Raw genomic sequence first — 225,256 nt, 5'->3', positions numbered from 1 at the left:
CTCGTGGCCGAACTCGCCCACCTTTTCCGGGATGGGAATGCCCGTCATCACCGCGCCGGGGGCGACAGCATTGGTGCGGATGCCGGCATTGGCGTACATGACCGCCATCGACTTCGTGATGCCCACTACCGCATGCTTGGACGCGGTATAGGCCACGCCCGCGCAGGAACCGCGCAGGCCCGCTTCTGAAGCAACGTTGACAATCGAACCCCCGCCGTTGGCCAGCATGTGCCCGGTGACTGCGCGGCTCGGTCGAACCAGTCCGTCCACGTTGACGGCAAAGACCCGCGACCACATTTCATCGGTCACTTCGTGCAGCGCGGAAAAGTCATCCATGATGCCGGCGATATTGGCCAAACCGTCAATCCGGTCGCCAGCTGCCGCAAGAATCTCCTCGGCGGCACCCGCCGCCGCGAGGTCGGCGGTGACGGTGACCAACTGCTCGGGGGAGGTACCGGCGACGTCGACAAGCTCGGTGAGGCGCTGCGCTGAGACATCCACCGCGACCACCCGTGCGCCCTCACCGAGGAGTTGCAGAGTCGTGGCACGGCCGATGCCGTTGGCGGCGCCGGTGACAATGACGGTCTTGTCCGCAAAGCGTTTTCCCGCCGGGGGCCGTGTCGTCTCCGCCTCGATCGTGGGAGGAAGGTGGCCGCCGTTGGCCTCGGCGACCAAGCCATCGATGGCGTCGCGGGTCATCTTCCCTCCCGACAGTTCCACCAGTGTGGCCAGCGGAAGATTATAAGCGGGCTTCAGGGCATCGGCATCGGATCCGGCAGACTCCAGGAAGGCCCTGAGAACAGGCCCTCCGGCGGGATGACTCAGCCAGGCTTCGATGGTGTCGTGGGCAGTAATAGGGGAGTTGGTGGGGGATGTGCTCATCGTCGTACTCCTTTGACAGTTTCGACGGTGCGGAGGGGTCGAGCTGGAGAGGTCGGAGAGGTCGGAGAGGTCCTAGACAAAAGCGTAGCGCCGGCCCCTCTCATGAGGCCCGAAATGGGCTGTTCGCTACCGGCGTACAACCCTTCTACCTGCATGAATGGCCGGAAATTGAGCGCTAGGAATTCAAGGCGCAAATAGAATGTCTGTCCCGGGCGTTAGAGTAGTTAGCAAGTTAGGAACAAAAGGTTAGGGGTAGACATGTTCGAACGGTTCACCGACCGCGCACGTCGCGTTATCGTCCTTGCACAGGAGGAAGCGCGCTTGCTCAACCACAATTACATCGGCACGGAGCACATCCTGCTCGGCCTTATTCATGAGGGTGAGGGCGTAGCGGCCAAGGCCCTGGAGTCCATGGGTATTTCCCTGGATGCCGTGCGCTCGGAGGTCGAGGAGATTATCGGCACCGGGACGCAGCCGCACACCGGCCACATTCCTTTTACCCCGCGCGCCAAGAAGGTCCTCGAGCTTTCCCTGCGTGAGGGGTTGCAGATGGGGCACAAGTACATCGGTACTGAGTTCCTGTTGCTGGGCCTCATCCGTGAGGGCGAGGGCGTGGCCGCCCAGGTGCTGGTCAAGCTCGGCGCTGATCTGCCTCGCGTGCGCCAGCAGGTTATTCAGCTGCTGTCCGGCTACGAGGGTGGCCAGGACAATAACCCCGAGGTGTCCCCGGACGCTGCCGCTGGCGGCCCCGTCGGCGCCGGCGCTGGTGCCGCTCGCGGTGGCCAGCAGGGCCAGGGCGGTGCGGGTGATCGCTCGAACTCGCTCGTACTGGACCAGTTTGGTCGTAACCTCACCCAGGCTGCTCGCGATGGCAAGCTTGACCCGGTCGTCGGGCGTGAGAAGGAAATTGAGCGCATCATGCAGGTGCTCTCGCGTCGTACGAAGAACAACCCGGTGCTCATCGGTGAGCCCGGTGTGGGTAAGACCGCCGTGGTCGAGGGCCTGGCGCTCGACATTGTTAATGGCAAGGTTCCGGAGACGCTGAAGGATAAGCAGGTCTACTCTCTCGACCTCGGTTCCTTGGTGGCCGGTTCCCGCTACCGCGGTGACTTTGAAGAGCGCCTGAAGAAGGTGCTCAAGGAGATTAACCAGCGCGGCGACATCATCTTGTTCATCGACGAGATTCACACCCTTGTCGGTGCCGGTGCCGCCGAAGGCGCCATCGACGCTGCCTCCCTGCTCAAGCCCAAGCTGGCTCGTGGTGAGCTGCAGACCATCGGTGCCACCACGTTGGATGAGTACCGCAAGCACATTGAAAAGGATGCCGCGCTGGAGCGTCGTTTCCAGCCGGTGCAGGTGCCGGAGCCGTCCGTCGAGCTGACCATTGATATCCTCAAGGGCCTGCGCGACCGCTACGAGGCACACCACCGCGTGTCCATCACCGACGGTGCTCTCGTTGCCGCCGCCAACCTGTCCGATCGCTATATCAACGATCGATTCCTGCCGGACAAGGCCGTCGACCTCATCGATGAGGCTGGCGCCCGCATGCGCATCAAGCGCATGACCGCCCCGGAAGGCCTGCGTGAGATCGATGAGCGCATCGCTGACGTGCGGCGGGAAAAGGAAGCCGCGATCGATGATCAGGACTTCGAGAAGGCGGCCGGCCTGCGGGATAAGGAGCGCAAGCTGGGCGAAGAGCGCGCTGAGAAGGAAAAGCAGTGGCGTTCCGGCGACCTGGAAGAGATCGCGGAGGTCGGCGAGGAACAGATCGCCGAGGTCCTGGGCACCTGGACCGGTATCCCCGTGTTCAAGCTGACCGAGGAAGAGTCCTCTCGCCTGCTGCGGATGGAAGATGAGTTGCACAAGCGCATCATCGGCCAGGACGACGCCGTTAAGGCCGTCTCTCGCGCCATCCGCCGTACTCGCGCCGGGCTGAAGGATCCGAAGCGTCCCTCCGGTTCCTTCATCTTCGCCGGCCCCTCCGGTGTGGGTAAGACGGAGCTGTCGAAGGCTCTCGCGGAGTTCCTCTTCGGTGAGGATGACGCACTCATCCAGATCGACATGGGCGAGTTCCACGACCGCTTCACCGCCTCCCGTCTGTTCGGTGCGCCTCCCGGATACGTCGGATACGAGGAAGGTGGCCAGCTCACCGAGAAGGTCCGCCGCAAGCCGTTCTCCGTTGTCCTCTTCGACGAGATCGAGAAGGCCCACAAGGAGATCTACAACACCCTCCTGCAGGTCCTCGAAGATGGTCGTCTCACCGACGGCCAGGGCCGCGTCGTCGACTTCAAGAACACCGTGCTCATCTTCACCTCGAACCTGGGCACGCAGGACATTTCCAAGGCCGTGGGCATGGGCTTCACCGGCTCCTCCGAGACCGACACGGATGCGCAGTACACGCGCATGAAGAACAAGGTCAACGACGAGTTGAAGAAGCACTTCCGTCCCGAGTTCCTCAACCGCATCGACGAGATTGTGGTCTTCCACCAGCTCACCCGCGAGCAGATCGTGGAGATGGTGGAGCTGCTCATCGGCCGCGTCGAGCGCGCCCTGGCCTCCAAGGACATGGGCATCGAACTCACCGACAAGGCCAAGGCCCTACTCGCTCAGCGCGGCTTCGACCCGGTCCTGGGTGCCCGTCCGCTGCGCCGCACCATCCAGCGGGAAATCGAGGACGCTATGTCCGAGAAGATCCTATTCGGTGAGCTCGGCGCTGGTGAGATCGTCACCGTCGACGTTGATGGATGGGACGGCGAGGACAAGAACGTCGACTCGGCTGTCTTCACCTTCACGCCGCGTCCGAAGCCGCTGCCGGAGGGAACCTTCTCGGAGATTTCCCCCGAAGCAGCAGAGGCGATCCGCGAGGTAGAAACCGACTTGGTTGTCGCCGATACCCCGGACACCGTCCCGGATGATCTCAGCGAGGTGGGAAGCAACCCCGACGAGGGCCCGCAGGGCGGCGCGCAGCCGCAACCGCAGGTCTAACGCGTATAGAATGCCCACCATGGGCATCACGTATCGCAAGCGCAAGAAGGTCGGCAAGAACAGCTGGATCAACATCTCCGGCTCGGGCGCCTCGGCGTCCACCCGGGTTGGCCCGTTGACCATCAATAGTCGTGGTGGTCTGTGGGTCAGCCTGCCCGGTGGCCTGAACTTCCGCGGCCGCTGGAAGTAAGTCGGCTACTGGGGCAGGAGGAACTGCCCGTCGCTGTTCTGCTCGGCGAGGCCGTCGATAAGCAACGACTCCAACGCCCGTGTGCGTTGACCCGCATCAGGCCACACCAGGTCGATGTCGGCCAGCGGCACGGGCGTTTCGGCTTGGCGCAACACATCCATGATGAGCCCGCGGACCTGCCGATCGGTGCCCGTGAACTTTTGCACTTTCTTTTTCGCTAGCTCCTCGGGGAGCGGTTCGGGCCGGCCGGCAGCGACCCACGCGCACGTCGATAAGAGCGGGCAGGCGCCGCACTTCGGGTTCGTCGCCGTGCACACCAGCGCGCCCAGCTCCATCATCGCGGCGGACAACCGCGGCCCATCCTCTTCTGGGAGAAGGGCAGCCACCTTGGCCAACTCGCTTCTCGATGCCGTCCCCGCCAGAAACTTGCCCTCCACCGCCCGGCGGTACACGCGCCGCACATTGGTATCCACCACGGGCACATTGTGCCCATAAGCAAAACAGGCCACCGCCCGTGCGGTGTAGTCACCGATCCCCGGCAGCTCCAACAGCTTATCGACGTCCCCCGGAACCCGCCCTGCGTGTTCCTCCACGATGGCATTGGCGCATTCGAGCAAACGCAGAGCGCGCCGCGGGTAGCCCAGCTTCCCCCACGCCCGCAGTACCTCCGCCGGGCTGACCTGGGCAAACGCCTCCGGCGTCGGCCAGTGCTCGATCCACTCCCGCCAGATCGGTTCGACCCGGCCAACCGGAGTCTGCTGGCTCATCACCTCCGACAGCAACACACCCCACGCAGTCGTGCCAGGCTCCCGCCACGCCAACGGGCGTTCGTGGTCGTCGAACCATTCCAAGAGTGCAGAGGCGAACATGATGAACGAGTCTAAGACCCCCAGGGCTTACACTTGTCGTTATGCCCATGAAAGAAGTTGCCCACCGACCGCAAGCGGTGTGGGAAGCCCTCCAAGCCGGAAACAAGCGCTTCGTCGAAGAGGCACTCCAACGACCTAACCTCGACACCGTTCGCCGCATGGAACTGCGCTCCGGACAATCCCCCCGCGCCGTCATCCTCTCTTGCTCCGACTCCCGCGTCCCCGTCGAGCTGATCTTCGACGTCGGCCTCGGCGACCTCTTTGTCGTCCGCACCGCTGGTGAAATCCTCGACCCCTCCGTCCTCGGGTCCATCGAATACGCCATCAAGAGCCTCGAAGTCGACCTCGTCGTGGTCATGGGCCACGAATCCTGCGGCGCCGTAGCCGCCACCGCCGAAGCCCTCGACGGCGGCGCCATCCCCGACGGCCTCGAGCGCATCCTCATCGAAAAGGTCGCCCCCTCGATCCTCGAAGCCCGCGCCCGCGGCATGTCCACCACCGACGACTTCGAACGCCAGCACATCGAAGAAACCGTCGTCCAGATCAAACACCGCCTCTGGTCTCTGCGTGACCGCATCGAGGACGGCCGCTGCGCCATCGTCGGCCTGCGCTACCGTCTCTCCGATGGCGCTACCGAGTTGGTCATCGCCGACGGGGTGTCGCCCTAACGCTTCACCTGGGGACACGCTACGGCGGGGTGCCGCAGGTTAGGCGCACAAAGTTTTAGAGTGTTAGGCGTGAGCAACCACAATCCCCGCCGACTCCCCGCCGAGATCTACGCTCGACGCCGCGTCGCCGCCATCGTGATCGTGTTGGTGGTCGTCGGCCTGCTCGTGTGGGGAATGGTCTCCTTCGCCAACCGTGGGTCAACGACGGACCCGGAAGCTACGGCGGCGTCGACAAGCGTGCCGACGACGTCGGCTTCTTCCACGACCGCCACCACGTCGGCGACCTCGGAGGCCCCGACGTCTTCCAATGCTAAGCCGTCGGTGAGCAAGGAGCCGGACCCGAACGCTAAGGACTCCTGTCAGCTTTCTGATCTTCGCATCACCGCGACCAGCGATCGACCCAACTACGTTGGCGATGTCCAGCCGAAGTTCTTCATGACAGTGGAGAACCCCACCGCCGCCGATTGCGTGGTCAACCTCGACGAAGATCAGTTGCGCTTCGAGGTGTACGACCTGGCTAGCAACAACCGCGTGTGGGCCGACATCGATTGCTACCCCTCCGTACTCACTGGAGAGGAAACCTTCGAAGCCGGCTCCGAGCGTTCCTTCCAGGCCGTGTGGTCCCGCTTGGGTTCCCAGCCTGGGCAGTGCAACGGACGCCAGCCGGTTCCGGCTGGGTCCTATTTCCTGCACGGCGTCATCGGCAACAATGCCTCCGACGCCTATCCGTTTAACTTGGGGTAGCCACCACGGGCTGCGGATCCACTGTCAGCAGGCCCTGGCCAGCCGTGATCACTCCGGGCACATCCAGCTCGGAAGCGGGGAGAACCGGGCCCGTGCGCTTGGAGTTGGACACGACCACGGGGGTGGTCACCTCGTAGCCAGCCCCGGTGATGCCAGCGATGTCGAACTCGCAGAGGACGTCACCGGCCTGCACCTCCTGGCCCTGAGTGGCTAGCGGCGTGAAGTGCTCGCCCTTGAGGTTGACGGTGTCGAAACCGATGTGCATGAGGACATCGACGTTCTTCCCGTCTGCGCCTTGAGTCCGGATAGCGAAGGCGTGCCCGGAGGGGAAGGCGACGACAACTTTGCCGCTGACCGGGGCGATGAGCTTGCCCTCATCGGGGATGATGGCCAGGCCTGCGCCTAGCTTTCCCTGGGCGAACATGGGATCAGAGACCGCGCTAAGGCTGGTCACGGTTCCGGTGAGCGGGGCAATGATTCCGAGTGCATCATCAGCAGCGACCTGGGTAGGCAGGGCCTCCTCGGCACTGGTTGCGGCAACTGCCGGGGCGTCGGGGTCGATCGTTCCCTTGGTTCGCTTGAGGTAGATCGCGTAGGCAAAGGCGGCGGCGAAGGCGATGGCGAAGGTGATGACAGCGCAGACGAGGAACATCGGGATGTCATTGGCCCGGATGGACACGACACCGAGGAAGCCGGCGGCACCGAGGGCGACGGCCTTGACGTCGAAAATCGCGATGAGCGCACCACCGATCGCGGCGGCACCCATACCGATGAAGAACGGCCAGCGCAGTCGAAGGTTGACACCGAAGATCGCGGGCTCGGTGATACCCAAGACAGCGGAAACGCCGGAGGCACCCGCCAGGCCCTTGAGCTTTTCGTTCCGGGTATGGAAGAACACCGCGAGGGCCACTGCACCTTGGGCGATGTTGGCCATGGAGGCGGTGGCGAAGATGAAGGAACCACCCTGGGCGAACAGCTGCAATTCCACCGGCGGGAACGACTGATGTAGGCCAGTGATGACGATCGGAGAGTAGATGAGACCGAAGAGGAAGCCACCGATGGGGCCGCCGAAATCGTAGAGGTTCTGCAGGCCGACGGCGAGCATTTCGCCCAGCCAGCGCATGGCCGGGCCGACCGCGGTGAAGGTGAGGAAGCCCGTGATCAGCAGGGTCACCACCGGCGTGATGAGGAAGTCCGCCGTGCCCTTGAGGTGCTTGTGCAGGAACTTCTCTATTGTCGCGAGGATCCACGAGACGACCAGCACTGGAAGCACAGTTCCCTGGTAGCCTGCTTGCGCCACGTCCAGGCCAAAGACCGACCAGAACGGCATCTGGCCAGCTTCCAAGGTAGCAGCCACGTCGTAGCCGTTGACCAGCGACGGCATCACCATCGCCATACCCATACCCGCGCCGAGGAACTCATTGCCGCCGAAGCGCTTGGTGGCGGTGAAGCCCACCAGGATCGGCAGGAAGGCGAAGGGGGCGGAGGCCAGGAGGTTGATCAGCTCGGCCATGCCGGAGATGGATGGCCAGCGCTCAACGAGCGACTGCGGACCAAAGAGATCCTGCGCCGTCAGGATGTTGTTGATCGCCATGAGAAGACCGCCACCGACGAGGATGGGGATCAACGGGACGAAGATATCGGCCAGCACCTTGATGGCCCGGGTGAACCAGTTGCCGCCTTGCGAGGCGACGTCCTTCAGTTCCTCCGTCGATACAGCGATGCTCTTCGTAGTGATGTCGTCGAGCTCCCGGAAGACGTTGTTGACGTCACCCGGGCCCACGATGATTTGGAACATTCCGCCGGTCTCAAATGTTCCTTTGAGGTCCGGGTCATCCTCTAGTGCCTGCTTATCGACGATCGCCGTGTCACGCAGCACCATCCTCAATCGGGTCGCGCAGTGGGCTGCGGCTACGAGGTTTTCCTCGCCGCCGACGGCGGCGAGGATCCTCTCCGCAACTTGTCGATGCTCCATGTTGGTTTCCTTCCGTTCGGACATGATCGGGCATTTTTACTCATTTAACCGGGCCGATCTGGAAAAGGCAAGGATTATCACTCTGGCCCAAGGAATGTGTTACATGTCTCATTTGGTGAGGGTAAGCTTCGGAGCGATCGAGTTAGCCATCCTCCTCAGCGTGGCTGGTTGCCCGGAAAGTTGGCACCGAGCCCCGCGAGGGCTGAGCACGTTATGAGTAGACCCGCCAATCGAGTAGGTGGACATTGCTACTCGATTAACGGGTCTACTCGAAACGTCATAGTGAGAACGGCGCGCGCAGCTGCGCACACTACAGCGCCCGGAGCAGGGAAAATGCAGGGGCGTACTGTATTCGCCGCTAGCTTAGGCGCGAGTGATGGGCTCCCAGGCCGCACCCTCGCTGGGGAAGACAACGCTGCTGAAACACACCGTGCCACCTCCGGCGCTGATTTCTAGGGCACAGCCGTCGAGGAAGATCTCTACGTCGCCAGGCGGGCAGGCGACGGTGCGGGTGTCGCCATTAATGCTCAGCGAGAGCTGCGGTGTGGGTCCAGGGCGATACGCCAGTTCCGCGCGGTCTACGCCGGCGGTATCTCGCACGACAAAGGTGACGTCTTCATCGTGGAGATTCTCACGTACCAACTCCACCGGCGCGATGAGCTCTTGTCGCAATGTCCGATCGGACAGCGTGAGACGACGGGGGACGGTTAGGCAATGCACCCAGCCCTCAGCTTCGACGGAAGGAGTGTCGTCTTGAGCGGGTAGGCCCATCCAGCCGAGCATGAGGGCGGAGTCTGGGCCGTTTTCGGCGATGACCTGCGGGGCGTAGAACTGGTGCCCGAAGTCGAGCTCGCTGAATCCGCGGAGGACCTCGAAGGTGGTGCCGTGTAGTCGGCCGACGAGGTACCCGCAGTTGTCGGAGCTAGCGTAATGGGTGGTGCCGTCGGCGTCGATTAGCGGTTCGAGGCCTTGCGGGCAGATGATGAGGACCTCCAGGTCCTCGCCGGTGGACTGATCGTGCATCGTTAACAAGTTGGGGCATTCCCACATGTAGCCGCCGGGGATGAGATCAGGCGCGGTGCCCGGTTCGGCGCCGGAAACATCAAAGGTTAGAGGGCCGAAGAAATCCCAGGACACCAGGTCATCGGAACGATAGAGGACCACGGCCCCCGTCTCGTCCTCGCGCTGCGCCCCCAACACCATGCGCCAGGTGGCGCTGCCGGAGGGGTCGACGGTGATCATCGGATCGCGGTAGTGGCTGGTGAAGCCGGGGGCCGGGGCGTCGATGAGCGGATTGGCGGGGTGGCGCCGATAGAAGCCACCCTCTGGACCGTCCGGGCTCTGCACAGTGACCGAGTTTTGGGTCGCCTGGCGCAGCGGCGGCCCGTCCTCGCGAGCAACCTTGAGGTTGCCGGTGTAGAAGAGGTGAACCGTGCCGTCATGGTCGCGGACGGCGCCGCCGGAATAGCACCCGTGCAGGTCATAAGGGGCATCCGGGTAGAGCGCGTCGGGGTGGTGCTGCCAGATGAGGGCGTGCTCACCGCCTAGGGTCGTCGTGGCATGACCCCAGCCCGTCCGCTTGGCACCGAAGGGAAACGCCGGATCCTTTTGGTAATAGACGTGCAGCGTATCGCCGCTGAGGAAGATGCCGTTGGGATCGTTGAGGCGACCCGTCGGGGCAGTGAGGTGATAGCGGGGGCGCGCAGTAGCCATGATCCCCACAGTAGCGGGGACAATCGTGGCTATCTTCTAATTCGCCGCAGGCCTTCGTGGATATGCCGAGCCCACAGGTGTCCGACGTTCTCTACTCTGGCCAAATCTTCCTCGGAGGCCGAGACAAGGGAGTTGAGGTCGCCGAAGTGCGCAATGATCTTGTTCATGAGGAACATCTGGACCCGGGGGACGCGGCTGAGCAGGCGGTATCCGCGCGGCACGATCCACTGGGTGAGCGATTCCTCGGTGGCCGGCAGACCAAGGATTCTGGCCACGTTCGCTGGTTTGAGAAGGTCGGCATCGCCGAGCTTATCCAACGAGGTCGTGGCTTTCGTCACCTCTTCCTTCGTGGGCGGTCCCGCGGTGATGAGGTAGTCCCGGATGAGCAGGTCAATATCATGGTCGTTGTCGCCGCGAAGCTCGCTGAGCTGTAGCTCCAGCTGGCGCCCGGCGGTACCCAGTTCCAGGACGTCGCGGTCAAGGTCGAGGCCGACGCGTTTGACCATCAGCTCGCGCTGGAGGACGGACACCACATCGGCGACGGTGGCGTAATCATTGACCTCGGCGACGAACAACCGCTGGTTGGCGTGGTCGAGGCGGGAACGATAACGCTCGAGAGTGCCCAGGGCCTGGTTGGCGCGGGTGACAATCGTCGCGGGGGCATCCAAGACATGTCGGCCACCCTCCACGTACAAGGTGATCACGCTCATGGATTGGCTCACCGCGATGACCGGCCGACCCGTCTGCAGGGCGGTGCGCTCGGCGGAACGATGCCGGGTCCCGCTCTCCTTGGTGGGAAAAGTGGGGGAGGGCATGAGCTGCACGTTCGCGCGGCGGATGCGCGTGCCATCCGTGGAGAGGATAACGGCGCCATCCATCTTCGACAGCTCCCGGACTCGGGTGGCGGCGAAGGCGACATCGAACTCAATTCCGCCGTCACACAGGCCCGTGACCTCGGGGCCATCACCGAGGACGATGAGGGCGCCGGTGTGGCCGCGGACGATGCGATCAAGGCCGTCGCGCAGCTCGGTGCCTGGGGCTAGGTGCTGCAGCGTTTCCCGCAGGGTGGCCGCCGGCGCAGAAGAACTTTCGGTCATGATCGGTGATTCTATCCTTTCGCCGCCAGCTCAATCGCCTCGCGCAACGTCGCCGCCTGGGCCACCCGCATTCCGGGCGCCGAGATCTTCTCACCAGCGGGAACGATGGCGAAGTCGTAGCCTAGGCGGGCGGCCTCGGCGAGGCGGCGGCCCACGGATGGCACGCGTCGGATCTCCCCGGCCAAGCCCACTTCGCCGATGACCACCGTCTTCGGCGGTAGCGGCTTCTCGTGCAGTGAGGACCACGTGGCCAGCGCGACGGCCAGGTCGGTGGCGGTCTCCGAAATACGCATCCCGCCCACGGTGGCCAAGTAGGCATCCTTCTCGTTGGTTCGCTCGCCCGCCCGAGCTTGCAGCACCGCCAGCACCATCGGCACACGATTGTTGTCCAGGCCGGTGACCACGCGCCGGGGATTCTTGGCCACCGGGTCGACGGTGAGGGCCTGGACCTCGGCGAGCATGGGCCGGACCCCATCCATCGCGACGGTCACGGCCGAGCCATCGGGTGTCTGGCCGCGGTGGGAGAGGAACAAACCGGACGGGTCGGGGACCTCCCGGATGCCCTCTGCCGTCTGCTCGAAACAACCGACCTCATCCGTGGCACCGAAACGATTCTTGATGCCCCGCAGCATGCGCAGTGACGATTGCCGGTCGCCCTCGAAGTTGAGTACCACATCCACTAAGTGCTCCAGCACCCGCGGGCCGGCGACATTGCCATCTTTGGTTACGTGCCCGACCAACAGCACCGGAATGCCCGAAGTTTTGGCCAGGGTAGTGAGCGCAGCGGTGACCGCACGGGACTGGGCGACTCCACCGGCCACGCCTTCCACGCCCGCGGCGTGCATCGTCTGCACTGAATCGACGATGAGGAGGGACGGCTTGAGCTGTTCGACGTGACCGAACACCACATCTAGGTTCGACTCCGCCGCCAGGTACAGCGAATCCTTCAACGCATCGGTGCGCCCGGCCCGCACCCTCACCTGACCAGCGGATTCCTCGGCGGTGACGTACAGGGCGGTGCGGGTCTTCCCGCCGCCAGCCTCCTGCGAGGCCCAGCGGCTGGCTACCTCCAGCAACAACGTCGACTTGCCCACGCCAGGTTCTCCCGCCATGAGTACGACGGAACCGGGCACGACTCCCGAACCCAATACCCGGTCCAGTTCCCCGATCCCCGAGGACATGGCGGTCGCCGCTGCGCCGTTGATCTGGGTAATCGGCATCGCCGGGTTGGAAGGCGTGAGCCCGCGCGGTACTTCTCCCGACACCGCGGCCGTCGCAGCGCTACCGGCCTTAGGTGCGACCGCCGACTCCACCAACGTCCCCCACGACCCACAGTCGGGGCAGCGGCCGAGCCACTTGGGGGAGGAGTAGCCACACTCGGAGCAGGTGTGGACAGAACGTGCTTTACGGGCCATGGGCTTAACAATAGAGATGCACCCCGACACAACCGCGTGGGGCTGCGCCGGGGTGCGTTGAAGCTGCGAAAAGAACTCTAGTGAGCCGAGCCCTCAGTCTCCGGGCGGACGAAGTCACCGGACTCGATCTGCGGGGCGGAGATGGTGGCGACGACGTTGACATCGCCGGAGTCGAAGGAGAACACGACCGGAAGGTTGCCACCGATGGCGAAGTCGGAGTTTTCTACCGAGGTGGCGGTGTAGTCGATGCAGCCGACACCGTCAGCCTGCGGCATGGCGCGCAGTCCCTCGGCGGAGTCACCGACGAGGGCGCACTCGCGGGCGAGGGAAGTGGTGGTCAACTTGACTGGGTTGCCGTCTACCTCAACGGACTCCAGGGTGTGGTCGACGAGTGCGACGTCCTGGTTGATAGCGGTGAACTTGAGGGCAGCCTGGCCATCCTCGTCCACGATGATGGTGACGTCGCGGACGGCGATGGTGCCGTCCTCGGAGTCGGCCGAAGCACCGTCAACCGCGGCCACCTGAGAGGAGGTTTGGGTGATCTGGCCGGCGGAGCACGAGGCCAGTGCCAACGCAGAAAGGGCGGCTACGGAGATGATGCCGCCGCGGCGGGCGGCCGACTTCAGGGACTTCACGAGGGGTCCTCCAATGGATTGTTTTCACCTAAGTTCTATCAGCGTCTTACCTTAGTAGCTTTCAATGCTCTGCACACAGTTCCTGACAAACCTCTCTCTTTACGTGGGGGGAGCCGGGGGCAAACTTTCGACCTAGCCGCACCAGGGACGACGACGATCCCTCCGTCAGGGTGGCCGCGGCCGAGATAAGTGCAGGTGGGAGGCGTGGTAGAATAGCCGATCAAGTATGCCGAAACACGGTGCCTTTCAGGGGTGCACAAGGAGTGGGAATGGATTTCAAGGTCGGGGACGTCGTTGTCTATCCGCATCATGGCGCGGCCAAGATTGCTGATATCGAACATCGGGTGATGGGCGGCGAGGAACTGGAGTACTTGGTCCTGCAGATTAATCAGTCCGATCTCGTTGTCCGCGTGCCTTCCAAGAACGCGGAGCTCGTCGGTGTCCGTGACGTTGTCGGCGATGAGGGCCTGCAGAAGGTCTTCGGCGTCCTGCGGGAGACCGATGTGGAGGAGGCGGGCAACTGGTCCCGCCGCTACAAGGCCAACCAGGAGCGCCTGGCGTCTGGCGACGTGAACAAGGTCGCTGAGGTTGTGCGCGATTTGTGGCGCCGCGATCAGGATCGTGGTCTGTCCGCTGGTGAGAAGCGCATGCTGGCGAAGGCCCGGCAGATTCTCGTCGGTGAGCTCGCTCTCGCTGAGACGGTCGATGAGGCGAAGGCGGATGAGTTCTTGGCCCGCGCCGAGGCTTTCGTCGAGGCGGATGCCGTGGACTCGGAGGATCGAGTGCTGGAGGACGGGATTGACGCTGACCTCGATGACCTCACCTTCGACGATGACGACGAGCTCGACGACTAAAACGTCCGTGAGAGTCATTGCGCTCGTTGCCGCCGCTGGTCAGGGGACTCGCCTCGGCGCGAGTGTGCCCAAGGCTTTCGTGCCGCTGCGCGGGCGTTCATTGGTGGAGCGCTCCGTCTCGGCGATGATCTTTTCGCAGGTCGTCGATGAAGTCATTGTGCTCGTCAGCCCCGACATGGAGGAGTTCGCGCGCTCCCTCCTCAAGGCCGCCGGACTGTTGAGAGCCGAGATCCCCGTCCGCCTCGTCCACGGCGGCGGCGAGCGCGTCGATAGCGTCTGGGCCGGCTTGCAAGCCATCCCCGATGACAACGCCGTCGTCCTCATCCATGACGCCGCCCGCGCGCTCACCCCGCCAGGCATGATCGCGCGCGTCGCCCGCGCCGTCCTCGGAGGCTCTCCTGCAGTCATCCCCGCGATCCCCGTCGTCGACACCATCAAAACAGTGCTTGACGACGCCGTCCTTTCCACACCCGACCGTTCCGCCCTCCGGGCGGTGCAAACTCCGCAGGGCTTCGACTTGGCCTCCCTTCGGGAAGCCAACCTCGCGTATTTCTCCGCAACCGATGCGGGCTTCGTAGCCACCGATGATGCGAGCCTCATGGAATGGCGGGGCGTTCCGGTTCGCACCGTTCAGGGTGATCCGATGGCCTTCAAGGTCACCACTCCCATCGATATGATGCTCGCTCGTACCATCACCGACGAAGCCGAACCTACTATTTTCGAGGTCCCCTCATGATCATTCCCCGCGTAGGCATCGCCACCGACGCCCACCAGATCGAGCCAGGCAAACCCTGCTGGATCGCTGGTCTTCTCTTCGAGGGAGTCGACGGCTGCGAGGGTCACTCCGACGGCGACGTCGTTTCCCATGCTGTGGTGGATGCCCTGCTCTCGGCATCGGGCCTCGGTGACCTGGGCTCCTTCGTCGGGGTGGGACGCTCCGAGTATGACGGAGTCAGCGGCGCACGGTTGCTTCGTGAATGCCGCGAACTCCTCGAATCCTCCGGCTTCACCGTTGGCAACGCCGCCGTGCAGTTGGTCGGCCAGTCCCCGAAGATGGGGCCGCGGCGGGAAGAAGCTGAGCAGGTGCTGACCTCCCTCATTGGTGCCCCCGTTTCTGTTTCTGCGACGACCACTGATCACCTCGGGTTCACTGGACGCAGCGAGGGCCGCGCGGCCGTCGCCACGGCCGTTGTGTGGCGAAACGATCCCGAAACAAAGTGACGGCTAACCCCGTTTTGGGGCAATGTGTTCCCCGTCACTCACGGTTCGCTGGTGGGGAAAGTTGCCTGCGTGTGGGGCCAAATCGGCTCGGAAACTACTAAGTAATTCACAGATGAGGCCCATCGGCGCAGGTCGCAGTTTCTGGAAATCCCTACTCCAGGGGGTTATTCTCAGAGTTGTCCTTACCCCCTCTGGGTGTTACTGATCCGATCAGGCATTACTGGAAATTGGGCGCTACTACCCCGTCGTCGGGTGTCATCTGATGTCGGACGTGCGCTGCGCCCTCTTTACCTAGGAGCCACCGTGGTCGAGTCGCATCCCCGAGTTGTGCGAGTGCTCAGCAACAATGCTGTCCTCGCACGCGTGGGTGACGATGATTCCGACGACGGAGGACTCGTACTCGTCGGAAGGGGAATAGGATTCGGCCGCCAGGTCGGCGATCCCGTCTCAGCCACCGTGGACCAGCGGCAATACATCGAGCTCAGCCCCGATAAGGTGCAACTGCTCACCTCGCTCAACGCTCTCGACCCTTACGTCATCGAGACCATTTCCACCGCCGTTGACTTGGCGGCCGACCTGCTCGGTGAACTCCACCCATCCGTCTACCTCGTCCTCGCCGAGCACCTGTCCTACGCCGTCGATCGCGTCGGAAAAGGCGAGGTCATCCGCAACTCGCTCCTCGAGGAAATCAAGGCCGTCTTCGGCGCCGAGTTCGGCGCCGCCGAGCTCATCGTCCAGTACCTCAACTCCCACCTCACCGTCGACCTGCCTATCGACGAAGCCGCCTTCATCGCCCTCCACCTCAACGCCGCCCGCAGTGGCGTCACCGTCAAACAACCTCTGGCCAAGGCCAACGAACTGGCCGGATTGGCCACGTTCATCCGCCACCGGCTGCCCCGGGCGGCGTCGACAAGCGACGACGGACTCATTACCACCCTGACCTACGTGCTCCGCCGTGCCCGTGCCGGGCAATGGCGCGACAACCATGCCCAACGATCCATCGTTCGGGACCTTCCTCGCGAATACGACCTGGCTGAGCAGGTCCTATGCCGCATCCTCGACACCTCTACTCTTCCCCGCGACGCCGCCGGAGAAGCCGCATACCTCGCGGTCTTCCTCCACGGCTGGGTACAAACTCCACAACTTAAAACACATACGAGAAAGGAACAGTCATGAAAAACGCAATCATGACGAGCCTGCAAAGGCTTGGACGTGCCCTCATGGGGGCCGTTGCCGTCATGCCGGTCGCCGCAATTCTGATGGGCATTGGCTATTGGATCGACCCAGTTGGCTGGGGCGAAGACAACATCGCAGCCGCAGTCTTGATCAAGTCCGGGTCCGCGGTTTTGGACAACCTCGGCTGGATCTTCGCCATCGCAATCGCCTACGGCCTGGCCAAGGACTCGAATGGTGCTGCGGCACTATCGGGCTTCCTCGGCTTCGCGACCATCAAACTCCTGATTGGCCCAGAATCCGTAGCCGGGTACAAGGGTATCGATCTCGAGGCGCTCGAAGGTGATGCTGCTATCGACTGGGCATCGCATGGTTGGGCAGCAGTGAACGACAAGAATGTCCTGATCGGAATCTTCGTCGGCATCCTTGCCGCCTGGGTCTACAACCGCTTCCATGCGACGAAGCTGCCGGATGCCCTGGCCTTCTTCTCCGGTCGCCGCCTTGTCCCCATCCTCACGGCCATCTTCTCTATCGTGCTGGCTGGAGTTCTCTATATCGTTTGGCCGGTGCTCTACAACGTGCTGTTCAACTTCGGTGAGTGGATCCAGGGCATGGGAGCTGTCGGTGCTGGTATCTACGGCTTCGTCAACCGCCTCTTGATCCCGACTGGCCTGCACCACGCCCTGAACTCGATCTTCTGGTTCGACGTCATCGGCATCAACGACATCGGCAAGTTCCTTGGTGGTGGAGAAACCATCGCTGCTGCTGCCGCGGCCACCTCAGCTATGGACTGCCCTGGTGTCTGGGCAGACGGCGTGTGCCAGGTTGAGGGCATCGTTGGACGCTACCAAGCGGGCTTCTTCCCCATCATGATGTTCGGCCTCCCCGGCGCGGCACTGGCCATGTACCTGCGCGCAGACTCCGGCCGTAAGAAGGCGGTCGGCTCGCTCATGTTGGCTGGCGCCCTCGCTTCCTTCTTTACCGGCGTCACCGAGCCCCTCGAGTTCTCCTTCATGTTCCTCGCACCGCTGCTCTACCTCGTGCATGCGGTGCTCACCGGCATCTCAGTGGCGATCGCTGCAGCCTTTGAATGGACAGCCGGCTTCGGCTTCTCCGCTGGCTTCGTCGACATGTTCTTGTCCTCGCAGAATCCCCTGGCCAACCAGTGGTGGATGTTGTTGGTCATGGGCGTGTTCTTCTTCGCCATCTACTTTGTCATCTTCTACTTCCTCATCGGCTGGCTGAATCTCAGGACCCCCGGCCGTGGCGAAGAAGAACTCGATGCCGGAGCCACCCTTGACGAAGACGCAGAAGTGTCTGACGTCGCGCGCCAGATCATCGCCGGACTGGGCGGCGAAGGGAACATTAACTCTATCGATCACTGCACCACTCGTCTGCGCGTCACCACCAAGGACTACGTAAAGGTCGATGAAGGTGAGATCAGGAAAGCCGGTGTCGCTGGCGTGATCCGCCCCTCGCAGAACAACGTCCAAGTTGTCATCGGCACCAATGTCCAGTTCGTTTACGACGAAGTCGCCCGCCAACTGAAGTCCAGCAACGCTGCCCTACAGGGCGAACAAGAGGCCTAGGAGCCTAGAACATGTTCGGCTTTAACAAGACCAAGATTGAGCTGCACGCTCCCTTCGATGGCACGGTCATTCCCGTCAACGAGGTCCCCGATCCCGTCTTCGCGCAGGCCATGGTCGGCGACGGTTTCGCCCTCGTTCCTGACGAAACCTCCGACGTCATCGATGTCTGTGCACCTGCCGACGGCAAGCTGGTCAAGGTATTCAACACCCTCCACGCCTTCGCGCTGGTAACCCCAGACGGGCTGGAAGTCTTGGTCCACATCGGGCTAGACACCGTCGAGCTCAAAGGCGAAGGATTCACCGCACTGGCCGCAGTAGGAGATTCCGTGACAGCCGGTCAGCCGATCGTGCGTGTCGACGCCTCCGCCCTTCGGACCCGCGGAACCCAGCTGATCACCCCGGTCGTCATGACTAACAAGAAGCAGATCGGTCAGCTTAAAGTCTCGGCTGGTCCCGCTAACAGAGGTGCCCATGCGTGCACGGTGACGATGGCTTAGCTGCTACAGGAGGGGCGGTTCGCGATACTCGCGGGCCGCCCCTTCTCGTGTGGGAAGCCGCAAGGAAGCAAGTCCGGAGCCAACACCGATTTGCAAGGATTGGCGCTGGTGAAAGCGGAGTTTCAGCCCTGTGCCTCCTGCCACATCTCCGACCCGGTACCGGAGCATCGTCCTAGATCAACGCCTTGACTGAGTAATTCAGCTACCTAAGAAGAGCACTCGTTGCCGCAGTGCGAGGACCGGGGTGTCTCCCATCGTCAGCCAGCCGGAGAGTTTCTGGCACCGCTGGGTCGGTGAAACCGGCACTTCCTAACAACTTCGCGGGTTTGGGAGGGGGTTTGACCCCGGAGTTGTTAGGAAGTGCCGGTTTTGGGGTCGAAGCCCTTGCTGTCAGTCTGGTTGTGAAGCTATTTCCCCCGCTTCTAAGGAGACGACCATGACCGTGACCATCCCACCCACAATCGAACAGGAATGGACAACTGAGCAGATGAGGGAACACGCCCTGGCCTACACAACCACCCGCCACGGGTACAAAGGCACCTACCTCGCCGTCCACGGTATTTCCCGCTTTCAGATGCGCCGGTTCGTGGCACTGACCGCCGACGGGGATCTTGCCACCGGGCGTGGACCACGTTTAACTGGCAGCATGACCACCGATGACGCCGCTGAAATCCGACGGCTGGAGGCAACCATCACCGACCTCACCGACAGACTCGCTACCGCCGAAGCCTGTGCTACTACCGCTGAGCATCAACGCGACACCCAAGCCGAGACGGATTCGGCGAGTATTACCGAACTTAAAGAAGTGATCGGCGCCTTGGGAAAAGCTATCGCCACCATGCAGGAAGCTGGCACGCGTGTCGACGTGGCGGAAAACAACTCACCCCAGCCGAGCACACAACCCTAGAACACCTGCAAGAGCAGGAAGAAGACATCCTCACGAAGCTACGTACTGCTGGGTGGACGAAGAAAAACGCCCTTGACCTGGTAGGCCTGTCGGAATCGACCTACCACTACCGCCACCGTCCCCGACCACGCGTAACCAACCCGATCCCGCATACACAGCGGTGCGGGTTAGTTCGACTCAGTGATCAGGAAAAGGACAAGATTCGCGCCCTGCTGACCGCCGGTAGGGCGGAAGGGTTAAGCGTGGCTGAGATCTACTGGCGTCACGTAGATGACCGGCGGGAACCCTACCTGGGATCACAGTCAAGTTTTTACCGTCTGGCCCGGATGATGCGCGCGTTCACACCGGTGCCACGGGCACGCACCCGCCCGGCACGCAGCCCGGTACCGCAGGTCACGGCGACGGGACCGGGGCAGGTGTTTGTGTGGGATGTGACCTGGATTCTAGGGAGCTTGGTCCGTCAGAAATGGGCACTGTATCAGGTCATGGATTTGTATTCGCGCAAGATCGTTGGATGGACAATCCAGCCTGGTGAAGACACCGTGATTGCTACCGACCTCATTGAGCAGTGCCTCGTTGATCAGGGGATCGGCACGGTGAAGATCGTGCATTCAGATAACGGGTCCATCATGACCAGCAAGGCCATGACTGCCCTGCTGGGGAGGTACAACGTGACTCAATCGTTGATCCGTCCGTCGGTGAGCAACGATAACCCGCAGTGTGAGTCATTGCACCGTACTGTCAAGCGGCACCGTTTGGCGTTGGAGGTCTACACCGATATCACCCAGGCGTATGAGACTATCGCGGCTGTTATCGAGGCGTACAACACTACTGATCATCATTCGGGGATAGCGTCGTTTACTCCTGAGGAGGTGTTCACCGGTGAATGGGTGGCGACGTTGGAGCACCGTCGGCGTCGTAAGGGTGTCTATTACCGTGATCATCGCCAGCGGTTTCATGCCCCGCCGAAGGTCTGGACGGTGCCGCATGCGGTGACGATCAATCTTGCTAAGCCGCCTGAGGAGTTCGTCCTTGCCCAGTAGTCACCCCCCCTTTTTCTTCACAACTACTTGACACCCAGCGAAGAACTCAAGATCGCGTGTTCAGACGATGACGCGAAAAAGGGGCCTGCAGGCCCCTTTTTCACCTTCTAAGGCCTAAAGCAGGGAAGGCGTAGCTGCAAGGAGCGTTCGCGTGTAGTCCTGCTGGGCGTTATGGAAGATCTCTTGAGTGGTGTTCTCCTCAATGATTTCGCCCGCCAGCATAACGCAGATGCGGTCGGAGACGTAGCGCACGGTGTTGATGTCGTGGCTGATGAACATGAGGCCGAGGCCGAGTTCCTTCTTCAGATCGAGAAGGAGGTTGAGCACCTGGGCGCGAACGGAGACGTCGAGGGCGGAGGTGGGTTCGTCGGCGATGATGACGTCCGGGTCGAGAGCGAGGGCTCGGGCGATGGCCACGCGCTGGCGCTGGCCGCCGGAGATCTGGCGGGGCAGGACATTGAGCGCGGACTGGGGCAGACCGACGAGGCCGACGAGTTCGCGGACTCGTATTTCCTGCTCGGCTCGGGTGCCGATCTTGTGGACGTGGAGGGGTTCGAGAAGTTGCTCCTCGACGCACATGCGGGGATTGAGCGAGGTGGAGGGGTCCTGGAACACGACTGAGACGGATTTGCCGAGCTCGGTGCGTTGCTTTCCGCGGCCGGTCATGGGCTGGCCCTTGAACAGGACCTCGCCTTCGGTGGGGCGTTGGAGGCCGACGACGACGCGGGCCAGGGTTGACTTGCCGCAGCCGGATTCGCCGACGACGCCGACGACCTCGTCACGGTTGATGTGGAAGTCGACGTGGCGGTTGGCGTGGACGAGATTGGGCTTGAAGAGCTTGCCGGTGCGCGCCTTGTGGATGACGGAGACGTCGCGAAGCTCGATGACGGGGGTCATTACTTTCCTCCCAGCTGAAGCAGGGCGTCGGTCGTGGCGTAGTAGTGAGTGCCGTCGATAAGCCGCATGGTGGGCTTCTCGTCGGCGCCGACGCCACGTTTGGCGGAGCGGGGTGCGAAGCGGTCTCCCTCGACGAAGTCGCTGGGGGAGGGGACGGTGCCGGGGACTTGGTAGAGGCGGTCGGCGCCGGCTTCGATTGATAGGACGGATCCGAGGAGACCACGGGTGTATTCGTGGCGGGGGTCGGAGAGGATTTCGCGGGTGGTGCCTTGCTCGACGACCTGGCCGGCGTACATGACGGTGATCTTGTGGCTGAGGCGACCAACAAGGGCGAGGTCGTGGGAGACGAAGACCATGGCGAAGCCGAGCTTCTCGCGCAGGTCATTGAGCAGTTCGACGACCTGGGCTTGGACGGTGACGTCGAGGGCGGTGGTCGGCTCGTCGGCGATGAGCAGGCGCGGGTTGCGGGTCAGGGCCATGGCGATGAGGACGCGCTGGCGCTGGCCGCCCGACAGCTCGTGCGGGTAGGACTTGAGTGTGCGCTCGGGGTCAAGGCCGACGAGCTTGAGCAGGTCCTCGGCGGAGCGCTGGCCGCCGCGGCGGGTGAGCTGCTTCATCTGGCTGCTGATCAGCATCGAGGGGTTGAGCGAACTCAGTGCGTCTTGGTAGATCATGGCGATGTCGTGGCCGCGGAGCGCATTGTGCTGTTTGGCGTTGAGCTTGAGCAGGTCTTGGCCGTCGAACAGGATCTCGCCGGTGATGCGCGCGGTGGGTGGCAACAGGCCCATGATCGCCATGGCGGTAATGGACTTGCCGCAGCCGGACTCGCCGACGAGGCCCATGGTTTCGCCGGGGGCGACGGAGAAGCTGACGTTGTCAACGATATTGACGTCGCCGTGGGCGGCGGGGAAGGCGATGGAGAGGTTCTTCACCTCAAGTAGGGGGGTGGGATCGCCGGTGAATTTCAGGCGGCGGTCCTCGCCGAGTTCGGCGTCGCGGAGGGCAGAGAGGGAGAGGTTGAGGGCCTGGGTGGCCTCTTCCTCGGTGATCTGGCCGAGGGCGTTGGAGGTGTCGGCGACTTCCTCGTCCTTTTGGACGTTGGGGCGGTACTTGATGGTGGGGGACGCGAGGGCGTCGGTAAGCCCCTCGGAGAGGATGTTCAGCGACAACACGGTGATGAGGATCATCAGGCCTGGGAAGAAGGTCGGCCACCAGGCGCCGGAGAGCAGCAACTGCTTGCCGTCGGCGAGGATGTTGCCCCAGGAGGGCTCCGGCGGCTTCACGCCCGCGTTGATGAAGGACAAGGAGGCTTCGAAGACGATGGCATCGGCGACGAGCACCGTGGCGAACACAGCGATTGGGGCGATGCAGTTACGCGCGACCTGTTTGACCAGGATGCGGGCGGTGGAAGCGCCTAGGACCTGGTTGGCGGCGACGTAGTCTTCACCGAACTCGCTCAGCACGTTCGCGCGGACCACGCGGGACAGCTGCGGGACGTAGAGGAAGCCGATGGCGAAGACGAGGACCGGGAGGGCGTTGCCGAAGACGGCGACGAACACGGCGGCCAGGGCGATGCCGGGGAAGGACATGATGATGTCGAGGATGCGCATGAGCACCTCGGAGACGACCTTGCCTCCGGTGGCGGCGACCGAGCCTAAGACAGCGGCCACAGCTAGCGCGGCACCCGTCGCGGCGAGGCCAATGATGAGCGAGGAACGAGCGCCGTAGACGACACGCGAGAAGATATCGCGGCCGATGGCGTCGGTGCCGAACCAGTGTTCGCTGCTTGGCGGCTGGACGGGAACGCCCGAGGCCAGCGGATCGTAGTTAGTAAGGAGGGGAGCGAAAAGGGCGCTCAGGCCCACCAAAGTGAGGATGATCAGAGCGATCTTCGAGGACAAGGACATGTTCTTGAAGCCGGTGAACCGGCCTCCAGCCTTGGCTTCGAGCTTGGATGTAGTTTTCCCGCGTAGCATCAGATGCTCCTGATTCGTGGGTTGACGAGGACGTAGAGCATGTCCACGACGATGTTGACGAGGATGAAGGCGATCGCCACGGTCAGGGTGACTCCCTGGACGAGGTAGACGTCATTGCGGGTCACGCCATCGAGGATGAGCTGGCCCATGGCCTGGATGTTGAAGATGATTTCGATGATGACTGCGCCACCCATGAGGTAGCCGACGCGCAGGCCGAGCACCGTGATGGGGGTGATCAAGGCGTTGCGCAGCACGTTGCGGGAAATGACTTCGCCCTTGGGGATGCCGGCGCCGATAGCGGTGCGCACGTAGTCCTTGTCCAGCTCTTCGACCATGGCCGTGCGGACGACGCGGGCGAGGGAGCCGGCGACGGGGACGGCGAGGGCGAAGGCGGGAAGGAAGATGTTGTTGAGGTAGATCTGCGGGTTTTCAGTAAACGGCACCCACCTGGCGACGAGCGCGGGGAACATGCCCCAGCCACCGGGGATGTCGCCCAGCCACTGGATGAGCAAGATAGCCAACCAGAAGGAGGGGGTAGCCAGCGCGGCAATGGAGAACACGCGGATGAGCTGGTCAGGCCAGCGGTCGCGGTAGAGGGCGGCGATGACGCCGAAGACGAGCGCGATGATGACCGCGATGAACAAGCCGAGGAAGGTCAGCTGCAGGGTGATGGGGAAGGCCTTGGCGACGACGTCGGTCACCGAGGCATTACCGGTGGTGGTACCCAGGTCGCCCCGCAGCATGCCGCCGAGGAAGTGGACGTAACGGATGAGCAGCGGATCGTTGAGGCCGTTGGCCTCGCGGTAGGCCTCGAGAGCATCGGGGGAGGCGGATTCACCGAGGGCGAGTCGCGCCGGGTCCGCCGGGCTGAAGGACATGATGAAGAAAACGAGGAAGGTGACGCCGAGCACCATGATGGGGAGGGCGAGGAAGCGTCGGCCAATGAGTCTGAGCAAATTGGACATGAGGGCTAGGGGCTCCTGTGGGAAGGCACATGCGAACTGCACGCAAAAACCGGGGCCTGGGCAGACGGTCGGTCTGCGACCGGACCCCGGTTGCTGGTGGTGATGCTATGAGGGTGGGTTGCCGAAGAGCTGGTTACTTGGTGGTTCCCACGTCGACGAAGCTCAGGCCGGTCAGAGCGATCGGCTTGAAGTCAACCAGAGTGTCAGCGTTCCACGCGGTGGGGGCCTTGCGGTGGAACAGCGGGTAGAGGGGGACCTCTTCGGAAAGCAGATCGAAGATCTGATTCCAGGAGTCCTGGGCGGCGGAGGCGTCGGTGGCCTTGCTGCCGGCGTCGAGAAGCTCTTGAACCTTGTTGTAGGACTCGGAGCCCTTCCAGTGCATGCGGGTGTCGGTCCAGGTGTCACCGGCGTACCACCAGCGCAGGAGGAGGTCGGGGTCGTTGCCGAAGACGGACGGGTCGCCGGGGGCGATGACCACGTCGTAGGATTCCGGCTTGCCGTCGATCGTGTTGTACACGTCGGAGGACTTGCGCTCGGTGAACTCGACGGCGATGCCGAGTTTGGTCAGGGACTCCTGGATGAGCGGGGTGCACTTCTTCACCCAGTCATGGTCGGTGCACAGCATGCGGAGGCTGGTAACGCCTGCCTCTTCGAACAGCGACTTCGCCTTCGACTCGTCGTAGGTGTAGACCGTGGACGCCTCGTGGTAGTTCGGGTGCTCCTTCTGCAGGAAGCTGGTGGCGGCGGTGGCCTGGTCGAGCATCGCGGTGGTCAACACGTTGTCCATGTTGATGCCGTACATGAATGCCTGGCGGGCCTTGACGTCGCTGAACTTGTTAGACGAGTCATGGTTGAACATCGCGAACAGGAGGCCGAAGCCCTGGATGGATTCGACGGAGCTGTTGGCCTTGAGCTGATCGATGTTGAGGTACGGCACCGAGTCAATGGCCTGGGAGGAGCCGGACTGGATGGCATTGATGCGGGTAGAAGCATCGGGGATGATCTGCCATTCCATAGACGCGGCGCGGGCCGGGTACTTACCGGTGTAGTCGGCGAAGCGCTCGAACTTGACGGACTTGGAGGTACCGCCGTTGTCGGTCATCTTGTAAGGGCCGGTGCCGGTCGGGACGGCATCGAAGGCCTTAGCGTCTGCTTCCACGATCGCCTTGGGCACAATCTTGACCACGGCAAGGCGGTTAGCGAACAAGCCGGTGGAGTGCTTGAGGGTAAAGGTGACGGTGTTGGCGTCCTTCGCCTCCACCTTCTCGATGAAGGGGATGAAGGTGGCGTAAAGCGACTTGTTGGCCGGGTCGAGCACGCGCTCGAAGGAGAAGACGACGTCGTCGGCGGTGACGGGGGAGCCATCGTGGAAGACGGCACCATCACGAAGCTTGACATCGTAGGTCGTGCCGTCGGTGGCTGCGGGTAGCTCGGAGGCGAGGGCGGCGTAGATCTCGCCGGTGGCGGGGTCCATTTCCGTCAGGCCTTCGAGGGTGTGCCAGTTGGCGGCGATGGTCAGCGCCGAGGTGGTGATCATCGGGTCGTAGCCGTTGGTGCCCAGCTCATAGGAGATGGCGGCGTGAATGGTGCCATCCTTATTGGGGGTACCACCACCGGCAGCGCCGGAGGTCTGGCCGCTGGAGGAGCCGCCGTTATCAGACGGGGCGCAGGCGGCCAGGCCGGCCGACACGCCAGCAGCGGCCGCGAGGACACCGGTCAGTCGCAAGAACTGGCGGCGGGAGACATTGGAGCTCATAGTCTGGTTCCTTTCCCTTAAGGGATGGCAGGGATCATTGTTAAGTTATGAGGTGTCTAGGGCTGTCTAGGGTGAGGCGGGGGAACAACCTCTGACTCAAACCATACATCAGACATCTGATGTGTTCTATGATCTTAAGTAGTTAACATAGAAACATCGATCACACCCCCGCTGTTCCTGCCGTTAAGGTCACAGTTTTAGACTTGTTGAGACATGAAATAAGCTGGAACTGCACCCCCAAGCGGGGGCGAGAGTGTCGGGCCCCCGGCCCCAAGGTCCGCCCCAAAGAGAGGATTGCTCATGGTTCGCAAGCCACGCAACGCGGCGCGCGAGGCAGAAGAAGGCATCAAGGATTACATCCGGACGCATCGCCTCCGAACTGGGGATCTTCTGCCCTCCGAGTCCGTCCTCTGCGAGGAACTCGGCTGCTCCCGCTCCTCCCTGCGCGAGGCGGTACGCACGCTGTCCAGCCTCGACGTCGTCGAGGTGCGCCACGGCCATGGAACATTCGTCTCCGACATGTCGTTGGCACCCCTGCTTCGGGGGCTCATCCTGCGGATCACACTGGATCTGGAGAACTCGCTGGAGAACCTCATCCACGTCATCGACACCCGCCAGGCCCTTGATCTCTCCGTCGCCGAGGAGCTCGCGGCTGCCTACCGCGGCGAGTCGATGGACCACCTCCACCTCCTCGTCCAAGGCATGCGCGACCAGCATCAAGCCGGACGTTCCTTCGCCACCGAGGACCGGAGATTCCACGCCACCCTCCTCTCGCCGCTGGAAAACCCCCTGGTGAAGGAACTTTCAGAGGCATTCTGGCAGGTCCACATGCAGGTTCTACCGCAGCTGAAACTCTCCATGCCGGAAGACATCGAGCTCACCATCGAGGCCCACGCCGACATGCTTGATGCCCTCGCTGCGGACGACCCGGAGGCCTACCGCGAGGTCGTGCTGCGACACTATGCGCCGCTGCGCCGCCTGCTCGGGATGGGGCAGCGCGACAAGTCCGCCTAGCGCAACTGCGCCGCAAACTGCGCCGTAATCCACCCGGGGTCGGTGATTGAGGTGCCGACGATGATGGCGTCTGCGCCCGCGATGAGGCCGTGGGCGGCTTCGGCGGGGGTGCGGTAGCGGCCTTCGCCGATGAGGAAGGGCTCGTCGCCGAGGAGTGCTCGGGATTCGCGCACGCAGTCGAGGTCGGGGCCGTCAGTTTTTGCCCGGTCGGGGGTGTAGCCGGCCATGGTGGTGGACATGAGGTCGACGCCGGCTTCGAAGGCGGCGCGGACTTCGTCGGGGGTGGCGCAGTCGGCCATGATGAGCGCGCCGGCGGCGTGGGCGGCGGCGACTTGGTCCTCGAGGGTTGAGCCATCTTGGCGGGGTCGGAAGGTCGCGTCGACGCAGACGACGTCGGCCCCAGCCCCGGCGACGGCTTCGACGGAGGCGACGGTCGGGGTGATGTAGACGCCCTCGGCGCCTTCTTTGGTGAGGCCGAACACCGGGACTCTGCCACTTAGCTTCTCGACGATCGCGCGGATGTCGTCCAGCCCTCCGTAACCGCCGCAGCGGATCGCCGCGGCACCGCCGTCGACGCAGGCCCGGGCTACGGTGGCCAGGGTGTGGGTGTCGCGCATGGCGTGGCCGTCGGGAGCCTGCGCGGAGACGATGAGGCGCCCGCGCAGGGCGGAGGTCAGTTCGGTGGCGTTCATGAGTTACTCCTTGGAACGGGCGTAGGCGGCCGCGGCGACGAGCGGTGCCGTTGGCCCCAGGGTAGTGGTGTAGACGGGGACATCGGCGTTGACGGGGAGGCTGGCCTGCCGTAGTCCGCGGGCGAAGGGATCGCGGATGAAGTCGCCGATGGAGCCGACGCCGCCGCCCAAGACCACAGCGGAGAGGTCGAGGAGGGTGACCAGGGCGCCGATGGCGCGGCCGAATCCGGCGAGGTTTCCCTCGATGACCTCGGTAGCCAGGCGGTCCCCGCCGCGGGCCAGCGTGATGATCTCGGGTAGCTCGAGCGGCGCGGCGCCGGAGCGTTCGTTGTAGTAGCGGGTCAGGCCGGTGCCGCTGGCTGAGGTCTCGCAGCCGACAGCGAGGCCGTCTAAGTCCGCGCACACGAAGTGGGCGGACTCGCCGGCGCTGCCCGTCGGGCCGCTGAGAAGCTGGTGCTTATCGACGATCGCGCCACCCACCCCCGTGCCCAACGACAGGTAGAGCACACGGGCGCCACCCAGTGGCTGCCCGGCGCCGAGGAGGTGTTCACCGAAGGCCCACACTCGGACATCGTTGTGGCAGGCCACGGGCACTCCGGTGAGCGTGCTGAGGGTGCCGACGACGTCCGTGCCCGCCCAGCCGGGGATGGTGTCGCCGTTGTAGACGATGTGATTGTCGCGGACGACGCCGGGGGCGCCGACGCCGACGCGGGTGATGTGCAGGTTGAGCTCGGCGGCGTCGGCAAGCGCGCGGCGCGTGGCGTCGGCAAGCTGGCTCAGTGTGCGGCGCTCCTGCGCCAGGCTGGGGATTCGGCCCGGCCGCAGGATCTCACCGGGGCTGTCGTCGGGCACGATTCCGTAGGCGATCTTGGTGCCGCCGATGTCGAGGGCGAGGATGGCGCTGCGCATCGGGGCCTACTTCAGGCCGTACTCGTCGACGACGCGACCGATGATGGCCAGTTCCTCATCGTTGAGGGGCTGGTGCGGCGGGGCCATGCGGCCGCTGTCGAGCACTCCGAGGTGGACGAGGGCGGCCTTGAAGCCGCCGAGCCCGGCCGAGGAGCCGCCCATCCGGGAGGGGTCGCCGGCGGTGGCGATGCCAAACAGGCTCGTGATCTTCGTTTGCAGGGCCGCGGCCTCTTCCCACCTGCCCTCCATGCACAGGCGGGCGAGCTCGACGTAGCCGGCCGGATCGACGTTGCCCAGGCCGGGGACGACGCCGTCGACGCCGCACAGGTAGGCCAGGTCAACGGTGGTCTCCGAGCCGGTGAGGACGAGGAACTCATCCAGCCCGGCGGCGCGCTTGGCATCCACCATGGCGCGGGTGGCGGCATCGACGCCGCCGGAATCCTTGACGCCGTGGATGTAGCCAGCTGCCGCCATCTCGATGAGCAGCCCGGCGTCGAGGGTGTAGTGCACGCAGATGGGGATGTTGTACGCGAACAGCGGTAAGTCGGGGGCCATCTCGTGGATGAGGCGGAAGTGCTCGATGACCTCGTTGCGGTGGGTGCGCACGTAGAAGGGGGCGGTGGCGACGAGTCCTTGGGCGCCGCTTTCGATGGCGTCGGCGACGTGCTCGGCCACGCGCGGGGTGGTCATGTCGATGACGCCGACGATGACGGGGACGCGGCCGGCGGCCTGGTCAACGATGGTGGACACGGCCACGCGGCGGTTCTCGCGGGTGAGGAAGGCCATTTCGGCGGAGGAGCCGAGGGCGAAGAGTCCGTCGACCACGCCGTCAATGAGTCGGTCGACGAGGCGGCGCAGGCTGTCGGTGTCGACGCTGAAGTCGGCGTTGAAGGGGGTGAGGACGGGTGGGATGACACCGCGGAACGTGGCAGTCATGGGGATTCTCCTGGAAGTGAACTGGGGAGAGGTGCGCGGCTTCATGCTGATAAAAATTCCGCGGTCACCAGGGCAAGTACCTAGACATAAGACATCATACCTCCAGTGGACAGGTCGTGCCGCTCGCCCTATCCTGGAATTGTGAAAGAGTTCATCGGAAAGCTGGCCACCTCCCGCGGCGTCGTCCCCCACGCCCGCATCGCCATCGAGGGCACGGAGATCGCGGGCATCGACCCGCTCCCCGGCAACGCGGACGACGGCGCGCTGACCTTCGTCCCCGGGTTCGTCGACATCCACAACCACGGTGGCCTGCGTGGATCCTTCCCCACCGCCACGGCCGAGGAAGCCCGCATCGCCGCCGAGTACCACCGCGCCCATGGTACGACCACCATGCTTGCCAGCCTCGTCTCCGCCACGGAGGAATCGATCCTCGCCCAGGTTCCCGTCCTCGCGGTCCTGTGCGATGAAGGCATCCTCGCCGGTATCCACCTCGAAGGTCCCTTCGTCAACTCGTGTCGCTGTGGCGCCCAAGACCCCGCCGCCATCATCCCCGGCGACCCCGGCCTGCTCGACCGTGCCGCCCGCGCCGGCCGCGGCCACGTCCGACAGATCACTTTCGCCCCGGAGACCGCCAACGCCCACGCCCTGCTCGAGGTGTGCGCCGCCCACAACATCATCGTCTCCCTCGGGCACACCGACGCCTCATTCGAACAAACCAGGGACTTTATTCGCGACGCCGTCGCTGCCGGAACCACCGTCACCGCCACCCACCTGTTCAACGCCATGCCCCCGCTGCACCACCGCGCGCCTGGGGCCGCAGCCGCCCTCATCGCCGCCGCCGCCGAAGGAATCGCCAGCGTGGAACTCATTGCCGACGGCGTCCACCTCGCCGACGGCACCGTCGACTTGGTCATGAACTCCGTGGGTGACGCCGCCTTCTTTGTCACCGACGCCATGCAAGCCGCCGGAATGGAGGACGGGGAATACAACCTCGGCACCCTCGACGTCGTCGTCGCCGGGGGAGTGGCCCGCCTCGCTACCGCCGACGGCTCCGAAGGTTCCATAGCGGGCGGCACGTCCACCCTCGCTGATCAATTCGCCCGCCACTACGCCCGCGGCGTGGACCTACCCACCCTCGTCGCCGCTACCTCCACCACGGCCGCCCGCGTCCTCGGCCTCGGCGATCGCGCCGGGCACCTCGCCGCCGGAGCCCAGGCCGATATGGTGGGTCTGGATGCGGAGGGCAACGTCGTCGTCGTGGTCGCCGCCGGCCAGATCATTACTGATAAACGCTAAGTTAAGTAAGGAAACAACCACAGTGGAATTGATCATTCGCCCCACCGCCGCCGACGTCGCTGTCACCGCCGCCGACGTCCTTGCTGAGCACGTCCGACGCGGTGCCACCCTCGGGCTGGCCACCGGCTCCACCCCGCTGGCCACTTACCAGGAGCTCATCCGCCGCTACGACGCCGGAGAGCTCAGCTTCGCCCACTGCCGAGCCTTCCTCCTCGACGAATACGTCGGCCTGCCCCGCGAGCACGAGCAAAGCTACTACCGCACCATCCGCAGCGAATTCACTGAACACGTCGACATTCCCGACGCCCAGGTCCTCAGCCCCGACGGCACCGACCCCCACCCCACGGCCGCAGCCGAACGCTACGAAACGGCCATCGTCGAAGCCGGGGGCATCGACATCCAGTTGCTGGGCGTGGGAACGAACGGGCACATCGGCTTCAACGAGCCCGGCTCTTCGTTGGCGTCGCGCACCCGGCTGAAGACCCTCCACCCGCAGACTGTCGCCGATAATGCCCGTTTCTTCGACTCCGCAGACGACGTCCCCATCCACGTCCTCACCCAGGGCCTGGGCACCATTCGTCGCGCCGGGCACCTGCTCCTCCTTGCCACCGGTGAGGGCAAGGCCGACGCCGTGCGCCGCCTCGTCGAGGGGCCCGTGTCCGCCTTCTGCCCGGCCTCGGTCCTGCAGTTGCACGAATTTGCCACTGTCATCGTTGACGAGGCCGCTGCCGGCGACCTGCAGTACAAGGAGTATTACCGCTTCGCCGAAGAGAGCAAGCCGCAGTGGCAGGGCTGGGGCGGGAGTAATCTCGCCTAGACTTGTCCACGTGACATTACGCATTTTCGATACCGCCACCCGCACGCTCCGCGACTTTGAGCCGGTTAGACCCGGCCACGCGTCGATCTATCTGTGTGGCGCCACCCCGCAGGCGGAGCCGCACATCGGGCACGTCCGCTCCGGAGTGGCCTTCGATATCGTGCGCCGCTGGCTCATGGCGTCTGATTATGACGTCGCCTTTGTCCGCAATATCACTGACATCGACGACAAGATCCTCACCAAGGCCGCCGAGCATGATCGGCCCTGGTGGGAGTGGGTATCCACCTATGAGCGCCACTTCACCTGGGCTTACGACCAACTTGGCGTCCTGCCTCCCTCCGTCGAGCCCCGCGCCACCGGCCACGTCACCCAGATGGTGGAGTACATGCAGCGGCTCATGGACCGCGGCTACGCCTATGTCGTTGACGGCTCCGTCTACTTTGATGTCGCCGCTTGGGTTGCTGCCGAGGGGTCCGACTACGGTTCGCTGTCCGGCAACCGCGTCGAAGAGATGGAACAGGGCGAGACCGATAACCACGGCAAGCGCTCACCGCAGGACTTCGCGCTGTGGAAGGCCGCCAAACCTGGCGAGCCATCCTGGCCGACCCCGTGGGGTGCGGGTCGCCCCGGCTGGCACCTCGAATGCTCGGCGATGGCCACGTGGTACCTGGGTGATACCTTCGACATCCACGGCGGCGGGCTGGACCTGCAGTTCCCGCACCACGAGAATGAAATCGCGCAGGCCCACGCCGCTGGCGATGGGTTCGCGAACTATTGGATGCACAACCACTGGGTCACCATGGCCGGGGAGAAAATGTCCAAGTCCCTGGGCAACGTGCTCGCGGTACCGCACATTTTGACGCTCGTGCGCCCAGTCGAATTGCGCTACTACCTAGGCTCTGCCCACTACCGCAGCGTGTTGGAGTACTCTGAGCCCTCGCTGCTTGAAGCGGCTGCCGGGTACCGGCGCATCGAGGACTTCCTCGCCCGCGTCGGCCCGGTCGAACTCGGGGAATGGACGCCCGAGTTCGCCGCCGCCATGGACGACGACTTTGCCGTGCCGCGCGCGCTCGCCGAAATCCACACGGCGGTCCGTGCCGGCAATTCGGCGCTGGCCGCCGGAGAGCATGATCGCGCCGTCCAGCTCGCCGCCTCCGTCCGCCGCATGGCGGCGGTGCTCGGCGTTGACCCGCAGGACCCACAGGGCCCACAGGGGGCTACGGGGGCGTCGATAAGCGACGGTGCCATGGAGGCACTCGACGTCCTCGTCGGCGCCGAATTGCAGCGCCGCACCACCGCCCGAAAAGACAAGGATTGGGCATCCGCCGACGACGTCCGCGACCGATTGACGGCCGCAGGCATCGACGTCACCGACACCCCCGACGGCCCGCAGTGGTCGCTGAAGAATTAGGAAAACACATGGCTAAACAGGGACGACCCGGGGCACGCAAGACCAACAAGAAGGGTGCCACCAAGGGCTCCGGCGGGCAGATCCGCCGCGGGCTCAAGGGCAAGGGGCCGACGCCGAAGGCGGAAGACCGCGAATACCACGCCGCGTACAAGCGCAAGAAGCTCGCCGAGCGCCGCGCCCAAGGCCGCCACGTCAAGGAAGAAACCAACGAACTCGTGGTAGGCCGCAACCCCGTCATCGAATGCCTCCACGCGCGAGTCCCCGCTTCGGCGCTGTTCGTCGCCGAGGGCACTGGCGCCGACGATCGCCTCTCCGAGGCCGCCACGCTTGCCGCCTCCCGGGGTATCCCGATCATCGAGGTGCCGCGCTTCGAGCTGGACAAGATGACCGGCAACGGTTTGCACCAGGGCATCGGCCTGCAGATCCCGCCGTACAAGTACACCGACGTGCACACCCTCATCGCCGATGCTGCCCGAGAGGTCGAGCCGGGCATGTTCGTCGTGCTGGACAACATCACCGACCCCCGCAACCTCGGCGCTGTCATCCGCTCCGTCGCTGCGTTCGGGGGCAATGGCGTGGTCATCCCCGAGCGCCGCGCCGCCGGCGTCACCGCCGTGACCTGGCGTACCTCCGCCGGAACCGCCGCCCGCCTGCCCGTCGCCCGCGAAACCAACCTCACCCGCGTGCTCAAGCAGTTCAAGGACAACGGCTACCAGGTCGTCGGCCTCGACGCCGGTGGCGATTTCACCCTGGACACCTACGACGGCGCCACCGACCCCGTGGTCATCGTCGTCGGCTCGGAGGGCAAGGGCATTTCCCGCCTCGTCCGCGAGAACTGCGACGTCATCATGTCCATCCCGATGGAAGGGTGGGTTAATTCCCTCAACGCCTCCGTCGCGGCGGGTGTGGTGCTCAACGAGTTCGCGCGCCAGCGCCGGGTGGGGAAATAAACTAGTCCGAGCCCGCTAGTCCCAGCCGAAGAACTCGGCCACCACGTCCGCCGCGACGATCGCATCAAATCCCGGCCCGATGATGCTGGACTGGACACCGCGCGGCGCCGGGACGACGTGCCCCATCCCCTCCACGCTCCACAGCTCCACCGGCGGTTGCCCGGCCCGCGCCCACGAGTCGATGATTAACCCATCGCGCACCGTGTGCTCATGGTCCCCCGCGGCCAGGCCGTTAACCGAGGCGAAGTAGCCCGCCGAGTCCAGTGCGGAGAGCAACGAACCGCGTTGGTGTTCCTCATCGAGCCCAGCCACCCCGCCCTCATACTTGACGATCGTGTCCGCCGTGCCATGAATCGCCAGGTAGGGCGCCGGTTCCGGCGCCCCTAAGCCCTCGATGAGATTGCCCTCCTCCGGGAGGGCAGCGGCGAAGGTGGCGGCTCCGGCGAGGAGACCGGGGGCGTCGTGAAGCAAACGAATGACCATCTGCCCACCGTTGGAATACCCACAGGCATAGACCTGCGACGGGTCGACGCCGCGGTGGTCGACGGCCCACGACACGAGGGCGCGGGTGAAACCGACGTCGTCGATGCCGAGCTCGCGAGTGCGCTCGCCGAGCAGCAGGCGGGCGTCGTTGAAGTGGCGCTCCACCCCGTCCGGGTAGATGAGGACCGTGCCCGTGCGCGCGGCCATCTCGTCGAAGGTGCGGCCGGTGAAGTTGCGCGCGACGTTGCCGTTTTGCAGGGAGCCGTGGAAGTACAACAACAGGCGCGGAGTGGCCGGGAGGACCGAAGGAGTGACCACCACGAAGGTGCGTTCGCGGCCGCCGTGGTGCAGGCGCACCCGCTCCGAGGAGTATCGTTTCGGTTCCTTCACGGCGAATAGTCTAACCCCTGATAGATTCGAGCCATGCTGAAACGTGGGCGGACAGGCGGGACTCTCGCGTCATTGGCAGCCGAGCTGGGAGTCTCGCGGACGACGGTGTCCAACGCCTACAACCATCCCGATCAGCTGTCGAAGGAGCTGCGGGAACGCATCCTCGCCGCCGCGGAGGCCCGCGGGTATCCCGGGCCCGATCCGATGGCGCGCTCGCTGCGCACTCGGCGGGTGGGGGCGATTGGCGTGCTGCTCACGGAGCATCTGTCATACGCTTTCGAGGATCAGGCGTCGGTCGATTTCCTCGCAGGGATGGCGGAGGCGACCTATGGGACCGATTCGGCGTTGACGCTCATTCCGGCCGGCCCGGAGTCGGGGGAGGATCAGGCCTCGGCGTCGGCGCTGGTGGGGAGCTCGGTCGTCGATGGGTTCGTGGTGTATTCGGTGGCGAAGGATGATGTGCATTTGGCGGCGGCGCGCGCTCGGCACCTGCCGGTGGTGGTGTGCGATCAGCCGACAGACACCGACCTGCCGTTCGTGGGGATTGATGATCATGCGGCGATCCAGCCCGCCGCCCGCGCCCTCGTCGACGCCGGGCACACCAAGATCGGTGTGCTGTGCATCCGCCTGCATCGCGTGCGTCTCGACGGCCCCGTCACCCCAGCACAGCTCGCCTCCGCCGACATGCACGTCCAGCGCAGCCGCGTGCAGGGGGCGTTGGAGCAGTTCGCCGCCGCGGGCATCACGGAGGTCCCGGTGGTCACCCGCCACATCAACGACCCCGAGCATTGCCTCGACGCCGCCCGCGAGCTCCTGGAGACCCACCCGGAGCTCACCGCGGTGCTGTGCACGACCGACTCGATGGCCATGGGCGTGCTCACTTACGCCGAGGAGCAGGGCCTGAGCGTGCCCGCGGACCTCTCGGTCACGGGTTTCGACGGCGTGCGGTTCGCCCTGTGGCGCGATCTCACCACCGTCATCCAGCCCAATCGGGACAAGGGGGCTGCGGCCGGCCGCATCCTCCAAGAGCTTATCGACGCCCCCCAGGACCGCACCGCCCCCCGGCACATCCTGGAGACGACGTTTAATCCTGGCTCAACCGTCGCTGCTCCAGCAGCTCGCTAAAGAGATTTCCGACGGCCACCGTATCGGCAATCCGCATCGTCGCGGCAGTCTCGCCCTCGCCGACCTTCACGCCCAGGTCTTGCGGGCGCAGCGCGAGGAAGCCGTCCTCGTCGGTGGTGTCATCGCCCAAGAACAGCGCGCGTGTGGGCTGCAGGCGCTTGATGGTGGCGGCGATCCAGGTGCCCTTGTTGACGTCGGCGACCGAGAACTCCACGATGTTCTTTCCCACGATCATGCTCATCCCCGGGTGCTCCAGGGCGACGGCACGGGCGAGCAATTGTTTCGCGGCAGCCTCGTCGGACGCCGCCAACTTAGCCACGTGCAGCACCCGCTGGAAGGGCTTGGCCTCCACGAACGCGAGGGGCTGGGCGGCGATGAGCGGGGCGAGGCGATCCTCGATATCGGACAGCCGCGCAGCCATCTCCTCGGTGAGCACGACACCATCGACGTCCGATTCGGCTCCGTGCGACCCGGAGAACATCACCGGCGGCTGAAGGTGACACACCTGGTGCAATCCGGCCAGGTGACGCCCCGATAGCACCGCGACGTGGGTGTTCGGCAGCGCGGCGAGCTCCTGCAAGGCGTTCACCGCCTCCTGGTTCACCGGGACGTCGTAGGCGTCAGTGGAAAATCCGGCGATGGTCCCATCGAAATCACTGATAACGAGGAGACTTTCGGCGGCGGCGAGGTCGTGGAGGGAGGCGGTCATATGCCCCACCTTAATCAAGCCCGGGGCGTGGTTCCGGGGAATGAGACTAGATCAACTTCTAGCTCAGCGACGACAAGCCGATCGCCGGTCGATCGATCTCCTCACCCCGTAGCGTGAGAGTGAGCTCGGAGTCATTTGGTTGGTGCAGGTCGAAGGTTGCGCCGGGCACGAGAAGGCTGCTTAGTTGCTCGTGTGTCCAGGCGGCGCGGCAGTTGGCGGGGGCGGGTTCGATCTCGATGCGATCGATGGTCACCGCCTCCGCATCCTTGGCGGCGACGGTGTCACCATCACGGGTGAACGTCACCGCGCCCTGAATGGGGGAGCAGCCCGTGGTGCCCGCCAGCGAGGCCTCACCGAAAGCGAGGGAACCGCCGTGGGGAACCGCCGCCGGAGTGTCGGGGCTGGTCCAGACGTTGATGACCTCCCACGTCGCCTCAGTAATCGTGGGCTGGGGTGCCGAGCACGCCGCCAACGCTCCTACCGCCGCAATGGCGAACACCCGAGCTCTCATGGCTCCACCTTAGCCAGGGCATCGAGGAAGGACCCCGCCCACAGGTCAACATCGTGGGTGATCACCTGGGCGTGCATGGCCAGCATACGCTCCCGCTGTACCTCCGGAGTGGTGTCCAGCGCCGTTGCGGCAGTGGCCACGGCCCGCTTGATCGACTCCAGGTCGAAGGGGTTGCACAAGTTGGCCTGGGGGAGTTCGCTGGCGGCGCCGGCGAATTCGGACAGCACCAATGCACCCGAGCCGTCGCCGTGGCAGGCCACGTATTCCTTGGCCACCAGGTTCATGCCGTCCTTAAAGGGGGTGACCAGCATGATGTCCGCCGCCTCGTAGTAGGTGCGCAACTCGGACTTGGGTAAGGATTGGTGCAGGTAGTGGACCACGGGGTGACCCATGGAGCCGAAACGGCCATTGATGCGGCCCACGGCCTCCTCCACGCGGGAGCGAGCCTGACGATACTGCGAGATACGCTCGCGCGAGGGCGTGGCAATCTGCAGGAAGACCACCTCTTCCGGGTCCAGCGCCCCCGATTCCAGCAGCTCCTCGAAGGCGAGCAGGCGCTGCAAGATCCCCTTCGTGTAATCGAGGCGATCGACGCCGAGCAACACCGTTCGCGGGTTGCCCAGGGAAGCGCGCAGCGCTTCCACACTCCCCTCCGCACCCTCGCCCAAGGACGTGGGGTCGATGGAGATGGGGAACGCACCGACGCCGACGTGGCGGCCATCGGTGCGCACGTGGGCGTCGATAAGCCGGGTAGACGCCGTGCCGCTCACCTCGTAGCCCGCGCGGCGAGCCAACTCCAGGAAGTTGTTGGCGCCGGACTCGAGGTGAAAACCGATGAGATCCGCGCCGAGCAGGCCGCGGATCGTTTCTTCGCGCCACGGCAGCTGACGGAAGAGATCAGCGCCGGGGAAGGGGATGTGGAGGAAGAAGCCGATGCGCAGGTCAGGGCGCAGTTGCCGAAGAATTCCGGGCAGCAGCTGCAGCTGATAATCCTGCACCCACACCGTCGCCCCCTCGGCGGCGACCTCGGCGACTTCGGTGGCGAAACGCAGGTTGACGTCGCGGTAGATGTCCCACCAATCGCGGTGATAGACCGGGGTGACAATGAGGTCGTGGTAGAGCGGCCAGAGCGTGGCGTTGGAAAAACCCTCGTAGAAGCCCTCGAAGTCCGCCGAGGACAGCCGCACGGGGTGGAGGAGCACGCCCCCATCGGTGCGGAATGGCTCCGGGGCCTCATCCGCGACCCCCGGCCAGCCGACCCAGCAGCCGTCATGGCGTTCCAACACGGGTGAAAGCGCGGCGACCAGACCACCCGGACTCGGAGTCCAGGTGCGGGTGCCGTCGGGGCCGGTGTGCAGGTCAACCGGAAGACGATTGGCCACGACCACAAAGCTGTTGTCGCCGCTCATAAGCTTAAATGCTAAGCCTTCTTGGTCGTCTTCTTAGTGGTCTTTTTGGTGGCCTTCTTCGTTGCCTTCTTGGTGGCTTTCTTAGCGGCCTTCTTGGTCGTCTTCTTCGACGCCTTGCGAGTGCGCTTCGTCGGCTTAGGCTCCGCCTCTTCGAGCTCAGCGGCAACCTTCTTGTACACCAGGCCCTTCGGCTCCACGCCGAGCATGCACATCAACGTCACGCCGTCGAGGAAGTCGGTCGAATACGTGGCGACGATACGACGGGCGCCGGCAGCGGTCTCCTCCTCCACGGCGTGCATGGCTTCGGGGGTGGGGCGGGTATCGGTGACCTTGGGCGGCACAAATCCTCCTGTAAGCGGTCCGGGGTGGAACAGACAGTCAATTCTACGTCACGAGCGCGGAATTTTCCTCTTCCGGCGATCAATTTGCTGGAACGTCAGCCGGCGGCTCTGCCGGAAGTAGCGATAGAGATTCAGCGTCGGCGGGCGGCGCAGACGGCGCGCCACCCACTCACCGAGCACCACGCCCGCCGCCAAGCCACAAGCAATGGCCAGCGCGAGGGCAATATTGGTGAAGCCCACGAGCATCTGCTCATGCATCGAGGCGTACATGCCCCGATACACGGCCAAGCCAGGCAGGAAAGGCGTGATGCCCGCGATAGCCGTGATGAGCGGGGGAATGAGGAAACGACGGGCGAGCAGACCACCGGCGAGACCAATGACCACCGCCGCGACCGACGCCGCGACGACCGGGCCGACCCCAAAGGGTAACAGTGCGAAGTAATAGAACGCGCTACCAGCCAGGGCAGTCAGCGCCGAAATGACCACCGAGGACCACTCCGCGAAGCACGCGATGGCGAACCCCGCGGCCGCCACCGCACCGGAAAACACCCGCACCGAACTCGACGTGAAGTTCGGCGGGGGGCTTGTCTCCAGCGGCGGCAGAGAAATCCCCATCATCGCCGTCAGCGAAATACCAATACCCACCCCGGCGACGATCGCCCCGGTAAACAACATCGTTTCAAAAAAGCGTGCCGACGCCGTCACCGGCGCCCCCGTAATCCCGTCCTGCAAGGACTGCACCAAGGTCAAACCCGCCAACAGAACAATGATGCCCGACGCGATGATCTGCGACGGCGTAATCCGCACACCCAACTCCGCTGCTAGCGAATAGATCACCGCCGCCGGCAGCGTAGCGACGATCCCGCCAAACACATTCTGGAAAAACGTCGGCAGCTGCTTGCGCCCCAGCCACGTGTTCATCGCCATGATGAGGCTCGACGTAGCAAACGCCGTCGCCGCCACCAACCAACCACCGCCGAGCATGACCGCGACCGCGCCACCCATCAACCCCCACCCCATGATGGAAGTCCACGTCCCATACTGCGCGGGGGCGGCAGCCAACTCATCGAGAATCCGCTCCGCCACCTCCGGCGGCGTGGCACCAGCCTGAATCGAACGAATCAACCGGTCCACTTCCGACAACTTGGAAAAATCCATCGTCATCTTCCGCACCACCCGGAACACATTCACCGGAGTCTTCCGCGTGTGCCCAATATTGGTGAAGATCGTGATCGTGTTCATCGTGATGTCCACATGGCAATAATGCAGACCATACGCCGACGTCACCGCATGAATCTGCGCCTTCGTATCCGAATTCGACGTCCCCGAAGACAACAAAATATCGCCAATCCGCGCCGCCAAATCCATCACCGCCGCCACCTGCGTGTGATCCGTCAGATCAATAGGAGCCAGCGGGGAGGGCGGCGGGGCAGCCTTAGCGGCGTCGATTGTCGCGATCCGGCCCGAACCGGTGAGGAAAGCCGCGAACTTCTCAGTCAACGTGGACACGGTGCGCAACCCTAGCAGTTTCCGACGCCGCCCACTGCTGCGGTACTATTCCCACTCAGCGGGGCGAGAGCTTCGCGGTGCTGGAGTGGCGCAATCGGTAGCGCAACGGTCTTGTAAACCGTAGGTTGCGAGTTCAAGTCTCGTCTCCAGCTCAGTGAGTAGTAGCGGCCCGGGGGTCTGGGGCTGGCGTCGCGAGGAGCCCGTCGCGATCAGGGCGTCGCGAGTGCCAAAATTCTCTAGAATGCACAACCCGATTCTCCACGACCTGCGGAAACGTGAAATGGCTCGACACATTCTAGAGAATTTTGGCACCCTGCCGGGTCACTTCACCTGAACCAGTCCCTTGGCGATGCATCGGGAGTGGGCCCTCGCAAATTAGGTCTTGCAAAAGCTTCACCAGCGGATACGCTAACGGTATGACCTTCGCATTGCCCGAGCGAATCTCAGTCACCCTGCCCAAGGATGCTTCGGCGTCGGACTTCATAAGTTAGCTCCTTGAGCGTGGTGTGGCCGCTGAGGAGGAGGCGGCAGAAATGCGGGCGTATGCGGAGTCGGGGGCTGAGCAGGCACCCTTTCGGGAGGGTATGCGTAGGCGTCGGAACCGTAAGCGGCTTGGCCTGTAGTTCCCACTCGCCGCAGCAACTACGTGTGTCATCCTGGTAGTTGACAAACTAGTCCGCATTCCCCGCAAGGAGCAGCACATGGCAGATATCAGGATCGCGATCGTCGGATACGGCAACCTGGGCAAATCGGTGGAGAAGCTCGTGAAGGCGCAGCCGGATATGAGCGTTGCGGGGGTGTTTTCGAGGCGGCAATCGTTGGATACGGACGCACAAGTGTGGCCGGTCGCCGACTTTCGCAATTACACCGATGAGTTTGATGTCGCGGTGCTGTGCCTGGGGTCTGCGACGGATATTCCGGAGCAGGCGCCGGAGTTCATTCGTTACGCGAACACGGTGGATACTTACGATAATCACCGTGATGTGCCGCGGCACCGGGCGCAGATGAATGAGATCGCGCGGGAGAACGGCACGGTCGCGATTGTGTCTACGGGTTGGGATCCGGGGATGTTTTCGCTCAACCGCACGATGGCGTCGGCGATTTTGCCGGGCGCGGCGCAGCACACGTTCTGGGGTCCGGGTTTGTCGCAGGGTCATTCGGATGCTTTACGACGCATCGCTGGTGTCCACAAGGCAGTTCAGTACACCATTCCTTCTCCCGAGGCCCTCGCCGCTGCGCGGCGGGGCGAGGCCGGGGAATTGACGGGTAAGCAGGCGCACGTGCGGCGTTGTTTTGTGGTGGCGGACGAGGCGGATCGAGAGCGCATTGAGCATGAGATCCGCACGATGCCGGACTACTTTGTCGGCTATGAGGTCGAGGTGAACTTCATCGACGAGGCGACCTTCGATGCCGAGCACACTGGCATGCCCCATGGTGGGCACGTTATTACTGCCGGGGATACGGGCGGGTTTACGGAGACGATTGAGTACACGTTGGAGCTGGATCGGAACCCTGACTTCACGGCGGCCGTGGCACTTGCCTATTCGCGGGCGGCGCATCGGCTGAGGGAGGCGGGGCAGTCGGGAGCGTTCACGGTTCTCGAGGTTGCGCCCTACCTCATTTCGCCTACGCCGCTGGAAGAACTGGTCGCGCGCGACGTGTAGGGTCCGCCACTGGTAGCAGGAGGAGTGCTCCGACGAGGAGCACGAGTCCGATGCCGAGGATGCCCACCCGGTCGCTGCCCCCGCCGAGGGAGACGAAGAGTCCGAAGAGGGCGGGGGAGAGCCAGGACACCGCGCGCCCGGTAGTGACGTAGAGTCCAAAGAGCTGGCCCTCGGTGCCCAAGGGGGCGACGCGGGAGAGGAATGAGCGGGCGGAGGATTGGGCGGGGCCGACGAACAGGCACAGGGCGAGGCCGAAGATCCAGAACATGCGGGGGCCGTCGACGAAGTAGAGCACGGCGGAGGCGGCGATCATGAGGGCCAGGGAGGCGAGGATGATCGGTTTGGGGCCGATGAGGTCGTCGAGCCAGCCGCCGAGTATCGCGCCGATGGCGGCGGCGACGTTGGCGGCAACGCCGAAGAGGAGGACGTCGCCGGGGGAGAGCCCGTAGACGGTGACGGCGAGGATCGCGCCGAAGGTGAACACGCCGGCCAATCCGTCGCGGAAGACGGCGGAGGATACGAGGAAGAAGACCGCATTGCGGTCGGCGTGCCAGAGGTCGCGGATGGTGAGGAAGAGACGTCGATAAGCATTGAGGACGCCGCGGGTTTCGGACGCACCGGAGGGCGGGATCTCGGGGACGCGGAGGAGGACCGGGAGGGCGAAGACGCCGAACCAGACGGCGGCGAAGACCGCCACCAGGCGGACGTTGAGGCCGCCCTCGGTGGGGATGTGGAACAGGCCGCCATCCCCGGCGATGAAGCCGATGTAGCAGGTCAGCAGCAACACTATGCCGCCGGCGTAGCCCATGCCCCAGCCGAAGCCGGAGACTCGGCCGACGGTCTCGGGCGTGGAAATCTGGTTGAGCTGCGCGAAGTAGTTGACTTCGGCGAACTCGAAGACGACGGAGGCGACCGCCATGATGAGTAGGCCCAGCCAGAAGTAGATGGGGGCATCATTACGCACGGCGAACAGTGAGGCCATGAGGGCGACGGTGACGAACGTCCACACCGCGAGGGAGCGGCGGCGGGTGCCGCGGGTATCGGAACGCTGGCCCATAACGGGGGCAACGACCGCGATGAGCACGCCCGCCACCGCCATCGCCCAGCCGTAGAGCTGGGTCGGGGTGAAGGAGGAATCGACCGTCGCGCCGACCGAATCGGTGAGGTAGACGGCGAAGATAAAGGTGACCAGGACGGCGTTGAACGCGGCCGATCCCCAATCCCACAGCGCCCAGGAGGTAACAGTCGCGCGGTCGGTGCGAACGTGGTTCATTCTGGGAAGCTTAGGGGCTACTCCGGGATTTGGCGCAGGATCGAGTCCACGAGATGCGTTCGTTGCTCAAGCGTCAGCGTGTTGTGATGCACGTGATCGTGCGCCCACAGGCCGTAGGACATGAGGAGGTACGGGTACAGCTCGCTTTCCGGCGCGACCGTCATCCACTGGTTCTCCATGCTTTCCCACAGGTCAGGCAGGCCGTCGTGGGCTCGAGATTCGATGCACATGAGCAACTCGGCGCGCTCGGCGTTGCCACCCATGCTCTGGACGACGGCCCGCAGGCGCTGGGTGTCGCTGAGCTCCGAGGCCGGTGCCCCGGCGATCTCCTCCAACTCCGCCTCCCATGTATCAATGAAGTGCTGGATGATGCCGCGCAGCAGTTCCAGGCGGGAGGGGAAGTGGTAGATGATGCCGGATTTGGACAAGCCGGAGGCCTCGGCGAGGGATTCGTAGCTGACGGCATCCACCCCGCGGGCCTCGATGATGCCGATGGCGGCCTGGATGATGACGTCGCGTTTGCTAGTGCGCATTACCTGCTCCCTTGGGGTTGCCGCGGAAGCACCAACCGGTGAGGGCGGCACACAGGGCAGCCACGGCGGCGAGGACAACGAGGATGCGGAAGTACGCCGTGTCGTAGGAACCCGTGGACAAGGTCAGGACGGGGAGGAGGCTACCGAGGATTGCCACCGACAGCAGGGTGCCGAACTCGTAGGAAACCTCCTCCACGCCCGCGGCCATGCCCGCGCGGCGGACCGGGGCGGAGCCGACGATAGCGGTGGAAGAGACCGACATGATGGAACCGGCACCGGCGCCGACGAGCGCGAGGGAGGTGACGAAGCCGGGCATGATGTCGGCGGTGCCGAAGTAGATGGCCAGGCTCACGCCCAGCGCTACGGCGACGAATCCGCCGGTAATGAGCGGAATGAACCCGACCCGGTGCAGGAAGGCACCGCCGAGGATGGAGAAGGGGAACGCGGCGACGGTGACGGCGATGACGAGCAGGCCCGCCTCCAGGGGTGAGTAGCCGAGGGAGATTTGGAAGCGCTGCGTGGTCAGCAACTCCAGCCCGGCGACGGCGAACATCGCACCACCGGCGGCGAGCACGCCGCCGGAGAAAATCCGTGAGCGGAAGATGTCGAAGGCCAGGAGGGGATCGTCGAGGCGGCGTTGGCGGCGGGTGAAGGCGATGGCACCGGCGATGCCGATGACCAATGCCGCGGACAACAGCCACCACTTCCGATCGGGGTTGGCGGTCTCCTTGATGGTCATGACCAGCCCTGAGAGGGCGAACAGGGCATAGAGCGAGGAGATGGTGTCCCAGTGCTTGTTGGGGTTGGGCATGTTTGCTGGGGCGACGATGACCGTGGCCACGAGCGCGATGATGACGATGGGGACGTTGATGAGGAAGATCGAGCCCCACCAGAAGTGCTCGAGGAGTAGGCCGCCGACGACGGGGCCGGCCGCGGCGCCGAGGACGGCGACCGAGCCCCACACGCCGATGGCGGTGTTGCGCTCGCGCTCATCCGTGAAGGTGATGCGGATGAGGGCGAGGGTGGCGGGCATCATGACGGCGGCGCCGAAGCCGAGGAAGGCGCGGGCGGCGACGAGCAGCCAGGCGTCGGGGGCGAAGGCGGCGGCGAGGGAGGCGACGCCGAAGACGACGAGGCCGACGATGAACATGAGGCGGTGCCCGATGCGGTCGCCGAGCGTGCCGGTGCCCAGCAGCAGGCCCGCCAGCACGAGCGGGTAGGCGTTAATGACCCACAGGCCCTGGGCATCATTCATGTGGAGTTGCTCGCGCAGCTCCGGCAAAGCGGTGTAGAGAATCGAGTTATCCACGCCGATCATGAGGAGGCCGAGCGAGATAACTAGCAGGAAGGTCCATCGTTGTATTGCGGTACTCACGGCGGGTAACTGTACCGAACGGTTGTTACAGTTTCAAAAGGCTTCATGCGATGGAATGTGACCGCGGGTACTTTCGGAAACATGGAAAACACCTTCGCTCGACAGCTCATCAACACCCTCGAAAAGGAAGGAGTGCAGCGAATCTACGGAGTCGTGGGCGATAGCCTCAACCCGATAGTCGACGCGATTCGCGATTCGGACATCGAATGGGTACACGTTCGCAATGAGGAGGCCGCCGCCTTCGCCGCGGGGGCGGAATCCCTCATTACTGGGAAGCTGGCCGTCTGTGCCGGCTCCTGCGGCCCGGGCAATACCCACCTCATTCAGGGCCTTTATGATTCCAACCGCAACGGCGCCAAGGTCTTAGCCATCGCCTCGCACATCCCGAGTAACCAGATCGGCTCCCACTTCTTCCAGGAGACCCACCCCGAGCAGATCTTCCAGGAGTGCTCCGGCTACTGCGAGATGGTGAACTCGGCGAACCAGGGCGCGCGTATCCTGCACCATGCCATCCAGTCCACGATGGCGGGCAAGGGCGTGTCCGTCCTCATCATCCCCGGCGATATCGCGGCCGCCGAAGCCGGCGATCAGATGTTCCTCGATTCGAAGATCGCGACGGGACAGCCGATCGTCTTCCCCGACCCCGCCGAGGCCGCCGCCCTGGTCCAGGCCATCAACGAGGCCGATACCGTCGCCCTTTTCTGCGGCGCCGGCGTGAAGAACGCCCGCGAGCAGGTTCTCGCCCTGGCGGAGAAAATTAAGTCCCCCATTGGCCACGCTTTCGGCGGCAAGATGTACATCCAGTACGACAACCCCTTCGACGTTGGAATGTCCGGCCTGCTCGGTTACGGCGCCTGCTACGACGCCACCCACGAGGCCGATCTGCTCATCCTCCTGGGCACCGACTTCCCCTACTCGGATTTCCTGCCCTCCAAGAATGTCGCCCAGGTCGACATTGATGCTTCCCACATCGGCCGCCGCACGACCATCAAGTACCCGGTCGTCGGCGATGTCGCGGCCACGATCGAGAACATCCTGCCGCACGTGGAGGAGAAGGGCCGCGAGTTCCTGGACAAGCAGCTGCGCAACCATGCCAAGATCCTCGGCGGCGTCATCGACGCGTATGGCTCCAATGCCGAGAAGCACAAGCCGATCCACCCCGAGTTCGCCGCCTCACTCATCGATGAGCTGGCGGACGAGGATGCCATCTTCACCGTTGATACCGGCATGTGCAACGTGTGGGCGGCGCGCTACCTGACGCCGAACGGGCGTCGAGAAGAAGTTGGCTCCTTCCGCCACGGCACCATGGCCAACGCGCTCCCGCAGGCCATCGGCGCCCAGTTCGCCGACCGTGATCGCCAGGTGGTGACCTTCTCTGGCGATGGCGGCCTAGCCATGCTCCTCGGCGAGCTGCTCACCGTGAAGCTGCATGAGCTGCCGATCAAGTCGATCGTGTTCAACAACTCCTCCCTCGGCATGGTGAAGCTGGAAATGCTCGTCGCCGGAATGCCCGAGTTCGGCACCGATCATGACCAGGTCAATTACGCCGACATCGCCGCCGCCATGGGGATCAAGTCCGTGCGCATCGAGGACCCGAAGAAGATGCGCAAGCAGCTCCAGGCGGCGTTGGCCGAGCCGGGCCCGGTGCTCATCGACATCGTCACCGATGCCAACGCGCTGTCCATTCCGCCGAACATAACGTGGGAGATGCTCATCGGCTTCTCCCGCGCCGCTACCCGCACTGTCTTCGGTGGTGGCGTCGGCCGCATGGTCGACCTCGCCCGCGCCAACCTGCGCAACATTGGTGCAGCCGCGGCCATCGAGCGCTACTAGTCCCATGACCCCCATCGTCCGCATCGACCTCGACCGCCTGCGCGCCAACATCGCCAGCATGGCGGCCTCGGAGATTCCGCTGCGCCCGCATGTGAAAACGCACAAGATACCCGAGATCGCCCGCCTACAACTGGCGGCCGGCGCGCGCGGACTGACGGTGGCCACGGTCGGCGAGGCGGAGGTCTTCGCCGAGGTCGCCGACGACATCTTCATCGCCTACCCCGTGTGGGCCGACGATCGCCTCGCCGCGCTGTCCCGGCGGGTCTCGCTCACCGTCGGCTGCGATTCCGTCGAGGCGGCCCGCCGCCTCTCGCTTATCGACGCCTCCGTTCCCCTCCTCATCGAAATCGATTCCGGTCACCACCGCTCCGGTGTCCCCGTAGAGCGGGTAGGGCCGCTGGCCCGCCAAATCCTCGACCTCGGCCTGGAGGTGCGCGGCGCCTTCACCTTCCCCGGGCATTCCTACCAACCGGGACAGATGGGCGCCGCGGCCGAGGACGAAGCCGTGGCCCTGAGCCAAGCGGGCGAGATCCTGCGCGAGCTGGGAATCCGTGACCCAGTCCTCTCCGGAGGCTCCACGCCCTCCGCGCGTGTGGCGGATGCAAGTGTGCTCACCGAGCTGCGCCCCGGCGTCTATGTGTTCAACGATGCCCAGCAGCTCGAACTCGGGACCTGCGGATGGGAAGACATCGCCCTGACAGTCCGGGCGCGGGTGATCTCGCGCCGGGCGGATCTCCACCAGGTCATCCTCGACGCCGGCTCCAAGATCTTGAGTGCCGATCGCCCGGCCTGGGCTAGCGGTTTCGGCCGGATCATGGGAGTGCCCGATGCGCGGCTAACGGCCGTGTCCGAACACCACGGCACCGTCGCCTGGCCGACTGGCGAGCCCCTCCCAACAATCGGCGAGGAGGTCGACGTCGTCCCCAACCACGTCTGCCCCGTGCTCAACCTCGTCGATGAGGTCGAGGTCTCCGACGGCAGCCGCTGGGTCGTCGCCGCCCGCGGGAAAAACTAGGGGTTGCGCTTGACGCGGCGTCAACGACCAGAGTGTTTCCTGTGACCGATTATCACATCAGCGAAGCCGCTGACATCCTCAACATCACCACCCGCACGCTGCGGCATTGGGATCACATCGGGCTGTTAGTCCCCGGCTGGCGCACCAGCGCCGACCACCGTCTCTACACCGACGACGACCTCGATCGGGCCCTGCAGATCCTCGTCTACCGCGAGGCGGGCCTGTCGCTCAAGGACATCGCCGAGCTTATCGACGTCCCCGGCACCGCCACCGAAAAGCTGCACCGTCAGCGGGTGGTCCTCGTGGAGAAAATCGGTCACCTGCACCGGATGGTCCGGGCAGTGGACAACCTTCTCGAAGGAGGAGACACCATGAGCATGGAAGAAAAGATCGAGCTGTTCGGCAAGGAGTGGCCCGGCTACCAGCAGGAAGCCGAGGAGCGCTGGGGTAACACCCCGGAGTGGGCGCAGGCCCAAGCCACGCAGGCGGAGATGACCCGCGAGGATTGGGTCGCCGTCAAGGAGGAGCATGACGCGTTTGTCGCGATGCTTGCCGACGCCGCCGCCCGCGGCGTCGCGCCGGGCACGGCGGAGGCGACCGCGATCGTCGATAAGCACCGGGCCAGCATTGCGCAATGGTACGACATGACGCCGGCGAAGCAGGTGCTCCTGGCGCGGATGTACACCTGCGACGAGCGCTTCAACGAGACCTACCAGGGGCACGCAGAGTACCTCTTGACGCTGGTGGAGGCACAAGCGGAAAAGGAGGGCGTCGATTTGGCAGCGGTCGAATGGTAGTCAGCTAATTCCCAGAGTTCACCCAGGGCAGTCGAAGTGCTATCGAGTTCAATCAAGGCATCGACTGTGAAAGTGATGGACAATGGAGAACATGAACGAAATCCAGCCCGAAGTTAAGGTCCTCGTCGTTGATGACGAACCCAACATCGTTGAGCTGCTCACCGTAAGCCTCAAGTTCCAGGGCTTCGAAGTGCGCACCGCAAGCTCTGGGACCGAGGCCCTGCGCATTGCCCGGGAGTTCAACCCCGATGCCTACATCCTCGATGTGATGATGCCCGGCATGGACGGATTTGAGCTGCTGGGCAAGCTCCGTTCGGAAGGCCTCGATGGGCCGGTCCTTTATCTCACCGCCAAGGACGCGGTGGAGAACCGCATCCACGGCCTCACCATCGGCGCCGATGATTACGTGACCAAGCCGTTCTCGCTGGAAGAGGTGATTACCCGCCTGCGCGTAATTCTGCGCCGGGGCCACCTCGTCGACAACGCTTCCGACGACGCCACGATTAGCTACGCCGACCTCACCCTCAACGACGAGACCCACGAGGTCATCAAGGCAGGCAAGGTCGTTGAGCTTTCCCCGACCGAGTTCAACCTGCTGCGCTACCTCCTGCTCAACGCCGAGGTTGTCCTATCGAAGTCGAAGATCCTCGACAACGTCTGGCACTACGACTTCGGTGGAGATGGCAACGTGGTCGAGTCGTACATCTCCTACCTGCGCCGCAAGGTCGATACCGGCGACGTTCCGCTCATCCAGACCGTCCGAGGAGTCGGGTACGTCCTGCGGACACCACGCCAGTGACTATCCCGCCCTACCCGTCCACCGAGGCGGGAAGCGACTACGGGCGCGGCGACCTGAAAGAAGAACAACCCACCTGGAACTTCCGCATTGGCCGCCACGAGCTGCCGCTGCGGACCTGGCTCGTCATCATTATCGTCCTCATCTCCGGATTGGGACTAGCGGGCAGCTCCGTGGCCGTTTCCTCCATCATGCGGGAAGTGACCTACGCCCAGGTCGATGACGAGCTCATCAACTCCGCCAGCGGCTGGGCCCGCAACGAAGGCATCTTCAACGCCGATCGCGGCCCCCGGCCGCCCTCGGACTACGTGGTAATCAAGCTTTTCGACGACGGCTCCAGCGTCATCTTCAACGACCCCGGCCCCAGCCTCGACCTCACGGGTCTCGCCGTCGAAGGTCCCCCGCGGACGATCTACTCCTCGAACAACGAGACCTACCGCGCCATCTCCATCCGCGAAAACGGGGTCACCACCGTTGTGGCCCGCACCCTGGAAGGCGAACACACCCTCCTGCTCGGTTTGGCGATGGTCCAAGCAGTGATCAGCCTTCTCGTCCTCGCGATCCTCGCGCTCCTGGGCTATTACTTCATCCGCCAAGCCATGGCACCCCTGCGCGAAGTGGAACGCACCGCCAAAGCCATCGCCGACGGCGACATCGACCGCCGCGTCCCCCAATGGCCCCGCAGCACCGAAGTCGGCCAACTCGCCTACGCGCTCAACATCATGCTCGGCCAACTCCAAGACTCCATCGAATCGGCGCAAGAAAAGGAAGCCCAAATGCGCCGCTTCGTCGGCGACGCCTCGCATGAACTCCGCACCCCGCTGACCTCCGTGCGCGGATACACCGAGCTCTACCGCTCTGGCGCCACCGACAACGTGGACCTGGTCTTCCGCAAAATCGACGCCGAATCCCAACGCATGAGCCTGCTCGTCGAAGACCTCCTAGCCCTCACCCGCGCCGAAGGTGCCCGCCTCGAACGCGCCAAGGTAGACCTGCTCGAGACCTCCCTCTCCGTTGCCAGCTCCGCGCGCGCTGCCTTCCCCGGCCGCTCCATCGCCGTCACCAACTCCACCGCCTCCATCCCCATTGTCAAAGGCGACGCCGCCCGCCTCCACCAAGTACTGCTCAACCTCGTCTCCAACGGGCTCATCCACGGCGGCGAGTCCGCCGCAGTCTCCATCGAGCTATCCCTCGATGGCAACGACGTCCTGGTTAGCGTGCGTGACGACGGCCGCGGCATGCCCCAGGACGTCGCCAGCCACATCTTTGAACGCTTCTACCGCGAGGATGCCTCCCGCTCCCGAGCCTCCGGCGGCTCCGGCCTGGGTCTGGCCATCACCAAATCCCTCGTCGAAGCCCACGGCGGCACCATCTCCGTGAGCTCCGTTCCCGGGGAAGGCAGCGAGTTCGTCGTCCGGCTGCCTCGATTGGCGGACTAACCCTGCTCGGCTTCTAGCTCCGCCTCTAAGTCGGCGATAGCACCCGCGACGTTGGGAGCATCAACGTGGTGGACCATGGGATCCTCATCTGCGGCGTCTCCCAACAGTCGGCGCACGTAGTTGAGGTCCTTATCGCCGCGCCCAGAGAGATTGACCAAGTAGATCTTCTCCTCCGTCGAGCCTTCGGCCAGCTTGAGCGCGTGCGCTAGAGCATGCGAAGACTCAAGAGCCGGGATGATGCCCTCGTAGCGAGTGAGCAGCCGGAAAGCATGGAGAGCCTCGGCATCCGTGGCGCCGACGTACTGTGCCCGGCCGGTCTCCAGCAACCACGCGTGCTCCGGTCCCACACCCGGGTAATCCAGGCCAGCGGAAATGGAATGGGAGTTGAGCACGTCCTGGTCGCCCTCGCCGAGCATGACATACGACCGCGAGCCGTGGAGGATGCCTTCGCGGCCGCGCTCCAGCGGGGCGCCGTGCTTGCCGCTGGCGAGTCCCTCGCCGGCGGGTTCGACACCGATGAGTTGAACGTCCTCGTCGTCGTAGTACTCCGCGAAGGCGCCGATGGCGTTGGAGCCACCGCCGACCGCGGCGATGACGGCGTCGGGAAGCCTGCCCGTCTCCTCCTGGATCTGAGCGCGGGATTCCTTGGAGATGATCCGGTGGTACTCCTTGACCAAGCTGGGGAAGGGGTGCGGTCCGGCAGCGGTTCCCAGCAGGTAGTGGGTGTTCTCGTAGGACTCCACCCAGTCCATGAGGGCGACGTCGACAGCATTTTGCAGCCCATTGCCTCCGTCTTCGTTGACGGCGACGACCTCGGCTCCCATCAAGCGCATGCGGTAGACGTTGGCGGTTTGGCGGGCAATGTCGCGGGCACCCATGTAGATGGTGCAGCTCATGCCAAAGCGGGCGGCCGCCATTGCTGTGGCGGTGCCGTGCTGGCCAGCGCCAGTTTCTGCGATGAGTCGGGTCTTGCCCAGGCGCTTGGCCAGCAGGGCCTGAGCCATCACCTGGTTGCCCTTGTGGGCGCCACCGTGAACGAGATCCTCACGCTTGAGGAAAATCCGGGCCTTCCCCTCCCGAGGGAGGTTGACCAGCTCCGTGATTGGAGTTGGTCGGCCGAGGTAGGAGCGGTACAGCTTGTCCAACTCGGCGTGGAACTGGGGATCCTCCAGAGCTATGGCGTAGGCGCGTTCCAGCTCATCGAGAACCGGCAGCAGCATGGGCGGGACGAACTGGCCACCGAATCGACCGAAGTAGGCGTTGAGAATCGTCGGGCGGGCTTCGCCCTCCGCTAGCTCGGGATTGGGGTGAAGGCGGGGAGTGAGGTCCATGAATATAACAATAGGGATGGTCAGCGGCGGTTACGGGAGGTTTCGCAAACTTGCCCTACATTTGGCGTTGGCTCGGTGACGCCTCGGGTGATTTCACACGATAAGGGGGCCTCGGTTGGTTAAGGATCTGTCAACGCACCTACCGAAGGCGAACTGGAGATAGGCCGCGACAACTCCGTGGCCCTTTCGAGCGCGAGTTCTGAAACAATGGCCAGGGTGAGCGCAGAGGCTTGGTTCCTCAGAGCGGGCATCGCCGTGTCAGCGATGGGTGCTGCGTTATTCCGGCCGGTGCGCTTCCCTCGGCCGGGAGGCACATTCGGGGTGGGTACGACGACCCGACAGAGGCGGGATCACACCAGGTCTGAGATTCTCTCCACGGACCCGAGTGATGCCCGCGAGCTGGCCGCGCAAGTGTGGTACCCGACGACGATGACTCGCGGTACCCGGAGCATCTACCTTGCCGACGCACCGGAAGTCTTTCGGTCACTTCTTCAGGCGCTGCGGGTGGTAACCGGGGGCCGTACCTCGCCGCCAGCATTCCTCTTTCGCAAGCTCGCGAGGTCCAGGACAAACGCGTTTGTTGACGCGCCGGCAGTGCCAGAGGAGGCGTTCCCGGTGATTGTGGCCCTTTCCGGATTTGGCGGTTTCCGTACCGCCAACACCATTCTTATCGAGGCACTGGCCTCGCGCGGCTATGTCGTCGTCGGGATAGATCAGCCCTACGTGTCCGCGTGCACGCGGTTGGCCGACGGTCGCATGGCGAGGATGAAGCCACGCGGTCATCTCTACGACGAGCACAGCGAGAATGATGTCATCGGGCACCTGGCTGCCGATGTCAGCGTGGTGCTCGACGAACTTGCCCGAGACCCGATGCTCGCCCGGATCAGCACCACTGCGCGTGCGGGTGTCATGGGTGTTTCTATGGGCGGTACCGTCGCCGCAGCGGCGGCCCGAGCAGACGCCAGAATCGCGGCCTGTCTCATGATGGATGCGGCGATGCCCGCCGACGCCGCTGCGCACGGTATCCCGTGCGCAGCGCTGTGGCTTACCCGGCCGGTCAAAGATATGCGCCGTGAACGTCGACACGCAGGTGGCTGGTCAGAAGCCGTCATTGAGAACACCCTCGGGTCGATGAAGGCCGCACTCTCGCGCCAAACACCAGGAACCGGGCGGCTCATCAGCATCCCCGACATGTTCCACATCGACTTCACTGATGCGCCGCATTGGTTCCCGTGGGCGCGCTGGGTTGGACTATCTGGCCGTATTGGCCCACGCCGCGCCCACCAGATCATCATCGGGTATGCCGAGCGCTTCTTCAATCACGCGCTGATCCGTCAGGAGATCGGCGAACACCGCAGCTCCTCAAACTCCACCCGATAGGGGGCGGGATGGTGTGCCCGAGGGGCGTCGAGAAGCGTGCATGGACGCAAGTTTTTCGGTATCGAAGCAGGCCACAGGTCGAGGCCTTGACCATGTACTGAATGACCGTTTAGTCTACTGACTATGCATTCAGTATCCGAGTCTTCCGATCTGACGGGGCGTGCCCGTGTCCGAGACGCGGCGATCCAGCTATTCGGGGAGCAGGGGTTCGACAAGACGAGCGTGAAGGCGATCGCAGAAGCCGCCGGCGTTAGTCCTGGTCTGGTGATCCACCACTTCGGGTCGAAGGATGAGTTGCGGCGCGTCTGCGACGAGTTTGTGATCGCGAAGCTGATTGATGAGCGATTCGCCTCAGCGGAGACTCCCTCCGCGGACTTGGTGCAGGCGCTACTGGCCGAAGCGACGAGCGCGGGGCCGAAGTTTAACTACCTTGCGCGTCTACTGGTCGAACCGGGTAAGGCCGGTGACGAACTGTTCACCCGACTAGTGGCGAGCACGGAGCGGAACCTGGCCGATGGGCGTGCGGCAGGGGCGATCATGCCTGCGTCTGACCCTGAGGCGACCGCGATGCTGGTGACCGTGTTTGGAATTTCGCAGTTCCTTGTGCGCGATCGCTTAGCACAGGCCTTGGGGGCTGACCCCTTCTCCGCGGAGGGCGCGGCACGGTTCACGCTCCCGACACTCGAGATCTTCACCGAGGGTCTCTATGCCAACTCGGAGTTGCTGACGGCAGCTCGAAGTGCCCTCGCCGGACAGAGCGAGGCCGTACCTGACGAAGGAAAGGGATCTCAGACATGAGCGCTGTTATTGAGACACGAGAGTTGCAGAAGAAATATGGAAAGCATCTCGCCGTCGACGGAATCAGCCTGCGCGTCGACCAAGGATCGGTGTTCGGGTTGATTGGCCCGAATGGTGCGGGCAAGACGACGGTGTTGCGGATGCTGGTAGACATCATCCGTCCTACCGCTGGCGAATTGTTGGTCCTCGGCTGCGTACCGCGGAGTTCGGGTACGGCGCTGCGGCGTCGGATCGGCTACCTGCCAGGTGAGTTGAAGCTGGCCGAACGCATCCGGGGCGGCACCCTCTTGCGTCACCTGGCTCAGATCAGCGGCCCGGTCGAGCCGGGCATGATCGAATCGCTGGCTGAACGGCTGGATCTTGATCTCAACCGGCCAGTGCGTGCGTTGTCGAAGGGAAATCGGCAGAAGCTGGGCCTGATCCAAGCCTTCATGCATCGGCCCGAGCTGTTGATCCTCGACGAGCCGACCAGTGGCCTGGACCCTTTGATCCAACGGGAGTTCCTAGCGATGGTGCGGGAGGCACGCGAGGCGGGCCAATCGGTTCTGCTCAGTTCGCACATTCTATCGGAGATACAGCACACCGCCGATGATGTGGCGGTGCTCGCCGGGGGCAGGATCGTCGCCCATGGCGACGTGTCGTCGCTGCGGCTCTCCAGCGTCTCCCACCTGCGCGCCGTGCTTGCTGAGGCCACCGCTGACACGGTGAGGGCGACGCTGTCGGCTGTGCCGACACTGGATGAACTGGTCACGGAACCGACCGCTTCGGGTGATCTGGTGAGAGTCACGGCCACCCTCCGAGGCGAGGCCGATCCGGTCGTGAAAACCCTCGCGCAGTTCAACGTGCGTGATCTTACTATCGAAGAACCCGACCTCGAAGAGTCGATCCTCGATCTTTATACACGAAAGGATGGCACGACATGACCACAACCATGAACACCCGCGTCCCCAAAGTGGCAGCTCCGATCTTCACCCGGCACCTGGTGGACGGATGGCGCGGGCAACTCGGATGGTCGGTTGGTATCGCGGCGGTGATCGGCATGTACCTGCCGCTGTTCCCCTCTTTGCAGTCGCCAGATCTCGAGCAGTTGATTGACAGCCTCCCATCGGAACTGGTCAACACTCTCGGGTTTGATCAGATCGCCAGCGGCACTGGCTACACCCAAGCGACGTTCTTCGGCCTGCTCGGGTTCGTGCTCGCCGCGATCGCCAGCATTTCCTGGGGCTCAGCATTCATCGCGGGCACCGAGGAATCAGGGAGACTCGAACTCACGCTTGCCCATACGGTCGGACGCACGCAGTACGCGCTTGAAAGCGCAGCCGCGCTCATCGTAAAAATCCTCGCCCTCGGTGCCGTGGCATTCCTGCTGATCCTCGCAATCAACACACCGGCTGAACTCGATCTGTCCGGGGCAAACCTCCTGGCCACCACCCTTGCCTGGGTCTCCCTCGGTCTCGTGTCGGGGCTCGCCGCTCTGGCATTCGGGGCGATGACGGGGCGTCGCTCCTGGGCAATCGGCGCCGGTGCAAGCATCGCGGTGATCGGCTACGGTCTCGACACCCTCGGCGGCACGAGCGAAGATCTGGATTGGTTGACGATCTTCTCTCCTTATCACTGGGCGTTTGGCCGAGACCCGCTCGCTGAGGGCTTCGACTGGGGTGGGCTAGCACTCCTGTGGGGTCTGTCGGCAGTCCTCATTGGCATCACCGCCTGGGCGCTGTCCCGCCGCGACATCCTCGGGTAGCCCACATCGGTCACTCAAACTCCACGCGGTAGGGACCGTCGTCCTTGCGCCGGGTTTGGCAGGCAAGTGTCTGGTCCTCGTGCTTGATCTCGTAGGGGGAGAGGACCTCATTGTTGTCCATGGTGGACTCACCGCCGGTGAGGGTGCATTGGCAGGTGCCGCAGTGGCCTTCCATGCAGGAGTAGTGGGCGGGGATGGCGTGGTCGAGGAGGGCGTCGAGAAGCGTGTGGTCGGCGGGCCAGGTGAAGTCGTACTCCACGCCATCGACCCGGGCGGTGTGTTCTATGGGGTCCATCGCAGGGCCTGGATGATCTCGTCGGCGAGGCCGGGGAGGTATTCGTGGCGTATGCCGTGGACGTTGATGATCTCGCCGAGCTCGCTGGAGGAGCGGGGGACGTAGTGGTCGCGGTCGGAGATGATGGAGACGACGCGGGTGCCCTCTGGCTCGGTGGCCTCGATCGGGCGCATCAACTCGGTGGCGCCGCGGCCCAGGAAGGCCCGGGCGCTCAGGGAAAAGAGCTGGTTGGGTGGGGTGGGCAAGCCACGGAACGTGGCGCCCAGGCCGACCAATGTGCGGACCCGGCCGGGGAAGCGGTGGGCGATCCGCAGCCCCAGGAGGGCGCCGAGGGAATGGCCGACGATGTCGAGGTGAGTTGCGGGAGGGAGGGCGTCGATAAGCTCTGTTAAAGAGTCATCCAGCGAGACGGTGCCGCGGCGGCCGTAGGCGGGCGCGACGACGGGGATGCGACGGGCGACGAGGGCGCGGGCGGTGCGTTCGAAGTTGCCCGGCGAGCCCATGAGGCCGTGGAGGAGCACGACGGGCGGGCCGGGGAACTCAGGGAATTCGGGCAGGCGCCCGCGGTGGGGGACCCAGCGGAGGAACGTCAGAGGGGGAATCCGTTCTCATCGGTGTCGAGGATCGCGCGGATCTTGGCGGCGGCGGCGTCCATTTCTTCCGGGTCGGTGGCGTCCATGGCCAGGGCGCGGGAGAAATCGTAGTCGCTCATCTGGTCGGTAGGGAAGACGTGGATGTGGGCGTGGGGGACGTCGAAACCGGCGATGATGTAGCCGGCGCGGGGGGCGTCGAACGCCTCTTGCACGGCGCGGCCGACGTTCTGGGCGACGTCATTGAGCGCCATCCACAGCATGGGCGGGAGATCGGTCCACCGGTCGACCTCCTTGATGGGAACGACGAGGACGTGGCCGTATCGCAGGGGCTCGATGGTGAGGAAGGCCACCACCTGGTCGTCGCGGTAAACGAAGCGGCCCGGCAGCTCGCCGTTGATGATGTTGGTGAACACGCTACTCATGGAACCTAGGCTACCTGCGTGGGTTAGTAGTCGGCGCGGTCGGGAGGGCTACCGATTAGACTGCACCCCATGCGCATTCTCGTGATCGGATCGGGCGGCCGCGAACACGCCCTCCTCAAGGGCCTGGCAGCCGACCCCGCCACCACTGAACTCCACGTCACTCCCGGAAACGCTGGGATGGCGGGCTTGGCCACGGTGCATCCTTCGGCCGGGGCGGTGGATGATGGTGCGGCGATGGTGGCGCTGGCTACCTCGATTGGCGCCGATCTCGTGGTCATTGGCCCGGAGATCCCGCTGGTGGCGGGCGTGGCGGATGATCTGCGTGCGGCCGGTTTCGCCGTGTTCGGCCCGAGTAAGGCGGCGGCGCAGCTGGAGGGTTCGAAAAAGTTCGCCAAGGAGGTCATGGAGGCCGCGGGCGTGAAGACCGCGCAGGCGGAGCAGGTCCTGCCGGGCGCATCGGAGTCTGAGATCGAGGCCGCGATCGATCGTTTCGGCCCGACCTGGGTGGTCAAGGATGATGGCCTGGCCGGTGGCAAGGGCGTGGTGGTCACTCCTTCCCGCGAGGCGGCCCTCGAGCATGTCCGCGCCGTGCATTCCCTGGGCAATCCCGTGCTGCTGGAGTCCTTCCTCGCCGGACCCGAGGTGTCCCTGTTCTGCCTGGTCGATGGCGAAACAGTCGTCCCGTTGCTGCCCGCGCAGGATCACAAGCGCGCCTATGACAACGATGAGGGCCCCAACACCGGCGGCATGGGTGCGTACACGCCGCTGCCGTGGTTGCCAGCTGACGGCGTGCAGCGCATCGTCGACGAGGTCTGCGTGCCCGTTGCCCGCGAGATGGTCAGGCGCGGCACTCCCTACTCGGGCCTGCTGTACGCCGGTCTGGCCTGGGATACCGATGGCCCCTGGGTCGTGGAGTTCAACGCGCGCTTCGGCGATCCGGAAACCCAGGCGGTCCTGGCGTTGCTGGAATCCCCGCTGGCTACTGTCCTGGCCGCCGTCGCCAATGGCACCCTGGCGCAGCTGCCGCCGTTGACCTGGGCGGATTCCTACGCGCTCACGGTCGTGCTCGCCGCCGCAGGGTACCCGGAGTCGCCGCGCACCGGCGATCCGATCAGTGGAGAAGTGCTTATCGACGCCGCCCGGGTCCTCCATGCGGGCACCGCCCGCGTGGACGACGGCACCCTCGTGTCCAACGGTGGGCGCGTGCTTAATATCCTCGGCGTCGGCCCGACCCTCGAGGATGCTCGGGCGGATGCCTACGCCACCATCGCCGAGATTGAGCTCGACGGATCGTTCTACCGTCGCGATATCGCGCTGCCCGCCGTGCAGGGCGAGATCAAGGTATGAGCCTCGTTAGCCAGCGCGCCCACGTCCAACCCTTCCGCGTCATGCAGATGCTGGACATCGTGCACCGGCGGCGTCGCGAAGGAAAAGACACGATCATGCTGTGCGCGGGGCAGCCCGCAACGGGTGCTCCCGGGGTGGTCGTGGAGGCAGCGTCGGAGGCATTAGGGTCATCCACTCTGGGTTACACCGAGGTCGTCGGCGAGCGCGACCTGCGGGAGACGATCGCTGGGTGGCACTCCGCGACCTATGGCGTGGACACCTCCGCCGACAACGTCATTGTCACCACTGGTTCCTCGGGCGGTTTCGTCGCGGCGTTCCTTGCGGTCCTCGATCACGGTGACGCCGTCGCCCTAAGCTGCCCCGGGTACCCCGCCTACCGAAACATTCTTGAATCCCTCGGCGCCCGGATCATCGACCTGGAATGCGACGAATCCACTCGCTTCCAGCCGACCGCCGCGATGCTGGAGGCGCTGGCGGACGAGGATCGCCCGAAAGCCGTGATCGTCACCTCCCCGGGCAATCCCTCCGGAACGATCATCGATCCGGACGAGTTGGAGCGGATCGCTCACTGGTGCGATGCCAACGGCGCGGCACTCATCTCTGACGAGGACTACCACGGCATGAGTTTTGGCCGCCCGCTGGCCACCGCCCGACAATTTTCCGACCAGGCCATCGTGGTGGGCACCCTGTCGAAGTACTACTCCATGACTGGGTGGCGCATCGGCTGGCTCATCGTCCCCGACGAGCTGGTCACGCCCCTGGAAAACCTCCAGTCCTCCCTCGCCCTGTGTGCGCCGGCCATCTCCCAGGTTGCCGGGCGGGCAGCGTTCACACCCGCTGCTAGGGAGGAGCTCGACCAGCACGTCGCCGATTACGCTGCCGCGCGCCAGGTGCTGCTGGAAGAGTTGCCCCGCCTTGGGTTCACTCGCTTTGCTAATCCCGACGGTGGCCTCTATTTCTGGGTCGATGTCTCCCATGTCACCTCCGACTCGGAGGCCTGGTGCCACCAGCTGGTCGACGAGATTGGCGTTGCCTTCGCCCCGGGTATCGATTTCGATCCCATCAACGGCCACCAATGGGTGCGCTTGTCGCTGTGCGCGCCGGAGGCAGACACCCGGGAGGCATGCAAGCGCCTGGGAGCCTACTTAGAACGGGACTAGCTCCGTCCGTGCGATAATCGGGGGCGTGTCTGAAAAGAAGAAGATCGCCAACGTCCTGTCCAATCGCTACGCGTCCGCCGAGCTGACCGAGCTGTGGAGCGCCGAGCACAAGATTATTCTCGAACGCCAGCTCTGGATCGCGGTGATGAAGGCGCAACGCGATTTGGGAGTGGATATCCCGGCCGAGGCGATCGCGGCCTACGAAGCCGTTATTGACCAGGTTGATCTGCAGTCCATCGCGGACCGCGAGCGGATCACCCGCCACGACGTCAAGGCCCGCATCGAGGAGTTCAATGACCTCGCCGGACACGAGCATATCCACAAGGGCATGACGTCCCGCGACCTCACCGAAAACGTAGAGCAGCTGCAGATCTTCCAGTCGCTGGAATTGGTCCACGGCAAGGCGGTGGCCGTGGTGGCGCGCATTGCTAGACGTGCGAGCGAGTACCAGTCGCTCGTCATGGCCGGTCGATCCCACAACGTCGCTGCCCAAGCCACTACCTTGGGCAAGCGTTTCGCCACCGCAGCCGACGAGATGCTCTTGGCCATCGAACGCACCGAGGACCTGCTGGAGCGCTACCCCCTGCGCGGCATCAAGGGGCCGATGGGTACCTCGCAGGACATGTTGGACCTCATGGGCGGCAACGAATCGAAGCTGGCGTCGCTGGAGACCTCTATCTCTGATTACTTAGGCTTCCACCGCATGTTCGATTCGGTAGGGCAGGTCTACCCGCGTTCCCTCGACTTCGATGCCGTCTCCGCGTTGGTGCAGCTGGGCGCGGGGCCGTCGTCACTGGCGCACACCATCCGCCTCATGGCGGGCAACGAAACCGTGACGGAAGGGTTCAAGGAAGGCCAGGTTGGCTCCTCGGCGATGCCGCACAAGATGAACGCACGTTCCTGCGAGCGCGTCGGCGGCCTGCAGGTCATCCTGCGCGGCTACCTCACGATGGTCGCCGACCTGGCTGGCCAGCAGTGGAACGAGGGCGATGTGTTCTGCTCCGTCATCCGCCGCGTGGCCCTGCCCGATGCCTTCTTCGCGCTGGACGGCATGTTCGAGACCTTCCTCACGGTCCTCGACGAGTTCGGAGCATTCCCGGCGATGATCGACCGGGAATTGGAGCGCTACCTGCCATTCCTGGCCACGACCCGCATCCTCATGGCCGCCGTCCGCGCCGGGGTCGGACGCGAGACGGCCCACGAAGTGATCAAGGAAAACGCCGTGGCCGTGGCGCTGAACATGCGCGAAAATGGCGGTGAACAGGACCTCATCGAGCGCCTCGCGGCGGATGAGCGCCTGCCCATGACGCGGGAGGACCTCGACGCCGCCCTGGCAGACAAGCACGCCTTCATCGGTGCGGCGGAATCACAGGTGGCCCGGGTGGTCAGCCGGGTTGAAGCACTCGTGCAGATGCACCCGAATGCCGCCTCCTACCGTCCCGGCGAGATCCTGTAGCGAGCATTTCCCAACTAACGGGAGCAGGTCTACACTGCCTTATCATGCGCCCTGAGCTTTCCGAGTACAACCATCTTTCCGCAGGCAAAGTCCGGGAAATCTATGAGGTCGACGACGACACCCTTCTCATGGTCGTCTCTGATCGCATCTCTGCCTACGACCACATCCTCGATCCGGAGATCCCGGACAAGGGGCGGGTGCTCACGGCCATGAGCGTCTACTTCTTTGACACCATCGACTTCCCGAACCACCTCGCGGGCCCCGTGGATGATCCGCGGATCCCCGAGGAGGTCCTCGGCCGGGCGCTGGTGGTGAAGAAGCTGAAGATGCTCCCCTTCGAGTGCGTGGCGCGCGGCTACCTCACCGGCTCGGGGCTGAAGGAATACCGGGAGAATGGCACCGTCTGCGGCGTCGAGTTGCCGGAAGGACTGACGGAAGCGTCGAAGCTACCGGAACCGATCTTTACCCCGGCCACCAAGGCGGAGCTCGGCGACCATGATGAGAATGTCAGCTTTGAGGCGGTCGTCGAAAAGCTCGGTGAGACTCGCGCGGAGGAACTCCGCGATGCCACCCTGCGCATTTACCAGGAAGCCGCCGCGCTAGCGGAGGCGAAGGGCATCATCCTCGCGGACACCAAGTTTGAGTTCGGCGTGGACGAGGACGGCACGTTGGTGCTGGCCGATGAGGTACTCACCCCCGACTCTTCCCGCTACTGGCCGGCCGCGTCCTACGAAGAGGGTCAGGTGCAGCCGAGCTTTGACAAGCAGTACGTGCGTAATTGGCTGACCGGCCCGAAGTCGGGTTGGTCGGTGGACAGCGACGCCCTGCCGCCTGCCCTCCCGGGGTCTGTCGTCGAGGCGACCCGCGAGCGCTACATCGAGGCCTACGAGCGCCTGTCAGGCAGTAAGTTTTGCACCTGGGTGGGCTCCTGCGTCTAGCCCGGCCACCGGCGGCTACGATCGGTGACCATGAGTTTGCAGCCGCCCATCGCCCCCCGCCACCCCGTCACCCGCGAGTTCCACGGGCACACGTTCGTCGATGATTACGAGTGGTTGCGCGACAAGGAATCCACTGAGACGACCGAGTACTTAGAGGCGGAGAATGCCTACACCAAGCAGCAGACCGCCGACCTGGAGGGGCTGACCGAGGAGATCTACGGGGAGATCAAGTCGCGGATCAAGGAAACCGACATGTCGGTGCCGGTCCGCGCCGGGGACTATTGGTACTACGGCCGCACGATCGAGGGGAAGAATTACGGCCTGAGCTGCCGCATTCCCGTTTCCGAGGGGCAGGATCCGTGGGTGGCTCCGGTCATCCCGGAGGAGGGCGCGGTGGAGGGGGAGCAGATTCTCCTCGACCTCAACGAACTCGCCGAGGGGCATGAGTTCTTCTCCCTCGGCGCCTCCTCGGTGACGACCTCGGGGCGCTACCTGGCTTACTCCGTGGACACCGCTGGCGACGAGCGCTTCGACTTGTTCGTCCTCGACCTCGAGACCGGAGAACTCCTGCCGGACCGCCTGACGGGCATTTTCTACGGCGCGACCTGGGCGGGGGAGGAGTACCTGTTCTACCAGCGCGTCGACGAAGCGTGGCGCCCGGACACCGTGTGGCGCCACCGCATCGGCACGGACGCCGCGGAGGACGTCTGCGTGTTCCGCGAGGACGATGAGCACTTCTTCACCGGCGTCGGTTCGACCCGCTGCGAGAAATACCTCATCATCGAGTCTGCGTCCAAGGTCACCTCCGAGACCCGCGTGCTCGCCATGGATAATCCGGAGGGCGAGTTCCAGGTCCTGTGGCCGCGCGAATCGGGCGTGGAGTACAGCGTCGATCATGCCGTCATCGAGGGAGATAGCCGCTGGCTGGTCACCCACAATGCGACCGGCCCGAACTTCGAGGTCGGCGAATGCAGCGTGGCTGACCTGCCGCCGCTGCGCGAACTCACCGTCCTCATCCCGCACCGCGAGGACAGCCGCATCGAGGGCGTGGACACCTACCGCGACTTCATCGTCGCTGCTTATCGACGCGGCGCCATCGGACGCCTGTCCGTCATGGAACTGGTGGACGGCGCATTCGGCCGCTTCGAGGAACTCGATTTCGACGAGGAGCTCTACACCGCCGGCTTCGGCGGCAATCCGGAGTGGGATGCCCCCGTCATCCGTCTGTCCTACGGCAGCTTCACGACGCCCGCGCGGATCTACGACTACCGCGTCGCCACCCGCGAGCGCACCCTGCTCAAAGAGCAGGAAGTCCTCGGCGGCTACGACCGCTCCGAGTACACCGCCTACCGCCTTTGGGCCACCGCCCCCGACGGCGAACAGGTCCCCATCTCCGTTGTCCACCGCGTAGACCTGGACCTTTCCTCGCCCCGCCCGACGGTGCTCTACGGCTACGGGTCCTACGAAAGCAGCATCGACCCGAGCTTCTCCGTCTCCCGCCTTTCAGTACTAGACCGCGGCATGATCTTCGCCGTGGCCCACGTGCGCGGCGGCGGGGAGATGGGGCGCGGCTGGTACGACAACGGTAAGCAGCTGAGCAAGAAGAATACGTTCATGGACTTCATTGCCTGCGCCGATACACTTATCGCCCATGGCCTCACCGCCCCTGATCGACTCGTCGCCGAGGGCGGGTCCGCGGGAGGCATGCTCATGGGCGCGGTGGCCAACCTCGCTGCCGACCGTTTCGCAGGCATCCAAGCGATCGTCCCCTTCGTCGACCCGCTGACCTCCATGCTCAAGCCCGAGCTTCCGCTAACGGTGACCGAGTGGGACGAATGGGGTAACCCCTTCCACGACCGGGACGTCTACGAGTACATGGCCTCCTACGCGCCTTATGAGAACATCGAGGTCAAGAACTATCCCGACATCCTCGCTGTGACCTCGATCAATGACACGCGAGTGCTTTACGTCGAGCCGGCCAAGTGGATCGCCAAGCTTCGTGCCACCGCCACCGGAGGGCAGTTCCTGCTCAAGACCGAGATGTCCGCCGGGCACGGGGGAGTCTCCGGCCGCTACGACCGTTGGCGCCAGACCGCCTTCGAGTACGCCTGGACGGTGCGAACGGCCGGGGCTGCCTGACACTTGCCGCGACAGACCGGGCGGGCCGTGCGATAATCGCGGTCATGCGCGGCCGACTCCTGGTGTCTATATCCAGCATCTTCTCCGACACCAGGGCTGCGGTGGATTCCATGATTCAGGAGCTCGACCGCGAGGCCATCCCCGTCTCCCTCCTCGTCGCCCCGCACATCGACGGCAATTGGCATTTGGCCAAGGACGCAGACACCCGCGCGTGGTTGCGCGAGCAACAAGACGCCGGCCGTCCGCTCATCCTCAACGGCTTTGACCAGGCAGTGCAGGGCCGGCGCGCGGAGTTCGCCAGCCTCGAGGCCCACGAGGCCCGTCTCCGCCTGGCGGGGGCAACGCGGCAGATGGACAAGCTGGGATTTTCCACCACTATCTTTGCGCCTCCCCGATGGCGGCTGTCTCCCGGCACTCTGGAAGTCGCGCCGACGTTTGGTTTCACGCTCGTTGCCTCCACCCGTGGCTTGCACAATCTCACAAATGGTTCCTTCGAACAGTGCCGCAACCTGTCCGTTGGCGAAGGCTTCGGCGCTGCGAAATGGTGGCGGCGCAACGTCATCCGGGCGGCGCAGCGCGGCGCGGACCGCGGCAACACTATTAGGCTCTCGGTATCGGGCCGCAACCTGGAAGAGAAAAAGGTGGCGCGCGACTTCCTGCAGGCGGCACTCGTTGCTCGCGACAATGGGGCCGAGCCGTCCTCATATGGGGCCTAAAACGGGGCTAGTGTGGATGCCATGACGGATCTGCTTAACATTCCCGTGACCCTCAACGAGGGCACCGAATCCTCCCTCGCCGACATCTCCCCCAACGGCCTCATTCTCCTAGTCAACACCGCCTCCGAGTGTGGGCTCACCCCGCAGTACCGTGGGCTGCAAAAACTCCAAGAAACCTATGGAGCGCGCGGCTTCACCGTCCTCGGCGCCCCCTGCAACCAGTTCAATGGCCAGGAGCCGGGCAGCGACAAGCAGATCGCCAGTTTCTGCGCCCTCACCTACGCAATTAGCTTCCCGCTGTTGGCTAAAATCGACGTCAACGGCGAGAATGCCCACCCCCTCTACCGCGAGCTCACCCAGGTCGAAGACGCCGATGGGGAAGCAGGGGACGTGGCATGGAATTTTGAGAAGTTCCTCATCTCGCCGGAGGGTGAGGTCATCGAACGCATCCGCCCGCGGGTGGAGCCGACGTCCTTCGAGATGACCAAGCTCATCGAGGCGCACCTGCCGCGTTAGCCCGGCCTCCTCACGGGTAGGCTCCCCGCCGGAATGGGGTTAGACTAAGGCGGACCAAATCCGGCGAAGATAAGGGAAAACTGTGGCCCGTGTTGTTGTGAATGTCATGCCGAAGGCGGAAATCCTTGATCCTCAGGGTCAGGCTGTCCATCGCGCATTGGGACGCATTGGCGTAACCGGTGTCAGCGATGTCCGCCAGGGCAAGCGCTTCGAACTGGAGGTGGACGATTCTGTCACCGCCGCTGACCTGGAAAAGGTCGCCGAGACGCTTCTCGCTAACACCGTCATCGAAGACTTTGAGGTCGTAGGCGTGGAGGTCGCTTCGTGACCGCAAAGATTGGCGTCATTACCTTCCCCGGCACGCTTGACGACGTCGATGCCTCCCGCGCCGTCCGCCTCGCTGGCGCCGAGGCAGTCGATTTGTGGCATTCCGACGCCGACCTACGCGGCGTCGACGCGGTCGTCGTCCCCGGTGGTTTCTCCTACGGCGACTACCTGCGCTCGGGTGCTATCTCTGCCCTCGCACCGGTGATGCAGTCCGTGATTGAGGCTGCAGGTAAGGGCATGCCCGTCCTCGGCATCTGCAACGGCTTCCAAGTCCTCACCGAGGCCCGACTGCTCCCCGGCGCATTGACCCGCAACCAAGGCCTCCACTTCCACTGCACCGATACCTACCTTGAGGTCACCAACGCCGATACGGCCTGGACCTCGGACTTCGAGCTCGGGCAGAAGATCCTCATCCCGGCTAAGCACGGCGAGGGACGCTTCCAGGCCGATGCGGCCACCATCGAGGAACTGGAGGGGGAAGGCCGCGTGGTCTTCCGCTACACCGATAACTACAACGGTTCCGTCAACGCCATTGCTGGCGTGACCAACGAGACCGGCCGTGTGGTCGGCCTCATGCCACACCCGGAGCACGCTGTGGAAAAGCTCACCGGCCCGTCCATCGATGGCCTGGGTTTGTTCCTGTCCGCTATCGGCAAGATCGCAGCCTAGGAGGCCTTCGAAACCATGACAGTTCACAACGACACGGTCGCCGCTGCTCAAGCCGATCCGGATGCCCCCCAGCCCTACGCGGAGCTGGGACTGAAAGACGATGAGTACCAGCGCATCAAGAACATCCTCGGCCGCCGCCCCACCGCCGCCGAACTGACCGTCTATTCCGTCATGTGGTCCGAGCACTGCTCGTACAAGTCTTCCCGGGCGCACCTGCGCTACTTCGGGGAGACCACCACTCCCGAGATGGCTGAGAAGATCCTCGCCGGCATCGGTGAAAACGCCGGCGTGGTCGACGTCGGGGACGGAAACGCCGTTACCTTCCGCGTCGAATCCCACAACCACCCCTCCTACGTCGAGCCTTACCAGGGTGCAGCCACCGGCGTCGGCGGCATTGTCCGCGACATCATGGCCATGGGCGCCCGCCCGATCGCCGTCATGGATCAGCTGCGCTTCGGCCCTGCCGATGCCCCGGACACCCAGCGCGTCCTGCCCGGCGTCGTCCACGGTGTCGGCGGCTACGGCAACTGCCTCGGCCTCCCCAACATCGGCGGCGAAACCGTCTTCGATGCCTCCTACGCGGGCAACCCCCTGGTCAACGCCCTGTGCGTGGGCACCCTCAAGGTCGAAGACCTCAAGTTGGCCTTCGCTTCCGGCACCGGAAATAAGGTTATGCTCTTCGGCTCCCGCACCGGCCTCGATGGCATCGGCGGCGTCTCCGTTCTCGCCTCTGAGACCTTCGAAGACGGCGCCGAGCGCAAGCTCCCCGCCGTCCAGGTCGGCGACCCCTTTGCGGAAAAGGTCCTCATCGAGTGCTGCCTCGACCTCTATCACGCAGGTGTCGTCGTCGGCATCCAGGACCTCGGCGGTGCGGGCCTCGCCTGCGCTACCTCTGAGCTGGCCGCCTCCGGCGATGGCGGCATGCGCATCAACCTCGATGCCGTTCCGCTGCGCGCCGAGAACATGACCGCCGCCGAAATCCTCGCCTCCGAGTCCCAGGAGCGCATGTGCGCCGTGGTCACCCCGGAGAATGTGGAAAAATTCAAGGAGATCTGCGCCCACTGGGACGTCACCTGCGCGGAGATCGGCGAGGTCACCGACGAAGATGATCGACTCATCATCACTCACCTCGGTGAAGTGGTTATCGACGCCCCGCCGTCCTCCATCGACGACGGCCCCGTCTACGATCGCCCGTGGGCCCGCCCTGCCTGGCAGGACGACCTCCAGGTCTACGTCCCCGTCGAGCGCCCCGCCGACCTCAAGCAAGCCCTGCTGGACATGGTGTCTTCCCCGGCGCTGTGCTCGCGTGACTTCATCACCGAGCAGTATGACCGCTACGTCCGCGGCAACACCGTCAAGGCAAAGTACTCCGACGCTGGCGTCCTGCGCATTGACGAAGAGACCAACCGCGGCGTCGCCATCTCCGCCGATGCTTCCGGCCGTTACACCAAGCTCGATCCCAACACTGGCGTGCGCTTGGCTCTGGCGGAGGCTTACCGCAACGTGGCCGTCACCGGCGCCCGCCCGGTAGCCGTGACCAACTGCCTCAACTACGGTTCCCCCGAGAACCCCGACGTCATGTGGCAGTTCCGCGAGTCCGTCCACGGCCTCGCCGACGGCGCCAAGGAACTCGGAATCCCGGTTTCCGGCGGCAATGTCTCCTTCTACAACCAGACTGGCGACGAGCCGATCCTCCCCACCCCCGTCGTCGGCGTCCTCGGCGTTATCGACGATGTCCACCAGGCCATCGGACACGACCTCGGCTCCGTCAACGAGCCAGAAGTCCTCGTCCTCTTGGGCGAGACCTTCGACGAATTCGGCGGCTCCATCTGGCAGCAGGTCTCCGGTGGCGGCCTCAACGGTCTGCCCCCGAAGATCGACCTCACCAACGAGGAGCGCCTCGCCGACTTTTTCTCTGGCAACACCCTGCTCACCGCCGCCCACGACCTTTCCGAGGGCGGGCTGGCGCAGACGGTCGTCGAAATGGCTATCCGCGCCGACCTGGGCGTCGAGCTGGATCTCACAGCCGTTCACGAAGACGAGTTCGTGGCACTGTTCTCTGAGTCCGCATCCCGCGCGGTCGTCGCCACCACCGCCGACTGTGTCGACGCCGTCCTAGAGCGCGCCGCCGAATTCGGTGTCCCCGCCGCTCGCATCGGTGCAACCACCGCGGGCCGCGACTTCGTCGCCGGCTCCCTCACCGCATCGCTGGACGAGCTGAAGTCCGCTTGGCAGTCCACGCTGCCGGACCTCTTCGGACACGCAGTGGGAGCTAACTCGGTCGTCGAGTAGCTTTTTTAAGAAAGGCCCCAGGATGCAGCGAACGCTGCACCCTGGGGCCTTTTGCTGAGCACAGCGTTAAGACGCCGGAACTCCGACCGCGTCCTCCGCCTCCCGAACCTTGATCCACAGCGAAAACTCCCGGATCGCCCGGGAAATAACGTCCTGATCATTCGACGTGGTGGCATCGGAAAAGCTATCTCGCATATCCGCGAGTGGGTGCTTTTTGGCGGGCTCCGGAATCCGGAATCCCATGCTCTAATTCGGAAACGATCGCGCCGCACCGGGTTCATCAATGATGACGCGAACGTCGGTGTGGCGAGAATCCCGTCCGATACTCTCCATCAACGAGCTAATGGCCTCAGGTGCCCCCTCGAGAAACTGCACGAAACGGAAATCGCGGTACAGGAGGAAACCCGTGATGCCGGCGTTCTCGTTGTGCGCGCGGGCACGGAATAGGATCTCTTCGAGCTCCACTTTGTTCGGTTTTCCGGCTGCAATGCTGGTGTAAACGAGGTAGCGCAAGGGTGTGTTTAGCTTTTCTCCTGGTTTATTCATGAATAGCTACTGCCCGGGCTGCGTCCTCGAAGCTGGTGTATTGGCCGAGTTTGTGGCTGCTGGTGTCGAAGGCTGAAAATGAAGAACTATCACTTCCACGCACATAGCCCACCACTGAACTTCCCGTGCTGGCAATGAAAAAGTCTTTCTCCACCTGAGACCAGATGACAGTTGGGTGATCCACGTACAAGCCTCCTCTCCTCCTCGATAAATGCCTTCTAGCTAATGTGTAGAGAATATCAGTGCGTTGAAAGGAGTGGCGATTGGGGCAGTTCAAGTCCTCGACTCGCTTTGATGCAGACACGACGCAGGCGTAGCGTTACGGTTCCGTAGCCTACGCTCCCGGAAGATGGTCCAAATGTATGTTGAGCTAACTCGAACAGTGCTGGACCGGGGTCCGCGCCCCGTCACCCGTGGTTGGTTTCATTTCTTCGCGGCGATCATGTCGGTGGTCGCCGGGTCGGTGCTGTCCACTGTCGCGTGGATGACCTTGCCCTGGTGGCAGGCCCTAGGTGTCAACGTCTATGCCGTTGGCGTCGTGGTCCTCTTTGGAGTGTCAGCCGCCTATCACCTTGGGCATTGGCGCAGTATCCGCACCGTAGCTTGGTGGCGACGGGCCGATCATGCCACCATCGCTGTCTTCATTGCCACCACCTATACGCCGCTGTGCCTGATCGTCCTGCCGCCGGCTCAAGCGGCTTGGATGCTCGGAGCCGCCTGGATCGGTGCCCTCGCCGGCGTGGTGCTCAACCTAGTGTGGATCGATCACCCACGCTGGCTGGCAGTGGTGGTCTATCTCGTTCTTGGCTGGCTCATCGTTCCTTTGATCCCACAGTTGTGGTCCTCGGCTGGCCCGGCGGTGGTGTGGCTGCTTTTCGCGGGCGGACTCATCTACTCGATCGGTGCTCTCATGTATGGGTTCCGCTGGCCCGGGCGAGATGCAAGGGTCATCGGCTATCACGAACACTTCCACGTCGCGACGATTGTCGCCGCAGCAATCCATCAGATCGCCGTCTGGATGGTCGTTGTCTAGCTCAACCTGGTGGGCGTGGAGATCCTCAAATGCAGGAGGGGATACGGGCGTCCCGCCTCGTCCGTATCACTGCGCCCAGTGACCTCGAACCCCGGATTGAGATAGAAGGCTGCCGCCAGTTCGTTCTGCTCGTTGACGTCGACGCTTAGGACGCCGAGTTCTTGGACCGCGTGGGCCAACAGTGCGGAGCCGGCCCCGGTGCCGCGCTCTTCGGCGGCGATAAACAGCATCTCCAGGTTGCCGTCGGCGACACCCGAGAATCCAATGGGGCACCCTTCGTGCTCGGCCACCCAGAGGTCAACCGCGGGAAAGTAGTCGGAAGCAAGCTTGTCTTCGATCGCATCTCGATCCTGCTCAGAGAGGAAATCGTGGCTCGCATCCACGGAACTCCGCCAGACTTTCACCAGCTCCGGGTACTCCGCTGCCCCAATGGTCGGGCGAATTTTCACTACAGGCACGACACACTCCCTGCTCACTCGGCTTTGTCCCATCCTATGACGGGGATGAAAATCGCAGTTGCTCACCGCCGACCGTGTAGTCGCACGCGGTAGCGAGTGACGATGCTTTCGACAGCATAGATCGAGATGGACGTAGGCATGCAGATGTGACCTGGTCAATTTGGGTGCACCTGGACTTCAAGCGCCGAGAATTCTTCCAAGAAAATTGCCCCTACCCCTTGCGTGGTTCGCTGCTGTGTTCTAACATTGTGGTTAGAACACGCAAGCGAAACTGTAGGGGGTGAACGCACGTGACCACAACCTTCGACGCCGACTACTCACCAGTAGAAGCATTCCTCAAACGGGCACTAGCCCTGGCCCAGTGCTACTACGCTGTCAGCTCACCAGATGATCCCGTTGCTCGCCGGGGAACACAGATGCGACGCGAGGACCACGAGTTGTGGCAATCAGTCCTGCCCGGTGATGATGACGACATCGACATCGTCCTCGGTAAGCTACGGCGCTCCCTAGGTCGTGGGGATCAGTACCTCATGTCCGCGATCAGCGCCCACCACCGCCTTAATGAGCTGCCCGCATTGAAGGAAGTCCAGGAGTTCTACTTCCATCTTGACCTCCCCCGGCTGAAGGTCATCGATAGTGTCCTCTGTAAAGCAGACACCACCGTGGCAGAGCATGTGGATCTCATTGATACCGAACTAGCTAAGTTCCTCACCCCTACCCGGGTGAATCAGATCCTTCCCACACCAGGAAAGATCAAACTGCGCCTTAATGCGATCATCACCATGCTCGATGAGTCGATCTCCTCCGAGGATCCCGCCCCACAACCGGTTGATAGTGTCTCGATCGTCTTCGATGACGGCCGAGGCTTCCTGCATGCTGATCTTGATGGGATCACAGCCCAAGAGATTGATCTTCGTATCCGCAAGTACGCGATCACTCATGGGGTCAGCCAGGCAGACGCCTTCGTGGCCTTGATGAGGGGTGAGGGGTCAACGAATGTCACGCTCAACATCTACCGAGCATCCGATATCCCGAATGCTCCAGCATGGGTCTCCGGGGTCGGCTACCTCACCGCCCAACAGACCGAGGATCTGCTCAACCGAGTTGATATCGAGATCGACTTGGACGCCATCGCCCAAAAGGTGTCGTCGGCGTATGCCACACCGGCAGATATCCGCTCCCTCGTCATCGGCTTTGATGGGTCGTGTGCGGTGGGTGGGTGTGATGCCCCGGCTCATCGAGCACAGATGGATCACCGGATTAATCATGCTGATGGTGGACCCACCACAGCATCAAACCTCGCCCCATTGTGTGTCAAGCACCATGCGATCAAGACAGACCGCCGGGTGACGTATGTGATGGATCCGGTGACGAGGCGGAAGTACTTCCTGTTTGATGATGGGTCCTGGGCAGAGTCCGAAGGTGATGGGCCACTAGCCCCCAGCGAAAGACGGTGGTTGCAGACGGTGTCCCAACGGATCCTCAAGCGCAGGGCGAGGATTAGGTCGGAGTCCCAAGCGCAAAAGAGAGAACAAGGCGAACCGGAGAAACCACCACCACCACCGCCCCGCGAACGTCCTAGCTGCTCCGAATGGGGACGCCCTCTTGAAAGGTGACGGCCCAGGCGGCTACTAGTGCTTCCCGCTATCAGCCACTAATCCACGTGCAGCGGCCGGCTCAGAGGAATTAGGGGAGTAGGTGCGTACTCGGAACGGAGCTTGCGCAGCGTGCTGGCATGCTCCGCTAGACGGACGTCTTCGGTGGTACGGGGAATGAACTGGCGGGCGGGAAGAGCAACGCCATCGTCGTCCGTCGCGAGGTAGGTGATGGTGGCATGAATGGCAGTTTGCAAGGCACTTCGACCTCCGCGGGGATTCCCGGAGCGCACGTGCACGGACATCTGCATCGAACGGGAATCGGTGCGCATCATTCGGGCGTCGACTTCGATGAGATCTCCAATGGAAATGGGACGGTAGAAGCGAATGCCACCGGCGTAGACGGCGACGGTGTGCTCGCCGGACCACTCCATCGTGCAGGCCGCACCGGCCTCATCGATCCATTCCATAGCGGTGCCGCCGTGAACCTTGCCTCCCCAGTTAATGTCGGTTGGTTTAGCTAGGAAGCGGTTGATCAGTCGTGGAGCTTCGGACGGGCCGTCGTAAGTTTGCTCCTCCATTTCGGCCTCGATGGCCTTGCGGAGATCGATGCGGGAGACGGCGGCGTCGAGAACTCGGCGTTCCTCATCGGTCTCGGGAATGAACTCGGGTACGGCCTGAGTCTTTCCGGTGGCGGTGTCCTTGGCCACGAAGATGACGAGGCAATCGCAGGCGCGGGTGAATACGCCCTCGCGGGGATCGGCGGAGAACACCTCGTTGACGATGTGCATGGATGAACGGCCCGTCATCGCGATGCTGGAGCGAACCTCGACCATGTGGCCGGACGGGATCGGGCGATTGAAATGAATATGACCCACGTATGCGGTCACGCAATAAGTCGATGACCATTGCACGGCGCATGCGTAGGCCGCCTTATCGATCCATTCGAGAACTCGCCCGCCGCTGACTCCGTGATTACCGCGCATGAGTACGTCTGTCGGTGCGGCCAGGAAGCGCAGAGTGAGCTTGGGAGATTTCATCGTATGAGACATGGGATCAAGACTACCGACACTAGGATTGACCACCATGAGAAGCTCCGTTGACCCCGCCGAGACCCGTGCCGCCGTCGAGGCGGTGGGGGCGTGGATTGTCGACCCCGCGGGCGTCGAAAAGCCTTCCCGTGCAATGCTTGCCGACGCCGTCCGTCGTACCGTCCGCACCCTCGCGCAGGATGCGCCGGGGCATGCCGTCGAGGTGCGGGTGCCGCCGTTTGTGGCGGTGCAATGCATCGACGGGCCCGCGCATACGCGCGGGACTCCGCCGAATGTCGTCGAGTGCGATCCGCTCACCTGGTTGCAGTTGGCCACGGGGGTAGTGCTTTTCGACGCCGCCGTGGCGGATGGTCGCGTCGATGCCTCCGGGTCGCGGGCGGCAGAAGTTGCGAAGTGGCTGCCAATCATTAGTCAGTGACCGGGTTCCATACTAAGGTTGGGCACGTGGTATTCATGGATCCCTCCAGGGCCGACTTCGATGACCAAGGTGAGACCGAGCCCCGTGAGGAATGCGGGGTTTTCGGAGTCTGGGCTCCCGGCGAGGAAGTGGCCAAGCTGACCTATTTCGGACTGTTTGCCCTGCAACACCGCGGCCAGGAGGCAGCCGGTATCGCGGTGGGCGATGGTGAGCGCATCGTGGTGTTCAAAGACATGGGTCTGGTGTCGCAGATCTTTGATGAAAGCTCGCTGGACGCTCTGCAAGGCAACGTAGCGATCGGGCACACTCGTTATTCCACCGCCGGGGGTAAGAAGTGGGAAAACGTCCAGCCGATGTTCCGCACTTCCCCCGATGGGACGGATGTGGCTCTGGGGCACAACGGCAACCTCATTAATTATGTGGAGCTGCATGATGAAGCTGCGGAACGTGGCCTCATCGATCCTGCGGTCGTCTCCTCCGATACGGCCGCTATTACGGCGCTGCTGGCGGAAGACGTGGCGGAGGGTCGTTCGGTTCTCGACGCCGCTCGGGCCCTGCTGCCCCGCGTTAAGGGTGCCTTCTGTTTGACCTTTACGGATGGGCATACGTTGTACGCGGCTCGTGATCCCCAGGGCGTGCGGCCGTTGGTGTTGGGGCGTCTTGACCGGGGATGGGTCGTTGCTTCCGAGACGTGTGCGCTGGACATCGTTGGTGCCGCCTTCGTCCGTGAGATCGAGCCCGGTGAGCTGGTGGCTATTGACGAATCCGGGGTGCGGACCATCCGCTTCGCCGAGACCGATCACAAGGGTTGCATCTTCGAGTACGTCTACCTTGCCCGCCCGGATTCGGTGATCCGTGGGCGTTCGGTCAATGCGACGCGCATTGAGATTGGTCGCCGTCTGGCTCGTGAGTTCCCGGCCGACGGTGACATCGTCATTCCGGTGCCCGAGTCTGGAAACCCGGCCGCCGTTGGTTACGCCCGGGAGTCCGGGATTCCGTTCGGCCAGGGCCTGGTGAAGAATGCCTACGTCGGGCGCACGTTCATTCAGCCGTCGCAGACCCTGCGCCAGCTGGGTATTCGCCTCAAGCTCAACCCGCTGCGCGAGGTCATCGCTGGCAAGAAGCTCATCGTGGTCGATGATTCGATCGTGCGCGGCAACACGCAGCGCGCCCTGATCCGCATGCTGCGGGAGGCGGGCGCGGCGGAGGTGCACGTTCGCATCGCCTCGCCGCCGGTGAAGTGGCCCTGTTTCTATGGCATCGACTTTGCTTCGCCGGGTGAGCTCATCGCCAACGCCGTGACCGGCAGCGATGATAACGAGGCGGCGGTGGTCGAATCGATCCGTAGTGCGATCGGTGCGGATTCCCTTGGCTTCGTCTCCATCGAGGAGATGGTGGAAGCCACGGAGCAGGCGTCCGATCAGTTGTGCCGCGCCTGCTTCGATGGCAAGTACCCGTTGGGGCTTCCCCAAGGAAACCCCAACGCGGAGCTGGTTGATAATCTGCTCAAGGCCCAGAATTAAACACGAAAGAGACACGAGACTTATGAGCGAGAACCAGGGTAACAACGGCCAGGGTGCGTCCTACGAGGCCGCCGGCGTCTCCATCGAAGCCGGTGACCGTGCCGTTGAGCTATTCGCTCCGCTGGCGAAGAAGGCCACCCGCCCCGAAGTCCGGGGCAGCCTGGGTGGCTTCGCCGGCCTCTTTGCGTTGGGCAAGTACAAGGAGCCCCTGTTGGCGGCGGGTTCCGACGGCGTGGGTACCAAGCTGGCTGTGGCCCAAGCGATGGGCAAACACGACACGATTGGCATCGATCTGGTAGCCATGTGCGTGGATGACCTGGTCGTCTGCGGTGCTGAGCCGTTGTTCTTGCAGGACTACATCGCTATCGGCAAGGTTGTCCCCGAGCATGTCGCCGAAATCGTCTCTGGCATTGCCGAAGGCTGTATCCAGGCCGGTTGTGCCCTCCTCGGTGGCGAAACCGCGGAGCACCCTGGCCTCATGGCTGAAGGGGAGTACGACGTCTCCGCCACGGCGGTCGGCATCGTCGAAGCGGATGAGCTGTTAGGTCCGGATCGGGTCCGCGCCGGTGATGTCATCATCGGCATGGCCTCCTCGGGCCTGCACTCCAATGGTTACTCGCTGGCTCGCTACGTCCTCTTGGAAAAGGCTGGCCTGCCGCTCGATGGCTACGTTGAGGAACTGGGCCGCACACTGGGCGAGGAAATGCTCGAGCCCACCCGCATCTACGCCAAGGATTGCCTGGCACTCGCGGCGGAGTGCGAAGTGCGCACCTTCTGCCACGTCACCGGTGGTGGCTTGGCCGGCAACATGGTCCGCATCATGCCCGAAGGTGTCGTCGCGGAGATGAACCGTGGCACGTGGACGCCGGCGCAGATCTTCCGCACCATCGCTGACCTGGGCAAGGTATCGCGCGAGGAGATGGAAAAGACCTTCAACATGGGTGTCGGAATGGTCGCCGTAGTGTCACCGCAGGACCGCGATCGCGCGCTCGCCATGCTGGCCGCTCGTCACATCGACGCCTGGGTGCTTGGCGAGGTCCGTCCAGCCGGTGAAGGGGAGAACGAGCGCGTCAACCTCATCGGCGAGCACCCCGGCTTCTAAGCGCACACCACAAACGCCGCACCCTCCCAGGAAAGGGGAGAGGGTGCGGCGTTGGTGGAAAAGCGTGCTGAGCCAGACAGGCTATCAGCGAGCGCGGCGTGAAGGTGCGCTCACATCTTCCTCGTCATCGGACCAGTGTGCGTAGTCGACGTACTGGTCGTCGTCGGAATAGTCTTCGTCATCATCGGAAGAGGATTGACGAGGGCTCTGCGTGGAAAGCTCTCGCTGGAGCGAGTCCAGATCCATCTCGGGCGTGTTGTACTTGAGCTGGCGTGCAACCTTGGTCTGCTTTGCCTTCGCGCGACCGCGTCCCATGGCCTGACCCCCTTGAGGTATGTGAGGGCAATCCAGGGAATTCGGATGCCCCATCGGCTTTACGTCTGTGTGTATTCCTGTAGAACACAATAGCCTGTACCAACGTAAAAGTCCTCACCGCACCCCTGAGCTGCCATTCTGGTAGATCTATAAGGAAATACAGATGATGGGTGCGTCGATAATGGGGTGAGCCGGGGGTAAACGAGAGAGCTAGGAATCGCCACGCAATCGGTTGATTGCCGCGCGGCCCGCCTGCTCGTTTTCCTCGACGGGAAGAGAGGTGGGGTCGATGAGGGCGGCGACATCACCGATGCGGAGCTCACCACCCAGGGCACTGCGCTTGACGAGGGCCAACGCAATGGGTCCGAAGTCGTGATCGTGAACCACCGTGCCCAGGCGGCCGATCGTGCGGCCACCACTAGCGGTGGTGATATCAGCGCCGGGGGCGGGCAAGGTGGGGGCGGAGCCGTCGAGTTGCAGCATGACCAACACGCGAGGGGAGCGTCCGAGGTTTTCTACGCGGGCGACGGTTTCTTGCCCGCGGTAACAGCCCTTTTCCAGGTGAACGGCACCGGGGGAGGTGCCGCGGCCGATCCAGGCGGGAACCTCATGGGGAATGGATTTGTGGTCCAAGTCGGCGGCGAGCTCGGGCTCCAGGGCACGGACGCGGGCAGCAGTAAACGTCATGAGGCCAGCCAGCTGGTAACCGCTGGCCAGCAGCTCCTCCACCACCGAGACGAGGGAGGAACGCTCCACCAACAGGTCTCGCCTACCAACGGGCCAAGCCACCTCGCGGAAGGCGAGGACGGCGGGGGGTAGGGGGACGTCGATAAGCGGTGCGAGGAGAGTGAGAACGGCGACGTCCGCCGCATCGACCGTGACCTGCGACCAGAAGATCATCTTTTGCAGGAACGGCAGAAGGGTGGCCGCCTGGGCGGAAGGGAGATCGAGGTAGAAATCCTCGCCCACGCGAAGGACGTCCGCGTGGTGGAGGACGTGACCCTGGATGTCCAGGTCGAGGGCGGCGGCGGCGAAGCCGGGCGGGACGTCGTCAAGCTTTTGGGAGAGCAGATTATTAAGGAATACCGCGGCGTCCGCGCCGCTGACCCGGATCACCCCCCGGTGGGAGCGATCGATCACGACCGCGCCGCGCTGCTCGCCCAGCGGATCGCCGTAATGCCATGCGACACCTGCGGAATCGACGGAGGAATCGGGCCCCTGGGCGGGGGCGGCGCCGGGGTAGTCGAGGAGGGGGGAACGATAAGTTGCGGAGTCAGAGGTCACACTCGCGATGGTAGCGCGTGAAACCAGGCATAATCGAAGGTCATGAAGTCCTCTGCCCCGATTATCTATGTCATCGAGCCCTTTGGGGGGTCCATTCGGCGGCATAATCCCACGCTACCGATGGTGTACTGGGACGACGCCGCCGTCACTCGCGGCGACGGAGTGTTTGAGACGTTGCTGGTGCGGCAGGGGCGGGCAGCTAACTTCGACCGTCACATGAGCCGCTTCCGGAGTTCTGCCGAACTCATGGACTTGCCCGACCCTGGGGTAGCTCAGTGGGCGGAGGCGACGGCGGCGGCGGTGGCGGAATGGACCGCCCAGTCCACCGAGGACGCCCGTTGTGTGTGGACGTACACGCGCGGCCGCGAATCCACCGGCATTCCCTCGGCCTGGCTGACGGTGCGCGGCATCGACGAGCAGGTAGTGGCCCAGCGCGAGACGGGCATCAAAGTCATGACGGCTCACCGCGGTTACTCTCTCCATACGGAAGATTCGGATGAGCCTCCAGCGCCCTGGCTCATCGTCGGAGCGAAGACGCTGAGCTACGCCGCTAACATGGCCGCCCAGCGCTACGCCCGCGCGCAAGGTTTCGACGACGTCATCTACCTCGACCCGGAATCAGGGAAGGTTCTTGAGGGCGCCACCTCGACCGTGGTCACCGTCCGCAAGGGCGGCAAACTCCGCACACCGACGCCCGGCCCGGACATTCTGCCCGGCACCACCCAAGCGGCACTCTTCGACTACGCCGAGCGCCACGACTGGCGGTGCAAAACCAAGGACATCACCTTAGAAAGGCTTTACGACGCCGAGTCGGTCTGGCTCGTCAGCTCCGTCCGGGTGGCCACGCGCATCACCCAGTTGGATGGCGTGAAGCTCCCAGTGCCCAGCCCCAAACACGAGGCTGAGATCCGGGAGCTCATGGATAAAGCGTTGGGCCGCTAGCCGGCCACGCGATGCAGCTGCGCCGACATCCGCGGGTGCATCTGACCATCCACTAGGCGCTCATCCACCCAGCCGAGGTCGTTGTTGGGCATAAGGCCGTAGAGGCGCTTGCCCGGGCCGAGGGATTCGGGGCCGGTGGAGGTGACCATCGTAGAGGCGGATTCCAGCTGCCAGGCGCGCTCGTTGAGGGGCTCGCCGTAGAAAATTTCGACAACTCCCGCAGAATTCGTGCACGTCACCTCGATCTCGTCGCTGAGGGAAATGCGCCAGAATCCGGACTCCCGGTGGTCGGCGCCAACGGGCTCGCCTTCTTCGTTGAGCTTCCAAATGCGGGACTCGTAGGTGAGGTAGTTCTCGCCGTCATGGGCGAAGATGATCTGCTGGCCGAAGGCGTACTGGCCATCGGGGGTATCTGCCTGACCTTCGCCTCGCCACACACCAACGAGGGGCAATAGGGCGAGGAGCCCATCGTGCAAGTTCGGACCATAGCGCAGGTTAGCGGTGTCATCGCCGACGGGGATCTCGCCAAGATCCAGGGCTGGAATGTTGCGCTGGCTCGTCGTCTTCGACTGCTCGGCGGCGAGGTTAACGGCGTCACTACCGCTCAAAGTGTCGGCCGGGGAGTTCGGGGGTGTGTCTTCGTGCTCTTGAGTCATGCGCCCCAGCCTAGTAGTTGTCCAGCTAGGCTGACTCACCGTGCGCGTCTTGCTGATTATGAACCCGAATTCGACCACCCAGACGGATGGCCTCTTTCGGCGTATCATTCCTCAGCTGCGTTCGGTACGGGGGCTGCGCGTGCGGGGAGTGTTCACTCACCACGCCGGGCACGCGGAAGAGATCTGCCGGGGCCTGACCCGCGCGGAATGGGACCTGGTGTTGGCGGTCGGTGGGGACGGGACCGTCAACGAGGTAATTAACGGGCTGCTGGGCCCCGCGGGTTCAGGCACTCCCACCCCGCAGACGCTGCCGGCAGTTGCGGTCATTCCCACCGGTTCGGCCAATGTCTTCGCGCGTGCCCTGGGATTCCCGCCGGACCCCGTCGCCGCGACAACGATGCTGGTCACGCTCCTGCGCGCGGATCTACGGCGCACGATCTACCTGGGCACGTGGAACGAGCGCTGGTTTGCCGTCAACGCTGGCTTTGGTATCGATGCCGACGTGATCGCCCGCGTCGATGAGGCCCGCCGCCTGGGTTTCGCCGCTACCCCCTTGCGCTATCTGAACACGGCCACCCAGGTGTGGATGCGTGCGCGCCGTCAACCGCCCCGCATCGACGTGGTAGCCACCGATGCCAAGGGACAGCGGCTAGAGCTCAACGACGTGCCGATGTTCGTTGCTTCCAACACCAACCCGTGGACGTTCCTTGGGCCACTGCCGGTAGTGACTAATCCGCGTAACTCCTTCGAGCACGGTCTCGGCTTGTTCGGGATCACCGATACGCGCGGATTCCGGGGGATCCTGAGCATGCTGCATCTGGTCGGATTTGGGCATCGCCGGGTGATCGGGGACTGGTTGGAAAAGCGCACGGTCCGCTTCGATGACGTCACCCAGGTAACCATGTCCTGCCCCACCAAGCAGCGCTTTCAAGCCGACGGGGAGTACGCGGGCGAGTTCCAACGCGCAGAACTCTCCTCACATGCCGATGCCCTAGAAGTCTTCGCCCCGCGCGAAGCCTATCCCGTCAGCTCACGCACGTGGCGCCGGGTGCTCCGCGACTTCATTCGGGTGCATTAATCTTTGTCGCTGTCCACCGCGATCGGGGAGAGCCCGCGCATTTGCACCTTGACGTTGTGCTGTTCTGCCTGGAAGTAGATGGAACCGCCGCCGAGGGCGACCGAGGCGGCGCGCCCGCCCAGCGGAAGCTTGAGGGTATCCAGTGAGTACGTGAAGGCCTCGAGTATGTCGTCTTCGCGGCCGACGGGGGCGTCGACAAGCTCAATGGGGGTCATGTAAAACATCGACCCCTCCAGCCGCAGGTCGACGATGACAGTGGCGGGCTCGGTGAAGCCGGGGGGAGTGCCGATGAGCTGGGCTTCCGCTTCCGTGCCGCCGGCGGGCGAGATGTTATACGGATTGGAAATATCGAGGTCCGTCATATCGATGAGTTGCCCGAGAGCTACCCCATCGAGGCTGATCGACCGCGAGCGCTTCTCCGCCTTCGATCCCGAGATATCGCCCGAGAGAACCTGGCCGGGCGAGACCGCGATCTTCTCATAGCGAGTTGCTACGTTGATCATGCCCAAACCTTCGACATCGACGTCGAGCGCACGGGCCTCCACATAGGGAATTTCGTCGGTGACCAACGCTGACAGGTAGGGCACACCGCCGACGTACACCGGGGGGTTTGTCTCCAGGTTCGCGGCGTTTTCCACGGCGAAGGAAATCCGCCGCTCGACGCGACTAGCAGCGACGGTGTCGACCAGCCACAATCCGCCGAGAATCACCGCCAGAGCGGTGAGGAGAATAAGGGGCAGACGAGGTATCGACACCTCTCTATATCTACCAGCGCCTACCCTGTATCTCATGTTCATTGAGACGCTTCGCCTGCCCGACCACCCCGACCTCGCCGCCCGCGTCCGCGACCTCGCCGATCGGGCCACCGAGATCGACGGGGTGGCACCTCTGTCGGAGCAGTTCCTGCTCGGGCTTATCGACGCCCGCCTGGGTCACCTCCACCACGTCGCCGTCGACGAGGAGGAGGTGCTCGGCGTCGCCGCCTTCGACGGCTCCGCCTTCGAGATGGTGGTGGACCCCGCTCGGCGGCGCGCAGGCGTGGGTGCAGCCCTGCTGACCTCGGCGGGGGAAGCAGACGTGTGGGCGCACGGTGACCTCCCGGCGGCGCAGGCACTTGCAGCGGCCTTCGATCGGGTGCCCACGCGGCGCCTGCTGGTGATGGCGGTGGAAGGCGAGGCCCTGGCAACGGTGGCCTCTTACCAGGGTCGCGACGACGTCTACCCCCTCAACCTGGAAGAATCTATCGCCAAATGGGGACGCGACGACGTCGAAGCGAAGTGGCTAGCGGCGAACAATGACGCGTTTTCCTGGCATCCCGAGCAGGGCGGCTGGGATCGCTCTCGGCTCAGCCGCGCGCAGGAAGCGGAGTGGTTCTCGCCGCGCGACGTGCTGTTCTTGTGGACCCCCGACGGGCAGATGGCCGGCTTCCACTGGACCAAGTGGCACACGGAAGTCTCACCGGCCTTCGGCGAGGTTTACGTGGTGGGTTTGTCCTCCGAGTTCCGCGGGCGCGGCTTGGGTGACCCCCTCCTACGTGTCGGGCTGGAGCACCTGGCGGGCAAGGGAGCGGATCGGGTCGTCCTATACGTGGAAGCTGATAACGAGGCAGCAGTAAAGGCCTACGATCACCTCGGCTTTGACGTTGTCGAAGCGCATGTGGTCTACTCCGTACCCCAATCCGCGTGACGCGTATCTCAGAAAAGCGTCCGCGACAAGAAAGTTATTCTGAATCTTGCGAAGTGTTAACGATCCGTTCATCTGATCAGGTCCTTGGGTTAACCGACGCCCTTTAGGTTTGTTCTCTGTGAGCAACTGACAGGTTCCCCGGCTGAAAATTGTCGGGGATTTCCACTGTGATCACAGCCACGCTCGGACTACTACCAACTGATCTTGACCGGAAAGGTTCCCCCGTGACCCGCAACTTCAAGCGCACTGCAGCCGTCATCGGCCTCGTTGCTGCCGGCTCCGCCGCCCTCGTCGCCTGCTCTGAATCTGAAAGCGGTACTTCCGGCGCTGGCTCTGCCACCGGTGGCGCCCCCGTGGAAGGCCTGTCGGGTGCTTCCGGCCAGCTCGTCGCCGAGGGCGCATCCTCGCAGCAAAACGCGATGGACTACTTCAACGTGAAGTACCAGGGTGCTACCAACAACGCTGCCTCCCTCGCCTACACCCCGTCCGGTTCCGGCTCGGGCCGCACCAACTTCATTGGCGGCCAAGTTAAGTTCGCTGGCTCTGACTCCCCGCTGTCCGCAGATCAGGTTGGCCCGGCAGCTGAGCGCTGCGGTGGCAACGACGCTTGGCACCTGCCCTTCGTTATCGGTCCGGTTGCAATCGCCTTTAACCTCGACGGTGTGGATGACGTAAATCTGTCTATCCCGACTGTCGCCAAGATCTTCAAGGGCGAGATCAACAAGTGGAACGATCCGGCTATCGCCGCTGAGAACGAGGGCGTTGAGCTCCCCGACACCGCCATTTCCGTGGTTTACCGCTCCGATGAGTCCGGCACCTCTGATAACTTCCAGAAGTTCCTCAAGGCTGCGGCTCCCGAGGAGTGGGACACCACCGGTCAGCAGTTCCCCTCCGCCGTGGGCGAGGGTGCTAACGGCTCCAACGGTGTGACCACTCAGGTCGGCCAGATCGATGGCGGCATCACCTACGTCGAGTCCGGCTTCGCCACTCAGCAGGAACTTGGCATCGCCAACCTTGATTTCGGGTCCGGTCCCGTCGAGCTGAGCACCGACTCCGTTGGTATCGCACTGGACAACCTGGAGTTCAAGTCCACCGGACACGACATGGTCGTCGACACCGAGGCTCTCTTCGGTTCCACCGACGCTGGCTCCTACCCGCTGATTCTGACCACCTACGAGATCGTCTGCTCCGCTGGCTACGACGAGAACACCTCCAACCAGGTCAAGGACTTCCTGACGGTCGCTCTGGCAAACCAGGACGAGGGGCTGGCTGACCTGGGCTACATCCCGGTCACCGGCACCCACCACGATCGTCTGGTCGAGGCTGTCGAGGCTATTCAGTAAGTTCGCCTCTGGCCGGACATAGCGGGACGTGAACCGCTGCCCCGGCCAGGTGGAGAAGGCACTGCAAGCTTGGTCCCTCTCCACCACGTCGCAGCCCCCGATAGCGTTCACTTTCGCACTCGGGGGCGCTGGCGCGTCACTTACCAGGTGCCCCGCCATCTCCTTCCCCGCTCCAATTCAAAGGAATCTGTGCCTCATGGCAAGCAACCGTCCGACCGCGGATGAGCAGGTGACCAGCTCCGAGCAATCGGCAGTCCCACATACCGTGGCCACCCTCGGCAACTCCTCCCAACCAGATGCCCCCATCGTCAAAGATGGAGGCGGAGTCAAGCGTCCCGGCGACCGGCTCTTCGAGTTCCTCGCCACCTCCTCTGCCACCCTGATCACCGTCATCATCGCGGCAATCGGCGCCTTCCTGGTTTGGCGGGCCGTTCCTTCTCTCAACCGCAACGCGGATGGTTGGCTCGGCTTCTTCACCTACTCCGGCCAGTGGAATACCTCCAACACCGAGGCGATGCAGTTCGGTATCCCGAACCTCTTCGCCGTCACCGTGCTTATCTCAGTGGTCGCGCTGCTCATTGCAATGCCCGTTGCCCTGGGTATCGCGGTGTTCCTTTCCAATTACGCGCCGCGCCGGATGGTCAAGCCGCTCGGATATTTGGTGGATATGCTGGCCGCCGTCCCTTCGATTGTCTACGGCCTCTGGGGCTGGCAGGTGCTCGGCCCGGCGCTGCAGAAGTTCTACGAATGGATCCACAGTTGGGGTGGGGGCTTCTTCCTCTTCACCACCTACGCCAACTCTCCCTCGTTCGCGACCGGCCGCAACATCATGACCGGTGGCATCGTCCTCGCAGTGATGATCCTCCCGGTTATCGCCGCCACGGCACGCGAGGTGTTCATCCAGACCCCCAAGGGCCAGGTCGAAGCTGCCCTGGCTTTGGGCGCGACCCGGTGGGAAGTTGTCCGCATGACGGTCCTGCCCTTTGGCCTGTCCGGATACATCTCCGGATCCATGCTCGGCCTGGGGCGCGCGCTCGGTGAGACTATGGCGCTCTACATGGTTGTCTCGCCCTCCTCGGCCTTCCGGTTCTCTCTGTTTGATGGCGGCACGACCTTCGCTACCGCGATCGCTAACGCTGCCCCCGAGTTCAACGACGATATCCGCGCTGGCGCGTACATCGCCGCGGGTCTGGTGCTGTTCCTCCTGACCTTCGTGGTGAACTCCATTGCCCGATCGATCGTCTCGAAGAAGTAGGCGGAGGAAAACACCATGACTAGCAACGTCGATACACTCACCCCGGGCTCGAACCAGCTCGGTTCCGTCAGCTCCTTCTCGCACATCTCGCAGGGGCGCAAGACCACCAACACCATCGCGACCGTGCTGGTGTACGCCACCATGGCCATCGCCATGATCCCGCTGATCTGGGTGCTGTGGGAAGTCATCTCCCGCGGTATTTCCCCGCTGCTCACGCTCGACTGGTGGACCCGCTCCCAGCAGGGCGTCATGTACCACAACCCCGGCGGCGGTGCCCTCCACGCTATCCAGGGAACCTTGATCCAGACGGGAATCACCTCCGTCCTGTCCATCCCGATTGGCATCTTCACCGCGATCTACCTGGTGGAGTACTCCAACGGCAATCGTCTGGGCCGCATTACCACCTTCATGGTGGACATCCTCACCGGTGTCCCCTCGATCGTGGCCGCGCTCTTCGTCTTCACCACCTGGATCACGCTGTTCGGGTTCCAGCGCTCTGGCATGGCCGTGTCCTTGTCGCTGGTGATCCTCATGGTTCCAGTCATCATCCGCAACACCGAAGAAATGCTCCGCGTCGTCCCCATGGACCTGCGGGAAGCGTCCTACGCGCTGGGTGTGCCCAAGTGGAAGACCATCGTGAAAATCGTCCTCCCGACGGCATTGTCGGGCATCGTCACCGGTGTCATGCTGGCCATCGCCCGCGTCATGGGCGAGTCCGCACCGGTCCTTATTCTCGTGGGATCCAGTCAGGCCCTCAACCCGGACCCCTTCAATGGTCCGATGTCCTCGCTGCCCCTCATGATGCTGGACATGTACAAGGCCGGTACCTCCCCGGCAGTCCTGGACAAGCTCTGGGGTGCTGCCCTCACCTTGGTCCTCATCATCGCGCTGCTCAACATTGGCGCCCGCGTTATTTCCGCGAAGTTCTCGGTCAAGCAGTAGCGCGACCGCACCCCAAGACTCGAAGCACAAGTTCACAGGAGTTAGACGATGTCCAAGCTTGCACTCAATGACGTCAACATCTACTACGGCGACTTTCACGCCGTGCAGAGCGTCAACATGCAGATCCCGGCTCAGGCCGTGACTGCCTTCATCGGCCCCTCGGGGTGCGGTAAGTCCACCGTCCTTCGTTCCATCAACCGCATGCACGAGGTCATCCCCGGCGCTTACGTCAAGGGAGAGATCCTTCTCGACGGCGAGGACATCTACGGGTCCAAGGTCGATCCAGTATCCGTGCGCAACACCATCGGCATGGTGTTCCAGAAGGCGAACCCCTTCCCGACCATGTCCATCGAAGACAACGTAGTCGCCGGCCTCCGCCTCTCGGGCGAGAAGAACAAGAAGAAGCTCAAGGAGGTCGCCGAGAAGTCACTCCGCGGCGCGAACCTGTGGGAAGAGGTCAAAGACCGTCTGGATAAGCCCGGCGGCGGTCTCTCCGGCGGGCAGCAGCAGCGTCTGTGCATCGCCCGCGCGATCGCCGTAGAGCCGGAAGTACTCCTCATGGACGAGCCCTGCTCGGCTCTGGACCCGATTTCCACCCTGGCAGTCGAAGACCTCATTCACGAGCTCAAGGAGGACTTCACCATCGTCATCGTGACGCACAACATGCAGCAGGCTGCCCGCGTCTCTGACAAGACCGCCTTCTACTCCCTCGAGGCCACCGGTAAGCCGGGCCGACTCGTGGAGTTCGGGGACACGAAGAAGATCTTCGAGAACCCGGATCAGAAAGAGACCGAGGACTACATCGCTGGCCGCTTCGGATAAAGCGCCCTACAAAAGACCCGCCCGGCGAACTGCTTGTTAGTTCGCCGGGCGGGTCTTTTGTGGAGTTTTACTGGCGACGCCGCGAAAACTGCCGCTCCAACTCCGCGAAGCGCTGCGCCATATCCGCCTCCGCGCGGTCGCTTTCCTTCTTAGCCAAGTATTGCTCCGGCATGAGGCCGGAAGAGAGGTAGACAATGCGAGCGGCGACGTTGACGCAGTGATCGGCGTATCGCTCGTAGTAGCGGGCCAGCAGGGCGACGTCGACAGCCTCCCGGGTAGAGTGCGCCCATTCACGCTGGGTGAGCAGGGTGAGCATGTACTCGTTGAGGTCATCCACGGCGTCATCATCTTCGGCGAGGACTAGCGCCACGTCGGCGTTGGGGTCAACGAGGATGTCGCGGGTCTTGGTGGCCATCTCCGAGACGAGGCGGGCCATCTCTTGGAAGTAACCCACCGTCTCCTGGGGGATGGCCAGGGAGGGGTGGCGGCGGCGCGCAGCTTTGGCGATGTGCATTGCCAGGGCTGCCATGCGCTGGAAATCCTCCACGATGTAGATGGAGGAGACAACCTGGCGGAGATCGCGGGCGACGGGGCCCTCAAGGGCGAGGAGCTGCACGGCGCGCTCTTCCGATCGAACCCGCAGTTCTTCAAGGGCATCGGCGGAAGACAGGGCGTCCTCAGCGGACTCCAGTGATCCCCTGAGCAGCGCGTCCGAGGCATTAGACATGATGGAATGTACCGAATCGCACATGATGATGAGATCATGGGCGAAGTTGTCTAGGTGCTCTCGAAAGGCGATGCGCATGCGTCTAGCATAGGAGGTCGCCGAGCATTCCGCCTCTTGATGAGCACTTAAGTGTGCGCTTACCCTCCGGAGTTCATTGCCTCGGCACCGGCGGAGGGAACCATTTCGTCTTGAGGATCATCCAACCAGCCGTCGGGCAGTGCCACCTTGGCGGAGGAACCTTGGCGGCCGCGGGGACCCTCGGCGTCGTCCGCAACTGCCGTAGACCCGCTCCATGGCTCGAGCATGCCCCTCAGCTCCGCCAGCGAGGTGATCTTGGCCAGTCCCGAGCGGACCTCGCCGCCGACAGGGAAACCACGCAGGTACCAGCCCATGTGCTTGCGTAGGTCGCGGCAGGCGTGCTCTTCGCCATCGTGGGCGGCGAGAAGTTCAGCGTGGCGCATGATGATGCGAGTGACCTCGCCGAGCGTCGGCTGCGGAGGAAGCTCCTCGCCGCGCAGACCGGCGGAGAGCTCGGCGAACAGCCAGGGGCGCCCGAGGCAACCGCGGCCGACGACGATGCCGTCGCAGCCGGTTTCATCCATCATCCGGCGAGCGTCGTCGGCGCTGAAGATGTCGCCGTTGCCGAAGACGGGGACGCCGGAGCCGTCGAGATGTTCCACCAGGCGGGAAATCTCGGACCAGTCAGCGGCACCGGAATAGCGCTGCGCGGCGGTGCGCGCGTGGAGGGCCACGGCGGCCGCGCCTTCTTCGACGGCGATCCGTCCGGCGTCGAGATGCGTGTGGTGCTCGTCGTCGATGCCCACGCGGAACTTCACGGTGACGGGGATGTTCGAGCCTTCTGTGGCCTTGACGGCAGCGGCGACGATGGAGGCGAAGAGGCGTCGCTTATACGGGATTGCGGAGCCGCCGCCGCGCCGGGTCACCTTGGGAACGGGGCAGCCGAAGTTCATATCGATGTGGTCGGCGAGGTTCTCGTCCACGATCATCTTCGCGGCTTTGTAGGTGTACAACGGGTCGGTCGTGTACAGCTGCATCGAGCGGGGATTTTCGTCAGGAGCGAAGGTTGTCATGTGGAGCGTTTTCTCATTGCGCTCGACCAAGGCCCGGGCGGTGATCATCTCGCAGACGTAGAGGCCCGAGACGGTCCCGGTCTTTTCCACCTCTTGCTCGCGGCAGAGGGAGCGGAAGGCCACGTTGGTTACCCCGGCCATGGGGGCGAGGACGACGGGGGAGTTCAACGTCAGGGGGCCGATTGCAACAGTCACAGGCCTTATTCTCCCCCGCGGGGGTAGTGGAACCCAAACTTCAGTCGATTGACCTTGCAGGATTCGTAGGATTTCACATTGCCGCCAGCTTTGCGGCGTAACTGCGCGAATGTCCGCTAATGTGGTCAACGTAACTAAACGGCGTGCGCCACCCGTGGTCGTCACAATGATGGATCACGTGGTCTCGTGCGCGCGCCCGAGGTGAACATCATCCCCAATGCATACCGTGGGCCCAGTAGCCGGCCCCGTTCCCAGGAGGTACTTTATGTCCGATCGGATCGCCAACGCCCAGCTGCGCGGCAAGGTCATGTCCGCAGATGAGGCGGCACAGTTCATCGATAACGGTGACAAGGTGGGCATGTCCGGGTTCACCGGCGCCGCTTACCCGAAGGCAATCCCGACCGCGATCGCCAAGCGTGCCAAGGAGGCACAGGCTAAGGGCGATACTTACCAGGTGGATATCTTCACCGGCGCTTCGACCGCTCCGGACTGTGACGGTGTGATGGCGGAGGCCGGTGCCATCCGTTACCGCATGCCGTACCAGTCTGACCCGATCATGCGTAACGCCATCAACGCCGGCGAGATGAAGTACCAGGATATTCACCTGTCCCACTCGGGCCAGTACGTGGAGCATGGTTTCTTCGGCCCGCTGAACGTGGCCGTGGTTGAGGCCACCCGCATCACCGAAGAAGGCCACCTCATTCCGTCCTCCGGTGTTGGTAATAACGTCGATTACCTGGATGCCGCTGAAAAGATCATCATCGAGGTCAATGAGTGGCAGTCCCTCGACCTAGAGGGCATGGCTGATATCTACCGTATTCAGCACCTGCCGAACCGCACCCCGATTCCCATCATCAACTCCGGTGACCGCATCGGCAAGACCTACATCGACATCGACATCAGCAAGGTTGTCGCGATTGTGGAGACCAATGCTCCCGACCGCAACGCCCCCTTTAAGCCGATCGATGATGTGTCCAAGAAGATCGCCGGTTACTTCCTCGACTTCCTGGAGGGTGAGGTCAAGGGCGGCCGTCTGACGTATGACAACTACATCATGCAGTCCGGCGTCGGCAACGTCCCCAACGCCGTGATGGCTGGCCTGCTGGACTCCAAGTTCGAGAAGATCGAGGCCTACACCGAGGTCATCCAGGACGGCATGGTCGACCTCATCGACGCTGGCAAGATGACCGTCGCCTCCGCCACCTCCTTCTCCCTCTCCCCGGAGTACGCGGAGAAGATGAACGCCGAGGCCAAGCGCTACCGCGAGTACATCATCACCCGCCCGCTGCAGGTCTCCAACCACCCGGAGGTTATCCGCCGCGTTGGTTTGATCTCCTCCAACGGCATGATCGAGGCCGACATCTACGGCAACATCAACTCCACGCACGTCGCCGGCCAGCGCATCATGAACGGCATTGGCGGCTCGGGCGACTTCACCCGCAACGCCCGCATCTCCACCTTCATCTCCCCGGCTGATGCGAAGGGCGGCGACATCTCCGCCATCGTCCCGTTCGCCTCCCACATCGACCACACCGAGCACGACGCCATGGTTGTTATCACCGAGTACGGTGTCGCCGACCTCCGCGGCCTGGCTCCGCGTGATCGCGTGGCCAAGATGATCTCTATCGCGCACCCGGATTACCGTCCGCTGCTCGAGGAGTACGTGGAGCGTGCCAACAAGTCCAAGTTCCACCAGACCCCGCACGACCTGGACACCGCCCTGGCCTTCCACCAGCGCTTCCTGGCTACGGGTTCCATGAAGGTTTAAGCCTTCCCGGCACGGTGACGGGCTCCGCTCTTTCGAGCGGAGTCCGTCCTTGCTTGTCGACGCCCCCGCGTTCCCCACGGTCCAAGGGGCAATTTCCTCCCCGGCGAGGGGAGACGTTAGTATTTGTGATCACGGGCCTCTAGCTCAGTTGGTAGAGCTACGGACTTTTAATCCGCAGGTCGTGGGTTCGAGCCCCACGGGGCCCACTATTACCAGGTCAGAGGGTGTTTTTACACTCTCGTGCCACTAGTCAGAAACGTCAATGTCCTGCTCAAGGACAGATCCATTATGGCACGACACCTTTGCCCGGCGCGACTGTCCGGTACCGAGCAGGGGTAGTTGAGGCACGGTTATGGCACGGAATTCTTGGGGTTCCACTCGCAAGCTTCCCAGCGGACGGGTTCAGGCAAGGTACCTTGGCCCGGATGGTCAGACGTACAAGGCGCCAAACACTTTCCCGGATGACCTTGCAGCTCTGGCCTGGCTTGCTGGTGTAAGAAGATCCATTGATCTTGAGGTCTGGGAGCCTCCCCAGGCTGCTAAGCCTGTTCCGACGGTGGGGGAGTTGGTGGATCACTGGCTGACCTTGACAGGGGCCGATGTTCGGCCATCGACCCTGAAGACGTACACGGACATCGTAAACAAGCTACTCCTGAACAATCATGAACTTTGCGCGGTGGTGGAGTCGGATTGGGCGTGGATGACGAATTCGATGGCGCGTGCTTTGAGCTCGTCGGGGTACTTCCTGGGAATTGATAGATTCCTTGAGGATGTGCAAGTTTGCACCCTCCATTGAGCACGGGACATATCACTCCGCCTTTGTGACTTCCATCGTGGGCGATGGTCGGCGAAGGGGACAGTCGTCGAACCGGGCGCGTCGCGCACCTGCAGCACAAGACTCTCTGGCGCGACTTCGCCTCTTACTGCCTGTTGCCCCCGCCTCGTGAGGCCGCGACCGGTACGCTTGGAGTGTCAACACCAGGTTTTGGAGGCGTGCCGCTGAAAGGAGGTCCCCTGATGGCGACCAACGATCAGCTCAAGGCACTCGTTAAGAGTCACGCCGACGGCGACGATCCCCAGTTCTACGCCGTTGCCATGCAAGTTGCGGCTAAAGCCGCTCGTGCCGGGCAGTCGAAGTTTGCTCAAGAGCTTCGCGATCTCGTGAACGACCTCCGTGATCGAACTGGACAGCGAGCGCGCATTGCCGCTGTGGTTCCGTTCTCTCAGCCGAGGGGAGAACTCGGGGCGCTGCTAAACGTTTCGTACCCTGAGGCCAGGCTGAGCGATCTCGTGCTCGCGGACGGTCTCCGAGAGCGGGTAACGCATGTGCTGCTGGAACAAAGACAGCGCGATGCGCTTGCTCGTCACGGCTTTGCTCCTGCCCGCCGTCTTCTTCTTACGGGACCGCCGGGCACCGGGAAAACTTCCACTGCGCGTGTGATCGCGGGTGAGCTCGGGCTTCCACTTTTCTCGATCAGACTCGACACGGTTTTGACCAAGTTCATGGGCGAGACGGCGGCGAAGCTGCGTCTTGTGTTCGACGCACTGGCCGAGACCCGAGGTGTATATCTTTTTGATGAGGTCGATGCACTCGGCGGCGACCGAGCTGCCCAGAACGATGTGGGCGAGATTCGCCGAGTACTCAACTCGTTCTTGCAGTTCCTCGAAGAAGACACCTCAGACAGTGTGATCATCGCGGCCACCAACCACCCGAGCCTGTTGGACAACGCACTGTTCCGCCGATTTGACACCGTGATGGACTTCGCGCTTCCAGATGATGCCGCAGTCGAGTCGGTCATCAAGAACCGGCTCGCCTCGTTCCAAATCTCCAATTTGAGCTGGACTCGCATCATCCCTGCGGCTCGCGGTCTGAGTCATGCTGAAATCGCGACTGCCGCTGAGAACGCAGCGAAGCGAACCATTCTGAGCGATCGCACCCGGGTGCGGACCGGTGATGTTGTCATTGCTTTGGAAGAACGGCCTCGCATACGCCGTCGAGCTGACGGGACCGTCTAACTGAGATGACTGAACGAGACCGCCCGCATATCTTCGTGTCGACGCAGCCCGCGTCCGAGCCTTTCACGCCCAACAGTACCCCGGTAACGAGCGGCGGCGGTGGCTTCAGCGGTAGCCGAAAGGAGCACGGGAAACAACTCAATGAAGAGTTCGAGGCGGCCTGGAAGCTTCCCATAGACGAACCGGAGACTACAGGTACGTACCTCACCTTCGCGTCCTTCCCTGGCCTCGACTTGATGTTCGAGAGTCTGGAGTCACGCCGCCTCGGCTCTCAACCAGAGCTTGTGGCCGTCCAGAGGGAGGAAACTCGTCACGGCACCGTCGTGAACGCGACGGTTTTCATCCCTGATGGGCAGAAGGAGTTCTTCCTCAAGAAGCTTGAACGGTACGTCGAGACGACTGAAGCCGTGGGCGGGAAACCGAAGAATGCAACGCTGATCGAGGGCATCGCGTCTATTCGCCGTGCGACGATACACGAGTTGTGGACCGACTCTGCAGATGAGTTTCCCGCCGATCCAACTCGGTCCTGTTGGTGGGAGGTCTGGCTCCGCGCCGTTGACGGCAAGGAACACGCTCGGTTAGCGGATTACGCCCGGCAGCATCATCTCCCGATGAGTGACCATTACCTCGGATTTGGCGACCGAACCGTCGTCCTCCTGCGCGCCACCAGTGAACAACTCGCAATGACCTTCCGCAGCATCGATGACATTGCCGAGTTGCGACGCCCCCACGAACTAGCCTCGTTCCTTCCGGAGCTGTCTGCGGTCGAGCAGAGTGAATGGGTGAGTGAGCTGCAATCCCGTGTAGACCACGCGCGCGACGACGCTCCGGTCGTATGCATCCTCGACCGCGGCGTGCAAGCCGGGCACCCGCTACTGGAAGAGTCGCTGGTAGCCGCTGACCTGCATGCGGTTGAGCCGAGTTGGCGCAAAGACGTTGCGATCCATGGACACGGCACCGAGATGGCCGGCCTCGCGCTCTATGGAGACATGCAGGCTGCCATCACTACCCAACAGCGCGTTCAACTTAAACATCGGCTCGAATCTGTGAAGCTCCTCCCCGACACCGGTGGCAACGATCCCGACGTATACGGAGCCGTCACTGCCCGAGCGGTCGATCAACCAGAGATTTCAGCTCGGAATCGCACCCGAGTTTTCATGCTGGCCATCACTGCACCAGCAGCGGCGCCGCACCCGGGGCACCGGGTAGAGGACCGACCGAAGCAGGAGTCGGGTCGACCAACCGCATGGTCAGCCACACTGGACGCTCTGATCTTTGGCCGGGCCATCGACGACAGCGTCCCTAAACTTTCCTACCTGGATCGAAACGAGGCTCCGACGCCCCGACTATTCGTTGTTTCAGCGGGAAACATTCGCGACGTTCGAGCGGAGGACGATCACCTCGACCGAAGCGATGCAGAGAGCGTCGAAGACCCCGCGCAAGCATGGAACGCACTCGTAGTTGGAGCCTACGCCGAGCACGACGCAATGGATCATGCTCCAGACATTTTTACAGGGTACGTGCCGATCGCAGCCCGGGGTGAACTATCACCAACCAGCCGCACCTCGGTGTCCTTCGACCAGAAGAGATGGCCGTTCAAGCCGGATGTCGTTGCACCAGGTGGTAACCTCGCTGTCACTCCGGATGGCACCGGAGTTGATACTCCTGAGAACCTCGCGATCCTGACCACTCGCCTGCAACGCCCGGGCGAGGGTTACTTCACGACGACGCGAGACACCTCGGCCGCAACAGCTCATGTTGCATCGATCGCGGCCGACATCCGCGCGGCTTACCCTCACCTAAGGCCCGAGACAATTCGCGCACTTGTTGTCCACTCCGCCCAGTGGACACCTCAGATGCGGGCGCGCATCGACGCCGCGACCAATAAGGGCGCCGCAGTCAACCTGCTCCGCCGCTATGGCATGGGGGTACCTGACCTGGAACGTGCCACTCGCAGCGCGACCAACGCGCTGACACTGGTCGACGAGGCTGTGATCCACCCCTATGAGCGCGAGGGCAACTCCAGCAGTGGCAAAGCTCGCGAAATGAACCTGCACCACTTACCCTGGCCCATCGACGCTTTGTCCGCGCTCGGAGAGACCGAGGTCCGACTACGCGTCACGCTTTCGTACTTTGTGGAACCGAACCCATCAAGGCGCGGGTGGACGGGCCGATATGTGTATCCGTCCCACGGGCTGCGTTTCGCAATGAAGCGCCCTGAAGACAACCTTGTCGCGTTCCGCCAACGCGTCAACAAACACGCCCGGAACGAAGGTGAGAAGCCGCTGAGCCTCAAAACCGAGACCGGTTGGCTGTTCGGTCGCGACCAGCAAACCTCCACGGGCTCACTGCACACCGATATCTGGACGGGGCCCGCGGTCGACCTCGCTGCGAAAGGGGCGGTTGTTGTCTACCCCGTCGCGGGGTGGTGGAAAAACCGACCGAAAATGGACCAGAGCGAAAAGGGCGTCAACTACTCACTCGTAGTCAGTATCGAGGCGCCGGAGGTTGATGTTGACCTCTGGACTCCCGTCTATCAACAGGTTGCGACGGTAGTCGAGGTCTGACGCTCGCGCCCAGCGAGAGCGTCCCGTTGCAGAGAAGTCAGCTGCGGTGCTGGTCCGGGGTGACAGCCTAGAGACCCGAGCGAGTCTTGCGACCTCTGCTCCGGGGAGACTCGGTCTTCGGGCGCGCGAAGCAGCCTTTGCCTCCGTGGTAGATCGAGCTCGTACCCGTGGCTTTGCCGCGAATGGTCACGTCGTCCGCGGACCGAAACACTCGGGAAACCCCAGGGCTTACCAGTACGACGTTGATTAGACCCGCGTTTGGCTAGTTCTGGGGCAAACGCGCCATGTACTGCACATTGTGGAGCACGACAGTGCGTTCCCAGTCCCCGTCCCAGCTAGCTTCGACTCCTTCAGCTCGGGCGGCGTTGACTAGCTGTGTCGAGATGAACTCGCAGCTGGCTTGGTACTCGCGAACGTCGAACTGCGGTTTGCCGAAGAAACCCTTGCGCTTGGGTGTCACGAATGCTTCAGTGACGACACTTGCATCGCCCAGTTGGAGTGCTAGCTCAACGGCTTGAGACTCATAGATCACGACTGCACCTCGTAGCCCGGCTGCCCGATGGGGTGCCAGGGCATCGACGGCGTCTGCTTCGTTGTTGACGGGCAACGCCCACTCGGCTGCGATGCCCTGTTCGCGAAGGCGGCCAGCGATGCGATCGAGGGGCCAGCCTTCAGCCGGCCACTCGCTTTGCTGGGCGAGCCGAGCCTGCCACAGTGCCTCAGCAAGTTCGCCGAAGACTTCAGGCCCCTCATCGGGCACTGGAATAACCCCGGCTGACGCCAGTTCCAGCATGCTTGCCTGCAGCGACGCAGTGGAGTCGGTGGGGCGGGGGATGAGCAGGTGCGGCCACATGCCATCCAAGGTGTCAGCGTCAAAGATGGAAGATGCCGGGCGTCCGCTTGGGAGGATGATCTCGGGCCTGTCGTTGGCATTCATGTCTAAACCTTAACAGCGGTGAGGCTAGCCCGGAATGGGCTGGACAATTCTTAGTTACCTGCCAAAAGTGGCCGGGTCGACCGGCCACCTCGACTTGGGCAGGTTGCGTTCAATCACGAGCAAATAAGACTCGGTGACGAGGTCTTCGACGAACTGCCGGTCGAGATCACCGCCGGGGTGCAGCGTGATCCAGTGCTTCTTGTTCATGTGATAGCCCGGCGTGATGCTCTGGTGGCTGCTTCGGAGCAATTGGCTCACACTCGGGTCAGCCTTGAGGGTTACGAGGGGCTTCCCGTGGAGCTTCGTCTGCAGCATAAAAACCTTTTCTCGGACCTTGAAGACATCCCAGTCCGGTCCGAAGGGGTGATCGAGGTAAGCACCGGGTAGTTCACCGGCCCGTGCCGCTGCTTGCCGCTGGATTCTGTCGTCCACTGATTCCAACTCCCTCCAGATCTTCACCCGAAACTGAGCTACTGAAGGGTAGCGTCCACGGAAGGTGTGGGTGCCAGACGAGTTTCAGTGGCGTGAAACTTCGAGGTCCGGTCTCGCCTATAGAGCGCCCACGGCGCTTGTGCCTTACACCAGGCTTCGGGTAGTCCCATGCCGCCCATTATCAGCCACTTCAGGCGAAAGAGCCACTAAGGCCCGGTGACTACTAGCGTCCGCGAGACTGCGATGCCGGGGAGGAACTTGAGCCGATGCTCCTGATTACCTTGGTGCGTCCTCAGCGCAGCAATCGTGACGCTCGCCAGTGAGTGACCCGACTGGCGTGGCACAACAGGCGTCGCCCTGCCACGCCTCCCTGCCCTCGCGGATGGCAAAGGCAGCGATGACGAGGGCCGCGAGGGGATCGGCCCACGTCCAGCCGAAGAGGCTGTTCAAAAGCAGGCCCACCAAGAGGGCTGCCGAGAGGTAGCTGCAGATTAGGGTCTGCTTGGAATCGGCAATGGCGGAAGCGGAGCCAAGCTCGCGACCGGTGCGCCGCTCGATCCAACTGAGGAAAGGCATGACGGCCAGGCTGAGCGCGGCTAGGACGATCCCCACCGTGGAATGCTCGGGCTGGCGCAGGCCGGTGAGGGATAGGAGGGCGTCGATAGTGACGTAGGCGGCGAGGCCGAAGAATGACACAGCGATCAACCGCAGGGCGGCCTTCTCGCGCCTCTCCGGCTCCGGCGAGGCGAACTGCCAAGCGACCGCCGCGGCAGACAGGACTTCGACCACGGAATCCAGCCCGAAACCGATGAGAGCGGGGGAGGAAGCCGCCCCACCCGCGAGGAGGGCGACGACGGCCTCGACCACGTTCCAGGTGATCGTGATGGCAACAACGATGCGGATCCGCCGCCGCAGCAGGTGCGTGCGCTCTGTGGTCAGTACTGACGTGCTCATGATGACCTGACTCTACGCCGCCTAAGATCAAGCTCATGGAGTTCCTCTACGACCGCGACTGTGGCTTCTGCCAACGCGGTGCCACCCAATTGCAGCGACTCGCGCCGGGCATCACCATTCGGCCAGCGAGCCTGCGCAACCATGCCATCTTCCGCTACGGCGGCCAAGACTGGCTCGGGCATCACGCTATCGGGGCAGCGCTCGCGTACGGGGCGGAGGGGCGGGTGCTGCGGGGCGTCGGCAAGCTTGTGAATGCCAACGTGCTCGACCGGCCCCTCGGGGCCATCTACCGGCTCATCGCGAGCCAGCGGCATCGCCTCTCGCGCCTAGTGGGCGCGCCCGCATGCGCCATCAACTAGCTAGGACTTCACCAGCTTCTGGATGGCCTTCATGGCCTCCTCAATCTTGAGGTCCGCGGCCTCTCCACTCTCCTGCGCCGCGCCAGTCACGCAGTGCTTGATGTGATCCTGCAACAGGGCTAAAGCCACATTTTCCAGTGCTGACGTCACCGCCGAGACTTGAGTGAGGATATCGATGCAGTATTGATCCTCATCAATCATCCGGTGGATGCCCCGGGCCTGGCCTTCGATGCGCTTCAGACGGGCAAGATACTTCGCCTTATTCTCGTTGTAACCGTGAATGTTGGGCTCGTGGCACGAGCACGTCACGTTATCGTCATTCAAGGTGTCGCTCATAATGACTTCACACTAGCGTTTCCCGGGCACATGCTGCACGTTTTGTTCTTCACTAAGCATCAAGTATTGTTCAAAGGCAGCCAAAATTGGCAGGCCCCCATCGTCTAGAGGCCTAGGACACCGCCCTTTCACGGCGGCGACACGGGTTCGAATCCCGTTGGGGGTGCGAGGTTTAACCTCATGTTTCAAGGCCCTGTGGCGCAGTTGGTTAGCGCGCCGCCCTGTCACGGCGGAGGTCGCGGGTTCAAGTCCCGTCAGGGTCGCAGAAGCAGAGAAGCGCCGGTTCCGGAGAAATCCAGAGCCGGCGCTTCTGTCGTGCTAGGGGTTGGGGGTGTCGATCGAGCCATGAGCGGTAGGTGCAAAAGTGCAATTCGACTTGACCGATTAATCGAGTGGGGACATTCGGTAACTCGATTAATGGGTGAAGTCATATCGCACTTTTGCGCCGTCGGGTTAAGTAGCAAAATGTGTGTCTGGATTTCGGCGTCGTCGCAGGACACCGCTGCTAAACGGGGAAAAAATTGCTCTGGTGCGGCATACATCCATCGTGATCTCGACGAATTGGACTGTTCGCGGAGCATGAACTGGGGGTTTTGGGAACTGCGCGGTGTTCCGGTCGTGATCAGGGCGTCGCGATTAGGCGTCCTTCCGACTTTTGGGGCCGTCGGCTGCAAAAGGTCAAAGGCGATCCGTGGATATAAGCGCCGCAGCGTGGTTCAGGTCGCGATCAGAAAGTCGGGATCAGGGTCGGCAGGGGCCGGGGGCCCACCGAAAAGCGGTGTGAACTGCAGATTTGTGGGAACATTCCAACTCTGTGTAAAGTGAATTCTCGTGCAACAGGGCAGCCCGCGAGGGGTGTCAAGAAGCACAAAAGTTAATAAGGCCCTGTGGCGCAGTTGGTTAGCGCGCCGCCCTGTCACGGCGGAGGTCGCGGGTTCAAGTCCCGTCAGGGTCGCTGAAATGGTCTCTACGGAGTGCCGTTTCCGGCCAGATAGCTCAGTCGGTAGAGCGTCCGCCTGAAAAGTGGAAGGTCGCCAGTTCGATCCTGGCTCTGGCCACAATTACCCCCTGTTCGAGGTTTCTCGGCAGGGGGTTTGTGCATGCTGAGAATCAATGGGTGTCCAGAATCTAGATATCAAGGCATACTTGTCGTTTGAACCTAGAAACTTTTGACAAGGAGCCAAGGACATGTCTGACACGCAGCACTCAATTGAGCACAACGAAGCGAAGCATCGATACGAAATCAAGGTTGATGGCCGCGAGGCGGGCTATGCAGCCTACGTTCCCCTTTCAGGCGGCGTCCTAGATTTCAATCACACCGTCGTGGATCAGGCGTTCCGCGGTCGCGGTCTGTCTGCCCCTTTGATTAAGGCCGCGCTTGACGACGTCCGCGCGGCGGGCGGTACCGTGCGTCCGTCCTGCTCGGCAGTGCAACACTTCATCGCCAAGCATGAGGACTACCGGGATCTAGTCGCCTAAAAGCGTTACAGGAAGTAATCCGGGTCGACGAGCTTAATCTTCTCGGCTTTGGCCCGGGGGCGGTTTTGGGCCGGGATGCCGGTTGCGACGTGGTCGCGCGGGACGTCCTTGGTTACTACGGCGTTGGCGCCGACGGCGGAGCCGGTGCCGATGGTGATGGGGCCAAGGACTTTGGCGCCTGCGCCGATGGTGACGTTGTCTTCGATGGTGGGATGACGCTTGGTCTGGGTCAGCACCTGTCCACCCAGGGTGACGCCGTGGTAGAGCATGACGCCGTCGCCGATCTCGGTGGTCTCGCCGATGACGATGCCCATGCCGTGGTCGATGAAGAAGCGGCGTCCGATGGTGGCGCCGGGGTGAATCTCGATGCCGGTGAAGAAGCGATTAAGCTGCGCGAGGATTCGCGCGGGGCCCCGCAGGCCTCGCTGCCACAGCCAGTGTGCGACGCGGTGCGCCCAAATGGCGTGCAAGCCTGAGTAGACGAGCGCATTCTCTAAGTCGCCGCGAGCCGCAGGGTCGTGTTCGCGGGCGTTTTGCAAGTCTTCGCGGATTCTCTTCACAAGGCTGTACATGGGTACAGAGTGTAACAGCGAAACCCGCCCTATCCAGCAGCTGAAAGATAAAGCTGCGGGAGGGGCGGGCGTCGATAAGCGAATATTAGTCGCGGATGTCCTCGTAGAGGACGGTGGAGACGTAGCGCTCGCCGAAGTCGGGGATGACCACGACGATGGTCTTGCCGGCGAACTCGGGGCGCGCGGCGACTTCGAGGGCGGCCTTGACGTTGGCCCCGGCGGAGATGCCGCCGAGGATGCCGTCCTTGATGGCGAGTTCGCGGGAGGTGGCGATGGCGTCTTCGTTGGAGACGGTGATGACGTCATCGATCACCTTGCGATCCAGGATCTCTGGGATGAAGTTGGCGCCCAGGCCCTGGATCTTGTGGGGGGCGGCCTTGCCTGCGGTGAGCAGCGGGGAAGCCTCCGGCTCGACGGCGAAGATAGTGACGTCTGGCTTGCGCTCCTTGAGCACCTGGCCGACGCCGGAGACGGTGCCGCCGGTGCCAACGCCAGCGACGAAGGCATCGATATTGCCCTCAGTGTCGGCCCAGATCTCCTCTGCGGTGGTGTCGCGGTGGACCTGCAGGTTGGCCTGGTTGGCGAACTGGCGGGCCAGGATGGCGTTGTCCTCGCTTGCAGCGATCTCGTTGGCCTTGTCAACGGCGCCCTGCATGCCGGCGGCACCCGGGGTGAGGACGATCTCGGCGCCGTAGGCGCGGAGCATGACGCGGCGCTCGACGGACATCGTCTCCGGCATGGTGAGGATGACCTTGTATCCGCGGGCCGCGCCGACGAGGGCGAGGGCGATGCCGGTGTTGCCGGAGGTGGCCTCGATGATAGTGCCGCCGGGGCGGAGGGAACCGTCGGCCTCGGCGGCGTCGATAATCGCTTTACCAATGCGGTCCTTGACGGAATTGGCGGGGTTGAAAAACTCGACCTTGGCTAGAACGGTGGCGCCGAGGCCTTCGGTGATGCCGTTGAGGCGGACGAGGGGGGTGTTGCCGATTGTCTCGAGGATGTTGTTGTAGATGGCCATGATGAATAGCTCCTTGGGTGCATTGATCGTGCAGTGAACTCGGTCTGTACCACGACTGTACACCATCGAACTAGACAGGACGGTATGTTGTGTTTAGACCGGATGGTTTTGGCGGGCTAGCGGGGGTGAAAGGCACTCGGGTCTTCGCACCCCTGCCCCGTGTAACTCAAAATGTCCATTCATCGGCGCTCTCTTGGGCCGCGTGATTATAAATTACCCCCGCTGCGGCGCTATAATGCCCAATTGAAGCAGAAAGTGGCCACCGTCAGGTATACCCCGGGTACACCTAGACGGGTGTCCCCGCAGAAGGGTAACCCCATGGATGCACAGCGACTCAAAGATGACGACGAAGCGGTCCGCGCAGCGCTCACGTCTCTGAAAACAGCCACCGGGATTCCGGTGACCATGTACGCCTCGCTGTTGCCGGATAACCGCCTGCAGATCACCCACTGGGTGGGACTGCGTACCCCGGCCCTGCAGAATCTCATCATTGATTCCGGCACGGGCGTCGGCGGCCGTGTCGTCAGTACCCGTCGGCCCGTGGGTGTCTCCGATTACACGCGCGCCAACATCATCTCCCACGAGAATGACCGCGCCATCCAGGATGAAGGGCTGCATTCGATAGTGGCGGTGCCGGTGATCGTCAAGCGGGAAATCCGCGGCGTCCTCTACGTCGGCGTCCACTCGCCCGTCCGACTCGGCGACAAGGTTATAGAGGAGGTCACGATGACCGCCCGGACCCTCGAGCAGGAGCTGGCGGTGAACTCCGCTTTACGACGCTTCGAGGGCGGCAAGGTTGGCTCCTCCAAGGCCGGTCGCGTCATGAATGGCGCCGAATGGGAGCAGGTTCGCTCCACCCATTCCAAACTGCGGATGCTGGCCAATCGCGTCGAGGACGACTTGCTGCGCCGCGAGCTGGAGCAGCTCTGCGACCAAATGGTTAGCCCCGTCCGCGTCAAGCAATCCACCAAGCTCTCTGCCCGCGAACTAGACGTCCTCTCTTGCGTGGCCCTGGGGCACACCAACGTCGAGGCAGCCGAGGAAATGGGCATCGGTGCCGAAACCGTCAAGTCTTACCTCCGCTCCGTCATGCGCAAACTGGGCGCACACACCCGTTACGAGGCAGTCAACGCCGCCCGCCGCATTGGGGCACTGCCTTAACTCTTGTGTCTCGGCTACGCTCGGAAATCGTGAAGGAACGATTTCTAGTCAGCGGAGGCGCCCGCCTGCAGGGCGCTGTAAAAGTCAGCGGCGCGAAGAATAGCGTGCTCAAACTCATGGCGGCGGCACTGCTCGCCGAGGGCACCTCAACGTTGACAAATTGTCCAGAAATTCTCGACGTCCCGCTGATGAAGGATGTCCTTGAAGGTCTCGGTTGCACGGTGTCCATCGATGCGGACGTCGTCCACATCACCACTCCCGCGCACTTGACTCCCGACGCCGACTTTGATGCGGTCCGCCAGTTCCGCGCCTCTGTCTGTGTCCTCGGCCCCCTCACCGCCCGCTGCGGTCGCGCCGTCGTTGCCCTGCCAGGTGGTGACGCCATCGGCTCCCGCCCCCTCGACATGCACCAATCCGGGTTGGAAAAGCTGGGCGCGACCACGCGCATCTCCCACGGTGCTGTCGTAGCGGAAGTGGACCAGCTACGCGGGGCGCACATCGCCCTGGACTTCCCCTCGGTGGGTGCTACCGAAAACATCTTGACCGCTGCCGTCCTGGCGGAGGGACGAACGGTGCTGGATAACGCGGCCCGCGAACCCGAAATCGTCGACCTCTGCGAGATGCTCAACTCCATGGGTGCCTCCGTCGAAGGCGCGGGCACCTCGACCATCACCATCGACGGCGTGGATAAGTTGCATCCCACCGAACATGCCGTGGTCGGCGACCGGATCGTCGCTGGAACCTGGGCGTATGCAGCAGCGATGACTCAGGGTGACATCACCGTCGGAGGCATTGCTCCCCGTCACCTGCACCTGGCGTTGTCCAAACTCAAGGTGGCCGGTGCCGAAGTAGAGACCTTCGAAAACGGATTCCGCGTCCGCATGAACCGTCGGCCCGACGCCGTCGACTATCAAACTCTCCCGTTCCCGGGATTTCCCACTGACCTGCAGCCCATGGCTATCGGTATCTCCTCGATTGCCAACGGCATGAGTGTGATCACCGAGAACGTTTTCGAATCCCGTTTCCGCTTCGTCGATGAGATGGCGCGACTGGGGGCCAACGCCACTGTCGATGGCCACCACGTTGTCCTCCACGGAATTGATCAGCTCTCGTCCACCGAGGTCTGGAGTTCCGACATCCGGGCGGGAGCCGGGCTCGTCCTGGCCGCCTTGGTCGCCGACGGCGTTACCACCGTCCACGACGTCTTCCATATCGATCGCGGATACCCGAAGTTTGTCGAGCAGCTACAGCAACTTGGTGCCAATATTGAGCGGGCTTTCTAAGCTCAGCTTTTATGCGTTGACCTGGGGAGTTGTGTTGGTCTGGGTGGGTGTGTAACTTTAATGAAGTCAGCGCGACCGACAGCGCCCCGCAGACAGAGACTCGCAAGAGGATCTGGAGTGCGTGCAGGCGAGAGGAAAACAGGCCCTGACCAAACATTTTAGCTAGCCTGCTATCACGGCTGTGCCCTTGTGGGGGTGTGGTTGGTGTGGTGTGGTGATGTTGTGTGAGAACTCAATAGTGTGCCAATGTACTTTTGTTTGTGATGATGATTGTGCTGTTGGCCAGCTGTGCCCTCCGGCGTGTTGTTTGGTGGGTGTGGTTGGTGTGTGCCGGGTGGTACCTCTTCTTGGATCGGGTGCCACGGTAAATAACGCGCCATGTGCATGTCCTTGCCTGTGTGGTGGGGTGTGTGGGTGGTGAGTGTGTCCGGTACGTGCAGTGATGTATATCGTTGTCGTATATTTTTTTGCCCACCTTGTATCTTCCCCGTCGGGTTGTGGGGGTGGGTGTGAGCAGTTGATGATTTTTTAATCGTTGGTTGTTTGTTTTTTGGTTGGGTTTTGGGCTCTGCCTGGAATTGTTTCTTCTGAAATTTTTTTATGGAGAGTTTGATCCTGGCTCAGGACGAACGCTGGCGGCGTGCTTAACACATGCAAGTCGAACGGAAAGGCCTCAGCTTGCTGGGGTACTCGAGTGGCGAACGGGTGAGTAACACGTGGGTGATCTGCCTCGTACTTCGGGATAAGCTTGGGAAACTGGGTCTAATACCGGATATAACCTTCCTTTAGTGTGGTGGGTGGAAAGTTTTTCGGTACGAGATGAGCCCGCGGCCTATCAGCTTGTTGGTGGGGTAATGGCCTACCAAGGCGTCGACGGGTAGCCGGCCTGAGAGGGTGGACGGCCACATTGGGACTGAGATACGGCCCAGACTCCTACGGGAGGCAGCAGTGGGGAATATTGCACAATGGGCGCAAGCCTGATGCAGCGACGCCGCGTGGGGGATGACGGCCTTCGGGTTGTAAACCTCTTTCGCTAGGGACGAAGCTGCCCTTTGTGGGGTGGTGACGGTACCTGGATAAGAAGCACCGGCTAACTACGTGCCAGCAGCCGCGGTAATACGTAGGGTGCGAGCGTTGTCCGGAATTACTGGGCGTAAAGAGCTCGTAGGTGGTTTGTCGCGTCGTCTGTGAAATTCCGGGGCTTAACTCCGGGCGTGCAGGCGATACGGGCAATACTTGAGTGCTGTAGGGGAGACTGGAATTCCTGGTGTAGCGGTGAAATGCGCAGATATCAGGAGGAACACCAATGGCGAAGGCAGGTCTCTGGGCAGTAACTGACGCTGAGGAGCGAAAGCATGGGTAGCGAACAGGATTAGATACCCTGGTAGTCCATGCCGTAAACGGTGGGCGCTAGGTGTAGGGGTCTTCCACGACTTCTGTGCCGTAGCTAACGCATTAAGCGCCCCGCCTGGGGAGTACGGCCGCAAGGCTAAAACTCAAAGGAATTGACGGGGGCCCGCACAAGCGGCGGAGCATGTGGATTAATTCGATGCAACGCGAAGAACCTTACCTGGGCTTGACATATACGGGATCGCCGCAGAGATGTGGTTTCCCTTGTGGCTCGTATACAGGTGGTGCATGGTTGTCGTCAGCTCGTGTCGTGAGATGTTGGGTTAAGTCCCGCAACGAGCGCAACCCTTGTCTTATGTTGCCAGCACGTTATGGTGGGGACTCATGAGAGACTGCCGGGGTCAACTCGGAGGAAGGTGGGGATGACGTCAAATCATCATGCCCCTTATGTCCAGGGCTTCACACATGCTACAATGGTCGGTACAACGCGTTGCCAGCCCGTGAGGGTGCGCTAATCGCTGAAAGCCGGCCTCAGTTCGGATTGGGGTCTGCAACTCGACCCCATGAAGTCGGAGTCGCTAGTAATCGCAGATCAGCAACGCTGCGGTGAATACGTTCCCGGGCCTTGTACACACCGCCCGTCACGTCATGAAAGTTGGTAACACCCGAAGCCAGTGGCCCAACCTGTTTACAGGGGGGAGCTGTCGAAGGTGGGATCGGCGATTGGGACGAAGTCGTAACAAGGTAGCCGTACCGGAAGGTGCGGCTGGATCACCTCCTTTCTAAGGAGCTTAAATATTTTTCTCACTCACGTTGAGTAGTCACCATTTTCTTGCTGGTCACAGTTGTGGTCGGTGGGTGTGTGTCTGGTGGGTGGTTGGTGGTTGGTGGTCACAAGTGTTGACCCGCCATCGTAAATTATCGGGTGGATCGCATACCACGTGTGGTTGACAGGTGATTGTTGTCGCAAGCGTAAATTATGGTGCATTGGCATGCTGTTGGGTGTCTGGGACAACATCGTTTTTGTTGTTTCGTGATCATGTCTGTGTCGCATCGTCGTGTCTGACCTGGGTTTATGTCCTGGTGGGTGGTGGTGTGGTGTGGGGGTGGTGTGTTGTGTGAGAACTGTATAGTGGACGCGAGCATCTTTATTTTTGGTAGAGAGCATTTTGTAAGTGTTTTGTGTTGTGTGTTCACCGCACACGCGCTGGTTGCCTTGGTTCCTTGGTGTGCCCTTTTTTTGGGTGGGCTGGGGGTTGGGTGGTTGGTGTGTGTGGGTGTGTGTTTGTGTAAGGGCACATGGTGGATGCCTTGGCATGCTGAGCCGATGAAGGACGTGTGAGTCTGCGTTAAGCCTCGGGGAGTTGACAACTAAGCGTTGATCCGAGGATGTCCGAATGGGGGAACCCGGCCATCGTTATGGGTGGTCACCTCACGATGAATTCATAGTCGTGGTGGAGGTTGACGCGGGGAAGTGAAACATCTCAGTACCCGCAGGAGAGGAAAATAAATAATGATTCCGCTAGTAGTGGCGAGCGAACGTGGATGAGGCTAAACCGTGTGTGTGTGTGATACCTGACAGGGGTTGCGCATGCGGTGTTGTGGGATGCACCTGTGGTGGGGCTGTTGACCCGCCGCGCATTACTATGAGTTGAGCGGAAGTGGTTTGGGATGGCCTGCCGGAGTGGGTGAGAGTCCCGTACGTTAATAGCTTGTGGTGTGTGTTGGTGTTGTCCCGAGTAGCAGCGGGCTCGTGAAATCTGCTGTGAATCTGCCGGGACCACCCGGTAAGCCTAAATACTCAGTGTGACCGATAGCGGATAGTACCGTGAGGGAATGGTGAAAAGTACCCCGGGAGGGGAGTGAAATAGTACCTGAAACCATGTGCTTACAATCCGTCAGAGCACCTCTTGTGTGTGATGGCGTGCCTTTTGAAGAATGAGCCTGCGAGTCAGCGGCATGTCGCGAGGTTAACCCGTGTGGGGTAGTCGTAGCGAAAGCGAATCCTAACGAGGGTGTTGTTAGTGGCATGTCCTGGACCCGAAGCGGAGTGATCTACCCATGGCCAGTGTGAAGCAGAGGTAAGACTTTGTGGAGGCGCGAACCCACTTAGGTTGAAAACTGAGGGGATGAGTTGTGGGTAGGGGTGAAAGGCCAATCAAACTCCGTGATAGCTGGTTCTCCCCGAAATGCATTTAGGTGCAGCGTTGTGTGTTGCTTGCTGGAGGTAGAGCTACTGGTTGGTTGAGCGGGACGACAATCTTAGCAATGTCAGCCAAACTCCGAATGCCGGTTAAGTTGAGCACAGCAGTGAGACTGTGGGGGATAAGCTTCATAGTCGAGAGGGAAACAGCCCAGATCGCCGGCTAAGGCCCCTAAGCGTGTACTAAGTGGAAAAGGATGTGGGATCGCGAAGACAGCCAGGAGGTTGGCTTAGAAGCAGCCATCCTTGAAAGAGTGCGTAATAGCTCACTGGTCGAGTGGTTCTGCGCCGACAATGTAGTGGGGCTCAAGTACACCGCCGAAGCCGCGGCAACAACCCGCCTTTTGGGGTGGGTGTTGGGTAGGGGAGCGTCGTGCACAGCTGTGAAGCGTTACCGTGAGGGGGCGTGGAGTGTGTGCGAGTGAGAATGCAGGCATGAGTAACGATTGATGAGTGAGAATCTCATCCGCCGGATGACTAAGGGTTCCTGGGTCAAGTTCGTCTTCCCAGGGTGAGTCGGGACCTAAGGCGAGGCCGACAGGCGTAGTCGATGGACAACCAGTTGATATTCTGGTACCCGTGTATGTGCGCCCATGTGTGAATCAGTGATACTAACCGCCCGCGATCATCGCCTGACTGCAGTTTTGCTGTGGTTGGTGGTGTGAGTGCGTGGGGCCTGAACTGGTAGTAGCCAAGTGATGGGGTGACGCAGTGGGGTAGCTAAGCCACTTATTGGATTGTGGTGTAAGCGTGTGGCACGAGGGGAGTGGTAAATCCGCCCCTCATTTAGTGTGAGGCGTGATGCGTAGCCCCTTTGGGGTGAAGTTGGTGATCCCGTACTGTCGAGAAAAGCCTCTAGCGATGTATGTATATGGCCCGTACCCTAAACCGACACAGGTAGTCAGGTAGAGAATACTAAGGCGTTCGGGTGAACTGTGGTTAAGGAACTCGGCAAAATGCCCCCGTAACTTCGGGAGAAGGGGGGCCACTGTTGGTGACACATCTTTGCGGTGTGGTTGCTGGTGGTGGTCGCAGAGAATAGAGGGAAGCGACTGTTTATTAAAAACACAGGTCCGTGCGAAAACGTTGAAGTTGAGGTATACGGACTGACGCCTGCCCGGTGCTGGAAGGTTAAGAGGACCTGTTAGATCTCACTTGTGGGGTCGAAGCGGAGAATTTAAGCCCCAGTAAACGGCGGTGGTAACTATAACCATCCTAAGGTAGCGAAATTCCTTGTCGGGTAAGTTCCGACCTGCACGAATGGCGTAACGACTTCCCTGCTGTCTCAACCACAGGCCCGGTGAAATTGCAGTACGAGTAAAGATGCTCGTTACGCGCGGCAGGACGAAAAGACCCCGGGACCTTCACTATAGCTTGGTATTGGTGTTCGGTTCGGTTTGTGTAGGATAGGTGGGAGACTTAGATCATGTGACGCTAGTTGTGTGTGAGTCGTTGTTGAAATACCACTCTGATCGGATTGGATACCTGAACCTTGGCCCATGATCTGGGTTGGGGACAGTGCCTGGTGGGTAGTTTAACTGGGGCGGTTGCCTCCCAAAATGTAACGGAGGCGCCCAAAGGTTCCCTCAGCCTGGTTGGTAATCAGGTGGTGAGTGTAAGTGCACAAGGGAGCTTGACTGTGAGAGTGACAGCTCGAGCAGGGACGAAAGTCGGGACTAGTGATCCGGCACCTACTTGTGGAAGTGGTGTCGCTCAACGGATAAAAGGTACCCCGGGGATAACAGGCTGATCTTCCCCAAGAGTCCATATCGACGGGATGGTTTGGCACCTCGATGTCGGCTCGTCGCATCCTGGGGCTGGAGTAGGTCCCAAGGGTTGGGCTGTTCGCCCATTAAAGCGGCACGCGAGCTGGGTTTAGAACGTCGTGAGACAGTTCGGTCTCTATCCGCCGCGCGCGTAGAAACTTGTGGAAGGCTGTCCCTAGTACGAGAGGACCGGGACGGACGTACCTCTGGTGTGCCAGTTGTTCCGCCAGGAGCAGGGCTGGTTGGCTACGTACGGAAGGGATAACCGCTGAAAGCATCTAAGCGGGAAGCCTGTTTCGAGATGAGGTTTCATGTGAGGTCCCCTGGAGATGACGGGGTTGATAGGCCAGATCTGGACGCATTGTAAGGTGTGGAGGTGACTGGTACTAATAGACCGACGAAACACACGCGCACGCTTGAGTGATTGAGTGTGGTGGTGTTGCGCAACGTAACAAAAATAAACCAATGATCGCCCTTGTGGTGGTTGGTTCGCGTCCATTATGCAGTGTCTGACACAACACATCGTGTCACGAAACAGTTCACGTGCCTTGCCTTGTGTGGGGTGGGTGGTGTTGTTTCGGTGGGTGTGTCGGTGGTTGATGGCAGCAGGGAAACGCCCGGTCCCTTTCCGAACCCGGAAGCTAAGCCTGGTTGCGCTGATGGTACTGCACCTGGGAGGGTGTGGGAGAGTAGGTTACCGCCGACGCTAAAAATTTAACAAGAAGTTGGAAGGCTCTGTGTGTTCGACCCCCCGTTTGGTGGGGTCAAACACACAGAGCCTTTCCGCGATTCATGGGTGAGGCGGATGCCCGGGGTGTGGTCAGGCCGTCCATAGATCCTCTAGGTGCCAGTTTTCTGGAGCGCCCGTCCGATCAAACGAGACTAAGTCATTCTTTGGAAAGCGCTTCAGTACTGCCGGCAGTGCTGTGGCAGGTGATAGATCTAGTTCTCGGTGTAAGTATTGGATCAGTGTAAGTTGCGTGAAGACACGATTTTCTCTACCTTTAACTGCTTCAAGCCGGATGTCGTCATTGAGTCGAGGCTTGATGTCGAAAACTCTATTGAACACTCGGGCATGGTGTGCGGAGTGATTACGCAGAACGTTTAAACACTTCAGCCATGATTCGAGCTGAGGAGCTCTCAGCTCACAAGCTCTGGCGATCGGATTGCGGGCTTTGTTGGGGGCCATGCTAAACAGGTGCGATAGCATTTCCCAGTCCATGGTCTCGACTGCTGCCCAAATTGGCAATTTTTCAGCGTAGTTGTTTTTGTGGTGCCACACGAATTCTTCTCGGGAGGACGCGATCGCCTTATCGTATCGTTGCCGCCAGATGTGGTAGTTTGTTGCCTTTCTTCCCGGTCGTATCTGTCTGGCATGAGCTCCAAGCTGTGTCGCATCTAAATGGATGAAAGGATGTATTCGTCCGAGTTCATGTCCCAACTGAGCTCGCACGGCAAGCTCAACTTTCCCGAGTTCTCCTAGGATTGCATGGCGGAGTGTTTCGTCGAAGAAGTACAGTTTAGACAGAAGTTCAAAGGATGCTCCTTGGGTAAAGGAGTCCAGGTGCTGTCGGGATTCTGGGTCGAAGTGGCGCATGGGATGCCAGTAGCCGGATAGGCGATAGTAGCTCACCTGGCGAAGCTGGTTTATTGCTCCCTCACGGTCGTCGACAGTCATGCCTCGAGTCTGGAGAATGTCCAATTGTTGCTGGTAAGTCTTGAATTTCTTGTACTCTGCCACGTTCAACCCCCCGGTTTGTGGAAGCAAGGACCGGCCCTGGACTCCCGCCAAAGCGGGCAGCGGAACCGGTCTTGTTGAACTCAACCTACCACAGATGTGACGCTCTGGGCGCTACGGATCCTATTGCTTCTGATGTGGATGGTTAGGGCGGATTTTCCTGCTAGATGTGACATCGGGCCCGCTAGAGGGAAAGATGGGGGAGTTCCCTGATGTGGCTCGTTGGTGCCCTCCAGTAGGTTTGATGGGGTGTTGGCACTGCCGCGAGCACCCGTCTGGGCTTGCAGCACGGAGCGGCACGATTTTGCACACGCGTATGACCAATTGCTTTAGAGGAGCAGAACTAGCGATGACTGATCAGAACACCCCGGAGCATCAGACCCCGCAGGAGGTGGGCACGGAGGCGAACCCGGCCATCGAGGTCGACCAGCGGGACGAGAACACTGCTGAATCGAAGGCTCCCCGTCACTACAAGCACGAGCTCTCTGACGACCCGGAAGGCGAGACCCCTCCGGCAGCGGCTCGGGCGGTCGGCTTGTTTAAGCAGTATGGCAAGGACGAGACCAGTGTGACGGCGTTGGATCACGTGGATGTGGCGTTCGTTAAGAATCAATTCACGGCGATCATGGGCCCGTCGGGTTCGGGTAAATCGACGTTGATGCACTGCATGGCAGGGTTGGATTCGGCATCGGGTGGCTCGGCGTTCATTGGTGATACGGATTTGTCCCAGCTGCGGGACAAGGAGATGACTGCCTTGCGGCGCGACCGCCTGGGCTTCATTTTCCAATCGTTTAACCTGGTGCCGACGTTGACGGCGGCGGAGAATATTACCTTGCCGTCGGATATCGCTGGTCGTGAGGTTGATCAGGAGTGGTTCGAGGAAATTACGAACCGGTTGGGGTTGGCTGATCGGTTGACGCACCGACCGGCCGAGTTGTCGGGTGGTCAGCAGCAGCGTGTGGCGTGTGCGCGTGCTTTGGTGTCGCGTCCGGAGATCATCTTTGGTGATGAGCCGACGGGCAACTTGGATTCGAACTCTTCTCGCGAGGTGTTGGACATTTTGCGGACGGCTGTGGATCAGGACGGTCAGACGGTGGTTATCGTGACGCACGATGCGAAGGCTGCATCCTATGCGGATCGGGTGGTGTTCTTGGCGGATGGTCGCCTGGTCAAGGAGCTGCATCAGCCGGGTATTGATGAGATCTTGGCCTACATGGCCGGCATCGAAAGCTAGGCGGCTGATTCCATGGCTTCCAAGAATTCAACAATGCGCAGGGTGAGTCTGCGCAATATTGCTTCCCATAAGCTGCGTTTGGCACTGACGGTCTTGGCCGTTGTGTTGGGCACGGCGTTTATCTCGGGCGCGTTCATGTTCACCAACTCGCTTTCGACGACGTTTAAGTCGGCGGTGTCGAGTGCCTATGAGGGTGTGGATGCGGTTGTGCAGCCGGGCGAGGGGATGAGCGGGATCTCGGCTCAGCTTCGTGCGGAGATCGCCAAGGATCCGCTGGTCAAGAACGCTAACGCTATTTCAAATACCACTGTGGTGATGGCTCGTGCGGATGAGACGGCGATTCAAACTGGTGGTGGCACCTCAAGTTTGTCGATGTGGTACCCGGAAGATGAGCGTGTCGGCGAAGCGCTGACCATCACAGATGGTGAGCAACCGAAGGGGGACAATGAGATAGTCCTCAGCAAGGCGAGTGCGGAGCGCTACGAGATCAACGTCGGCGATAAGTTGCTGGTGGTGGATCCGCAGGCGCGTCATGAGATGACCGTGTCGGGATTGTATACCGCGGAGCTTGATCAGGGTACGTCGCTGTCAGCCTTTATGGCGCAGGATGCGTATCTGGATCGCTTCACGGAAGATGGTTCGGTCAACCGCGTGATTCTTTCGGCGGCAGACGGCACTTCAGATACTGAGCTCGCCGATCACCTGGCGGCCACCTATCCGGACGTGAAGGTGGAAACGGGGCAGAAGCTCGCGGAGGAAATGACGCAGGCGATGACGAAGGCGCTATCCTTCGTCAACTACTTCCTCGTGGCCTTTGGTTTGGTGGCGTTGCTCGTCGGTACGTTCCTCATTGCTAATACGTTCTCGATGATCGTGGCGCAACGGACCAAGGAGTTCGCGTTGCTGCGGGCTTTGGGGGCAGCTCGCCAGCAGATCACTCGCTCGGTGGTCTTCGAGGCTGGTGTCGTTGGCGTCATTGGTTCGGCGTTGGGCGTGGTGGCTGGCATAGGCCTGGTCGCGGCGATCAAGGCGTTCATGTCGGCGCGCGGCATGCCGATGCCGGATTCCGGGTTGGGCTTGTCGGCGATGGCGGTGGCTCTGCCGATTGTCCTCGGCACCATCGTCACCATTATTTCGGCGTGGATGCCGGCCCGTCGGGCGGGTGCTATCCGCCCGGTCGAGGCGATGCGGTCGACGGAGGCGTCGAGCGATCAGTCGCTGACTGCCCGCACGATCGTCGGTGTGGTTCTCATCCTGCTCGGTGCGGTGGCTGCCGCGGTGGGCGTCTTGTTGGATGAATCGTCGACGTCGACGCGCGCGATTCTCGTTGGTATTGGTGCATTCGGCGTGATCGTTGGTTTCTTCTTCGCCGGTCCGGCGTTTTCTCTGCCGATCGTGCCCACCCTGGGGCGGCTGATCGGGCTGCCGTTCGGGGCCGTCGGCAAGCTCGCGTCGACGAACTCTCGCCGCAATCCGCGGCGTACCGCGACCACTGCTTTCGCCCTCACGTTGGGTATTGCGCTGGTGACGGCGATTGGCATGCTGGGCGACACGATGAAGACGTCGATTTCCGATGTCGTGGAGAACAACGTCACCGCCGATTACGTCCTGCAGGGCCCGACGAACGGTAGCTTCCCGGTTCCGGCGGCGGTACCTGATGCGGTGCGCGATACCGCCGGGGTCGGCGAGGTAGTGACCATGTCCATGGCGCCGATTAAGGCCGGGGAGAATGGGTACTCCATGGGCTTTGGCCCGCAGTTCCAGACCTTCCTGCTGGACGGCAACCTGGAGGACATGGCGCACGCGGAGATGCGCGATGGCAACGTCAACCTCAAGGACAACCCGGGCATCATCGCCACCACGGACTTCGCGGATAGGCAGGGCTGGAAGGTTGGCGATACGCTGCAGCTGAGCTCGCCGGACATTTCTGCGAAAACCGTTGAAGCAAAGGTCATCGGCATTTTCGAGCCGAACAACGTGATCTCCAACATGGCGATTTCCACCGATCTGGCCAGGGAAGTTGTGCCCTCGGCGGCGATCAACGTGCAGATGGTCGGCGTCAACGGCGATGGCTCCGTCGATGATGCGCAGCTGCGCACGAACTTGGAGGAGGCCGTCAAGGGCTTCATCGTCATGCAGGTGCTCAGCGCGCAGGAGATGGCGAGCCAGGCTGGTCAGTCCATTGATCAGATGCTCAATATCCTCTACGGGTTGCTGGCGCTCGCGGTGATCATCGCGATCCTCGGCATTGTGAATACGCTGACGTTGGGCGTGATTGAGCGTCGTCAAGAAATTGGCATGCTCCGCGCAGTGGGTTCGCAGCGCCGTCAGGTGCGCACCATGATCACCCTCGAGGCGGTGCAGATCGCCGTGTTTGGTGCGGTCATGGGCGTGCTCATCGGCCTGGGTCTGGGCTGGGCCTTCCTCAAGGTCCTCTCGGGCGAGGGGCTGGATGTTATTTCCGTCCCGTACAACATGGTTGCGTGGATGCTCGGCGGTTCCGCCATCGTGGGTATTTTCGCCGCGCTGTGGCCGGCGAACCGGGCGTCGAAGACCCCGCCGCTGGACGCGATCTCAGACTAAGATTCCCAGCCCCACACCGGCTAGACCAGCAGAAAGCGTCGCTGCCGCGTACAGGATCACTGTGCGCCAGCGGCGCCTTTTCACGAGCTCACCCAGCTCGCGCGCCAGCGTCGACCAGGTGGAAAGGGCCCCGGCAAAGCCGGTCCCCCACAGCAATCCGGTGGCATCATGCTTGGCGACGACCGCCCCTACCACCACGCAGGCCAGCACGTTCGCCGTCCACGTCCCCACGAGCCCGCCCGGCCAGCGGGACAGGGCCCAACGGCCCAGCCCGCCGAGGAAGCCACCGGCGGCGACGAGCAGCAGCGCGGTGCTCACAGCCGGTCCCCGAGGAGCCACGCCCCGACGCAGCCGACGACCGTGAGCGCGGCGTAGGCCGCGCCGACGGTGAGGGAGGGGGCGAGGGTGAGGGAAGCGAACGTCGAAAAGCTGGTGAAACCGCCGAGGACTCCCGTGCCCCAGAAGGGGCCGGGGCGCAGGCGGCCCATGAGAAAGGAGCCGAGAAGGTTGACCGCGAGTAGCGGCCACATCCCGGCTCCGAGTACTCCCTGCGCGGCGAAGCGGAGGAGGGCGCCGAGGGCGGCGCCGACTCCCACGGCGAGCGGTTCAGGGATCACCTGTCACAGGTTACTTCCAATCGCTGCCCTGGGCGCGGAGGAACGCAGCGACATCCTCGGGTGAGGCTCGAAGCTTCGGATCGAACTTGAGGTACGCCCTGGTCTCGCGAGCGACCAAGCCGGAGAGGATGAGCAAGCCGATGAGGTTTGGCAGGGCCATGAGGCCGTTGGCGAGGTCGGAGAAGGACCAGACGAGCTCGAGCTGCACGGTCGCACCGACGAACGCCATGATGGTGAAGATGACGCGGTAGGGGATGGTGCCGCGGCGGCCGACCAGCGACTCCAGGGAACGTTCACCGTAGTAGGACCAGCCGAGGATGGTGGAGAAGGCGAAGAAGATGATGGACAGCGAGACGATCGTGCCGCCCCACTGGCCGGGCAGGACCGTGGAGAATGCTTCGGCGGTCATGGTGCCGGCGGTAGAGCGCCCCTGATCCCACACACCGGAGGTGACGATGACCAGGCCGGTGATGGTGACCACGATGAGCGTGTCGATGAACGTCTGTGTCATCGACACCAAACCCTGGCGCACGGGGTGAGAGGTCTTCGCGGCAGCGGCGGCGATGGCGGCGGAACCCATTCCGGACTCGTTGGAGAAGATGCCGCGGGCAACACCGAACTGGATGGCCAACATGATGCCAGCGCCGACGAAGCCACCGGTGGCGGCCGTGCCGGTGAAGGCGTCGGTGAAGATGAGGCCGATGGCGGCGGGGATCTGGCCCGCCTCAAGCACGAGGACCGTCACTCCGCCGAGGATATAAATGATGATCATCATGGGCACGAAGGCAGCGGTGACGCGGCCGATGGCCTGAATGCCGCCGAGGAGGACGGCGCCGAGCAGAACGAAGATGATGACGCCGGAGGCGTACGTGTCGAGGCCGAAGGTTCGCTCCAAGTTCGCGGAGACGGCGTTGGCCTGGGTGAGGTTACCGATGCCGAAGGACGCGATGACGGCGAATACCGCGAAGGAGAAGGCGAGGACCTTGCCCACGGGGCCCTGGATGCCGCGCTTGAGGTAGTACTGGGGGCCGCCGGATTGCTCGCCCTTAGAATCCGTGGTGCGAAAGCGCACGCCGAGGAAGGCCTCGGTGTACTTCGAGGCCATGCCGACCAGGCCGGTAACCCAGATCCAGAACAGTGCGCCCGGGCCGCCGACGGAGATGGCCGTGGCCACGCCGACGATGTTGCCCACGCCGACCGTCGCAGCCAACGCGGTGGTCAGCGCCTGATAGTTGGAGATATCTCCTTTTCCGCCCTCGTCAGACCTATCTATGAGCCCATGACGCAGCGCGCGGCCCAAGGTAAAGAACTGAATCCCGCCGAGGCGAATGGTGAGGTAAAGACCCGTGCCCAACAGGAGAGGAATGAGGAAGAAAGGACCCCAGACGATTCCGCCCAGGGTGTCGAGGAGATTCTGTAAAGATTCCATGGATTGAAAGTACCGCTGGGTGAGATGGATCACCATATAAATGGGGTAATCCAATCCAAAGTATTAGCGCCCTGCCCCCTGGCGGGGGTGATCCGTCAGTCATTGACTTGAGGGTCCGTGCACGAGTCACTTCGGCGGACGACAATGTGGGTTAATCCCTGTCTCATCTATGAAGGAGCACCCCGAGATGGCACACGAGCGTGCGGGCCAGTTAGCCCGCCCCGAAGACCTCATCGACATCGCCGAGCTGGTCACCGCGTATTACACCCGCACCCCTGATGTGGAAAACCCCGATCAGCAGGTCGCCTTCGGGACCTCCGGGCACCGCGGTTCCTCCCTCGACACGGCGTTCAATGAGGACCACATCCTGGCCACGACCCAGGCGATCGTCGACTACCGCCGTGCCAATTCCATCGGCGGCCCCGTCTTCATCGGCCGCGACCCCCACGCCCTGTCCGAACCCGCGATGATCTCCGCCCTGGAGGTCCTGCTGGGCAACGGCATCACCGTGCTTGTCGACGACCGTGGGCGATACACCCCCACACCGGCCGTCTCCCACGCCATCCTCGCCCACAATGCCGGGCTCGCCGGTGGCGTCACCGGCACCGACCCGCTGCGGGCCGACGGCATCGTCATCACCCCCTCCCACAACCCACCCCGCGATGGCGGCTTCAAGTACAACCCGCCCTCCGGCGGCCCCGCCGACACCGATGCCACCGATTGGATCGCCGCCCGCGCCAACGACTACCTCCGCGCCGGGCTCGACGGCGTCTCCCGCGTCCCGGTGGCCGGCGTACTTGACCCCCGCGCCGAGCGCTACAACTACCAAGACACCTACATCGCCGACCTGCCCAACGTGGTCAACATTGACGCCATTCGCGCCTCCGGGCTGTCCATCGGCGCCGACCCCATGGGCGGTGCCTCCGTCGATTACTGGGGTGCGATTGCCGACGCCCACGGCCTCAACCTCACCGTGGTCAACCCGCTGGTCGATGCCACCTGGCGCTTCATGACCCTGGACACTGACGGCAAGATCCGCATGGACTGCTCCTCGCCGAACTCCATGGCCTCCCTCGTACACAACCGCGACAAGTTCGACATCGCCACCGGCAACGACGCCGACGCCGACCGCCACGGCATCGTCACCCCCGACGCCGGGCTGATGAACCCGAACCATTACCTCGCCGTGGCCATCGAATACCTCTTTGGCAACCGCCCCGGCTGGTCGCCGGATACCGCCGTGGGCAAGACCCTCGTGTCCTCCTCCATGATCGACCGGGTGGTGGGGAACCTGGGCCGCAGGCTGGTCGAAGTCCCCGTCGGCTTCAAATGGTTCGTCCCCGGGCTGATCGACGGCACCATCGGCTTCGGCGGCGAAGAATCCGCCGGCGCCTCCTTCCTCCGCCACAACGGCACCGTCTGGTCCACCGACAAGGACGGCCTCATCCTCGACCTCCTGGCCGCCGAAATCACCGCTGTCACCGGCAAGACCCCCTCCCAGCGCTACGCCGAACTCGCCGCGGAATACGGAGCCCCTGCCTACGCCCGCACCGACGCCGAAGCCAATCGCGAGCAAAAAGCTGTGCTGAAAAACCTCTCCCCGGAGCAAGTGACAGCTGACACACTCGCCGGCGAAGCCATCACCGCCAAGCTCACTAACGCCCCTGGCAACGGCGCCCCCATCGGCGGCCTCAAAGTCACCACCGAAAGCGCCTGGTTCGCAGCCCGACCTTCCGGTACCGAGGACAAATACAAGATTTATGCCGAGTCCTTCCGAGGGGAAGACCACCTGCGTGAAGTCCAGAAGGAAGCCGAGGCATTGGTGAGCGACGTCCTCAACAAAGCCTGACTAATGCCTGTGACGTGCCGATGTGGGTGAATTCATGTAGGCCCACATCGGCCCGGTGGGCTAGAGTCTGTTGGCGTGTCCACTATTGAACAATCCGAGGCGCCAGCCGACGCTCGCTCGTGGTTTACCCGCTCGGTTCTTCTTGATGCCATCAGCGCCTTCGCGCGCTTCTTCATGGCCTACACCTGGATCTCGGCGGGCATCCCCAAGCTGAACGACCACATGAACATGACGCAGGCGATCACCGCCTACGAAATCTTCACCCCCCAGTTTTCCGATTTGCTGGCCCGCCTCATCGGCCCGCTGGAAATCGCCGGCGGCCTGATGCTGCTCCTCGGGCTGTTCCTTCGCCCAGCCAGCAAACTGGCCTCGGTCGTTCTGGTGCTGTTCATCATCGGCATCGCCTGGGCTTGGATTGGCGGCCTCGTCATCGACTGCGGTTGCTTCAACATCGAGCCCAACGTGGACAAGCAGGCCATGGATTACTTCTTGACCATCCTGCGCGACATCGGCTTCTTGGCACTGAGTGTGTGGACTATCTACCGTCCCTTCAAGAAGTTTGCGATCTACCCCTGATCACCAACTAGAGCAAGGTACAGAAATACAGTGAGCACCAAAAAGGTCAGCAACCCGAACGCCAAGGGCGGCTCCGGCTTCCTCTGGGCAATCCTCGCCGTCGTCCTCATCGCCGCCGTCGTGATCGGCTACATCGTCATCTCCGGCCAGGGCAAGAAGACCGAGCACCTCGCCGATCGCGAGACCGTCACAGTCGACTTCGCCTCCAACCTCGATGACAACGCCGTGACCCTCAAGTCCGCCGACGCCGCCGCCGACGCCCCAGCCGTCGACCTCTATGAGGACTTCTCCTGCCACTACTGCGCCCAGCTCGCAGAAAACACCGACGCGCAGATGAAAGAAGCCCTGGACGAAGGCAAGCTCGTGGTCAACGTCCGCACCCTCAACTTCCTCGACCGTGGCAACCCCGACGGCCACTCCACCCGTGCCGCCGCCGCCATCCTCGCCGTCGTAAACTCCGGTGACACCGAGCTCTACTGGAATTACCGCGCCACCCTCCTGGAGAACCAGGAAGAGATCTTCAACAAGTGGAGCAACGACGACTTCGCCGACGCCGCCGTCGCCCTGGGCGCCAACGACGATGTAGCCAAGGCCATCCGCAATGGCGACTACCAAGACGAAGCCGTCGCAGTGGCCACCGCCAACGCCGACAAGCTCAACTCCGAGACCGGCCAGGTTTCCTCCCCTCGCGTGATCCAAAACGGCAAGGATGTCGACGTCGCCGACATCAACCAGTGGATCGGCGCTGTGGTGAAGTAGCCCCTTTCTATTTGGCGCTGTGGTCCGGTCGCTTCCCCCTTGAGCTGGGGAGGTGCCGGGCCACTTTTTGCTTCGTCCATTGGTGTCGCCGTGTGACCTGTGGATTTGTTCGCACCCCCGCCAGGCGTGTAGATTTACATGAGTTGAAAGCAAGGGGCTATGGCGCAGCTGGTAGCGCACCACACTGGCAGTGTGGGGGTCATGGGTTCGAATCCCATTAGCTCCACTGTTTCCCGCAAGGGAAGCTGAAACACAATTACACAAGGGGCTATGGCGCAGCTGGTAGCGCACCACACTGGCAGTGTGGGGGTCATGGGTTCGAATCCCATTAGCTCCACGTTTTAGGTACCTGACCTGGTATTTTTCGATTTTTAGCGCGGCGATCGGCTCATTGAGCTGGATCGCCGCTTTTCTTTTCCCTTCACGCCGAACGAGGCGACAAAACCGGCACTTCCGGGTTAAGGGACAAAAAGTGTGTCTTTGCGGCGTGTCGACTTAAGGGACATTTTGTGTGTCTGTCAATGGGATCGCCCGGCCCAACCCTGGCGAACCCACTGGGACTGTGAGTGCTCAATCCCGGTATCGAACCCCACCGGGCGCCCGTCGCCCGAACCGGATCGTTGTAGGTGGTCCTGCTCGATGAGTTCGACTGCCCGGCGTTTACCAACACGGCCAAAGTCCTGGGCGCGGGCGATGGATTCCGGGGTGTCGTGATTTTCGGTGTGCAGGTAGAGCCACCAGTCCATGATGATGCGTTGGTGCTCGTCGAAGGTGCCTCGGTGGGCGCGGGCGAGGTGTTTGAGTTGAGCGTTCACGCCACCTTCCAGGTGGTTGGTAGTTGCCTTAAGTGCCCGCGTGTTGAGATCGGTGCGGTTGAGGTAGACAAACAGGTTGCCTGCTTTGTAGAGCCGTTCGAGAAGTCTGTAGGCCGATCGTTGGCGGTAGTGGGTGTACCACCAGGTGGTGTTGTGACGGGCGAATCGTGGCACGGTGGTGGGGTCAACGTCGTCGAGGTAGGTCTTCTCGTTGAGCCAGTCGCCGAAGGTGGAGTGGAATCGATGCAGGGCAAGGGTCCAGTCAGCGGCCTGTTGCGCGGTCTCAACGGCTAGTAGTTGCAGAGATAGTCGGCGTAGTGCTTTGCCGGCCGGGGTGGCTGGTCGGGTAGTGACGTATTTCTGGATGTTGCGTTTGACATGGATCAGGCAGCGCTGGACCTTCGAGGTTGGCCAGTGTGTGGTGATGGCTTTGAGGGCGCCTCGTTGTCCGTCGGTGGTGACCACTTCTGGTGGGGCGAGTTGTTGGAGGAGTGTGCCGTAGTTGAAGGAGTCCTCGGTGGCACACCAGTGCCAGGTGAGGACGTGGTCGGTGGTGCAGGCGACGAGCAGGCATGTGTTGTGGAAGTAGGTGCCGTCGATGAAGACCTGGTCATAGACGCGGTGGGGGTCGGTGTTGTCGGGGAGCTGGATGAACCAGAAGTCGGCGAACCAGCGTGTCAGAGTGCGTCTGGTGACACCCAAGTCGGCGGCGATGGTGCTCAGGCTGGCGGTGGAGTTGATCCAGTTGATAAACGCGGTGAAGTGGTGGCGGTCGGTGGTGTGGGCTCGTGGTTGAACGGTGGAGATGCCGCAGTCGGGGGTTGTGCAGCGCCAGCGGGTGGTTCCTTTGGTGGTGGTGCCGTTTTTCTTCATGGGCTGGTGGCACAGCGGGCAGGTCGGGCGGTTATTCGAGCTCACCTTCTTGGGGTAGCAGGGGTGTTACCACAAGCAGGTGGTGGGGTGTGGGAGATGCCGGGATGTGGTCTGATGGAACTGTGGGAAACTCCAGAAAGCACGCTAGCGGCTGGTCAGAGGGAGTTTTGGGACTGTTTTAGACACACTTCCCTTGCTGTCAGTCTGGTTGTGAAGCTATTTCCCCCGCTTCTAAGGAGACGACCATGACCGTGACTATCCCACCCACAATCGAGCGGGAATGGACAACTGAGCAGATGAGGGAACACGCCCTGGCCTACACAACCACCCGCCACGGGTACAAAGGCACCTACCTCGCCGTCCACGGTATTTCCCGCTTTCAGATGCGCCGGTTCGTGGCACTGACCGCCGACGGGGATCTTGCCACCGGGCGTGGACCACGTTTAACTGGCAGCATGACCACCGATGACGCCGCTGAAATCCGACGGCTGGAGGCAACCATCACCGACCTCACCGACAGACTCGCTACCGCCGAAGCCTGTGCTACTACCGCTGAGCATCAACGCGACACCCAAGCCGAGACGGATTCGGCGAGTATTACCGAACTTAAAGAAGTGATCGGCGCCTTGGGAAAAGCTATCGCCACCATGCAGGAAGCTGGCACGCGTGTCGACGTGGCGGAAAACAACTCACCCCAGCCGAGCACACAACCCTAGAACACCTGCAAGAGCAGGAAGAAGACATCCTCACGAAGCTACGTACTGCTGGGTGGACGAAGAAAAACGCCCTTGACCTGGTAGGCCTGTCGGAATCGACCTACCACTACCGCCACCGTCCCCGACCACGCGTAACCAACCCGATCCCGCATACACAGCGGTGCGGGTTAGTTCGACTCAGTGATCAGGAAAAGGACAAGATTCGCGCCCTGCTGACCGCCGGTAGGGCGGAAGGGTTAAGCGTGGCTGAGATCTACTGGCGTCACGTAGATGACCGGCGGGAACCCTACCTGGGATCACAGTCAAGTTTTTACCGTCTGGCCCGGATGATGCGCGCGTTCACACCGGTGCCACGGGCACGCACCCGCCCGGCACGCAGCCCGGTACCGCAGGTCACGGCGACGGGACCGGGGCAGGTGTTTGTGTGGGATGTGACCTGGATTCTAGGGAGCTTGGTCCGTCAGAAATGGGCACTGTATCAGGTCATGGATTTGTATTCGCGCAAGATCGTTGGATGGACAATCCAGCCTGGTGAAGACACCGTGATTGCTACCGACCTCATTGAGCAGTGCCTCGTTGATCAGGGGATCGGCACGGTGAAGATCGTGCATTCAGATAACGGGTCCATCATGACCAGCAAGGCCATGACTGCCCTGCTGGGGAGGTACAACGTGACTCAATCGTTGATCCGTCCGTCGGTGAGCAACGATAACCCGCAGTGTGAGTCATTGCACCGTACTGTCAAGCGGCACCGTTTGGCGTTGGAGGTCTACACCGATATCACCCAGGCGTATGAGACTATCGCGGCTGTTATCGAGGCGTACAACACTACTGATCATCATTCGGGGATAGCGTCGTTTACTCCTGAGGAGGTGTTCACCGGTGAATGGGTGGCGACGTTGGAGCACCGTCGGCGTCGTAAGGGTGTCTATTACCGTGATCATCGCCAGCGGTTTCATGCCCCGCCGAAGGTCTGGACGGTGCCGCATGCGGTGACGATCAATCTTGCTAAGCCGCCTGAGGAGTTCGTCCTTGCCCAGTAGTCACCCCCCCTTTTTCTTCACAACTACTTGACACCCAGCGCTTTTTGTCCCTTAACCCGCACTTCCTAACAACTTGGCTCGTTTGGAGGGGAGATTGACCCCGGAGTTGTTAGGAAGTGCGGGTTTTGGGGTTCCTCTGGTGGGCGGCGGATTCTAGGGGTCGCGGGACAACAGGTGTTGGATACTGCCCCTAACCCAGGCCTCCTGTCGGGTAGCTAAGGTCAGCGCCTTGGCCCACCCACCTACTGCTTGAAATAGCTCCCATTTTTCGGCGTGGATGGCAGCAGTGCGAAGAACAGGGTGTCTTCTACCGTCGACCAGACAACGGCAGCTACCGCAGAGAACCTAGCTCAGTTAACTGTCCACGAATTGCGGGTAACCCCACCTTATTGTTTCGGCAGAGGCGAAGCGCGCCGGGGATGATCCGGCGGCTTATTTCCGGGAGTCGGTGGAAGGTCGGGATGCCCTGATCAGGAAGCTCAATGCCGCTAACTATGAGATGTTGGCTGATCGCGAGGAGGTTACCCTGCTCGACGGTGAGGCTCGGTTCGTGGGGCCGCATGAGGTGGCCGTCGATACGCAGGACGGTGAGGTGCGGGTGACTGCTGAGTACATCGTGGTCAACACCGGCACGACGCCGCGGCCGCTGGATTTTCCGGGTGCCGACGGCCCGCGGGTCTTCGATTCCACGACCATCCAGCACATCGATCCGTTCCCCAAGCACCTGACCATCATTGGGGGCGGGTTCATCGGCTGCGAGTTTGCCAACATGTTTTCCCTCTTCGGCTCGAAAGTGACGATGCTGGATGCGGGGCCTGAGTTCCTGCCGCGTCTCGATCGCGATGTCGCCGATGCCGTCTCCGCTCTCTTCGTCGAGCGGGGCATCGATGTGCGGCAAAACGCCAAGGTCACCGCTATTGGGGCCGATGGATCGGTCAGCGCTGGTGACAAGATTGATTCCGACGCCGTCCTCATCGCCGCCGGTCGCACGCCCGCCACGGCGGGCTTGGGGCTGGAGGAAGCCGGGATTGCGACCGATGTGCGGGGAATTATTGTTGTCGACGATCAGCTGCGGACGAGCGTCGATAAGGTTTTTGCCACCGGTGACGTTAATGGTGGACCGCAGTTCACCTACATCTCACTCGATGATTTTCGGATCGTCGCCGACGCCCTCCTCGGCCCCGGTGCCCGGCGACGCAGCGATCGAGTCGCCGTGCCCAACGTGACGTTCATCACTCCGCCGCTCGCGACCGTCGGACTCAACGAAGCTGACGCCCGCGAAAGTGGCCGCAATGTGCTGGTCGGCAGCCTGCCGGTGGCCAACATCGCCGTCATGCCACGTCCCAAGATCGTGGGGGAGACGCACGGCATCATCAAACTGCTTGTCGATGCCGACAGTGACGAACTCCTGGGCGCCACCATCTTCAGCATTGATGCCCAAGAAGTCATCAACCTTCTGGCCCTGGCCATCCGCTCCGGCACCACGGCAACCGAACTTCGCGATGGCATCTGGACTCACCCCTCGTCCACTGAGGCACTCAACGGGGTGCTCAACAATCTGCGACCGCTGTAGTTTGAGCGCTGGGGATCGAGGTCGTCTGGCTAACTGGAGCAATTGACCCTGTTTCCGCGTAGCGAAGCTAGTTACTCGAGTGATGGCGAGTCTCCGCGGCTGAAGGCGGGGTCGAGATATGACGCTACGAGAGTCATTTGGTCATCTAGTTCTGCTTCGCATAGCCCCTCCAGTTTGTGTTTGCGGCGCCACGCTGCCCACTTAGACTGTCCCACTTTCCCGTAGCCGCTGACGTGCGGTGCAATTGATTCCAGGGCAACACCACGGTAGCGAGCTACAGCTCGCGCGGATTTGAACAGTTCGTCAGTGTCGATTCCCTGCCGGGCGAGTTGAACAATGTCCACGTAGTCACGCCACCGAGTGCTGGTGATTCCCCGTTCGAGGATCGTGACACCTTTCTCGGCGATCGATGTTTCCGGTGCGTATCCGAGTATTGAGATTGACGCGCCCAAGACACGGTCGATGCGGACTTCACGGGGAGCAGGAAATATTGGATCCCCGGTGGAGACATCCCACGCAGCGGTCCCTTTCCATGCCCCTATCGACACACCGACTCGGACTCGGAAGCCAGGGTAATCGGAATGCTCACGGATCTCCTGCACGGTGATTGAGTCCAGGTTGAATATCACTCCATCATCAACCTCAACGCCGACAACATCATGGACGACAGACACGAGGCTATCGATCGAAACTTCCGTTCCGACAGCATTCGAATCAGCGTCCTTTGTAGCGCGGCGTACGCCGTATGCCGCAAGTAGGACTCCACCTTTGAGTACGAAATTTTTCGCGTGGGGAGTGCGAGTCAGGCAATCCAAAAACGATTCCAGAGTGTGCCGGATCAAGTACTCCTGCGTGGGTACACCGGCGCTGACGACTATGGTCGTTGCCCGTGCTTCGGACTGAATCAGACGGAAAACCTCTTCGCCTCTACTCATGTCAACACTTCTAAAGCTCGGAGCATGGGAGACTTGGCGCGAGGTAGCTGTGACGCTATCTCGATGAGCCGAGCGGGCTTGCCGCCTCTTTGGAGCCATGCCTTCAATGCTTCCAGGGGCAACTCATATCCAACCGCGCCTCTCAGGCGAAACGCATCTGCAATCGACCTTTCCGGCGAATAGATTCCAATTGTCTGTTCCGTCCCTGGGATTAGAATCTCCTCTCGGCCGATGTTAAAGGTGGCACGGTCAAACTGATGCCACGCGATCGTTGCCGGGGTCGCTGGCGTGCGTACCCCACGTGGAATCGCCACATCCATCGCTGCTGGAATCTCGACCGTCAAATCGTGATGGGCGAGCGCCGATGTGAGGCAAATGGTCGCATCTGGGCGCCGCGTCGCAGCCTCAATCCAGTCCCAGTCTGAAGCTGAAGAATCCGAAGGCAAATAAATGCCTCGAGCAATCCTCTCCACCCGTCCAGCCCGAGCTGCGCGGTATAGGCTGCTGCGCGAGAGACCTGCATCTCGGGCTGTGCCTGGCGTCAACGTGGGCATCGATGCCAACTCCTTCACGGGACGAAACGTATACAGGTAACTCTAGCTGAGGACGAATCGTTCCACCAGGGCTAGCTAGAGTGTGCTTGAGCTCCCCTTGAAGGTGACAGATGCCGTAGGATTCAGCGACACTCAGTGGCGACTATCGACGTCATCCAACCCGAAAGGGTGAAAGATTCGATGAACTATCACCAACCGATGTGAAGTCACCTCAACCATCGCCGTGACAACTGAACAAACGCACCATCTCACTCGACCGACAGGAGAAGACGAGATGAGACCTCTTCGATATTCGATCAACGTCACGCTTGACGGCTGCTGCCATCACGAGGCTGGGTTGCCGCCTGACGAAGAGTCAATGGCTTTGTGGACTGCGGAGATGGAACGGGCCGACGCTCTCATTTTCGGTCGGGTGACGTATCAGATGATGGAATCCGCGTGGCGAAAGCCGGCATCCGGTGAGTGGCCGGAGTGGATGGAAGAGTGGCAGATTCCCTTCGCCGAAGCGATTGACCGCGCTAAGAAATACGTCGTATCGAGGACTTTGGAAGAGGTCGACTGGAATGCTGAACTACTCCGGGGCGACCTTAGGGACCAGGTTGAGACACTCAAGCAGGAAGAAGGCGAAGGGCTCTGGGTGGGAGGAGTCACGCTTCCCCTGGCGTTAGCAGACTTGGGTCTGATCGATGAGTACGAGTTCCTGCTCCACCCAGTGCTGGCTGGACACGGCCCCACCTTGCTTTCCGGTCTGCGGGAGCGGGTTGAACTCGACCTGGTGGAGCATCGACCATTCCAGTCGGGCGCCATTGTTCTTCGGTACCGGCCCGCACTCTGACGATGATGGGAGCCAAGACGTGAAGATTCTCTTGTGAGAACGTGGTGGTGCCGGATCCGACTCACCCCATTGCGCTTATCGACGTCCGCGATCTCGCCGAGTGGATCGTCGAGTGTGCGGAGCAGCGTCATTGCGGCATTTTCAATGCCGCGGGAGATGACGGCCAGCGTGGATGGGGCCACGGTCACTACCGCTGTGTGGCGGCGCTGCACTATGAGGAGCGCCGCCAGGAACCGCGGCTCGCGGGGCTTAGTGATGAGGAAGAGAAGGAGATTCGGCGAAAGCTGTCCGGCGGGTAGCCAGCATCATCGTCTCCTCTAGCGTGGCTTGGCCCTCGGTGACGGTGAAGGCGCCGTTGAGGGGAGCGAGCACCACAGAGACTTCGGAGGGGTGGGCGCCGGGGAGGCGGAGGACGCGGCCGTCGAGAAGCACGGCGAAGCCGGCGTCGCGGAGCAGGAGGAAGGCGCGTTCCCAATGATCTGTGGTGACGGTCAGGGATCGGTGGGTCGCGGTGATGTCGGTGACGCGGCCGTCGCTAAGCATGACCAGACGATCGCATTGCTGGGCTTCCTGCATGTAGTGGGTGGTGACGAGCACGCCCGTGCCGTTGTCTGCGGAACTGCGGAGGTTGCGCCAGAGGCGGGCGCGGGTGAGCGCGTCCATGCCGGAGGTGGGTTCGTCGAGGACCAATAGCTCGGGGTGGTGCCCGGATGCGGCGAGGTAGGCGAGAATGCGCTTAGTCCCCCGCGGCAGGGCGGCGACGGGGGAGCGGCCGAAACCTTCGGCGAAGGCGCGGGCCTCATCGCTGACGGGGATGCCATAGACGGAAGCCGCGAAGTCGAGATTCTCCATCGCGGACAGGGACGGGTAGAGGCCGAGGCCTTGGGCGACGTATCCGATGCGACGCCGACCGTCGAGAGTGGGCGAGGAGCCGAAGAGCGTGGCCTGACCGGCGGTGGGGGTTTCCAGGCCGAGCAGGATGCGCATGAGCGTGGTCTTTCCGGCGCCGTTCCCGCCGAGCAGCCCGACGATTTCGCCGGCTTCGACGTGGAGGGAGACGCCGTCGAGCGCAGGGAACGCGCCGTACCTGCGGCTGATGTTGGTGGCTTGGACGAGTGGGGCGTCGATACGCTGTGGTGGTGTGCTGCCGGTGACGGGGAGCCCTGCGGAGGTGACATCGCCAATCCCTGCGTGCAGGAGCAGCGCGATGCTGGTGTTTTCCAGATCGCCGGGTGCGGGAGTGAAGCCCTCCGGGCCGTGCATGCCCGCCTCCCAGTGGTAGACGGTGTTGGCCCGTCGCCAGCTTGCGGGAGAGTCGAGTTCGCGCCGGGCGGCGGGGAGGGTGAAGGGGGCTTCCCAGATGGTGCCGGGAGTCTGGGCGATGACCTCGTCCGGGGTGCCGGAGGCGAGCAGGTTCCCCTCGCCAAGGAGGAAGAGGCGGTTGGCGCGCTCCGCCTCGTCGAGGTAGGTGGTGGCGAAGACGACGGTCGCGCCGTCTGCGGCGGCACCGGCGATGAGGCTCCATAGTTCGGCGCGGCTGATGGGGTCGACGCCGGTGGTGGGTTCATCGAGAAGCACGAGGCCGGGGCGGTGCATGGTGGCGAGGATGACGCCGAGCTTTTGCCGCATTCCGCCCGATAGCCGCCCGGCGGGCCGCTTGGTCACGTGGTCTAGGCCGGCGAGTGTGAGCAGCTCAGCGGCCCGGGAATCCTTCGGATCGAGGTGGTAGGCCCGGGAGACGAACTCGATGTTCTCCGCTACGGACAGGTTGCGCCAGACGCCGGATTCGCCCGCCAGGTAGCCGATGTTTTCGCGTTCGACGGGAAGCCCGGTGGTGGTGCCGTCTGAGGCGGACAGGCGGCCGGCGAGGAGCTTGAGCAGGGTGGATTTGCCTGCGCCATCACCACCGATGAGGGCGGTCACGGTTCCTGGTTGGAAGGCTCCGCTGAAGTTGTGGAGGGCGGTCTGCGCGCCGAAGCGCACGGAGACCCGGTCGAGGTTGATAGTGGCGGGGCGCATTAGCGGGCGCCTCCGTGGGTGAGGGTGTGGCGCATCCGTGCGGTGGAGGCACCAAACGCGACGATGGCCATGGCGGCGAGAATCGTCAGGGGGAGCCAGAGGCTCGTGAGGTCGGCACCCCGGAGCATGACGCCCTGCGCGATCTCCCGGAACCAGGTGAGCGGCAGGATATAACCGATCCAGCGCACCCCCAGCGGCATCGCATCCAGGGGAAAAATCAACCCGGAGAGCAGGACTTGCGGCACGACGAACAGGATCGCCATCTGGATCGCCTGCCCAGTGCTTTGCGAGACCGAGGAAATGAGCACCCCGATTCCTAGGACGACTAACAGGAAAACGAGGGCAGAGATGCTGAACAACCACAGGCTCCCCACGAAGGGAACTCCGAACAGCCACACCCCGAGGGCGGTGACGGCCGCCATATCGACGAGTGCGAGCAGGAAGTAGGGGATGATTTTGCCCAGGATAATCGCCGACGGCCGCAGCGGCATGACCGCCAGTTGCTCCAGGGTGCCCGTCTCCCGCTCGCGGACGAGCCCGATGCTGGTGATGAGCGCGCCGATGAACAGCAGAATCAGACCGAGCAGGCCCGGGACCATCACCCACGACGTCTTCAGATCCGGGTTGAACAGCACCGTCACCAACTCCTCCGACTGGTCAGTCGGTGGCTGCGTGGCGGCTACCTGCATGAAGATGCCCTCGGTGGCCTGAGCACTGAACAGGCTGCTTCCGTCGATGTAGACGTGCATCCGGTCCGTCAGTGGTGCTTGCGCAGCACTAAATTGCTTTGCGACGACCACCGCATTCGCTTCCTGCCCCTTGAGCAACGACTGCGCATCTGCGTCACCCAGTGTTGGATCAACGCGGGTGATGTCCACCTCGTCTTTGATGGCCGGGTTGCTGGCGATGGTAGCGGACACCGTTTCTGCCTCCGGCCCGACGACGATGACCTGCACTCGCTCTACCGAGAAATTTGCCGCGTAGCCAAAGATCACCAGGAGCAACACGGGCAGCGCGATCAGCATGGCCAGGGTGCGGCGATCACGCGCTAGCTCTCGAAATTCCTTCACAATCAGGGCTTTCATCGCCCCACCTCCGTATTTCATCGGTTGATGAAATAGACTTTAGCGGATTTCCTCATGCGATGAAATAGGAGAGCACCTGATACCGTTGGTCACATGAACAAGGGGAGAAAAGCGGAGGTGGAGGAAGCCCCCCGCCGCGGACCTCGGCCGTCTGGGAAAGCAGGCAAGGAGCAGATCCTCGAGGCGGCGACCCGGGAGTTTGGTGAATACGGGTACCAGGCCTCCACCATTCGCAAGATCGCCGAGGCCGCCGGAGTGGATTCCAAGCTGGTGCATTACTACTTCGGCACCAAAGAAAGCCTGTTTACCACGGTGATTACCGAAACCTTCCGCTCGCGCGGGTTCCCCGACATCCTCCTCCCCGAAGGCGCAGGCAGGGAAGGGTCACCGGGAACCCGATACGTTCTCGCCGTCCTCACCGCACTCGAGGACCCCAGCATGGGCCCCGCCTTCATCGGTCTTGTCCGCGGCATCGGAACCCATGACGAGTCTCGGCGGATCTTTCTCCGCTTCGTTACCGAGGAACTCCTGGGGACCTTCGCACCCCGCCTCGGCGTCGAACACCCCGAAACGCGGCTCTCCCTGGCGGGCTCGCAGCTGCTCGGGCTCGTCTTCGGCCGCTACGTGCTAAAGGTCCCGCCCATAGCCACCCTTTCCGTCCCGGAGCTGGCCCGAACCATCGGCCCCACGATCGATCGGTACATTTTCGGTGATATTGAGCTAGATGACGCTGTTTCAAAGTGAGCTAAAAGCCTATGGTCTGGCATGGCTCGAAGCAGATCGCGTTTGCTGGTGACGTGGGCGGCCAGCAAGTCAAGTGAGAACGCGGAAGCTATCTAATTCGAAGCAACGCGGACATTGTCGGACGCTCGGTCGCGACGAAGTCGCTGGCTTTAAAGGTGGGATTGCCGCCCACCCTTTCGGCTATGAGGCGCGCGGAGTAGAAAGTCCCAGACTTCAACGAAATGTTGCGCTGGCGATCGGTTTTGATCTTCCTCGCTGTCCTCACTTTTGAGCCACCACGCCAGGCGGCGAGCAAAATCCCACGCTTCCGGGCCTTCTAAGTATTCGCTGCTCTCCGTGCTCATTGTGCGGAAAAGTCGAATGCCGACAATTCGGGAGGACCGACTGTCCTTTGTCATGTGCTTAGGGTAGGAAAGCTATAAACCTTAACCCCCTATACTTTCCGACATGAACGCAACGACACAGCGCCCGCGAGTGAATTCGCGGCTCGCGCTGCAGGCTCTCGGTTACGGCGCCGTCGCCGGCTTGATTTCCATCCTCACGTTCAAGGGGATGACCTGGCTGCAGCACCTCGTGTGGGACGGCCTGGGATTGCCCATCTACGTCACCATTCTTCTCGGCGGAGCCCTGCTCATTCTTATTAGTTGGTGGGCGCCGACGGAGGACCTGGAGACCTTGCTTCGCCATTCGGAGGACCCCGGCCACCTGCCTCGTCGTGCGGTCGCGGCGACGGCATTCGCCGCGATCGTCGCCGTCGCTTTCGGCGGGGCGATTGGACCGGAGGCGGGCATCGTGGCGGTGGTGGCGCAGATGTCGGCGATAGTGACGCATTTGATTGCGCGGGACGTCAATACCCAACGGGTAATTGGGCAGGCCGGGAACGCGGGGGCGCTCGGTGGTTTGTACGCATCTCCGCCGGGGGCGGCGGCTATTGATGGCGATGACCTGGGGCAGGGCAAAGCCCTGCAGCTGGCAGCGGGATTTGCTGGATTCTTCGTGTTCGTGGGCGTCGCTAAGCTCACGTCCAGCGGGGAGGGTGGCCACATTTCGCTGCCCGCCATCGGGGAGACCCAGCCGTTCCTGCTGCTGGTCGTGGCCGTGGTGGCGGCCGCGGCGGGGTTGCTGTTTCGCGCGCTGCATCACGCTTTCGAGCAGGTGACGCACGGGATCAATCGCCAGTGGCTGGTCGTTGCCGCAGGCACGGTGTTGTTTGCCGCGCTGGCGACGGTGCAGCCGCTACTGAGGTTTTCCGGGCATCACGAGCTGGATGATCTGCTGCCGCTTGTCCAGAATTCTCAGTGGTCGCTCCTGCTCGCCATCGCCGTGGGCAAGGTGGTTGCCATCGCGCTGTGCCTGGTCAGCGGCTGGCGCGGCGGCGAGTTCTTCCCGCTGGTGTTCACCGGCGCGGCGATCGGCGCCGCAATGTCGGTGCTGCTGCCCGCGCTAGACGTGGGATCGGCGATGGCCACAGGCATGGTCGCCACTGCGGCCGTCGGCTGGAAGCGCACGGTAGCCGTACTGCTCATCCTCATCTTGCTTATCGACGCCCCGGTCGCCCTCCCCCTCCTCATCGGTGCGGGAGTGGCCTACGTGGTCGGGCTTATCCTCGATTAGCGCAGAATCCCGCTCTCCCGGGCACTGGCCACGGCCGCCGTCCGCGAGGACACATCGAGCTTGGTGTAAATGTGCGCCAGGTGGGACTTCACGGTCGCGTCGCTGATGAATAGCCGCTGCGCGATCTCCTCATTCTTCGCGCCGGTGGCGACGAGCCCCAGGACCTCGATCTCCCGGGCGCTGAGGGTTGGCTGCGGGGAGCGCATCCGCGCGAGGAGGCGGCCTGCGATGGCGGGGGCGAGGGCGGTTTCCCCGGCGGCCGCGGCGTGGATGGCGGCGAGGAGCTCGTCGAGTGGGGAGTCCTTGAGCAGGTATCCGCTGGCCCCGGCTTCGACGGCGCTGAGGATGTCGCTGTCGGTGTCGTAGTTGGTAAGCACGAGTACCGCCGGTGGGTGGGGCAGCGCCCGGATGCGTCGGGTCGCGTCCGCCCCGGTGTCCTCGGTGCCAAATTGCAGGTCCATGAGCACGAGGTCGGGGGAGTGGTCGCCGGTGAGGGCCACTGCCTCATCTGGGGAGGTCGCCTCGGCAATGACGGTGATCTCGGGGTCATTGGACAGCATGGCGCGCAGGCCCGTGCGCACGACGGGGTGGTCGTCGGCGATGATGAGGCGGATCATGGGTGGCCTCCGTTGTTGGGAGTGAAGGGCAGGTCGGCGCGGACGGCAGTGCCTTGGCCGGGGGTGGAAGCTACCGAGAGGGTGCCGTCGAATTGTTCGACGCGCTCGCGCATGGCCTGCAGGCCGAAGGATTCGGCTTCGCGGAAGCCGCGACCGTCGTCAAGCACTTTCAACGTGGCGGTACCCTCATCCACGGCGAGAATGATGGCGATGCGGGAGGCGTCGGCGTGGCGGATGGCGTTGGACAGGGCGCCTTGGGTGATGCGCAGCAGCGCGGTCTGGATGCCCATGGGCAGGTCAACGTCTGCGGCAGTGACCTCGATGGGGATCTCGGCGCGGCGGGATTGCTCCGCCCCGAGCCTGCGCAGCGCCGCCGCCAGACCGTCCTCGAGTCGGCTGGGGGTGAGCTCCCGGATGATTTGGCGCGTGTCGGCGAGGCTCTCGGCTGCGGTCTCCCGGGCTAGCTTGAGATAACCCGCCGCGGGTTCGGGGGTCGTGGGCTCGGCGGCCTGCAACAGCATCTGGATCGACGATAAGCCCTGGGCGACGGTGTCATGGATATCGCGAGCCAGCCGGGCCCGCTCCGCTAAGGCGCCCTGCTCGCGCTCGGTGTCGGCGAGTTGGGCGCGGGTGCGCATGAGCTCGCTGAGCAACTGCTCCCGCGCCTGCGCCTCCCGGGTCAGCGCGCGGTAAGCCAACCCGATGAGCAGGGGAACCCCGGCACCGACGAGGGGACCGATCACCCCGCCGACGCTAAAACCCAGGTGCAGCCCGAGGGCCACGATGGCGAAGGCGGTCGCGAGAATGATCACCACAGCGGAGCTCGCCCCGGGCAAGAGGTGGAGGTAGAGGAAGAAGAGGGGAAAGACCAGGTAGGCACCCTCGGGGCTGAGCCACGTTAGTGCCGCCCACAAAACGGTGAGCACGATGATCCAGCCGAGGCTCGCTGTTCGCGGCCCCGGCGACCCGCCCGAACCCCGCGCCGCCCACGCGCCGAGCAGATACACCGCGACGAACGCGATCCCGACGGCCAGCACCCACCACGCCACCGGCGAGGACACTGCGAAGGCCCGCAGGATGGCGAAGCCCGTCAGCCCCACGAGGAGGGCATGCAGCCCCAGGCGCAGGCCAGTGAACACGGGGGCGAGGTTCGAATGTGACATAGCGGTTCAAGCCTAGGGCAGTCTCCGGTGGGCGCCATCAACAGAAATGATGACTCGGATTGCGCAGGTTCGGCCGATGCTGCTCCTCCCCGGCGCGGGAAAGCTCAAATAGGTAGCTCGCACAAGGAGTGCTGGGCAGGAGAGGATTGACGTGTTTGTCGCTTGGAAGGAACTGCGGTTTGCCCGTGGAAGATTCGCGCTCATCGGGGCGGTGGTGGCGTTGATTACCCTGCTCGTGGGGTTTCTCTCCGGCCTGACCGGGGGGTTGGCAGCGCAAAATGTCTCCGCGGTGCTCCATATCCCCGCTGATCGGATCGTCCTCCAGCAACCGACCACGGGCAGCCCCAGCTTCTCCACGTCTTCGCTCGACCCCGACACGGTACGTCAATGGCAGGACGCCCCCGGGGTCGAATCGGTGACCCCGATCGGCATTACGCAGACCCGGGCCGCCCGCACAGGTTCCGAGGAGCCCACCGGGGTCGCCCTGTTTGGCCAGCCGTCGGACCTGGCAGAAGGGGAGGTCGAGCTCTCCACCGGTGCCGCCGCCGCACTAAATGCCCAGGTTGGCGACACCGTGAGCATCAACAACCAATCCTTCACCGTCGCCGCCATCGACGAGGATCTCTGGTACAGCCACACCCCCGTCATCACGATGAGCCAGCCCGCGTGGAGCGAGTTGAGCCAGCGCGTCGGCGGGACCGGTGAGCCGACGATGTTGGCGGTGACGGGGACACCGGATTGGGCGGGCGTCGATAAGCAGGCAGGCACCGTAGCGCAGACCCCGCTGGCCAGCCTCGCCGCCCTCGACGCCTTCTCCTCCGAGGTCGGCTCGCTGGGCCTCATGATCGCCATGTTATTCGGCATTTCCGCCCTCGTCGTCGGCGCCTTCTTCACCGTCTGGACGATGCAGCGCGCCGGCGACATCGCCGTCCTCAAAGCCCTCGGCGCCAGCACCTCATCGCTCGTGCGCGACGCCCTCGGCCAAGCGTTCATCGTCCTAGCCGTGGGCATTGGCGTCGGTGTGCTCGCCGTTGTTGGCCTCGGGCAGCTCGCCGGCCAGGCCCTGCCCTTCGTCCTGAGCCCGCTCACCACCCTCGCCCCGGCCGCCATCCTGGCGCTGCTCGGACTTCTCGGCGCGGCCTTCGCCCTGCGCATTGTCACCTCCGCCGACCCACTCACTGCCCTCGGGAGCAACCGATGATTGAACTCCGCAACGTCACCCTCACCTTCCCCGACGGCGCCAGCCGCATCACCGCCGTCGACAACGTCACCCTCCGCGGCGAGGGCGGCGTGGTCACCGGCATCACCGGCCCGTCCGGTTCCGGCAAATCCAGCCTCCTCGCCGTCGCCGCGACCCTCATCCGCCCCGACTCCGGCTCCGTCCTCATCAGTCGGGGAGACGAGCTTATCGACGCCGCCGTCCTCAGCCCCCACGATGCCACCGCCCTGCGTCGCACCAGCATCGGGATTGTCTTCCAACAATCCGCCCTGCTCCCGGCCCTAACGGCCCGCGAGCAATTGCAGGTCATGGGCCATCTCGGCGACCAGGCCCAACGATCGCTTATCGACGCCCGCGTCGACGAACTCCTCGCCGCCGTCGGTCTGTCAGCCCACGCCGACAAACGCCCCCACCAACTCTCCGGTGGCCAACGCCAACGCGTCGCCATCGCCCGCGCCCTCGTCCACGAACCGGACGTCCTCCTCATCGACGAACCGACCAGCGCCCTCGATCAAGAACGCGGCGCAGAGATCATGCAGCTCATCGCCCGCCTCACCCACGAACGCAACACTGCCACGCTGCTAGTCACCCATGACCTCGTTCACCGCTCGGCCTTGGATGAATTGGTGACGGTGGTGGACGGGCGCATTGATAGCAAATACCTGGCCGTATGAGCTACCTGCGGGGAAGCATCAGCCGCCAAGCGTGTCAACAGTGAATCAGCCCCTGGCCCGGGAATTCCGGCGAGCGACTCGGTCAACCGGTACCGAACGGAGTCCTCGGCCCCGGCGAGCTCCGCAGCGAGGGCCTCGGTGATTTCTGCAGCGTAGCCATGCTTGAGAGCTAGAAACTCCAGGACGTCTGCGGCCTCCACGTCCTCGCGGCCCGCCACGATGAGTTCCACCAGGGCGGCAACGGCATCCACCTCCCCTAACCTGCCTCGCTCGAGGGCCGCCCATCCCCGCACCTGGGGATCGGGGTGCGCGATGGCGCCAGCCAGGGCCTCCAACGACTGCACTGAACCGATCTTTCGCAGCATCATCGCCGCCCGGCGTTGCCGATCAGGGGAGGCAGACGTTAGGACGTCTGCTAAATGGGGCACCGCGGTGTCTCCGCCCTGCGCCACCACCCAGTCCAACGCACCCGCGGTGTTGGGATCGGTCTCGGACAGGGCGGCGTCGATAAGCATGGACAGGTGACGCTCGGCGTCGACGGACAGTGCCACCCGCAGCCGCTGGGAGGGCTCGGCGGCGCCGAGACCCCGTATGAGGCTCGTGGTGCGCAGCACGTCGGACCAGTCGACTGGGTGGCTGGCGCGCACCAGACGGAGAGTGCGCAACAGCGCTTTTTCTTGGGTGAGGCGCTCGCGGGTGCTGGTGATGAGGGCGTCGATAAGCGTGGTCGGACTGAAGCCCGGATCACGGAGCACCTCGGCGACCTCCGATAACTCCAAGCCCAGCGAACGCAACCCCTCAATGTGGAACAAGCGCCGCAGGTCCTCGTCCGAGTACTCGCGATACCCGCCGGACGTGCGTTCCGGCGGACGGAGCAACCCAATCTTGTCGTAATGACGCAGCATGCGGGCGCTGACACCGGAGAGCTCGGACACCTCACCAATACGCACTGTGGAACCCCTCCTCCGGGTCGGCCATGATCCGCTCCGTAGCCAACGCGTGGGCACGCACCGACTCCCGAGGGTGGTGTCGAGCACGCGCAACGACGCCTTCGGCGGCGGGACCCAACTGCGCGAATGCTCGGCTCAGGCTGAGCCGAACATCACGATCACCGCGCCCAAACTGCGATGCTAGAACCTTCGCCAGCTGGGGTTTCTCCTCCTCAGGGTAGAGACCAGCTGCCGCGCGCCACGCCGTGCGGGCCACCTCATCATCGCTATCGCGGAGCAAGTCCAGAGTAATCGCCCGCCACGTCGTGGGATCCGCGATCTTGGTCAACGTGTGCAATGCCTGGCTGCGGGCCTGCGGCTCGGCCGAACGCAACTCGGGCAGAACGAGCTCCACCACCTCCGTGTGATCATGACGGGTCAGCGCCCATGTCAGCATGTCCCGGACGAAAAAGTCAGGCTCGCGCCCGCACTGGGCAACGAGTGATGGAGCGAAACCTGGCTGCGGGCTCGTGCCTGCGGCCAGCGCGGCCTGCAAACGGGTGGACGCGGCTGGGGCGTCAAATGCCTGTTGGAGCTGACGTTGACTAATGGTGGTCATGGGGACCTCCTCCTTTCCCCTTTCATCAAAGACCTTGACACTGTGGCAAGGTCAAGGGTTAAGGCGACTATCCCACCTGCCTTCGCCACAATGAGCGACGACGTAGTCTAGAACTAACAACCGGCCGCGCCCGCGACCGTCAGACTTCAGGAGTTGACCACCATGTCCATGAACGATGATGTCTTCCGCAATCTCTCCGTCGAGCAGTCTTTGGCTTACCTAGCCGACGTTCAGCCCGGTCGCTTAGTGCTGCACCGCAACAATGACCTGGAGATCTTCCCGATCAACTTCGTCATCGATGGCGAAGACATCTACTTCCGCACCGCCGAGGGCTCCAAGCTCTTTACTCTCACCCTCAACCACGACGTCCTCTTCGAGGCCGACGGAGTTGAGGACGGTACTGCCTGGTCCGTGATCGTGCGCGGTACCGCCGAAGTGCTGGAAGACAATGCGGCGATCGCACACGCCGAGACCCTCAACCTCAAGCCCTGGGCCCCGACGCTGAAGTACAACTGGGTGCGCATCCAAGCCACCGAGATCTCGGGCCGTGAGTTCGAGATCGCGGAAGAACCGGAACGCTACTAACGCCACCACGTCGAGGTGGGCTCCGGCGGCGTGTGCCGCTTGTGATTGCCCACCTTCCACAGGTGCTCGATCCGCCTCCGGGCGTCATCGGGCACCTTTCGGCCTTCCAGGTAGTCGTCGATGTGTTCATAGGTGACGCCGAGGGCGTGCTCATCCGGCAGCGCCGGGCGGTCTTCCTCGAGATCAGCGGTGGGTACCTTCCGCCACGTGCTTTCTGGTGCGCCCAGCTCCCGCAGCAGGGCGGCACCCTGGCGCTTGTTCAACCCGGCGAGGGGGAGAAGATCGGCGGCGCCATCACCAAACTTGGTGAAAAACCCCGTCACGTTCTCCGCAGCATGATCAGTGCCGATGACCAGCAACTGCATTTCTCCCGCAATCGCATACTGAGCGATCATGCGCTGGCGGGCTTTGACATTGCCCTTGTTGAAATCGCCCAGCTTGCTCAGCCCCAAGGCGGAGGCGACGGCCTGATCCATGGCCGCGGTGGAGTCGGCAATATTGACCGTCACGCTGTGATCAGGATCGATGAAACGCAGGGCCGCCTGAGCATCATCTTCATCGGCCTGGGTCCCGTGGGGGAGTCGCACGGCCCAAAACTCCGCATCGTGTCCTTGCTCGCGCAGGTTGGAGACCGCCAACTGGGCGAGGCGACCCGCCAAGGTGGAGTCCTGGCCCCCGGAGATACCCAGCACAAAGCCCTTCGCTCCGGACGCCTTGAGATAGTCCACGAGGAAGGCGACGCGGGCGTCGATCTCCGCGGGGGCATCGATAATCGGCAGAGTATGCAGGGCAGTGATAATGGAATGCTGCAAAGATTCGGGAGCCTGAGACATGCTGCCGATACTAGCCGCCACCGTCGCCAGAATTGTGCCTCAAGAACAGCTAAGACGATTGTTTTGGTGGATGGGGGAGACGTCAGGTAACATATCCCCTCGTGTCATGGCTGGTGGACTCGCCGAGTGCATCGGTGGGAGATCCCCAGTCACTGCAGGAAAATTAGTCGCATTCCGATAACGCGCATACAGAAAGGAGCGCCCGATGAAGGTCCGCAAGTCGCTTCGGTCGCTGAAGAATAAGCCGGGCGCCCAGGTTGTGCGTCGTCGTGGCAAGGTCTACGTGATCAACAAGAAGGAGCCGCGCTTCAAGGCCCGCCAGGGTTAAGAGCACGCCTCTGCATAGTCGTCAGCCGTCCGCCTCCCCTTGGGGAAGCGGGCGGTTTTCGCTATGCCGGTTGCTGTTTGGGGCTCAAGGGGCAAGTTGGGTCTGCTCCAGCTTTGGCCTGGCGCCGGGGCATCGAGCCACCGTCCTAAGTCGGTGCGCTGGCCGGCCTACTGAGTCGGCGAAACCGGCACTTCCTAACAACTTGGCCGGTTTGGAAGGGGGATTGACCCCGGAGTTGTTAGGAAGCGCCGGTTTTAGGCTGTTTTTCCGACCACCGCCGAGCGTCACCTGGGGTTTTAGGTCGGGAAATCGGTTCCGGTCGCGATCAGGGCGTCGGGAGGAAGCGGACGGCAACCCAATGAGCACCACCAGCCCCACAACATCGCACCCGCCCCAGTTTGTAACGATTTGATAACGGCAAGGCAGCGCGAACGCGCGCGAACAGCGGAAATCCCATCGGTGTTGTTCTGGAGCGATTAATGCTTGCGGGGGCAAGGTCAACATGTGGGCCTGCTTGTGCTCACATCCTGGGAGTTTCATCGGTGTAACTACTATATATAGTGCTGGTTGCGCCCATAGACCACAAAGTATAGTGTCATTAACTGTCGCTACCGGGGAAAACTCGGAGCACGGAAGAACTGCCAGACGCACGACAGACCACACAGACGAGGACTACTCCCATGGCTATCACCCTCTACACCAAGCCCGCTTGCGTTCAGTGCAAGGCCACCAAGAAGGCTTTGGATCGTGCTGGTCTGGAATATGACACCGTGGACATCAGCTTGGACGATGATGCTCGTGATTACGTCCTGGCCCTGGGCTACCTCCAGGCCCCGGTCGTGGAGGCTAACGGCGAGCACTGGTCCGGGTTCCGCCCCGAGCGGATCAACAACCTGACTGCCGTCGTCGCCTAACACCGTTCCGGCAGCGGAGCGGAGGCGATACCGGTCGGGAGTCGGAGAGCCTTCGCTCGCACCCTCGCTTCGCATAATCCGCCCACCATCAGCTGGGCGGATTTATTAGTTAGAGAACGTCAACCAAAGGAAGTGAAACGGCATGCTCGTCGTGTACTTCTCCTCCGCCACGGAGAATACCCGCCGGTTCGTCGATAAGCTTGGGTTTCCCGCTCAGCGGATTCCTTTGCTGAAAGCAGAGGAACCGCTGGTGGTGGACGAGCCTTACGTGTTGATTTGTCCGACGTATGGCGGCGGGGCGTCGATAAGCCATCAAAATTCGCGGCCCGTTCCCGTTCAAGTCATTCGCTTCCTTAATAACGAACACAATCGCAGCCTCATTCGCGCGGTGGTGTCGAGCGGAAACACCAACTTTGGTACTGATTTCGGGGTGGCCGGTGAGGTCATTTCTAAAAAGTGCCAGGTGCCGTATGTCTATCGCTTTGAACTGTTGGGCAACGATGAGGACGTGGAAATTCTGCGCGCAGGCCTCATCGAGAATGCAGAACAACTCGGACTGCAGCCCGAACCAGCAGCTAGTTAAACTACCAACGAGAGTGAAAGGCAAGGTCACGTGACCACCACGAGCCAGCCCATGGGAAAGTCCGTCGCCGAGCCGGTGAGCCAGGCGGAACAGCTTGATTATCACGCGCTGAACGCGCTGCTCAACTTGTATGACGATAAGGGTGAGATCCAGTTCGATAAGGACCGAGAGGCCGCGAACCAGTTCTTCCTCCAGCACGTCAACCAGAACACGGTGTATTTCCATGATCTGGAAGAAAAGCTGCATTACCTCGTGGAGAATCGTTATTACGAGCCGGAGGTGCTGGCGCTCTACGACTTTGACTTCATCAAGTCGTTGTTCAAGCGTGCCTACGCCTTCAAATTCCGTTTTCAGACGTTCCTCGGTGCATACAAGTACTACACCTCGTACACTCTCAAGACTTTTGATGGCCGCCGCTACCTCGAGCGCTTCGAGGACCGCGTCTCCATGACCGCGCTGTTCCTCGCTAACGGTGACCGCCCCTTGGCAGAAAACTTGGTCGACGAGATTATGTCTGGCCGCTTCCAGCCCGCCACCCCGACCTTCCTCAATGCGGGCAAGGCTCAGCGCGGTGAGCTCGTTTCTTGTTTCCTCCTGCGCATTGAGGACAACATGGAGTCCATTGGCCGCGCTATCAACTCAGCTCTCCAGCTGTCCAAGCGCGGTGGCGGCGTCGCTCTGCTGCTGAGCAACCTGCGTGAGTCGGGTGCGCCGATCAAGCACATCGAGAACCAGTCCTCGGGTGTCATCCCGGTGATGAAGCTGCTGGAGGATTCCTTCTCTTACGCCAACCAGCTCGGTGCGCGGCAGGGGGCCGGCGCGGTGTACCTCAACGCCCACCACCCTGACATCATGTCCTTCCTGGACACCAAGCGCGAGAACGCCGATGAGAAGATCCGCATCAAGACCCTCTCGCTCGGTGTCGTCATTCCCGATGTCACCTTTGAGCTGGCGCGCCGCAACGATGACATGTACCTGTTCTCGCCGTATGACGTGGAGCGGGTGTACGGCAAGCCTTTCGGTGATATTTCCGTCTCTGAGTTGTATGACGAGATGGTGGAGGATCCCCGGATCCGCAAGACCAAGATCAACGCGCGTCAGTTCTTCCAGACGCTCGCGGAGATTCAGTTCGAGTCCGGCTACCCGTACATCATGTTCGAGGACACGGTCAACGCCGCGAACCCGATCGCCGGTCGCATCAATATGTCTAACCTGTGTTCCGAGATCCTGCAGGTCAACACCCCCTCGACCTACCATGAGGACCTCACCTACGAGCATGTCGGCGAGGATATTTCCTGCAACCTTGGCTCGCTGAACATCGCTATGACGATGGACTCGCCCAACTTTGCTTCCACCGTGGAGACCGCGATTCGTGGCCTCACCGCAGTCGCCGAGTCCACTGCCATCAACTCGGTTCCCTCCATCCGCGAGGGCAATGACGCCGCCCACGCCATCGGTCTGGGGCAGATGAACCTGCACGGCTACCTCGGTCGCGAGCGCATTTATTACGGCTCGGAGGAAGGCCTCGACTTCACCAACGCCTACTTCGCTGCGATCCTCTACCAGGCTCTGCGGGCCTCCAACAAGATCGCGCGGGAGCGTGGGGAGAAGTTCGTTGGTTTCGAAGATTCCAAGTACGCCGACGGTACCTTCTTTGACGGCTTCGACCCGGCGGAATTCCAGCCGGTAACCGAAAAGGTCAAGGAGATCTTCGCCAACTCCACCGTTACCGTGCCTTCCGCGGAGGAGTGGGCTGACCTCAAGGCTGAGGTGATGGAGCACGGACTTTACAACCGAAATCTCCAGGCCGTTCCGCCGACGGGCTCGATCTCTTACATCAACAATTCCACCTCGTCGATCCACCCGATCGCCTCCAAGATCGAGATCCGCAAGGAGGGCAAGATTGGCCGCGTGTACTACCCGGCGCCGCACATGGACAACGACAACCTGGAGTACTTCCAGGACTCGTACGAGATCGGCTACGAGAAGATCATTGATACCTATGCCGTCGCCACTAAGTACGTCGACCAGGGTCTGTCGCTGACGCTGTTCTTCAAGGACACCGCCACTACCCGCGACATCAACCGCGCTCAGATCTATGCGTGGCGCAAGGGCATTAAGACCTTGTACTACATCCGCCTGCGGCAGGTCGCCCTGGAGGGCACCGAGATCGAGGGCTGCGTCAGCTGCATGTTGTAGCTTCTCGCTTATCGACGCCCGTCCGTCCCCGCCACCCCAGACCCGCCTGGGGTGGCGGGGACAGGCTTGTTAGCGGTCCGAGTGCTCACCTTCGGTGAGCAACGCGCGGGAGTAGTTCTCGGCGGCGGCAATATCGCCGGATGCGATGGCCGCGGCGAGGTCCTCGTGGGTGGCGACAGCTCTATCGCCCGGGCTGACGGGGAGATGGTCGTAGCGGCTGCGAGCCTCGAGGACGCACAATAGTGGCGGAATCAGGGCAGCGAACATCTCGTTACCCGAGGCCTCCATGAGCAACGCATGGAAGCGAAGGTCTACCTCGAGGAAGGACTGTGAGGAAGCTCGACCGGATCGACTGAGTTCGCGCATGGTGGTGGCCAGCTCGACTAGCTCATTTCGCTGCTGGGAGGATGCGGCTCCCGCGGCGAGGCGGGAGGCCTGCGGCTCGATCCCGGTGCGTAGTTCATTGAGGGAGAGCAGTTGGGCGCGCCGTTGGGTGGGAGATCCGAGGCGCCAGTTGATCACTGCCTGGTCGAATACCGCCCAGCTGGAGCTGGGGCGGACGGTGATGCCGACTCGTCGGGAAGAAGATACGAGCCCCAGTTGTTCGAGGGCGCGCATGGCTTCGCGGGCCACGGTGCGGGAAATGTTGAAGCGGTCGCTGAGATCGTGGAGAGTGAATGTTTTTCCCGGGGGTAGGGTGCCCGAGATGATCTCGCGACCGAGCTCATTGAGGACATAATCCAAGAGTGGTGCGGCGGGTGTGCGCTGTGCCTCGGGCATCGGAGGTCGCATCCTTTTCGATGAGATTTCACTTTCACCTGTGGTTTTATGCCGCCGGTACAAACAAAGCTCAGGTGAATTAATCAATGGCGGACAATGGTCACGACAACATTATCGGAAGAATACTTGCCACGGCCAGTTTTTCTGGCCTAGTGTACCGCGTGTCCACTGCCGAAAAGTGTGTCTTCCGGGACATGTGCGTTCCGAAAGAATCTCGGTAGAGTGGGAGCCGTTGACCCGCTTTTCGCGTTTGCGGCGAGACCGAGTGGCTTAGTATCGAGCACAAAGGTTTCTCGGTGTGTCAGTCGCAGATATAACTTCCATTTCCTTATTTAGAGCAGGGGTTTTCCATGTCTGTTCCTTCAGAAAGCCACGAGTACGATCCGTACGTTGACTCTCATCGGGGCCCGGTTTTGGCCATCAACTGGAACGAGGTTCCGGATGAGAAGGATGCCGAGGTGTGGGATCGTCTCACGGGTAATTTCTGGCTCCCGGAGAAAGTTCCGGTATCCAATGACTTGAAAACCTGGGCCACTCTCAATGAGATGGAAAAACAAGCCACCATGCGGGTGTTTACTGGGCTGACTCTTTTGGACACGATTCAGGGAACTGTCGGCGCGGTGTCGATGCTCCCTGATGCGACGACTCCGCACGAGGAGGCCGTTCTCACGAACATTGCCTTTATGGAGTCGGTCCACGCCAAGAGCTATTCCAATATTTTTATGACTTTGGCGTCTACCCCCATGATTAACGATGCCTTCCGTTGGTCGGAGGAGAACGAGCACCTCCAGCGCAAGGCAAAGATCATTTTGTCCTACTACGAGGGCTCTGATCCGCTCAAGCGCAAGGTGGCCTCCACGATCCTGGAGTCTTTCCTCTTCTACTCGGGTTTCTACCTGCCGATGTACTGGTCCTCCCATGCGAAGCTGACCAACACTGCCGACATTATTCGCCTCATCATCCGCGATGAGGCTGTCCACGGTTACTACATCGGCTACAAGTACCAGCAGGCCGTCGCTAAGGAGTCCCTGGAGCGCCGTGCGGAGCTGAAGGAATACACCTTCGACCTCATCTATGACCTCTATGAGAATGAGGAGCAGTACACCGAGGATCTTTATGATCCGCTTGGTTGGACCGAAGATGTCAAGCGCTTCCTGCGCTACAACGCCAACAAGGCGCTGAATAACCTCGGCTACGAGGGCCTTTTCCCAGCCGATGAGACCCGCGTCTCCCCGGCAATCCTCTCGGCGCTGAGCCCCAATGCCGATGAGAACCACGACTTCTTCTCCGGCTCCGGTTCCTCCTATGTTATCGGCAAGGCAGAGCATACGACCGACGACGACTGGGAGTTCTAGCCTCCCCGCGTGACGTGAGTCCGCATTGGCACCCTGGGTGCCGGTGCGGACTTTTCTGTTGCCAGCCCCTTGAAAATACCCCCTAAGGGTATATGGTGGAGGTGAATCGCACCCCAAGAATAGGAGCTACCACCATGGCAACCACCACCGAATACCAGGTCACCGGCATGAGCTGCGGACATTGCGAATCCGCCATCCGCGGCGAAGTCGCCAATATCCCCGGCGTTACGGGCATCGAGGTCAGCGCCGCCACCGGTCGCCTCGCAGTGACCTCCGAAGAGCTTATCGACGACGCTGCGGTCATCGCCGCCGTCGATGAAGCCGGCTTCACCGCCGTCAGGAGCTAACCCATGGACATGGACCATGAGCACCACGAACACCACGGTGGGGGACACGCCCACCACGTAGCTCAGTTCCGTCGGCTGTTCTGGATCATGCTGGCGCTTTCTGTCCCGGTGGTGGCCTTCAATGACATGTTCGCCCACCTCATCGGCTATTCCCTTCCCGACGCTGCCTGGGTCGCCTGGGTCTCCCCGCTCCTTGGCACCGTCATGTACGTCTGGGGTGGTCGGCCTTTCCTCAGCGGTGGCCTCAGCGAAATCCGCGCCCGCAAGCCCGGGATGATGCTTCTTATCGCCTTGGCGCTCACCGTTGCCTTTGTGGCGTCCTGGGGTGCGAGCCTGCACCTGCTCAGTCACGAGCTGAATTTCTGGTGGGAACTGGCCCTCCTCGTGGTCATCATGCTCCTAGGTCACTGGATTGAGATGCGCTCCCTCGCGCAGCCCTCCTCCGCTCTCGACTCCCTCGCTGCCCTCCTGCCCGATGAGGCGGACAAGGTAGAAGGGGAGGGGATTGTGCGGGTGCCACCCGCACACCTGGCAGTAGGGGACATCGTGGTGGTCCGGCCGGGGGCGTCGATACCCGCCGATGGCAACATCGTGGAAGGTGCGGCATCTATTGATGAATCGATGGTGACGGGTGAGTCACAGACCGTGCGGCGCGGGACCGGCGACCGTGTCGTCGCTGGCACCATCGCCACCGATTCGGGCATCCGGGTCGAAGTCACCGCGACAGGCGATGGCACCACCCTGGCGGGCATCCAAAAGCTCGTCGCCGACGCCCAGGCATCCTCGTCCCGGGCGCAGCGGATCGCGGACACCGCCGCCGGTTGGCTCTTCTGGTACGCCCTGGGTGCGGCCGTCATCACCGCGATCGTCTGGACGGTCCTCGGCCAACCGGACAGCGCGGTCGTCCGCACCATCACGGTTCTCGTCATCGCCTGCCCGCACGCTCTCGGCCTGGCCATCCCGCTGGTCGTCTCCATCGCGACCGAGCGGGCAGCGAAGGCCGGAATCCTCATCAAGGACCGGCTCGCGTTGGAGTCAATGCGCTCCATTAATACTGTCCTCTTCGATAAGACCGGGACTCTCACCAAGGGGGAGCCGACGGTCACCGGCATTGACTCCGTCGATCTCGACGACAGCGACGTCCTCTCTCTTGCCGCGGCCGCCGAAGCTGATAGCGAGCACCCCCTTGCTCAGGCGATCGTCACCGCGGCGCAGGCTCGCCAGCTGCAGGTGCCGCAGGCGGCCGGCTTCACGTCGTCTCCCGCCGTCGGCGTGCGGGCCGAGGTTACGGGCCAGACCATCGAGGTGGGAGGCCCACAACTGCTCGAGGAGCGCGGGCAGCAGGAGCTGCCCATCGCCGAGCGATGGCGTCAGGAGGGCGCGATCATCCTCCATGTGCTTGCCGACGGCCACGTCATCGGGGCATTGCGTCTCGCTGACGAGATCCGTCCCGAATCCCGCGAGGCGGTCGCCGACCTGCAGGCCCGGGGCGTCGAGGTCGTCATGATTACGGGTGATGCCCAAGCTGTTGCCAATTCCGTGGCCGAGCAACTCCACATCCGCCGCGTGTTCGCTGGCGTGCGCCCGGAGGACAAAGCCGCGAAAGTCGCGGAGATCCAGAGCGAGGGCCGCAAAGTAGCGATGGTCGGCGATGGCGTCAATGACGCGCCCGCCTTGGCGCAGGCGGACGTCGGCATCGCCATCGGGGCAGGGACGGACGTCGCCATTGCCTCGGCCGGGGTCATCCTCGCCTCCGATGATCCCCGCTCTGTGCTCTCCGTCATCGAGCTTTCCCGTGCCACCTATCGGAAGATGAAGCAGAACCTCTGGTGGGCAGCCGGGTACAACCTCCTTGCCGTCCCGTTGGCAGCCGGCATCCTCGCCCCCGTTGGGTTCGTGCTCCCGATGAGCGTGGGCGCGATCTTGATGTCCGCCTCCACGATCGTCGTAGCGCTCAACGCCCAGTTGCTGCGACGACTGGATCTTCGCCCGCAAGGCCTAACCCCACTCGCTGGGAGGTGAGTGGGGGAGGTGGCTCAACCTAAAGGTTGATTACTACCGGGGGGAGTTTCTAGTTCCCCGACCAGGCCAAGAATGCCAATGTCCCTGTTCGCAAGTGTGTCTTGGGTCACTGGTGTGGGTGGGTTCCGGGGGAATCGGCGCGATTTGGGTCATTGCCCCACGTATTCATGTGTTTTTGAAGGGATGGCGAGTTAGACTAGCGGTTGTCTCCAGCCCCAATAGGCTGGATTGTCTCTTACGCGCCTTAAAAATGTGAGGTCCAGTAAAGGCTTGGCAGTCCGACAGTCGCGGATTGCCTCGTATTCAGGAGGAACTATGACCGCTGTGGCACCACGGGTGGACGATTACGCTCACCCGGAACGTCCGGAACCCACAGGCCATGCCCGCAAGGGCTCTAAGGCCTGGATGATGTTGACCACCACCGACCACAAGCAGCTGGGCATCATGTACATCATCATGTCCTTCAGCTTCTTCTTCCTCGGTGGCTTGATGGCGCTGCTGATCCGCGCGGAGCTTTTCTCCCCGGGCATGCAGTTCCTGTCCAACGAGCAGTTCAACCAGCTGTTCACCATGCACGGCACTGTGATGCTGCTGCTCTTCGGTACCCCGATCGTCTGGGGCTTTGCTAACTTCGTTCTGCCGCTGCAGATCGGCGCACCTGACGTGGCATTCCCGCGTCTCAACGCCTTCGGTTTCTGGATTACCACTGTGGGTGGCGTGGCCATGCTCGCTGGCTTCCTCACCCCGGGCGGTGCCGCCGACTTCGGTTGGACCATGTACTCCCCGCTGTCGGACGCCGTGCACACCCCGGGTGTGGGCGCTGACCTGTGGATCGTCGGCGTCGGCGCCACTGGTGTCGGCACCGTGGCCTCCGCCATCAACATGCTGACCACCATTCTCACTCTCCGCGCGCCGGGCATGACGATGTTCCGTCTTCCTATCTTCACCTGGAACATCTTCGTCACCTCCGTCATCGCCCTGATGATCTTCCCGCTGCTGCTGGCCGCCGCTCTGGGTGTGCTCTACGACCGCAAGCTGGGAGCACACATCTACGACACCGCTAACGGTGGCGCCATCCTCTGGCAGCACCTGTTCTGGTTCTTCGGCCACCCCGAGGTCTACGTTCTCGCACTGCCGTTCTTCGGTGTTGTCTCCGAGGTCATCCCGGTCTTCTCCCGCAAGCCCATGTTCGGCTACATCGGCCTGGTCTTCGCTACCCTGTCGATCGGTGCTCTGTCCATGGCCGTGTGGGCGCACCACATGTTCGTCACCGGCGCGGTCCTCCTGCCCTTCTTCTCCTTCATGACGTTCCTGATCTCGGTCCCCACCGGCGTCAAGTTCTTCAACTGGGTCGGAACCATGTGGAAGGGCCACATCACGTGGGAAACCCCGATGATCTGGTCCGTCGGCTTCGTCGCTACCTTCCTCTTCGGTGGCCTCACCGGCATCATGCTGGCTTCCCCGCCGCTGGACTTCCAGCTGGCCGATAGCTACTTCCTGGTCGCCCACTTCCACTACACCCTGTTCGGTACCGTCGTGTTCGCCTCCTTCGCTGGCGTGTACTTCTGGTTCCCGAAGATGACGGGCCGGATGCTCGACGAACGCCTGGGCAAGATCCACTTCTGGCTCACCTTCATCGGCTTCCACGGCACCTTCCTTGTTCAGCACTGGTTGGGCAACATGGGTATGCCGCGTCGTTACGCCGATTACCTCGACTCGGATGGTTTCACCACCCTCAACCAGGTGTCCACGGTGTTCTCCTTCCTGCTCGGTGCCTCCGTCATTCCGTTCATCTGGAATGTTTTCAAGTCCTGGCGCTACGGCGAAGTTGTCACGGTCGACGATCCGTGGGGTTACGGCAACTCCCTCGAGTGGGCAACCTCGTGCCCGCCGCCGCGCCACAACTTCATCTCCCTGCCGCGTATCCGCTCCGAGCGTCCTGCCTTCGAGCTGCACTACCCGCACATGGTGGAGCGCATGCGCCGTGAGGCCCACGTTGGCCACCACGACGAGCGAGCTGAGAAGACTCAGTCTCCCAGCCCCGCCGCAGTTGGCGCCGACAACTAACGGTGCCCGGCCCCCATTGCGGGGCCGCACCAGCACTACCTCGTAGAACCTCCGACTGATATTCGACCCCCGGTAGAGATCCCTCTCTCCCGGGGGTCGATGCATCGACAACAGGAAAGTACCAGCCACCGTGGCCGCACAATCACCTAACCTTGACAATCCAGACGCTTTGCAGGTCTCGCTGCAGGAGGGACTGCAGCCGGCAGCTATTACCGTTTCCGGGCCCGACCGCCCTGGCGTAACCGCCTCCTTCTTCCGCGTGCTCTCGTCTAACGACGTGCAGCTTCTCGATGTCGAGCAGTCCCAGTTCCGCGGTTTCCTTTCGCTGGCTGCCTACGTCGGTTTTCACCCCGATCGGGAGGTGCGCCTGCGCGAGGGTCTTACCGAGACCCTGCGTGCCCACGGGCAGAAGATAACGGTCGAGGTCGTCGAAGGAATCGTGCAGTCGCGGCCCCGCTCCAGCCACGTCGTCGTGGTGATGGGTAACCCGGTGACTGCCGCGAACGTCTCGGCCATCGGCCAGACCTTGGCCAATTATGGCGCCAACATTGACCGTATCCGGGGGATCGCGGATTACCCGATCACCGGCCTGGAGCTGATGATCACCATCGCCAACCCCGAGCCCGGTGGTGGCCAAGCGCTGCGCAAGGCGCTGGCTGAGCTGACCGGACAGCTGGGCGTCGACATCGCCATTGAGCGCGCTGGCTTGCTGCGCCGTTCGAAGCGCCTGGTCTGCTTCGACTGCGATTCCACCCTCATTACAGGCGAGGTCATTGAGATGCTGGCTGCCCATGCTGGCAAAGAGGCTGAGGTTGCCGAGGTCACGGAGCGAGCAATGCGCGGCGAGTTGGATTTCGAGGAGTCGTTGCGGGAGCGCGTCGCCACCCTCGCGGGCCTGGATGCTTCGGTCATCGACGCCGTCGCCGCCGACATTGAGCTCACCCCCGGCGCCCGCACGACCATCCGCACCCTGAAGAAGATGGGTTACCGTACAGCGGTGGTGTCCGGTGGCTTCAGCCAGGTGCTCGAGGACTTGTCCGAAGAGCTCGAGTTGGACTACACCCGCGCTAACACGTTGGAGATCGTTGACGGCAAGCTCACCGGCCGGGTCATTGGGAAGGTCGTGGACCGTGCGGCAAAGGCCGAGTTCCTGCGCGAGTTCGCCGAGGACTCCGGATTGAAGATGTACCAGACCGTCGCCGTCGGCGATGGTGCCAACGATATCGACATGCTGTCCGCGGCGGGCCTGGGTATCGCCTTTAACGCGAAGCCCGCGCTCCGCGCGGTTGCGGATACCTCGGTGAACCATCCCTTCTTGGACGAAGTCCTGCACATCCTTGGCATCCCTCGCAACGAGATTGACGTCTCAGACCTGGAGGATGGCACCTTCCGCCGCGTCCCGCTCGAACAATGACCGACTCCCTCGCCTTCGCCCACGCGCTCCTCGTGGAGCGGGTGAGCAGCGATCGGCGGGCTCGGTCCGAGGACCCCAACGACCCGGAGACCGTGCAGGCAATGCAGATCGCGTTGCACCTCCCGAAAGTGAATCCGCCGCGCCGCACCGACCTCTTGGAGGCGGCCGCCCGCGCGGTGGTCAGTGTGTGCCTGGCGGAGGAGGTAGCCACCGACGATAGATGGCGGATCGGCTTGGAGTCGTGGTACGGCCACCTCATCCGCAAAGTGGCCCGCCGGGCGCGGAACAAGGCGTGGGAGGAGGTGCAGGCCATCCCGGGAGTTACTATCGACGCCGCCGGGGCCCTGGCTCGCGCCTTCGTCCCGACCGCAGTCAGCCGCGTCCCCGCCGCGGTGCGCAAGCTGCAAATCCATGGCACGGAGCTGCCAGCGGATGATCCCGGGCCGGTTGACCCCACGGTGCCTCTGATTGTCATCGATGGGGGTCTGTCCATGACCACCGGCAAGGCCGCCGCCCAGGTGGGCCACGCCAGCATGCTTCTGGCCGCCGCCCGCGACCTGGCTTGGGTACGCGGGTGGGCAGAGAAGGGCTTCCCGCTCAATGTGCGGGAGGTGACATCAGCTGAGTTTCGGCAGGAGAGTGACCGGCTGGGAGCGGTCGTAGTGCGAGATGGGGGATACACGGAGGTGGAACCTGGCGCGCGCACCGCCGTCGCCTGTGCACCGTGACGCCCGATACTAAATGTCGCTAAGCGACCTCTCGCGTGGCATACTCTTGTGGTCCAAATATTTTCCACGAGAAATGGGGAGTCACTGTGACCCAGCCATACGATCCTTATAGTGCCAACGAGGGGGAGAACTCCGGCTACGCTGGATACTCCGAAAACCCGCAGGCTTTCGATACTTCCAACCGCACGATCGACGCAGTTGAAAGCTTCACGCAGGGTTCGAAGGCCTTGTTCAGCAACTTCCTTCCGTGGGTGCTGTCCTTCCTGGTGTACTTCGCTGCCCTCATGGCCCTGGTAGTTGTGTTCATCATTCCGGTGTTAATGTCCAGCAGCACCACGACTGACGCGTATGGCTATGACAACTCCACCGAAGTTTCCCCCGGCGGAATCATCGCCATGGTCGTGGCTTACATCGTGATGTTCGCCGTGAGCTTCGTGTGGAACCTCAACATGTACCGCAATGGCGTACGCCAAGTGCGCGGCGAAAATGTAACTTTCGGTGACTTCTTCAAGCTTTCAGGTCTGGGGGCCCCGCTGGGTGTCTACCTGTTGGCCTCCATTCTGACCTTCATCGGCATGGTGTTGTTCATCATTCCCGGGCTCGTCGTGGCGTTCTTCCTTTTGTTTGCCATGAGCATGATTTTCGTTCGCCCGCAGGACGGCGTCATGGGCGCGCTGCGGAGTTCCTTCGAGATTGTCAAGGCCAACCCCGGGGCGACCTTCCTGATCGCGCTGTTCACCATCCTGTTGCAAGGTGTCGGTAGCCTCATCGTCATCGGCGTGATCGTGGCCGTCCCGATGACCATGTGCATCTTCGCTCACGCCGCCCTCAAGGCCAGCGGCGAGCCGATTCCTTACCGCTCCTGAACTAAGCGGCTGAGGGCACCACGCACGACCTTCGGGTCGGTGGTGTCCCAAAATCCGGGCATGGAGGCCCGGAGGAATGATCCATAGCGCTTGGTCGCCAAGCGGTTGTCGAGCACTGCCACGACACCGCGGTCGGTGACCGAGCGCAATAGACGCCCAGCACCTTGGGCGAGCAGGAGAGCCGCATGGGTGGCGGCTACCTCCATGAATCCATTGCGCCCCTCGGCGGTCGCGGCCTCTTTCCGGGCCTGCAGCAGTGGGTCATCCGGGCGGGGAAAGGGAACCCGGTCGATGAGAACGAGAGAACAGGAAGCCCCTGGTACATCCACGCCCTGCCACAGGGTGAGGGTGCCGAAGAGGCAGGTGTTGTCGTTCTTAGAAAACTTCTCCACGAGCGCGCCGGTGGCGTCGTCTCCTTGGCACAGGACGTCGAAGGGCAACCGTGAGCGCATGGCTTGGGTGGCTTGTTCGGCGGCTCGCCGGGAGGAGAAGAGTCCGAGGGTGCGCCCGCCGGCAGCCATGATGAGCTCGTAGATCTCTTCGAGGGTCTCGGGGGAGAGGCCATCGCGGCCGGGGTCGGGCAGGTGGCGGGCGGTGTAGAGAATGCCGGCCTTAGCTGGGTCAAAGGGGGTGCCCACGTCGAGGGAATCCCACGTTCCTTTGGGTAGGCCCCAAGCAGCGGCCATCGCGTCGAATCGCCCGCCGAGTGTCAGCGTGGCCGAAGTCAGAACCACGGTCTGTTCGGAGAACAATCGAGAGTGCAGCAGCCCAGCGACGGACAGGGGTGCCACGGTGAGGACGTCGCCGCGACGCTCGTCACGGTCGAGCCAGACGACATCGCGCTGGGCCGCGGGATCGGTCTCGGCGAAGACGTCGAGGATGCGAACGACGGCGTCGTGAAGCTCCATGAGATGGTTGCTCAAGTTGTGCCGCTCGGCGGCCTTTTCCGGGTCGGCCGCGGCTTCGCCCTCGGGGGCGCGGGCGACGGCGTCGCGAAGCGACCACAGGCAGTCACGCAGTCCCGCAAGGGGACCGCGGGCGTCCTCGCTTATCGACGTCCACCTGCCTTCCGGCAGGTCTTCAGCCACCTGCAACCAGTCGTCGACGTCTTCTTCAAGCTTGGTGCCGTCTGCGTCGAGCTTTGCGGCGCGCTTCGCGGCGAGCTTGAGCGTGGCGGAGGAGAGCTCATTGGTGGCGACGGAGGTAATGCGGCCGTCGAGCTCGTGGGCCTCGTCGATGATGACGGTGTCGTGTTCCGGAAGGATGTTGACATCGGCCAGTGCGTCGATGGCCAGGAGGGCGTGATTGGTGACGATGATGTCCACCTCGTTCGCTTCCCGGCGCGCGAGCTCCGCGAAGCAATTCTCGCCGTGGGGGCAGCGGCTGGCACCCAAGCACTCGCGGGAGGTGACGGAAACCTGACGCCAGGCCTGATCGGGCACGCCGGGATCGAGGTCGTCTCGGTCGCCGCGGGTCGTTTCCTGCGCCCAATCGTGGACGCGGGCGATGTGGCGGCCCAGCCAGGAGACGTCAGCTTCGTCGATAAGCGCATCAGCTGGCTCCTCGACGGCGCCGATCCTGTTGAGGCAGACGTAGTTCGAACGGCCCTTCATGATGGCGAAGGTGGGACGGCGCTCCATGAGCGGCTCCAGCGCTTCGACGAGGCGCGGGAGATCGCGCTCGACGAGCTGGCGCTGCAGGGCGATCGTCGCCGTGGAGATGATGACCTTGGTGTTAGTCGCCTGCGCATGACGAATTGCCGGGACGAGGTAGGCGAGCGATTTGCCGGTGCCGGTACCAGCTTGGACGGCGAGGTGCCGCTCGCCCTCCAGGGCGGCGGTGACGGCCTGCGCCATCCGCACCTGCCCATCCCGGCGGGTGCCGCCAAGGGCGGCCACGGCGGCGTCGAGAAGCTCTTCGGTGGATGGCGATAGGGGTTGTTCAGACACTAAATGCTACTGACGTTCGGCGGGGAAACCGACGAATCGGATGGAGATCGATGGTTCATCGCGGGAGAGCGCGAGGCCCTCCCAGGGCAGGGTGAGTAGCTGGGTAGCGAGGTACTCGCGGGAATCATGCAGGCTCGGCAGGCCTTCCAGGACCTGGCCGTCGCGCACGAGGGGAGTGGACAGCACCGCGGACTTGAGGTGGCCAACCTCAGGATCGGGAGCATCGAAGGGGTAGACGAGTTCCTCCACCGCCACGCCCGAGGCGCGGTAGGTGCGCAAGGCTCGCTTGGCGCCGCCGGTCATGCCCTTGCCGCTGGAACGCTTGGACACGGGGTGGCCATCGACCTCAACGAGCTTGTACACCATGGACGCGGTCGGCGCGCCGGAGCCGGTGACCACGGAGGTACCCACGCCGAAGGCATCGACCGGGTCACCTCGCAGGCCAGCGATGGCGAACTCGTCGAGGTCGGAGGAGACGACGATTCGGGTGTTGTGCGCGCCGAGGTCATCGAGTTGCTTACGCACGCGGCGGGTGACGGCACCTAAGTCACCGGAGTCAATGCGGACGCCGCCGAGTTCCGGGCCCGCGACCTCAATCGCCGTCTCGACGCCCTTGGTGATGTCGTAGGTATCCACCAGCAGGGTCGTATCAATGCCGAGGGAATCTATCTGCGAGCGGAAGGCGGCGGCCTCGTTGGGCGTGCCATCTTCGTTGATGTGCAGCAGCGTCCAGGCGTGGGCGGACGTACCCGAGGCGGGAATGCCATAACGGTGCGCGGCCTCAAGGTTGGAGGTGGCTTCGAAACCCGCAAGGTAGGCCGCCCGGGAGGCCGTAACTGCGGCGTATTCATGCGTGCGGCGCGACCCCATCTCGATGATCGGGCGACCATCAGCGGCGGTGACCATGCGGGCGGCGGCAGAGGCGACTGCGGAATCGGCGTTCATGATGGAGAGGATGACCGTCTCCAAAATGACGCATTCGGCGAATGTGCCGCGCACGGTCAGCAGCGGCGAATAGGGGAAATAGAGCTCACCCTCGCGGTAGCCGTCAATCTGTCCCGTGAAACGGTAATTGCGCAGGTATTCCAGGGTCTGTTCGTCGAGGAAGTCGAGCGTGGCCAGTTGGGCCTCAGTGAAGACGAAATCCTGCACAGCGTGGAGCACCCGGGCGGTGCCGGCAACGACCCCGTAGCGCCGCTCGTTGGGCAGACGGCGGGAGAAAACCTCGAAGGCGCAGGAGCGATGGGCGGTTCCATCACGCAGGGCGGCCTGCAGCATAGTCAGTTCGTACTTGTCCGTCAGCAACGATGTCGAACGATTTTGGGGCAGGGAAGACGCTTTAACCGTGTTCACACCGCCTACCTTAATGCAGGGAGGAGAGTAGCCGGGTTAGCGGGAGAATTGGATCGTCACCCAGACGCGGCCATGAGCCTGAGCCACGCCGATGCCGTAGAAGGTGTGGTCGGGATCAATGAGGACGTTGAGGTGGGGCTCTGAGCGGATCCACGCATCGACGAAGTTATAGGCACTGGCCTCGCCAACAGGGAGGTTGTGCTGGATCATCGCGACATTGTCCTTCGTCGCCTCTTCCTTTCCCAGCACCGCGGTACGCTCGGCCCACTTCTGGGCCTGGCTCTGCAACTCGAACACGTCCATCACCACGGGATTGACGGGGGTGTTGTAGCGCAGCTCCAGGATTGCGGTGTTGAGCTCTGTGCGGATCTCCTCCAGCTGGGCCTGCTCCTCAGGCGAGGGGGACTCGTAGGACTGCTCGGGATTGACGGGGTCAATGGGGTCCGCGCCGGAGGCGCTACCGAAAATCATCGACAAAATGGTGCCAATGGCACTGACGAAGAGGCCGATGTGGCGCAGGAGATCACGCAGCCCGCTGGGGCTGGTGAAAAGCTCGGTGAGTCCTCTGGCCATAACGGTGTGTCGCTCCCTGTGGGGTTGGGGCCGCTCAAAACGCGGGAAACGGGTGACAAGGACTGAACCTACAACATTCTTCGGCCAGTCTCTACCGGTTTCTGCACCGTCACCCGCCAGCTTTCTGGTCGGGTGACTAGGCTGTGTGACATGAACTGTGACATGGCCTGCCCACATGTGATGAGTTCGCCGATGCCGATGGCGACCCCGGAACTCGACGAGGCGATCGAGGTCAACGTCGCCACGGCTGAGAATCTGCCGTGGATGTGCATCGTCTGGGATGACCCGGTCAACCTCATGAGTTACGTCGCTTATGTCTTCCAAACGGTCCTGGGTTATGACCGGAAACGGGCGAGCGAATTGATGATGCAGGTGCACACCGAAGGCAAGGCCGTGGTTTCCTCGGGCGAAAAGGACAAAGTGGAGGGCGATGTGAAGAAGCTGCACGTCGCCGGCCTCTGGGCCACCATGCAGCAGGCCGGATAGGCGGGGTTTGAGCGCTATGAAGAGTTGGAAAAAGAAGAAGGGGCTCATGCGGGCCCCCAAATTCACCACCGTTTTGGAGCCGATGGAACGCGAGGTCCTGGGCAACCTCACGGCCGCGGTGAGCGAGGCGATTATCGCCCGCGCGCAGTCCGCCCCCCGCGATGAGTTGTCCGAGCTCACTGGTATCCCGTCCGGGCACAAGGACGCCCCGGACGACCCCGCGATGGCGCGCCTGCTGCCCGATTTCGAGCGCGAAGGTGATGAGGAGTACGAGGGCGATAATTCCCTCCTGCGCAGCCTCCACGAGAATGACATCTGCCGCGCCAAGCTGGCCAACCTGCAGGTCATCGCTGAGGCCGTGGGCCCCGATGGTGGCGTTGAGCTCACTCTTTCGGAGGAGGAAGCGTGGGCATTCATCACTGGCCTCAATGATCTGCGCCTCTATCTTTCGGCCACGCCCCGAGGCATCGATGCCGACGTCGACGCCGACCGGGAGATGCTCGTCGAATGGCTCGGCTTCAACCAGGACAGCCTCCTCACGGCGCTCAACGGTAGCTGAGATGACGTCGGCCTCGCTTATCGACGTCCCCGGGGTCCGACTCGGCCACGCCAGCCTGGGGGACACGGGGGTCACCGTTGTCATGGCAGGTTCGGAGGGCATGATCGCGGCCGTCGATGTCCGCGGGGGCGGACCCGGCACCCGCGAGACGGATCTGCTGGCTCCCCACAACACTGTCGACCGCGTCCACGCCATCGCGCTGTGCGGAGGGTCGGCCTTCGGCCTCGCCGCCGCCGACGGCGTCATGAGCGAATTGGAACGCGTCGGCATTGGGTTCCCCGTCCGTGGGGAAGGGCTACCCGGACCGCGGGTGCCCATCGTCCCGGCGGCCGTCATCTTCGACCTTTTCGTCGGTGATGCCGCGCACCGCCCGACCGCCCCGGATGGGGCGGCGGCGACCCGTGCGGCGCTGGAAGGGCCGGGCGATGGTGGGGGAGTGGGGGCGTCGGCAAGCATTGGTGCCGGATGCGGGGCCACGGCGGGAGTGCTGCGCGGCGGATTCGGGCAAGCTTCCGTCGCGGTGGGAGAGTACGTCGTTGCGGCTGGGGTCGTGGCGAACCCGGTCGGCTCGGTTATTGATCCCCAGACGGGACGGCTTTATGGCGACCCCCGGCTGCCCGCCGTGGACTTGGGGCGGTTCCTGGGGTTGGAGCATCCGGCTGCGAAGCTGAACACGACGATCGGGGTGATTGCGACCGACGCCCCGGTGTCGACGGCGCAGGCGAAGCGCTTGGCCATGGTGGGCCACGACGGCATCGCCCGCGCCGTTAGGCCAGCTCATTCGCCCCTCGACGGGGACACGCTCTTTGCCGTGTCGACGGCTCCGGTTCCAGGTTCGATTGACACGGCCACGCTCGGCGAACTGTGCCGGGCCGCGGCCGACGTAGTCGAAGCGGCCATCGTCGCAGCAATTATCAACGCCGCGCCCGGCTATGGACTAGAGACCTACGCTGCCTTGATTGCCGCCACCCGATAACCTGGGTGGCACTATGAGTCAGTTTCCGATCAACCCCACGCCACCCTCACCGGCGCTGTCCCCCTCAGGCCGCCAACGTTCGCCCATGCGTTCCGGCCTGATGTTTGCCGGTGTATACGTAATATCAATATGGATTGTACATATTATAAACACGATTATTTTCGGGGGAGACCTGGTCTATTTCGGCATCCATCCGCTGGACTTGTCATCAGTGTGGCACATTTTCAGCTCACCGTTCTTGCACGCCGACATTAACCATCTCATTTCCAATACGGTGACCGGAGCGATCTTTAGTTTCCTAGTTGGGGCGTCCGGTGCGCGAGTGTGGTGGGAAGTAACGGCCTTTGTTGTCATTTTGGGCGGTGCGGGAGTGTGGTTGCTTGGTGGTGTAGGAACCAATCACATCGGAGCTTCCGGACTGGTGTATGGCTGGCTGGCGTACCTGCTGGTGAGGGGAATTTTCAACCGCAGCTTCTCGCAGATTCTCACGGGCGTCATACTCGGCGTCTTCTATTCCGGCCTGGTCTGGGGTGTATTGCCGGGCGTGCCGGGAGTGTCGTGGCAGGCGCACCTATTTGGCGCGATCGGGGGTATGGCAGCGGGTGTTCTCATTACGTCGGATGACCCGCCCGCCTTGCAGGAAAAGCGACGACAGAAGCAAATTTCCCGTGGAAAAATAAGTTAAATATCAGGCGTTAGCAGGAATTTCTCAGAATGTGAAAAGAATGGTCACATCAAACGAAGATGTGCGCTAGTATATGGCAACATGAAAGCGAATGAGTCGCCGGTGTTCATGGAACTCAGCGAACAAGAGACGGGCACCTGGACACACATGTGGGCCTTTCACTCCGGCATTCACTCTCGCTTGGATTCGCGGCTGAAGCAGGAAGCCGGCGTCAGCCACGTCGAATACCTTGTCTTATACAACCTCGCCAGGGCGGGCGAGCGCCGCCTCCGCATGAGCGACCTCGCGCAGGCCTGCCACATGACCCTGTCGCATTTCTCCCGCGTGATCACCCGCCTCGAGCTACAGGGCATGGTGGCCCGCATGCCCGACTCCGTGGACGGGCGCTCCACCCTCGCTGAAATCACCGAGCAAGGCTCCGCGCTTCTCGCATTGGCCAGCCCGGGTTTCGTCTCCGAGGTCCGCTCCATGGTGTTCGACCACCTCGAACCGGAGGAATCAGTGGCTCTGGGCAACGCCATGCGCAAACTTGCCACGGCTGCAGTGGAGCACCGCAGCTAGCAGTAGCATGGGGGCCGTGATGTCCTCTCCTGCACCTTCACCCGGGCCCGACGCGCCGATTGGCATTTTCGATTCCGGGGTGGGCGGGCTGACGGTGGCCCGCACGATCGTCGATCAGCTCCCGCACGAATCAATCATCTACATCGGTGACACCGCCAACGGCCCCTACGGCCCACTCCCCATCGCCGAGGTCCGCGAGCACGCCACTCGCATCGCCGATGAACTCGTCGACCGGGGATGCAAGATGCTGGTCATCGCCTGTAACACCGCTTCCGCGGCCTTTCTTCATGATGCCCGCGAACGCTATGACGTCCCCGTCATCGAGGTTATCCAGCCGGCCGTCCGCCGCGCCCTATCTACTACCCGCAACGGCCGCATCGGCGTGATCGGCACCGTCGGCACCATCAATTCCGGGGCCTACCAGGATCTCTTCGCCATCAATCCCGGTGTGGAAGCCTATGCCCAGGCCTGCCCCAGTTTCGTCGACTTCGTAGAACGAGGCATCACCTCCGGGCGGCAAATTCTCGGAGTGGCGGAAGCATACGTGGAACCGCTGCAGGCGGCGGGCGTCGATACGCTCGTGTTGGGCTGCACCCATTACCCTCTGCTGACCGGCGTGATCCAGCTGGCTATCGGTGACCATGTCACCCTCGTATCCTCCGCGGAGGAGACTGCGAAGGACGTACTGCGCGTGCTCACCCGCGATGACCTGCTCGCTGACCCGGAATCCGACCCGGTCCGGCTGTTCGAGTCGACCGGCGACCCCGAGAAGTTCGCCCAGTTATCCGAACGCTTCCTCGGCCCCGGACTCACCCAGGTCCAGCAATCCACCGCGCACTGACGTACGGGGGTGCTACGGACTCGAAAAATACCTTCATTCGTGGCACAGTTAACCCATGAAGTTGACCATCCTCGGTAGCTCCGGAAGTGTGGGAGCTCCCCAAAATTCGGCCTCCGGATACTTGGTGTCCGTGGACAACTCCCCATCGGTGCTCGTCGATCTAGGCCCCGGGGTATTGGCCGCGCTGCAAGAGGTACAGGATCCATGTGATGCCCACGTGGTGTTCAGCCACCTCCACCCCGACCACAGCCTCGACTTTCCCTCGCTGCTGGTGTGGCGCCGTTTCCACCCCACTTCCCCCGCCCGCGGGCGTAACCTGTGCTTCGGTCCTTCCACCACGGAGACCTACCTCGGGCCGCTGTCCGCCGATCCGCCGGTCGTGCTCGATGACATGTCCGACACTTTCGCCTTCACATCCTGGACAGTGGGAGAGGAACACCTCCTCGGACGTGTTTCCGTCACCCCATTCCCGGCCGTCCACCCGGTCGAGGCTTACTCGCTACGCATCCGCGAGCACTCCAGTGGCAGGGTCATCGCCTACTCCGGCGACACCGGCTGGAATGACCAGCTCATCGAGTGCGCCCGCGGCGCCGACCTCTTCCTCTGCGAAGCCACCTGGACCGATCGGGGAGATGACGTCCCGCCGGACATGCACCTCAACGGCGCCGAAGCCGGAAGGGCGGCCCGCCTCGCCGGTGTGCAAAAACTCATGCTCGTGCACATCCCACCGTGGGCGGACCCCTTCTCTGCGGTAGCCGCCGCCCGCCGCGAATTCGATGGCCCCATCGAGATCGGCCTGCCCGGGATGGTCATCCAGTTCTAAGCCGGTAGCCTGAGGGGCATGACTTCTGATTTCTCGCGTGCCGATGGCCGCGCCCTCGACCAAATGCGCACCGTCCGCATCACCCGCGGCTTCACCAGCAACCCCGCCGGCTCCGTCCTCGTCGAGTTCGGTAACACCCGGGTTATGTGCACCGCCTCCATCGAGCTGGGCGTCCCCCGCTTCAAGAAGGGCTCCGGCGAGGGCTGGCTCACCGCCGAGTACTCCATGCTGCCCGCCTCCACCCACGATCGCATGCCGCGCGAGTCCATGCGCGGCAAGGTCAAGGGCCGCACGCACGAAATCTCCCGCCTCGTCGGCCGCGCCCTCCGCGCTGCCGTCGATCTCTCCCAGCTCGGCGAGAACACCATCAACATCGACTGCGACGTCCTCCAGGCCGATGGCGGCACCCGAACCGCCTCCATCACCGGCGCTTACGTCGCGCTTGCCGACGCCATCGCCGTCCTCCAAGCCCAGGGCGTCGTCCCGGGCAACCCGCTCCTTCCGCCCGTCGCCGCCGTCTCCGTCGGCCTCGTCGACGGCCACGTCTGCCTCGACCTGCCCTACGAAGAAGACTCCCGCGCCGAGGTCGACCTCAACGTCGTCATGACCGAATCCGGCTCCTTTGTCGAGGTCCAGGGCACCGGCGAACACGGCGACTTCGACCGCGCCCAGCTCAACGCGATGCTCGACTCCGCTGAAAAGGGCTGCCGCGAGCTCGTCGCCGCCCAGAAGTCCGCCTTGGGAATCTGATGCAGCTGCTCGTCGCCTCCAACAACGCCAAAAAGCTGTTGGAACTCGAAAGACTGCTTATCGACGCCGCCGTCACCGGCGTCGACATTCTCCCCCTCTCCGCAGTCCAGGCCTACTCCGAGCCCATCGAAGACGGCCGCACCTTCGCCGACAACGCCCTCATCAAGGCCCGCGCCGGCGCGGCAGCCACCGGCCTGGTGACCATCGCGGACGACTCCGGCCTCGCCGTCGACGAGCTCAACGGCATGCCCGGCGTGCTCTCTGCCCGCTGGTCCGGACAGCATGGCGACGATGCCGCCAACAACGCCTTGCTGCTGGCCCAGATGGCACACGTCCCTGACGCCCGACGATCGTGCGCTTTCGTCTCGGTATGCGCCCTCGTCACCCCCTCCGGCCAGGAGTTTCTCGCCGAGGGCCGCTGGGAAGGCCACCTCCTCCGGGAGCCCGTGGGTTCCAACGGCTTCGGCTACGATCCGCTCTTCCTCCCCGCCGACGACCTCGGCGCCGGGCGCTCCTCCGCGCAACTTAGCCCCGAGGAAAAGAACTCCCTCTCCCATCGCGCGAAGGCCCTGACCCAACTAGTGGAGGTCATTCGAGACCTGGCGGACTAATATGCCAGGAATGACTCCGCTGCGTACCGACGATCCCCGCAACCGACCCAGCACCCCCACCGGCGAGCGCCAGTACGTGCTCACCCTCGGGTGCCCGGACGCCACGGGGATCGTCGCCAAACTTTCGACCTTCCTCGCGGACAAGGGTGGCTGGATTACCGAAGCCGCCTACTTCACCGACCCCGAGAACAACTGGTTCTTCACCCGCCAGGCCATCCGCGCCGAATCAGTCTCCGAAACGATCGAAGATCTCCGCGAAGCCTTCGCCCCCGTCGCCGCAGAATTCGGCCCCCGAGCCCACTGGCGCCTCTGGGACACCGCCGAGCTCAAGAAAGCCGTCCTCCTCGTCTCCCGCGAAGGCCACTGCCTCCACGACCTGCTGGGCCGCGTCGCGGAAAACGACTACCCCATGGAAGTCGTCGCCGTCGTCGGCAACCACGACAACCTGGCCTACATCGCCGAAAACCACGGCGTCCCCTTCCACCACGTTCCCTTTCCCAAAGATGCAGTGGGCAAGCGCCGCGCCTTTGAAGATGTGGCCAGCATTGTCAACGGCTACGAGCCCGACGCCATCGTCCTCGCCCGCTTCATGCAAATCCTCCCACCCGACTTCTGTGAAATGTGGGCCGGACGCGTCCTCAACATCCACCACAGCTTCCTGCCCTCCTTCATGGGCGCCCGCCCCTACCACCAGGCCCACAAACGCGGCGTGAAACTCATCGGCGCCACCTGCCACTACGCCACCCCCGACCTCGACGACGGCCCCATCATCGAACAAGACGTCATCCGCGTCAGCCACAAAGACACCCCCGAAGAAATGCAACGCCTCGGCCGCGACGCCGAAAAACGAGTCCTCGCCCGCGGGCTGCGCTACCACCTCGAAGACCGCGTCCTCGTCTACGGCAACCGCACCGTCGTCTTCGACTAGCCAAACACCTCCGGGTCCTCGGGAGGCAACGGGAATGACGGCTGCCGCTCCGCCATGAAGAACGCAGCTCCCGACTCGTGGTTGAAAGCTAGCTCATCAACCGGTTCTTGCATGATGAAGAACCCTTCCACTCGAAGTTCGCTCTGGAAACCTAGGGGAACCGCATCCGCGGTGAGGCGTCGGCAAGCAATTCGCTGGGGACGAACATGCCGTTCGCCAACTCGATACCCCGGCTTTTGCCGCCTAAACGAGTGGGCATCGGCTCCGCGGGATCCAGCTCGCATACGATCGGAGACTCCGACAACCCACCGCCGATAATGCACCGACTGCGATTGGAAAACGAAAACCGGTAGCTCCCGTCCTCCGCGCGCAACGTGTCGGGGTCTACCGGCTGGAACACTGAAGAGCCTCGGTGGCGGTAGCACTACACCCAACCACAACTTCGGACGCCAAAAGTGCCACGAGGGCTGCAGGTAGTTTCATGCCCCTACATTGTCACGCATTGGTGCTGCTAGTCGAGGTGGAAAGCGGCCTTGACCTCGCGGCGTCGATTAGCTTCCACAATGAAGGACAAGAAAGGCACCACGCCAGCAATCGCGGTGGTGAACCACACGACCGGCTTCCAGCGGGCCTTCAGACCCAAGTTGAGGACCGACAGCAGATAAATGATGAACGCCCACCCGTGCAAAATGGCCACCCACGTCGCCCACTCCGGGATTTCCACCTTGAGCACGTACTCCAGCACCATGCGAACGACCAGGATCAGCAAGAAAACGCCGGTCACCCAGGCTGACACGGAAAAGAACTTGAGGGCGTTGGCAACCCGCCTCTGACGCTCGGGATGGATCTTAGCGGTGGACTGAGTGGTCATGTGGTGGGTTCTCCGTTGTCTGTGCGGTTTCGGGAAGCGCCACGGCGCGGCGTGTTGATCTCATTGAAAGTGTCGACGTCAATAGTGGGACGCTCGGGCAGGAAATCCTCATCGATCTCCGTGACCTGCTCACGGAACCTCTTCGCATCCGCCTGGTAGAGAAACTCCACGTCATCGGCGCTATTCGACGCCTCAATCATGTCGTTCTCATACTCCAAATACTTGCGATACGCGAAGATAAAAAACGCCCCAAACAGCGGCCACTGCAGCGCATACCCCAGATTTTGGAACGTGCCCGATCCTTCCTGGAACCGAGTCCACTGCCACCAAGCTAGCGCCAGCGTGCAGCCAACAGCGAGAGTGAGAAACACCAGGTGCGAGGCCCGCACCCTCTTCCGCTCCCGCTTCTTACCGTTGTCGTCGCTCACGGTTACACACCCTACCCTCCATCAATCAAAAGGCTTAGTTCTGGGTCCGAGCTCCGACAAGGTATGCTGTCTCAGGTACGCGCCCGTGGCGGAATTGGCAGACGCGCTGGATTTAGGTTCCAGTGTCTTATGACGTGAGAGTTCAAGTCTCTCCGGGCGCACCACACAAGCTGCGGAGCCAGGTGATTTCTGGTTCCGCAGCTTCTTTTGATTCTTCAGGCCAGCCTGGTTTTGGGGTTCGTGGTGACCTAAGGGGGCTCGGGCGTCGATTAGCGGGCTTAGGTCACCACGAACCCCGAGGGGGTGGCGGGGCGGTGGGGTTTTGTGTTTGCTGCGGGTTCCTGGTGACCTAAGGGGGCTGGGGCGTCGGTAAGCGGGCTTAGGTCACCACGAACCGTGAAGGGGCGGGAACCTCCGGGGTCGGGGACGTGTCTAAAAGAGCATGAGAGACCACGGCTGGCCGCCGGGCAAGGACTATTACACGACGCAGGAGTTACGCGCGCACGGATTCAGTGAGTATGTGCTGACCAGGCTCGTTAAGGAGGGGAGGCTCAGCAGGATTGTGCGCGGAATCTACACACACGTCGCGGTGACTGGGCAGCTGGTGCTGGAGGCAATCAATGAGCACAAGCCGCACGTGGTGTTCAGCGGCAAGACGGTAGCGGAGCTGTACCTGGGCAAAGAGATCACGTTGCCGTTGCACGCGGTGGTGGAGCGAGGTTCGTCCAAGGCGCAGTCGCCGGTGGTCAAGGTGCGGGAGCGAAAGAAGGTCGATGTGCGGATGATGGCCAATGTGCGGGTGGTCAGTGCCTTGGCCGCGGCGGGGGATGCAGCAGGCATGGAGATGGCGCGGGAGCTGTTGGAGGTGCGTTATGCCAGCAAGAAGGGCAGGGAGGATTTCGAGAGAGACAGGCACGCGATGAGACGATTCCCGAAAAAGATTGCGCGGGCGGTAGCCGCGGCGGCGGTGGGGCTGATTCGTGGACGGAGCGCCGGCTATTCCGCGAGTTGCAGGCGAGGGGCTGTGGGGGATTCGAGGGGAATGCGCAGCTGGGGCCGTATCGCTTTGATGGGGTGGATCACCAGGCGCGGGTGGTGGTGGAGGTCAATGGGTTTGAGTATCACGGTGCCAACAATCGGAAGAACTACACGAAGGATCTGTGGAAGCTAAATGCCGCGCAGCGTCGGGGTTATATCGTCCTCAGCTTCACGGAACGCTGCGTCGAGTGGCATTTAGGGCAGGTGGTGGAGATGGTGATGGACACCGTGAGGTGGCGGCGAGCGACCCGGGAGGGGCGGACGCCGACAACGCCGTTGAAGGTGGAGCAGGTGGGCTTGTGGCGCTGGCATGCGTCATTCACCCACCTCGAGCCTTAGGGGGTGAGCATCACCTTGAGGGCGGTGCGGGAGTCCATGGCGGAGTAGGCGGCGGGGGCGTCGATAAGCGGGAGGGAAAGGTCGAAGACCTTGCCGGGATTGATCTCTCCGCTGAGGACCTGGGTGACGGCGGGTTCCAAGTAGGCGCGGACGGGGGCCGGGCCGCCGGTGAGGCTGGCGTTTTTGCCGAAGAGGGAGCCGAAGCCGATGGGGGCGGATTCGTACTGGGGGACGCCGACGCGGGAGATGACGCCGCCGGGGCGGACGATGCCGTAGGCCTGCTCGTAGGCGGGCATGTGGCCGACGGCTTCGAGGACGACGTGGGAGCCTTCGCCGTTGGTGAGGGCCATGACCTCGGCGATTCCTTCCTCGCCGCGGGTGGAGACGACGTCGGTCGCGCCCCATTCGACGCCGAGGTCGGTGCGGTCGCGGTGGCGGCCCATGAGGATGATGCGTTCGGCGCCCATCTGGCGGGAGGCGAGGACGGCGGAGAGGCCGACGGCGCCATCGCCGATGACGGTGACGGTTTTGCCGGGGGACACGGAGCCCTTGAAGGCGGCGTGGTAGCCGGTGAGGTAGACGTCGGAAAGCGAGAGGAGTGAGGCGAGGAGGGCGTCGTCGGCGATGGCGGGGTTGATGCCGGGGACGGGGACGAGGCTGCCGTCGGCAAGCGGGATGCGGGCGAGCTCGGCTTGGAGGCCGGCTGCCTCGGGCGTGCCGTAGAAGCCGCCGTGCGGGCAGTTGGTCTGGAGGCCTTCGCGGCAGAACTCGCAGGTGTTGTCCTGGAAGGCGAAGGGGACGATGACGAAGTCGCCTTTGCTGATGTGTCGCACTTCAGGGCCAACCTCTTCGACGACGGCGATGAGCTCGTGGCCCATGGAACGGCCGTGTTCACGGGCGGGCATGTCGTGGTAGCGGTGCAGGTCAGAGCCGCAGACGCAGGCGCGGACGGTGCGGACGAGGGCGTCGGTGGGGAATTGAATGATGGGGTCCGGGACGGTGTCGACCCGGACATCGCCGGCGCCGTAGAGGAATGTGGCTTTCATCGTGTTGCCTCTCTTTAGGTGGTTAAGTCCGAACTTAGTCGCGCGACGTGCAGCGCGAGGTAGGCGACTTCGTCTTCGGTGAGGGGGATGCCGAGGCGCAGCTCAAGGACGCGGGCCAGGCGGGCGGCGCATTGGATGGCTTCGGGGTGGGAGAGCTCGAGGCTGGAGGTCAACACCGCCATGCCTTCTTTGAGTTGGCGACCGTCGCGGGCGCGGACGAAGAAGTAGCGCAGGTGGGTGATGAAGCGGGCAGCGGAGATAGAGGATCGGTCGAGGGAGATGTCGTAGGAGGAATCGATGATCTCGAAGAGCTGGGAGAACACCCCGGTCATGGTGTAGGTGTCGGAGAGGTCATCGGTGTGGAAACCGGCGTTGACCAGGTGCAGGGCGACGGCCACGGCCTCCGATTCCGGCAAGTCCACCTCCACCTGCGAAGAGACCTTTTCGACGATCGCGCGGGCTGCGGCGTACTCATCCGGGTACAGGTGGGAGACTTCCGCCTGCAGGGGGTGTGGCCCCAGGGCCACCCCTCCCTGGGCCCGCTGGACGGCGAAGGAAAGGTGGTCGGCGAGGGCGACGACGGTGGCGGGACCCGGGGAGGTGGGGAGGGTGGAGGTGAGGGCGTCGTCGGCAAGCATGACGAACTCGGGGTCGATGGCCGAGAGCATGCCAGCGAGGTGGTCTTTATCGCGGCCCTCCTCGGGGACGAAGGTCCGGGTGATCTTGGCGGTGTTGTAGGCGTCGAGGGCGTCCTGGGGGTGGAGGTTGATCGCACTGGCGGGGAGAACGTGTGCGGTGACAAGGGTGTGGATGTACTGGTCGCTGGTGGCCATTGCTGGTCCCTTCGGTGGTGATGGGGTCGGGTGACCTGGTGGCCTCCCTCCCTCCCGGCGTTTTTTGCCGAAAAGGCACCTCTGGTGCCATAGGAGTCTCGACCGGAGTGCAAGCCCTGGCCCGTCCGGAGGGGAAGAAGTTTTCCGCGAAATAAGCGAGCTTGCGAGCGCGTGGGAAAAGTTTTCCCCGTAGGACGGCGACCGCAGGGAGAGGGGCTTGCGTGTAGGGAGAGCGACGTACAATGCCCGAAGGGCTTTTTGGCAAAACGCCTCTGACCGCGCAGCGGTCTGGGGTGTAAGAAGAAGGGGGCTGGCCCGCAGGGTCGGCCCTTAGTCAGCGCACACCGTAGGTGTGGGCCTCCTTTACCACGGAGAGCATTCCAGGGGCTTTTTTCCACGGGAGTTGATCCCGGGGCCCTAACCCAGGTCAGGAGAGGATGGCTTTTAAATCTTCTCGTCACTCGGTTTGAGCGTATGGCAATATGGCTAGCTATACGCCCATACAGGTTCTCGGGAGTGTCACCGTGGACTGACCTGGCCGACGGTCATTTTTGCATAGGACTCGAATAGGAGTTCTTGTCGCTGGCGTTCGGTGGTGAGCTTTCGGGGCGCTCCGAAGGCTTTGTCGACCGCTCGGTCGAGAGTGTCGTGGGCTTTGATAAGTGCTGGGTCCATTGCCAGCGGGTTGTAGTGTTCAGCCAAGGAGCGTTCGGGGTAAAGGAGGGTGTCAGATGGTTTGTGTGTGAGGGGAATCCCTCACACACAAACCATCTGACACCCTCCTGCAGCCTAATCGTGCGATGCACGCTCGCTAATAGTAAGTGAGTCGAAGTTCCTATTTGCAGCAGCACACGAGAAGATACCCATGAACCTGGTTCTCCCACACTCACGACATCAAAATCCCTAGTTTGCAGCAGCACCTAATTTTTCATCTCCTGATGGCCGCTTCATGCCAGCATTATCCGGCTGCCTCGGATACCCGGTTCATAATTACCGATTCCAGGTTAAGCTGACAATAGGAGAACATCGTCGTGAGGTGTTTGAGAAGATCGCCTATCCTCGTGGGCAGTTCCTTTTGTCATGCCCGTGGTAGCCACACACGCTGCACTGACCTGCGTTAGAGGAAACTTCACAAGAACGCTTGTCGTGTCCCGATTCTCCACACCAAGAGCATGTACGGGTTCTAGATGACTCCACAGTTAATTCCTTCGCATTCTAAGAGGATAATTCCGAATACAAGCTTATCAGGTGCTGTTATAACAGTTGATTCGATGGTGTTTAAACAGGAATTTCTGCTTACCAACTATTGGTAATCGTGCAGCACACGATAGGCCGAAATTCTATTGATTTGGCCCAAACCGCGAGTTTTCCACCACCCCATTCGCAGGGGAAGGGCCGCTTACCCTGTCAAAACATTGCCGGTTCGTCGTCTACCTCCACTAGGATCAGGAGTTTTTCCAGCGGTACCCGGGCCTCGGGATCAGCTTTACCTGCCGAGGTGAACTCCAGCCCTTCGTCGGTGAGGACTTCTCGTGCGGTTCGGGTCTCGCGGGGATCCAACCAACGGAAGTTCTCTGCCACAGCCCCGTCACCTCGTAGCACCCGGTGGGCATTGAGGACCTCGTGCTCGGCAAGGTGATTGCCAACTGATTGGGCGTTGGTTCCCGCGGCAGCGGCGACATCCCCGTAGCGTGCCCAGTGACCAGCGGGAATAGTCGCCACAATCGACCTGACCTTGCTCCACAGCGGCGACAGATCAGTATCTGCCACCCCGACGTCGATGGGGCCCGGCCAGGTGTCGATGATCTGATCCGCCAGCAGACGGGCCCGCTCGCGGATCTCATCAGGTCCCCAAATCTGGAAATCCTCGAGAGTGCGGTTCAGTGCCAGACCGGACTTCAGGTACGCGTCCTTTTTCAGGTCGAACGACTTGTTGCCCATCTCGCTGTTGTACCCGGTCAGCGTGAGATTACCCAGCGTGTGCACGGTTGCGTTGTGCATCTCTTCGACCTGGTCGTCCCCGTAGACGGAAGCCAGATGAGCGCGCCACTCTGCGTTGAGCGTTTGCGGCATGATGTGCTCGATGCTCAGCTTCGCGGTGTCGACCGGTTCTTTCGAACCGAAGGACTCCTCCAGCCAGCGCAACACGATACTGCGGTGGCTGCGCCGGCCATTGAGGAAGTATGGAGATTCAGCCACACCCGCTCGGACGCGCTCGTCGGTGGCGAAGTGGCGCCGCCCGGTGGACAACAGGCGGTGAATCTGCCGGTCGACCGGCTCCTGGTCGTCCAGCTGGTTGAGGATCTGCGGGAAAATCCGGTTGAGTCCCTGCGTGCTTTGCCCCATCAGAAGGCGTCGGACCAGGTATGACTCGATCAGATGCAGTGCTCGTTCAAGTTCCTCGTTGCTGACACTGCCCTGTGCGCGGCGACGCAGCAGTTCCAGCATCAGGGCATGCGGAGTCGAAGCGTCCCAGGCTTTCAGCCGCTTCAAGCGGAAGCGGACACCCGGGTCTTTCTCCCGCGCGGGGTCGAGAATCAGCGCGTACTGGCCAGCCAGGGAGGCCAGACGGGCGACCTCGTGTTCGATGTCGTCCTCGGTTCCCAGGTTGGACAGTTTCTTCTGGTACTCGTTGAACGTGTCGTTGATCTTCAGGGTGGGTTTGGTGGCCAGAAGGTCCAGCCAGAACAGTTGCTCGAGGGCCTCGTTGGTGGGAAGGAGGTTCTGCATCGGCATCCAGTACCGCTTATGAACGCCCTCCCCTCGGGTGGGTAGCCCCATGAAGATGAAGTTGCGGATCAGATCACCCTGGGTGAGCTTGAGGCCGGTGTTGTTCAGGGACTGGAAGATCCGGTGGACGTTGTCCTCCGGGTGAGTGCTGATGGATACCACCGTCAACCCCATCAGGACCGCAGTTTCCAGGTGGGCGATGTCCTCGGGGTCGTCAGGATCGTCGAACTCTTCCAACCTGGAGCGGAAGAACCGGAAGGCTGCGCCGACCTGGTCGTCACCTCCGCTGTGGGCATCCCGGTTGATCACGGCGAAGTAGGCGTCCCGGTCCTGCTGGGTGGGTACCAGCTTTACATGGCGATCTCCTTCCTCGTACTGGTTAGTGAGGTAGGTGTTGTGGATCCGCTCGCCCGCATAGGGCTTTTCGTGCGCGTTTCGGTAGTCCCGGATAGCGGCTAGAAGCAGGGTAAGGGTGGTCAGTCGCTGCTGGCCGTCAACCACGAGGAAGCGCGAGATACTCACCGCGCTTTGTGCCGCGTCCACGGGCACCAGCACCAGCGAGCCGATGAAGTGGTTGGTCTTCGGGTTGTCCCGGCGGTCTTTGACCAGCTCGACCACGTCATCCCACAAGGTCTGCCACTGCTCGGTATCCCACTGGTAGGGACGCTGATACAGGGGCACCATGTACTGGTTTTCCCCTTCCAGCACTTTCCTTAAGATCGCTTCATCTGCTTTGACCATCGGATGCTTTCCATCTGCTTGCTTCCGCCAGGTGCGCTGTTCAGCCTGCACCAAGCGCCAGCGTTGACGACTATCTTCCTGTAAACCTCCACCGTACTGGGCTTTTATGAAGACAGCAGGTAAATAAGAGGGTCTAGACCCCTTCTATTATTCGATCTCAAAAGGGATGTCATGAACACGGACCTTCTGCACTGCCCCCGGGATAACGAAGGCTTCGTAGACACGCATCTTGTCGCCCAGATCAACGGTGGAAGACCAAGACTCGTGCCCTTCATCTGAGGATCGGCAGTCCACCGACATCTCCACGGACTGGGTATACCCCTCGGCATCGATAATGTCTGGATCTCGGAGCATGATCCAGTCGTTAGTGGTCTGGGGATTGTCGAGAGCGGTAACCTCGACATCCGCCCAAATCTGGAGATACTGCTGTCCTGGGGCCAGCTTGCCGAATTCCAGATCAGACTCTCCGCCGTAGTCGTTGGTTCCGTAACGGCATTCCTCACCCACCGTGATCTCGGTAATCGTGAGGGTAACGTCATTGCCAGGAAGAGTCGCGATACTGATGGGATTACCGACTTCACCGTTTTGAGGAGCAGCCGCTTCAGTGGTGACCTCTTCCGAGGCAGGGGGCTGCTGTGTGATAGTTCCGGTGGCGGTGTCCTCGCTATTACTGCAGGCAGTGAGGGCAAGAACGAGACTCACACCTGTAGCTGCAATCAAGGTGGTTCGAATCATGGTGATGCCTTTCTGAGTTTCCGCTGCATATAAGCTGTTAATCAAAAAGTATCAGGAACCTCGGACATTCCCGAGGAAACCATCGAATACATGACCGCAGGCCACAGAACCGACCTATTCGGCCAGCGCTCGGTAGAGGGTGGCTCTGCCAACGCCGAGGTCTTTGGCGATGGCGACCTTGGATTCGCCGGCGGCCACCCGTTGGCGGGCTTTCTCCAGGTCCTCGGGGCGGTGCTGTTGCAAAGTTCGGGCGACAGGAAGACCGGCGTGAAATAATCAGAGCCATGGGCATCTTCTCCGGTCGTCATTTCCCTCGCGAGGTCATTCTGTGGGCGGTGCGGTGGTACTGCCGCTACGGGGTGAGCTACCGCGATCTGGAAGAGATGATGACCGAGCGTGGCGTACCGGTCGATCACAGCACCATCTACCGGTGGGTCCAGAAATATGCTCCTGAGCTGGATAAGCAGACTCGCTGGTACCGACAAGTCCCGGATTGGCAGGCCAGTTCCTGGCGGGTGGATGAGACCTATATCCGGGTCCGGGGGAAAGTGGTGCTACCTCTATCGGGCCATCACCGCGGGCGGGCATACCCTGGACTTTTACCTCTCCCCGAAGCGCAACGTAGCGGCGGCGAAGCGTTTCCTGGCCAAGACCCTGCGGGCAACCGTGTCGGCCGGGTTCCCCGGGTGATCAGCACCGACAAAGCCCCAGCCTTAGCCCGGGTTTTTCACGGGAAGTAGCCGGACACCCACCGAAGAGATAAAGAAAGTGACCCTTGACCAGGTACTTTGGTAGTTGCTTAAGCTCCATAACACCAGGTCGAAAGGATCACCTTCAGGGTGAAGACTACCAGTTTCCACATCGGTACCCCCACCACGTCCCAGTTGTGTTCCAACGCCGGACTCATGCTCCTGGTCACCACCGCCGATCAGGTTTCCGTCGCGGACGCGATCGACACCGAACTGGGTCACCGGCAGAACCCGAACCTGGTCCACACCACCGGCCACACCATGACCACCCTCGCCCTGGCACTCGCTCTCGGCGGCGACGATGCAGGCGATGTGGAACTTCTTTCTCCGCAGGTGGCCACCGGTCTGATCGACCAGATCCCGTCGGACTCCACGGTGCACCGCCGGCACAAAGAACTCGCCCACCATGACGAGAAAGCCGATGGCGTCGGCACCATAGCGGTCCTGGCCGGGATGAACACAGCACGCACCACAGCATGGGCCTCCTGCGGTGCGGCGAATCCCGCAGCCCGCGCGACCACCACCAATCCTCTGGTGGTGGACCTGGACGCCACGGAAGTCCTCTCCCACTCGGATAAGGAGCATGCGACCCCGACGTGGAAGAAACACTTCGGATTTCACCCCCTGGCCGCGATCGTCGACCACGGTGAGGGACTGACCGGGGAACCACTCGCCGTGCTCCTACGCCCCGGCAACGCCGGCTCCAACACTGCAGCTGATCACACAGAAGTCCTCGACCAGGCACTGCGCGCTCTTCCGGATCACGCCGACGGACACCAGTGGGGCACGCGTCTGCTCATCCGGACTGATGCTGCCGGTGGGTCCCAGGCCTTCCTGGGCCACCTCGACGCCCTGGGCCTGGCGTATTCCATCGGATTTCCCGTGACCTGGCAGATCGGGGACATAGCCTCCAGCCTTGGCGAGGCCGTCAAGCAGGGCATCATCCGCCCAGACGGTTCGGTCAGTGATCCCGCAGACGCCTACGTTGCCGACATCACCAGTCGGATGCGCTCCTGGGCAGGGCAACCGCTTGGCACCGACTTGAACAAATATCCCGACGATATGCGGATCATCATCCGCGTGGAGCATCCTGCCTCTGGTGCGCAGCTGCGCATCACCGACGTGGACGGCCACCGTGTGCAGGCCTTTGTCACCAACCAGCCCGGGCATGCCAACAGGTTGGATGTCCTCCACCGGGCACGAGGTCGGTGTGAGCAACGGATCTAAGGATCTCAAGGACTGTGGGTTGGGGAAACTCCCGCACGAAGGCTTCCGGATGAATCAGGTGTGGTGTCACGTGGCGGTGCTGAGTCTGAGCCTGATCACCTGGGCCGGGTTGATCACCGCTGCCGATGGTGATGCTGCCCGCCAGCGGTCGCGGTGGTGGGTATGGGAGCCGAAGACTCTACGGGCGCGGATGTTGTCGATCGCTGCTGTTGTGGTCCGTCACGCCCGGCAGGTCATCCTGCGGTGTGATGCCGCTGCACCGCACCGTGAGTTGTTGGAGCACGGTTTGTCCAGGATCAGACAGTCAGTCTGATCCTGGACCTGTCCGGCCCCGCGCTTGTGTCACTGCAGTCCTTCACGCCCCGCCCACGAGATGAACTTGGACCCCTCGGTTCCCTGGCCCAGCACCCGCCGGGACTCAGCCGACCCTACGGTCGGGCATCCCCACGCCGAGAACTGGACGACAAGACCCGTGAAAGATCCGGGCTAAGCGCCAGAGCTTTGGCAGTGTTACTCTTTGGGCATGGTGGTACGCCGTTTGGAAAGCCTTGGTCTGATTATCGGACCCTTGCTGTTCGCCCTGTCACCGCTCTTCTGGATCGACGGACACTATGGAGTGACCGGCGGGCTTCTCATTGCCATAGCCGCCGTGCCCTGGGTGTACGGACTCATTGGGGAATACAACGCCCTCCGCCCCCGGTTTCCCCTTCTGTCGGGGCTATGGATGCTTCTGGTGCTGATCGGCATGTTCGGCACCGTCGCGTTCGGGCTGCAAGGCGTGTTTGAGAGTGTGTTCGGTATCACCGAGTTTCGCTCGCTAGCTACTTTCGACATCTACCCACTCCCGGTGGCTATTGTGCTGATTCTGGCCGGACCGCTCTTTCCGGTCGCGCTTTTGTCCTTGGGCGCAATGCATTGGTGGACCGGGCTCACGCCCCGCTGGAGCGCTGTGTCGTTGGTATTTGCGGCGGCTGCGTTCCCGGTTGCGCGGATATCTCGATCTGTCCCAGTTGCGTTCATCGCTGACCTCGTCATGCTCGCAGCCTTCTGTGTGGTCGCCTGGTTTGCCTGGCATCGAAGGGACGAGGAATCCATATAACTTGCGGCTTGCGCTCAATGATGCAGAACTCTGACCCTGATTTCCAGAACATCGCAAGAAAGGTGCGCTCCCATGACCACCCACTGGTGCTGTTGCAAACTTCAGGCGGAGAGCCGTGACGACCCAGTCTTCATCCGACGCTGTTGCAAAGTTGGGCCAGGGTCGAAAAGCCCAACCTCAAGACATTAGTTGTCCTTGCTCCGGGGTGCTTAAGCTGTCTCGAATATCCGGCTGACGATCACCGCGTCTGGGTTCGGGTGCCCGTAGGCAAACATCGTGCCCTGGCCTTTCCGTAATGAATGCATCGCTTCCATCCCTTTCAACGTCCGGTAGGCGGAAATTCGGTTTTTGAACGCTCCCTTCGGCCCCAGGATTCTTTTAAGTCGGCCATGATCTCCCTCGATAACGTTGTTCAGGTATTTCACCTGCCGGTGCTCCACCGTCTGAGGGCAGATTCCCTCCGCCTTCAGCTCGGATATTGCCTTGGCCAGAGCTGGTGCCTTGTCGGTGTTGATGACCCGCGGGGACCCGGCTGTCGTATTCGATCGCAGCGTCTTGGCCAGGAAACGCTTGGCCGCCGCGACATTGCGCTTCGGAGAGAGATAAAAGTCCAGGGTCTGCCCACCCGCGGTAATAGCCCGGTAGAGATAGCACCACGTGCCGCCGACCCGGATGTAGGTCTCATCCACCCGCCAGGAACTGGCCTGCCAGTCAGGAACCTGCCGGTACCAGCGAGTCTGCTTATCCAGCTCAGGGGCGTATTTCTGGACCCAGCGGTAGATGGTGGTGTGATCGACTGGCACACCACGTTCAGTCATCATCTCTTCGAGATCGCGGTAGCTCACCCCGTAGCGGCAGTACCACCGCACCGCCCACAGGATGATGTCACGGGGGAAATGCCGACCGGAGAAGATGCCCATGGCTCTGATTATTTCACGCCGGTCTTTCTACTGCCCCAACTTTGCAACAGCACCCTCGAAAGAGGATGAAGACTGGGTCGTCACGGCTCTCCGCCTGAAGTTTGCAACAGCACCCTGTGACGTATCCGGTTGCGCCACCGGACAGGCAGGCGCGTAATGGTAACCGGCCAACTGTCGGCGATCGGCTTATTCATCGCCACCAATATCGATGACATCATCGTGCTCTCGCTGTTCTTTGCCCGCGGGGCCGGCCAAGCGGGGACCACGCTTCGGATTCTGGCTGGTCAGTACCTTGGTTTCGCGGGTATTCTCGCAGCCTCAGTCCTGGTCACCATAGGGGCGGATGCCTTCCTGCCCACCGAGGCGATTCCCTACTTCGGGCTGATCCCCCTGGCACTGGGATTGTGGGCGGCCTGGCAGGCCTGGCGGGGAGATGATGACGACGATGACGACGCGACAGTCAGCGGAAAGAACGTAGGTATCTTGACCGTCGCCGGGGTGACGTTCGCCAACGGTGGCGACAATATCGGCGTCTATGTCCCGGTTTTTCTCAACGTGGATACCGCCACCGTCATCATCTACTGCATCGTCTTCCTGATCCTGGTGGCGGGCCTGGTCCTGTTGGCGAAGTTCGTGGCCACCCGTCCACCCATCGCGGAGGTTCTCGAACGCTGGGAGCATGTGCTGTTCCCGCTCGTCCTGATCGGCCTGGGTATCTTCATCCTCGTCAGCGGCGGCGCCTTCGGCCTTTAATAAGCTCATCCCGGGCGCCCCAGGGCCTCTTCAGGTTTCCTCACCGGCATCAACTGAACCGCCCATGAAGTTGTGAAAAAGCCGCTGTCGCAGGGATTCGACCACGCTAGGGTGCCAGGAATTCGAGCGGGATGCCGAGATGAGTCAGCGAATTGCGGACATGCTGGCGAGAGTCCTCGTCACCTGGGGGATACGTCATTAACTCGAGAAAGTGTTGGGCGGTCACCGGGTCGTATCGTGCCTTGTCGATCATCGCGTCGAGACTGTCATAAGCTTTCTGCATTAATTCGGCGGCCGAAGGCTCCTGCTTCACCGGGGGTTTCTTTCGCACCAGACGACCTGGAGGCACAAAGGTCTCCGGTTCCGGGAGGAACAACACCGCATCTGGCCCACGTCCGGTAAGGACACCGGTCTCGAGCAGGTGCATGACAGCTGCTGCGGCCTGAAGAGTGTGCTGTTGCTGGATAAAACTCAGCCGTTCATAGGGCCGCCAAGATCTCTGTCCTGCCCGGAAGGGATAATCAAGGTGCTCCCACACTGCCTGAATCAGGCACTGGGCCGCACCACATTCACTGCGGGTGGCGCCGAGCTCATCAATGATCGTTCTCAACAGTCGAAACCAGATGCCGGCGTGCACACGACGACGCGGCAAATCTACATAACCTATGGTCAGCGCCTGCCAGGTCCGCTCATCCATGACTGACACCGGGTGATCGTCCGGGAGTGGACGCGGTTGCGGCGGTCTCGCCCCCATCCAGAAGTAGTAACCGCGAGCACCCTCATGCGATTCCAAGAAGCAGTGATGGAGCGGGCAGGTCAGCAACAGCGGCCACGACCACGCCAACAGGTAAGGCCGGGGTACCGCGGCCTCGGCCACGCACTGTGGGCACAGCCGCTGGCGTTGACTACCCGGAGACGATGTCCATGCCCGCCACGAGGCCGCCGTCCGATCACGTCGCCTACCTGCGGGAAGCAGAACCGCCAGTTGGCGCGTGTAGGTGGAAAAACCATCTGGAACAGGTGCGAGATCATCGATGAGCCACGGGGTGTAACCGCTCAGGCTCATCATCTGGATCCGATCTCTGGATACTCCGGTTCGCAGTGCCAGTTGGTCGACGACACCGTCCGGGGCAGCGACATCCAGCTGTACCGTGCGGTCGGGGACATACCCGAGGTCCACGACAAGGTCATTCTCCGAGAGGTCGTACTGGCGTGCGATCCGGCGCAGCCAGGAGGTCAACGCCTCCCCGTCGACGGGGGCCGGGTGTAGCGGCCAGCGCACCGTCACAACAGTTCGCGCTCAAAGAGTCGACGACGCTGCGTGGGCCCGACGTAGTCTGTCATCGCCAGCGTCTTTTGGTTGATGGCCTCGACCCCGCTGTCCACCGCGGCTACGGCAGCCAAGGTCAACAGGTGCGCTAATTCCCCGATGGTGCCCTCACTGCGGGCGAGAAGATAGGTCATCATGTCTTCGGTATCGAGCACTGAGCGCCGGCGCAGCGGGAACGACGCCGCGAAACTGGCCAACAACGAACGGGTCTGCTCCCCGGCCTCCCATGCGGGAAGGATGAACGGCTCGAACCGGTTTTCCAGCTGATCATCCGAGCGCACCGCCAGATACGCCTCCCGGGTGCCGACCCCGACGATGGGGATGCGCAGCTCATTGCCAAGAAACCGGAGGAGATTGAGAAACTCCCGCCGTGTGTCACCGCGACCGGCGAGGATGTTGTGCAGCTCGTCGATGATCAGAATTTTCGCCCCCACCTCACGCAGAAGGCGCAGCACCAACTGCTCCAGGTCCACGAGTCGTCGCCGCGGACCCACCGGTGCTCCCAGTGCCGTGAGGATCGCGGTGTAAAACCGCAGCGGTGACGGCTCCGAGGGCATCTGCATACTGACCACCGGGATATGTTCCCGGTCCGCTTCGGTGACGGGCAGGTGTCGGCGGCGGAACTGCTCGATGATCATGGACTTGCCGTTGTTCGTTGGTCCCACCAGCAGAAGGTTCGGCATCCGCTGTTTGCGCGGCCAGGCCAACAGGGTCTCGAGCCGGTCAACGGCTTCCACCGCTTTCGGATATCCGATCCACCGGTCTGCCCGGATCCGGCTAATACGCTCAGCCGCCGGTAACCCAGCAGATGCGTGCACGTCCGGATGCAGGTGCGCCAGGTCCAGCGGATGGTGGTGGGCGGTACTCACCATTGCTCCATCTCTTCGAATGGTTGCGCTGGTGTAGCTACCACATCCGCATCATTGGGGATCTCCAGTGGTGTGTTCTGCCGCGCTGGCCGAGTCGCCGTGGTCGCGGACGCCCGGCGTTGCTGCTCCCGCCTGAGGCGCTTAGTGGTCTTCTCCGCGGTCTCGGAAATCCGCCGCATCTGCTCGATCATCTGGAATAACGCCAGCTCATCGACCTGAGCCTGGCCGCGTTCCCGCAACCGGGCCAGCGCCTGGCGGTGCTCCCAAACACTCACAGCCGGATTCGACAAGGTTCGATACGGCACCTCGAGATAGGCGTCCCCGTCGGGCTCGAGCACCCAGATCCGGCTGATATCCCGCGGGTCCCGCCGGATGATGAACCGGTCCAGATCCTTGCGCCGACTGATCCACGGTTTCAGCGCATTCGAGAAATAGCCCACATGATCGACCACGAACCCAGTACGAGTCAACGACCTGCGAAACACCGGCAAGAAATCCACCAAAAACGCCGTCGGGCGAGTCGTGGTCACGGGCCGTCCGGCTTTCGCCGCCCCCTCATCCCACCGCCCGGCTGGGGTCTGGCCCAAGGTGCGATGCGCCGTGCCGTGATAAGTCGCCACCGCCAGGACCAACCATTTCTCCAGCTCCTCCATCGTCAGTGCGGACTTCTTCTCGGAGTCGTAGGAGCCTCGCTGAACGGGATTGGAAAACGTCGTCCCCGGTAACTCATCGTGGATCTGGCTCATCGCGGTGCCGATGACACGTTCAATGATCCCGCCATAATGCGGCTGCCCGGGCGGCCGGTACCCCAGCTCAATCCCGTGCTGCTCGCATCCACGAGTCAGGGCCTCGCTTGTGAACTCGCGGGCATTGTCCACGTACAGGGCTTTCGGCTTCCCGCTCATCGGCCAGCTGATCTCAAGTCCGAGGTGTTCCAGCCAGGGGCGTTTATCCCGCACAGCGTGAGCCAGACACAGACCGACCGACACCGCCGAGGGCGGCTCCAAGGTCACCACCGTCCCGAGAATGCAGCGACTGAACACGTCTATGGCCACAGTGAGATACGGCCGGCCGATAGGTTGGCGTTCCCGGTCATCGACGACGATCACATCAATGACGGTGTGATCGATCTGGACCTGCTCCAGGATCTCTTCGACCGGCGGTGGCTGCCCGCCTGCCGCCTGCAGGGCGCGTACACCGTCCGGGCCCTCTCGTCGTCGACCGGTCTGGGCCGGATCCATACGTTTGATGCGGGCAATGACCGTATTACGTGATGGGGCCGGCAGTCCCTGTCTGGCGCACAGGCGCACGATCTCCCGGTAAACAGCACTCATGCTGGGTTTTTGTCGGGACAGGAAACGCTTCCGGATCGTCTCCCGGACAATGTCTTCCACGGCGTCGGGCAACCGGTTCCGGCCCCGACCCCCATGTGACTGTCCGCTGAGCAGATCAGTCACCAACCCCGAACCCGCGCGGTGGCGCTGGATGAGCCGGTATATCTGTCGCCGGGACACCCCCAGCTCCTCGGCGGCCGCGTCAGCAGCGACTACTCCGACCTTGTCGTACTCAGCCAACTGGGCGATCACCCGTGCCTGTGTTCGAGCCCGTTCCCAGTCAGAGTCGGACATGGCCAGGTGTGGTGTTGCAGCGATATCCGTGTGGCTACTGTCCATCCCCGTCTCCTTGTGCCCGGGACTTCTGACATTTTCAGCTTAGTGCCCACGAGTACTGACCGGATGGTGTTCAGAAGTCGCCGTCACACCCCTGGTCGCTAGGACCGATCTGCGCCAACGCCTTCTGACTCTGACACCCGTTGGGGTGTACCCCAAATCTTCACGTGTCAGCGTCACAGGTGCGACTTTCCACATTGGTTGACGGTAGCGCTCTGAAGCTTCCGTACAATGCTTTTAGGCGAAACGATGCGAGGAGGTAGCTGGTGATGGGCAGCATCTACGAGGAATTGCTGGAATATTCCAAGAAGTTAGAACCTTGGCAGCGGGATGCCCTCCGTCGGCATGCCGAATCGCCGGTGCTGCTATCGACGGAAATTAAGGAATTAGTAGACCTCGCTTTTGCAGCCGCTCTATCCAAAGAAGATCATCTCATTGATGATGAGACGAAGTTCGACCTTCCGGACGTTGTACCCCTTGCAGAAGTGCATGTACCGAGTAAGTCTTCGGAGAATCCCGGAGTCAGGCTGACGCAAGTCAGGCATATCCACGGTGTGAACCGGATGCGGCCAGACGCTGCCATTGATCTCAACCCCCAGGGATTGAACATTGTCTTCGGGTTGAACGGGGTGGGCAAAAGCGGCTACACCCGTATCTTGAAGCGCTCTTGTCACTCTAAATACCCGGAAACCGTCACGGGTAATGTTTTTCGTCCAGAAGCTGCGGATCCGAGAGCACAGATTAGCTACAAGATGGGAGACGCCGACCATCTTCATGAATGGACGCTGACGGATGACAGTGAAGACATCAACCTGCCCCGCGTCGCCGTTTATGACAGCAAGACAGCAGCCGCTCATGTTTCTCGAAAGGGAACGGAACTCACGGTTGCCCCCGAGGGATTAGATCTGTTAACTGACCTTATTGGAACATACGACGCGGTAGCAGGGGAAGTGCGACGTCGAAAGTCTGCTCTCATTGCCCTCCCTCAGCCAAGTATCACCTTCGAAGCGATGGACGCAGAAGTTAAGAGCGCACTGTCATTGCTGGGCCAGCGAGAAGGCTACCTTGCTGCACAAACCTTGGCAGTGTTATCCGAAGAAGAGCAAGCCGATCTTGAATCCTTACCCGGGGAAATTAGTCACCTCAAGACCAGTAGCCAGGAAGCTCGTCTTGCCCAGGCACAACATCATGCGGTGCAGCGTACAACCCAAGCGCGGAGGATAGAGAGCCTTGCGCAACAGGTCAATCGGGAGCAGATAGCCACCTTAAGTGCGAGCCGGAACCGGGTGCGGGAGATTGAACAAGATGAGGCTGCCCAAGTCGGGCATGACTTCACAGGCGAAGAAGTCCCAGGAGTTCACAGTGACCGTTGGAAGGCAATGTGGACAGCCGTCAAAAACTACGCAGAAAACGACGCCTACCCGGAGCGCACTTTTCCCTCCGAAGACATTCCGCGGTGTGTGCTGTGTCATCAGCCGATGTCCACCGAAACTCATGCGCGACTGCAACGGTTTAATGAAGCATTTGCGCAAGACCTCGCGGCTGAAAAGGCGGACCTCAACACGAGGGTCGAACAAATTATTACGGGAATCCAGGCCGCAGCCAACTCAGAGAATATTGATGACGCCCTTCTCAAGGTGCTCGAAATCGATAACGGCAGCTACGTTGCTCAGCTACGGGATGATCTCAAAATCGTGAGAGGACTCTTAGATGAGGTGAAAAAACCAGTCAGTTCCCCCGAAACTTTCGAAGCCGCCATCGCTCCTTTCATAAGCGGAACGTCGTCTAGCAGTACGGACAGCAGTTTGATGCCTGGTCTTACCGTGGCAGACAGACTCGTCAAAGTAGCTGATGAAATGGATAGAGCAGCCGCCCTTTATAACGACAAGGTCTCTGCTATTCAGGCAGAGAGCGCCGGCGGGGTTAACTTGGCAGAACTGCAGGTTAAGCTTCAGAACCTCACCGATCGGTCCAGATTGGCCAGCGGCTTGCCCGAGATCAAAGCGCTCCACAACCGAAAAGTCCACGTCTCGCTCTATGAGAACGTGTTGAATCAGTGTCGAACCAAAGCGTTGTCAGCTAAGTCCCGAGCTGTATGCGTGGATTACGTTCAGATGGTAGCTGACGAGTTCCGCCACAATCTTCGGAGTCTTGAGGATCCCGATCTTTCTGAGGATCGTCGGCTCCAGATTGACATCACCGCTGGCAAGGTTGACAAGGGCGTTAGTAGCATTGCGTTTACTGTCAAGGGTGCGACAAATGCGAAAACTCCGGCGGATGGAGTGTTAAGCGAAGGTGAAATGCGGGCGGTGTCAATCAGTGCGTTCCTTGCTGATGTAGCTAGCAGTGAGGACGGATCGGCAATGGTGGTGTTGCAAACTCGGGGCGTGAGCCAAGAAGGCTCCATTTTTATCGTGCGATCAGCGTTATGCGTCTGTGTTGTCAGACCGTCTCGAAGACCCGGCTGACGATCACCGCATCCGGATTCGTCTGCCCATAGGCGAACATCGTCCCCTGGCCCTTCCGTAATGAGTGCATCGCCTCCATACCCTTGAGCGTTCGGTACGCAGACGTCCTGTTCTTAAATGCACCTTTCGGCCCCAGGATCCTTTTCAGTCGCCCGTGGTCACCTTCCAGCACGTTATTGAGGTATTTCACCTGGCGGTGCTCCACCGTAGGAGGACAGACCCCCTCCAACTTCAGCTCGGCAATCGCCTTGGCCAGGGCTGGCGCTTTGTCAGTGCTGATCACCCGCGGGTACCCGGCTGAGGCGTTTGACCGCAGGGTCTTGGCCAGGAAACGCTTCGCGGCCGCGACGTTGCGCTTCGGGGAGAGGTAAAAGTCCAAGGTCTGGCCCCCGGCGGTGATTGCCCGATAGAGGTAGCACCACTTTCCGCCGACCCGGATATAGGTCTCGTCCACCCGCCAGGACCTGGCCTGCCAGTCGGGCACCTGCCGGTGCCACCGCGTTTGCTTGTCCAGCTCGGGGGCATATTTCTGTACCCACCGGTAGATCGTTGTGTGATCAACCGGCACGCCACGCTCGGTCATCATCTCCTCGAGGTCGCGGTAGCTCACGCCGTAGCGGCAGTACCACCGCACCGCCCACAGGATGACTTCGCGAGGGAAATGACGACCCGAGAAGATACCCATGAACCTGATTATTCCACCCTCACACCATCAGCACCCTGAGTTTGCAACAGCACCTCCTTGACCGTGGTCTTCTTCGGTTTACGTAGGTTCACACCGACGATGTTGTGGGTGCGCATCAGCCGTTCCACGCGTTTGTGGTTGATCGGCTGATCTGCTTTCTCATTGAGTTCGATGGTCATTCTCCTGACTCCGATGGTGCCGTCGAATTCCTGGTGGTACTCGCGCATGCGCTTAACCAGCGCTTTGTCGGCGTCTCGGCGGGCGGCGCGGGCGTCGCGTCCGGCCCGCCATCTGTAGAAGCTCGACCGGTTCAGGCCGAGTACCTGGCACAACCGCTTCACCCCGTGGGTGGTGTGGTGGTCGCAGGCGAACTGGAAGCGGCTCACCAGGTCGTCTCTCCCGCGAAATATTTGGCCGCCTTGCGCAGGATGTCGCGCTCGGTCGTCAGCTTCGCTGTTTCGGCTTTCAGGCGTTGGACCTCTGACCGCAGGCGGACCAGCTCATCCTCGGGGTCCAGCCCCTGGTCGGCACCAGCGGGGGACGTCGAGGGAATCTGCCCTCGGTCCCGACGGGCCTTGTGGACCCAGGTCTTCAGCGTGCCGCGGGCGATCCCGAGGTCTTCCGAGATCGAGGAATACGAGGCTCCCTCGGTGGTCTCGTAGAGCCGGACCGCGTCGGCTTTGAATTCATCGGAGTAAGTGTTTTTCGGCATAGTGTCTCTGCTTTCTCCGGTCCAGTCTGGACCAGTTCCAGCGTGTCCACTAAAGGGGGGTCAGGCCCAAGCTCTCCGGCTTTCTGTTTTGCCGAAAGGGAGAAGCGCCACTTCCCAAGACTTGACGCCTGATAGGTGTTCGGCCTGCGCATTTCACGCGATATGCCTCCCTGGGGGGGGATTTTGGCCTCAGGCCACGGTCAGTCACACAGATGGGGTGTCCACATTCCCGGGGCGGGTGTGACGGGCAGGAAGTAGCGGAGGCTGCACCACGAACCACCGTTGAACCTAAACCTACTGCAGTGTTAGATTCGGGATGTTTCCGTACGGTCGGCCCGGAGGTGGCCGCGAAAGGAGGGGTCATGGCGCAGACGGAGGGCAGCAAGGTCGGTGAGGTCGCCGCGCAGACGGGGCTGTCGATCCGTGCTCTGCGCCATTACGACGAGGTGGGGGTCATCACCCCGTCCGGGCACACGCCGGGCGGGTTCCGCCTCTACAGCCAGGCAGATATCGACCGCCTGCTGCTGGTCGACCAGATGAAGTCCCTGGGCTTTGCCCTCGATGACATTCGGGAGTTTCTCCGGGCACTGGATACGTTGGCCGCATCTGCCGGCGGTGGAGGCGCAGGGCGTGCCCGGGAGGTCCTTGCCTCGTTTCGCCGGCAGGCGTGTCTGCGTCTGGAAGAGATGCGTTGTCAGGTGGCCCGCTCCGAGGACTTCCTTACCCAGCTCGACGAGCTTGCCGCACCCTGACGATCACCCCACCCTGCGGTAGCTTCTGTCCGACCCGTCGTCGGTCGTTTCGGGGCGAGGGGAACACTGCCCTTTGCCCTGTGTGGGTGGTGGTTACCGGGCCACTGACACGAGCTCGGCCGGGGAGCTATGGCGCGGGATAGCAGGTGGCCGGGGCAGGGCGAGCAGGACCACCATGACCAGCAGGCCGGTGACACCCTGGGTGATGCCCAGCAGCCAGTGCCCGGCCGCTGTCCAGCCGGTGTGCGCAGTCAGGTCGGCGTACTGGTGGACACCGATCAGGTGGGCGAGAATGAGTGCCACGAGGCTGGCCCGCAGCAGGGGTGGGCGGGTGGCGAGCAGGAGTGGCAGTGCGATGATGACCCCGGACCAGTGGTGGGTCACCGCCACCGGGGAAGCGACGAACACCGCGAGGCTGACCAGGGCGAAGGCTTCGACCGGGCGGTGACGGCGGGTCAGGCGCCAGGCACCCCAGATCGCCACGGCAGCGGCGAGGATAAACAGTGCCATCGTGGCGATGCTGAGGGCGGGGTCGGTGACCCCGGCCCGGGCCAGCCACCCGCTGACCGCCTGGTTACGGATGAAGTCGGCGGACCCACCCCGGTCGGTGACGAAGAATTCGTGGGTCCAGAAGTACACCGATTCCTGCGTCCGCACCATCAACCCGATGAGGATGGTCGCCGCGACGGTGGCAACGGAGCGGGCGAGTGCGGCCCAGTCACCGCGGACGAGGAAGAGGACGCCGAAGGCGGCCGGGGTGATCTTGATGCCGGCGGCCACGCCCAGCAGCACGCCGCGGAACCGGCGGGGGGTAAAGCCCAGGACGTCGGCGGTGATCAGGAGGAAGAGGAAGATGTTGATCTGGCCGAAGCCGAGGTTGGAGCGGATCGGCTCAAACAGCAGGGCCACACCGGTCAGGGCGGCGGCGATCAGGTGGGGGCGGGCCAGGTGCAGACGGGTGGCCACCATCGCCAGGATCGCCCCGATCGCCAGGATCGTCGCTAAGGTCCACAGCACCTGCACCACCGCTTGGCCCCCAAGCACCAGGGGGGTAAACAGCACGGCGGCAAACGGCGGGTAGATAAAACGCAGTCCTGAGCGGGTGGGGAAGTGTTCGGAGTAGAGGTCATCGCCGGCCAGCAGCGCCTTGCCGGCGTCCTGGAACACGGCCAGGTCGATGAGGAAACCGGTGGCGGCCTGCCACATGGCCACCGCGGAGGTGATCACGGTCACGGCCAGTCCCAGGACGATCATGACCGAAGGCGTGCGGGTGGGAGGAGACACTAGAGCAGTCCTTATCGGGGGTAGAAGAAAAAAAGGGGGGGGGCTGCAGCCCGGTGGGGCCGCAGCCCCCGGGGCTGGTGGAGAGTCGTGGTGGGTGGTGGTCAGTGGCCGGTGCCGAGGCGGCCGGACAGCTGCTCCAGGCGGCGTTCACTGGGCCCGTCGAGGCCGATGATCTCGACGGTTTTGCCCTTGTCCTGGAATTTCTGGGTGATCGCATCCAGGGTGGCCACGGTGGAGGCGTCCCAGATTTCGGCCATCATCATGTCGATGATGATGTGGTCGGCGGTGTCGTTGTAGTCGAACTGGTAGACCAGGTCATTGCTCGAGGCCCAAAACAGCTGGCCGTGCACCCGGTAGGTGCGGATGTCGATCTGGCCGTCGTGGTCGACGTCGAGTTCGCGGACCATCTCGATGCGCACCAGGTGGGCGACCCGGCGGGCGAACATGATCATTGCGGTGACCACGCCGAGGACGACACCGATGGCCAGGTTGTGGGTGGCCAGGGTGGCGATGATGGTCACGGCCATGACGATGGTCTCGGAGACCGGCATGAGCTTGAGGGTGCGCGGGTGCACGGAGTGCCAGTCGACGGTGCCGATGGCAACCATGATCATGATCGCCACGAGGGCGGCCATGGGGATCATGCCGACGATATCGCCCAGGGCGAGAACGAGGATGAGCAGGAACACACCCGACAGCAGGGTCGACAGACGGGTCCGGGCCTTGGACTCGCGGACGTTGATCATCGTCTGGCCGATCATGGCGCACCCGCCCATGCCGCCGAAGAAACCGGAGGCGACGTTGGCCACGCCCAGTCCCCAGGACTCGCGGGTTTTATCGGAGTGGACGTCGGTGATGTCGTCGACGAGCTTGGCGGTCATCAGCGACTCCATCAGACCGACGATCGCCAGGGCCAGAGCGTACGGAGCGATGATCTGCAGGGTCTCCAGGTTCAGCGGCACATCGGGGATGAACAGGTCCGGCAGGGACTGCGGCATCTGGCCCATGTCCGAGACAGTCGGCACCGCCAGGGTGGTGGCGATGACCAGGCCGGTGAGCACGATGATGGTGATCAGGGGTGCGGGGATAACACCGGTGACCTTCGGCCAGAAGATCATGATGGCAATGCCGGCGGCCACCAGCGGGTAGACCAGCCAGGGCACATCGATCAGGTGCTCGAGCTGGGCGGTGAAGATCATGATGCCCAGGGCGTTGACGAAGCCGAGCATCACCGACCGGGGGATGAAACGCTGGAGTTTCGCCACTCCCAGGGCAGCGAGCACGATCTGCATGACACCACCGAGCAGGACGGTGGCGATGAAGTAGTCAAGCCCGTGGTCCCGGGCCACCGGCGCGATGACCAGGGCAATTGCCCCGGTCGCACCGGTGATCATCGCCGGGCGTCCACCGGTGAAGGCGATGACGATAGCCATGACCACCGAGGAGAACAGGCCCACGGCCGGATCCACACCGGCGAGGATGGAAAACGCGATGGCCTCCGGGATCAGGGCCAGTGCCACCGCCAGGCCGGCGAGGACCTCGGTGCGGATGCGGGTGGGCGAGGAAAAGGCGTAGCGGAAGGATGCCACCACCCCGGTGGGGGCGTTGGTGCCCTCCGGGGTCGGGGCGGTGCCGGCTGGCACCGTGGTAGTTTCAGTCATCAATATCCGATCTCAGTAGATGGTGGGAGATGGAAGGGGCGTGGGCCCGAAAGAAATCTAACCCTCTAGTAGCTTGAGGGTTAGGGTCGGTGGCTACCCTAACCGCAGGTGGGCGCGAGGGGCAACGCGGGCGGCGGTCTCTATGGCGGAGATCACAACGGATGAAGGAGCGGGCAGTGGATACCAGCGGGTTGAAAATCGGTGAGGTCACCGAACGGACCGGGTTGTCGGTGCCGACGTTGCGTCACTATGACCACCTGGGTCTGGTGACTCCGTCGGGACGCACTCCCGGGGGTTTCCGGCTCTACAGCGAGGATGATGTGCGTCGGATTCTGCTGGTCAGGCGGATGAAGCCGTTGGGGTTCACGCTGGAGCAGATGCGGGATTTCCTCACCGCCGCCGACATCATCGCCACGACGGGCACCCATCCTGACGACGAGGGGGCGCAGGTACAGCGGGAGCATGCGCGGGCGACGCTGGCCGCGATCCGGGATGAGGCCCGTGCCCGGTACGAGAAGCTGAAAAAGCAGGTCTCCTACGCCGAGGAGTTCCTGGGCCTGACCACCACGCTCGAGCCGTGAGGACGCGGGGTGCTGTTGCAAAGTCAGAAGGAGAGCTGCGAAGACTCCGTCTTTCATCCACTGATGCTCGCTGCAGCTGGCGTTCTCAGGCCCTCTCAAAGACCCGGTTGACGATCACCGCATCCGGATTTGGATGCCCGTAGGCGAACATCGTCCCCTGCCCCTTCCTCAATGAGTGCATCGCCTCCATCCCCTTCAATGTCCGGTACGCAGAAGTCCTGTTCTTGAAAGCGCCTTTGGGGCCCAGGATCCTTTTCAACCGCCCGTGGTCTCCTTCGAGCACGTTATTGAGGTACTTCACCCGCCGGTGTTCCACCGTGGGAGGACAGGTACCCTATGCCTTCAACTCGGGGGACACCCCCCCTCGGTGCCGAGGTGGATACGTTGTTGGCTGCGGGGCAGTTCGTTCCTGCGGCGGGGCTCGTGCGTGAACGCACGCAGCTGGGCCTGGTGGTGGCGACCCGGGCGGTGCGCCACCGGGACGGGTGATCGCCCCGGTCTCAGCCGCGGGTGCGGGCGTAACACCGGTGGTGTCAAATGTCCTTGACAGTAAAGTGTGTTTTACATACCGTGAAGGGGACAGGTACCGCACGGGGCCTGCCGTGACCGGAAGGAATCGCCATGACCAGCAGCAGTGGTCGCACCGCGTGGGGAGCGACGAAAAAGGGCCGCCGCGGGATGGGCTTGTGGGGGCCGGCGGTGGGCATCGGCGTGGTGGTGTCTGCGGTGATGGCCGGCTTGGCGTTGATGGTCAGCTCCTCGCCGGAGCCTGGCCTGCTCGCGGTGGTCACCGCGGCGGTGGTCCTGCCGGTGGGGGTGGCCCTGGGCTGGGGGATCATGGTGGACCGTTCCAGTATCAGTGGGGCGGTGGATCGGCCGGAGGAGTCGGTGGAGTCCCGGTGGTGGGATCAGGCTGCCTCAGGTGCGCTCATGGACGGGTTCGCGATGATCGGGCTGGGGGCCGGGACGATCGCGCTGACCGGGGTGGAGGTGGCTGCCGATACCGTGCTCATGGCCCTGTGGGTGCTGTTGAGTGTGGATGTGGGTATCCGTTACCTGGTTGCCCGACGGGCGGGGTAAGCGGTGCGCAACAGTGTGGCGCAACGCCGCCTACAGCGGGGCTGGTCGCAGGTCAGACTCGCGGAGCTGCTGGGGGTGTCCAGGCAGACGGTCATCTCCATTGAGAAGGGGCGTTTTGATCCCGCGCTGCCCCTGGCGTTTCGTCTCGCCGGTGTCTTCGACTGTGCCATTGAGGATCTGTTCACCCCGGAGGGCTAGGGTGCCCGTGGGGTAAGCCTCCGTGCGCGATGATGGTGGGTCGGGGAGTCCGAAACGGTCTGATCACGTTGACTCACCACACTGCCTGAGAGGGGGCTACCTGGGCGGTGATGGTTGCTGCCCCACTGCGTAGTGGCATCTGGTGGGGGTGTGCTGGTGTGGGGTGGGTGTGGGCGGTTCAGGAATCGAGAACCCGGGCGCTGCGAAATCCGCGGGCGGTGAGGTAGACGATGAGCGCACTGGCGGCCACGGTGGTGGAGAAAATGAGGGCGAGGACGGGCAGTGCCCATTCGTGCAGGAGCATGAGGCAGGGGGCTGTCAACAGGGACGGTGCGATCGCGAGGAGTCGGATGGGTCCGCCGTTCATCCCTGCCCGCGATTCCAGGCTGCGTGGATACAGTAGTGCCCCGAACAGGGTGGCGGTTGCCGACCAGATGCCCAGCGACAGGGGGAGGATGAGTAGTGCGGCCACGAATGGGAAGGTCACTGATACGGATATGCCCGTGGTCAGCGCCACGAGAATGGTTGCGGTGGTGAATCCGGTGGCTGCCATGGCCCAGGAGGCGGTGGTGAGGATGAGGCTGGCGCCCAGGTAGGACTGGAAGAGGCGACGGCGTGGGATCGGCCCGGCCAAAAGGACTTCGATGCCGCCGCCGTGGATGTCATCGGCGACGACTCCCGGGAGGGTCAGTGTCGCGACGATTCCGACCAGGGCGCCCAGCAGGACCGGTGTCATGATCAGCAGGTAGGAGGCGATCGGCTGGACCTCTCCCAGGCTGTTGCGGACGGTGGCGAGGTGGAGTGCCTGGTTCGGGATCATGGTCTCCATGCCGGGCATCATGTCGACGTTGCCGGCTCCGAGGAGGGCAAGTATCCCGATGCCGGCTCCGACCAGTGCGGAAAGCCAGAGTGTCATGCCGCCCTGCTGGATCCACGCCCGCTTCGCGAACGCCTGAACCTGATGAGGTGTGGCGGTGGTGGCTCGGGTCATGATGATGCTCCTAGTGACTGCAGGATCTGCGTCTCGGTGATGGCAGTGCCGTCGCTGCCCAGTGTCAGCACGTCACGTCCATCGACGATGAGGAAACGGGAGGCGAGTTCCAGCGCCTCCGGGACACTGTGGGTGGAGTAGAGCACCGTCCGGGTTGTGCCCCACTCGTGCAGGAGTGCGCGGGTCTCAGCGGCATAGACCGGGTCGAGGCCCGTGAGGGGCTCGTCGAGCACCACAAACTCTGGATCTGTCATCGCCAATCGTGCGAGATCCACGCGTTGACGCTGCCCGCGGCTGAGCGCGGACACGCGTTTGTCGAGGATCGGTTCAAGATCGAAACGTCCGATCAACTCCGCCTCTGCTATCAGGGGTATCTGCGGATGGCTGGCGTTGATCGTGCGCCAGAACGACAGGTTCTGCGCGACACTGAGCCCGGAAGACAGGGCGGATTTATGTCCGAGATAACCGACCCGGGACCGTACCGCGGCCCCGTCCACCACCTGTTCACCCAGCACGATGCAGCGTCCTGACAGTGGGGGGATGATGCCGCAGAGGGTGCGCATGAGGGTGGTCTTGCCCGACCCATTGCGCCCCAGCAGGGCGGTGATGCCTGGGTGGAGTCGGAGCTGGAGGGGGCCCAGGACTGCGGTGTCGTCGTATCCTGCGATCATATCGTCGGCCCGGGCGGTGATATGTTCGCTGCCTTCTGGGGTCATGGTGTCGTCCTTTCGACTGGGCGGGGAATCATGATGGTCGTCAGTGCGCGGCGGCGCCGGTTATGGCCGGCGGTGTTGGCCATCAGGGGGCGAAGCGCTGTCATAACCGCCTGCGAAAAGACCTCGACTTCGGTATCGGTCGCCCAGAAATCCGCCTGCGCGAAGCTCACCTGATCTTTGGCCAGATCGGGCACACCCTGGTCAAGATAGTCCCCGAAATCGCGGATCACCCCGGAGGCGAACACAGTGAACGCCGCCAGGATCTCTTCGGGGGTCAATGAGGCTAGTTCGTCTGCCGTGGGGTTGGTGAGTTCTTCGGCCACCTTGTAGGTCTTTTCGCTTGTGCCTCTGACTGGTCGTTCCTCCACCACTTCAATGAGGCCGTGGTCGACGAGATGGGCGATGTGTCGGTAAAGGGTTGCGATGGGAACATCAGGGAGTCGGTCGTGGAGCTGGCGGGTGGTGGATCCGTCGGTGGCGAGCAGTGTCTGGACGATGCGGAGGCGAACAGGGTGGAGAAGCGCGGAGGAGGTGGCCATACCCCAATGATATCAGTATCAATAATGATAGGAAAAGATAGGGCGATCTCAATGTCACTTTAGTGGTCTTAACGACCGTTGACGTAACCTAGAATAAATAACGTGTTAAGTGACAGGCCGGGCATTTCTTCGCCTGTGGGAACGGCAATCGCCCCCCTTGTCACGTAAACGATCGTATAAGTGACAGGAGTTCATGATGGCGTTGATTGGTTATATGCGGGTCTCGAAGTCGGACGGGTCGCAGACCACCGATCTGCAACGTGACGCCCTCATTGCGGCCGGGGTGGATCCGGGCCATCTCTATGAGGACAGGGCGTCGGGCAAACAGGAGGACCGCCCGCATCTCGACGCCTGTCTCAAAGCGCTGCGCCCGGGGGACACGTTGTTGGTGTGGAAGTTGGATCGGCTGGGCCGGAACCTGCGCCACCTGGTCAACATCGTCCACGATCTCACCGCCCGCGAGGTCGGCCTGAAGGTGCTCACCGGTCAGGGGGCGGCGATCGACACGACCTCAGCCCAGGGCAAGCTGGTCTTCGGGATCTTCGCCGCATTGGCCGAGTTCGAACGCGAGCTCATCTCTGAACGCACGAAAGCGGGCCTGGAATCAGCGAGGGCCCGGGGACGTAAGGGTGGGCGACCGTTCAAGATGACCCCAGCCAAGGTACGCCTGGCCATGGCGGCGATGGGTCAACCGGAAACCAGTGTGGCAGCACTGTGCAAAGAACTGGAGATCACCCGGCAGACGCTCTACCGGCATGTCTCCCCGACGGGGGAGCTACGCGAGGACGGGCGGAAACTTCTTACCGGCAGCTGACGTGCTGCTCGCAGTACGGGTGTACTGCGGTGTTTCCAGGGCCATCTCGAGGTGGCCCTATATATAGAGGTATAACCGAGGAAAATGAAAGAAGGAAACCAAACGCCTGCTGCCGACTCTGTGTTGGATGACCTGACACGGATGCTGCTGGTGTCTTTGGATCGATGTGGCTGTCTCTTCGTTTTACGACAGTGCACTGTTGAGGTGCTGCGCCGCAGTTCAAGTGGGGTTAAAATACGCCTGAAGCGGCACCTGATACTAGATGCGGGTGCCGCTTTTGTGCTGGGTAGGTAGATTGAGGTTCATGCCGACCTACACCGTCTTATCCACCGCCGGGACAATCGGCCCGGGGCAGCGCCCGAAACTCGCTGAGCTGATCACCGACCTCCACCACGAAGTCACGTCCGCCCCGCGCTATCTGGTTCAGGTGATCTTCAACGATCTTGCACCCGGTGAGTTATTCCTCGCCGGCCGGGAAGTTTCTCAGGACCACGTCTGGATCCGGGCGGATATCCGTTCCGGGCGCACCGAACAGCAGAAAACCGGGCTATTAAAACAGCTCACCGCCAGGGGCGCCGAGACACTGGGAATACCGGCGGCCCACCTCTGGGTCTACGTCAATGAGATCCCCGGTGCGAACATGACCGAATACGGCCAGCTCTTGCCCGAGCCCGGCGGGGAAGCTGAGTGGTTTAGCTCCCTGCCGCCACAGGTTCGCGATGTGCTGACAGGTCTGTGACCAGCGGGCCGCTAAATCTATTTGCTGCCTGTATTTGCCCACCGGACCAGGTCACCCTGGCCGAAGCCGACCTCGCCGGATTTAATCACGATGTAGCGGCAGTTGGTCATGTATCCGGAGAAGCCGCCGTCCACCCCGGTGGTGTAGGTGGTGATCGTGCGGATCGCGGTGCCGTGGCTGACCGACATCATGTCACGATCGCCCTCGAAGGTCGGGCGCAGCAACTCCAGCACGGGCTGGAACCGGTCGATGACCTGCCAATAGCAGTGCAGTAGCTCATGTTCTGGGTATAGGTGGCGGAGCCAATAGCTGACCGATCAGCTGGCGCAGATCTCCTCAAGATCTAGTTCGTCGGCCATCGCCGCGTAGCCCTCGTCATTCGGATGTAGGTTGTCGCCCGGATTGAATGCGGGAAGGAGCCTGCTCGGGTTGTCGGGGTCGCGGACCGCAGCCTCGTAATCAGCAAGGGCATCGAATTCACCTGAGTTCCTGATCCACTCATTGACTGCCTGGCGGTCCTCCTCGCCGGCTTCGGTGTAGTAGTCGGCTCCTTCATAAGGTGTGATCGTGGCACCGACTACGCGAATGTCGTGGTCGTGTGCTCGCTCGATGAATTGGCGGTAGACATTGATCAGCTGTTCCGGTTCCACTGCGCCCTCGCTGTTACCGATGTCATTGATGCCTTCCAGGAGCACCACGGTGTGGACTCCGGGCTGATCCAGCACATCGTTTTCAAAGCGTGCCATCGCTGAGACGCCTTGCGTGCCAGCATCGGTCAGTAGATGGTTTCCGCTGATACCAGAGTTGAGCACGCCACATTGCTGTGCTTCGGGCCGCTCCAGGAGGCGGTCGGCTACCTGGTCTGGATACCGCAGGTTCGCGTCCACGGTCGATGAGTGACCATCGGTAATGGAGTCACCGAAGAACACCACGGAGCCCTGCGCCGCCGCTGGATGTACAAGGTCATGTGTCGGATCCGGAAAGATCTCCCCGCCGGGGTCCAGGAGCTGGGGCAGTTGGGTCGGACGATGTGGAAACGACGGGCCGAGATCCTCGCGTACTTCGACACCGGCGCTTCCACAGCGACCGGCCCAGCTGGGCGAGCTCGGGCAGCTCGGTGGGCACCCCGGCCCGGATCGACTTGAGGAGCTTGTACATCGCGATCTTGCCCTCCCGCCTGCCCGAGGCCTCGTAGGCGGCGATGAGTCGCTGGTAGGCGCCGTAGGTGACCTCCACCGCCGCGTGCGCGTCATTGGCGGTGAACGCCTTGAACAAGCGGACCTTCTGCTTGTCGGTAAGCAGCTCAGCGCGGGTTCGCAGGGTGCGGCGGATGCCGTACAGCGGATCGCCGGTCCGTCCCCGGTGTCCGGTGGTGGCCTGCTGGATCCGTTGGCGGCACACGGTGAGCTTGTCGGCGGCAAGATGCACGACGTGGAACGGGTCCATCACCGTCCGGGCAGCGGGCACCGCGCTGGCGGCGGCGGAGTGGTAGCCGGCGAACCCGTCCATCGTGACCACCTTGACTCGGTCTCGAAACACCTGGTCACGGGCGTCGAGCCACTCGGTGAGAACCTTCGCCGAGCGCCCGGGGACCATGTCCAACAGACGAGACGGGCCGGTGCCGTCCACGACCGGGGTCAGGTCCACCAAGACGGTGACGAACGAGCTGCTGCCGTCGCCGCGCACGTGCTTCCATTTGTGCTCATCGACCCCGAGGACACGGACGCCGTCGAAGTGTCCGGGCTGGTCGTAGACCATGGCGCGGGTCTCGGAGACCGCCAGGTCGTTGACCAGATCCCAGCCCAGCCCGAGGGCCTTCGCGACGGCGGCCACGCTGGTGCGGTCGATCGCCAGGCGCTGCAGAATCCAGCGGCTGCACCGGCGGGTGGTCTTGGCCCGCGGCTCGGCCAAATCAGGCATGCGCTGCTGGAAAATCCTCGTAGCGCACTCGGTGTTGTCGCAGGTGAAGCGTGGTACGCGTACGTGCAGTCTGGTGGGATGGCCGACGATCGGCAGATCGGTCACCTTCCGCTCGATGTGGTCACGCAGCCTCCCCTCCGTCCCGCAGTCGGCGCACACCGGGTCCAGCGTGACCGGGGAGCAGAACAGGTGCGTGAACTCGTCGGCCACCGCGGCGTCGGTGATAGTCACCCCGAGCTCGACGGTGCGGCAGATGGTGTCGGCAAGCAGGCTGGCGGTAGCGTTCAAAGCGGGTCCTGGGTGGTTCTGGGTGCAGGTGTAGGAACCGCAATCCTCACACCCCCAGGACCCCTACATCTTGTGCCTCACCGCATCACCGCAGCATCCCCGCTACGCACTCCGGATCCGGAAGAGCCCATATACCGCAAGATAAAGCAGATCAACAGGGCGCTAGTTCGGGATAAAGACAATCTTGAGGTAATCGGTTTCTCTAAAGACCTAATGGAGGCAACTGCTAGCGCAGTCCTGCAAGCACGAGGTCAGTCGGTAGAGTCGGTAAGAAATATGAATGCTGCCGAGCGCTGCAGTAGGGCAATGGCTGAGCTGGGTATTACCTCTGATAATGGTTCAGGGAAAATTGCAGAGGGCCTTACTCTCACTCGAAAGGCCCTGAATAAGATTGTCGAAGGCGCCTCAGAGATGCGACGCAAGGATACCGATGAGGGGCATGGCATGGCGGGAGTACGTGTGGTCAGTGACAGTCAGGCCAAGTTGGCGATATCGTCTGCGCTGCTCTGGTGCCATTACATTCTCGACAAGTTCTATGAGGAAAGTTCTGCTCCTTTCTAGTGCCTTGCGTCGTTAATTCGGGTCAGGCGCACCGGAGTTGTGTATCTGCTCCGCAAGGTGGAAACGTGGTCCGTCGTTGATAACACGCGTCTTAGCATGGGGTTGGGTGCGAGGATTCGTAGCCGGCCGGTGGCCAGAAGATCAGGTTGCGCGCATCAGCGCCGAGATGATGTTCCAGGAGAACCAAGAAGCAGAGGGAAGTCTCCACGGCGCTACAGGACTGTTTGCAGAAGTTCGGGTCGATACGGTGCCAGCGCCAGCTGTCTCAGGGATGGCCCCATATCGACCTCTGCTTCCCAGCTAGAAGATCTCTTCCTGGTTGATCTTCTTTCTCTTCGGGGCCTTGGTCTCGCTCGTTTCGGGAGGTCCGAGGAGTTTGACTGGGACTAGGTCTCCTGTAGCCACTTCCTCCAGTAAACGTGCGCCTTCTGGTTCTGCCTTCACAAAGAATTCGACCTGCCACAGCAGTTCCAAGAGCTCACGGTCGAGTTCCCACGTTTCAGCCTGGATACGGTCAAGGGGAGATGAGGACTTGCCAGCTGGTTCTTTCATCCGGTATCCCAGCCAAGAGCCCACGACATTCATGCCGGAAACGTTAAAAGCCATCACTTCAGGAAGGACCTGGGTGAACACGGCTTCTCCTACAGTGAGCTGATGGGATTCGGCGTCGTAGATCCACCTTTCCGGGTACGAAGTTGAGGGCGTTTCCAACTGGATTTGAGCCTGCCCTTGGAATCGTGCGCGGGTAGGCTGCCCGAATTGGTTAAGTTCGCTGCCTCTCTCGCCCCAGGTCTGCTCGAAGATCAACGACTGCCCGAAGTCTCTAGTTTCCTTGAACAGTTCATAGTTGGTGGTGAACGGGACTCTGGCTGCCGATTCTTCTAATTCATCCTGGAAACGCGCGGTGTAAGCGCCTGTCCCCAATAGGCCGAAAGTGTATAGAGCGACGTCCTTCGGAGATATTTCTTGCCCATAGGTGTCGGTCAGCACTAAAAGTAAGCAGCTAGAAATGTTCGCAGGCCTCGCATCCGGGCTCCGGTAGAGGGGGTGAATGTTCTTCGCCCCATAAGATCCACGGAAATAATCCAAGTCCGGAACGTAGGGACTTACAGTTAACGCTGGCCCCCCTCCAAGGGGCGTCGAAGTAACTGTCGCAAAATATAGCTGGTCAGCAGAAAGACAGTCCCAGAACTGCTGTCTTATGTAGGTACCTACTCGATGATCTGGGAGACACCACTGTCGATCGAAACTACGGTATCCATATCGAACCGGCTTCACCATACTGGTACTAGCTGTTGGGGCGGTCAAAGGAGGAAGCTGTTCCGCAGAAAACACATCCGTCTTTTCGGAGGAAACTAAGAGGTCTCGGTCCTGAACGAAAGCAGCGGGATCGACTTCTCCTGTAGAGAAGAGTTCCCTCCAGCGCTTCCTCAAAGCATTAGGAGTAACCCCAATAGGCCATTTTCGTTTGTATTGCGCACCGGATTGCACCCATGGAAACACCCAATCGAGGGGGGCGAATTCGGCCAGCCCTGCTGCACTGTCAGGAACGAACTTCGCATGCCAGTCCGTGTTTGATAGCTGGACCCAGGGATTATTTTGAGAATCTGGAGTCGAGATTTCTTTGAGGGAAGATAGCTTCTCTTTTTTGGTTCCTTCCACTCGGATGTAGCGGATTTTCGCCCTTGTTCTGACTCGATCACTATGCTTTCGGGCTTGACCCTTGGAGTTTTTTTCCCACTGGATACCGAAGAAGATCGCCACCGGGGTCTGGATGTTGAAGACGTTCTCGTCCTTGCGTGCCCCACGTCCTTCCCCTCCGAGGTCGATGATCCAGATCTCATCAAAGGCTTTACGCATGTACTCACGCAGGCCAGCAAACCCAGGTCCGCGGAGGTAGGACGATGAGGTGATGAAGGAGACGACACCGGCTTCGTCCTTGTGCTGTTCGCAGGCTTTCCAGATGGCCCAGCGGATGAAGTAGATGTAGCTGTTATAGAGATTCTTCGCCTGGCCGCCGGCCCCGATCTCTTTGAGGGGAGTGATGAAGTCCTCCAACAGCGGTGGGTTGCCGTCGACTTCTTCCAGGATGATGTTGGGAAAGCGCGTGGACCCGGTGCCCAGGGCCTTTCCTCTTGATCCGCGGTCGTAGGGAGGGTTGCCGAGGATGACCTTGATGCGGGTCTGCTGGTTTTTGACCAGGCCAGCCCGGCGGGTTTCTTCGTTGAGGTTTTGTTCGATTTCCCAGAAGGAAATTTGCTGGTAGTCATCGGAGATGTCACCAGGATCGGTCAGAGTGTTGGTCAAAAATACCTGAACTCCTTCCTTACCAAGGCTGATGCCGGTTTTCTCCAGCATCTGGGTCATCCGGAGATGAGCAACCGAGTAGGGGCCCACGAGCAGTTCGAAGGCGAACAGCCGCTGGGCGAGGCTGCGGGCGTCATCTTGAGGAGCCGGTGAATCCGCTAAGACGTGCTCGGCGACCGCCAGGGGGTACGCGCCTGTGCCGGCAGCCGGATCGAGGACGTTGACATCCTCTGTACCCAGACCGCGTTGGCGGCCGAAGCGGCTGCGCAGGATGTCGTCGAGGAGGCGGACCTGGAGGCGTACGATCTCCACGGGGGTGTAGTAGACGCCGGCGTCCTTGCGCATTTTCGGGTCATAGGAGGCAAGGAAGTCTTCGTAGAAGTAGAGCCAGGGATCGGATTTTTCGGTCAGTTTGTCGGGGTTGACCGCGCCGATGGTGGATTCGAGAAGTCCTACTGCTCCTTCCACTGCCTCTCGGTTGGTGGGCTGGGCCATGAGCTCGAGCACCGAGCCGATCAGTTTGTGTCCGTTTCGCAGCAGTGAGTCGGTAACTGCGGTGGCGGTGAACGTCTCGTCATCTTGGGAGGACTCGATGCGGGCGAGGAGAAGGGCGTAGGTGAAGGTTTGCGCGAAGCTGTCGGCGAACTCTCTAGGCGTGGCTCCGGGCATGAGGTCGGCCTGCCATTTCTGGTAGAGCGCGGGCAGGCCCGTCGGTGTCGGTGAGGGGTGTGTGAGGACGTCGATCACTGAATCACGGAGAAAAGCGGTCAAGGGTGCCAGTTGGTCGGCGAGGGCCTTCGGAGACGACGGGGCCAGGGGCCGCCACGTCAGAAACTGGTCAAGCAGTTGCCGCAGTGAATCAACCTGGTCGCCGGGGACAGTGCCATCGGCACGTGGTTCCAAAGTGACGTGGACGAGGGGTTGTCCCGCTCCGTGGCGCAACAGCGTCCATTCCCAGCCGTTGGAGTAGATGAGGTTGGGATGGAGTTCGAGTTTCGACCATTGTTTGCGGTCGTGCGGGGTCCATCCCGTTTTACGGTAAGGGTTGGCACTTTTCCCCGGTGATTTCAGTTCAATATGCCCGACGAGCTGGCCTTTACCTCTTTTTATGGCCATATCCAGACGCACACCCTCCACCACATCGCCGACAGTCTGGCGATGCTCGGTGGTCACATGGATCTTGCTGACCAGGGCGGAAGCAGCATCGCTGAGAAACGAAGTCAGTGGAGCCTTGAGCTGGTCTTCGGGATTTCCCCGGGCGTCGAGCAAGAGTTCCCGTTCAATCGCGGCGAGATCAGTGATGAGCTTTGCCACCGTTTTGTCGAAACCGATAGTGGGAGATTCTGCTGGAGACATGAGGGATCCTTCCGGGCACGGGCTGACGACTAGCTGAGGTTTCCTTTTCCACCATATTCCCCTCTACCCTCAGCTCCACGTAGTTTTACCCGCTTTTCTCCCCCTGAAAGCCGAGGTGAAGCTATTCAATCTCGTTTTGAGGTGGCGGCGTAGTTCGATTCAGGATGGTCCGTATCTGTCGGGTTAGAGTCTGGACGGAGTCGGACATCTTTTCTACCGCTTTGCGTTGTTTGAAGGCATCCGTGTCGGAGAACATCGTTCCCACCCAGATCCCGGGATCGAGTTCGAACTCTTCCGTATAGCCTTCACCCTTTTCATCTTGGTAGGAGATGCTGACGAGCTGTGCGGCGGGGATTCCCTCCGCAGAGACAGCTTCTCGGTCACCGACCTCGTAGTCTTTATGGGAAACCCAGAAGGGTGCCGTCACCTTCTGCCCCGGTACCCACGTTCGGAACTGTCGCTCGACGAACAGTGTTCGAGGTATTTCCACGTTGGGCTTATAAAACGTCTGTCCGGATTTGCTGTTTTCGTTCAACCCGTCCAAGTCAGGGGCAGGGAGCGGCGGGGAAAACTCCACCTGAACGTGGTAGGCGACCGATTTACCCACGTTGGAAATCTCCAAGTCAAGGACATCCCTCACATGTTTTGGTGGAAGATAGCGGACAGTCACCATCGGGCGATTTGTCCGCTCCACCGACTCTCGCTGCAGTTCTACCGACGTTGCCTGATGGTCAGCCGATTCGGCAGCCAGGCGATTGTATTCTTCCTGCTGCTTTCCGACGCCAGCGCCGCTTTAGAGTGCTCGGTTCTGGCTATTTCGTTCTGTCTGATAATTTCCTTCGTTTGAAAGACAGCTACAAAAGCCACAATTACAGTGATGACGGCAAGGACGAGGAGACCAGCGTTAGCTGCCGCTGCCACTCTTTCTGCCGTCCACCACGAAAGATCGTTGAAATGGTGCTGTTGCAAACTTCAGGCGGAGAGCCGTGACGACCCAGTCTTCATCCTCTGATGCTCGTTGAGGGCCGACGTTCTCAGAGATTCTCGAATACCCGGCTGACGATCACCGCATCCGGGTTCGGTTGCCCGTAGGCAAACATCGCGCCCTGGCCTTTCCGTAATGAGTGCATCGCTTCCATCCCTTTCAACGTCCGGTACGCCGAGGTCCGGTTTTTGAACGCCCCCTTCGGTCCGAGGATCCGTTTCAGCCGCCCATGATCTCCTTCAATGACGTTATTGAGGTATTTCACCTGCCGGTGTTCCACGGTCTGCGGGCAGATTCCCTCTGACTTCAACTCGGCGATTGCCCTGGCCAGGGAGGGTGCTTTATCGGTGTTGATCACCCGCGGGGACCCGGTTATCGTGTTCGACCTCAGGGTCTTGGCCAGGAAACGCTTCGCTGCGGCGACGTTACGCTTTGGGGACAGGTAAAAATCCAGGGTATGCCCGCCCGCGGTGATGGCCCGATAGAGGTAGCACCACTTTCCCCCGACCCGGATATAGGTCTCGTCCACCCGCCAGGACCGGGCCTGCCAATCCGGGACTTGTCGGTACCACCGGGTCTGCTTGTCCAGCTCAGGAGCATATTTCTGGACCCAGCGGTAGATGGTGCTGTGATCGACCGGTACGCCGCGTTCGGTCATCATTTCTTCCAGATCGCGGTAGCTGAGCCCGTAGCGGCAGTACCACCGGACCGCCCACAGGATGATTTCACGGGGGAAATGACGACCGGAGAAGATGCCCATGGCTGTGATTATTTCACGCAGGTCTTCCTGTCGCCCGAACTTTGCAACAGCACCCCACCGTCGGGGTGGGGCCCTTTCCGGACCAGGGGCGGGTGGGTTCGATGACGGTGCCGGATGCGGCCACGGGGTCATCCGCCTCGGTGAGGGTGGTGTACAGCATCCGGGTGGCGTGCCCCGGGAAGTCGGGGCCGAGGATGTTGAACAGGTGCTGGGTCGGCTGCGTGCGCATGACCGTCCCCGGGGTGGCGGGGACCGCCGCAGGAGGGGAGTAGAAGGGGTCGACCACTGATGACGCTTCCGCGGGTGCCGCAGTTGCGGGTGCCGCCCCCACCGCCAGAGAGATCGCCGCCGCCAGAATTGTCCGCATCATCCGAGCCATGATCCATTAATGTAGCAGTGCTGCGGTGTAAACTTGCACGTCATGGGCATCACGTACCGCAAGCGTAAGAAGGTCGGCAAGAACAGCTGGATCAACATCTCCGGCTCGGGTGCGTCCGCGTCGACCAGGATCGGGCCGCTGACCATCAACAGCCGCGGTGGACTGTGGGTCAACCTGCCCGGCGGCCTCAACTTCCGGGGCCGCTGGAAGTAGGTCACCCGAGCATCGTCGTCGGGGTGGCGTCGTCGACGACGATCAGCGCGTCGTACCACTCGGAGGGGACACCGGCGACGAGGTGGAACAGCGGTATGAGCTGTTGCAGGCGGGTGAACCGTTCGCCGGCGCTGCCCATGGTGATGAGTGTGTCGACAAGTTCCCGATTCTTCCCGGAGGTGTCCGCGAAGTCCAGGTAACCGACGTCGGTGCCCGCGAACACACCCGCCAGGGGAGTGCGGTTGTGCAGTGTCCAGGCCTGCCGTTCCTCGGGGGTGCCGGAGAGGAATTCCGTGTCGATGAAGTCGGTGCCGATCACCTGATAGTCGTCTCCCCAGGTCTCGGCGGCCATCGCACCGACCGGTTGCGTCAGCATCCCCTGCTCGGCCTTTGCCACGTGCCCGTTGTGGGCGAACAGCAGGACCGGCGTCGTCGACTGCTCCACGAGGCGGGTGAGCATGTCGAACATCGCCTCCTCGCGGACCGTGGAATAGTCACCCGTCCGCATCAGCTCGACGTGGTGGTGCAGCGCCAGTGCGGCGTTGTGCGGATGCGGGCTGCCCGGGAGGGTGCGGGTGGCGTCGACAAGCTCCCGGGTGGCGGTGGCGTGAGCGTCGGTGACCTCACCGTCCTCCAGCCCGCTGAGGACGGCCCCCAGGCGTTCGGCGGCGGCCGGGTCGTGGTGGGCCAGACCGTCGAGGGCGATGCTTCTCGACGCCGGCACCCGTTGCACGTCCATCCCCACCAGCTGCACTCTCCCGCCCGCGGGCAGGTCCGCGTTGTAGTCGCGGAGCCACTCGAGCCAGCGGGCGTTCTCGGCGGTCTGGTTGAGGCGGAAGCCGAATCGGAGGGCGGCCTCTTCTGCGGTGCCCTCCCCGCCCTGGATGTAGTCGTTGACCAGGGAGGTCGTTCCGTAGTCCTCCTCCATCACGATGGTGCGGGTGCCGTGCGGCAGCACCTTCCGGCTCAACTCCAGGCGCAGGTTCTGGTAGTCGGCGTTGCCGTGGGTGGCCTCGCCGAGGGCGAGGACGCGGGCGTCGAGAAGCGGGGCGGACAGCTGTGCGGTGGCGAACTCGACGGCCTGCGGTTCGCCCTGCGGGCGGGTGCTCCACCGCCAGGAGACGATGGTGGCGGCGATGAACACCACCACAACGGTGAGGAGGATGATCAGCGCGAGGCGCCGGCGACGGTGACGGGGACGATGTGATGTGGTCATGCCTTCATTCCACTGCCTGGCGACGCCGCGATCATCGGCCGTGGGTAGCCGGATGACCGCGACCTTCGGCCACGGAATACGAGCCGAAGGTCGCTACCGGCGGCCCGGACCGGTGGATAACGTCATTGCCATGACCTCTGCAACCTCGCTGCGTCTGTTGTTCTGGCTCCCGGTTCTCACCTCCACGCTCTACTACCTCACGCCCTTGGCGCTGGCGCCCTCCGATCCCGGTATCTGGCTGCTCCTGCTGCTCCCGGCGCTGCTCGCCCTGGCCGTGCTGCCGCTGCGGCACACCCGACCGGTGGTGGCCTCGGTGATCACGCTCGCCTGCCTGGCGGTCAGCCCGGCGGCGATCGGCGGTGTCATCGGCATGGTGGGTTCCCTGGCCCGGCGCACGGGCGTCGGCCGCGGCCTGCCCGGCCCGGTGGGCCTGGTCGCGGCGGGCACGGCGGTGAAGGCGGTGCAGCTGGCCGCCGGCGGGTGGACCAGCACGTCGTCGGTGGAGATGGGTATCTCCGTGTCCATGCTCGTCATCGCCCTGTTCGTCGGCCTGCTGCTCAATTCGGTCGCCGACTCCCGGGACTCCCGCGCCGAGGCGGATGAGTACCGGGCCACGCAGATCCGGATGGCGGAACGTGCCCGCATCGCCCGCGAGATGCACGACGTGGTGGCCCACCGGGTTTCCCTCGTCGCCATGATGTCCGGGGCGTTGGCCTACCGGGAGGACCTGCCCGCCGACGTGCGCGACGCGGCCGGGGTCATCCGGGACAATTCCCGCCGGGCCCTCGACGAGCTCCGCGTCGTCCTCGCAGACCTGCGCAGCACGGACGACCCGGAGGCTCCGCAACCCACCCTGGCGAACCTCGACGATCTCCTCGCCGAGGCGGAAGCGGCCGGTTCCGCCGTCGACCTGCAGCTCGACCCGGCGCCCGAGGACGTTCCTGAACGCCTCAGCCGCCACCTCTACCGGATGGTCCAGGAGGGGCTGACCAACGCGCGGCGGCACGCCCCGGGCCAGGAGGTCACCGTCCGCCTGGCGGGGTCTCCGGGGGAGGGCGTCACCCTCCGGATGAGCAACCCGGCACCGGACCCCGGGGCCGGGGAGGGCGGTTACGGCCTCGTGGGCATCGAGGAACGTGCCCGCCTGTTGGGTGGCACGGCCCGCGCCGGCCGGGTGGACGGTACATTCACGGTGGATGTGACCGTTCCCTGGAAGGTGGGCTGATGAGCGAGCAGATCCGGGTGATCGTCATCGACGACGACCCCATGGTCCGCGCCGCCGTGCGCATGATCATGGCCACCGCGGCGGACGTGGAGGTGGTGGCCGACGCCGGCGACGGCCGCGCCGGGCTCGACCTGGTGCGCGAGCACCTCCCCGACGTCGTGCTCTGCGACATCCGCATGCCCTGCATGGACGGCCTCGCGGTGCTCACGGAGCTGCAGGCCTCGGGCGACGCCACCCCAGTGATCATGCTCACCACCTTCAACACCGACGATTACGTGGTCCGCGCCTTCCAGCTCGGTGCCGCGGGCTTCCTGCTCAAGGACGCCGACCCCCGCGAGATGGTGGCTGCGGTCCGGGACGTCCACGCGGGCCGCCCGGCCCTGTCCGCCGGGGCGGTGGAGACGCTGATCGGCACGGTCCACTCGACTCCCGCCCGCGACCACCGTGCCCGCGCGCTGGTGGACACCCTCACCGAGCGCGAACGCGAGGTCGCCGTCCTCCTGGCCTCGGGGGCGAGCAACGCGGACATCGCCCGGCAGTCGCACATGGCGGTGGCCACGGTGAAGGCGAACATGTCGCGTATCTTCACCAAACTGGGCGTTGACAACCGCGTCTCCGCGGCCATGCTCATCCGCGACGCCGGCCTGGCCTGACCTACCGGGGCAGCCGGAACAGCCCCGCATCGTCCTGCTCCGCCAGGCCGTCCGCCAGCAGGGAGAACAGGGCGCGGGAGCGCTGGACGTCGTCGGGCCACACCACGTCGATCTCAGACTGCGGCACCGGCGCCTCCGCGCCCCGGAGCACGTCCATGATCAGTCCGCGGACCTGCCGGTCGGTGCCGGCGAACTTCTGCACCTTCTTCTTCGCCAGCTCCTCAGCTGTCGGGGGCGGGGAGCCGGCGGCCACCCAGGCGCACTCTTTCCGCAGGGGGCACTCCCCGCACCGCGGGGACGTCGCCGTGCACACCAGCGCACCGAGCTCCATGAGCGCCGCCGAGAACCGTGGTCCGTCCTCCGCCGGCAGCAGCCCGGCCACCGCCGGCAGCTCGCTTTTCGACGCCGTCCCCGCCAGGAACCTCCCCTCCACCGCGCGCCGCACCACCCGGCGGACGTTCGTGTCCACCACGGGCACGTTGTGGCCGTAGGCGAAGCAGGCGACGGCGCGGGCGGTGTAGTCGCCGACACCGGGCAGGGCGAGGAGGTCGTCGACGTCGTCGGGGACGCGGCCGTCGTGACGCGAGACGATGACCTGCGCGCACTCCAGCAGGCGCAGAGCACGCCGCGGGTAGCCGAGCTTGCCCCAGGCGCGGAGCACCTCGGCCGGGGAGGCCTGTGCGAAGGCGGCGGGATCCGGCCAGCGTTCCAGCCATTCCCGCCACACGGGTTCGACACGCGACACCGGGGTCTGCTGGCTCATGACCTCGCTGAGCAGGATCCCCCACGCGCTGGTGCCGGGTTCGCGCCACGCCAGGGGGCGTTCGTGGAGGTCGAACCAGGTGAGCAACGCGGGAACCATGGTGGGCCAGTCTACAATCATGGGCATGCCCATGAAGAATGTCGCCAACCAGCCGCAGGCCGTGTGGGAGGCGCTGAAGGCCGGTAATGAACGGTTCGTCTCAGCGCAGCTCGAACGCCCCAACCAGGACGTCATCCGGCGGGCGGAGCTGCGCGCCGGGCAGAATCCCCGCGCCGTCGTGTTGTCCTGTTCCGACTCGCGGGTACCCGTCGAGCTCATCTTCGACGTCGGCCTCGGGGACCTCTTCGTCGTCCGCACCGCCGGCGAGATCCTCGACCCCGCGGTCCTCGCCTCCATCGAGTACGCCATCAAGAGCCTCGGCGTGGAGCTGGTCGTGGTCATGGGGCACGAGTCCTGCGGTGCGGTCGCCGCCACCAATGAGGCGTTGACCGGCGGGAAGATCCCCAATGGTCTGGAGCGCATCCTCATCGAGAAGGTCGCCCCCTCCATCCTGGAGGCCCGCGCCCGCGGCATGAACACTCTGCCGGCCTATGAACGCCAGCACGTCATCGAGATCGTCGAGCAGATCAAGCACCGCCTCTCCGCGCTGCAGACGCGTATCGACGACGGCCGCTGCGGCATCGTCGGCCTGCGCTATCTGCTGTCCACGGGGCAGACCCAGCTGGTCACCGCCGACGGCGTGGAGTAGACACGCGCCCCGGTGCTGTTGCAAAGTTGCGGCAGCACCGTCTTCATCCTCTGATGCTCGCTGCGGGTCGGCGTTCTCAGGCAGCCTCGAACACCCGGCTGACGATCACCGCATCCGGGTTCGGTTGCCCGTAGGCAAACATCGTGCCTTGCCCTTTCCGTAATGAGTGCATCGCTTCCATCCCTTTCAGAGGGTGCTGTTGCAAAGTTGCGGCAGCACCGTCTTCATCCTCTGATGCTCGCTGCGGGTCGGCGTTCTCAGGCAGCCTCGAACACCCGGCTGACGATCACCGCATCCGGGTTCGGTTGCCCGTAGGCAAACATCGCGCCCTGGCCTTTCCGTAATGAGTGCATCGCTTCCATCCCTTTCAACGTCCGGTACGCCGAGGTCCGGTTTTTGAACGCCCCCTTCGGTCCGAGGATCCGTTTCAGCCGCCCATGATCTCCTTCAATGACGTTATTGAGGTATTTCACCTGCCGGTGTTCCACGGTCTGCGGGCAGATTCCCTCTGACTTCAACTCGGCGATTGCCCTGGCCAGGGAGGGTGCTTTATCGGTGTTGATCACCCGCGGGGACCCGGTTATCGTGTTCGACCTCAGGGTCTTGGCCAGGAAACGCTTCGCTGCGGCGACGTTACGCTTTGGGGACAGGTAAAAATCCAGGGTATGCCCGCCCGCGGTGATGGCCCGATAGAGGTAGCACCACTTTCCCCCGACCCGGATATAGGTCTCGTCCACCCGCCAGGACCGGGCCTGCCAATCCGGGACTTGTCGGTACCACCGGGTCTGCTTGTCCAGCTCAGGAGCATATTTCTGGACCCAGCGGTAGATGGTGCTGTGATCGACCGGTACGCCGCGTTCGGTCATCATTTCTTCCAGATCGCGGTAGCTGAGCCCGTAGCGGCAGTACCACCGGACCGCCCACAGGATGATTTCACGGGGGAAATGACGACCGGAGAAGATGCCCATGGCTGTGATTATTTCACGCAGGTCTTCCTGTCGCCCGAACTTTGCAACAGCACCGTCCAGGGTATCAAGTTTACTGAGATGTGTTACTCAGATAACCCGATCTGCAAAGTCCTCGATCCCCACATGATCCACATTGGTCCCTCTGCATATGGAGAAAACCGGAGGTCACATCCTCTTTTGAGTTTGTGATCTCCGGTCCTTGCGGTTCATGAACCGCTCACGGTAGAGGCGATTTTGCTTGTGGCGGTGTCGCCACTTCTCGGTCGGAGACCAAATCTTAGACATGGACTCCAGGGTAGATGTTCCGGTGTTGAATAACTACGACCGAATATCAACCCTCTGCAACCACATCACCGACAGTCCCCAGCCCAATACAGTAAGAACCACTGACGAGACCACGAGTGCAGTCAAAGTAGAAAGGTTTAGATCTCCCGCCGTAGAAACTGCAGTGCTGCCAAGGGAGATCGTATTGGTTATGAGTGCCGATGGAAGAACCCACATAAGCTTTTCAAAACCGGCGCTCACCACTCCATAAGTAAGGATTGTGCCACCTAGTGCTATGGCAACTGGTGCCGCGAAATTTCGGATAATCATCGAGAAGAAAGATTGCCAGGATGCCACTGCCGCTCCCGGTAGTATCGCCAATACGATTCCCGCAATATTTTCCCATGGCAAAGGCCCAGGTACGCGAAGTACCATGCCGGCAATGATGCTAAATAGCAGGAGCATGAGTTGCATGAGCGAAACCAACACCACCAAAGCGCCGATCTTTGCGGCGATTGTTCCCCCAACTCCCCGTGGCATTGTCATCAACTGATTCCAGTTGAATCCGCGGTGTTCGAGACGCCACGCAGCAGAACCAAGGATCGCGATACCGATAGTCATGAAAAACAATCCATAAAACAGCACGACCTGAGAAAGATAGCTAGACCAGCCCGCAGTGAGCATTTCCTTATTTGCCGAGTAGTTTCCAGCTCCATAACCGACTGAAATTAACGGGATGAGTACTAACACCGTCCAAATGTGGGAGCGTCGGAACTTAAGGAGTTCATTTCGAAGCAGCATTGCTAGTACTCCCTTGAATTAAGTCGATGGGTCAAAAAGACAAAACTGGCCGCAGCAATCACCACGAATAATCCCCATGGAACCCATGCTTGTTGAACTGGGATGACACCAGCGTCCGTGAAGGTGTACGGGGTAATCACTGCGAAATAGCCAAACGGATTGATCATGCTTAACCACTTCGGCGAGAGCATTCCCCAGATACCTAACAGCCCACCGAGAACGCCCACACCAAGCACTACCAATTGAGATTCGAATCGGGCAGCAATCCACATGAAAATTGCCAACATCGCTGCACTTGTGCCCAAGGCACCAGCCGCGGTACCTACCCAAACTCCCCAAACTTCAGCTGAAGGCCCGGGAGCCCCCAATGTGAATGGCGCACCCAAAATCACGCCCAATTCCACGACGCGCAGTAAGACCAAAATGAACAAGAAGATCACAAACTTTCGACGGAGCAACATGCCGGGCCAGGTACCTGCAACGGCATTGAGACGCCAGCCGCCAGCCAAGTGCTCGGGATCTACAGCACGGCTAGCAAGCAGCGCGAGTTGAATAGGAGCAAGCAGCGACAGCACCAACAAATAGCCGATCAAGTACGTCGCCCATTGTTCATCTGGGTTCACGACAAAAGAATCGATTTTCCCTGTTTTAAAAAGCCCCATGCTGGTGAACAACACAATGCCCACCGTCAACCCGATTCCAAAAATCCCCACGTGAGAGCGTCGAAGTTTAGCGACTTCGATGGCAAGGTTTTCTATCATTGCAAGCCTCCTCGACCAGTGAGCCCGATGAAGACTTCTTCCAAGCTACGATGCTGTCGGACTACCTGAGTGATCGGAATTCCTTGCTCAACGAGACGCACGCACATTTCCGAAACGTCCTGCTCACTCAGGTTTCCGAGCAGCAGCCCACCCGAAACTGTTGCGGGGTCTAGAGCCCGCAACGCCTCAGCTGCCCGTGCCGGAGAAGGGGTCTCCACAAAGACATCAGGCAGCTTGGTTTCGAATAGCTCCCGCTGCGTCCCTTGGAATAGGAGCTGACCTTGGTGGATGATGCTTAATTCTGTCGCCATCTTTTCGATCTCGGAGAGTAGATGACTCGACACCAGTACCGTGCGGCCTTCGTCGCGAGCAAGGCTGACGATGAGCTCTCGGATTTCCTCGATGCCCGCCGGATCCAGACCATTCGTTGGCTCATCCAAGATGAGAATCTTAGGGTCGCGGAGCAACGCCAACGCGATACCGAGTCGCTGCTTCATGCCTAGCGAATAGTCTTTGACCAGCTTGTCCATGTGCTTTTCCAAGCGCACAAGGTGGATCGCACGCTGCACATTTGCCGGCTCAGCACGCAGCAGACGCGCTGCTATCCCTAAGTTTTCAGCACCGGTAAGATGCAAATATGCCGACGGTTGCTCGATTAGAGAACCAACATGCGCTAGCACACGGCTACGAGTCTCGCGGTTCATTGGCCGCCCCAACATGTAAATTTCGCCATCGGTTGGCTTGAGCAGCCCGAGCATCATTTTCATGGTGGTGGATTTGCCAGATCCATTTGGCCCCAACAAGCCATGAACGCTGCCTTCGGATACTGCCAAATTTAGCTTGTCGACGACACTAGTCGAACCATACTTCTTGGTGAGATTTCTTGTCTCAATGATTGTGGTCATGAAGACCATCTTGTCGTTTCTGAGCTGCTAAAACATCGACTCCCAGGAGGATCTTTTCGTCATACCCAGGCATGATGTCGCTAGGACTCAAGCAGGTCTTCTCTAGAAACCAAACCGGCACGATATGCCAGCAGCGCGATATGTACTCGATCTCGAGAATTGGTTTTTGCCATCACGCGGCCTACATGCGTTTTCACCGTGGGCATAGAGATGAAGAAGCGCTCGCAAATCTCCGCGTTCGTCCATCCTTTTGCGATAGCCACCAGAATCTCATGTTCACGGCTTGTTAGATCAGACAATCGTTGCTGATCAGTGGCCGAAACTTTGGTTATTTGCGGTTCTTGCAACCTGTGGATAATCCGATTGGTAGCCCGTGGAGAAATTACTGCGTCGCCACGAAAGACCGTTCTGATTGATTCCAACAACACCTCTGGCTCAGCATCCTTCAAAATGAATCCACTCGCCCCGGCAGCCAAACCGCCGAGAACATACTCTTCATCATCGAAAGTAGTGAGGATAATCGACTTTGTTTCAGGTGCAATCTCGGCAAGCTGAGCTGTTGCGGAAATTCCATCGAGAATTGGCATCTGCACATCCATTACGACCACATCTACAGGCTGCAGCTGAGCCTTATCCAAAGCGTCGGCACCATTTGTCGCCTGCCACATCAGCTCCATGTCCGACTGGGAACCAATGATCTGACTGATGCCATGGAGAAACAGCGGCTGGTCGTCGACAAGCGCAATCTTCATGCTCGGCCTCCCAGCGGAAGTGTAGCGCGGACCTGCCATAAGCCGTCGATAGGGCGAGATTCGCAAGAACCACCGCTTAGCTCGGCTCGTTCACGCATCCCGGTAATTCCATGTCCGATTCCGCTAGGGCGCACTTCAAAGGGATTTTGCACGGTGACTTTCACTTGATCAGGCTGCCATTCCAGCTCAAGATCAGCGCTACCGGCACCATGTTTTTGGGCATTCGTCAGCGCTTCCTGCACAATTCGGTAGATCGTCAACGACACCGCACCATCTAATTGGTCCGGCGCCTCACCGATCTGGTTGTAATTCACACGCATGCCTTTGATCTGTTGTATGAGTTCAGGAATGTCGTTTGCCCCGATACTTGGCGACACCGCGTGTCCTTCACCTTCACGCAGGTAGCTCACGACGGAGCGCATCTGGCGAAGCGACTCACGGCCCACCAGTGCGATCGACACCAACGCCTCATCCTTCGCTGCTTCAGTATTGGCATAACGGCCACCATCGGCCTGCGCAGTAATAACGGTCAGAGAATGCGTGACCAGATCATGGATTTCACGAGCAATATGCTGGCGCTGCGCCTCCAGAGAACGCTGCAAGAGCTCTTTCTGCGCTTCCAAGGTTCGACGACGCAATTCACCCATCATTGCGCATGCAGCAAGGAGGGTGACGCTCCAAAAAACGTAAAAGGCTCGTTTGAGCGGATCGGTATCAGTTAATCCCGGCGTGAAAATCGCTAGGCCAACGATGTCACCCAAAAACAGCACCGCAGTAGCAACAGCGCGCGTAGGTTCGACGAAGTCCCGACGGACGATATAGGCCGCTAATCCAGCCACCAGGATGCATGCAACAGTTATCTCAACCCTGAGCGCCGATACTGAAAGAATTGCGAAGAGCACCAGGAATGTCGATTTTGGCCAACGCTTACGCGTGACTGGAGCAATGCCCAGTGTGATCGTGAGCCACAGATCCAAGTCCCACAGACTGGAGAACTTCGTCCCCAAAAATGACAAGGCGACCAATACAGCAGCTGCGATGGCGTCAACCGCCCGGAAACCTTTCACATCATAGACAGTAGCTAGATGCTAGTCATCACCGCATCATGCCGTGGTGTGACTGCGCTTCGCCAGAATCCCGAACTAGTTCTTTCGAGAACTCTTCAAACGACGCCAGCGACTCCGCGTATCGGGCCTCATTCCACTCCACCGCTGGATCCGGTTCGAGGTGGCCAAGTAAGACGGTCAGCATGGCGATTTCTGCTTGGGACCAGAGTGCGGCCGGCGCGTCGAAAAGCGCAAGCTCAGTGCGCTGATCGAGCCAGCCGGGATCGGAGAGACCGCGGTTGAGGATGCCATTCATCGTAAGCCCGGCCAGTTCAGACAGCGCTCGGAAGCCTGCGGGGCCGACCCACGGAGCACGCTGTCGATATCCGATGAGAGTGCATAACTGCTGGTAGATCCGGGCGCGACGAGTGACAAAGCTCTGTTGGATTCGCGCGAGCTCGGCGGCCACATCGGCCTTGAGATCCTCGTCCTCGAGACCGGGGAAGTTGGCGGAAATCCCAACGAAAAGCCGCCAATGGGGTGACGCTAACATGCGACGTATGTCGGCATCCACGGAGATGCGCAGCGCATTAACGACGAACGACCGGCGGCCCTCAGCCGTGTCCCAGTGGTTCGAGTGGGATTCGATCAACGTCTTAAGCTGCTTGATTTCGGCAAGCCCTTCCGGCAGCATCGTCACCTGTCCAAGAGCGGTGACCAGCGCGTCTGATAGGAAGTCAGCCTTGGAAGGCCAGGCCCTATAGGCGCTGGCGCGGGAAACTTTCGCCGCGGTGATGACTTTTTCCATTCGGATTACATCGAGCCCAACAGTGGGACCCGATACGACGAGCAGCTCGCTTGCAATGTCCAGCATGCGCTGCTTTGTCTCTTGTTCGGAAATCCTCTTGCCAACCATGAGACACAGTGTATCATCATAAATATGAGACATAATGTATCAAGGAGGCTCCGAATGTGGATCATCATTACAGTATTAGTAGTTATTGCTGGCTGTGCGGTATTTTTCCTTCTACCAAAGCCAGCCAACATCGACGATCCCGCCAAATTTGAGCGGACGTTCAACGCGGCCGAGCAGGTTACTTTGACCTCGGTTCAGATTTCGTCCGCCGAACTCGCCGCCGCAAACTGTAAGGACGGTGACAAATGCTGGATTCTTGTCGACGGTGTCGTCTACGACATGTCCGTTTTCCCATCTTGGGCCCGCGGCATCCACCACAACATTAAAGCCGGCACCGACGGCACTTCCCACTTCTTAAAGTCCGGCCACGGCGTCGACATCCTGCAGAAGATGCCGGTGGTTGGGAAGCTAGAGGGATAGTACAAAAGGTGCTGTTGCAAACTTCAGGCGGAGAGCCGTGACGACCCAGTCTTCATCCTCTGATGCTCGCTGCGGGTCGGCGTTCTCAGGCAGCCTCGAACACCCGGCTGACGATCACCGCATCCGGGTAACCTAGCTATCGCCTATCACCCCGGAAGGAACAAGGCATGAAAGCAGCTCCTCGGGGGTTAGCGGGACCAGAGGTCTGTTCGCTCCCAATCGGACGGAAAGCCCATCCGGTGCAAATAATTCGGGACCGGGGGAGCGTCATGGAGCAGGCTCAGTATCTCGTCTTTCCATCCCCGGCCGGGGTTGATCCTCTCGGTGAGGAAGACAAGGAGGGCGAGTGCTTGGTACACGCGTGCGTGCTGTTTTGCGTCCAGGTTGGCGAGATGCTCAAGGTCTTCCGGGAGAGGGTTGGCCAGTGCGACTTGGGCGACCATATTCACATTCCATAGTCGAGAATGGTGAGCGCAGGTATTGCGGACAAACGTCAGTACCCGCAGCCAGGAGCGCAGGGAATCTGTCAGGGGTTCGCCTTCCTGGCTGACGGCTCCGACCCCTGTGGCGACAGCTCGTTGGTCTCTTTCGAGCATTCCTTCGTAGATCTTGGATAAGTCACTGAAGTCGATCACCTCGGTAACTACCCAAACTGGAAGCGGTAGACCGTATTTGCTTCTGAAATGTTTTACGAAATCGCCCTTTGAGCGTCCAGTTTTGGACTGAGCCGATTTCATCCATTCGCAGTGGTCGGAGGTTTCCCATGAGTCTAGGAGGCGGGTGTGCGGGTCGTAGCGGCTGAAGGATTTTCGAAAGATTGTGGGGTCAGTGTGTGCCATGCTTCCGTGGGCGCCCAGGGTGTGTCCGATTAATGCGCGCAAGGCCACCTCGATACTTTCGATGGCATCGAAGACGAGAACCCGCAGGCGACGGTCAAAGTCATAGAGCTGTTCCACATGCCGAAGCGTTATCCCGGAGATGAATGTGGCCTCCGGAGTTTGCACTTCATTCTCTGGTTTGCGGTAAATATGCCAGTAGCCGCTCAGGCGGTAATAGCCGATTCGGCTTAATAAGGTGTGAGCATGCTCTAAATCATCGTCTGAGATGTCCATTCCTCGGGATCGAAGCCGATCGATCTGTTCGTCAATCGTCAGAAACTGCTTCTTATACGGTGTTTTGCTGTGCTTGCCGGCGGCACTTCTGGCTTGGCGACGACTGCGAGAACCCATGAGGGTAAGCATACAAAACTGTCGGTGGTGAAATTAAAAACCGGCCCATCCCCGTAGGGGGAGGGCCGACCATGTTGTGTTTAAGTGTAGGTCATTTTGTTATGCAAGGCAAGGTGAGCTGTAGGGAGGGGAGACAAGCCCGCCGTTGAGAAGATCGCCGCTTGGATGCAGTATTTCTTGTGCCTGGTGTAGGGGGATTTGCTGGGTGAATGTAGTGAGTCCTGGCGGCGAAGGAGATCAGATCGAATCGTTCTGTGCCCGTTTGGCAGGAGGTGAAGGATGCTGCCGTAACGATGGGGCGATAGAATCTCGGTAGTCCCACGAAGAGGTAGTCGCGGACAGTTCAGCAAGTTGGGGACACCTCATAGGGATAGCCCCCAACGTCCGAACTCGAAGGGAGCAGGAAAATGCGCCTATCTAGAGTGGAAATTACTAACCACAGCCGGATCAAGGACCTCGATCTTGAGGTTCGACGGCACGCTGTCATCGTGGGGGCGAATGACGTAGGAAAGTCGTCGATCCTGCGTATGCTGAATCTTTTGCTGGGAGCGAGCACCGCCGGCCTCTACCAAGCCCTGAAGCCCAGCGACCTGCGTGACCAGGAGCAGCCCCTCGTGGTCAACGCTTGGTGGTCAGATTTCACTGAGAAGAACCGTCGTTCGTTCCCCTCGGAAATCAGTATCGCAGAGGACCAAGTTACCGAGTCTCTCTGGGTTCAAATGGTGATTGAGTCTGATCCAGAGGACGACGAAGCGGTCAGTATTCGTCGGTGGTTCCCGGAGAGCGGTCATGAGCGAGCTCCTAGCCGTGAGCAGTTGGAAGAGTTCGGTTGGCGCTATCTTAAAGGCAACGCGGGGCGCATCGATGATGGAAGGTGCGCATAGCCCGGTCCGGACGCTCCTTGCAGCGGCTGATTTAGGCGCCAACGAGGAGGGCTTGGGCCCGACCCCTGTGTCCACTTTCCAGGGGTCGGGCCCAAGATTCCGTCCGCACCCGGGATCGAAGAGAGATGGTGGAACACCTAACGGGAAGAAAGCTACCCACGAAACGACTGGAAAAGAGCAATGCGACCCGTGCCGCCCAGGAATACAACGCTGCCATCGACGAGCTCATCCCAAAGGTCCGTGGTAAGGAATCGGATGACCTCCTGCATAAGGAGAACATCCGTTACAGCTTTCGCCGCAATGCCTTAGCTGTTCGCCTATTCGCATTATGGATTGCTGGAACTTGCGCCGCAGTGGCTCTTCTGGCCGCTGTAATGGGAGATCAGCGATCAGAGGCACTAATCGCTTTGGGCATTTCACTGCTCGCCTTCGCTGGATGGATGGTGGTTCGTGAATCGTGGGTCAAGCAAGCAGCCGATACCTACTCCGAACGTTTCTACGATGCTCTTCGCAGACTCGTCTCTCGGCCCCAGTAACTATGACTGCAGCACCTATACCTTAAATGGACTGTTCGGCTGACCGGAACTAAAGGGCCCTCCCAGCCGGACGCGACCCCTTAGGTCCTGTTACGAAAGTCGTTTGAGCCAGCGATCGATATTCGCGACTCGGACGGTGGCCTCGAAACGAACAGCAAGTTTGTCATACCGGGTGGCCACACCCCGTTGGTGTTTAAGAGCGTTGAAACACCGTTCCACCACATTCCGGGCCTTGTAGACTTCGGCATCGAACACTGGGGGCCGGCCACCCCTGCGACCACGGGCTTTACGATGCTTGGCCTGGTCATCCTTGACCGGGATCGTGGTTTTGATGCCACGACGACGTAGATGCGCCCGGATCGCCTTCGACGAATACGCCTTGTCCGCCAGCACCCGGTGAGGCCTGGTCCGTGGCCTGCGCCGTCCGGGCCGGTCGACCTTAACCCGGTCGAGGACCTCGGTCAGTTGCGGGGCATCCCCGTCCTGTCCTGCAGTAATGGTGAATGAGACGGACTGCAGGTAGCCATCGCAGGCCAGGTGAATCTTGGTGGAAAACCCACCACGAGATCGGCCCAGCGCGTGGTCAGCAGGTTCACCATCAACGAGCTCGGAGGAGTCACGCCGTGCCCCGGCGGCATGGACATGCGCCCGGGTAGTGGTGGAGTCAACAGACAGGTCCCAGCCGAGTTTTCCCTGCTCATCGGCTTCCGACCGCAGCGCGGCTTCGATCCGGGCCCAACGGCCGGAGCCTTGCCAAGTCCGGAACAAGGAGTAGACCCGCCACCAGGGACCGTACCGGTCAGGCACGTCCCGCCAGGGGCAACCGATCCGGATGCGGTGTCGGACGCCATTGACCAGGTCGCGTAACCGGTAGCGATATGGTCTGCCCTGGCGTGTTGGTGCTGGTAGTAGTGGTTTCAGCACATTCCATTGGGCGTTGGTGAGGTCGTGGCGGGTGGCGGCGTTTAGGGTGGACACTGGGAGCTCCTGTGGCAGCGGACATGGTTGGTACTTTCTTCGCTACACGGGAGTTCCCTCATGTTGTGTCACCGCAACACCACACCAGCGACGACTTTCGTAACAGGTCCTAGCAGCATAGGTGGGCAGAACCACCCACCACCGAAGAGAACCACGAGGGTGACTCACAGCAGCTTTTCACGGCTGAACCCTTCAAATCGGAGGCTCGTGCGTACGCCCTAGCGAGAAAGCCCCACATCATGTGGGGCTTTCTCAGTGAGTACGAACCCAGGGCGGCGTCGAAACCCAGAGGGTTGACACCGACTGTTGCCCCTTAACCGAACGGCATTGGGGTTATCCGCCGATGCCCACCACCGAGGCGACGGTGGGCAGAAAGAGGACGATGAGCGCGCCGCCGATGATATCGAAGCTGATCCCGGTCCGGATCATCCGTCCAATGGAGACACATCCAGAGCCGTAGACGATGGCGTTCTGCGGTGTGGAGATCGGGAGCATGAACCCGAAGGACGCAGCGAAGGTCGCGGCCATAGCCGGGATCACCGGGTCGACACCCGCGGCGATCGCCAGAGGAACCACGATGGGCACCGTGACCGCGGCAGCGGCGGTGTTGCTGGTGGTCTCGGAGATGATGATCGCCAGCAGCACGGCCATGGCGGTGATGATCATGGCGCTCGACACGCCGAGCATGTTGTTCAGGCCGGAGCCGATCGACTCCGCGAGACCCGAATTGCCGAGCATGGCCCCGAAGATCATGCCGCAGCGCCAGGGCGGTGTTCATCGCCGAGGGGGCACCGAGAAAGACCAGGTAACCGCAGACCGCGCGGGAGTAGTCATCCAGGATCACCGTCAACCAGGGGCGGGCGGGGGCACCGTTGGCGTCCCGAATGAGGAGGTCGAGTGCGGTGTGATCGGCCTGCCAGGTGGCATTGGCCCGCTCGGCCCGGTGTCGCCAGACCAGCTCGAAGGTGTCCCGGTAGGCCACTGGCCCCTGGTGGGCGAGGGTGAGCAGGCCCGGATCCAGGTCACCGATGATCGAGCGGACGGTGCTGGAGGAGACGGTGTTCCAGCCCTGTTCGGCGGCGATCGCATTGGCCCTGCGGGTGATCGCCGCTCCTGTCAGCCGTGGTCTGATCAGGGCCAACCCCTCGATCAGGGCATGGAGTTCCGGATGGATCCGTCGCCCCCGGGGTGCTGGTTGGACCGGGGATAACCCGGCTATTCCCTCGGTGCGGTAGGCCGCGTGCCAGCGCTGCAGGGTCCGTAACCCGATCCCTGCCTGGGTGGCCAGCCGGGTCAACGGGATCCCGTCCTCGACGTGTCGGCGCAGTATCTCCCAGCGGGCGGCGGCGGTGTGTTCACGTGCGGAGACGCCGGTGGGTGTCTGGGGCCTGCCGCCTGCGCTCATGACTACTCCACCCGGTTCGTTTCCCGCCGACGTCGGGGTGGGGTGACTCCGGCCTCGCGGCGCAAGGTCCGGCAGGCGGTGGTGCGGCTCACACCTAGAACTGTACCGATCTAGGCGAGGGTCATGTCTTTGTGCTCATAGCAGTTTCCGCGCGGTGCGCAGTGTATCTCCACTCAGGAGCGGGGCGGGCCCCTCGGGCGGCCTCGAGACCGGCTGGGGTTTTCAGAACTCGTCTGTCTATCTGCCTATCGTGACCTGGGCGAGTGAAGTCGAATTCTGACATTCTGATGCCAGTACTCACCTGCACTGTCCGTCATTTTTCAGAAGCCATGTTCACTCACCAGCACCAGGAGCGAGGTCCTGTCCTTCGGCGGTGTGGGTATCTACCGGTCGGGGAGGTAGGTACCGGTAGAGGGTGGTGCGGGCAATGTTTGTTTTCTCCACGATCTCGCGCATCGAGAATCCTTCATTGCGCAGATGCTCGGCATATTTCAACTTGTCTGGGTCGACCACACTGGGCCTGCCCACCCGCTTGCCCTTCGCCGTGGCCACGGCTCGGGCGTGAGCTGCGCGCTCGAGGGCGTAGGTGCGTTCCATCTGCCCGAACAACGACAGGATCACCACCGCCAGTTGGGCCATCGGATCATGAGGGTCGGAGGAATCGACCTTGATCGGATCGGCCAGGGTGCGTACCCCGACCTCGCGCTCCTGGAGGTCGTGGATCAGGTTGAGGGTGTCGCGAACGGTGCGCCCCAACCGGTCGAGGGTGTGGACGACGATGACATCACCCGCGCGAGCTTGATCCAGTGCCTTGTGGAGTCCCGGGCGGTTGGTGGTGGATCCGGATTTCTTGTCGACGTAGATGTATTTGTCCGCAATACCTTCCTGGCGCAGCGCGTCGACCTGACGGTCGAGGTCTTGTTTTGCGGTCGACACTCGGGCATATCCGATCTTCATGCCGAAATCGTACCGGAAGTATATTCCGCAACGGGTCTGACGGGACAGTCTATTGGGATAACTTGTGGAACAGGCGCGTCCTGGGACAATGAATTTTCAATTCATTGTCAATAGAGGTGTCCCACTTCCAAGGAAGTGGGACACCTTGATCGGTACGTGGGCCGCCGCTGGTCTGGGCCGGAAGCTGCCGGCAATAGCCCTCACCTTTAAATCACGTCGGGAACACCGCCAACTAGGCAGCCGCTTCCTTCCTGCGCAGTGAAGGCCTCAGCCTGAAAGTGCAGACGACCTCTGGCAACGACGCCACCCCATGTCGAAGTTAGTTCAGCAACAGCTGTATAGTTCAGCACATGCTGACTATTGCTTCTCGTCTAGACGTGATGAACCGGTTGGGTCGGGCCATGGCGGATCCGACTCGTTCCCGCATTCTCCTGGCGCTGCTGGAGGGGCCGGCCTACCCGGCCGCTCTCGCCCAGGATCTGGAACTGACGCGCTCGAACGTGTCGAACCATCTCGCCTGCCTGAGGGACTGCGGAATTGTTGTCGCCGAACCGCAGGGGCGACAGACCCGCTACGAGATCGTTGATGCTCATCTGGCGCAGGCATTGAACGCGTTGCTGGATATCACCCTGGCCGTCGATGACAACGCCGAATGCATCGACGCCGGATGCGCCGTACCTGGGTGTGTCACTGGACAGGAGAGTGCGTAGTGGTAACCGGTCTACTGTCGGCGATTGGTCTGTTTATCGCCACCAATATCGACGACATCATCGTGCTCTCGCTGTTTTTTGCCCGCGGGGCGGGGCAAAAAGGGACCACGCTTCGGATTCTGGCTGGTCAGTACCTCGGCTTCATGGGCATCCTCGCGGCCGCAGTCCTGGTCACGCTGGGGGCAGGAGCATTCCTACCTGCTGAGGCGATCCCGTACTTCGGACTAATTCCCCTGGCCCTGGGACTATGGGCGGCCTGGCAGGCCTGGCGAAGCGATGATGACGACGATGATGATGCGGAGATCGCCGGGAAAAAGGTGGGTGTGCTGACCGTCGCCGGTGTGACGTTTGCCAACGGTGGCGACAATATCGGCGTCTACGTCCCGGTCTTCCTCAACGTGGACACTGCCGCCGTCATCATCTACTGCATCGTTTTCCTCGTCCTGGTGGCAGGCCTGGTCCTGCTGGCAAAGTTCGTGGCCACCCGCCCGCCCATCGCAGAAGTCCTTGAGCGCTGGGAGCACGTGCTGTTCCCGATCGTCCTGATCGGCCTGGGCATCTTCATCCTCGTCAGCGGCGGCGCCTTCGGCCTCTAATAAGCCCATCCCGAGCGCCCGGGTGGCCTATCCAGGTGTTGCCATCGGCGTCGACTGAACCGCCATTCGAAGCTGCGGAAAAACCGCCAAACGAAGCTGCAAGTCACACATGGTAGATCCACGCATGTCAACGGGATCATATGGGTGTACCCTAAAAATCCATGTAGGGCTCATGTTTTGGATGTTATGGATCGCCATAGCCCGTGGTCGAGGTCTCGATTCTTCCTGCGTTAGGCTGACTTGCATGATGGAATCAAGCTTTCCGCTTCCCGAATACCGACCCTTTCCCAGTTTTGATGAGTGGGAACAGGTTGAGGTCTCACTGCAAGATGTTATTCAATCAGCGGAGAGATTGGCCCAAGTAAAAAAAGGCACCTCTAGTTCGTCCTTGGAGGCTGCACTAGAGAGAACTAGACGTGCGGCAGCGGTTGATACCAATGCGATTGAAGGGATCTTCCAAACTGATCGAGGTTTCACTCGAACTGTGGCGTTTCAGCTCGAAGCCTGGGAAAGGCAAATGGAGGAGAAAGGCCAGCACGTCCGGCCAGCCTTTGAGGATACCCTCGAAGGGTTTGAGTATGTCCTTGACGCGGTTACAGGACAAGTTCCTATAACCCAGCAGTGGATTCGAGAACTGCATGCAGTACTACTGCGTAGTCAAGACAGCCACGAAGTCCACACCGCTGTTGGGGTTCAGAAGCAAGCTCTACGCAAGGGGGAGTATAAAGCTCAGCCGAATAGACCCACGCGTCCTGACGAGACTATTCACGCTTACGCCCCAGTCGAAGATACTCCGGCTGAGATGGCAAGATTTATATCTGAACTTGAGTCGGAGAATTTTCAAAAGGCCGATACGGTTATTCAGGCAGCCTATGCCCATTATGCTTTTGTATGCATTCATCCGTTCGCAGATGGAAACGGGAGGGTGGCTCGTACTTTAGCGAGCACTTTTCTCTACCGAGATCCTGGAGTTCCCCTCCTTATCTATCAGGATCAACGGGGAGACTATATCCAAGCTCTGGAAATGGCTGATGATGGTGATCCACGGCGACTCATCCGTTTTATTGCTGAACGAGTGACTGACACCATCAACTTGGTAATCACAGATCTCACTCGCCCTACTAGTGCGAAATCCGCAGCAGACAAGCTCGCAGAAGCATTGCGACCCACGCGTGTGCTGCCGGAATTGCACGATGCAGCTCTTCGGCTTCAGGAAACTCTTTATACAGAGATTCGATCCCCCCTAGACGAGCAGGCTAAAAAGCTGGATATGAAGTTTGACCTCTTTAGGTCCCTCAATGGCCGCCCCCCGGCTCCGCCAACGGGTTATACGGCCTTTGCGGATAAATATTGCCTATATCTATATTTCATGAGTAATTCTCCGAAGAGAATTGTCGAGGTCCTCCCTCTCGTGTTGGCAGCTAGAAGCGGTGAAGAGGCCACTAGTGATCTTGTGGTGGTGACTTCTGCTGACTATCGCTTCGATGCGTTTGGGCGGGAGCTTGAGCCAGTTATTACTGAAAGCTTGCGTAGCAGAGCGAAAGTTTTTGCGGATGGGGTAGTGGATCTCTTCTTGGCACAGCTAGCGGAGGCGTTTAAGCGCTAATCGGGGCGCACATTTTTGGGGATAGTCCTAGTATTCGGTTCGGTGCTGTTGCAAAGTTGGGGCAGTAGAAAGACCTGCGTGAAATAATCACAGCCATAGGCATCTTCTCCGGTCGTCATTTCCCCCGTGAAATCATCCTGTGGGCGGTGCGGTGGTACTGCCGCTACGGGGTGAGCTACCGCGATCTGGAAGAAATGATGACCGAACGCGGCGTACCGGTCGATCACAGCACCATCTACCGCTGGGTCCAGAAATATGCTCCTGAGCTGGATAAGCAGACTCGCTGGTACCGGCAGGTACCCGACTGGCAGGCCCGGTCCTGGCGGGTGGATGAGACCTATATCCGGGTCGGCGGCACGTGGTGCTATCTCTACCGGGCTATTACCGCCGGTGGGCAGACCCTGGATTTTTACCTGTCCCCAAAGCGTAACGTCGCCGCAGCGAAGCGTTTCCTGGCCAAGACCCTGAGGTCGAACACGATAACCGGGTCCCCGCGGGTGATCAACACCGATAAAGCACCCTCCCTGGCCAGGGCAATCGCCGAGTTGAAGTCAGAGGGAATCTGCCCTCAGACCGTGGAACACCGGCAGGTGAAATACCTCAATAACGTCATTGAAGGAGATCATGGGCGGCTGAAACGGATCCTCGGACCGAAGGGGGCGTTCAAAAACCGGACCTCGGCGTACCGGACGTTGAAAGGGATGGAAGCGATGCACTCATTACGGAAAGGCCAGGGCGCGATGTTTGCCTACGGGCACCCGAACCCAGACGCGGTGATCGTCAGCCGGATATTCGAGACAGCTTAAGCACCCCGGAGCAAGGACAACTAATGTCTTGAGGTTGGGCTTTTCGACCCTGGCCCAACTTTGCAACAGCGTCCGGCTTCGCGCTCCGCGCCCGCGAGCGCACCCTCGGCGACGTCTTCGCCCAGCTGCACACCCACGACGAGCACCTGGA

Annotated in this window: 217 protein-coding genes, 9 tRNA genes, 3 rRNA genes and 11 pseudogenes (1 of these 240 only partly in view); 134 read left to right on the top strand and 106 right to left on the bottom strand. The window is 62.2% G+C overall.

Features of this window, described 5'->3' with window-relative positions; genetic code table 11:
- Positions 1-882: the 5' portion of an SDR family NAD(P)-dependent oxidoreductase gene (locus CATRI_RS11490; RefSeq protein WP_290217702.1), read on the bottom strand. The gene continues 144 nt to the left of window position 1, outside the view; the window shows 882 of its 1,026 coding nt (coding positions 1-882); it begins with the start codon at positions 880-882; its stop codon lies off the left edge, out of view.
- Between the two features lie 258 nt (positions 883-1,140).
- Between CATRI_RS11490 and CATRI_RS11485 the strand changes: the two genes are divergently transcribed.
- On the top strand, positions 1,141-3,867 hold the full coding sequence (locus CATRI_RS11485; protein WP_290217701.1) for an ATP-dependent Clp protease ATP-binding subunit: 2,727 nt from the start codon (positions 1,141-1,143) through the stop codon (positions 3,865-3,867).
- 19 nt (positions 3,868-3,886) lie between these two features.
- Positions 3,887-4,057 carry a DUF4236 domain-containing protein gene (locus tag CATRI_RS11480; RefSeq protein WP_083985758.1) on the top strand — a complete coding sequence of 57 codons (171 nt, stop codon included), beginning with the start codon at positions 3,887-3,889 and terminating at the stop codon, positions 4,055-4,057.
- A gap of 5 nt (positions 4,058-4,062) precedes the next feature.
- Here the strand turns inward: CATRI_RS11480 and CATRI_RS11475 are convergent, their stop codons facing one another.
- On the bottom strand, positions 4,063-4,926 hold the full coding sequence (locus CATRI_RS11475) for an HhH-GPD family protein (protein ID WP_290217695.1): 864 nt from the start codon (positions 4,924-4,926) through the stop codon (positions 4,063-4,065).
- A 41-nt stretch (positions 4,927-4,967) separates the two neighbouring features.
- Between CATRI_RS11475 and CATRI_RS11470 the strand changes: the two genes are divergently transcribed.
- Together CATRI_RS11470 and CATRI_RS11465 are read left to right on the top strand one after the other, a co-directional pair.
- The gene (locus CATRI_RS11470; RefSeq protein WP_290217693.1) at positions 4,968-5,594 is read left to right on the top strand and encodes a carbonic anhydrase; all 627 of its coding nucleotides are present in this window, start codon (positions 4,968-4,970) and stop codon (positions 5,592-5,594) included.
- Positions 5,595-5,663: 69 nt separating this feature from the next.
- Positions 5,664-6,338, top strand: coding sequence for a hypothetical protein (locus tag CATRI_RS11465; RefSeq protein ID WP_290217691.1), 675 nt, complete (start codon positions 5,664-5,666; stop codon positions 6,336-6,338).
- On the opposite strand, the gene CATRI_RS11460 is transcribed toward CATRI_RS11465, so the two are convergent.
- The 5 genes from CATRI_RS11460 to CATRI_RS11440 all read right to left on the bottom strand — a co-directional run bounded on the left by CATRI_RS11460 (position 6,325) and on the right by CATRI_RS11440 (position 13,173).
- On the bottom strand, positions 6,325-8,313 hold the full coding sequence (locus CATRI_RS11460; protein WP_290221163.1) for a sucrose-specific PTS transporter subunit IIBC: 1,989 nt from the start codon (positions 8,311-8,313) through the stop codon (positions 6,325-6,327). The two genes, CATRI_RS11465 and CATRI_RS11460, sit on opposite strands and share 14 nt — an antisense overlap.
- A 363-nt stretch (positions 8,314-8,676) precedes the next feature.
- The gene (locus CATRI_RS11455; protein ID WP_290217690.1) at positions 8,677-10,026 is read right to left on the bottom strand and encodes a glycoside hydrolase family 32 protein; all 1,350 of its coding nucleotides are present in this window, start codon (positions 10,024-10,026) and stop codon (positions 8,677-8,679) included.
- 29 nt (positions 10,027-10,055) lie between these two features.
- Positions 10,056-11,123 carry a DNA integrity scanning diadenylate cyclase DisA gene (disA, locus tag CATRI_RS11450; protein WP_290217688.1) on the bottom strand — a complete coding sequence of 356 codons (1,068 nt, stop codon included), beginning with the start codon at positions 11,121-11,123 and terminating at the stop codon, positions 10,056-10,058.
- A gap of 11 nt (positions 11,124-11,134) precedes the next feature.
- Positions 11,135-12,538 (bottom strand): DNA repair protein RadA, encoded by a 1,404-nt coding sequence (radA, locus tag CATRI_RS11445; RefSeq protein WP_290217686.1) that lies wholly within the window; start codon positions 12,536-12,538, stop codon positions 11,135-11,137.
- 77 nt (positions 12,539-12,615) lie between these two features.
- Entirely contained in the window at positions 12,616-13,173 is a 558-nt protein-coding gene (locus CATRI_RS11440; protein WP_290217684.1) for a hypothetical protein, read from the bottom strand.
- A gap of 269 nt (positions 13,174-13,442) precedes the next feature.
- Between CATRI_RS11440 and CATRI_RS11435 the strand changes: the two are divergent.
- The 8 genes and pseudogenes from CATRI_RS11435 to CATRI_RS11400 all read left to right on the top strand — a co-directional run.
- Positions 13,443-13,904 (top strand): annotated as a pseudogene (locus CATRI_RS11435) (CarD family transcriptional regulator); the annotation flags it as partial.
- Positions 13,905-13,986: 82 nt separating this feature from the next.
- Complete coding sequence (gene ispD / locus CATRI_RS11430; RefSeq protein WP_290217680.1) at positions 13,987-14,763, top strand: 2-C-methyl-D-erythritol 4-phosphate cytidylyltransferase; 777 nt, start codon at positions 13,987-13,989, stop codon at positions 14,761-14,763.
- Entirely contained in the window at positions 14,760-15,248 is a 489-nt protein-coding gene (gene ispF / locus CATRI_RS11425) for a 2-C-methyl-D-erythritol 2,4-cyclodiphosphate synthase (RefSeq protein WP_290217678.1), read from the top strand. The genes ispD and ispF overlap by 4 nt, the downstream gene beginning before the upstream one ends.
- Positions 15,249-15,551: 303 nt before the next feature.
- The gene (locus CATRI_RS11420; protein WP_290217675.1) at positions 15,552-16,424 is read left to right on the top strand and encodes a PRD domain-containing protein; all 873 of its coding nucleotides are present in this window, start codon (positions 15,552-15,554) and stop codon (positions 16,422-16,424) included.
- Positions 16,421-18,010: an N-acetylglucosamine-specific PTS transporter subunit IIBC gene (gene nagE, locus CATRI_RS11415; protein ID WP_290217673.1), complete on the top strand. Its 1,590-nt coding sequence runs from the start codon at positions 16,421-16,423 to the stop codon at positions 18,008-18,010. The genes CATRI_RS11420 and nagE overlap by 4 nt, the downstream gene beginning before the upstream one ends.
- Before the next feature lie 11 nt (positions 18,011-18,021).
- Positions 18,022-18,507, top strand: a complete 486-nt coding sequence (locus tag CATRI_RS13645) for a PTS sugar transporter subunit IIA (RefSeq protein ID WP_290217671.1) — start codon at positions 18,022-18,024, stop codon at positions 18,505-18,507.
- A 436-nt stretch (positions 18,508-18,943) separates the two neighbouring features.
- Complete coding sequence (locus tag CATRI_RS11405) at positions 18,944-19,414, top strand: hypothetical protein (RefSeq protein WP_290216844.1); 471 nt, start codon at positions 18,944-18,946, stop codon at positions 19,412-19,414.
- 242 nt (positions 19,415-19,656) lie between these two features.
- Complete coding sequence (locus CATRI_RS11400; protein ID WP_290216842.1) at positions 19,657-20,457, top strand: DDE-type integrase/transposase/recombinase; 801 nt, start codon at positions 19,657-19,659, stop codon at positions 20,455-20,457.
- A gap of 114 nt (positions 20,458-20,571) precedes the next feature.
- On the opposite strand, the gene CATRI_RS11395 is transcribed toward CATRI_RS11400, so the two are convergent.
- From CATRI_RS11395 to CATRI_RS11380, 4 genes are all read right to left on the bottom strand, one after another.
- Positions 20,572-21,354, bottom strand: coding sequence for an ABC transporter ATP-binding protein (locus CATRI_RS11395; RefSeq protein WP_290217669.1), 783 nt, complete (start codon positions 21,352-21,354; stop codon positions 20,572-20,574).
- The gene (locus CATRI_RS11390) at positions 21,354-23,330 is read right to left on the bottom strand and encodes a dipeptide/oligopeptide/nickel ABC transporter permease/ATP-binding protein (protein WP_290217667.1); all 1,977 of its coding nucleotides are present in this window, start codon (positions 23,328-23,330) and stop codon (positions 21,354-21,356) included. The genes CATRI_RS11395 and CATRI_RS11390 overlap by 1 nt, the downstream gene beginning before the upstream one ends.
- The gene (locus CATRI_RS11385; RefSeq protein WP_290217665.1) at positions 23,330-24,295 is read right to left on the bottom strand and encodes an ABC transporter permease; all 966 of its coding nucleotides are present in this window, start codon (positions 24,293-24,295) and stop codon (positions 23,330-23,332) included. Before CATRI_RS11385 ends, CATRI_RS11390 begins: the two co-directional genes overlap by 1 nt.
- Positions 24,296-24,428: 133 nt before the next feature.
- Positions 24,429-26,051: an ABC transporter substrate-binding protein gene (locus CATRI_RS11380; RefSeq protein WP_290217663.1), complete on the bottom strand. Its 1,623-nt coding sequence runs from the start codon at positions 26,049-26,051 to the stop codon at positions 24,429-24,431.
- A gap of 300 nt (positions 26,052-26,351) precedes the next feature.
- On the opposite strand from CATRI_RS11380, the gene CATRI_RS11375 reads away from it, so the two are divergent.
- Positions 26,352-27,065 carry a FadR/GntR family transcriptional regulator gene (locus CATRI_RS11375; protein WP_290217661.1) on the top strand — a complete coding sequence of 238 codons (714 nt, stop codon included), beginning with the start codon at positions 26,352-26,354 and terminating at the stop codon, positions 27,063-27,065.
- Here CATRI_RS11375 and CATRI_RS11370 read toward each other — a convergent pair.
- The 3 genes from CATRI_RS11370 to CATRI_RS11360 are packed head-to-tail and all read right to left on the bottom strand — an operon-like array spanning position 27,062 to position 29,602.
- Positions 27,062-27,757, bottom strand: a complete 696-nt coding sequence (locus tag CATRI_RS11370; RefSeq protein WP_290217660.1) for an N-acetylmannosamine-6-phosphate 2-epimerase — start codon at positions 27,755-27,757, stop codon at positions 27,062-27,064. The genes CATRI_RS11375 and CATRI_RS11370 overlap by 4 nt on opposite strands.
- A 3-nt stretch (positions 27,758-27,760) precedes the next feature.
- The gene (locus CATRI_RS11365) at positions 27,761-28,666 is read right to left on the bottom strand and encodes an ROK family protein (RefSeq protein ID WP_290217658.1); all 906 of its coding nucleotides are present in this window, start codon (positions 28,664-28,666) and stop codon (positions 27,761-27,763) included.
- Between the two features lie 6 nt (positions 28,667-28,672).
- Positions 28,673-29,602: a dihydrodipicolinate synthase family protein gene (locus CATRI_RS11360; protein ID WP_290217656.1), complete on the bottom strand. Its 930-nt coding sequence runs from the start codon at positions 29,600-29,602 to the stop codon at positions 28,673-28,675.
- Positions 29,603-29,743: 141 nt separating this feature from the next.
- Here CATRI_RS11360 and CATRI_RS11355 point away from each other — a divergent pair, with 141 nt between their 5' ends.
- The 4 genes from CATRI_RS11355 to rlmB are packed head-to-tail and all read left to right on the top strand — an operon-like array spanning position 29,744 to position 34,076.
- Complete coding sequence (locus CATRI_RS11355) at positions 29,744-30,898, top strand: N-acetylglucosamine-6-phosphate deacetylase (protein WP_290217654.1); 1,155 nt, start codon at positions 29,744-29,746, stop codon at positions 30,896-30,898.
- Between the two features lie 22 nt (positions 30,899-30,920).
- Positions 30,921-31,715 carry a glucosamine-6-phosphate deaminase gene (nagB, locus tag CATRI_RS11350; RefSeq protein ID WP_290217652.1) on the top strand — a complete coding sequence of 265 codons (795 nt, stop codon included), beginning with the start codon at positions 30,921-30,923 and terminating at the stop codon, positions 31,713-31,715.
- A 10-nt stretch (positions 31,716-31,725) separates the two neighbouring features.
- The gene (cysS, locus tag CATRI_RS11345; RefSeq protein WP_290217650.1) at positions 31,726-33,126 is read left to right on the top strand and encodes a cysteine--tRNA ligase; all 1,401 of its coding nucleotides are present in this window, start codon (positions 31,726-31,728) and stop codon (positions 33,124-33,126) included.
- A gap of 8 nt (positions 33,127-33,134) precedes the next feature.
- The gene (gene rlmB, locus CATRI_RS11340; RefSeq protein ID WP_290217649.1) at positions 33,135-34,076 is read left to right on the top strand and encodes a 23S rRNA (guanosine(2251)-2'-O)-methyltransferase RlmB; all 942 of its coding nucleotides are present in this window, start codon (positions 33,135-33,137) and stop codon (positions 34,074-34,076) included.
- 15 nt (positions 34,077-34,091) lie between these two features.
- Here rlmB and CATRI_RS11335 read toward each other — a convergent pair whose 3' ends face one another.
- The gene (locus tag CATRI_RS11335) at positions 34,092-34,949 is read right to left on the bottom strand and encodes a CE1 family esterase (RefSeq protein WP_290217647.1); all 858 of its coding nucleotides are present in this window, start codon (positions 34,947-34,949) and stop codon (positions 34,092-34,094) included.
- A gap of 33 nt (positions 34,950-34,982) precedes the next feature.
- Here CATRI_RS11335 and CATRI_RS11330 point away from each other — a divergent pair, with 33 nt between their 5' ends.
- Positions 34,983-36,074 carry a LacI family DNA-binding transcriptional regulator gene (locus tag CATRI_RS11330; protein WP_290217645.1) on the top strand — a complete coding sequence of 364 codons (1,092 nt, stop codon included), beginning with the start codon at positions 34,983-34,985 and terminating at the stop codon, positions 36,072-36,074.
- Here the strand turns inward: CATRI_RS11330 and otsB are convergent.
- From otsB to thrE, 5 genes are read right to left on the bottom strand one after another with little or no spacing between them, the layout of a single operon-like run.
- On the bottom strand, positions 36,034-36,783 hold the full coding sequence (gene otsB, locus CATRI_RS11325; protein WP_290217643.1) for a trehalose-phosphatase: 750 nt from the start codon (positions 36,781-36,783) through the stop codon (positions 36,034-36,036). The two genes, CATRI_RS11330 and otsB, sit on opposite strands and share 41 nt — an antisense overlap.
- A gap of 58 nt (positions 36,784-36,841) precedes the next feature.
- Positions 36,842-37,294, bottom strand: coding sequence for a hypothetical protein (locus tag CATRI_RS11320; protein WP_290217641.1), 453 nt, complete (start codon positions 37,292-37,294; stop codon positions 36,842-36,844).
- On the bottom strand, positions 37,291-38,703 hold the full coding sequence (locus CATRI_RS11315; RefSeq protein WP_290217639.1) for an alpha,alpha-trehalose-phosphate synthase (UDP-forming): 1,413 nt from the start codon (positions 38,701-38,703) through the stop codon (positions 37,291-37,293). The genes CATRI_RS11320 and CATRI_RS11315 overlap by 4 nt, the downstream gene beginning before the upstream one ends.
- Positions 38,704-38,714: 11 nt before the next feature.
- The gene (locus tag CATRI_RS11310) at positions 38,715-39,044 is read right to left on the bottom strand and encodes a hypothetical protein (protein ID WP_290217637.1); all 330 of its coding nucleotides are present in this window, start codon (positions 39,042-39,044) and stop codon (positions 38,715-38,717) included.
- A gap of 48 nt (positions 39,045-39,092) precedes the next feature.
- Entirely contained in the window at positions 39,093-40,553 is a 1,461-nt protein-coding gene (thrE, locus tag CATRI_RS11305) for a threonine/serine exporter ThrE (protein ID WP_290217635.1), read from the bottom strand.
- Between the two features lie 79 nt (positions 40,554-40,632).
- Here thrE and CATRI_RS11300 point away from each other — a divergent pair.
- Positions 40,633-40,705: transfer RNA gene (locus tag CATRI_RS11300), tRNA-Thr, on the top strand.
- A gap of 549 nt (positions 40,706-41,254) precedes the next feature.
- Positions 41,255-42,217 carry a diaminopimelate dehydrogenase gene (locus CATRI_RS11295; RefSeq protein ID WP_290217633.1) on the top strand — a complete coding sequence of 321 codons (963 nt, stop codon included), beginning with the start codon at positions 41,255-41,257 and terminating at the stop codon, positions 42,215-42,217.
- Here CATRI_RS11295 and CATRI_RS11290 read toward each other — a convergent pair.
- Genes CATRI_RS11290 through CATRI_RS11280 form a run of 3 tightly spaced genes read right to left on the bottom strand, consistent with a single transcriptional unit; the run spans position 42,180 to position 45,398 of the window.
- The gene (locus CATRI_RS11290) at positions 42,180-43,490 is read right to left on the bottom strand and encodes an MFS transporter (RefSeq protein WP_290217631.1); all 1,311 of its coding nucleotides are present in this window, start codon (positions 43,488-43,490) and stop codon (positions 42,180-42,182) included. The genes CATRI_RS11295 and CATRI_RS11290 overlap by 38 nt on opposite strands.
- Positions 43,491-43,507: 17 nt before the next feature.
- Positions 43,508-44,023: a TetR/AcrR family transcriptional regulator gene (locus CATRI_RS11285; RefSeq protein WP_290217629.1), complete on the bottom strand. Its 516-nt coding sequence runs from the start codon at positions 44,021-44,023 to the stop codon at positions 43,508-43,510.
- Complete coding sequence (locus CATRI_RS11280; protein WP_290217627.1) at positions 44,013-45,398, bottom strand: MFS transporter; 1,386 nt, start codon at positions 45,396-45,398, stop codon at positions 44,013-44,015. Before CATRI_RS11280 ends, CATRI_RS11285 begins: the two co-directional genes overlap by 11 nt.
- Before the next feature lie 81 nt (positions 45,399-45,479).
- On the opposite strand from CATRI_RS11280, the gene CATRI_RS11275 reads away from it, so the two are divergent.
- The 5 genes from CATRI_RS11275 (at position 45,480) to CATRI_RS11255 (ending at position 51,278) form a co-directional block, all read left to right on the top strand.
- Positions 45,480-47,231, top strand: a complete 1,752-nt coding sequence (locus CATRI_RS11275; RefSeq protein ID WP_290217625.1) for a pyruvate dehydrogenase — start codon at positions 45,480-45,482, stop codon at positions 47,229-47,231.
- A 4-nt stretch (positions 47,232-47,235) separates the two neighbouring features.
- Positions 47,236-48,246 carry an alanine racemase gene (locus CATRI_RS11270; RefSeq protein ID WP_290217623.1) on the top strand — a complete coding sequence of 337 codons (1,011 nt, stop codon included), beginning with the start codon at positions 47,236-47,238 and terminating at the stop codon, positions 48,244-48,246.
- A 41-nt stretch (positions 48,247-48,287) separates the two neighbouring features.
- Complete coding sequence (locus tag CATRI_RS11265; RefSeq protein ID WP_290217621.1) at positions 48,288-49,043, top strand: MerR family transcriptional regulator; 756 nt, start codon at positions 48,288-48,290, stop codon at positions 49,041-49,043.
- An 82-nt stretch (positions 49,044-49,125) separates the two neighbouring features.
- Positions 49,126-49,842: a response regulator transcription factor gene (locus tag CATRI_RS11260; protein ID WP_290217619.1), complete on the top strand. Its 717-nt coding sequence runs from the start codon at positions 49,126-49,128 to the stop codon at positions 49,840-49,842.
- 101 nt (positions 49,843-49,943) lie between these two features.
- Positions 49,944-51,278, top strand: a complete 1,335-nt coding sequence (locus tag CATRI_RS11255; protein ID WP_435384206.1) for a sensor histidine kinase — start codon at positions 49,944-49,946, stop codon at positions 51,276-51,278.
- Here the strand turns inward: CATRI_RS11255 and trpB are convergent.
- Positions 51,275-52,609, bottom strand: coding sequence for a tryptophan synthase subunit beta (trpB, locus tag CATRI_RS11250; protein ID WP_290217615.1), 1,335 nt, complete (start codon positions 52,607-52,609; stop codon positions 51,275-51,277). The genes CATRI_RS11255 and trpB overlap by 4 nt on opposite strands.
- A 216-nt stretch (positions 52,610-52,825) precedes the next feature.
- On the opposite strand from trpB, the gene CATRI_RS11245 reads away from it, so the two are divergent.
- From CATRI_RS11245 to CATRI_RS11230, 4 genes are all read left to right on the top strand, one after another.
- Complete coding sequence (locus tag CATRI_RS11245; protein WP_290217614.1) at positions 52,826-53,989, top strand: alpha/beta hydrolase; 1,164 nt, start codon at positions 52,826-52,828, stop codon at positions 53,987-53,989.
- Positions 53,990-54,112: 123 nt separating this feature from the next.
- Positions 54,113-54,787 carry a TetR/AcrR family transcriptional regulator gene (locus tag CATRI_RS11240; RefSeq protein WP_290217612.1) on the top strand — a complete coding sequence of 225 codons (675 nt, stop codon included), beginning with the start codon at positions 54,113-54,115 and terminating at the stop codon, positions 54,785-54,787.
- Complete coding sequence (locus CATRI_RS11235) at positions 54,784-55,710, top strand: ABC transporter ATP-binding protein (protein ID WP_290217610.1); 927 nt, start codon at positions 54,784-54,786, stop codon at positions 55,708-55,710. Before CATRI_RS11240 ends, CATRI_RS11235 begins: the two co-directional genes overlap by 4 nt.
- Positions 55,707-56,531, top strand: coding sequence for an efflux permease Rv1217c-related protein (locus tag CATRI_RS11230; protein ID WP_290217608.1), 825 nt, complete (start codon positions 55,707-55,709; stop codon positions 56,529-56,531). The genes CATRI_RS11235 and CATRI_RS11230 overlap by 4 nt, the downstream gene beginning before the upstream one ends.
- Before the next feature lie 10 nt (positions 56,532-56,541).
- On the opposite strand, the gene CATRI_RS11225 is transcribed toward CATRI_RS11230, so the two are convergent.
- From CATRI_RS11225 to CATRI_RS11215, 3 genes are all read right to left on the bottom strand, one after another.
- On the bottom strand, positions 56,542-56,826 hold the full coding sequence (locus tag CATRI_RS11225; RefSeq protein WP_290217606.1) for a 2Fe-2S iron-sulfur cluster-binding protein: 285 nt from the start codon (positions 56,824-56,826) through the stop codon (positions 56,542-56,544).
- Positions 56,814-57,347 carry an esterase/lipase family protein gene (locus CATRI_RS11220; protein ID WP_290217603.1) on the bottom strand — a complete coding sequence of 178 codons (534 nt, stop codon included), beginning with the start codon at positions 57,345-57,347 and terminating at the stop codon, positions 56,814-56,816. The genes CATRI_RS11225 and CATRI_RS11220 overlap by 13 nt, the downstream gene beginning before the upstream one ends.
- Positions 57,348-57,415: 68 nt before the next feature.
- On the bottom strand, positions 57,416-57,841 hold the full coding sequence (locus CATRI_RS11215) for an HIT family protein (protein WP_290217602.1): 426 nt from the start codon (positions 57,839-57,841) through the stop codon (positions 57,416-57,418).
- A 69-nt stretch (positions 57,842-57,910) separates the two neighbouring features.
- Between CATRI_RS11215 and purD the strand changes: the two genes are divergently transcribed.
- The 10 genes from purD to purL all read left to right on the top strand — a co-directional run bounded on the left by purD (position 57,911) and on the right by purL (position 69,401).
- A complete protein-coding gene (gene purD, locus CATRI_RS11210; protein WP_290217600.1) occupies positions 57,911-59,188 on the top strand; it encodes a phosphoribosylamine--glycine ligase in 1,278 nt (425 codons plus the stop codon).
- Between the two features lie 41 nt (positions 59,189-59,229).
- Entirely contained in the window at positions 59,230-60,348 is a 1,119-nt protein-coding gene (locus CATRI_RS11205) for a pyridoxal phosphate-dependent aminotransferase (RefSeq protein ID WP_290221160.1), read from the top strand.
- A 16-nt stretch (positions 60,349-60,364) separates the two neighbouring features.
- Positions 60,365-61,804 (top strand): adenylosuccinate lyase, encoded by a 1,440-nt coding sequence (gene purB, locus CATRI_RS11200; protein WP_290221157.1) that lies wholly within the window; start codon positions 60,365-60,367, stop codon positions 61,802-61,804.
- Positions 61,805-61,848: 44 nt separating this feature from the next.
- A complete protein-coding gene (locus CATRI_RS11195) occupies positions 61,849-62,742 on the top strand; it encodes a phosphoribosylaminoimidazolesuccinocarboxamide synthase (protein WP_290217598.1) in 894 nt (297 codons plus the stop codon).
- Positions 62,743-62,772: 30 nt separating this feature from the next.
- Entirely contained in the window at positions 62,773-64,881 is a 2,109-nt protein-coding gene (locus tag CATRI_RS11190; RefSeq protein WP_290217596.1) for a S9 family peptidase, read from the top strand.
- Between the two features lie 44 nt (positions 64,882-64,925).
- Entirely contained in the window at positions 64,926-65,597 is a 672-nt protein-coding gene (locus CATRI_RS11185; RefSeq protein WP_290217594.1) for a DUF2334 domain-containing protein, read from the top strand.
- A 21-nt stretch (positions 65,598-65,618) separates the two neighbouring features.
- Entirely contained in the window at positions 65,619-66,113 is a 495-nt protein-coding gene (locus CATRI_RS11180) for a glutathione peroxidase (protein ID WP_290217592.1), read from the top strand.
- Between the two features lie 82 nt (positions 66,114-66,195).
- Positions 66,196-66,441 (top strand): phosphoribosylformylglycinamidine synthase subunit PurS, encoded by a 246-nt coding sequence (gene purS / locus CATRI_RS11175; protein ID WP_290217590.1) that lies wholly within the window; start codon positions 66,196-66,198, stop codon positions 66,439-66,441.
- Positions 66,438-67,109, top strand: coding sequence for a phosphoribosylformylglycinamidine synthase subunit PurQ (purQ, locus tag CATRI_RS11170; RefSeq protein WP_290217588.1), 672 nt, complete (start codon positions 66,438-66,440; stop codon positions 67,107-67,109). Before purS ends, purQ begins: the two co-directional genes overlap by 4 nt.
- A 15-nt stretch (positions 67,110-67,124) precedes the next feature.
- Positions 67,125-69,401, top strand: a complete 2,277-nt coding sequence (gene purL / locus CATRI_RS11165; RefSeq protein WP_290217586.1) for a phosphoribosylformylglycinamidine synthase subunit PurL — start codon at positions 67,125-67,127, stop codon at positions 69,399-69,401.
- A 66-nt stretch (positions 69,402-69,467) separates the two neighbouring features.
- Here purL and CATRI_RS11160 read toward each other — a convergent pair whose 3' ends face one another.
- From CATRI_RS11160 to CATRI_RS11150, 3 genes are read right to left on the bottom strand one after another with little or no spacing between them, the layout of a single operon-like run.
- Entirely contained in the window at positions 69,468-69,644 is a 177-nt protein-coding gene (locus CATRI_RS11160; RefSeq protein ID WP_290217584.1) for a hypothetical protein, read from the bottom strand.
- 3 nt (positions 69,645-69,647) lie between these two features.
- Positions 69,648-69,947, bottom strand: coding sequence for a BLUF domain-containing protein (locus tag CATRI_RS11155; RefSeq protein WP_290217582.1), 300 nt, complete (start codon positions 69,945-69,947; stop codon positions 69,648-69,650).
- The gene (locus CATRI_RS11150) at positions 69,940-70,131 is read right to left on the bottom strand and encodes a hypothetical protein (protein ID WP_290217580.1); all 192 of its coding nucleotides are present in this window, start codon (positions 70,129-70,131) and stop codon (positions 69,940-69,942) included. The genes CATRI_RS11155 and CATRI_RS11150 overlap by 8 nt, the downstream gene beginning before the upstream one ends.
- Before the next feature lie 165 nt (positions 70,132-70,296).
- Between CATRI_RS11150 and trhA the strand changes: the two genes are divergently transcribed.
- Positions 70,297-70,980, top strand: a complete 684-nt coding sequence (gene trhA, locus CATRI_RS11145) for a PAQR family membrane homeostasis protein TrhA (protein WP_290217578.1) — start codon at positions 70,297-70,299, stop codon at positions 70,978-70,980.
- Here the strand turns inward: trhA and CATRI_RS11140 are convergent.
- A complete protein-coding gene (locus CATRI_RS11140; protein WP_290217577.1) occupies positions 70,977-71,438 on the bottom strand; it encodes an acetyltransferase in 462 nt (153 codons plus the stop codon). The two genes, trhA and CATRI_RS11140, sit on opposite strands and share 4 nt — an antisense overlap.
- Positions 71,439-71,728: 290 nt before the next feature.
- Here CATRI_RS11140 and CATRI_RS11135 point away from each other — a divergent pair, with 290 nt between their 5' ends.
- A complete protein-coding gene (locus CATRI_RS11135) occupies positions 71,729-73,054 on the top strand; it encodes an HNH endonuclease signature motif containing protein (protein ID WP_290217575.1) in 1,326 nt (441 codons plus the stop codon).
- Positions 73,055-73,092: 38 nt separating this feature from the next.
- On the opposite strand, the gene CATRI_RS11130 is transcribed toward CATRI_RS11135, so the two are convergent.
- A complete protein-coding gene (locus CATRI_RS11130; RefSeq protein ID WP_290217573.1) occupies positions 73,093-74,085 on the bottom strand; it encodes an acyl-CoA thioesterase in 993 nt (330 codons plus the stop codon).
- A gap of 34 nt (positions 74,086-74,119) precedes the next feature.
- On the opposite strand from CATRI_RS11130, the gene CATRI_RS11125 reads away from it, so the two are divergent.
- From CATRI_RS11125 to purM, 3 genes are read left to right on the top strand one after another with little or no spacing between them, the layout of a single operon-like run.
- Positions 74,120-74,503 carry a sterol carrier family protein gene (locus CATRI_RS11125; protein WP_290217570.1) on the top strand — a complete coding sequence of 128 codons (384 nt, stop codon included), beginning with the start codon at positions 74,120-74,122 and terminating at the stop codon, positions 74,501-74,503.
- A gap of 35 nt (positions 74,504-74,538) precedes the next feature.
- Positions 74,539-76,026 carry an amidophosphoribosyltransferase gene (gene purF / locus CATRI_RS11120; RefSeq protein ID WP_290217568.1) on the top strand — a complete coding sequence of 496 codons (1,488 nt, stop codon included), beginning with the start codon at positions 74,539-74,541 and terminating at the stop codon, positions 76,024-76,026.
- 22 nt (positions 76,027-76,048) lie between these two features.
- Entirely contained in the window at positions 76,049-77,128 is a 1,080-nt protein-coding gene (gene purM, locus CATRI_RS11115) for a phosphoribosylformylglycinamidine cyclo-ligase (RefSeq protein WP_290217566.1), read from the top strand.
- An 84-nt stretch (positions 77,129-77,212) separates the two neighbouring features.
- Here the strand turns inward: purM and CATRI_RS11110 are convergent, their stop codons facing one another.
- Both CATRI_RS11110 and ygfZ read right to left on the bottom strand, forming a co-directional pair.
- Positions 77,213-77,443 (bottom strand): DUF3073 domain-containing protein, encoded by a 231-nt coding sequence (locus CATRI_RS11110; RefSeq protein WP_290217564.1) that lies wholly within the window; start codon positions 77,441-77,443, stop codon positions 77,213-77,215.
- A gap of 210 nt (positions 77,444-77,653) precedes the next feature.
- Positions 77,654-78,736, bottom strand: a complete 1,083-nt coding sequence (gene ygfZ, locus CATRI_RS11105) for a CAF17-like 4Fe-4S cluster assembly/insertion protein YgfZ (RefSeq protein WP_290221155.1) — start codon at positions 78,734-78,736, stop codon at positions 77,654-77,656.
- A 33-nt stretch (positions 78,737-78,769) separates the two neighbouring features.
- On the opposite strand from ygfZ, the gene CATRI_RS11100 reads away from it, so the two are divergent.
- Positions 78,770-79,669: an aminodeoxychorismate lyase gene (locus tag CATRI_RS11100; protein WP_290217562.1), complete on the top strand. Its 900-nt coding sequence runs from the start codon at positions 78,770-78,772 to the stop codon at positions 79,667-79,669.
- Here the strand turns inward: CATRI_RS11100 and CATRI_RS11095 are convergent.
- Complete coding sequence (locus CATRI_RS11095; RefSeq protein WP_290217560.1) at positions 79,666-80,325, bottom strand: heme-binding beta-barrel domain-containing protein; 660 nt, start codon at positions 80,323-80,325, stop codon at positions 79,666-79,668. The two genes, CATRI_RS11100 and CATRI_RS11095, sit on opposite strands and share 4 nt — an antisense overlap.
- 40 nt (positions 80,326-80,365) lie before the next feature.
- Here CATRI_RS11095 and CATRI_RS11090 point away from each other — a divergent pair, with 40 nt between their 5' ends.
- Entirely contained in the window at positions 80,366-81,403 is a 1,038-nt protein-coding gene (locus CATRI_RS11090) for a diacylglycerol/lipid kinase family protein (protein ID WP_290217559.1), read from the top strand.
- Here the strand turns inward: CATRI_RS11090 and CATRI_RS11085 are convergent.
- Positions 81,400-82,158: an LmeA family phospholipid-binding protein gene (locus tag CATRI_RS11085; protein WP_290217556.1), complete on the bottom strand. Its 759-nt coding sequence runs from the start codon at positions 82,156-82,158 to the stop codon at positions 81,400-81,402. The genes CATRI_RS11090 and CATRI_RS11085 overlap by 4 nt on opposite strands.
- Before the next feature lie 34 nt (positions 82,159-82,192).
- Here CATRI_RS11085 and mshD point away from each other — a divergent pair, with 34 nt between their 5' ends.
- The 5 genes from mshD (at position 82,193) to pstB (ending at position 87,451) form a co-directional block, all read left to right on the top strand.
- Positions 82,193-83,089 carry a mycothiol synthase gene (gene mshD, locus CATRI_RS11080; RefSeq protein ID WP_290217554.1) on the top strand — a complete coding sequence of 299 codons (897 nt, stop codon included), beginning with the start codon at positions 82,193-82,195 and terminating at the stop codon, positions 83,087-83,089.
- A gap of 224 nt (positions 83,090-83,313) precedes the next feature.
- On the top strand, positions 83,314-84,432 hold the full coding sequence (gene pstS, locus CATRI_RS11075) for a phosphate ABC transporter substrate-binding protein PstS (RefSeq protein ID WP_290217552.1): 1,119 nt from the start codon (positions 83,314-83,316) through the stop codon (positions 84,430-84,432).
- A 196-nt stretch (positions 84,433-84,628) separates the two neighbouring features.
- Positions 84,629-85,687, top strand: a complete 1,059-nt coding sequence (gene pstC, locus CATRI_RS11070) for a phosphate ABC transporter permease subunit PstC (protein WP_290217550.1) — start codon at positions 84,629-84,631, stop codon at positions 85,685-85,687.
- 15 nt (positions 85,688-85,702) lie between these two features.
- Positions 85,703-86,629: a phosphate ABC transporter permease PstA gene (gene pstA, locus CATRI_RS11065; protein WP_290217548.1), complete on the top strand. Its 927-nt coding sequence runs from the start codon at positions 85,703-85,705 to the stop codon at positions 86,627-86,629.
- 48 nt (positions 86,630-86,677) lie between these two features.
- Positions 86,678-87,451, top strand: coding sequence for a phosphate ABC transporter ATP-binding protein PstB (pstB, locus tag CATRI_RS11060; protein ID WP_290217546.1), 774 nt, complete (start codon positions 86,678-86,680; stop codon positions 87,449-87,451).
- 67 nt (positions 87,452-87,518) lie between these two features.
- On the opposite strand, the gene phoU is transcribed toward pstB, so the two are convergent.
- Positions 87,519-88,256, bottom strand: a complete 738-nt coding sequence (gene phoU, locus CATRI_RS11055; protein WP_047253764.1) for a phosphate signaling complex protein PhoU — start codon at positions 88,254-88,256, stop codon at positions 87,519-87,521.
- A 59-nt stretch (positions 88,257-88,315) separates the two neighbouring features.
- A complete protein-coding gene (dusB, locus tag CATRI_RS11050; RefSeq protein WP_290217543.1) occupies positions 88,316-89,464 on the bottom strand; it encodes a tRNA dihydrouridine synthase DusB in 1,149 nt (382 codons plus the stop codon).
- A gap of 265 nt (positions 89,465-89,729) precedes the next feature.
- On the opposite strand from dusB, the gene scpC reads away from it, so the two are divergent.
- From scpC to CATRI_RS11030, 5 genes are all read left to right on the top strand, one after another.
- Positions 89,730-91,232 carry a succinyl-CoA:acetate CoA-transferase ScpC gene (gene scpC / locus CATRI_RS11045; protein WP_290217542.1) on the top strand — a complete coding sequence of 501 codons (1,503 nt, stop codon included), beginning with the start codon at positions 89,730-89,732 and terminating at the stop codon, positions 91,230-91,232.
- A 133-nt stretch (positions 91,233-91,365) separates the two neighbouring features.
- Positions 91,366-91,438, top strand: a tRNA-Lys gene (locus CATRI_RS11040).
- A 146-nt stretch (positions 91,439-91,584) separates the two neighbouring features.
- Entirely contained in the window at positions 91,585-92,028 is a 444-nt protein-coding gene (locus CATRI_RS13660) for a hypothetical protein (protein ID WP_494337458.1), read from the top strand.
- A 221-nt stretch (positions 92,029-92,249) separates the two neighbouring features.
- The gene (locus CATRI_RS11035) at positions 92,250-93,248 is read left to right on the top strand and encodes an AAA family ATPase (protein WP_290217540.1); all 999 of its coding nucleotides are present in this window, start codon (positions 92,250-92,252) and stop codon (positions 93,246-93,248) included.
- 5 nt (positions 93,249-93,253) lie between these two features.
- Entirely contained in the window at positions 93,254-95,815 is a 2,562-nt protein-coding gene (locus tag CATRI_RS11030; protein ID WP_290217538.1) for a S8 family peptidase, read from the top strand.
- Between the two features lie 262 nt (positions 95,816-96,077).
- On the opposite strand, the gene CATRI_RS11025 is transcribed toward CATRI_RS11030, so the two are convergent.
- The 3 genes from CATRI_RS11025 to CATRI_RS11015 form a co-directional block, all read right to left on the bottom strand.
- Complete coding sequence (locus CATRI_RS11025) at positions 96,078-96,752, bottom strand: DUF6891 domain-containing protein (RefSeq protein ID WP_290217536.1); 675 nt, start codon at positions 96,750-96,752, stop codon at positions 96,078-96,080.
- 54 nt (positions 96,753-96,806) lie between these two features.
- Positions 96,807-97,184 (bottom strand): MmcQ/YjbR family DNA-binding protein, encoded by a 378-nt coding sequence (locus CATRI_RS11020; RefSeq protein ID WP_290217535.1) that lies wholly within the window; start codon positions 97,182-97,184, stop codon positions 96,807-96,809.
- Positions 97,185-97,460: 276 nt separating this feature from the next.
- The gene (locus CATRI_RS11015; protein ID WP_290217533.1) at positions 97,461-98,138 is read right to left on the bottom strand and encodes a cation efflux transmembrane domain-containing protein; all 678 of its coding nucleotides are present in this window, start codon (positions 98,136-98,138) and stop codon (positions 97,461-97,463) included.
- A gap of 35 nt (positions 98,139-98,173) precedes the next feature.
- Here CATRI_RS11015 and CATRI_RS11010 point away from each other — a divergent pair, with 35 nt between their 5' ends.
- Complete coding sequence (locus CATRI_RS11010) at positions 98,174-98,497, top strand: thiol-disulfide oxidoreductase DCC family protein (protein ID WP_290217531.1); 324 nt, start codon at positions 98,174-98,176, stop codon at positions 98,495-98,497.
- Here the strand turns inward: CATRI_RS11010 and CATRI_RS11005 are convergent, their stop codons facing one another.
- Entirely contained in the window at positions 98,498-98,833 is a 336-nt protein-coding gene (locus tag CATRI_RS11005; RefSeq protein ID WP_290217529.1) for a metal-sensitive transcriptional regulator, read from the bottom strand.
- Positions 98,834-98,926: 93 nt separating this feature from the next.
- Between CATRI_RS11005 and CATRI_RS11000 the strand changes: the two genes are divergently transcribed.
- The 5 genes from CATRI_RS11000 to CATRI_RS10980 all read left to right on the top strand — a co-directional run bounded on the left by CATRI_RS11000 (position 98,927) and on the right by CATRI_RS10980 (position 100,312).
- Positions 98,927-98,999 (top strand) — tRNA-Glu (locus CATRI_RS11000).
- A 23-nt stretch (positions 99,000-99,022) separates the two neighbouring features.
- A tRNA-Asp gene (locus CATRI_RS10995) sits at positions 99,023-99,096 on the top strand.
- A 618-nt stretch (positions 99,097-99,714) separates the two neighbouring features.
- A tRNA-Asp gene (locus CATRI_RS10990) sits at positions 99,715-99,788 on the top strand.
- A 30-nt stretch (positions 99,789-99,818) separates the two neighbouring features.
- A tRNA-Phe gene (locus CATRI_RS10985) sits at positions 99,819-99,891 on the top strand.
- A 130-nt stretch (positions 99,892-100,021) separates the two neighbouring features.
- Positions 100,022-100,312: a GNAT family N-acetyltransferase gene (locus CATRI_RS10980; RefSeq protein ID WP_290217527.1), complete on the top strand. Its 291-nt coding sequence runs from the start codon at positions 100,022-100,024 to the stop codon at positions 100,310-100,312.
- A 5-nt stretch (positions 100,313-100,317) separates the two neighbouring features.
- Here the strand turns inward: CATRI_RS10980 and epsC are convergent, their stop codons facing one another.
- Entirely contained in the window at positions 100,318-100,884 is a 567-nt protein-coding gene (gene epsC / locus CATRI_RS10975) for a serine O-acetyltransferase EpsC (protein ID WP_290217525.1), read from the bottom strand.
- An 85-nt stretch (positions 100,885-100,969) separates the two neighbouring features.
- Positions 100,970-101,902: a cysteine synthase A gene (cysK, locus tag CATRI_RS10970; protein WP_494337457.1), complete on the bottom strand. Its 933-nt coding sequence runs from the start codon at positions 101,900-101,902 to the stop codon at positions 100,970-100,972.
- 318 nt (positions 101,903-102,220) lie between these two features.
- On the opposite strand from cysK, the gene ramA reads away from it, so the two are divergent.
- From ramA to rrf, 5 genes are all read left to right on the top strand, one after another.
- Complete coding sequence (gene ramA, locus CATRI_RS10965; RefSeq protein ID WP_290217523.1) at positions 102,221-103,063, top strand: acetate metabolism transcriptional regulator RamA; 843 nt, start codon at positions 102,221-102,223, stop codon at positions 103,061-103,063.
- 29 nt (positions 103,064-103,092) lie between these two features.
- Positions 103,093-104,346, top strand: coding sequence for a UDP-N-acetylglucosamine 1-carboxyvinyltransferase (gene murA / locus CATRI_RS10960; RefSeq protein WP_290217521.1), 1,254 nt, complete (start codon positions 103,093-103,095; stop codon positions 104,344-104,346).
- Positions 104,347-104,943: 597 nt separating this feature from the next.
- Positions 104,944-106,478, top strand: a 16S ribosomal RNA gene (locus tag CATRI_RS10955).
- A gap of 497 nt (positions 106,479-106,975) precedes the next feature.
- Positions 106,976-110,075 (top strand): 23S ribosomal RNA (locus CATRI_RS10950).
- Between the two features lie 178 nt (positions 110,076-110,253).
- A 5S ribosomal RNA gene (rrf, locus tag CATRI_RS10945) occupies positions 110,254-110,371 on the top strand.
- Together the 16S, 23S and 5S rRNA genes form the textbook arrangement of a ribosomal RNA operon.
- Before the next feature lie 114 nt (positions 110,372-110,485).
- Here rrf and CATRI_RS10940 read toward each other — a convergent pair.
- On the bottom strand, positions 110,486-111,343 hold the full coding sequence (locus tag CATRI_RS10940) for an Abi family protein (protein WP_290217519.1): 858 nt from the start codon (positions 111,341-111,343) through the stop codon (positions 110,486-110,488).
- A 409-nt stretch (positions 111,344-111,752) separates the two neighbouring features.
- On the opposite strand from CATRI_RS10940, the gene CATRI_RS10935 reads away from it, so the two are divergent.
- Together CATRI_RS10935 and CATRI_RS10930 are read left to right on the top strand one after the other, a co-directional pair.
- Positions 111,753-112,637: an ABC transporter ATP-binding protein gene (locus tag CATRI_RS10935; protein WP_290217518.1), complete on the top strand. Its 885-nt coding sequence runs from the start codon at positions 111,753-111,755 to the stop codon at positions 112,635-112,637.
- 12 nt (positions 112,638-112,649) lie between these two features.
- Positions 112,650-115,220: an ABC transporter permease gene (locus CATRI_RS10930; protein ID WP_290217516.1), complete on the top strand. Its 2,571-nt coding sequence runs from the start codon at positions 112,650-112,652 to the stop codon at positions 115,218-115,220.
- Here CATRI_RS10930 and CATRI_RS10925 read toward each other — a convergent pair.
- Genes CATRI_RS10925 through CATRI_RS10915 form a run of 3 tightly spaced genes read right to left on the bottom strand, consistent with a single transcriptional unit; the run spans position 115,212 to position 117,266 of the window.
- On the bottom strand, positions 115,212-115,538 hold the full coding sequence (locus tag CATRI_RS10925) for a FluC/FEX family fluoride channel (protein ID WP_290217514.1): 327 nt from the start codon (positions 115,536-115,538) through the stop codon (positions 115,212-115,214). The genes CATRI_RS10930 and CATRI_RS10925 overlap by 9 nt on opposite strands.
- On the bottom strand, positions 115,535-115,834 hold the full coding sequence (locus tag CATRI_RS10920; protein WP_290221148.1) for a fluoride efflux transporter family protein: 300 nt from the start codon (positions 115,832-115,834) through the stop codon (positions 115,535-115,537). Before CATRI_RS10920 ends, CATRI_RS10925 begins: the two co-directional genes overlap by 4 nt.
- Before the next feature lie 13 nt (positions 115,835-115,847).
- Entirely contained in the window at positions 115,848-117,266 is a 1,419-nt protein-coding gene (locus CATRI_RS10915; RefSeq protein WP_290217512.1) for an alanine/glycine:cation symporter family protein, read from the bottom strand.
- A 187-nt stretch (positions 117,267-117,453) separates the two neighbouring features.
- Between CATRI_RS10915 and pgm the strand changes: the two genes are divergently transcribed.
- From pgm to CATRI_RS10890, 5 genes are all read left to right on the top strand, one after another.
- Positions 117,454-119,115 carry a phosphoglucomutase (alpha-D-glucose-1,6-bisphosphate-dependent) gene (pgm, locus tag CATRI_RS10910; protein ID WP_290217510.1) on the top strand — a complete coding sequence of 554 codons (1,662 nt, stop codon included), beginning with the start codon at positions 117,454-117,456 and terminating at the stop codon, positions 119,113-119,115.
- A 75-nt stretch (positions 119,116-119,190) separates the two neighbouring features.
- A complete protein-coding gene (locus CATRI_RS10905; RefSeq protein WP_435384168.1) occupies positions 119,191-119,691 on the top strand; it encodes a MauE/DoxX family redox-associated membrane protein in 501 nt (166 codons plus the stop codon).
- A gap of 30 nt (positions 119,692-119,721) precedes the next feature.
- Positions 119,722-120,450 carry a DsbA family protein gene (locus tag CATRI_RS10900; protein ID WP_290217508.1) on the top strand — a complete coding sequence of 243 codons (729 nt, stop codon included), beginning with the start codon at positions 119,722-119,724 and terminating at the stop codon, positions 120,448-120,450.
- 153 nt (positions 120,451-120,603) lie between these two features.
- Positions 120,604-120,676: transfer RNA gene (locus CATRI_RS10895), tRNA-Ala, on the top strand.
- A 38-nt stretch (positions 120,677-120,714) separates the two neighbouring features.
- Positions 120,715-120,787 (top strand) — tRNA-Ala (locus CATRI_RS10890).
- 181 nt (positions 120,788-120,968) lie between these two features.
- Here the strand turns inward: CATRI_RS10890 and CATRI_RS10885 are convergent.
- Complete coding sequence (locus tag CATRI_RS10885) at positions 120,969-122,183, bottom strand: IS1249 family transposase (protein WP_290217506.1); 1,215 nt, start codon at positions 122,181-122,183, stop codon at positions 120,969-120,971.
- 200 nt (positions 122,184-122,383) lie between these two features.
- On the opposite strand from CATRI_RS10885, the gene CATRI_RS10880 reads away from it, so the two are divergent.
- From CATRI_RS10880 to CATRI_RS10870, 3 genes are all read left to right on the top strand, one after another.
- Positions 122,384-122,854, top strand: a complete 471-nt coding sequence (locus CATRI_RS10880; RefSeq protein ID WP_290217504.1) for a hypothetical protein — start codon at positions 122,384-122,386, stop codon at positions 122,852-122,854.
- 242 nt (positions 122,855-123,096) lie between these two features.
- Positions 123,097-123,897, top strand: a complete 801-nt coding sequence (locus CATRI_RS10875; protein ID WP_290216842.1) for a DDE-type integrase/transposase/recombinase — start codon at positions 123,097-123,099, stop codon at positions 123,895-123,897.
- Between the two features lie 448 nt (positions 123,898-124,345).
- Positions 124,346-125,470: a dihydrolipoyl dehydrogenase family protein gene (locus CATRI_RS10870; protein ID WP_290217502.1), complete on the top strand. Its 1,125-nt coding sequence runs from the start codon at positions 124,346-124,348 to the stop codon at positions 125,468-125,470.
- Positions 125,471-125,541: 71 nt separating this feature from the next.
- Here the strand turns inward: CATRI_RS10870 and CATRI_RS10865 are convergent, their stop codons facing one another.
- Both CATRI_RS10865 and CATRI_RS10860 read right to left on the bottom strand, forming a co-directional pair.
- Positions 125,542-126,405 (bottom strand): nucleotidyl transferase AbiEii/AbiGii toxin family protein, encoded by an 864-nt coding sequence (locus CATRI_RS10865; protein WP_290217500.1) that lies wholly within the window; start codon positions 126,403-126,405, stop codon positions 125,542-125,544.
- On the bottom strand, positions 126,402-126,959 hold the full coding sequence (locus CATRI_RS10860; protein ID WP_290221143.1) for a type IV toxin-antitoxin system AbiEi family antitoxin domain-containing protein: 558 nt from the start codon (positions 126,957-126,959) through the stop codon (positions 126,402-126,404). The genes CATRI_RS10865 and CATRI_RS10860 overlap by 4 nt, the downstream gene beginning before the upstream one ends.
- Positions 126,960-127,233: 274 nt before the next feature.
- Here CATRI_RS10860 and CATRI_RS10855 point away from each other — a divergent pair, with 274 nt between their 5' ends.
- Together CATRI_RS10855 and CATRI_RS10850 are read left to right on the top strand one after the other, a co-directional pair.
- Complete coding sequence (locus tag CATRI_RS10855) at positions 127,234-127,794, top strand: dihydrofolate reductase family protein (RefSeq protein ID WP_290217498.1); 561 nt, start codon at positions 127,234-127,236, stop codon at positions 127,792-127,794.
- 47 nt (positions 127,795-127,841) lie between these two features.
- A complete protein-coding gene (locus CATRI_RS10850) occupies positions 127,842-128,093 on the top strand; it encodes a hypothetical protein (RefSeq protein WP_290217496.1) in 252 nt (83 codons plus the stop codon).
- Here the strand turns inward: CATRI_RS10850 and CATRI_RS10845 are convergent.
- On the bottom strand, positions 128,044-129,813 hold the full coding sequence (locus tag CATRI_RS10845; protein WP_290217494.1) for an ATP-binding cassette domain-containing protein: 1,770 nt from the start codon (positions 129,811-129,813) through the stop codon (positions 128,044-128,046). The two genes, CATRI_RS10850 and CATRI_RS10845, sit on opposite strands and share 50 nt — an antisense overlap.
- Positions 129,813-130,898: an ABC transporter permease gene (locus CATRI_RS10840; RefSeq protein ID WP_290217491.1), complete on the bottom strand. Its 1,086-nt coding sequence runs from the start codon at positions 130,896-130,898 to the stop codon at positions 129,813-129,815. The genes CATRI_RS10845 and CATRI_RS10840 overlap by 1 nt, the downstream gene beginning before the upstream one ends.
- Positions 130,899-130,991: 93 nt before the next feature.
- On the opposite strand from CATRI_RS10840, the gene CATRI_RS10835 reads away from it, so the two are divergent.
- Together CATRI_RS10835 and CATRI_RS10830 are read left to right on the top strand one after the other, a co-directional pair.
- Positions 130,992-131,642 carry a TetR/AcrR family transcriptional regulator gene (locus CATRI_RS10835; protein WP_290217488.1) on the top strand — a complete coding sequence of 217 codons (651 nt, stop codon included), beginning with the start codon at positions 130,992-130,994 and terminating at the stop codon, positions 131,640-131,642.
- A 447-nt stretch (positions 131,643-132,089) separates the two neighbouring features.
- Positions 132,090-133,256, top strand: a complete 1,167-nt coding sequence (locus CATRI_RS10830) for a chloride channel protein (RefSeq protein WP_290217487.1) — start codon at positions 132,090-132,092, stop codon at positions 133,254-133,256.
- Here the strand turns inward: CATRI_RS10830 and CATRI_RS10825 are convergent.
- Both CATRI_RS10825 and CATRI_RS10820 read right to left on the bottom strand, forming a co-directional pair.
- Positions 133,253-133,873, bottom strand: a complete 621-nt coding sequence (locus CATRI_RS10825) for a response regulator transcription factor (protein WP_290217485.1) — start codon at positions 133,871-133,873, stop codon at positions 133,253-133,255. The two genes, CATRI_RS10830 and CATRI_RS10825, sit on opposite strands and share 4 nt — an antisense overlap.
- Positions 133,870-135,036 carry a sensor histidine kinase gene (locus CATRI_RS10820; RefSeq protein ID WP_290217483.1) on the bottom strand — a complete coding sequence of 389 codons (1,167 nt, stop codon included), beginning with the start codon at positions 135,034-135,036 and terminating at the stop codon, positions 133,870-133,872. Before CATRI_RS10820 ends, CATRI_RS10825 begins: the two co-directional genes overlap by 4 nt.
- Before the next feature lie 151 nt (positions 135,037-135,187).
- Between CATRI_RS10820 and CATRI_RS10815 the strand changes: the two genes are divergently transcribed.
- A complete protein-coding gene (locus CATRI_RS10815) occupies positions 135,188-136,237 on the top strand; it encodes an ABC transporter permease (RefSeq protein WP_290217480.1) in 1,050 nt (349 codons plus the stop codon).
- Entirely contained in the window at positions 136,234-136,929 is a 696-nt protein-coding gene (locus CATRI_RS10810; protein WP_290217478.1) for an ABC transporter ATP-binding protein, read from the top strand. Before CATRI_RS10815 ends, CATRI_RS10810 begins: the two co-directional genes overlap by 4 nt.
- On the opposite strand, the gene CATRI_RS10805 is transcribed toward CATRI_RS10810, so the two are convergent.
- Entirely contained in the window at positions 136,857-137,879 is a 1,023-nt protein-coding gene (locus tag CATRI_RS10805) for a MerR family transcriptional regulator (RefSeq protein WP_290217476.1), read from the bottom strand. The two genes, CATRI_RS10810 and CATRI_RS10805, sit on opposite strands and share 73 nt — an antisense overlap.
- The gene (locus CATRI_RS10800; protein WP_290217474.1) at positions 137,866-138,477 is read right to left on the bottom strand and encodes a HEAT repeat domain-containing protein; all 612 of its coding nucleotides are present in this window, start codon (positions 138,475-138,477) and stop codon (positions 137,866-137,868) included. The genes CATRI_RS10805 and CATRI_RS10800 overlap by 14 nt, the downstream gene beginning before the upstream one ends.
- A gap of 162 nt (positions 138,478-138,639) precedes the next feature.
- On the opposite strand from CATRI_RS10800, the gene CATRI_RS10795 reads away from it, so the two are divergent.
- Positions 138,640-139,062: a pyridoxamine 5'-phosphate oxidase family protein gene (locus tag CATRI_RS10795; protein WP_290217472.1), complete on the top strand. Its 423-nt coding sequence runs from the start codon at positions 138,640-138,642 to the stop codon at positions 139,060-139,062.
- On the opposite strand, the gene nadE is transcribed toward CATRI_RS10795, so the two are convergent.
- Entirely contained in the window at positions 139,059-139,895 is an 837-nt protein-coding gene (nadE, locus tag CATRI_RS10790) for an NAD(+) synthase (protein ID WP_290217470.1), read from the bottom strand. The two genes, CATRI_RS10795 and nadE, sit on opposite strands and share 4 nt — an antisense overlap.
- A gap of 205 nt (positions 139,896-140,100) precedes the next feature.
- Here nadE and ykgO point away from each other — a divergent pair, with 205 nt between their 5' ends.
- The 4 genes from ykgO to nrdE all read left to right on the top strand — a co-directional run bounded on the left by ykgO (position 140,101) and on the right by nrdE (position 143,919).
- A complete protein-coding gene (gene ykgO, locus CATRI_RS10785; protein ID WP_005511141.1) occupies positions 140,101-140,223 on the top strand; it encodes a type B 50S ribosomal protein L36 in 123 nt (40 codons plus the stop codon).
- A 680-nt stretch (positions 140,224-140,903) separates the two neighbouring features.
- A complete protein-coding gene (gene nrdH, locus CATRI_RS10780) occupies positions 140,904-141,137 on the top strand; it encodes a glutaredoxin-like protein NrdH (RefSeq protein WP_047253723.1) in 234 nt (77 codons plus the stop codon).
- Between the two features lie 142 nt (positions 141,138-141,279).
- Positions 141,280-141,720 (top strand): class Ib ribonucleoside-diphosphate reductase assembly flavoprotein NrdI, encoded by a 441-nt coding sequence (gene nrdI, locus CATRI_RS10775; RefSeq protein WP_290217467.1) that lies wholly within the window; start codon positions 141,280-141,282, stop codon positions 141,718-141,720.
- Positions 141,721-141,771: 51 nt separating this feature from the next.
- A complete protein-coding gene (nrdE, locus tag CATRI_RS10770) occupies positions 141,772-143,919 on the top strand; it encodes a class 1b ribonucleoside-diphosphate reductase subunit alpha (RefSeq protein WP_290221140.1) in 2,148 nt (715 codons plus the stop codon).
- Positions 143,920-143,988: 69 nt separating this feature from the next.
- Here nrdE and CATRI_RS10765 read toward each other — a convergent pair whose 3' ends face one another.
- Complete coding sequence (locus tag CATRI_RS10765; protein WP_290217465.1) at positions 143,989-144,699, bottom strand: FadR/GntR family transcriptional regulator; 711 nt, start codon at positions 144,697-144,699, stop codon at positions 143,989-143,991.
- A gap of 350 nt (positions 144,700-145,049) precedes the next feature.
- Between CATRI_RS10765 and nrdF the strand changes: the two genes are divergently transcribed.
- From nrdF to CATRI_RS10730, 7 genes are all read left to right on the top strand, one after another.
- A complete protein-coding gene (gene nrdF, locus CATRI_RS10760) occupies positions 145,050-146,054 on the top strand; it encodes a class 1b ribonucleoside-diphosphate reductase subunit beta (protein ID WP_290217463.1) in 1,005 nt (334 codons plus the stop codon).
- Positions 146,055-146,188: 134 nt separating this feature from the next.
- On the top strand, positions 146,189-146,401 hold the full coding sequence (locus CATRI_RS10755; protein ID WP_290217461.1) for a heavy-metal-associated domain-containing protein: 213 nt from the start codon (positions 146,189-146,191) through the stop codon (positions 146,399-146,401).
- Between the two features lie 3 nt (positions 146,402-146,404).
- Positions 146,405-148,423: a heavy metal translocating P-type ATPase gene (locus CATRI_RS10750; RefSeq protein WP_290217459.1), complete on the top strand. Its 2,019-nt coding sequence runs from the start codon at positions 146,405-146,407 to the stop codon at positions 148,421-148,423.
- Positions 148,424-148,738: 315 nt separating this feature from the next.
- A complete protein-coding gene (gene ctaD / locus CATRI_RS10745) occupies positions 148,739-150,490 on the top strand; it encodes an aa3-type cytochrome oxidase subunit I (protein ID WP_290217457.1) in 1,752 nt (583 codons plus the stop codon).
- 130 nt (positions 150,491-150,620) lie between these two features.
- A complete protein-coding gene (gene serB / locus CATRI_RS10740) occupies positions 150,621-151,904 on the top strand; it encodes a phosphoserine phosphatase SerB (RefSeq protein ID WP_290217455.1) in 1,284 nt (427 codons plus the stop codon).
- Positions 151,901-152,632 carry a peptidyl-tRNA hydrolase gene (locus tag CATRI_RS10735; protein WP_290217454.1) on the top strand — a complete coding sequence of 244 codons (732 nt, stop codon included), beginning with the start codon at positions 151,901-151,903 and terminating at the stop codon, positions 152,630-152,632. The genes serB and CATRI_RS10735 overlap by 4 nt, the downstream gene beginning before the upstream one ends.
- A gap of 86 nt (positions 152,633-152,718) precedes the next feature.
- Entirely contained in the window at positions 152,719-153,498 is a 780-nt protein-coding gene (locus tag CATRI_RS10730; RefSeq protein ID WP_290217452.1) for a DUF7847 domain-containing protein, read from the top strand.
- Here CATRI_RS10730 and CATRI_RS10725 read toward each other — a convergent pair.
- The 3 genes from CATRI_RS10725 to CATRI_RS10715 are packed head-to-tail and all read right to left on the bottom strand — an operon-like array spanning position 153,486 to position 157,373.
- Positions 153,486-155,447: an ATP-dependent DNA helicase gene (locus CATRI_RS10725; protein ID WP_290217450.1), complete on the bottom strand. Its 1,962-nt coding sequence runs from the start codon at positions 155,445-155,447 to the stop codon at positions 153,486-153,488. The genes CATRI_RS10730 and CATRI_RS10725 overlap by 13 nt on opposite strands.
- Positions 155,448-155,453: 6 nt before the next feature.
- Positions 155,454-156,800: a nicotinate phosphoribosyltransferase gene (locus CATRI_RS10720; protein ID WP_290217449.1), complete on the bottom strand. Its 1,347-nt coding sequence runs from the start codon at positions 156,798-156,800 to the stop codon at positions 155,454-155,456.
- A gap of 36 nt (positions 156,801-156,836) precedes the next feature.
- Positions 156,837-157,373, bottom strand: a complete 537-nt coding sequence (locus tag CATRI_RS10715; RefSeq protein ID WP_290217447.1) for a CAP domain-containing protein — start codon at positions 157,371-157,373, stop codon at positions 156,837-156,839.
- A gap of 198 nt (positions 157,374-157,571) precedes the next feature.
- On the opposite strand from CATRI_RS10715, the gene clpS reads away from it, so the two are divergent.
- The 10 genes from clpS (at position 157,572) to purU (ending at position 164,593) form a co-directional block, all read left to right on the top strand.
- On the top strand, positions 157,572-157,859 hold the full coding sequence (gene clpS / locus CATRI_RS10710) for an ATP-dependent Clp protease adapter ClpS (RefSeq protein ID WP_290221137.1): 288 nt from the start codon (positions 157,572-157,574) through the stop codon (positions 157,857-157,859).
- A gap of 16 nt (positions 157,860-157,875) precedes the next feature.
- On the top strand, positions 157,876-158,418 hold the full coding sequence (locus CATRI_RS10705; RefSeq protein ID WP_290217445.1) for a DUF2017 domain-containing protein: 543 nt from the start codon (positions 157,876-157,878) through the stop codon (positions 158,416-158,418).
- 1 nt (position 158,419) lies between these two features.
- The gene (locus CATRI_RS10700; protein WP_290217443.1) at positions 158,420-159,394 is read left to right on the top strand and encodes a P1 family peptidase; all 975 of its coding nucleotides are present in this window, start codon (positions 158,420-158,422) and stop codon (positions 159,392-159,394) included.
- 13 nt (positions 159,395-159,407) lie between these two features.
- Positions 159,408-160,079 carry a rhomboid family intramembrane serine protease gene (locus CATRI_RS10695; protein ID WP_435384167.1) on the top strand — a complete coding sequence of 224 codons (672 nt, stop codon included), beginning with the start codon at positions 159,408-159,410 and terminating at the stop codon, positions 160,077-160,079.
- Positions 160,080-160,160: 81 nt separating this feature from the next.
- Complete coding sequence (locus tag CATRI_RS10690) at positions 160,161-160,640, top strand: MarR family winged helix-turn-helix transcriptional regulator (RefSeq protein WP_290217441.1); 480 nt, start codon at positions 160,161-160,163, stop codon at positions 160,638-160,640.
- 19 nt (positions 160,641-160,659) lie between these two features.
- Complete coding sequence (gene murI / locus CATRI_RS10685) at positions 160,660-161,481, top strand: glutamate racemase (RefSeq protein ID WP_290221131.1); 822 nt, start codon at positions 160,660-160,662, stop codon at positions 161,479-161,481.
- Between the two features lie 55 nt (positions 161,482-161,536).
- A complete protein-coding gene (locus tag CATRI_RS10680) occupies positions 161,537-162,304 on the top strand; it encodes an MBL fold metallo-hydrolase (protein WP_290217439.1) in 768 nt (255 codons plus the stop codon).
- Between the two features lie 18 nt (positions 162,305-162,322).
- Complete coding sequence (gene rph, locus CATRI_RS10675; protein ID WP_290217436.1) at positions 162,323-163,054, top strand: ribonuclease PH; 732 nt, start codon at positions 162,323-162,325, stop codon at positions 163,052-163,054.
- Positions 163,054-163,665, top strand: a complete 612-nt coding sequence (locus CATRI_RS10670) for a non-canonical purine NTP pyrophosphatase (protein ID WP_290217434.1) — start codon at positions 163,054-163,056, stop codon at positions 163,663-163,665. Before rph ends, CATRI_RS10670 begins: the two co-directional genes overlap by 1 nt.
- A 10-nt stretch (positions 163,666-163,675) precedes the next feature.
- Positions 163,676-164,593 (top strand): formyltetrahydrofolate deformylase, encoded by a 918-nt coding sequence (purU, locus tag CATRI_RS10665; protein ID WP_290217432.1) that lies wholly within the window; start codon positions 163,676-163,678, stop codon positions 164,591-164,593.
- Positions 164,594-165,104: 511 nt separating this feature from the next.
- Here purU and CATRI_RS10660 read toward each other — a convergent pair.
- Together CATRI_RS10660 and CATRI_RS10655 are read right to left on the bottom strand one after the other, a co-directional pair.
- Positions 165,105-165,464, bottom strand: a complete 360-nt coding sequence (locus tag CATRI_RS10660; protein ID WP_290217430.1) for a DUF3817 domain-containing protein — start codon at positions 165,462-165,464, stop codon at positions 165,105-165,107.
- Positions 165,461-165,892: a hypothetical protein gene (locus tag CATRI_RS10655; protein ID WP_290217428.1), complete on the bottom strand. Its 432-nt coding sequence runs from the start codon at positions 165,890-165,892 to the stop codon at positions 165,461-165,463. The genes CATRI_RS10660 and CATRI_RS10655 overlap by 4 nt, the downstream gene beginning before the upstream one ends.
- A 79-nt stretch (positions 165,893-165,971) precedes the next feature.
- Between CATRI_RS10655 and CATRI_RS10650 the strand changes: the two genes are divergently transcribed.
- From CATRI_RS10650 to CATRI_RS13570, 3 genes and pseudogenes are all read left to right on the top strand, one after another.
- Positions 165,972-166,056 (top strand) — tRNA-Leu (locus tag CATRI_RS10650).
- A gap of 278 nt (positions 166,057-166,334) precedes the next feature.
- Positions 166,335-166,457: pseudogene (locus CATRI_RS13575) on the top strand (type IV toxin-antitoxin system AbiEi family antitoxin domain-containing protein); the annotation flags it as partial.
- 443 nt (positions 166,458-166,900) lie between these two features.
- Positions 166,901-167,269, top strand: coding sequence for a DUF559 domain-containing protein (locus tag CATRI_RS13570; RefSeq protein ID WP_353959721.1), 369 nt, complete (start codon positions 166,901-166,903; stop codon positions 167,267-167,269).
- Here CATRI_RS13570 and CATRI_RS10635 read toward each other — a convergent pair.
- The 5 genes and pseudogenes from CATRI_RS10635 to CATRI_RS10615 all read right to left on the bottom strand — a co-directional run bounded on the left by CATRI_RS10635 (position 167,266) and on the right by CATRI_RS10615 (position 173,354).
- Positions 167,266-168,315 carry a zinc-binding dehydrogenase gene (locus CATRI_RS10635; protein ID WP_290217422.1) on the bottom strand — a complete coding sequence of 350 codons (1,050 nt, stop codon included), beginning with the start codon at positions 168,313-168,315 and terminating at the stop codon, positions 167,266-167,268. The genes CATRI_RS13570 and CATRI_RS10635 overlap by 4 nt on opposite strands.
- 14 nt (positions 168,316-168,329) lie before the next feature.
- Positions 168,330-169,148, bottom strand: a complete 819-nt coding sequence (locus tag CATRI_RS10630; RefSeq protein ID WP_290217420.1) for a BglG family transcription antiterminator — start codon at positions 169,146-169,148, stop codon at positions 168,330-168,332.
- A 519-nt stretch (positions 169,149-169,667) separates the two neighbouring features.
- A pseudogene (locus CATRI_RS10625) lies at positions 169,668-169,868 on the bottom strand (type IIL restriction-modification enzyme MmeI); the annotation flags it as partial.
- Between the two features lie 687 nt (positions 169,869-170,555).
- Positions 170,556-172,619 carry a GmrSD restriction endonuclease domain-containing protein gene (locus CATRI_RS10620; RefSeq protein WP_290217416.1) on the bottom strand — a complete coding sequence of 688 codons (2,064 nt, stop codon included), beginning with the start codon at positions 172,617-172,619 and terminating at the stop codon, positions 170,556-170,558.
- A gap of 147 nt (positions 172,620-172,766) precedes the next feature.
- On the bottom strand, positions 172,767-173,354 hold the full coding sequence (locus CATRI_RS10615) for a hypothetical protein (protein WP_290217414.1): 588 nt from the start codon (positions 173,352-173,354) through the stop codon (positions 172,767-172,769).
- A gap of 90 nt (positions 173,355-173,444) precedes the next feature.
- On the opposite strand from CATRI_RS10615, the gene CATRI_RS13640 reads away from it, so the two are divergent.
- From CATRI_RS13640 to CATRI_RS10590, 5 genes and pseudogenes are all read left to right on the top strand, one after another.
- Entirely contained in the window at positions 173,445-173,630 is a 186-nt protein-coding gene (locus CATRI_RS13640; RefSeq protein WP_435384166.1) for a hypothetical protein, read from the top strand.
- Positions 173,631-173,638: 8 nt separating this feature from the next.
- A pseudogene (locus tag CATRI_RS10605) lies at positions 173,639-174,076 on the top strand (IS6 family transposase); the annotation flags it as partial.
- Positions 174,077-174,193: 117 nt separating this feature from the next.
- Positions 174,194-175,330: an IS1380 family transposase gene (locus CATRI_RS10600; protein ID WP_290217412.1), complete on the top strand. Its 1,137-nt coding sequence runs from the start codon at positions 174,194-174,196 to the stop codon at positions 175,328-175,330.
- A complete protein-coding gene (locus CATRI_RS10595; RefSeq protein ID WP_290217410.1) occupies positions 175,314-175,643 on the top strand; it encodes a transposase in 330 nt (109 codons plus the stop codon). Before CATRI_RS10600 ends, CATRI_RS10595 begins: the two co-directional genes overlap by 17 nt.
- 210 nt (positions 175,644-175,853) lie before the next feature.
- Positions 175,854-176,429 carry a hypothetical protein gene (locus CATRI_RS10590; protein WP_047253612.1) on the top strand — a complete coding sequence of 192 codons (576 nt, stop codon included), beginning with the start codon at positions 175,854-175,856 and terminating at the stop codon, positions 176,427-176,429.
- Positions 176,430-176,638: 209 nt separating this feature from the next.
- On the opposite strand, the gene CATRI_RS10585 is transcribed toward CATRI_RS10590, so the two are convergent.
- A complete protein-coding gene (locus CATRI_RS10585) occupies positions 176,639-177,349 on the bottom strand; it encodes an IS6 family transposase (protein WP_290217406.1) in 711 nt (236 codons plus the stop codon).
- A 156-nt stretch (positions 177,350-177,505) separates the two neighbouring features.
- Here CATRI_RS10585 and CATRI_RS10580 point away from each other — a divergent pair, with 156 nt between their 5' ends.
- On the top strand, positions 177,506-178,102 hold the full coding sequence (locus tag CATRI_RS10580) for a cadmium resistance transporter (protein WP_290217405.1): 597 nt from the start codon (positions 177,506-177,508) through the stop codon (positions 178,100-178,102).
- A 106-nt stretch (positions 178,103-178,208) separates the two neighbouring features.
- Here CATRI_RS10580 and CATRI_RS10575 read toward each other — a convergent pair whose 3' ends face one another.
- From CATRI_RS10575 to CATRI_RS13630, 5 genes and pseudogenes are all read right to left on the bottom strand, one after another.
- Positions 178,209-179,384, bottom strand: a complete 1,176-nt coding sequence (locus CATRI_RS10575; RefSeq protein ID WP_290217403.1) for a TniQ family protein — start codon at positions 179,382-179,384, stop codon at positions 178,209-178,211.
- A 2-nt stretch (positions 179,385-179,386) separates the two neighbouring features.
- Entirely contained in the window at positions 179,387-180,304 is a 918-nt protein-coding gene (locus tag CATRI_RS10570) for a TniB family NTP-binding protein (protein ID WP_290217401.1), read from the bottom strand.
- On the bottom strand, positions 180,298-180,954 hold the full coding sequence (locus CATRI_RS13635) for a Mu transposase C-terminal domain-containing protein (protein ID WP_435384205.1): 657 nt from the start codon (positions 180,952-180,954) through the stop codon (positions 180,298-180,300). The genes CATRI_RS10570 and CATRI_RS13635 overlap by 7 nt, the downstream gene beginning before the upstream one ends.
- Positions 180,955-181,077: 123 nt before the next feature.
- A pseudogene (locus CATRI_RS13655) lies at positions 181,078-181,374 on the bottom strand (integrase catalytic domain-containing protein); the annotation flags it as partial.
- Positions 181,375-181,497: 123 nt separating this feature from the next.
- Positions 181,498-181,929, bottom strand: a pseudogene (locus tag CATRI_RS13630) (helix-turn-helix domain-containing protein); the annotation flags it as partial.
- Between the two features lie 311 nt (positions 181,930-182,240).
- Between CATRI_RS13630 and CATRI_RS10560 the strand changes: the two are divergent.
- Positions 182,241-184,439, top strand: coding sequence for an AAA family ATPase (locus CATRI_RS10560; protein ID WP_290217397.1), 2,199 nt, complete (start codon positions 182,241-182,243; stop codon positions 184,437-184,439).
- On the opposite strand, the gene CATRI_RS10555 is transcribed toward CATRI_RS10560, so the two are convergent.
- The 3 genes from CATRI_RS10555 to CATRI_RS10545 are packed head-to-tail and all read right to left on the bottom strand — an operon-like array spanning position 184,414 to position 185,836.
- Complete coding sequence (locus CATRI_RS10555) at positions 184,414-185,124, bottom strand: IS6 family transposase (RefSeq protein ID WP_099299370.1); 711 nt, start codon at positions 185,122-185,124, stop codon at positions 184,414-184,416. The two genes, CATRI_RS10560 and CATRI_RS10555, sit on opposite strands and share 26 nt — an antisense overlap.
- An 8-nt stretch (positions 185,125-185,132) precedes the next feature.
- Positions 185,133-185,510, bottom strand: coding sequence for an IS3 family transposase (locus CATRI_RS10550; protein ID WP_290217394.1), 378 nt, complete (start codon positions 185,508-185,510; stop codon positions 185,133-185,135).
- A complete protein-coding gene (locus tag CATRI_RS10545) occupies positions 185,507-185,836 on the bottom strand; it encodes a transposase (RefSeq protein WP_042621996.1) in 330 nt (109 codons plus the stop codon). Before CATRI_RS10545 ends, CATRI_RS10550 begins: the two co-directional genes overlap by 4 nt.
- Positions 185,837-186,177: 341 nt before the next feature.
- Between CATRI_RS10545 and CATRI_RS10540 the strand changes: the two genes are divergently transcribed.
- On the top strand, positions 186,178-186,588 hold the full coding sequence (locus tag CATRI_RS10540) for a MerR family transcriptional regulator (protein ID WP_435384165.1): 411 nt from the start codon (positions 186,178-186,180) through the stop codon (positions 186,586-186,588).
- Between the two features lie 93 nt (positions 186,589-186,681).
- On the opposite strand, the gene CATRI_RS10535 is transcribed toward CATRI_RS10540, so the two are convergent.
- Together CATRI_RS10535 and CATRI_RS10530 are read right to left on the bottom strand one after the other, a co-directional pair.
- Positions 186,682-187,872: a glycosyltransferase 87 family protein gene (locus tag CATRI_RS10535; RefSeq protein ID WP_290217390.1), complete on the bottom strand. Its 1,191-nt coding sequence runs from the start codon at positions 187,870-187,872 to the stop codon at positions 186,682-186,684.
- A gap of 101 nt (positions 187,873-187,973) precedes the next feature.
- Positions 187,974-189,533 carry a SulP family inorganic anion transporter gene (locus tag CATRI_RS10530; protein WP_290217388.1) on the bottom strand — a complete coding sequence of 520 codons (1,560 nt, stop codon included), beginning with the start codon at positions 189,531-189,533 and terminating at the stop codon, positions 187,974-187,976.
- Between the two features lie 176 nt (positions 189,534-189,709).
- Between CATRI_RS10530 and CATRI_RS10525 the strand changes: the two genes are divergently transcribed.
- On the top strand, positions 189,710-190,114 hold the full coding sequence (locus tag CATRI_RS10525) for a MerR family transcriptional regulator (RefSeq protein WP_290217386.1): 405 nt from the start codon (positions 189,710-189,712) through the stop codon (positions 190,112-190,114).
- A gap of 85 nt (positions 190,115-190,199) precedes the next feature.
- Here CATRI_RS10525 and CATRI_RS10520 read toward each other — a convergent pair.
- Positions 190,200-190,448 (bottom strand): annotated as a pseudogene (locus tag CATRI_RS10520) (DDE-type integrase/transposase/recombinase); the annotation flags it as partial.
- Between the two features lie 2 nt (positions 190,449-190,450).
- On the opposite strand from CATRI_RS10520, the gene CATRI_RS10515 reads away from it, so the two are divergent.
- The 3 genes from CATRI_RS10515 to CATRI_RS10505 all read left to right on the top strand — a co-directional run bounded on the left by CATRI_RS10515 (position 190,451) and on the right by CATRI_RS10505 (position 191,392).
- Positions 190,451-190,603, top strand: a complete 153-nt coding sequence (locus CATRI_RS10515; RefSeq protein ID WP_290217384.1) for a hypothetical protein — start codon at positions 190,451-190,453, stop codon at positions 190,601-190,603.
- 132 nt (positions 190,604-190,735) lie between these two features.
- On the top strand, positions 190,736-191,194 hold the full coding sequence (locus CATRI_RS10510) for a hypothetical protein (protein WP_290217383.1): 459 nt from the start codon (positions 190,736-190,738) through the stop codon (positions 191,192-191,194).
- 3 nt (positions 191,195-191,197) lie between these two features.
- Positions 191,198-191,392 (top strand): helix-turn-helix transcriptional regulator, encoded by a 195-nt coding sequence (locus CATRI_RS10505; protein WP_034666368.1) that lies wholly within the window; start codon positions 191,198-191,200, stop codon positions 191,390-191,392.
- A 178-nt stretch (positions 191,393-191,570) separates the two neighbouring features.
- Here the strand turns inward: CATRI_RS10505 and CATRI_RS10500 are convergent, their stop codons facing one another.
- The 3 genes from CATRI_RS10500 to CATRI_RS10490 are packed head-to-tail and all read right to left on the bottom strand — an operon-like array spanning position 191,571 to position 193,638.
- Positions 191,571-192,383 carry a hypothetical protein gene (locus CATRI_RS10500; RefSeq protein WP_290217377.1) on the bottom strand — a complete coding sequence of 271 codons (813 nt, stop codon included), beginning with the start codon at positions 192,381-192,383 and terminating at the stop codon, positions 191,571-191,573.
- Positions 192,380-193,099: an ATP-binding cassette domain-containing protein gene (locus CATRI_RS10495; RefSeq protein WP_290217375.1), complete on the bottom strand. Its 720-nt coding sequence runs from the start codon at positions 193,097-193,099 to the stop codon at positions 192,380-192,382. The genes CATRI_RS10500 and CATRI_RS10495 overlap by 4 nt, the downstream gene beginning before the upstream one ends.
- Complete coding sequence (locus CATRI_RS10490) at positions 193,096-193,638, bottom strand: helix-turn-helix domain-containing protein (RefSeq protein WP_290217373.1); 543 nt, start codon at positions 193,636-193,638, stop codon at positions 193,096-193,098. Before CATRI_RS10490 ends, CATRI_RS10495 begins: the two co-directional genes overlap by 4 nt.
- A 196-nt stretch (positions 193,639-193,834) precedes the next feature.
- Here CATRI_RS10490 and CATRI_RS10485 point away from each other — a divergent pair, with 196 nt between their 5' ends.
- Positions 193,835-194,452, top strand: coding sequence for a recombinase family protein (locus tag CATRI_RS10485; protein ID WP_290221117.1), 618 nt, complete (start codon positions 193,835-193,837; stop codon positions 194,450-194,452).
- Positions 194,453-194,756: 304 nt separating this feature from the next.
- Complete coding sequence (locus tag CATRI_RS10480) at positions 194,757-195,191, top strand: tautomerase family protein (protein WP_080791599.1); 435 nt, start codon at positions 194,757-194,759, stop codon at positions 195,189-195,191.
- Positions 195,192-195,208: 17 nt separating this feature from the next.
- On the opposite strand, the gene CATRI_RS10475 is transcribed toward CATRI_RS10480, so the two are convergent.
- From CATRI_RS10475 to CATRI_RS10465, 3 genes and pseudogenes are all read right to left on the bottom strand, one after another.
- The gene (locus CATRI_RS10475) at positions 195,209-195,463 is read right to left on the bottom strand and encodes a histidine phosphatase family protein (RefSeq protein WP_143336572.1); all 255 of its coding nucleotides are present in this window, start codon (positions 195,461-195,463) and stop codon (positions 195,209-195,211) included.
- A 45-nt stretch (positions 195,464-195,508) separates the two neighbouring features.
- Positions 195,509-196,120 (bottom strand): SGNH/GDSL hydrolase family protein, encoded by a 612-nt coding sequence (locus tag CATRI_RS10470; RefSeq protein WP_290217368.1) that lies wholly within the window; start codon positions 196,118-196,120, stop codon positions 195,509-195,511.
- Positions 196,121-196,259: 139 nt separating this feature from the next.
- Positions 196,260-197,399, bottom strand: a pseudogene (locus CATRI_RS10465) (ISL3 family transposase); the annotation flags it as partial.
- A 72-nt stretch (positions 197,400-197,471) separates the two neighbouring features.
- On the opposite strand from CATRI_RS10465, the gene CATRI_RS10460 reads away from it, so the two are divergent.
- Complete coding sequence (locus CATRI_RS10460; RefSeq protein ID WP_290217364.1) at positions 197,472-197,960, top strand: abortive infection family protein; 489 nt, start codon at positions 197,472-197,474, stop codon at positions 197,958-197,960.
- A gap of 300 nt (positions 197,961-198,260) precedes the next feature.
- On the opposite strand, the gene CATRI_RS10455 is transcribed toward CATRI_RS10460, so the two are convergent.
- From CATRI_RS10455 to CATRI_RS10440, 4 genes are all read right to left on the bottom strand, one after another.
- The gene (locus CATRI_RS10455) at positions 198,261-201,581 is read right to left on the bottom strand and encodes a type ISP restriction/modification enzyme (protein ID WP_290217362.1); all 3,321 of its coding nucleotides are present in this window, start codon (positions 201,579-201,581) and stop codon (positions 198,261-198,263) included.
- 163 nt (positions 201,582-201,744) lie between these two features.
- Complete coding sequence (locus CATRI_RS10450) at positions 201,745-202,374, bottom strand: DUF8453 domain-containing protein (RefSeq protein ID WP_494337463.1); 630 nt, start codon at positions 202,372-202,374, stop codon at positions 201,745-201,747.
- Positions 202,375-202,657: 283 nt separating this feature from the next.
- The gene (locus tag CATRI_RS10445) at positions 202,658-203,368 is read right to left on the bottom strand and encodes an IS6-like element ISCef5 family transposase (protein ID WP_290217357.1); all 711 of its coding nucleotides are present in this window, start codon (positions 203,366-203,368) and stop codon (positions 202,658-202,660) included.
- Between the two features lie 13 nt (positions 203,369-203,381).
- A complete protein-coding gene (locus CATRI_RS10440; protein WP_290217355.1) occupies positions 203,382-203,747 on the bottom strand; it encodes a hypothetical protein in 366 nt (121 codons plus the stop codon).
- 42 nt (positions 203,748-203,789) lie between these two features.
- On the opposite strand from CATRI_RS10440, the gene CATRI_RS10435 reads away from it, so the two are divergent.
- Positions 203,790-203,960, top strand: coding sequence for a DUF4236 domain-containing protein (locus CATRI_RS10435; RefSeq protein ID WP_284875223.1), 171 nt, complete (start codon positions 203,790-203,792; stop codon positions 203,958-203,960).
- A gap of 1 nt (position 203,961) precedes the next feature.
- Here the strand turns inward: CATRI_RS10435 and CATRI_RS10430 are convergent, their stop codons facing one another.
- Positions 203,962-205,176: an erythromycin esterase family protein gene (locus tag CATRI_RS10430; protein ID WP_290217351.1), complete on the bottom strand. Its 1,215-nt coding sequence runs from the start codon at positions 205,174-205,176 to the stop codon at positions 203,962-203,964.
- On the opposite strand from CATRI_RS10430, the gene CATRI_RS10425 reads away from it, so the two are divergent.
- Together CATRI_RS10425 and CATRI_RS10420 are read left to right on the top strand one after the other, a co-directional pair.
- Positions 205,175-206,401, top strand: coding sequence for a sensor histidine kinase (locus CATRI_RS10425; RefSeq protein ID WP_290217349.1), 1,227 nt, complete (start codon positions 205,175-205,177; stop codon positions 206,399-206,401). The two genes, CATRI_RS10430 and CATRI_RS10425, sit on opposite strands and share 2 nt — an antisense overlap.
- Positions 206,401-207,054, top strand: coding sequence for a response regulator (locus CATRI_RS10420; protein WP_284875219.1), 654 nt, complete (start codon positions 206,401-206,403; stop codon positions 207,052-207,054). The genes CATRI_RS10425 and CATRI_RS10420 overlap by 1 nt, the downstream gene beginning before the upstream one ends.
- A 1-nt stretch (position 207,055) precedes the next feature.
- Here CATRI_RS10420 and CATRI_RS10415 read toward each other — a convergent pair whose 3' ends face one another.
- Positions 207,056-207,943 carry an HhH-GPD family protein gene (locus CATRI_RS10415; protein ID WP_435384164.1) on the bottom strand — a complete coding sequence of 296 codons (888 nt, stop codon included), beginning with the start codon at positions 207,941-207,943 and terminating at the stop codon, positions 207,056-207,058.
- Here CATRI_RS10415 and CATRI_RS10410 point away from each other — a divergent pair.
- Complete coding sequence (locus tag CATRI_RS10410) at positions 207,942-208,565, top strand: carbonic anhydrase (RefSeq protein ID WP_284875217.1); 624 nt, start codon at positions 207,942-207,944, stop codon at positions 208,563-208,565. The two genes, CATRI_RS10415 and CATRI_RS10410, sit on opposite strands and share 2 nt — an antisense overlap.
- Positions 208,566-208,641: 76 nt before the next feature.
- On the opposite strand, the pseudogene CATRI_RS10405 reads toward CATRI_RS10410, so the two are convergent.
- The 8 genes and pseudogenes from CATRI_RS10405 to CATRI_RS10370 form a co-directional block, all read right to left on the bottom strand.
- Positions 208,642-208,755: pseudogene (locus CATRI_RS10405) on the bottom strand (IS6 family transposase); the annotation flags it as partial.
- 67 nt (positions 208,756-208,822) lie between these two features.
- Positions 208,823-209,533 (bottom strand): IS6-like element ISCef5 family transposase, encoded by a 711-nt coding sequence (locus CATRI_RS10400; RefSeq protein ID WP_040968042.1) that lies wholly within the window; start codon positions 209,531-209,533, stop codon positions 208,823-208,825.
- Between the two features lie 318 nt (positions 209,534-209,851).
- Positions 209,852-210,598, bottom strand: coding sequence for an ABC transporter permease (locus CATRI_RS10395; RefSeq protein ID WP_290217336.1), 747 nt, complete (start codon positions 210,596-210,598; stop codon positions 209,852-209,854).
- Positions 210,599-210,600: 2 nt separating this feature from the next.
- Positions 210,601-211,359: an ABC transporter permease gene (locus tag CATRI_RS10390; protein ID WP_047253617.1), complete on the bottom strand. Its 759-nt coding sequence runs from the start codon at positions 211,357-211,359 to the stop codon at positions 210,601-210,603.
- Positions 211,356-212,264 (bottom strand): ABC transporter ATP-binding protein, encoded by a 909-nt coding sequence (locus tag CATRI_RS10385; RefSeq protein WP_290217331.1) that lies wholly within the window; start codon positions 212,262-212,264, stop codon positions 211,356-211,358. Before CATRI_RS10385 ends, CATRI_RS10390 begins: the two co-directional genes overlap by 4 nt.
- An 80-nt stretch (positions 212,265-212,344) precedes the next feature.
- Positions 212,345-213,016, bottom strand: coding sequence for a response regulator (locus CATRI_RS10380; RefSeq protein ID WP_047253618.1), 672 nt, complete (start codon positions 213,014-213,016; stop codon positions 212,345-212,347).
- Positions 213,013-214,083, bottom strand: a complete 1,071-nt coding sequence (locus CATRI_RS10375; RefSeq protein WP_052844370.1) for a sensor histidine kinase — start codon at positions 214,081-214,083, stop codon at positions 213,013-213,015. The genes CATRI_RS10380 and CATRI_RS10375 overlap by 4 nt, the downstream gene beginning before the upstream one ends.
- A gap of 28 nt (positions 214,084-214,111) precedes the next feature.
- On the bottom strand, positions 214,112-214,978 hold the full coding sequence (locus CATRI_RS10370; RefSeq protein ID WP_290217325.1) for a TetR/AcrR family transcriptional regulator: 867 nt from the start codon (positions 214,976-214,978) through the stop codon (positions 214,112-214,114).
- A gap of 54 nt (positions 214,979-215,032) precedes the next feature.
- On the opposite strand from CATRI_RS10370, the gene CATRI_RS10365 reads away from it, so the two are divergent.
- Positions 215,033-215,398, top strand: coding sequence for a cytochrome b5 domain-containing protein (locus CATRI_RS10365; RefSeq protein ID WP_290217324.1), 366 nt, complete (start codon positions 215,033-215,035; stop codon positions 215,396-215,398).
- Positions 215,399-215,586: 188 nt separating this feature from the next.
- On the opposite strand, the gene CATRI_RS10360 is transcribed toward CATRI_RS10365, so the two are convergent.
- Positions 215,587-216,627: an Abi family protein gene (locus CATRI_RS10360; protein WP_290217323.1), complete on the bottom strand. Its 1,041-nt coding sequence runs from the start codon at positions 216,625-216,627 to the stop codon at positions 215,587-215,589.
- A 407-nt stretch (positions 216,628-217,034) separates the two neighbouring features.
- On the opposite strand from CATRI_RS10360, the gene CATRI_RS10355 reads away from it, so the two are divergent.
- Both CATRI_RS10355 and CATRI_RS10350 read left to right on the top strand, forming a co-directional pair.
- Complete coding sequence (locus CATRI_RS10355; RefSeq protein ID WP_290217322.1) at positions 217,035-217,511, top strand: AAA family ATPase; 477 nt, start codon at positions 217,035-217,037, stop codon at positions 217,509-217,511.
- 125 nt (positions 217,512-217,636) lie between these two features.
- Positions 217,637-218,047 (top strand): hypothetical protein, encoded by a 411-nt coding sequence (locus CATRI_RS10350; RefSeq protein WP_290217321.1) that lies wholly within the window; start codon positions 217,637-217,639, stop codon positions 218,045-218,047.
- A 90-nt stretch (positions 218,048-218,137) separates the two neighbouring features.
- Here CATRI_RS10350 and CATRI_RS10345 read toward each other — a convergent pair whose 3' ends face one another.
- The 4 genes and pseudogenes from CATRI_RS10345 to CATRI_RS10325 all read right to left on the bottom strand — a co-directional run bounded on the left by CATRI_RS10345 (position 218,138) and on the right by CATRI_RS10325 (position 221,387).
- Positions 218,138-219,025 carry an IS5 family transposase gene (locus CATRI_RS10345; protein ID WP_290217320.1) on the bottom strand — a complete coding sequence of 296 codons (888 nt, stop codon included), beginning with the start codon at positions 219,023-219,025 and terminating at the stop codon, positions 218,138-218,140.
- Positions 219,026-219,358: 333 nt separating this feature from the next.
- A pseudogene (locus CATRI_RS10340) lies at positions 219,359-219,781 on the bottom strand (SLC13 family permease); the annotation flags it as partial.
- Between the two features lie 55 nt (positions 219,782-219,836).
- A pseudogene (locus CATRI_RS13650) lies at positions 219,837-220,430 on the bottom strand (helix-turn-helix domain-containing protein); the annotation flags it as partial.
- A 333-nt stretch (positions 220,431-220,763) separates the two neighbouring features.
- Positions 220,764-221,387, bottom strand: coding sequence for a recombinase family protein (locus tag CATRI_RS10325; protein WP_042622299.1), 624 nt, complete (start codon positions 221,385-221,387; stop codon positions 220,764-220,766).
- A gap of 350 nt (positions 221,388-221,737) precedes the next feature.
- On the opposite strand from CATRI_RS10325, the gene cmtR reads away from it, so the two are divergent.
- The 4 genes from cmtR (at position 221,738) to CATRI_RS10305 (ending at position 225,105) form a co-directional block, all read left to right on the top strand.
- Complete coding sequence (cmtR, locus tag CATRI_RS10320) at positions 221,738-222,097, top strand: Cd(II)/Pb(II)-sensing metalloregulatory transcriptional regulator CmtR (RefSeq protein WP_011013963.1); 360 nt, start codon at positions 221,738-221,740, stop codon at positions 222,095-222,097.
- Positions 222,055-222,693, top strand: coding sequence for a cadmium resistance transporter (locus tag CATRI_RS10315; protein WP_196768777.1), 639 nt, complete (start codon positions 222,055-222,057; stop codon positions 222,691-222,693). The genes cmtR and CATRI_RS10315 overlap by 43 nt, the downstream gene beginning before the upstream one ends.
- A 244-nt stretch (positions 222,694-222,937) precedes the next feature.
- Complete coding sequence (locus CATRI_RS10310; RefSeq protein WP_290217292.1) at positions 222,938-224,299, top strand: Fic family protein; 1,362 nt, start codon at positions 222,938-222,940, stop codon at positions 224,297-224,299.
- 95 nt (positions 224,300-224,394) lie between these two features.
- Positions 224,395-225,105 (top strand): IS6 family transposase, encoded by a 711-nt coding sequence (locus CATRI_RS10305; RefSeq protein WP_290221101.1) that lies wholly within the window; start codon positions 224,395-224,397, stop codon positions 225,103-225,105.
- Positions 225,106-225,256: the final 151 nt, after the last annotated feature.

The sequence above is a fragment of the Corynebacterium atrinae genome, from assembly GCF_030408455.1.
Lineage (GTDB): Bacteria > Actinomycetota > Actinomycetes > Mycobacteriales > Mycobacteriaceae > Corynebacterium > Corynebacterium atrinae.
Note: the sequence above shows the minus strand (reverse complement) of the source record. Positions and strands in the feature narration are given on the sequence as shown.

What these genes read in the sequence shown, in the direction of transcription:
- CATRI_RS13640 (WP_435384166.1), top strand. Translation starts at nt 173,445, where the DNA reads ATGACCGCAGGCCACAGAACCGACCTATTCGGCCAGCGCTCGGTAGAG.
- CATRI_RS11095 (WP_290217560.1), bottom strand. Translation starts at nt 80,325, where the DNA reads ATGACTCAAGAGCACGAAGACACACCCCCGAACTCCCCGGCCGACACT.
- CATRI_RS10935 (WP_290217518.1), top strand. Translation starts at nt 111,753, where the DNA reads ATGACTGATCAGAACACCCCGGAGCATCAGACCCCGCAGGAGGTGGGC.
- CATRI_RS10315 (WP_196768777.1), top strand. Translation starts at nt 222,055, where the DNA reads ATGCGCCGTACCTGGGTGTGTCACTGGACAGGAGAGTGCGTAGTGGTA.
- CATRI_RS11360 (WP_290217656.1), bottom strand. Translation starts at nt 29,602, where the DNA reads ATGACTGCCACGTTCCGCGGTGTCATCCCACCCGTCCTCACCCCCTTC.
- CATRI_RS10510 (WP_290217383.1), top strand. Translation starts at nt 190,736, where the DNA reads ATGACCAGCAGCAGTGGTCGCACCGCGTGGGGAGCGACGAAAAAGGGC.
- CATRI_RS10940 (WP_290217519.1), bottom strand. Translation starts at nt 111,343, where the DNA reads ATGACTGTCGACGACCGTGAGGGAGCAATAAACCAGCTTCGCCAGGTG.
- trpB (WP_290217615.1), bottom strand. Translation starts at nt 52,609, where the DNA reads ATGGACCTCACTCCCCGCCTTCACCCCAATCCCGAGCTAGCGGAGGGC.
- trhA (WP_290217578.1), top strand. Translation starts at nt 70,297, where the DNA reads ATGGTCCAAATGTATGTTGAGCTAACTCGAACAGTGCTGGACCGGGGT.
- CATRI_RS11395 (WP_290217669.1), bottom strand. Translation starts at nt 21,354, where the DNA reads ATGACCCCCGTCATCGAGCTTCGCGACGTCTCCGTCATCCACAAGGCG.
- CATRI_RS13645 (WP_290217671.1), top strand. Translation starts at nt 18,022, where the DNA reads ATGTTCGGCTTTAACAAGACCAAGATTGAGCTGCACGCTCCCTTCGAT.
- CATRI_RS11030 (WP_290217538.1), top strand. Translation starts at nt 93,254, where the DNA reads ATGACTGAACGAGACCGCCCGCATATCTTCGTGTCGACGCAGCCCGCG.
- CATRI_RS10695 (WP_435384167.1), top strand. Translation starts at nt 159,408, where the DNA reads ATGAGTCAGTTTCCGATCAACCCCACGCCACCCTCACCGGCGCTGTCC.
- CATRI_RS10820 (WP_290217483.1), bottom strand. Translation starts at nt 135,036, where the DNA reads ATGTCACATTCGAACCTCGCCCCCGTGTTCACTGGCCTGCGCCTGGGG.
- CATRI_RS11185 (WP_290217594.1), top strand. Translation starts at nt 64,926, where the DNA reads ATGCGCGGCCGACTCCTGGTGTCTATATCCAGCATCTTCTCCGACACC.
- CATRI_RS10715 (WP_290217447.1), bottom strand. Translation starts at nt 157,373, where the DNA reads ATGGCCAGAGGACTCACCGAGCTTTTCACCAGCCCCAGCGGGCTGCGT.
- CATRI_RS11470 (WP_290217693.1), top strand. Translation starts at nt 4,968, where the DNA reads ATGCCCATGAAAGAAGTTGCCCACCGACCGCAAGCGGTGTGGGAAGCC.
- nrdF (WP_290217463.1), top strand. Translation starts at nt 145,050, where the DNA reads ATGTCTGTTCCTTCAGAAAGCCACGAGTACGATCCGTACGTTGACTCT.
- CATRI_RS10835 (WP_290217488.1), top strand. Translation starts at nt 130,992, where the DNA reads ATGAACAAGGGGAGAAAAGCGGAGGTGGAGGAAGCCCCCCGCCGCGGA.
- CATRI_RS10370 (WP_290217325.1), bottom strand. Translation starts at nt 214,978, where the DNA reads ATGGTTGGCAAGAGGATTTCCGAACAAGAGACAAAGCAGCGCATGCTG.
- CATRI_RS11110 (WP_290217564.1), bottom strand. Translation starts at nt 77,443, where the DNA reads ATGGGACGCGGTCGCGCGAAGGCAAAGCAGACCAAGGTTGCACGCCAG.
- CATRI_RS11180 (WP_290217592.1), top strand. Translation starts at nt 65,619, where the DNA reads ATGACGGATCTGCTTAACATTCCCGTGACCCTCAACGAGGGCACCGAA.
- CATRI_RS10445 (WP_290217357.1), bottom strand. Translation starts at nt 203,368, where the DNA reads ATGGGCATCTTCTCCGGTCGTCATTTCCCCCGTGAAATCATCCTGTGG.
- CATRI_RS11240 (WP_290217612.1), top strand. Translation starts at nt 54,113, where the DNA reads ATGCATTCAGTATCCGAGTCTTCCGATCTGACGGGGCGTGCCCGTGTC.
- CATRI_RS11365 (WP_290217658.1), bottom strand. Translation starts at nt 28,666, where the DNA reads ATGCGCAGCGCCATCCTCGCCCTCGACATCGGCGGCACCAAGATCGCC.
- CATRI_RS11380 (WP_290217663.1), bottom strand. Translation starts at nt 26,051, where the DNA reads ATGAGCTCCAATGTCTCCCGCCGCCAGTTCTTGCGACTGACCGGTGTC.
- nrdH (WP_047253723.1), top strand. Translation starts at nt 140,904, where the DNA reads ATGGCTATCACCCTCTACACCAAGCCCGCTTGCGTTCAGTGCAAGGCC.
- CATRI_RS10545 (WP_042621996.1), bottom strand. Translation starts at nt 185,836, where the DNA reads ATGCCGAAAAACACTTACTCCGATGAATTCAAAGCCGACGCGGTCCGG.
- CATRI_RS11390 (WP_290217667.1), bottom strand. Translation starts at nt 23,330, where the DNA reads ATGCTACGCGGGAAAACTACATCCAAGCTCGAAGCCAAGGCTGGAGGC.
- CATRI_RS10485 (WP_290221117.1), top strand. Translation starts at nt 193,835, where the DNA reads ATGGCGTTGATTGGTTATATGCGGGTCTCGAAGTCGGACGGGTCGCAG.
- CATRI_RS10880 (WP_290217504.1), top strand. Translation starts at nt 122,384, where the DNA reads ATGACCGTGACTATCCCACCCACAATCGAGCGGGAATGGACAACTGAG.
- CATRI_RS11460 (WP_290221163.1), bottom strand. Translation starts at nt 8,313, where the DNA reads ATGGAGCATCGACAAGTTGCGGAGAGGATCCTCGCCGCCGTCGGCGGC.
- purL (WP_290217586.1), top strand. Translation starts at nt 67,125, where the DNA reads ATGACAGTTCACAACGACACGGTCGCCGCTGCTCAAGCCGATCCGGAT.
- nadE (WP_290217470.1), bottom strand. Translation starts at nt 139,895, where the DNA reads ATGTCTCAGGCTCCCGAATCTTTGCAGCATTCCATTATCACTGCCCTG.
- CATRI_RS10800 (WP_290217474.1), bottom strand. Translation starts at nt 138,477, where the DNA reads ATGACCACCATTAGTCAACGTCAGCTCCAACAGGCATTTGACGCCCCA.
- CATRI_RS11025 (WP_290217536.1), bottom strand. Translation starts at nt 96,752, where the DNA reads ATGAATGCCAACGACAGGCCCGAGATCATCCTCCCAAGCGGACGCCCG.
- CATRI_RS10855 (WP_290217498.1), top strand. Translation starts at nt 127,234, where the DNA reads ATGAGACCTCTTCGATATTCGATCAACGTCACGCTTGACGGCTGCTGC.
- CATRI_RS10360 (WP_290217323.1), bottom strand. Translation starts at nt 216,627, where the DNA reads ATGGGTTCTCGCAGTCGTCGCCAAGCCAGAAGTGCCGCCGGCAAGCAC.
- CATRI_RS11485 (WP_290217701.1), top strand. Translation starts at nt 1,141, where the DNA reads ATGTTCGAACGGTTCACCGACCGCGCACGTCGCGTTATCGTCCTTGCA.
- CATRI_RS10310 (WP_290217292.1), top strand. Translation starts at nt 222,938, where the DNA reads ATGATGGAATCAAGCTTTCCGCTTCCCGAATACCGACCCTTTCCCAGT.
- CATRI_RS11010 (WP_290217531.1), top strand. Translation starts at nt 98,174, where the DNA reads ATGGAGTTCCTCTACGACCGCGACTGTGGCTTCTGCCAACGCGGTGCC.
- CATRI_RS10585 (WP_290217406.1), bottom strand. Translation starts at nt 177,349, where the DNA reads ATGGGCATCTTCTCCGGTCGGCATTTCCCCCGTGACATCATCCTGTGG.
- CATRI_RS11235 (WP_290217610.1), top strand. Translation starts at nt 54,784, where the DNA reads ATGAGCGCTGTTATTGAGACACGAGAGTTGCAGAAGAAATATGGAAAG.
- CATRI_RS10480 (WP_080791599.1), top strand. Translation starts at nt 194,757, where the DNA reads ATGCCGACCTACACCGTCTTATCCACCGCCGGGACAATCGGCCCGGGG.
- CATRI_RS10630 (WP_290217420.1), bottom strand. Translation starts at nt 169,148, where the DNA reads ATGGCCACCAGCGACCAGTACATCCACACCCTTGTCACCGCACACGTT.
- CATRI_RS11275 (WP_290217625.1), top strand. Translation starts at nt 45,480, where the DNA reads ATGGAAAACACCTTCGCTCGACAGCTCATCAACACCCTCGAAAAGGAA.
- mshD (WP_290217554.1), top strand. Translation starts at nt 82,193, where the DNA reads ATGTTCATTGAGACGCTTCGCCTGCCCGACCACCCCGACCTCGCCGCC.
- CATRI_RS10555 (WP_099299370.1), bottom strand. Translation starts at nt 185,124, where the DNA reads ATGGGTATCTTCTCGGGTCGTCATTTCCCTCGCGAAGTCATCCTGTGG.
- CATRI_RS11475 (WP_290217695.1), bottom strand. Translation starts at nt 4,926, where the DNA reads ATGTTCGCCTCTGCACTCTTGGAATGGTTCGACGACCACGAACGCCCG.
- CATRI_RS11015 (WP_290217533.1), bottom strand. Translation starts at nt 98,138, where the DNA reads ATGAGCACGTCAGTACTGACCACAGAGCGCACGCACCTGCTGCGGCGG.
- CATRI_RS11195 (WP_290217598.1), top strand. Translation starts at nt 61,849, where the DNA reads ATGCGCCCTGAGCTTTCCGAGTACAACCATCTTTCCGCAGGCAAAGTC.
- pstC (WP_290217550.1), top strand. Translation starts at nt 84,629, where the DNA reads ATGGCAAGCAACCGTCCGACCGCGGATGAGCAGGTGACCAGCTCCGAG.
- CATRI_RS10425 (WP_290217349.1), top strand. Translation starts at nt 205,175, where the DNA reads ATGCCTTCATTCCACTGCCTGGCGACGCCGCGATCATCGGCCGTGGGT.
- CATRI_RS10380 (WP_047253618.1), bottom strand. Translation starts at nt 213,016, where the DNA reads ATGAAGATTGCGCTTGTCGACGACCAGCCGCTGTTTCTCCATGGCATC.
- CATRI_RS10755 (WP_290217461.1), top strand. Translation starts at nt 146,189, where the DNA reads ATGGCAACCACCACCGAATACCAGGTCACCGGCATGAGCTGCGGACAT.
- CATRI_RS11190 (WP_290217596.1), top strand. Translation starts at nt 62,773, where the DNA reads ATGAGTTTGCAGCCGCCCATCGCCCCCCGCCACCCCGTCACCCGCGAG.
- CATRI_RS11215 (WP_290217602.1), bottom strand. Translation starts at nt 57,841, where the DNA reads ATGAGTAGCGTGTTCACCAACATCATCAACGGCGAGCTGCCGGGCCGC.
- CATRI_RS11455 (WP_290217690.1), bottom strand. Translation starts at nt 10,026, where the DNA reads ATGGCTACTGCGCGCCCCCGCTATCACCTCACTGCCCCGACGGGTCGC.
- ramA (WP_290217523.1), top strand. Translation starts at nt 102,221, where the DNA reads ATGGATGCACAGCGACTCAAAGATGACGACGAAGCGGTCCGCGCAGCG.
- CATRI_RS10690 (WP_290217441.1), top strand. Translation starts at nt 160,161, where the DNA reads ATGAAAGCGAATGAGTCGCCGGTGTTCATGGAACTCAGCGAACAAGAG.
- CATRI_RS10865 (WP_290217500.1), bottom strand. Translation starts at nt 126,405, where the DNA reads ATGAGTAGAGGCGAAGAGGTTTTCCGTCTGATTCAGTCCGAAGCACGG.
- pstA (WP_290217548.1), top strand. Translation starts at nt 85,703, where the DNA reads ATGACTAGCAACGTCGATACACTCACCCCGGGCTCGAACCAGCTCGGT.
- otsB (WP_290217643.1), bottom strand. Translation starts at nt 36,783, where the DNA reads ATGACCGCCTCCCTCCACGACCTCGCCGCCGCCGAAAGTCTCCTCGTT.
- CATRI_RS10765 (WP_290217465.1), bottom strand. Translation starts at nt 144,699, where the DNA reads ATGCCCGAGGCACAGCGCACACCCGCCGCACCACTCTTGGATTATGTC.
- CATRI_RS10580 (WP_290217405.1), top strand. Translation starts at nt 177,506, where the DNA reads ATGGTAACCGGCCAACTGTCGGCGATCGGCTTATTCATCGCCACCAAT.
- pgm (WP_290217510.1), top strand. Translation starts at nt 117,454, where the DNA reads ATGGCACACGAGCGTGCGGGCCAGTTAGCCCGCCCCGAAGACCTCATC.
- CATRI_RS11130 (WP_290217573.1), bottom strand. Translation starts at nt 74,085, where the DNA reads ATGTCTCATACGATGAAATCTCCCAAGCTCACTCTGCGCTTCCTGGCC.
- CATRI_RS11035 (WP_290217540.1), top strand. Translation starts at nt 92,250, where the DNA reads ATGGCGACCAACGATCAGCTCAAGGCACTCGTTAAGAGTCACGCCGAC.
- CATRI_RS13635 (WP_435384205.1), bottom strand. Translation starts at nt 180,954, where the DNA reads ATGGAGGAGCTGGAGAAATGGTTGGTCCTGGCGGTGGCGACTTATCAC.
- CATRI_RS10365 (WP_290217324.1), top strand. Translation starts at nt 215,033, where the DNA reads ATGTGGATCATCATTACAGTATTAGTAGTTATTGCTGGCTGTGCGGTA.
- CATRI_RS10560 (WP_290217397.1), top strand. Translation starts at nt 182,241, where the DNA reads ATGGGCAGCATCTACGAGGAATTGCTGGAATATTCCAAGAAGTTAGAA.
- phoU (WP_047253764.1), bottom strand. Translation starts at nt 88,256, where the DNA reads ATGCGCATCGCCTTTCGAGAGCACCTAGACAACTTCGCCCATGATCTC.
- CATRI_RS11405 (WP_290216844.1), top strand. Translation starts at nt 18,944, where the DNA reads ATGACCGTGACCATCCCACCCACAATCGAACAGGAATGGACAACTGAG.
- CATRI_RS10430 (WP_290217351.1), bottom strand. Translation starts at nt 205,176, where the DNA reads ATGACCACATCACATCGTCCCCGTCACCGTCGCCGGCGCCTCGCGCTG.
- purM (WP_290217566.1), top strand. Translation starts at nt 76,049, where the DNA reads ATGAGCGAGAACCAGGGTAACAACGGCCAGGGTGCGTCCTACGAGGCC.
- CATRI_RS10620 (WP_290217416.1), bottom strand. Translation starts at nt 172,619, where the DNA reads ATGGTCAAAGCAGATGAAGCGATCTTAAGGAAAGTGCTGGAAGGGGAA.
- CATRI_RS10390 (WP_047253617.1), bottom strand. Translation starts at nt 211,359, where the DNA reads ATGATAGAAAACCTTGCCATCGAAGTCGCTAAACTTCGACGCTCTCAC.
- CATRI_RS10705 (WP_290217445.1), top strand. Translation starts at nt 157,876, where the DNA reads ATGAAGAGTTGGAAAAAGAAGAAGGGGCTCATGCGGGCCCCCAAATTC.
- CATRI_RS10385 (WP_290217331.1), bottom strand. Translation starts at nt 212,264, where the DNA reads ATGACCACAATCATTGAGACAAGAAATCTCACCAAGAAGTATGGTTCG.
- CATRI_RS11005 (WP_290217529.1), bottom strand. Translation starts at nt 98,833, where the DNA reads ATGAGCGACACCTTGAATGACGATAACGTGACGTGCTCGTGCCACGAG.
- CATRI_RS11160 (WP_290217584.1), bottom strand. Translation starts at nt 69,644, where the DNA reads ATGGGATTCCGGATTCCGGAGCCCGCCAAAAAGCACCCACTCGCGGAT.
- rph (WP_290217436.1), top strand. Translation starts at nt 162,323, where the DNA reads ATGACTTCTGATTTCTCGCGTGCCGATGGCCGCGCCCTCGACCAAATG.
- pstB (WP_290217546.1), top strand. Translation starts at nt 86,678, where the DNA reads ATGTCCAAGCTTGCACTCAATGACGTCAACATCTACTACGGCGACTTT.
- CATRI_RS11100 (WP_290217562.1), top strand. Translation starts at nt 78,770, where the DNA reads ATGAAGTCCTCTGCCCCGATTATCTATGTCATCGAGCCCTTTGGGGGG.
- epsC (WP_290217525.1), bottom strand. Translation starts at nt 100,884, where the DNA reads ATGTACAGCCTTGTGAAGAGAATCCGCGAAGACTTGCAAAACGCCCGC.
- CATRI_RS11230 (WP_290217608.1), top strand. Translation starts at nt 55,707, where the DNA reads ATGACCACAACCATGAACACCCGCGTCCCCAAAGTGGCAGCTCCGATC.
- purF (WP_290217568.1), top strand. Translation starts at nt 74,539, where the DNA reads ATGGATCCCTCCAGGGCCGACTTCGATGACCAAGGTGAGACCGAGCCC.
- CATRI_RS10570 (WP_290217401.1), bottom strand. Translation starts at nt 180,304, where the DNA reads ATGGTGAGTACCGCCCACCACCATCCGCTGGACCTGGCGCACCTGCAT.
- CATRI_RS11205 (WP_290221160.1), top strand. Translation starts at nt 59,230, where the DNA reads ATGCAGATGCTGGACATCGTGCACCGGCGGCGTCGCGAAGGAAAAGAC.
- CATRI_RS11270 (WP_290217623.1), top strand. Translation starts at nt 47,236, where the DNA reads ATGACCCCCATCGTCCGCATCGACCTCGACCGCCTGCGCGCCAACATC.
- CATRI_RS11320 (WP_290217641.1), bottom strand. Translation starts at nt 37,294, where the DNA reads ATGAGAGCTCGGGTGTTCGCCATTGCGGCGGTAGGAGCGTTGGCGGCG.
- disA (WP_290217688.1), bottom strand. Translation starts at nt 11,123, where the DNA reads ATGACCGAAAGTTCTTCTGCGCCGGCGGCCACCCTGCGGGAAACGCTG.
- rlmB (WP_290217649.1), top strand. Translation starts at nt 33,135, where the DNA reads ATGGCTAAACAGGGACGACCCGGGGCACGCAAGACCAACAAGAAGGGT.
- CATRI_RS10530 (WP_290217388.1), bottom strand. Translation starts at nt 189,533, where the DNA reads ATGACTGAAACTACCACGGTGCCAGCCGGCACCGCCCCGACCCCGGAG.
- CATRI_RS10495 (WP_290217375.1), bottom strand. Translation starts at nt 193,099, where the DNA reads ATGACCCCAGAAGGCAGCGAACATATCACCGCCCGGGCCGACGATATG.
- CATRI_RS11315 (WP_290217639.1), bottom strand. Translation starts at nt 38,703, where the DNA reads ATGAGCGGCGACAACAGCTTTGTGGTCGTGGCCAATCGTCTTCCGGTT.
- CATRI_RS10810 (WP_290217478.1), top strand. Translation starts at nt 136,234, where the DNA reads ATGATTGAACTCCGCAACGTCACCCTCACCTTCCCCGACGGCGCCAGC.
- CATRI_RS10860 (WP_290221143.1), bottom strand. Translation starts at nt 126,959, where the DNA reads ATGCCCACGTTGACGCCAGGCACAGCCCGAGATGCAGGTCTCTCGCGC.
- CATRI_RS10845 (WP_290217494.1), bottom strand. Translation starts at nt 129,813, where the DNA reads ATGCGCCCCGCCACTATCAACCTCGACCGGGTCTCCGTGCGCTTCGGC.
- CATRI_RS11260 (WP_290217619.1), top strand. Translation starts at nt 49,126, where the DNA reads ATGGAGAACATGAACGAAATCCAGCCCGAAGTTAAGGTCCTCGTCGTT.
- CATRI_RS10680 (WP_290217439.1), top strand. Translation starts at nt 161,537, where the DNA reads ATGAAGTTGACCATCCTCGGTAGCTCCGGAAGTGTGGGAGCTCCCCAA.
- CATRI_RS10350 (WP_290217321.1), top strand. Translation starts at nt 217,637, where the DNA reads ATGGTGGAACACCTAACGGGAAGAAAGCTACCCACGAAACGACTGGAA.
- CATRI_RS11290 (WP_290217631.1), bottom strand. Translation starts at nt 43,490, where the DNA reads ATGAACCACGTTCGCACCGACCGCGCGACTGTTACCTCCTGGGCGCTG.
- nagE (WP_290217673.1), top strand. Translation starts at nt 16,421, where the DNA reads ATGAAAAACGCAATCATGACGAGCCTGCAAAGGCTTGGACGTGCCCTC.
- CATRI_RS11370 (WP_290217660.1), bottom strand. Translation starts at nt 27,757, where the DNA reads ATGAACGCCACCGAACTGACCTCCGCCCTGCGCGGGCGCCTCATCGTC.
- CATRI_RS10930 (WP_290217516.1), top strand. Translation starts at nt 112,650, where the DNA reads ATGGCTTCCAAGAATTCAACAATGCGCAGGGTGAGTCTGCGCAATATT.
- radA (WP_290217686.1), bottom strand. Translation starts at nt 12,538, where the DNA reads ATGGCCCGTAAAGCACGTTCTGTCCACACCTGCTCCGAGTGTGGCTAC.
- CATRI_RS11480 (WP_083985758.1), top strand. Translation starts at nt 3,887, where the DNA reads ATGGGCATCACGTATCGCAAGCGCAAGAAGGTCGGCAAGAACAGCTGG.
- ykgO (WP_005511141.1), top strand. Translation starts at nt 140,101, where the DNA reads ATGAAGGTCCGCAAGTCGCTTCGGTCGCTGAAGAATAAGCCGGGCGCC.
- CATRI_RS10400 (WP_040968042.1), bottom strand. Translation starts at nt 209,533, where the DNA reads ATGGGCATCTTCTCCGGTCGTCATTTCCCCCGTGAAATCATCCTGTGG.
- CATRI_RS10660 (WP_290217430.1), bottom strand. Translation starts at nt 165,464, where the DNA reads ATGACCACTCAGTCCACCGCTAAGATCCATCCCGAGCGTCAGAGGCGG.
- murI (WP_290221131.1), top strand. Translation starts at nt 160,660, where the DNA reads ATGTCCTCTCCTGCACCTTCACCCGGGCCCGACGCGCCGATTGGCATT.
- CATRI_RS10435 (WP_284875223.1), top strand. Translation starts at nt 203,790, where the DNA reads ATGGGCATCACGTACCGCAAGCGTAAGAAGGTCGGCAAGAACAGCTGG.
- nrdE (WP_290221140.1), top strand. Translation starts at nt 141,772, where the DNA reads ATGGGAAAGTCCGTCGCCGAGCCGGTGAGCCAGGCGGAACAGCTTGAT.
- CATRI_RS10750 (WP_290217459.1), top strand. Translation starts at nt 146,405, where the DNA reads ATGGACATGGACCATGAGCACCACGAACACCACGGTGGGGGACACGCC.
- CATRI_RS11385 (WP_290217665.1), bottom strand. Translation starts at nt 24,295, where the DNA reads ATGTCCAATTTGCTCAGACTCATTGGCCGACGCTTCCTCGCCCTCCCC.
- CATRI_RS10410 (WP_284875217.1), top strand. Translation starts at nt 207,942, where the DNA reads ATGCCCATGAAGAATGTCGCCAACCAGCCGCAGGCCGTGTGGGAGGCG.
- CATRI_RS10500 (WP_290217377.1), bottom strand. Translation starts at nt 192,383, where the DNA reads ATGACCCGAGCCACCACCGCCACACCTCATCAGGTTCAGGCGTTCGCG.
- ctaD (WP_290217457.1), top strand. Translation starts at nt 148,739, where the DNA reads ATGACCGCTGTGGCACCACGGGTGGACGATTACGCTCACCCGGAACGT.
- purD (WP_290217600.1), top strand. Translation starts at nt 57,911, where the DNA reads ATGCGCATTCTCGTGATCGGATCGGGCGGCCGCGAACACGCCCTCCTC.
- cmtR (WP_011013963.1), top strand. Translation starts at nt 221,738, where the DNA reads ATGCTGACTATTGCTTCTCGTCTAGACGTGATGAACCGGTTGGGTCGG.
- CATRI_RS10420 (WP_284875219.1), top strand. Translation starts at nt 206,401, where the DNA reads ATGAGCGAGCAGATCCGGGTGATCGTCATCGACGACGACCCCATGGTC.
- CATRI_RS10490 (WP_290217373.1), bottom strand. Translation starts at nt 193,638, where the DNA reads ATGGCCACCTCCTCCGCGCTTCTCCACCCTGTTCGCCTCCGCATCGTC.
- CATRI_RS10515 (WP_290217384.1), top strand. Translation starts at nt 190,451, where the DNA reads ATGCCTTCAACTCGGGGGACACCCCCCCTCGGTGCCGAGGTGGATACG.
- CATRI_RS10415 (WP_435384164.1), bottom strand. Translation starts at nt 207,943, where the DNA reads ATGCCCATGATTGTAGACTGGCCCACCATGGTTCCCGCGTTGCTCACC.
- CATRI_RS10915 (WP_290217512.1), bottom strand. Translation starts at nt 117,266, where the DNA reads ATGGAATCTTTACAGAATCTCCTCGACACCCTGGGCGGAATCGTCTGG.
- CATRI_RS10615 (WP_290217414.1), bottom strand. Translation starts at nt 173,354, where the DNA reads ATGATTCGAACCACCTTGATTGCAGCTACAGGTGTGAGTCTCGTTCTT.
- CATRI_RS11285 (WP_290217629.1), bottom strand. Translation starts at nt 44,023, where the DNA reads ATGCGCACTAGCAAACGCGACGTCATCATCCAGGCCGCCATCGGCATC.
- CATRI_RS10395 (WP_290217336.1), bottom strand. Translation starts at nt 210,598, where the DNA reads ATGCTGCTTCGAAATGAACTCCTTAAGTTCCGACGCTCCCACATTTGG.
- CATRI_RS10355 (WP_290217322.1), top strand. Translation starts at nt 217,035, where the DNA reads ATGCGCCTATCTAGAGTGGAAATTACTAACCACAGCCGGATCAAGGAC.
- CATRI_RS10635 (WP_290217422.1), bottom strand. Translation starts at nt 168,315, where the DNA reads ATGAAAGCCACATTCCTCTACGGCGCCGGCGATGTCCGGGTCGACACC.
- CATRI_RS10670 (WP_290217434.1), top strand. Translation starts at nt 163,054, where the DNA reads ATGCAGCTGCTCGTCGCCTCCAACAACGCCAAAAAGCTGTTGGAACTC.
- nrdI (WP_290217467.1), top strand. Translation starts at nt 141,280, where the DNA reads ATGCTCGTCGTGTACTTCTCCTCCGCCACGGAGAATACCCGCCGGTTC.
- CATRI_RS10735 (WP_290217454.1), top strand. Translation starts at nt 151,901, where the DNA reads ATGACCGACTCCCTCGCCTTCGCCCACGCGCTCCTCGTGGAGCGGGTG.
- cysK (WP_494337457.1), bottom strand. Translation starts at nt 101,902, where the DNA reads ATGGCCATCTACAACAACATCCTCGAGACAATCGGCAACACCCCCCTC.
- ispD (WP_290217680.1), top strand. Translation starts at nt 13,987, where the DNA reads ATGACCTCACCTTCGACGATGACGACGAGCTCGACGACTAAAACGTCC.
- CATRI_RS10590 (WP_047253612.1), top strand. Translation starts at nt 175,854, where the DNA reads ATGGTGGTACGCCGTTTGGAAAGCCTTGGTCTGATTATCGGACCCTTG.
- CATRI_RS11295 (WP_290217633.1), top strand. Translation starts at nt 41,255, where the DNA reads ATGGCAGATATCAGGATCGCGATCGTCGGATACGGCAACCTGGGCAAA.
- CATRI_RS10825 (WP_290217485.1), bottom strand. Translation starts at nt 133,873, where the DNA reads ATGATCCGCCTCATCATCGCCGACGACCACCCCGTCGTGCGCACGGGC.
- CATRI_RS11375 (WP_290217661.1), top strand. Translation starts at nt 26,352, where the DNA reads ATGGTTCGCAAGCCACGCAACGCGGCGCGCGAGGCAGAAGAAGGCATC.
- CATRI_RS11330 (WP_290217645.1), top strand. Translation starts at nt 34,983, where the DNA reads ATGCTGAAACGTGGGCGGACAGGCGGGACTCTCGCGTCATTGGCAGCC.
- CATRI_RS11225 (WP_290217606.1), bottom strand. Translation starts at nt 56,826, where the DNA reads ATGGACCCCATAGAACACACCGCCCGGGTCGATGGCGTGGAGTACGAC.
- scpC (WP_290217542.1), top strand. Translation starts at nt 89,730, where the DNA reads ATGTCCGATCGGATCGCCAACGCCCAGCTGCGCGGCAAGGTCATGTCC.
- CATRI_RS11125 (WP_290217570.1), top strand. Translation starts at nt 74,120, where the DNA reads ATGAGAAGCTCCGTTGACCCCGCCGAGACCCGTGCCGCCGTCGAGGCG.
- CATRI_RS10440 (WP_290217355.1), bottom strand. Translation starts at nt 203,747, where the DNA reads ATGGCTCGGATGATGCGGACAATTCTGGCGGCGGCGATCTCTCTGGCG.
- CATRI_RS10795 (WP_290217472.1), top strand. Translation starts at nt 138,640, where the DNA reads ATGTCCATGAACGATGATGTCTTCCGCAATCTCTCCGTCGAGCAGTCT.
- CATRI_RS10980 (WP_290217527.1), top strand. Translation starts at nt 100,022, where the DNA reads ATGTCTGACACGCAGCACTCAATTGAGCACAACGAAGCGAAGCATCGA.
- CATRI_RS13660 (WP_494337458.1), top strand. Translation starts at nt 91,585, where the DNA reads ATGGCACGGAATTCTTGGGGTTCCACTCGCAAGCTTCCCAGCGGACGG.
- purU (WP_290217432.1), top strand. Translation starts at nt 163,676, where the DNA reads ATGACTCCGCTGCGTACCGACGATCCCCGCAACCGACCCAGCACCCCC.
- ispF (WP_290217678.1), top strand. Translation starts at nt 14,760, where the DNA reads ATGATCATTCCCCGCGTAGGCATCGCCACCGACGCCCACCAGATCGAG.
- CATRI_RS11155 (WP_290217582.1), bottom strand. Translation starts at nt 69,947, where the DNA reads ATGAATAAACCAGGAGAAAAGCTAAACACACCCTTGCGCTACCTCGTT.
- CATRI_RS10325 (WP_042622299.1), bottom strand. Translation starts at nt 221,387, where the DNA reads ATGAAGATCGGATATGCCCGAGTGTCGACCGCAAAACAAGACCTCGAC.
- CATRI_RS10700 (WP_290217443.1), top strand. Translation starts at nt 158,420, where the DNA reads ATGACGTCGGCCTCGCTTATCGACGTCCCCGGGGTCCGACTCGGCCAC.
- clpS (WP_290221137.1), top strand. Translation starts at nt 157,572, where the DNA reads ATGGCGACCCCGGAACTCGACGAGGCGATCGAGGTCAACGTCGCCACG.
- CATRI_RS10830 (WP_290217487.1), top strand. Translation starts at nt 132,090, where the DNA reads ATGAACGCAACGACACAGCGCCCGCGAGTGAATTCGCGGCTCGCGCTG.
- CATRI_RS10840 (WP_290217491.1), bottom strand. Translation starts at nt 130,898, where the DNA reads ATGAAAGCCCTGATTGTGAAGGAATTTCGAGAGCTAGCGCGTGATCGC.